Origin of the sequence: Shewanella litoralis (assembly GCF_009828585.1) — a bacterium.
Classification (GTDB): Bacteria; Pseudomonadota; Gammaproteobacteria; order Enterobacterales; family Shewanellaceae; genus Shewanella; species Shewanella litoralis.
Window position 1 is genome coordinate 224,396 of record NZ_WSRZ01000001.1, and the last position, 215,529, is coordinate 439,924.

Annotated in this window: 201 protein-coding genes, 1 pseudogene and 1 riboswitch (1 of these 203 running past the window's edge); of the genes and pseudogenes, 109 read left to right on the forward strand and 93 right to left on the reverse strand. The window is 43.5% G+C overall.

Features of this window, described 5'->3' with window-relative positions:
- On the forward strand, positions 1-1,856 hold the 3' portion of the coding sequence (locus GQA99_RS01045) for an efflux RND transporter permease subunit (RefSeq protein WP_160051995.1). 1,276 nt of this gene lie to the left of the window's left edge; only the last 1,856 of its 3,132 coding nucleotides appear in the window; its start codon lies beyond the left edge, outside the window; the stop codon is at positions 1,854-1,856.
- Between the two features lie 93 nt (positions 1,857-1,949).
- Here the strand turns inward: GQA99_RS01045 and GQA99_RS01050 are convergent, their stop codons facing one another.
- The 5 genes from GQA99_RS01050 to plsB form a co-directional block, all read right to left on the reverse strand.
- A complete protein-coding gene (locus GQA99_RS01050) occupies positions 1,950-2,228 on the reverse strand; it encodes a hypothetical protein (protein ID WP_160051996.1) in 279 nt (92 codons plus the stop codon).
- On the reverse strand, positions 2,228-2,488 hold the full coding sequence (locus GQA99_RS01055; protein ID WP_160051997.1) for a hypothetical protein: 261 nt from the start codon (positions 2,486-2,488) through the stop codon (positions 2,228-2,230). Before GQA99_RS01055 ends, GQA99_RS01050 begins: the two co-directional genes overlap by 1 nt.
- A gap of 99 nt (positions 2,489-2,587) precedes the next feature.
- On the reverse strand, positions 2,588-3,367 hold the full coding sequence (locus GQA99_RS01060) for a VOC family protein (RefSeq protein ID WP_160051998.1): 780 nt from the start codon (positions 3,365-3,367) through the stop codon (positions 2,588-2,590).
- 119 nt (positions 3,368-3,486) lie between these two features.
- A complete protein-coding gene (mtr, locus tag GQA99_RS01065) occupies positions 3,487-4,743 on the reverse strand; it encodes a tryptophan permease (protein WP_160051999.1) in 1,257 nt (418 codons plus the stop codon).
- Entirely contained in the window at positions 4,743-7,166 is a 2,424-nt protein-coding gene (plsB, locus tag GQA99_RS01070) for a glycerol-3-phosphate 1-O-acyltransferase PlsB (RefSeq protein ID WP_160052000.1), read from the reverse strand. The genes mtr and plsB overlap by 1 nt, the downstream gene beginning before the upstream one ends.
- A 264-nt stretch (positions 7,167-7,430) precedes the next feature.
- Here plsB and lexA point away from each other — a divergent pair, with 264 nt between their 5' ends.
- The 6 genes from lexA to GQA99_RS01105 all read left to right on the forward strand — a co-directional run bounded on the left by lexA (position 7,431) and on the right by GQA99_RS01105 (position 14,023).
- Positions 7,431-8,045 carry a transcriptional repressor LexA gene (gene lexA, locus GQA99_RS01075; RefSeq protein WP_160052001.1) on the forward strand — a complete coding sequence of 205 codons (615 nt, stop codon included), beginning with the start codon at positions 7,431-7,433 and terminating at the stop codon, positions 8,043-8,045.
- Positions 8,042-8,548 carry a cell division inhibitor SulA gene (locus GQA99_RS01080; protein WP_160052002.1) on the forward strand — a complete coding sequence of 169 codons (507 nt, stop codon included), beginning with the start codon at positions 8,042-8,044 and terminating at the stop codon, positions 8,546-8,548. The genes lexA and GQA99_RS01080 overlap by 4 nt, the downstream gene beginning before the upstream one ends.
- Positions 8,549-8,940: 392 nt before the next feature.
- A complete protein-coding gene (gene coxB / locus GQA99_RS01085) occupies positions 8,941-10,980 on the forward strand; it encodes a cytochrome c oxidase subunit II (RefSeq protein ID WP_229785802.1) in 2,040 nt (679 codons plus the stop codon).
- 10 nt (positions 10,981-10,990) lie between these two features.
- Entirely contained in the window at positions 10,991-12,586 is a 1,596-nt protein-coding gene (gene ctaD, locus GQA99_RS01095; RefSeq protein WP_160052003.1) for a cytochrome c oxidase subunit I, read from the forward strand.
- Between the two features lies 1 nt (position 12,587).
- Positions 12,588-13,151 carry a cytochrome c oxidase assembly protein gene (locus GQA99_RS01100; RefSeq protein ID WP_160052004.1) on the forward strand — a complete coding sequence of 188 codons (564 nt, stop codon included), beginning with the start codon at positions 12,588-12,590 and terminating at the stop codon, positions 13,149-13,151.
- On the forward strand, positions 13,148-14,023 hold the full coding sequence (locus tag GQA99_RS01105) for a cytochrome c oxidase subunit 3 (RefSeq protein WP_160052005.1): 876 nt from the start codon (positions 13,148-13,150) through the stop codon (positions 14,021-14,023). The genes GQA99_RS01100 and GQA99_RS01105 overlap by 4 nt, the downstream gene beginning before the upstream one ends.
- 7 nt (positions 14,024-14,030) lie before the next feature.
- On the opposite strand, the gene GQA99_RS01110 is transcribed toward GQA99_RS01105, so the two are convergent.
- Complete coding sequence (locus tag GQA99_RS01110; RefSeq protein WP_229785803.1) at positions 14,031-14,249, reverse strand: DUF2909 domain-containing protein; 219 nt, start codon at positions 14,247-14,249, stop codon at positions 14,031-14,033.
- Here GQA99_RS01110 and GQA99_RS01115 point away from each other — a divergent pair.
- The 5 genes from GQA99_RS01115 (at position 14,197) to GQA99_RS01135 (ending at position 18,144) form a co-directional block, all read left to right on the forward strand.
- The gene (locus tag GQA99_RS01115; RefSeq protein ID WP_160052006.1) at positions 14,197-15,012 is read left to right on the forward strand and encodes an SURF1 family protein; all 816 of its coding nucleotides are present in this window, start codon (positions 14,197-14,199) and stop codon (positions 15,010-15,012) included. The genes GQA99_RS01110 and GQA99_RS01115 overlap by 53 nt on opposite strands.
- A 42-nt stretch (positions 15,013-15,054) precedes the next feature.
- Complete coding sequence (locus GQA99_RS01120; protein WP_160052007.1) at positions 15,055-15,606, forward strand: redox-active disulfide-containing membrane protein; 552 nt, start codon at positions 15,055-15,057, stop codon at positions 15,604-15,606.
- Positions 15,606-16,586 carry a COX15/CtaA family protein gene (locus tag GQA99_RS01125; RefSeq protein WP_160052008.1) on the forward strand — a complete coding sequence of 327 codons (981 nt, stop codon included), beginning with the start codon at positions 15,606-15,608 and terminating at the stop codon, positions 16,584-16,586. The genes GQA99_RS01120 and GQA99_RS01125 overlap by 1 nt, the downstream gene beginning before the upstream one ends.
- 13 nt (positions 16,587-16,599) lie before the next feature.
- Complete coding sequence (cyoE, locus tag GQA99_RS01130; protein ID WP_160052009.1) at positions 16,600-17,508, forward strand: heme o synthase; 909 nt, start codon at positions 16,600-16,602, stop codon at positions 17,506-17,508.
- Positions 17,509-17,583: 75 nt separating this feature from the next.
- Positions 17,584-18,144 (forward strand): SCO family protein, encoded by a 561-nt coding sequence (locus GQA99_RS01135; protein WP_373291403.1) that lies wholly within the window; start codon positions 17,584-17,586, stop codon positions 18,142-18,144.
- A 28-nt stretch (positions 18,145-18,172) separates the two neighbouring features.
- Here the strand turns inward: GQA99_RS01135 and GQA99_RS01140 are convergent, their stop codons facing one another.
- Entirely contained in the window at positions 18,173-19,231 is a 1,059-nt protein-coding gene (locus GQA99_RS01140) for a polysaccharide deacetylase family protein (protein WP_160052010.1), read from the reverse strand.
- 14 nt (positions 19,232-19,245) lie between these two features.
- On the opposite strand from GQA99_RS01140, the gene GQA99_RS01145 reads away from it, so the two are divergent.
- The 3 genes from GQA99_RS01145 (at position 19,246) to GQA99_RS01155 (ending at position 22,988) form a co-directional block, all read left to right on the forward strand.
- On the forward strand, positions 19,246-20,592 hold the full coding sequence (locus GQA99_RS01145) for an MATE family efflux transporter (protein WP_160052011.1): 1,347 nt from the start codon (positions 19,246-19,248) through the stop codon (positions 20,590-20,592).
- Positions 20,593-20,660: 68 nt separating this feature from the next.
- Entirely contained in the window at positions 20,661-22,595 is a 1,935-nt protein-coding gene (locus GQA99_RS01150; RefSeq protein ID WP_160052012.1) for an alpha/beta hydrolase family protein, read from the forward strand.
- A 63-nt stretch (positions 22,596-22,658) separates the two neighbouring features.
- Complete coding sequence (locus GQA99_RS01155) at positions 22,659-22,988, forward strand: FKBP-type peptidyl-prolyl cis-trans isomerase (RefSeq protein WP_160052013.1); 330 nt, start codon at positions 22,659-22,661, stop codon at positions 22,986-22,988.
- Positions 22,989-23,071: 83 nt separating this feature from the next.
- On the opposite strand, the gene nfuA is transcribed toward GQA99_RS01155, so the two are convergent.
- Positions 23,072-23,650 carry a Fe-S biogenesis protein NfuA gene (gene nfuA, locus GQA99_RS01160; protein WP_160052014.1) on the reverse strand — a complete coding sequence of 193 codons (579 nt, stop codon included), beginning with the start codon at positions 23,648-23,650 and terminating at the stop codon, positions 23,072-23,074.
- A gap of 229 nt (positions 23,651-23,879) precedes the next feature.
- Positions 23,880-24,686 (reverse strand): ComF family protein, encoded by an 807-nt coding sequence (locus GQA99_RS01165; protein WP_160052015.1) that lies wholly within the window; start codon positions 24,684-24,686, stop codon positions 23,880-23,882.
- A 34-nt stretch (positions 24,687-24,720) separates the two neighbouring features.
- Between GQA99_RS01165 and bioH the strand changes: the two genes are divergently transcribed.
- Positions 24,721-25,512: a pimeloyl-ACP methyl ester esterase BioH gene (gene bioH, locus GQA99_RS01170; RefSeq protein ID WP_160052016.1), complete on the forward strand. Its 792-nt coding sequence runs from the start codon at positions 24,721-24,723 to the stop codon at positions 25,510-25,512.
- Positions 25,513-25,576: 64 nt separating this feature from the next.
- On the forward strand, positions 25,577-26,092 hold the full coding sequence (locus tag GQA99_RS01175) for a hypothetical protein (protein WP_160052017.1): 516 nt from the start codon (positions 25,577-25,579) through the stop codon (positions 26,090-26,092).
- Here GQA99_RS01175 and GQA99_RS01180 read toward each other — a convergent pair.
- The 7 genes from GQA99_RS01180 to GQA99_RS01210 form a co-directional block, all read right to left on the reverse strand.
- Positions 26,084-28,087: an LTA synthase family protein gene (locus GQA99_RS01180; RefSeq protein WP_160052194.1), complete on the reverse strand. Its 2,004-nt coding sequence runs from the start codon at positions 28,085-28,087 to the stop codon at positions 26,084-26,086. The two genes, GQA99_RS01175 and GQA99_RS01180, sit on opposite strands and share 9 nt — an antisense overlap.
- A 430-nt stretch (positions 28,088-28,517) precedes the next feature.
- Complete coding sequence (locus GQA99_RS01185) at positions 28,518-29,945, reverse strand: sensor histidine kinase (RefSeq protein ID WP_160052018.1); 1,428 nt, start codon at positions 29,943-29,945, stop codon at positions 28,518-28,520.
- Positions 29,942-30,619, reverse strand: a complete 678-nt coding sequence (locus GQA99_RS01190) for a response regulator transcription factor (protein WP_160052019.1) — start codon at positions 30,617-30,619, stop codon at positions 29,942-29,944. Before GQA99_RS01190 ends, GQA99_RS01185 begins: the two co-directional genes overlap by 4 nt.
- A gap of 84 nt (positions 30,620-30,703) precedes the next feature.
- Entirely contained in the window at positions 30,704-31,114 is a 411-nt protein-coding gene (locus GQA99_RS01195) for a diacylglycerol kinase (protein WP_160052020.1), read from the reverse strand.
- Positions 31,115-31,123: 9 nt separating this feature from the next.
- A complete protein-coding gene (locus tag GQA99_RS01200) occupies positions 31,124-32,791 on the reverse strand; it encodes a phosphoethanolamine transferase (protein WP_160052195.1) in 1,668 nt (555 codons plus the stop codon).
- Between the two features lie 194 nt (positions 32,792-32,985).
- Entirely contained in the window at positions 32,986-35,346 is a 2,361-nt protein-coding gene (locus GQA99_RS01205) for a Tex family protein (protein ID WP_160052021.1), read from the reverse strand.
- A gap of 102 nt (positions 35,347-35,448) precedes the next feature.
- Positions 35,449-36,384, reverse strand: a complete 936-nt coding sequence (locus tag GQA99_RS01210; RefSeq protein ID WP_160052022.1) for a helix-turn-helix domain-containing protein — start codon at positions 36,382-36,384, stop codon at positions 35,449-35,451.
- 182 nt (positions 36,385-36,566) lie between these two features.
- Here GQA99_RS01210 and GQA99_RS01215 point away from each other — a divergent pair, with 182 nt between their 5' ends.
- The 8 genes from GQA99_RS01215 (at position 36,567) to GQA99_RS01250 (ending at position 45,616) form a co-directional block, all read left to right on the forward strand.
- Positions 36,567-37,514: a DmsE family decaheme c-type cytochrome gene (locus GQA99_RS01215; protein WP_160052023.1), complete on the forward strand. Its 948-nt coding sequence runs from the start codon at positions 36,567-36,569 to the stop codon at positions 37,512-37,514.
- Positions 37,515-37,528: 14 nt separating this feature from the next.
- Positions 37,529-39,520, forward strand: coding sequence for an MtrB/PioB family decaheme-associated outer membrane protein (locus GQA99_RS01220; protein WP_160052024.1), 1,992 nt, complete (start codon positions 37,529-37,531; stop codon positions 39,518-39,520).
- A gap of 44 nt (positions 39,521-39,564) precedes the next feature.
- A complete protein-coding gene (locus GQA99_RS01225; RefSeq protein WP_160052025.1) occupies positions 39,565-42,081 on the forward strand; it encodes a DMSO/selenate family reductase complex A subunit in 2,517 nt (838 codons plus the stop codon).
- Between the two features lie 11 nt (positions 42,082-42,092).
- Positions 42,093-42,773: a 4Fe-4S dicluster domain-containing protein gene (locus GQA99_RS01230; protein WP_160052026.1), complete on the forward strand. Its 681-nt coding sequence runs from the start codon at positions 42,093-42,095 to the stop codon at positions 42,771-42,773.
- A gap of 52 nt (positions 42,774-42,825) precedes the next feature.
- Entirely contained in the window at positions 42,826-43,509 is a 684-nt protein-coding gene (locus GQA99_RS01235; RefSeq protein ID WP_160052027.1) for a TorD/DmsD family molecular chaperone, read from the forward strand.
- Between the two features lie 32 nt (positions 43,510-43,541).
- Complete coding sequence (locus tag GQA99_RS01240) at positions 43,542-44,048, forward strand: hypothetical protein (protein WP_160052028.1); 507 nt, start codon at positions 43,542-43,544, stop codon at positions 44,046-44,048.
- A gap of 84 nt (positions 44,049-44,132) precedes the next feature.
- Complete coding sequence (gene greB / locus GQA99_RS01245; protein WP_160052029.1) at positions 44,133-44,612, forward strand: transcription elongation factor GreB; 480 nt, start codon at positions 44,133-44,135, stop codon at positions 44,610-44,612.
- Between the two features lie 119 nt (positions 44,613-44,731).
- Entirely contained in the window at positions 44,732-45,616 is an 885-nt protein-coding gene (locus GQA99_RS01250; protein ID WP_229785804.1) for a DMT family transporter, read from the forward strand.
- A 570-nt stretch (positions 45,617-46,186) separates the two neighbouring features.
- Here the strand turns inward: GQA99_RS01250 and GQA99_RS01255 are convergent.
- On the reverse strand, positions 46,187-46,492 hold the full coding sequence (locus GQA99_RS01255; RefSeq protein WP_160052030.1) for a type II toxin-antitoxin system RelE/ParE family toxin: 306 nt from the start codon (positions 46,490-46,492) through the stop codon (positions 46,187-46,189).
- Positions 46,480-46,737 carry a type II toxin-antitoxin system Phd/YefM family antitoxin gene (locus GQA99_RS01260; protein WP_160052031.1) on the reverse strand — a complete coding sequence of 86 codons (258 nt, stop codon included), beginning with the start codon at positions 46,735-46,737 and terminating at the stop codon, positions 46,480-46,482. Before GQA99_RS01260 ends, GQA99_RS01255 begins: the two co-directional genes overlap by 13 nt.
- A gap of 620 nt (positions 46,738-47,357) precedes the next feature.
- On the opposite strand from GQA99_RS01260, the gene GQA99_RS01265 reads away from it, so the two are divergent.
- Complete coding sequence (locus GQA99_RS01265) at positions 47,358-47,597, forward strand: type II toxin-antitoxin system ParD family antitoxin (protein WP_160052032.1); 240 nt, start codon at positions 47,358-47,360, stop codon at positions 47,595-47,597.
- The gene (locus GQA99_RS01270) at positions 47,597-47,887 is read left to right on the forward strand and encodes a type II toxin-antitoxin system RelE/ParE family toxin (RefSeq protein WP_160052033.1); all 291 of its coding nucleotides are present in this window, start codon (positions 47,597-47,599) and stop codon (positions 47,885-47,887) included. Before GQA99_RS01265 ends, GQA99_RS01270 begins: the two co-directional genes overlap by 1 nt.
- Positions 47,888-48,078: 191 nt before the next feature.
- Here GQA99_RS01270 and GQA99_RS01275 read toward each other — a convergent pair whose 3' ends face one another.
- The 3 genes from GQA99_RS01275 to GQA99_RS01285 all read right to left on the reverse strand — a co-directional run bounded on the left by GQA99_RS01275 (position 48,079) and on the right by GQA99_RS01285 (position 51,881).
- On the reverse strand, positions 48,079-48,753 hold the full coding sequence (locus GQA99_RS01275) for a DUF2238 domain-containing protein (protein WP_160052034.1): 675 nt from the start codon (positions 48,751-48,753) through the stop codon (positions 48,079-48,081).
- Between the two features lie 757 nt (positions 48,754-49,510).
- Positions 49,511-50,359, reverse strand: a complete 849-nt coding sequence (locus tag GQA99_RS01280; RefSeq protein ID WP_160052035.1) for a universal stress protein — start codon at positions 50,357-50,359, stop codon at positions 49,511-49,513.
- Positions 50,360-50,390: 31 nt separating this feature from the next.
- Positions 50,391-51,881, reverse strand: coding sequence for a SulP family inorganic anion transporter (locus GQA99_RS01285; protein ID WP_160052036.1), 1,491 nt, complete (start codon positions 51,879-51,881; stop codon positions 50,391-50,393).
- Positions 51,882-52,579: 698 nt separating this feature from the next.
- Between GQA99_RS01285 and GQA99_RS01290 the strand changes: the two genes are divergently transcribed.
- From GQA99_RS01290 to GQA99_RS01320, 7 genes are all read left to right on the forward strand, one after another.
- Positions 52,580-52,969, forward strand: a complete 390-nt coding sequence (locus GQA99_RS01290; RefSeq protein WP_229785805.1) for a hypothetical protein — start codon at positions 52,580-52,582, stop codon at positions 52,967-52,969.
- Between the two features lie 175 nt (positions 52,970-53,144).
- A complete protein-coding gene (gene cyoA / locus GQA99_RS01295) occupies positions 53,145-54,230 on the forward strand; it encodes a ubiquinol oxidase subunit II (protein ID WP_229785806.1) in 1,086 nt (361 codons plus the stop codon).
- Between the two features lie 2 nt (positions 54,231-54,232).
- On the forward strand, positions 54,233-56,233 hold the full coding sequence (cyoB, locus tag GQA99_RS01300; protein ID WP_160052037.1) for a cytochrome o ubiquinol oxidase subunit I: 2,001 nt from the start codon (positions 54,233-54,235) through the stop codon (positions 56,231-56,233).
- 2 nt (positions 56,234-56,235) lie between these two features.
- Entirely contained in the window at positions 56,236-56,871 is a 636-nt protein-coding gene (gene cyoC / locus GQA99_RS01305; RefSeq protein ID WP_160052038.1) for a cytochrome o ubiquinol oxidase subunit III, read from the forward strand.
- Positions 56,871-57,200 carry a cytochrome o ubiquinol oxidase subunit IV gene (gene cyoD / locus GQA99_RS01310; RefSeq protein ID WP_160052039.1) on the forward strand — a complete coding sequence of 110 codons (330 nt, stop codon included), beginning with the start codon at positions 56,871-56,873 and terminating at the stop codon, positions 57,198-57,200. The genes cyoC and cyoD overlap by 1 nt, the downstream gene beginning before the upstream one ends.
- A gap of 13 nt (positions 57,201-57,213) precedes the next feature.
- Complete coding sequence (gene cyoE, locus GQA99_RS01315; RefSeq protein WP_160052040.1) at positions 57,214-58,146, forward strand: heme o synthase; 933 nt, start codon at positions 57,214-57,216, stop codon at positions 58,144-58,146.
- A gap of 430 nt (positions 58,147-58,576) precedes the next feature.
- Entirely contained in the window at positions 58,577-59,386 is an 810-nt protein-coding gene (locus GQA99_RS01320; protein ID WP_160052041.1) for a hypothetical protein, read from the forward strand.
- Positions 59,387-59,446: 60 nt separating this feature from the next.
- Here GQA99_RS01320 and GQA99_RS01325 read toward each other — a convergent pair whose 3' ends face one another.
- On the reverse strand, positions 59,447-59,929 hold the full coding sequence (locus tag GQA99_RS01325; protein ID WP_160052042.1) for a hypothetical protein: 483 nt from the start codon (positions 59,927-59,929) through the stop codon (positions 59,447-59,449).
- Positions 59,930-60,322: 393 nt separating this feature from the next.
- Here GQA99_RS01325 and GQA99_RS01330 point away from each other — a divergent pair, with 393 nt between their 5' ends.
- The 6 genes from GQA99_RS01330 to GQA99_RS01355 all read left to right on the forward strand — a co-directional run bounded on the left by GQA99_RS01330 (position 60,323) and on the right by GQA99_RS01355 (position 68,827).
- A complete protein-coding gene (locus GQA99_RS01330) occupies positions 60,323-61,258 on the forward strand; it encodes an efflux RND transporter periplasmic adaptor subunit (protein WP_160052043.1) in 936 nt (311 codons plus the stop codon).
- Positions 61,251-61,958 carry an ABC transporter ATP-binding protein gene (locus tag GQA99_RS01335; RefSeq protein ID WP_160052044.1) on the forward strand — a complete coding sequence of 236 codons (708 nt, stop codon included), beginning with the start codon at positions 61,251-61,253 and terminating at the stop codon, positions 61,956-61,958. The genes GQA99_RS01330 and GQA99_RS01335 overlap by 8 nt, the downstream gene beginning before the upstream one ends.
- Complete coding sequence (locus tag GQA99_RS01340; protein WP_160052045.1) at positions 61,948-64,323, forward strand: FtsX-like permease family protein; 2,376 nt, start codon at positions 61,948-61,950, stop codon at positions 64,321-64,323. The genes GQA99_RS01335 and GQA99_RS01340 overlap by 11 nt, the downstream gene beginning before the upstream one ends.
- Positions 64,324-64,495: 172 nt before the next feature.
- Positions 64,496-65,221 (forward strand): osmolarity response regulator transcription factor OmpR, encoded by a 726-nt coding sequence (gene ompR, locus GQA99_RS01345; protein ID WP_160052046.1) that lies wholly within the window; start codon positions 64,496-64,498, stop codon positions 65,219-65,221.
- A 3-nt stretch (positions 65,222-65,224) separates the two neighbouring features.
- The gene (gene envZ, locus GQA99_RS01350; RefSeq protein WP_160052047.1) at positions 65,225-66,568 is read left to right on the forward strand and encodes a two-component system sensor histidine kinase EnvZ; all 1,344 of its coding nucleotides are present in this window, start codon (positions 65,225-65,227) and stop codon (positions 66,566-66,568) included.
- A 303-nt stretch (positions 66,569-66,871) separates the two neighbouring features.
- The gene (locus tag GQA99_RS01355) at positions 66,872-68,827 is read left to right on the forward strand and encodes a methyl-accepting chemotaxis protein (protein ID WP_160052048.1); all 1,956 of its coding nucleotides are present in this window, start codon (positions 66,872-66,874) and stop codon (positions 68,825-68,827) included.
- Positions 68,828-68,894: 67 nt separating this feature from the next.
- Here the strand turns inward: GQA99_RS01355 and GQA99_RS01360 are convergent, their stop codons facing one another.
- The 3 genes from GQA99_RS01360 to GQA99_RS01370 form a co-directional block, all read right to left on the reverse strand.
- Entirely contained in the window at positions 68,895-69,368 is a 474-nt protein-coding gene (locus GQA99_RS01360; RefSeq protein ID WP_160052049.1) for a peroxiredoxin, read from the reverse strand.
- 31 nt (positions 69,369-69,399) lie between these two features.
- Positions 69,400-69,912, reverse strand: coding sequence for a DUF2937 family protein (locus GQA99_RS01365; RefSeq protein WP_160052050.1), 513 nt, complete (start codon positions 69,910-69,912; stop codon positions 69,400-69,402).
- A gap of 111 nt (positions 69,913-70,023) precedes the next feature.
- Positions 70,024-70,905 (reverse strand): LysR family transcriptional regulator, encoded by an 882-nt coding sequence (locus GQA99_RS01370; protein ID WP_160052051.1) that lies wholly within the window; start codon positions 70,903-70,905, stop codon positions 70,024-70,026.
- 147 nt (positions 70,906-71,052) lie between these two features.
- Here GQA99_RS01370 and GQA99_RS01375 point away from each other — a divergent pair, with 147 nt between their 5' ends.
- Entirely contained in the window at positions 71,053-72,243 is a 1,191-nt protein-coding gene (locus GQA99_RS01375) for an MFS transporter (RefSeq protein WP_160052052.1), read from the forward strand.
- 99 nt (positions 72,244-72,342) lie between these two features.
- Here GQA99_RS01375 and GQA99_RS01380 read toward each other — a convergent pair whose 3' ends face one another.
- Positions 72,343-73,239 carry a LysR family transcriptional regulator gene (locus GQA99_RS01380; RefSeq protein ID WP_160052053.1) on the reverse strand — a complete coding sequence of 299 codons (897 nt, stop codon included), beginning with the start codon at positions 73,237-73,239 and terminating at the stop codon, positions 72,343-72,345.
- A 158-nt stretch (positions 73,240-73,397) separates the two neighbouring features.
- Between GQA99_RS01380 and GQA99_RS01385 the strand changes: the two genes are divergently transcribed.
- Together GQA99_RS01385 and GQA99_RS01390 are read left to right on the forward strand one after the other, a co-directional pair.
- Positions 73,398-73,844 carry a DoxX family protein gene (locus tag GQA99_RS01385; RefSeq protein ID WP_160052054.1) on the forward strand — a complete coding sequence of 149 codons (447 nt, stop codon included), beginning with the start codon at positions 73,398-73,400 and terminating at the stop codon, positions 73,842-73,844.
- 99 nt (positions 73,845-73,943) lie between these two features.
- Positions 73,944-74,639: a pirin family protein gene (locus GQA99_RS01390; protein ID WP_160052055.1), complete on the forward strand. Its 696-nt coding sequence runs from the start codon at positions 73,944-73,946 to the stop codon at positions 74,637-74,639.
- 59 nt (positions 74,640-74,698) lie between these two features.
- Here the strand turns inward: GQA99_RS01390 and GQA99_RS01395 are convergent, their stop codons facing one another.
- The 3 genes from GQA99_RS01395 to GQA99_RS01405 are packed head-to-tail and all read right to left on the reverse strand — an operon-like array spanning position 74,699 to position 76,909.
- The gene (locus GQA99_RS01395) at positions 74,699-76,285 is read right to left on the reverse strand and encodes a PepSY-associated TM helix domain-containing protein (protein ID WP_160052056.1); all 1,587 of its coding nucleotides are present in this window, start codon (positions 76,283-76,285) and stop codon (positions 74,699-74,701) included.
- Between the two features lie 11 nt (positions 76,286-76,296).
- On the reverse strand, positions 76,297-76,557 hold the full coding sequence (locus GQA99_RS01400; protein ID WP_160052057.1) for a hypothetical protein: 261 nt from the start codon (positions 76,555-76,557) through the stop codon (positions 76,297-76,299).
- A gap of 34 nt (positions 76,558-76,591) precedes the next feature.
- On the reverse strand, positions 76,592-76,909 hold the full coding sequence (locus GQA99_RS01405) for a hypothetical protein (protein ID WP_160052058.1): 318 nt from the start codon (positions 76,907-76,909) through the stop codon (positions 76,592-76,594).
- A gap of 866 nt (positions 76,910-77,775) precedes the next feature.
- Here GQA99_RS01405 and GQA99_RS01410 point away from each other — a divergent pair.
- From GQA99_RS01410 to GQA99_RS01420, 3 genes are all read left to right on the forward strand, one after another.
- Complete coding sequence (locus GQA99_RS01410) at positions 77,776-78,255, forward strand: (2Fe-2S)-binding protein (protein WP_160052059.1); 480 nt, start codon at positions 77,776-77,778, stop codon at positions 78,253-78,255.
- The gene (locus tag GQA99_RS01415) at positions 78,239-80,542 is read left to right on the forward strand and encodes a xanthine dehydrogenase family protein molybdopterin-binding subunit (RefSeq protein WP_160052060.1); all 2,304 of its coding nucleotides are present in this window, start codon (positions 78,239-78,241) and stop codon (positions 80,540-80,542) included. Before GQA99_RS01410 ends, GQA99_RS01415 begins: the two co-directional genes overlap by 17 nt.
- Positions 80,543-80,836: 294 nt before the next feature.
- On the forward strand, positions 80,837-81,775 hold the full coding sequence (locus GQA99_RS01420; RefSeq protein ID WP_160052061.1) for a sensor domain-containing diguanylate cyclase: 939 nt from the start codon (positions 80,837-80,839) through the stop codon (positions 81,773-81,775).
- Between the two features lie 98 nt (positions 81,776-81,873).
- Here GQA99_RS01420 and GQA99_RS01425 read toward each other — a convergent pair whose 3' ends face one another.
- Together GQA99_RS01425 and GQA99_RS01430 are read right to left on the reverse strand one after the other, a co-directional pair.
- Positions 81,874-82,929 carry a hypothetical protein gene (locus GQA99_RS01425; RefSeq protein ID WP_160052062.1) on the reverse strand — a complete coding sequence of 352 codons (1,056 nt, stop codon included), beginning with the start codon at positions 82,927-82,929 and terminating at the stop codon, positions 81,874-81,876.
- 24 nt (positions 82,930-82,953) lie between these two features.
- A complete protein-coding gene (locus GQA99_RS01430) occupies positions 82,954-84,003 on the reverse strand; it encodes a hypothetical protein (protein WP_160052063.1) in 1,050 nt (349 codons plus the stop codon).
- 461 nt (positions 84,004-84,464) lie between these two features.
- Between GQA99_RS01430 and GQA99_RS01435 the strand changes: the two genes are divergently transcribed.
- Positions 84,465-85,223, forward strand: coding sequence for a substrate-binding periplasmic protein (locus tag GQA99_RS01435; protein ID WP_160052064.1), 759 nt, complete (start codon positions 84,465-84,467; stop codon positions 85,221-85,223).
- Positions 85,224-85,309: 86 nt separating this feature from the next.
- Here GQA99_RS01435 and GQA99_RS01440 read toward each other — a convergent pair whose 3' ends face one another.
- Positions 85,310-85,630, reverse strand: a complete 321-nt coding sequence (locus tag GQA99_RS01440) for a hypothetical protein (RefSeq protein WP_160052065.1) — start codon at positions 85,628-85,630, stop codon at positions 85,310-85,312.
- Positions 85,631-85,740: 110 nt separating this feature from the next.
- Positions 85,741-86,148 (reverse strand): SHOCT domain-containing protein, encoded by a 408-nt coding sequence (locus tag GQA99_RS01445; RefSeq protein ID WP_160052066.1) that lies wholly within the window; start codon positions 86,146-86,148, stop codon positions 85,741-85,743.
- Positions 86,149-86,471: 323 nt separating this feature from the next.
- Here GQA99_RS01445 and GQA99_RS01450 point away from each other — a divergent pair, with 323 nt between their 5' ends.
- Positions 86,472-87,221 carry a DAPG hydrolase family protein gene (locus tag GQA99_RS01450; protein ID WP_160052067.1) on the forward strand — a complete coding sequence of 250 codons (750 nt, stop codon included), beginning with the start codon at positions 86,472-86,474 and terminating at the stop codon, positions 87,219-87,221.
- Positions 87,199-87,840 carry a TetR/AcrR family transcriptional regulator gene (locus GQA99_RS01455; protein WP_160052068.1) on the forward strand — a complete coding sequence of 214 codons (642 nt, stop codon included), beginning with the start codon at positions 87,199-87,201 and terminating at the stop codon, positions 87,838-87,840. The genes GQA99_RS01450 and GQA99_RS01455 overlap by 23 nt, the downstream gene beginning before the upstream one ends.
- 55 nt (positions 87,841-87,895) lie before the next feature.
- On the opposite strand, the gene GQA99_RS01460 is transcribed toward GQA99_RS01455, so the two are convergent.
- Positions 87,896-89,053, reverse strand: coding sequence for an MFS transporter (locus GQA99_RS01460; protein WP_160052069.1), 1,158 nt, complete (start codon positions 89,051-89,053; stop codon positions 87,896-87,898).
- 92 nt (positions 89,054-89,145) lie between these two features.
- On the opposite strand from GQA99_RS01460, the gene GQA99_RS01465 reads away from it, so the two are divergent.
- Entirely contained in the window at positions 89,146-90,069 is a 924-nt protein-coding gene (locus GQA99_RS01465; protein ID WP_160052070.1) for a LysR family transcriptional regulator, read from the forward strand.
- 16 nt (positions 90,070-90,085) lie between these two features.
- On the opposite strand, the gene GQA99_RS01470 is transcribed toward GQA99_RS01465, so the two are convergent.
- On the reverse strand, positions 90,086-90,874 hold the full coding sequence (locus tag GQA99_RS01470; protein WP_160052071.1) for an AraC family transcriptional regulator: 789 nt from the start codon (positions 90,872-90,874) through the stop codon (positions 90,086-90,088).
- Between the two features lie 103 nt (positions 90,875-90,977).
- On the opposite strand from GQA99_RS01470, the gene GQA99_RS01475 reads away from it, so the two are divergent.
- Positions 90,978-92,189 (forward strand): MFS transporter, encoded by a 1,212-nt coding sequence (locus GQA99_RS01475; RefSeq protein ID WP_160052072.1) that lies wholly within the window; start codon positions 90,978-90,980, stop codon positions 92,187-92,189.
- 91 nt (positions 92,190-92,280) lie between these two features.
- Here GQA99_RS01475 and GQA99_RS01480 read toward each other — a convergent pair whose 3' ends face one another.
- Complete coding sequence (locus tag GQA99_RS01480) at positions 92,281-92,646, reverse strand: MmcQ/YjbR family DNA-binding protein (RefSeq protein WP_160052073.1); 366 nt, start codon at positions 92,644-92,646, stop codon at positions 92,281-92,283.
- 153 nt (positions 92,647-92,799) lie between these two features.
- Positions 92,800-93,021, reverse strand: a complete 222-nt coding sequence (locus tag GQA99_RS01485) for a penicillin-binding protein (protein WP_160052074.1) — start codon at positions 93,019-93,021, stop codon at positions 92,800-92,802.
- Between the two features lie 224 nt (positions 93,022-93,245).
- Here GQA99_RS01485 and GQA99_RS01490 point away from each other — a divergent pair, with 224 nt between their 5' ends.
- Complete coding sequence (locus GQA99_RS01490) at positions 93,246-94,706, forward strand: glutathione synthase (protein ID WP_206194560.1); 1,461 nt, start codon at positions 93,246-93,248, stop codon at positions 94,704-94,706.
- Positions 94,707-94,820: 114 nt separating this feature from the next.
- Here GQA99_RS01490 and sigZ read toward each other — a convergent pair whose 3' ends face one another.
- Together sigZ and GQA99_RS01500 are read right to left on the reverse strand one after the other, a co-directional pair.
- The gene (sigZ, locus tag GQA99_RS01495; RefSeq protein WP_160052075.1) at positions 94,821-95,357 is read right to left on the reverse strand and encodes an RNA polymerase sigma factor SigZ; all 537 of its coding nucleotides are present in this window, start codon (positions 95,355-95,357) and stop codon (positions 94,821-94,823) included.
- 166 nt (positions 95,358-95,523) lie between these two features.
- Positions 95,524-96,408, reverse strand: a complete 885-nt coding sequence (locus tag GQA99_RS01500; RefSeq protein WP_160052076.1) for a LysR family transcriptional regulator — start codon at positions 96,406-96,408, stop codon at positions 95,524-95,526.
- Positions 96,409-96,546: 138 nt separating this feature from the next.
- Between GQA99_RS01500 and GQA99_RS01505 the strand changes: the two genes are divergently transcribed.
- Entirely contained in the window at positions 96,547-97,152 is a 606-nt protein-coding gene (locus GQA99_RS01505; RefSeq protein ID WP_160052077.1) for a short chain dehydrogenase, read from the forward strand.
- A gap of 110 nt (positions 97,153-97,262) precedes the next feature.
- Positions 97,263-97,475, forward strand: coding sequence for a hypothetical protein (locus GQA99_RS01510; protein ID WP_160052078.1), 213 nt, complete (start codon positions 97,263-97,265; stop codon positions 97,473-97,475).
- Between the two features lie 67 nt (positions 97,476-97,542).
- Here GQA99_RS01510 and GQA99_RS01515 read toward each other — a convergent pair whose 3' ends face one another.
- Positions 97,543-98,151, reverse strand: coding sequence for a TetR/AcrR family transcriptional regulator (locus tag GQA99_RS01515; protein WP_160052079.1), 609 nt, complete (start codon positions 98,149-98,151; stop codon positions 97,543-97,545).
- Positions 98,152-98,579: 428 nt separating this feature from the next.
- Here GQA99_RS01515 and GQA99_RS01520 point away from each other — a divergent pair, with 428 nt between their 5' ends.
- Complete coding sequence (locus GQA99_RS01520; protein WP_160052080.1) at positions 98,580-99,491, forward strand: haloalkane dehalogenase; 912 nt, start codon at positions 98,580-98,582, stop codon at positions 99,489-99,491.
- A gap of 138 nt (positions 99,492-99,629) precedes the next feature.
- Here the strand turns inward: GQA99_RS01520 and GQA99_RS01525 are convergent, their stop codons facing one another.
- Positions 99,630-100,445 (reverse strand): AraC family transcriptional regulator, encoded by an 816-nt coding sequence (locus tag GQA99_RS01525; RefSeq protein ID WP_229785807.1) that lies wholly within the window; start codon positions 100,443-100,445, stop codon positions 99,630-99,632.
- A gap of 93 nt (positions 100,446-100,538) precedes the next feature.
- On the opposite strand from GQA99_RS01525, the gene GQA99_RS01530 reads away from it, so the two are divergent.
- Positions 100,539-101,936, forward strand: coding sequence for an SLC13 family permease (locus GQA99_RS01530; RefSeq protein WP_160052082.1), 1,398 nt, complete (start codon positions 100,539-100,541; stop codon positions 101,934-101,936).
- Positions 101,937-102,021: 85 nt separating this feature from the next.
- On the opposite strand, the gene GQA99_RS01535 is transcribed toward GQA99_RS01530, so the two are convergent.
- Positions 102,022-103,221: an ABC transporter permease gene (locus GQA99_RS01535; protein ID WP_160052083.1), complete on the reverse strand. Its 1,200-nt coding sequence runs from the start codon at positions 103,219-103,221 to the stop codon at positions 102,022-102,024.
- A 9-nt stretch (positions 103,222-103,230) separates the two neighbouring features.
- On the reverse strand, positions 103,231-103,896 hold the full coding sequence (locus tag GQA99_RS01540) for an ABC transporter ATP-binding protein (RefSeq protein ID WP_160052084.1): 666 nt from the start codon (positions 103,894-103,896) through the stop codon (positions 103,231-103,233).
- A gap of 88 nt (positions 103,897-103,984) precedes the next feature.
- On the opposite strand from GQA99_RS01540, the gene GQA99_RS01545 reads away from it, so the two are divergent.
- Positions 103,985-104,647 (forward strand): DUF3299 domain-containing protein, encoded by a 663-nt coding sequence (locus tag GQA99_RS01545; RefSeq protein ID WP_229785808.1) that lies wholly within the window; start codon positions 103,985-103,987, stop codon positions 104,645-104,647.
- Between the two features lie 184 nt (positions 104,648-104,831).
- Here GQA99_RS01545 and GQA99_RS01550 read toward each other — a convergent pair whose 3' ends face one another.
- From GQA99_RS01550 to GQA99_RS01590, 9 genes are all read right to left on the reverse strand, one after another.
- Positions 104,832-105,248 carry a MerC domain-containing protein gene (locus tag GQA99_RS01550; protein WP_160052085.1) on the reverse strand — a complete coding sequence of 139 codons (417 nt, stop codon included), beginning with the start codon at positions 105,246-105,248 and terminating at the stop codon, positions 104,832-104,834.
- A gap of 63 nt (positions 105,249-105,311) precedes the next feature.
- Positions 105,312-105,773, reverse strand: coding sequence for a Fur family transcriptional regulator (locus tag GQA99_RS01555; protein ID WP_160052086.1), 462 nt, complete (start codon positions 105,771-105,773; stop codon positions 105,312-105,314).
- A gap of 4 nt (positions 105,774-105,777) precedes the next feature.
- The gene (locus tag GQA99_RS01560) at positions 105,778-106,344 is read right to left on the reverse strand and encodes a ZrgA family zinc uptake protein (RefSeq protein ID WP_160052087.1); all 567 of its coding nucleotides are present in this window, start codon (positions 106,342-106,344) and stop codon (positions 105,778-105,780) included.
- A 39-nt stretch (positions 106,345-106,383) separates the two neighbouring features.
- On the reverse strand, positions 106,384-107,055 hold the full coding sequence (locus GQA99_RS01565; protein ID WP_160052088.1) for a DUF1826 domain-containing protein: 672 nt from the start codon (positions 107,053-107,055) through the stop codon (positions 106,384-106,386).
- A gap of 1 nt (position 107,056) precedes the next feature.
- Positions 107,057-108,259 carry a zinc metallochaperone GTPase ZigA gene (gene zigA / locus GQA99_RS01570; RefSeq protein WP_160052089.1) on the reverse strand — a complete coding sequence of 401 codons (1,203 nt, stop codon included), beginning with the start codon at positions 108,257-108,259 and terminating at the stop codon, positions 107,057-107,059.
- Between the two features lie 1,434 nt (positions 108,260-109,693).
- Positions 109,694-110,320, reverse strand: a complete 627-nt coding sequence (locus tag GQA99_RS01575) for a DUF2971 domain-containing protein (RefSeq protein ID WP_160052090.1) — start codon at positions 110,318-110,320, stop codon at positions 109,694-109,696.
- 90 nt (positions 110,321-110,410) lie between these two features.
- Positions 110,411-110,998 carry an SEC-C metal-binding domain-containing protein gene (locus tag GQA99_RS20865; protein WP_206194556.1) on the reverse strand — a complete coding sequence of 196 codons (588 nt, stop codon included), beginning with the start codon at positions 110,996-110,998 and terminating at the stop codon, positions 110,411-110,413.
- 445 nt (positions 110,999-111,443) lie between these two features.
- Positions 111,444-112,217: a nuclease-related domain-containing protein gene (locus tag GQA99_RS01585; RefSeq protein ID WP_160052091.1), complete on the reverse strand. Its 774-nt coding sequence runs from the start codon at positions 112,215-112,217 to the stop codon at positions 111,444-111,446.
- Positions 112,218-112,264: 47 nt separating this feature from the next.
- Positions 112,265-113,041 (reverse strand): class I SAM-dependent methyltransferase, encoded by a 777-nt coding sequence (locus GQA99_RS01590; protein ID WP_160052092.1) that lies wholly within the window; start codon positions 113,039-113,041, stop codon positions 112,265-112,267.
- Positions 113,042-113,170: 129 nt separating this feature from the next.
- Here GQA99_RS01590 and GQA99_RS01595 point away from each other — a divergent pair, with 129 nt between their 5' ends.
- Positions 113,171-114,016: a 23S rRNA (adenine(2030)-N(6))-methyltransferase RlmJ gene (locus GQA99_RS01595; protein WP_160052093.1), complete on the forward strand. Its 846-nt coding sequence runs from the start codon at positions 113,171-113,173 to the stop codon at positions 114,014-114,016.
- Between the two features lie 58 nt (positions 114,017-114,074).
- Here the strand turns inward: GQA99_RS01595 and GQA99_RS01600 are convergent, their stop codons facing one another.
- The 6 genes and pseudogenes from GQA99_RS01600 to GQA99_RS01625 all read right to left on the reverse strand — a co-directional run bounded on the left by GQA99_RS01600 (position 114,075) and on the right by GQA99_RS01625 (position 123,245).
- Positions 114,075-115,433 carry a M28 family peptidase gene (locus GQA99_RS01600; protein WP_160052201.1) on the reverse strand — a complete coding sequence of 453 codons (1,359 nt, stop codon included), beginning with the start codon at positions 115,431-115,433 and terminating at the stop codon, positions 114,075-114,077.
- Between the two features lie 90 nt (positions 115,434-115,523).
- Positions 115,524-116,156 (reverse strand): annotated as a pseudogene (locus tag GQA99_RS20755) (lytic transglycosylase domain-containing protein); the annotation flags it as partial.
- Positions 116,157-116,496: 340 nt separating this feature from the next.
- Positions 116,497-117,036 carry a hypothetical protein gene (locus GQA99_RS01610; RefSeq protein ID WP_160052095.1) on the reverse strand — a complete coding sequence of 180 codons (540 nt, stop codon included), beginning with the start codon at positions 117,034-117,036 and terminating at the stop codon, positions 116,497-116,499.
- A 438-nt stretch (positions 117,037-117,474) separates the two neighbouring features.
- Positions 117,475-120,630 (reverse strand): efflux RND transporter permease subunit, encoded by a 3,156-nt coding sequence (locus tag GQA99_RS01615; protein WP_160052096.1) that lies wholly within the window; start codon positions 120,628-120,630, stop codon positions 117,475-117,477.
- Between the two features lie 9 nt (positions 120,631-120,639).
- Positions 120,640-121,788 carry an efflux RND transporter periplasmic adaptor subunit gene (locus tag GQA99_RS01620; RefSeq protein ID WP_160052097.1) on the reverse strand — a complete coding sequence of 383 codons (1,149 nt, stop codon included), beginning with the start codon at positions 121,786-121,788 and terminating at the stop codon, positions 120,640-120,642.
- 320 nt (positions 121,789-122,108) lie between these two features.
- The gene (locus GQA99_RS01625) at positions 122,109-123,245 is read right to left on the reverse strand and encodes an MBL fold metallo-hydrolase (protein ID WP_160052098.1); all 1,137 of its coding nucleotides are present in this window, start codon (positions 123,243-123,245) and stop codon (positions 122,109-122,111) included.
- 106 nt (positions 123,246-123,351) lie between these two features.
- On the opposite strand from GQA99_RS01625, the gene GQA99_RS01630 reads away from it, so the two are divergent.
- Positions 123,352-123,960 carry a TetR/AcrR family transcriptional regulator gene (locus GQA99_RS01630; RefSeq protein ID WP_160052099.1) on the forward strand — a complete coding sequence of 203 codons (609 nt, stop codon included), beginning with the start codon at positions 123,352-123,354 and terminating at the stop codon, positions 123,958-123,960.
- 18 nt (positions 123,961-123,978) lie between these two features.
- Here the strand turns inward: GQA99_RS01630 and GQA99_RS01635 are convergent, their stop codons facing one another.
- Positions 123,979-124,665, reverse strand: a complete 687-nt coding sequence (locus GQA99_RS01635) for a DNA-3-methyladenine glycosylase I (protein WP_160052100.1) — start codon at positions 124,663-124,665, stop codon at positions 123,979-123,981.
- Between the two features lie 89 nt (positions 124,666-124,754).
- Positions 124,755-125,285: a thioesterase family protein gene (locus GQA99_RS01640; RefSeq protein ID WP_160052101.1), complete on the reverse strand. Its 531-nt coding sequence runs from the start codon at positions 125,283-125,285 to the stop codon at positions 124,755-124,757.
- 280 nt (positions 125,286-125,565) lie between these two features.
- Positions 125,566-125,734: riboswitch (FMN riboswitch) on the forward strand.
- 95 nt (positions 125,735-125,829) lie between these two features.
- Between GQA99_RS01640 and ribB the strand changes: the two genes are divergently transcribed.
- On the forward strand, positions 125,830-126,486 hold the full coding sequence (gene ribB / locus GQA99_RS01645) for a 3,4-dihydroxy-2-butanone-4-phosphate synthase (RefSeq protein WP_160052102.1): 657 nt from the start codon (positions 125,830-125,832) through the stop codon (positions 126,484-126,486).
- A gap of 68 nt (positions 126,487-126,554) precedes the next feature.
- Here ribB and GQA99_RS01650 read toward each other — a convergent pair whose 3' ends face one another.
- From GQA99_RS01650 to prlC, 4 genes are all read right to left on the reverse strand, one after another.
- Complete coding sequence (locus GQA99_RS01650; protein WP_160052103.1) at positions 126,555-127,418, reverse strand: alpha/beta hydrolase; 864 nt, start codon at positions 127,416-127,418, stop codon at positions 126,555-126,557.
- Between the two features lie 14 nt (positions 127,419-127,432).
- Positions 127,433-127,642 (reverse strand): helix-turn-helix domain-containing protein, encoded by a 210-nt coding sequence (locus tag GQA99_RS01655; RefSeq protein ID WP_160052104.1) that lies wholly within the window; start codon positions 127,640-127,642, stop codon positions 127,433-127,435.
- Complete coding sequence (locus tag GQA99_RS01660; RefSeq protein WP_160052105.1) at positions 127,642-128,217, reverse strand: DUF2975 domain-containing protein; 576 nt, start codon at positions 128,215-128,217, stop codon at positions 127,642-127,644. The genes GQA99_RS01655 and GQA99_RS01660 overlap by 1 nt, the downstream gene beginning before the upstream one ends.
- A gap of 182 nt (positions 128,218-128,399) precedes the next feature.
- Positions 128,400-130,439 (reverse strand): oligopeptidase A, encoded by a 2,040-nt coding sequence (prlC, locus tag GQA99_RS01665; RefSeq protein ID WP_160052106.1) that lies wholly within the window; start codon positions 130,437-130,439, stop codon positions 128,400-128,402.
- A 307-nt stretch (positions 130,440-130,746) separates the two neighbouring features.
- On the opposite strand from prlC, the gene GQA99_RS01670 reads away from it, so the two are divergent.
- The 3 genes from GQA99_RS01670 (at position 130,747) to gorA (ending at position 133,546) form a co-directional block, all read left to right on the forward strand.
- The gene (locus GQA99_RS01670; RefSeq protein WP_160052107.1) at positions 130,747-131,511 is read left to right on the forward strand and encodes a hypothetical protein; all 765 of its coding nucleotides are present in this window, start codon (positions 130,747-130,749) and stop codon (positions 131,509-131,511) included.
- Between the two features lie 67 nt (positions 131,512-131,578).
- Positions 131,579-132,103: a hypothetical protein gene (locus GQA99_RS01675; protein WP_160052108.1), complete on the forward strand. Its 525-nt coding sequence runs from the start codon at positions 131,579-131,581 to the stop codon at positions 132,101-132,103.
- An 87-nt stretch (positions 132,104-132,190) separates the two neighbouring features.
- Positions 132,191-133,546: a glutathione-disulfide reductase gene (gorA, locus tag GQA99_RS01680; RefSeq protein ID WP_160052109.1), complete on the forward strand. Its 1,356-nt coding sequence runs from the start codon at positions 132,191-132,193 to the stop codon at positions 133,544-133,546.
- Positions 133,547-133,635: 89 nt separating this feature from the next.
- Here gorA and GQA99_RS01685 read toward each other — a convergent pair whose 3' ends face one another.
- Positions 133,636-134,286, reverse strand: a complete 651-nt coding sequence (locus tag GQA99_RS01685) for a TetR/AcrR family transcriptional regulator (protein ID WP_160052110.1) — start codon at positions 134,284-134,286, stop codon at positions 133,636-133,638.
- 109 nt (positions 134,287-134,395) lie between these two features.
- Between GQA99_RS01685 and GQA99_RS01690 the strand changes: the two genes are divergently transcribed.
- A complete protein-coding gene (locus GQA99_RS01690; protein ID WP_160052111.1) occupies positions 134,396-135,280 on the forward strand; it encodes a LysR family transcriptional regulator in 885 nt (294 codons plus the stop codon).
- A gap of 78 nt (positions 135,281-135,358) precedes the next feature.
- On the opposite strand, the gene GQA99_RS01695 is transcribed toward GQA99_RS01690, so the two are convergent.
- The 3 genes from GQA99_RS01695 to ardA all read right to left on the reverse strand — a co-directional run bounded on the left by GQA99_RS01695 (position 135,359) and on the right by ardA (position 138,833).
- A complete protein-coding gene (locus GQA99_RS01695; protein ID WP_160052112.1) occupies positions 135,359-136,660 on the reverse strand; it encodes an anaerobic C4-dicarboxylate transporter in 1,302 nt (433 codons plus the stop codon).
- Positions 136,661-136,930: 270 nt separating this feature from the next.
- Positions 136,931-137,284, reverse strand: coding sequence for an acrylate reductase cytochrome subunit ArdB (gene ardB, locus GQA99_RS01700; RefSeq protein ID WP_160052113.1), 354 nt, complete (start codon positions 137,282-137,284; stop codon positions 136,931-136,933).
- A gap of 28 nt (positions 137,285-137,312) precedes the next feature.
- Entirely contained in the window at positions 137,313-138,833 is a 1,521-nt protein-coding gene (gene ardA, locus GQA99_RS01705; RefSeq protein WP_160052114.1) for an acrylate reductase flavoprotein subunit ArdA, read from the reverse strand.
- Positions 138,834-139,136: 303 nt separating this feature from the next.
- Here ardA and GQA99_RS01710 point away from each other — a divergent pair, with 303 nt between their 5' ends.
- The 6 genes from GQA99_RS01710 to GQA99_RS01735 all read left to right on the forward strand — a co-directional run bounded on the left by GQA99_RS01710 (position 139,137) and on the right by GQA99_RS01735 (position 144,307).
- Positions 139,137-139,955 carry a hypothetical protein gene (locus GQA99_RS01710; RefSeq protein WP_160052115.1) on the forward strand — a complete coding sequence of 273 codons (819 nt, stop codon included), beginning with the start codon at positions 139,137-139,139 and terminating at the stop codon, positions 139,953-139,955.
- Positions 139,952-140,587: a type 1 glutamine amidotransferase gene (locus GQA99_RS01715; protein ID WP_160052116.1), complete on the forward strand. Its 636-nt coding sequence runs from the start codon at positions 139,952-139,954 to the stop codon at positions 140,585-140,587. The genes GQA99_RS01710 and GQA99_RS01715 overlap by 4 nt, the downstream gene beginning before the upstream one ends.
- 86 nt (positions 140,588-140,673) lie before the next feature.
- A complete protein-coding gene (locus GQA99_RS01720; protein ID WP_160052117.1) occupies positions 140,674-141,474 on the forward strand; it encodes a COG4705 family protein in 801 nt (266 codons plus the stop codon).
- A 25-nt stretch (positions 141,475-141,499) separates the two neighbouring features.
- Positions 141,500-142,258 (forward strand): COG4705 family protein, encoded by a 759-nt coding sequence (locus GQA99_RS01725; protein WP_160052118.1) that lies wholly within the window; start codon positions 141,500-141,502, stop codon positions 142,256-142,258.
- Between the two features lie 43 nt (positions 142,259-142,301).
- On the forward strand, positions 142,302-142,979 hold the full coding sequence (locus GQA99_RS01730; protein WP_160052119.1) for a response regulator transcription factor: 678 nt from the start codon (positions 142,302-142,304) through the stop codon (positions 142,977-142,979).
- A complete protein-coding gene (locus tag GQA99_RS01735; RefSeq protein WP_160052120.1) occupies positions 142,943-144,307 on the forward strand; it encodes a sensor histidine kinase in 1,365 nt (454 codons plus the stop codon). Before GQA99_RS01730 ends, GQA99_RS01735 begins: the two co-directional genes overlap by 37 nt.
- A gap of 246 nt (positions 144,308-144,553) precedes the next feature.
- Here GQA99_RS01735 and GQA99_RS01740 read toward each other — a convergent pair whose 3' ends face one another.
- Positions 144,554-146,083, reverse strand: coding sequence for a DUF3612 domain-containing protein (locus GQA99_RS01740; protein WP_160052121.1), 1,530 nt, complete (start codon positions 146,081-146,083; stop codon positions 144,554-144,556).
- 153 nt (positions 146,084-146,236) lie between these two features.
- Here GQA99_RS01740 and GQA99_RS01745 point away from each other — a divergent pair, with 153 nt between their 5' ends.
- Positions 146,237-146,749: an aldolase/citrate lyase/malate synthase family protein gene (locus GQA99_RS01745; RefSeq protein ID WP_229785810.1), complete on the forward strand. Its 513-nt coding sequence runs from the start codon at positions 146,237-146,239 to the stop codon at positions 146,747-146,749.
- Positions 146,750-146,906: 157 nt separating this feature from the next.
- On the opposite strand, the gene ccoG is transcribed toward GQA99_RS01745, so the two are convergent.
- Both ccoG and GQA99_RS01755 read right to left on the reverse strand, forming a co-directional pair.
- A complete protein-coding gene (gene ccoG / locus GQA99_RS01750) occupies positions 146,907-148,364 on the reverse strand; it encodes a cytochrome c oxidase accessory protein CcoG (RefSeq protein ID WP_160052123.1) in 1,458 nt (485 codons plus the stop codon).
- 173 nt (positions 148,365-148,537) lie between these two features.
- The gene (locus GQA99_RS01755) at positions 148,538-149,980 is read right to left on the reverse strand and encodes a sigma-54 interaction domain-containing protein (RefSeq protein WP_160052124.1); all 1,443 of its coding nucleotides are present in this window, start codon (positions 149,978-149,980) and stop codon (positions 148,538-148,540) included.
- A gap of 338 nt (positions 149,981-150,318) precedes the next feature.
- Here GQA99_RS01755 and GQA99_RS01760 point away from each other — a divergent pair, with 338 nt between their 5' ends.
- From GQA99_RS01760 to GQA99_RS01775, 4 genes are read left to right on the forward strand one after another with little or no spacing between them, the layout of a single operon-like run.
- Complete coding sequence (locus GQA99_RS01760) at positions 150,319-150,996, forward strand: methylamine utilization protein (protein ID WP_160052125.1); 678 nt, start codon at positions 150,319-150,321, stop codon at positions 150,994-150,996.
- Positions 150,986-153,313 (forward strand): bifunctional diguanylate cyclase/phosphodiesterase, encoded by a 2,328-nt coding sequence (locus GQA99_RS01765; RefSeq protein WP_160052126.1) that lies wholly within the window; start codon positions 150,986-150,988, stop codon positions 153,311-153,313. The genes GQA99_RS01760 and GQA99_RS01765 overlap by 11 nt, the downstream gene beginning before the upstream one ends.
- Complete coding sequence (locus tag GQA99_RS01770) at positions 153,313-154,155, forward strand: DUF3034 family protein (RefSeq protein ID WP_160052127.1); 843 nt, start codon at positions 153,313-153,315, stop codon at positions 154,153-154,155. The genes GQA99_RS01765 and GQA99_RS01770 overlap by 1 nt, the downstream gene beginning before the upstream one ends.
- A complete protein-coding gene (locus GQA99_RS01775) occupies positions 154,155-154,586 on the forward strand; it encodes a group I truncated hemoglobin (protein WP_160052128.1) in 432 nt (143 codons plus the stop codon). Before GQA99_RS01770 ends, GQA99_RS01775 begins: the two co-directional genes overlap by 1 nt.
- Before the next feature lie 45 nt (positions 154,587-154,631).
- Here GQA99_RS01775 and GQA99_RS01780 read toward each other — a convergent pair whose 3' ends face one another.
- Positions 154,632-155,825: a cyclic di-GMP phosphodiesterase gene (locus GQA99_RS01780; protein ID WP_160052129.1), complete on the reverse strand. Its 1,194-nt coding sequence runs from the start codon at positions 155,823-155,825 to the stop codon at positions 154,632-154,634.
- 408 nt (positions 155,826-156,233) lie between these two features.
- Between GQA99_RS01780 and GQA99_RS01785 the strand changes: the two genes are divergently transcribed.
- Both GQA99_RS01785 and GQA99_RS01790 read left to right on the forward strand, forming a co-directional pair.
- Positions 156,234-157,589, forward strand: a complete 1,356-nt coding sequence (locus tag GQA99_RS01785; protein WP_160052130.1) for an isochorismate synthase — start codon at positions 156,234-156,236, stop codon at positions 157,587-157,589.
- A gap of 260 nt (positions 157,590-157,849) precedes the next feature.
- Positions 157,850-158,530 carry a 7-cyano-7-deazaguanine/7-aminomethyl-7-deazaguanine transporter gene (locus GQA99_RS01790; RefSeq protein WP_160052131.1) on the forward strand — a complete coding sequence of 227 codons (681 nt, stop codon included), beginning with the start codon at positions 157,850-157,852 and terminating at the stop codon, positions 158,528-158,530.
- Positions 158,531-158,920: 390 nt separating this feature from the next.
- Here the strand turns inward: GQA99_RS01790 and GQA99_RS01795 are convergent, their stop codons facing one another.
- Both GQA99_RS01795 and GQA99_RS01800 read right to left on the reverse strand, forming a co-directional pair.
- Positions 158,921-161,008 carry a sensor histidine kinase gene (locus tag GQA99_RS01795; protein WP_160052202.1) on the reverse strand — a complete coding sequence of 696 codons (2,088 nt, stop codon included), beginning with the start codon at positions 161,006-161,008 and terminating at the stop codon, positions 158,921-158,923.
- A 53-nt stretch (positions 161,009-161,061) separates the two neighbouring features.
- Complete coding sequence (locus tag GQA99_RS01800) at positions 161,062-162,453, reverse strand: sigma-54-dependent transcriptional regulator (protein WP_160052132.1); 1,392 nt, start codon at positions 162,451-162,453, stop codon at positions 161,062-161,064.
- 286 nt (positions 162,454-162,739) lie between these two features.
- Here GQA99_RS01800 and GQA99_RS01805 point away from each other — a divergent pair, with 286 nt between their 5' ends.
- From GQA99_RS01805 to mutM, 7 genes are all read left to right on the forward strand, one after another.
- Positions 162,740-163,537, forward strand: a complete 798-nt coding sequence (locus tag GQA99_RS01805) for an ABC transporter substrate-binding protein (RefSeq protein ID WP_373291404.1) — start codon at positions 162,740-162,742, stop codon at positions 163,535-163,537.
- Positions 163,534-164,241, forward strand: a complete 708-nt coding sequence (locus GQA99_RS01810; protein ID WP_160052134.1) for an ABC transporter permease — start codon at positions 163,534-163,536, stop codon at positions 164,239-164,241. The genes GQA99_RS01805 and GQA99_RS01810 overlap by 4 nt, the downstream gene beginning before the upstream one ends.
- A 1-nt stretch (position 164,242) precedes the next feature.
- The gene (locus tag GQA99_RS01815) at positions 164,243-164,995 is read left to right on the forward strand and encodes an energy-coupling factor ABC transporter ATP-binding protein (RefSeq protein ID WP_160052135.1); all 753 of its coding nucleotides are present in this window, start codon (positions 164,243-164,245) and stop codon (positions 164,993-164,995) included.
- Positions 164,979-165,569 carry a molybdenum cofactor guanylyltransferase MobA gene (mobA, locus tag GQA99_RS01820; RefSeq protein ID WP_160052136.1) on the forward strand — a complete coding sequence of 197 codons (591 nt, stop codon included), beginning with the start codon at positions 164,979-164,981 and terminating at the stop codon, positions 165,567-165,569. Before GQA99_RS01815 ends, mobA begins: the two co-directional genes overlap by 17 nt.
- Before the next feature lie 18 nt (positions 165,570-165,587).
- Positions 165,588-167,402, forward strand: coding sequence for a bifunctional molybdopterin-guanine dinucleotide biosynthesis adaptor protein MobB/molybdopterin molybdotransferase MoeA (locus GQA99_RS01825; protein ID WP_160052203.1), 1,815 nt, complete (start codon positions 165,588-165,590; stop codon positions 167,400-167,402).
- A gap of 238 nt (positions 167,403-167,640) precedes the next feature.
- Complete coding sequence (locus tag GQA99_RS01830; RefSeq protein WP_160052137.1) at positions 167,641-168,099, forward strand: hypothetical protein; 459 nt, start codon at positions 167,641-167,643, stop codon at positions 168,097-168,099.
- Positions 168,100-168,108: 9 nt separating this feature from the next.
- Positions 168,109-168,924 carry a bifunctional DNA-formamidopyrimidine glycosylase/DNA-(apurinic or apyrimidinic site) lyase gene (mutM, locus tag GQA99_RS01835; protein ID WP_160052138.1) on the forward strand — a complete coding sequence of 272 codons (816 nt, stop codon included), beginning with the start codon at positions 168,109-168,111 and terminating at the stop codon, positions 168,922-168,924.
- A 76-nt stretch (positions 168,925-169,000) separates the two neighbouring features.
- Here the strand turns inward: mutM and GQA99_RS01840 are convergent, their stop codons facing one another.
- Positions 169,001-170,479, reverse strand: a complete 1,479-nt coding sequence (locus GQA99_RS01840) for a capsule assembly Wzi family protein (RefSeq protein WP_160052139.1) — start codon at positions 170,477-170,479, stop codon at positions 169,001-169,003.
- Between the two features lie 8 nt (positions 170,480-170,487).
- A complete protein-coding gene (coaD, locus tag GQA99_RS01845) occupies positions 170,488-170,982 on the reverse strand; it encodes a pantetheine-phosphate adenylyltransferase (protein ID WP_160052140.1) in 495 nt (164 codons plus the stop codon).
- A gap of 246 nt (positions 170,983-171,228) precedes the next feature.
- On the opposite strand from coaD, the gene GQA99_RS01850 reads away from it, so the two are divergent.
- The 4 genes from GQA99_RS01850 to GQA99_RS01865 all read left to right on the forward strand — a co-directional run bounded on the left by GQA99_RS01850 (position 171,229) and on the right by GQA99_RS01865 (position 175,338).
- Positions 171,229-171,555 carry a hypothetical protein gene (locus GQA99_RS01850; RefSeq protein WP_160052141.1) on the forward strand — a complete coding sequence of 109 codons (327 nt, stop codon included), beginning with the start codon at positions 171,229-171,231 and terminating at the stop codon, positions 171,553-171,555.
- A gap of 92 nt (positions 171,556-171,647) precedes the next feature.
- Positions 171,648-172,367 carry a YjbF family lipoprotein gene (locus tag GQA99_RS01855; protein ID WP_160052142.1) on the forward strand — a complete coding sequence of 240 codons (720 nt, stop codon included), beginning with the start codon at positions 171,648-171,650 and terminating at the stop codon, positions 172,365-172,367.
- Positions 172,364-173,146, forward strand: coding sequence for a capsule biosynthesis GfcC family protein (locus tag GQA99_RS01860; protein ID WP_160052143.1), 783 nt, complete (start codon positions 172,364-172,366; stop codon positions 173,144-173,146). The genes GQA99_RS01855 and GQA99_RS01860 overlap by 4 nt, the downstream gene beginning before the upstream one ends.
- Before the next feature lie 2 nt (positions 173,147-173,148).
- A complete protein-coding gene (locus tag GQA99_RS01865; protein WP_206194558.1) occupies positions 173,149-175,338 on the forward strand; it encodes a YjbH domain-containing protein in 2,190 nt (729 codons plus the stop codon).
- Positions 175,339-175,589: 251 nt separating this feature from the next.
- On the opposite strand, the gene GQA99_RS01870 is transcribed toward GQA99_RS01865, so the two are convergent.
- Positions 175,590-176,663, reverse strand: coding sequence for a CDP-glycerol glycerophosphotransferase family protein (locus GQA99_RS01870; RefSeq protein WP_160052144.1), 1,074 nt, complete (start codon positions 176,661-176,663; stop codon positions 175,590-175,592).
- Positions 176,664-176,899: 236 nt separating this feature from the next.
- On the opposite strand from GQA99_RS01870, the gene GQA99_RS20760 reads away from it, so the two are divergent.
- Entirely contained in the window at positions 176,900-177,757 is an 858-nt protein-coding gene (locus GQA99_RS20760) for an adenylyltransferase/cytidyltransferase family protein (RefSeq protein WP_229785811.1), read from the forward strand.
- A gap of 86 nt (positions 177,758-177,843) precedes the next feature.
- On the opposite strand, the gene GQA99_RS01880 is transcribed toward GQA99_RS20760, so the two are convergent.
- On the reverse strand, positions 177,844-178,896 hold the full coding sequence (locus GQA99_RS01880; protein ID WP_160052145.1) for a CDP-glycerol glycerophosphotransferase family protein: 1,053 nt from the start codon (positions 178,894-178,896) through the stop codon (positions 177,844-177,846).
- A gap of 127 nt (positions 178,897-179,023) precedes the next feature.
- Positions 179,024-180,067, reverse strand: coding sequence for a glycosyltransferase family 9 protein (locus tag GQA99_RS01885; protein ID WP_160052146.1), 1,044 nt, complete (start codon positions 180,065-180,067; stop codon positions 179,024-179,026).
- Between the two features lie 109 nt (positions 180,068-180,176).
- Here GQA99_RS01885 and GQA99_RS01890 point away from each other — a divergent pair, with 109 nt between their 5' ends.
- Entirely contained in the window at positions 180,177-180,896 is a 720-nt protein-coding gene (locus tag GQA99_RS01890) for a 3-deoxy-D-manno-octulosonic acid kinase (protein WP_160052147.1), read from the forward strand.
- On the opposite strand, the gene waaA is transcribed toward GQA99_RS01890, so the two are convergent.
- Complete coding sequence (gene waaA, locus GQA99_RS01895; protein ID WP_160052148.1) at positions 180,882-182,168, reverse strand: lipid IV(A) 3-deoxy-D-manno-octulosonic acid transferase; 1,287 nt, start codon at positions 182,166-182,168, stop codon at positions 180,882-180,884. The genes GQA99_RS01890 and waaA overlap by 15 nt on opposite strands.
- A gap of 130 nt (positions 182,169-182,298) precedes the next feature.
- On the opposite strand from waaA, the gene GQA99_RS01900 reads away from it, so the two are divergent.
- From GQA99_RS01900 to glpG, 5 genes are all read left to right on the forward strand, one after another.
- A complete protein-coding gene (locus tag GQA99_RS01900; RefSeq protein ID WP_160052149.1) occupies positions 182,299-182,955 on the forward strand; it encodes a TetR/AcrR family transcriptional regulator in 657 nt (218 codons plus the stop codon).
- A gap of 333 nt (positions 182,956-183,288) precedes the next feature.
- Positions 183,289-184,482, forward strand: a complete 1,194-nt coding sequence (locus GQA99_RS01905; RefSeq protein WP_160052150.1) for a glycine C-acetyltransferase — start codon at positions 183,289-183,291, stop codon at positions 184,480-184,482.
- A gap of 41 nt (positions 184,483-184,523) precedes the next feature.
- A complete protein-coding gene (gene tdh / locus GQA99_RS01910; RefSeq protein ID WP_160052151.1) occupies positions 184,524-185,549 on the forward strand; it encodes an L-threonine 3-dehydrogenase in 1,026 nt (341 codons plus the stop codon).
- A gap of 108 nt (positions 185,550-185,657) precedes the next feature.
- A complete protein-coding gene (gene glpE / locus GQA99_RS01915; protein ID WP_160052152.1) occupies positions 185,658-185,966 on the forward strand; it encodes a thiosulfate sulfurtransferase GlpE in 309 nt (102 codons plus the stop codon).
- The gene (gene glpG / locus GQA99_RS01920; RefSeq protein ID WP_160052153.1) at positions 185,963-186,811 is read left to right on the forward strand and encodes a rhomboid family intramembrane serine protease GlpG; all 849 of its coding nucleotides are present in this window, start codon (positions 185,963-185,965) and stop codon (positions 186,809-186,811) included. The genes glpE and glpG overlap by 4 nt, the downstream gene beginning before the upstream one ends.
- 53 nt (positions 186,812-186,864) lie before the next feature.
- Here the strand turns inward: glpG and elbB are convergent, their stop codons facing one another.
- A complete protein-coding gene (gene elbB, locus GQA99_RS01925) occupies positions 186,865-187,521 on the reverse strand; it encodes an isoprenoid biosynthesis glyoxalase ElbB (protein WP_160052154.1) in 657 nt (218 codons plus the stop codon).
- Between the two features lie 640 nt (positions 187,522-188,161).
- Here elbB and polA point away from each other — a divergent pair.
- Positions 188,162-190,918: a DNA polymerase I gene (polA, locus tag GQA99_RS01930; protein WP_160052155.1), complete on the forward strand. Its 2,757-nt coding sequence runs from the start codon at positions 188,162-188,164 to the stop codon at positions 190,916-190,918.
- Positions 190,919-191,550: 632 nt separating this feature from the next.
- Here the strand turns inward: polA and yihA are convergent.
- Positions 191,551-192,216: a ribosome biogenesis GTP-binding protein YihA/YsxC gene (yihA, locus tag GQA99_RS01935; RefSeq protein ID WP_160052156.1), complete on the reverse strand. Its 666-nt coding sequence runs from the start codon at positions 192,214-192,216 to the stop codon at positions 191,551-191,553.
- A gap of 266 nt (positions 192,217-192,482) precedes the next feature.
- On the opposite strand from yihA, the gene GQA99_RS01940 reads away from it, so the two are divergent.
- The 5 genes from GQA99_RS01940 to GQA99_RS01960 all read left to right on the forward strand — a co-directional run bounded on the left by GQA99_RS01940 (position 192,483) and on the right by GQA99_RS01960 (position 196,797).
- Positions 192,483-193,106: a c-type cytochrome gene (locus tag GQA99_RS01940; RefSeq protein ID WP_160052157.1), complete on the forward strand. Its 624-nt coding sequence runs from the start codon at positions 192,483-192,485 to the stop codon at positions 193,104-193,106.
- A 1,109-nt stretch (positions 193,107-194,215) separates the two neighbouring features.
- The gene (locus GQA99_RS01945; protein WP_160052158.1) at positions 194,216-194,878 is read left to right on the forward strand and encodes a class I SAM-dependent methyltransferase; all 663 of its coding nucleotides are present in this window, start codon (positions 194,216-194,218) and stop codon (positions 194,876-194,878) included.
- A 55-nt stretch (positions 194,879-194,933) separates the two neighbouring features.
- Positions 194,934-195,482, forward strand: a complete 549-nt coding sequence (yihI, locus tag GQA99_RS01950; protein WP_160052159.1) for a Der GTPase-activating protein YihI — start codon at positions 194,934-194,936, stop codon at positions 195,480-195,482.
- Between the two features lie 112 nt (positions 195,483-195,594).
- Positions 195,595-196,062 carry a DUF2489 domain-containing protein gene (locus GQA99_RS01955; protein WP_160052160.1) on the forward strand — a complete coding sequence of 156 codons (468 nt, stop codon included), beginning with the start codon at positions 195,595-195,597 and terminating at the stop codon, positions 196,060-196,062.
- A gap of 162 nt (positions 196,063-196,224) precedes the next feature.
- On the forward strand, positions 196,225-196,797 hold the full coding sequence (locus GQA99_RS01960; RefSeq protein ID WP_160052161.1) for a lysophospholipid acyltransferase family protein: 573 nt from the start codon (positions 196,225-196,227) through the stop codon (positions 196,795-196,797).
- Positions 196,798-196,802: 5 nt separating this feature from the next.
- Here GQA99_RS01960 and GQA99_RS01965 read toward each other — a convergent pair whose 3' ends face one another.
- The 5 genes from GQA99_RS01965 to hutC form a co-directional block, all read right to left on the reverse strand.
- The gene (locus GQA99_RS01965) at positions 196,803-198,248 is read right to left on the reverse strand and encodes an alpha/beta fold hydrolase (RefSeq protein WP_160052162.1); all 1,446 of its coding nucleotides are present in this window, start codon (positions 198,246-198,248) and stop codon (positions 196,803-196,805) included.
- A gap of 33 nt (positions 198,249-198,281) precedes the next feature.
- Positions 198,282-199,544: a mechanosensitive ion channel family protein gene (locus GQA99_RS01970; RefSeq protein ID WP_160052163.1), complete on the reverse strand. Its 1,263-nt coding sequence runs from the start codon at positions 199,542-199,544 to the stop codon at positions 198,282-198,284.
- Between the two features lie 259 nt (positions 199,545-199,803).
- Positions 199,804-201,342, reverse strand: a complete 1,539-nt coding sequence (gene hutH, locus GQA99_RS01975; RefSeq protein ID WP_160052164.1) for a histidine ammonia-lyase — start codon at positions 201,340-201,342, stop codon at positions 199,804-199,806.
- A gap of 3 nt (positions 201,343-201,345) precedes the next feature.
- Entirely contained in the window at positions 201,346-203,016 is a 1,671-nt protein-coding gene (gene hutU / locus GQA99_RS01980; RefSeq protein ID WP_160052165.1) for a urocanate hydratase, read from the reverse strand.
- Positions 203,017-203,150: 134 nt separating this feature from the next.
- Positions 203,151-203,855 carry a histidine utilization transcriptional repressor HutC gene (gene hutC, locus GQA99_RS01985; RefSeq protein WP_160052166.1) on the reverse strand — a complete coding sequence of 235 codons (705 nt, stop codon included), beginning with the start codon at positions 203,853-203,855 and terminating at the stop codon, positions 203,151-203,153.
- 133 nt (positions 203,856-203,988) lie between these two features.
- On the opposite strand from hutC, the gene hutI reads away from it, so the two are divergent.
- The 5 genes from hutI to GQA99_RS02010 all read left to right on the forward strand — a co-directional run bounded on the left by hutI (position 203,989) and on the right by GQA99_RS02010 (position 208,858).
- A complete protein-coding gene (hutI, locus tag GQA99_RS01990; protein WP_160052167.1) occupies positions 203,989-205,221 on the forward strand; it encodes an imidazolonepropionase in 1,233 nt (410 codons plus the stop codon).
- A gap of 193 nt (positions 205,222-205,414) precedes the next feature.
- The gene (locus tag GQA99_RS01995) at positions 205,415-206,191 is read left to right on the forward strand and encodes a haloacid dehalogenase type II (protein WP_160052168.1); all 777 of its coding nucleotides are present in this window, start codon (positions 205,415-205,417) and stop codon (positions 206,189-206,191) included.
- A 123-nt stretch (positions 206,192-206,314) separates the two neighbouring features.
- Positions 206,315-207,982, forward strand: coding sequence for an amidohydrolase (locus tag GQA99_RS02000; protein WP_160052206.1), 1,668 nt, complete (start codon positions 206,315-206,317; stop codon positions 207,980-207,982).
- A gap of 109 nt (positions 207,983-208,091) precedes the next feature.
- Positions 208,092-208,364, forward strand: a complete 273-nt coding sequence (locus GQA99_RS02005) for a type II toxin-antitoxin system TacA family antitoxin (protein WP_160052169.1) — start codon at positions 208,092-208,094, stop codon at positions 208,362-208,364.
- Positions 208,361-208,858, forward strand: a complete 498-nt coding sequence (locus GQA99_RS02010) for a GNAT family N-acetyltransferase (RefSeq protein WP_160052207.1) — start codon at positions 208,361-208,363, stop codon at positions 208,856-208,858. Before GQA99_RS02005 ends, GQA99_RS02010 begins: the two co-directional genes overlap by 4 nt.
- A 404-nt stretch (positions 208,859-209,262) precedes the next feature.
- Here GQA99_RS02010 and GQA99_RS02015 read toward each other — a convergent pair whose 3' ends face one another.
- Entirely contained in the window at positions 209,263-209,502 is a 240-nt protein-coding gene (locus tag GQA99_RS02015) for an HP1242/YdcH family protein (protein ID WP_160052170.1), read from the reverse strand.
- 416 nt (positions 209,503-209,918) lie between these two features.
- On the opposite strand from GQA99_RS02015, the gene mtnC reads away from it, so the two are divergent.
- Positions 209,919-210,599: an acireductone synthase gene (mtnC, locus tag GQA99_RS02020; RefSeq protein ID WP_160052171.1), complete on the forward strand. Its 681-nt coding sequence runs from the start codon at positions 209,919-209,921 to the stop codon at positions 210,597-210,599.
- An 89-nt stretch (positions 210,600-210,688) separates the two neighbouring features.
- On the opposite strand, the gene GQA99_RS02025 is transcribed toward mtnC, so the two are convergent.
- Positions 210,689-211,715 (reverse strand): IS630 family transposase gene (locus GQA99_RS02025; protein ID WP_160052172.1). Its coding sequence is split into 2 segments (ribosomal slippage): positions 210,689-211,258 and positions 211,260-211,715, totalling 1,026 coding nucleotides; the frame shifts between segments, so codons are not numbered across the junction.
- 70 nt (positions 211,716-211,785) lie between these two features.
- On the reverse strand, positions 211,786-212,814 hold the full coding sequence (locus tag GQA99_RS02030) for a hypothetical protein (RefSeq protein ID WP_160052173.1): 1,029 nt from the start codon (positions 212,812-212,814) through the stop codon (positions 211,786-211,788).
- A gap of 118 nt (positions 212,815-212,932) precedes the next feature.
- Here GQA99_RS02030 and GQA99_RS02035 point away from each other — a divergent pair, with 118 nt between their 5' ends.
- On the forward strand, positions 212,933-213,355 hold the full coding sequence (locus GQA99_RS02035) for an acyl-CoA thioesterase (RefSeq protein ID WP_160052174.1): 423 nt from the start codon (positions 212,933-212,935) through the stop codon (positions 213,353-213,355).
- A gap of 41 nt (positions 213,356-213,396) precedes the next feature.
- Complete coding sequence (locus GQA99_RS02040; protein ID WP_160052175.1) at positions 213,397-213,654, forward strand: GNAT family N-acetyltransferase; 258 nt, start codon at positions 213,397-213,399, stop codon at positions 213,652-213,654.
- Here the strand turns inward: GQA99_RS02040 and GQA99_RS02045 are convergent, their stop codons facing one another.
- From GQA99_RS02045 to GQA99_RS02055, 3 genes are all read right to left on the reverse strand, one after another.
- Positions 213,655-214,047, reverse strand: coding sequence for an acyl-CoA thioesterase (locus GQA99_RS02045; RefSeq protein WP_283106206.1), 393 nt, complete (start codon positions 214,045-214,047; stop codon positions 213,655-213,657).
- Between the two features lie 179 nt (positions 214,048-214,226).
- Positions 214,227-214,739 carry a hypothetical protein gene (locus GQA99_RS02050; protein WP_160052177.1) on the reverse strand — a complete coding sequence of 171 codons (513 nt, stop codon included), beginning with the start codon at positions 214,737-214,739 and terminating at the stop codon, positions 214,227-214,229.
- Entirely contained in the window at positions 214,736-215,470 is a 735-nt protein-coding gene (locus GQA99_RS02055) for a hypothetical protein (RefSeq protein WP_160052178.1), read from the reverse strand. The genes GQA99_RS02050 and GQA99_RS02055 overlap by 4 nt, the downstream gene beginning before the upstream one ends.
- Between the last annotated feature and the right edge of the window lie 59 nt (positions 215,471-215,529).

Sequence of the window (215,529 nt, forward strand, 5' to 3'; positions counted from 1 at the left end):
ACGGCAGAGCCCCTGAGGGCGAAGCACACTGGCAGCTAGTAAAAGAAGCCTCTATTGAAGTGGGTCCTGCACTGTTTTTCAGTTTATTAATTATTACCTTAAGCTTTACCCCTGTGTTTGCACTAGAAGCACAAGAGGGGCGTTTGTTTCATCCTCTCGCCTTTACCAAAACCTTTGCGATGGCCGCATCGGCGATTTTAGCCATCACTTTAATTCCGGTATTAATGGGCTATTTTGTTCGTGGAAAAATCCCCGACGAGCGTAAAAACCCACTCAGCCGTATCCTCATTGCGCTATATCAACCGTTATTAAAATGGGTGTTACGTTTTCCTAAAATCACCATAATGATGGCATTAGTGGCCTTGCTCAGCGCCTATTACCCATTAACTAAAATGGGTTCTGAATTTATGCCCACATTAGAAGAAGGTGACTTGCTGTATATGCCAACCACATTGCCCGGCGTTAGTGCTGGCAAGGCGGCGGAGATCTTACAGCAAACAGATAGGCTGATTAAAACCGTACCTGAAGTTAAACGGGTATTTGGTAAAGTCGGCCGTGCCCAAACCGCCACTGACCCTGCGCCGTTAACCATGCTCGAAACCACCATTATGCTTAAACCCACAAGCGAATGGCGTGCAGGTGTGACATTAGAAAGTATCATTACCGAGCTGCAAAAAACGGTGCGTATTCCTGGCATGACAAACGCCTGGGTGCAACCGATTAAAACCCGTATTGATATGTTATCCACTGGGGTTAGAACCCCGGTCGGCATCAAAATATCAGGCTCAAATGTTGAGGAATTGCAACGAATAGGCAGTGAAATAGAAGCTGTGGTAAGCCAATTACCGGGCACTTTATCGGCGTTTGCACAACGCAGCAGTGGTGGACGTTATATTGATATTACCCCTAACTTGAAAAATGCCGCCCGCTACGGCATGACACTAAAAGACATTCAAGATGTGGTGCAAATTGCCATTGGCGGCATGACGGTGGGCGAGTCGATTCAAGGTCAGGAACGCTACCCAATTAATATTCGTTACCCAAGGGAGTTACGCGACAACATTGAAAAGCTAGAAGACTTACCCGTGCTCACTAAAACCGGTAAATACCTACCCTTAAGTTACCTCGCTGAACTGACCATTAGCGACGGCGCGCCGATGCTTGCCAGTGAGAATGGCCGCCTTATTTCATGGGTGTTTGTCGACTTAAAAGATATCTCCATTGGTGAGTATATTGCCCAGGCACAAACCGCACTTGATGAGCACATTAGCTTACCTGCACGTTACAGCTACAGCTTTGCCGGCCAATATGAATACATGCAGCGGGTTGAAGCTAAAATGACACTGGTGATCCCGCTTATGATTGCGGTGATTTTTATCTTGTTGATGATGACCTTTAACTCAACAATTCAAGCTCTGGTGATTATGCTCAGTTTGCCGTTTTCACTGGTTGGCAGCGCATGGTTACTTTACTCGCTCGAATTTAATTTTTCGGTGGCGGTATCGGTTGGCATGATAGCCCTGGCTGGTGTGGCCGCTGAGTTTGGAGTAGTGATGCAGGTGTACCTCAACAACAGTATTGCCGCTTACAAACGAGAAGACCGTTATCAAACTAAAGCCGACTTAACGGCTGCGCTTATCGAAGGTGCGGTAATGCGTATACGCCCTAAAGCCATGACCGTCGCCACCATCTTTTTTGGCTTATTACCCATCATGTGGGGCAGCGGTACAGGCAATGAAGTAATGCAAAAAATTGCCGCGCCAATGGTCGGCGGTATGGTCACCGCGCCGCTATTATCGCTATTTGTGATACCGGCGATTTACTTACTCATTTACGGTCGACGGCTGCCCGCATAATCATTGGCAGACGCTATAAAGCAAAATCCCAAACAATGTATTGTTTGGGATTTTTGTTATCACATCAACAACCTAAATTAAGCTGGGGTTAGGTTAATTCCGCTTAAGTGACTCACTCAGTTGATCCGCTTCATCTTGTTTCTTCTTCTTACATGCAGCGATGTCATCAGGATGACCGTGTTTGCATGGATCGCTGGCTAAAATCGCCATAGGCAGATTGAGTATCAAGTAATCTGTATCATTTTTATTATCGTCGGCATTACCAGCGTTACCCAAACGGTTTGGCGACGTGCCGCTACAGGCCGTTAAGACAAGTAAACTAGACAATATCAGGCTCGATAAGAGGGTTGATTGAACAAGCGGTATTTTCATTATTGACTGATCCTTTGTTTTTCACGCGCCAAACTCATCATCTTAAACATTCCCCACGCCATAATCGCGCCGCCAATCACCAACATTGCATTAATGATCATTGGGTGAGCCAACATAGGTAAAAAGCCTTCATCAAAGCCGGCAAAAATACCGTAAAGCCCCAAACCAAACAATAACGTGCCGGGAAAATCGATAATGGCCACCATCAGCATACTGCGGTTAATTCGTGCTAATGCTGCTTGTGTCGTTTCTTGAGTCATAAATTCATCCTTGGGTGTACTCCTTGTGTAACGCTAATTATTCAGACATCGATTGTTAATTTGAGTTCAATAATGACCTAAATACAAGATGCTAAATGTTTATGCTGCTGGGTCCAATAGCGAAATAATCGAGAAAAACCCGCCTTGCGGATCATTAAGTACCGAAAAACGCCCCACATTAGGGATGTCGGTAGCGGGTACGCACACGGTCGCGCCCAAACTTTTTGCTTTAGCGAGCGCGGCATCACAATCATCAACAGCAAAATAGTTCATCCAATGCGCTGGCGCATCGCCCCATTCTGCCGTCATTTCCATCATGCCGCCAACAGCTTGCTCACCCACATACCATTCGGTGTATTCAAAATCGGCCATATCTGCAAGTTTGGTTTGATAGCCTAGCACCTTACTATAAAATGTTTTAGCGGCTGCGGTGTCACGACAGGCTAACTCAACCCAGCACAGAGTATTCGCTTCTTGCGCACGTTTAATACCAATATGATCTTGCCCTTGCCATAACGCAAAACGGCTACCCTCAGGGTCGGTGCATAATGCCATGCTGCCAGCATCACCAACAGAATGCGGTCCAGCTATCACCTGGCCACCGGCCTGTTTAACGAGTTCTGCGCTAACATTAACATCATCAACGGCAAAGTAGACCGTCCAGTGTGTGGGCAACGCCAACATATCTTCTGGCATTTGGTACATTGCGCCAATATCGTCACCCTCAATTTGCAACATAGTGTAATGCCCTTCAGGCATTGGCATATCGTCGGCTTCCCAACCAAATAACGCTTGATAAAACGCTTTACCCGCATCCCAATCGTGCGTAGCCAACTCAATCCAGCATGGCTGTCCTTGTTGATATTGTTGTACTTTCATTATTGTTGTCCTGTAGTCGCAATTACTGATAGGTAATAGTTATAAGTTAAGTTGATATCACCCAAAAAGCAAAAAGCCTTCAAACGAAGGCTTTTTTAAAAATGCGCTGTGCAAATCAGTTATTTAAATACCGGCAGAATATCGGCCATGGCCAATAAATGGCAGGTTGCAGTAATCATACCAAACAGCACAACGACAACAATCAGCGGTGTACCACCAGGGACTTTAAAGCCAGTGGCGTTTGGATACAATTGACGCACTTTATACGCTAACAGGGCTGGCACTATCACCGCCCACACGGTTGCGGCTAATGCGGCAAAACCAATAGCAATAATAAAACCATTAGGAAACAATAAGCCCAAAATCGTTGGCGGAATAAACGTTATCGCAGCAGTTTTCATTCGGCCAGCACGTGAATCATCAAAACCAAATAAATCAGCTAAATAATCAAATAGCCCTAGGGTCACCCCTAAAAATGATGACGCTACCGCTAAATTAGCAAACAAGGTCAACATATTATTAAGCCACTGACTGGCCATTGCACCAGACAATGCCTCAACGAGCACACCTATATTTCCGCCTTTGGCAATCACATCGGCAAATTGGCTACGTGGAATATTACCCATGGTCGCGATAAGCCAACACACATAAATAATCAGCGCGATGCTGGTACCCACCACAATGGCCTTAACAATGGTATTGGCATCTTTACCATAATATTTAACTAGGCTTGGCACATTACCATGGTAGCCAAAACTGGCTAGACCAAAGGGAATAGCAGCAAGTAAATACGGCAAATAGCGGCTTTCACCGTCTGGCGACACTAATTTAGTGGTATCGATTTCAATTAATAGATTACCGATAGCTAAAAAGAAGGTAATCACCATGCCACCGAGCATGATGGTAGTAATACGGTCAACCGCTTTAGTGCTAATTAATACAATAAACGCCAACACAGCAGCAAACACTAAACCAGCAACGCTTTGAGGTAAGGTAACGCCAAGCGCCGACAGGCTATGATTGACAATTGAACCACCACCACTGATATAGGCGTAGGTCAAAATATACAATACAAACGCAATTGATACGCCGTTAATCACTCGCCAAAATTGGCCTAAGGTTTCACGGGTTAACGTATCAAAACTGGCACCTGGTTCAAAATGCAAGTTAGCTTCTAACAGCAATAAACCCGACATTAACATGCAAAACCAGACACCCAATAGCATGGCTATCGAATAGCCAAACCACATACCCGCGCCCACTACCGGCAATGAAAACATGCCGGCACCTACAGTTGTACCGGCAATAATCATCGCGCCGCCCAATAACGACTTACCTTGTGGACGGTGCTTTGCCCCATTCATATGGTTAGCCATTAGTGTCCATGCTCCGCGTGTACACTATCTACAATGGTTTGTTTTACTGATGAGCTCAATAACTGATTCGCATGGTCGCGAATTCGAATCACTTCAGAACGATGCTCAACACTGCATAAATAGCCTAACTCTTTAAGCTTAACACTGAGGGTGTTGTAGAGTTTTTTATCGTAAAACTCGGGGGCAGTAATACCATGCAATGCACCTAAACGCTGGGCTAATAAATGGCTGTCTGTTTCGAGCTCCGAGCGCTCTAGATCAGGTTTTATCGCCAACAAGTTAAAGATGATGGCATAACGCTGTAGGGTTTCACTGATGGTTTCAGCCAGTAACAATAACTGAGCGGTATAACGAGGTGACACCTCAAATTGCGCTTCGCCACTGAGTAAGCCTTGCTCAACCATAAAGTCTAAAATACTGTCGACATGCTGCGGCACATCGTCAATGCCCATAAATAATTCAGCTTTCAGCAATGGGTAAAAGTCCATCACAACGGCATGAATTTTTTCACGGTCGCAAATATCATATTGCACTAAACAACTGGCGATTAACGACGGAACTGCCATTAAGTGAATGATGTTATTACGATAATAGCTCATAGTGATGGCAATTTTTTCATCAACCGAAATAATCTCGCCAATAGCATCTTTGGTACTGACAAACTTATTCAGCGATAAACAATGGTCAATAATCGATTTACCATTGCCTTCTGCCACAGAGGTGTAGCTGGTATAGGGCACACTTTTTAGCATCGCCAGGTACAAATCTAATTGACGCTCTAACAAGCTGCGCTCTAATGCATTACGCTCCGAAGCAAGCAAGACTAAACTGGTTAATGTGACAGAACTTGCGGCAGCTGCACCGTTAATATTAGTCATCACACGGTTAGCCAATAAATTCACTGACGGCGTAAACCATGTCGGTTTTTGCTCAGGGTCTTTAGCAACTTCTTCTCGCCAATCAGGAGCTTGTTGGTTTAAAAAGTTTTGCAGATTAATCGGTTCGCCAAAGTTGACATAACCCCGACCAAAGTTACCTAACTTACGAATAGCACCAAATACTTGCCACACTGATTCTTTTTGCTTTTTCTTACCGCTTAATTCTTTATGGTAAGTAGCCACTTCCATTACATGGTCATAACCTAAATACACTGGCACTAACGTTACTGGGCGCTCAATCCCGCGCAGTACGCTATTAATTGTCATAGCCAACATGCCCGTTTTTGGCGCAAGCAAACGACCAGTGCGCGAACGCCCACCTTCGGTGAAGTATTCAACCGAATAACCTTTAGCAAACAGTTGATCCAAATATTCGCGAAACACTGCAGTGTAAAGCTTGTTACCGTTAAAACTACGGCGAATAAAGAACGCACCGCCACGGCGGAACATAGGACCCGCAGGCCAAAAGTTAAGGTTAATACCTGCAGCAATATGCGGTGGCACCATACCTTGATAATACAAAATATATGACAATAACAAGTAATCCATGTGGCTGCGGTGACACGGCACATACACAATTTCATGGCCATCATGATGGAGCTGACGAATTTGTTCAGCACCTTTAATATTGATACCACTGTAAAGCTTATTCCAAAGCCAGGTTAAAAAGCGCTCGGCAATACGCACTAAACTATCTGAATAATCTGCAGCAATTTCGTCTAAATACTCAATCGCTGTTTCACGAGCTTTTTCGGGGGAGACTTTCTTATTAATGGCCTCTTCTTCAATCGCTTTCTTGATTGAGTCAGACTTAAGCAACGAAGCAAAAAACATTTGTCTGTTGGGTAATTGTGGGCCAGTCATTACTTTACGTTGACGACTGAAATGCACTCGAGCAACGCGGGTTAACTTATGAGCAATACTTTTATCAAATCCATGCTCATCGGCCATGTAGCGTAACGATAAAGCGTTAGAAAACTGAACAAAGTTATGACGACCAAGAAACAAAATCATTAACCATTTACGTAGCCAAGTTGGGCTTTCACGCTCAAGCACTGCGGCTTTCATGCTGTCGTCTTCTTTGCCTGGAGTACGGCCCCAATACAAACTCACGGGTACTAATTGAATATCCAAATCCGGACGTTGACGATGAAGCGCCAATAAACTGGTAAAACAATTAATAAATTTTTCACCACTTTCGCGTTTACCAAAGAGTGGCTTGCGCCCCTCCAAACACACAATGCGGGGCACTTTTAAACCATCAATAATGAGAGGGTCATATGGACTTGGCATCCCAAAGCCCTCAGTGATTTCGCTTAGCGCAGCGGCATCACTGATTGACTCTGTTTTCATGACATAAACCAGTGGCTTAGTCGGATCTAAATTAAGATCATCAAATGGATCATGCGGCACAACAATGGTTTGAACCATCCATTTTTGTACCCATTTTAATGCACGTAAAAATATAGAATTTGGTTTTGACATGGTTACTTTCGCAATATAAGCCACTGTAATATTGCTGCATAGGATACCAGAAACCACCCTTGATACACTATCTGGCTGTTTTATCTTTACTTTGTGAACAATCTCAAGTGAAACAACACAACATAAAATCAAGATAAAAACGATATAAAACAGAATGATGACTAACACTGGTGTAACAAATATCAAAAAACAGTTGGTTAATACTTGCGCGAACAAAAACACTGTATATAATGACAGTCACTGTATAAAAAGACAGGAATCATCATGAGACCGTTAACGCCGCGCCAAGCAGAAATTTTAGACTTAATTAAAAACAATATCGCCGAAACTGGTATGCCACCGACTCGTGCTGAAATTGCAAACCGTCTTGGCTTTAAAAGTGCAAATGCTGCCGAAGAGCATTTAAAAGCACTCGCCAAAAAAGGCTTTATCGAGATCATGCCTGGCACTTCAAGAGGTATCCGCTTACCTCACGAAGAAGAACAAGAAACAGGCTTACCGCTGATTGGCCAGGTTGCCGCAGGCGAACCCATTTTAGCGCAAGAGCATGTTGAGCAATATTATCAAGTTGACCCAAGCATGTTTAAACCCGCCGCAGATTTTTTATTGCGAGTCCGCGGTGACAGTATGAAAGACATTGGCATTTTAGAAGGTGACTTACTTGCCGTTCATAAAATGCAACAAGCACGTAATGGCCAAGTTGTTGTGGCCCGCGTTGAAGACGACGTCACGGTTAAACGTTTCGAGAAAAAAGGCAATGTGGTGTATCTACATGCTGAAAACGAAGCATACAACCCGATTAAAGTAGACTTAAGTTGCCAAAGCCTCACCATTGAAGGGCTTGCTGTTGGCGTTATCCGTAATGGAGATTGGTTATGAACAAACTAATGGGCACCGCCCCGCGCCACCCAGGCTTATGGGTAGATTTAACCGACGCTGATATACACGGCAGCCAAACCATTCAAACATTACAAACCGTCACTCAAGGTGAGTCTGAGCTAGGGCAACTGTGTAGCCAACTAGCAAGCTTAAGCCAACAAGGACGCTGGATTGTATTAATTAGCCCGCCACACATTGGTTATAAGCATATGCTTGCCAGCGCCGGGGTAAGAATGGATCGCATTTTATTAGTGCACACTAAAGATGAAGTCGAAACCTTATGGGCCATGGAAAAAGCATTAACCAGTGGCACGTCTAGTGCGGTCATTACCTGGACTAGCTCATTAGATGCTCGTGACAGCCGCCGTTTAGAAATTGTCGCCAAAAGTGCCCGTGCATTAGGTGTCGTGATTGAAGATGTGAATGCTCACTCACCAGAAAAACATCAAATAGTTAATCCATCTATGACAAATGCGACAAGTAATTTTTCAGCATTTCATTAACAACGAACCCATAAACACCAAGCCCTGCATTCAAATCAGGGCTTTTTTTTTGCATTTTTTCAGACGATTAGCGAACAAAGTGATCTTGATCAATGTTTAATCTACAAGTAATGTTGTTAACAAGGGTGAAACATTGTCTATCCTTAATATGACGTGAATTGGCAGACACAACAGCCATCGATGGGAACACGTCAACATAAATTGATTAGTTCAGTCGTAGGTACAAGTGTGGTGTTCAGCTAACAAAAATGCGTAGGCTTGCAGCCTACAACCACCAGAGTACTTTGAGGTCATCAAACTTTTTTGGGAATCGAAGAGTTTGCATAGAGCAGAGACTTACTGTGTGACTCTTCTTTGTAATTGCTATTTGCAATTATCAGAGGAGAAGTCTTGTGAAGCAAAGGTGGTATTGTTTGTTGGTTGTGCTGTTAGCACTTCCACTCGGGGCTGCAGAAATGCCCCTCAACATGACTCAAGGTGTAACAGATATCAGTGGTAGGGTTTACGACCTCCACATGACTATTTTATATATCTGTTGTGCTATTGGGTTAGTGGTGTTTGGGATCATGATTTACTCGATGATCTATCACCGTAAATCAAAAGGCGCAGTCGCAGCCAATTTTCACGAAAGTACTAAAGTGGAAATCGCCTGGACCGTCATTCCGTTTATCATCTTAATTGCTATGGCAATCCCTGCCACCAAAACCCTAATCGCAATGGAAGACCCCAGCAATGCGGATCTGACCATTAAAGTTACTGGGTCTCAATGGAAGTGGCATTACAGCTATTTCGATAAAGACATCGAATTTTACAGCACGCTTTCAACGCCAAGAGAACAAATCGATGGCGACCAAACCAAAGGTGTGAATTACCTCCTCGAAGTAGACAAGCCACTGGTATTGCCGATCAATCAAAAAGTACGTTTTTTAATGACCTCAGACGATGTTATCCACTCCTGGTGGGTGCCCGCATTTGCCGTTAAAAAAGACGCCAATCCTGGTTTTATTAACGAAGCCTGGACTCGCATAGACAAACCCGGCATTTATCGAGGTCAATGCGCGGAGTTATGCGGCAAAGACCATGGATTTATGCCCATTGTGGTTAATGCGCTATCTGAAGCTGATTTTGATAACTGGCTAGTAGAGCAAAAACAACTAGCTGAAACCGAAGCTGCTGCAGCGGCAGCATCCATGTCACAAACCTTATCCCTTGAAGACTTAAGCAAACAAGGCGAGCAAGTTTACCTTGCCCGCTGTGCAGCGTGTCATCAACCCAATGGCGCTGGCCTTCCAGGGGTATTTCCATCACTTATTGGCAGCCCAATGATTAAAGGCCCTGTACAAGGTCACCTTGATATTGTGATCAACGGTAAGCCCGGTACAGCGATGCAAGCCTTTGCCAAACAGCTATCTGCTCAAGACATTGCCGCAGTCATAACCTATGAGCGCAATGCATGGGGTAATAACAGTGGCGATGCAGTGCAAGCAGCAGACGTAGGTAACTTTTCAAGTAACGGTGCCGCTACGCCTAATGCAGCGGCGGCACAAGCCAACACTGCAACCACTATGGTTGATAATACTGCTGATAAGCTAGCCCAAACAGCCAACCAAGCTGTTGAAGCCGTTGCAAAAGCCATGGCGCCAGAAGATTTACCCGTACTCACCATGGAACAGCTCATGGCAGAAGGTGAGCAAGTTTATGCCGCTACATGTGCCGCTTGTCACCAAGCCACAGGTGCTGGAATATCCGGCGCTTTCCCGTCACTCATTGGCAGTCCGGTAATAACAGGACCTGTTAGCGGGCATATCGAGATGGTTATGCATGGCAAGCCTGGCACCGCAATGCAGGCTTTCAGTGCTCAACTTAGCCTACAGCAAATAGCCGCTGTGATTACTTATGAGCGTAATGCGTGGGGCAATAATACTGGTGATACAGTACAGGCGGCAGACATAAGCAACTATGCAAATAACGGCGCCGCAACATCTCAGCCAACTGTTGCTGCGCAAGTAACAGATACAGCAAACGCTGTCGCTGATACTGTTGCAGACACGGTAACCGATGCGGCTAATCAAGCAGCCGAAGCCGTTGACAAAGTCGTCACGCCAGAAGCATCACCCACACTCACCATGGAGCAGCTCATGGCAGAAGGTGAGCAAGTTTATGCCACAACATGTGCAGCTTGCCACCAAGCCACTGGCGCAGGAATACCCGGCGCTTTCCCCTCACTCATTGGCAGTCCGGTAATAACTGGGCCGGTTAGCGGGCATATCGAGATGGTTATGCATGGCAAGCCGGGCACTGCAATGCAGGCTTTCAGTAGTCAGCTCAGCCCAAGACAAATGGCTGCAGTGATTACTTATGAGCGTAATGCATGGGGCAATAATTCTGGCGATGCAGTACAAGCGGCCGATGTCGCTAGCCATGGACAGTAGGGGAAAACCAATGAGCACAACAACGCACGATACTATCGACACTGCCCATGATGAGCATCATCACGGCGCCCCCAAAGGGCTAATGCGCTGGGTACTGACCACCAATCACAAAGACATTGGATCTTTGTATTTATGGTTTAGTTTCATCATGTTTTTAACCGGTGGCGCAATGGCCATGGTCATACGCGCAGAACTGTTTCAGCCTGGTTTACAGTTAGTTGAACCAAACTTTTTTAATCAAATGACCACAGTGCATGGGTTAGTCATGGTGTTTGGTGCAGTCATGCCAGCCTTTACCGGGCTGGCAAACTGGCTAATTCCGATGATGATTGGCGCGCCAGATATGGCCTTACCTCGCATGAATAACTGGAGTTTTTGGATTTTACCTTTCGCGTTCACCATGTTGCTGGGTTCGTTATTTATGGAAGGCGGCGGCCCCAATTTTGGTTGGACATTCTACGCCCCGTTATCCACAACTTATAGCCCTGACTCAACGGCGCTGTTTGTATTTGCCATCCATATTATGGGGATAAGCTCAATTATGGGTGCGATTAACGTGGTGGTGACTATCGTTAATATGCGTGCACCCGGAATGACCTGGATGAAGTTACCGCTATTTGTGTGGACCTGGTTAATCACTGCGTTTTTATTGATTGCCGTTATGCCCGTACTTGCAGGTGCGGTGACAATGGTGCTTACCGATAAGTTTTTTGGCACCAGCTTTTTTGATGCTGCAGGTGGCGGCGACCCTGTGATGTTCCAACATATTTTTTGGTTCTTTGGTCACCCAGAAGTGTACATCATGATTTTACCGTCCTTTGGTATTATCTCGGCGATTGTACCGACCTTTAGCCGAAAACCATTATTTGGCTACTCATCAATGGTTTATGCAACCGCCAGTATTGCTATTTTGTCATTTCTGGTTTGGGCGCATCATATGTTTACTACCGGTATGCCGGTGTTTGCCGAACTGTTTTTCATGTACTGCACCATGCTCATTGCCGTGCCGACCGGCGTAAAAGTGTTTAACTGGGTTGCCACTATGTGGCGAGGCTCTATGACCTTTGAAACCCCAATGTTATTTGCCGTTGCCTTTATTATTTTGTTCACTATTGGTGGATTTTCAGGGCTGATGCTCGCCATTACCCCGGCGGATTTCCAATACCACGACACCTATTTTGTGGTGGCTCATTTCCATTATGTGCTGGTGACGGGTGCCATCTTCTCCATTATGGCTGCGGCGTATTACTGGCTGCCTAAATGGACCGGCAATATGTATAGCGAAACCCTTGGCAGGTGGCATTTTTGGTGTTCGGTTATTTCGGTCAACGTGCTGTTTTTCCCGATGCACTTTTTGGGTTTAGCCGGTATGCCTCGCCGTATTCCAGATTATGCGATTCAGTTTGCTGACGTGAATCAAATTGTCTCCATCGGCGGCTTTGCCTTTGGTTTATCGCAATTGATTTTTCTGGCAGTGGTACTCAAGTGTATTAAAGGCGGCAAACCCGCTGGGGATAATCCATGGCAAGCCGCTGATGGCTTAGAGTGGTCAATCCCTAGCCCTGCGCCTTATCACTCGTTTACGACCCCACCGGAGATTAAGTGATATGAGCCCAACGCCAAAATCAAACCGTAAATTACTCACCATGCTTATTTTAGGATCTATAGGCATGTTTGGGTTTGGGTTTGCCTTGGTACCGCTTTATGACGTGCTGTGCGACACCTTGGGGATTAACGGCAAAACCCAAAATACTGCCAGCAGTTATGACGCGGTCGTTGTTGATAAAAATCGTACTGTGACGATTGAATTTGTCACCCAGGTGCAATCGGATATGCCATGGGAGTTTTCTCCTAAAGTGAACCAAATTTCCGTTCACCCCGGAGAGCTTACCCACGCCAAATTCCTGGTTAAAAATCTGTCGGCAAAAAACATTATTGGCCAAGCGATCCCATCGGTTTCGCCTGGACAAGGCGCGGCATACTTTAACAAAACAGAATGCTTTTGCTTTAATCAACAACCTCTCGCAGCCGACACGAGTGCTGAGCTACCACTGATTTTTTATGTGGACCCAGATTTACCGGCGTCCATTAATACATTGACTCTCTCTTATACCCTTTACGATATCACTGACAAGCAAGCGGTATCGGCAAAGCAAGGAGCAGCAAGATGACAACAAAGCATCAAACCTATTACGTACCAGCCCAAAGTGGTTGGCCTATTATTGGCGCCATCGGCTTATTTTTAATTGCCTTTGGTGCGGGTAATTATATTCAACAGTTAGCCACCGAAAAAACCTCTGGCGGCTACATTCTATTAGCCGGTATCGCAGTGATTATTTTTATGATATTTGGCTGGTTTAAAACCGTCATTGACGAATCAATGGCCGGCCTATACTCGCCACAAATGGACCGGTCGTTTAGACAGGGAATGAGCTGGTTTATTTTTTCTGAAATTATGTTCTTTGGCGCCTTTTTTGGAGCCTTGTTTTATGCGCGAATGATCTCAGTGCCCTGGTTAGGCGGCGCGTCAAACAATGCCATGACCCAAGAAGTATTATGGCCTGCATTTGAGGCCGCATGGCCATTAATCAAAACCCCTGATGGCACCACTACAGAAGCCATGCCGTGGACTGGCTTGCCGCTAATTAACACCATTATCTTACTAACCTCATCTGTGACGCTGCATTTTGCTCATGTCAGTTTAGAAAAAGCCAAGCGTAAACCACTCATTATCTGGTTAAGTTTAACGGTGATTTTAGGTGCGGTGTTCCTTGGATTACAGGTAGAAGAATACAGCCATGCTTACCAAGATATGGGCCTCACGCTCACATCAGGAGTTTATGGTAATACCTTCTTTTTACTGACAGGGTTTCATGGCATGCACGTCACCATAGGGACGCTGTTTTTGATCATTTTGTTGCTCAGAATAATCAAAGGCCATTTTACCCCAGATAAGCATTTCGCCTTTCAAGCCGGGAGTTGGTACTGGCACTTTGTCGATGTGGTGTGGTTATGCTTATTCATCTTTGTATACGTATTGTAATTGCTGATTAATAAGGCCGTGTGTTGGGCTGAATATAGCCCAACCCTAAGGCCACCAGCAGCACCACAATCACCACAACAGAAAATAAAACACGACGGCCTAAATATTGACTCATGGGTTGTTCATGCTGACCTTTAACCATAATAAACAATGCTCTACCCAGGTTAAATATTATGAATACAAGCAACGAGACTAAAACTAACTTAACAATCAATGGTGTTGTCACAGGCAATCCTTTTAGCGGTGTGAGTGTGTCTCGGGTGTTATTGGTATTGATTACTTTGGTCGTGTTTACCATTTTGGTCAAGTTAGGACTGTGGCAACTGTCGCGAGCTGAGTTTAAGCAACAATGGCAACAAACCTTAGCATTGCGTGAGCAACAAGCCGCGCTCAACTATCCGCAGCTGCTTTCACTTATGAAGGCGGAGCCATCTGCCATTGAAGAAGCCGCCTTACTGACCGGCTATCGTTTGTCGATACAGGCAACCCCAGTCAAGCAACCATTATTACTACTCGATAATCAAGTGTATCAAGGTCAGGTGGGTTACCTTGCCTACCAGGTATTTGAAGTCACAAAGCAGCAGCCATGGATATTGGTTGAATTAGGCTTTGTGGGCGCAGGTAATGACCGCCGCGAACTACCCGCTTTAGCGCCCATTCAAGTTGGGCAATATGGGTTAACCGGCCGGGTTTATCAAAAACAAGCTAACCCCTTGAGCGATGAACTTCATCCTGAAATACACCCAGACAAACCAATACGGTTTCAAAATTTATCGATGCCTGCGTTAGCTGAATTATTACATCATGATATTGCCGCAGTGGTATTGCAGCCAGATAACGTGCCGCAATACTCACTACCGCAACCCTGGGTACCTATTCCACTGTCGGCGCAAAAACATCAAGGATATGCCTTACAGTGGTTCACCATGGCGGCAGTATTTTTAGGGCTGATGCTCTGGATAGCCTTAAGGCAATGCAGACGTCAATAACCACAGCAACACACAACAATTAAAATGATACGAGGAGATACAATGAACTCCCAGCCTAAAAAAAATAATAAAGCATTAATCTTATTGCTAGTGGTGTTTGTGTTACCCATTGCGGTGGCCAAACTAGTATTGAGCCTAGAGCTGTATCAAGGCGGTGCAACCAATAAAGGGGCATTACTGGCGGCCGACATTAATTATTCAAGTTTAGCCATGGCCAATCCCAAACCACATTCATGGCAGATTTTGTATCTATTGCCACAAACCTGTGAGCAATCATGCCAGGACAGGTTATACCTACTGAATCAAAGCTACATCGCCTTAGGTAAAAACCGCGACAGAGTCAGCCCAATTATTTTGGTTGATAGCCATAGCGACACCAGCATACTCAGCACATTACAGATACCTTTTGAGCAAGTGACAGCCAATAAAGCCATCGCGGCATTAATGACTCAGCAACAAGTTATTATTGTTGACCCTTTAGGTAGCTTGATAATGCAATATGACGACGTGGCGGGTCGTGATGCCAACATCACCCAGGGTAAAGCCATGATTGCCGATTTACGCAAAATGCTTAAGTTATCGAGGGTTGGCTAATGGCAGTAAAAAGGCTTATTAAGTTCACTTTAGTATTCACCCTCGCAGTGATTTTAATGGGTGCGTATACCCGTCTGTCGGATGCGGGGTTAGGTTGTCCTGATTGGCCAGGATGTTATGGTCATTTAGCTGTACCCAGCGCAAGTCATGAGCTAGCAAAAGTAGAGCAGCATTTCCCAGATATGACTATTGAGCCTGAAAAAGCCTGGCTTGAAATGATCCACCGCTACATAGCTGGCACATTAGGCTTAATGGTGTTGGCAATTCTTATTTTGTGTCTCAAGCAGCCGCAAGCGCCTAAAAAACTACCCAGCTTTATTGCCGCACTGATTATCCTTCAAGCCGCACTCGGCATGTGGACAGTCACCATGAAGCTCATGCCAATCGTAGTGATGGCGCACCTTATCGGCGGCTTTAGTTTATTTGCTTTACTGTTATTACTGTATTTACGCCTTAAACCACTGCGGATCCCCGGCGGCGATAGCCATGCACGCAAATTAATGCCCTTGGCCTTAGTGTGTTTAGGGGTATTGATTATTCAGATTATGTTAGGCGGTTGGACATCATCAAACTATGCAGCACTCGCTTGCACCACGTTACCGATTTGCGAAGGTAACTGGGTTGATAACCTCCGCTTTGCCGATGCATTTTCGCCATTTCAAGGCGAACACCCCAGTTTTGAATTTGGGGTTTTAGACTACTCCACCCGCATGACAATTCATGTAACTCACCGCATTTGGGCGGTCGTCACCGCCGTTATGTTGATTTGGCTCGCGATGAAATTACGTTATTCACACTCGCATATCATGCGTAACAGCGGCTATTTATTACTGCTGTTAGTCATAATGCAAGTCGGCCTTGGGATCAGTAATGTGGTAATGAATTTACCCTTAGGAATTGCGGTCTCTCACAACGCGGGGGCGGCATTATTGCTGCTCACTTTAGTCTTTATTAATTACGCTCTGTGGCGTAAAGCATAAACGAGGATTGACCATGACAAAACCTCTTACCCTAAGCCAACCACAACAAAAAATAACGCTCTCTTGGCGTGCTTATTTTGAAATGACTAAACCCAAAGTGGTTGCCCTAATGCTGCTAACCGTTTTGGTTGGCATGTGCCTAGCCGTACCTGGGGTGGTGCCTGTACAGCCCCTGGTTGCAGGAATGGCAGGCATTGCCATGATGGCGGGCGCGGCAGCAGCATTTAATCATTTAATCGACCGTAAAATTGATGGCTTAATGGCGCGCACTTACAACAGACCACTGCCCAAGGGGAAAGTCTCCACCACCAAAGCCGCAGTGTTTGCCGTTATGTTAGGGTTAATTGGCTTTGTGGTATTGTATGCCTTGGTTAATCCGCTCACCGCCTGGCTCACATTTGCCAGTCTAATTGGCTACGCCCTTGTGTATACCGCTTATCTTAAACGCGCGACCTCGCAAAATATTGTGATTGGCGGGTTAGCGGGTGCAATGCCACCACTACTTGGTTGGACAGCCGTCACTAACGAGCTACATGGCTACGCATTACTGTTAGTGATTATTATCTTTACCTGGACCCCACCACACTTTTGGGCATTAGCGATACATCGCCGTAAAGAATACGCCAAAGTCGACATCCCTATGCTGCCTGTCACCCATGGGGTAGAATTTACCAAAACCTGCATTTTGCTTTACACCATTTTATTGGCCATTGCCTGCTTATTGCCGGTATTAGTTGGCATGTGCGGGCCGGTATATTTAGTCGGTTCAACAATTCTCAGTTGCGGGTTTATTTATAAAGCGTGGCAACTTAAATATCATGACTATCCTGGCTTAGCGATGAAGGTGTTTACCTTTTCTATTTATCATTTGATGGTGTTATTTATTGTGTTGTTGGTTGATCATTATTTTTGGGTTGCATAGAAGGGCATTGCATTGAAAAAACTTATTGCTATTGGTGTGCTGGCATTGCTGATTGCCGGTGTTATGGCTTATCAAATGACCCAATCACGGCCACTTGATTTGGCCACTAGTTATGTCTTTGATCAACCCAGAGCATTAGCGCCTTTTACCCTTGCAGATCAATACGGTAATCAATTTACTAACCAGTCTTTGCAAGGCAAGTGGAGTTTGTTTTTTATTGGCTATACTGCCTGCCCTGATGTATGCCCTACTACGTTGAACAAACTGGCGGCGGCATACCCTAAATTGCAAAAAATATCAGATACATTTCAGGTGGTGTTTGTATCAGCCGACCCTAAACGCGACACTCAAATTAAGCGGCTCGATTACATCAACTTTTTCAATAAAGAGTTTAAAGCCGTCAGCGCAGAGCACACTGAGTTGTTTCCGTTTAGTCGTGACTTAGGCTTTGTCTACGCAATGGTCGGCGAAGACAGTGACTATCAGGTAGACCACAGTGCATCGTACGTATTAGTCTCACCTCGGGGCGAGAAAACCGCCGTGTTCAAAACTAAGCCCACTCCCGGGCAGTTGCCGCAAATTATTAACAGTGAACTGATAAGCGACGTGAATAAGATTGTTAGCACTTGGCACTAACAATCTTATTAAATTCAACACGATAAGGCTATTCCTGTGGCCACTTGCCATCATCTTTAGGTCTAATCCACATTTGTGAAAACCAATAATACCCTGTGCGGGTTTTGCTTGGCACGGTGCAATTATAACGTGATCGACCTGGTGCCATATCCGCAGCAGCCTGAATACTAAAGGTATCCTCTCCTATCCATATCGGCTTTTTAGCACCTTGTCCCTGAATAAAACACATTAACTGGTGCGGGTATAAGTCAGTGGTGTCCAGAGTAACAACCAACTTAGGCCTAAACTTGCCAGAAGCTAATACTGGCTCACTGATATTTTGCTTTACCACTGGCATCGGCAGACTTGAAAATTTGACCGTTAAACTCGATAAATCAGCGTAGGCATTCGCCACCGGAAACCGCGGTAACGCCGTAATAGACGAGTACTCACCAGCGGCACCAGATTGCTGTCCAAAGCCAACAAAACCGTGTTTTACCAATATGCTTTCTAACTGTGTGGTGTATTCACCATATGGATACGCAAACATTTTCACGCTTTGGCCCGTTTGTTTTAGCAACTCGGCCTCGGTTGATAAAATATTGTTTTCAACTCGGTCATGCCACTGAGCAGTGGTTTCTTTGGGGAGACGACGGATTAAGTGCTCATGCCCCCAACTGTGGTTAGCAATCGTTACACCTTGTTCGGCTAGCGTTTTGATGTCTTGCCAGCTCATCATGCCGTCATAGCCTGCAATAATCGGCGCTGGCGACACAAATACAGTAAAGGGGAAGTTGTGCGATGCTAAAATAGGCGCCGCATTTTGAGCGATACTTTCGTAGCCATCATCAAAGGTAATCACAATACTGTTATTGGCAATTGCCGTGTTATTCTTAAGCGCATCAACAGCATCAATTAAAGACATCACCGTAAAATTATTGTCCGCTAAGTACTGCATCTGCTCTGCAAATTGTGCAGGTGTCACACTCGTGCTTTTGGGCGTGCTGTCTGAAACATGATGGTACTGTAAAATCACCACCGCTTGTGCGTTTAGGTGAAACAAACTAAAACAGATAACCATCAAGCCTAAAACGATTTTTTTAACCATGATTACTCATACCTATGTCAGTTAGCGCATTACTCTTAAATCGCCATAAACATCGTCAATTATTGGCATTAGCGACACCGATGATACTGTCTAATATCACTATTCCACTTTTAGGATTAGTTGATACCGCTGTGATTGGCCATTTAGGTCAAGCTTATTATCTTGGTGGAGTTGCGCTGGGGAGCACAATTATCACCTTGATGATTTGGTTGCTCGGTTTTTTAAGAATGTCGACAACCGGGCTCGTTGCACAAGCTTTTGGTGCAGACGATAAAATAACTCAGCAACAATTATTGTTACAAGGTTGTATCTTAGCATTAACCTTAGGGTTTGCCTGTGTTATGTTGCAGTCTCCCCTCGTAAACTTTGCACTAAGTCTCAGTGATGCTAGCGAACAAGTGATGCTTTACTGTCGTCAATATGTCGATATCCGTATCTGGTCACTGCCTTTTGCTCTGGTTAACCTGGTATTACTGGGTTGGTTATTGGGACGCCAAGCACCAAAAGCAGCCATGTGGCAACTCATTATCGCTAATTGTATTAATATCATTCTCGATATTGTCTTTGTGATGGTGTTTAAGTGGGACGTAAAAGGCGCGGCATTAGCCTCTGTCATTGCCGATATTTGCGCATTCTCAGTGGCACTTACTATGGTTAAACGTCAGCTCGTTAATATGGGTGACTTTGATTTAAAGCACAGTTTAAGCCAATTAACATTGCGCGGTTATGGGCGTTTATTGTCGCTCAATCGCGACATTTTTATTCGTAGTTTGTGCTTACAAGCGGCGTTTAGTTTTATGACATTCCACGGTGCAGGATTAGGCGACAACATCATTGCCGCGAATGCGGTGTTACTTAACCTATTAATGCTGATCTCTTACGCACTTGATGGCATAGCCTATTATGCTGAAGCCGAAGTCGGCCGCGCATTTGGACAAAAAAATCCCAAACTACTGCACGAAAGTGTGGTGCTGGCTTTTTGTTGGTCGGCAGCCATTGCCGTATTATTTAGCCTGTTATTTTGGGGCGCAGGTAGTGGGATCATTCAATTACTCACCAATGTAGAAGCGGTACAACAAGCTGCAAACCAGTATCTTATTTGGCTGATTTTTATGCCAATACTGGCCTTTGGTTGCTACCTATTTGACGGCGTTTACATTGGCGCAGCCCAGGGGCAAATTATGCGAAACAGTATGATTATTGCTACCTTTGCAGTGTACTTCCCGTGCTGGTACTTGTTGCAAGCATGGGGGAATCACAGCTTATGGGCAGCCATGTCGGTATTTATGCTGTGCCGCAGTGTGACATTAGGCTGGCATTATTTTTATAAGCTGAGAAATACACTAATACCAATTGCATAATAATCATTGAAGGCGACAATACATAAATGTAACATGCTGACAACATTGTTATTTCAAACGGACTTTTAATGAAACGGATTTTTTGGCTGTTAGTCGTTATATTTGCCCCACTCTCAAATATTGCCCTAACCAGTCCCCTGCCTGTCGACGCTTTTGCCAACCTGCCTGATGTACGCTTTGTCACTTTATCGCCAGATGGTACAAAAATAGCTTCGTTAATTAGGGTTAACAGCAACACCCTCGACGGGCAAATGTTGAGCATTCGTGACATTAATACCAATAAAGACATTTTCCCTGTCCAAACTGACAATCAAAAGTTTGTCATCTTGTCGCTAACCTGGGCAAGTAACGACATTATTTTAATCACAGCAAAATACCCTGCCACCCGTCGCGGCGTTCCTACAACAGAAATGCGCCTAATGAAATATTCACTCAGCGACAATAAAACCTCCAGTGTGTTTTCTAAACGCACTTTTTCACGATTTGTAGACGTGCCACAAATACAATCGTCTATCGTCGACTATCTTGATAACGACCCTGACCATATTCTTATGCAAATAAGTGGTTTGGGCTCTAAGATGCAATATGAAAGCGTGATTAAAGTCAGCTTAAAAAGCGGTGGAATAAAGGTAAAGCAACACGCACAGAAGTACATTGAAAATTGGTTAACAGACAGGCAAAACCAGGTACGTATTGGCATTTATCGCGACGATACGAGCTACCGTATTTATGAGCAACAACAAGCTGATGGCGACCTGCGCTTATTATGGGAGTTTGAAGCCTTAGATGAAGATGCCATCTGGCCTATAGGCTTTGACCATGATCCCAATATTCTTTACGTCAACGCTTATCATCAAGGCCTAAAAGCCATTTTTAAAGTGAATTTAACCGACGCTAATCTGGCTAAAGAACTGGTTTATCAAAACGAGAATTATGATGTCGAAGGCCAGCTCATTTATTCCAATTTAAAACAAAAAGTCATCGGTATTGATACCAATATTGAAGGGGAATTCCTATTTTGGGATAACGACTACATCAAGCTCAATAACGGTTTAAACGATGCATTACCCGAGTCACATAATGTCATTAATCAATTAAGCGACAATGAACGACGCTATTTGGTTTACAGCACTGGTCCCATCGAATCGGGTACTTACTTTTATGGCGACCGGGACAAAGGAGCGCTTTATCCAATAGCTTATCGTTATAGCCAATTACCGCCTGAGGTCTTGGCTAAACCTAAAAAGGTGAATTACAGTGCCCGTGACGGCTTAGCTATTGAAGCCTTTTTAACCACACCAAAAGACAAGGAAGCCAAAAATCTGCCCACCATAATTTTCCCGCATGGTGGGCCGATTAGTTACGACTCAACTACATTTGATTACTGGTCACAATTTTTCGCTAACCGAGGTTATGCGGTCTTACAGATGAATTTTCGAGGGTCTGCTGGATATGGCTTTCAGTTTATGAATTCAGGGCTAAAAAACTGGGGGCTTGAGATGCAAAATGACATCGAAGATGGCGCTCATTGGCTAGTGCAACAAGGCATTACCGACCCTAAACGCATGTGTATTGTCGGCGCAAGCTACGGTGGCTATGCGGCATTAATGGGCGTGGCAAAAACACCCGATTTGTACAAATGTGCTATCAGTATTGCAGGTGTGACAGATCTTGAAAGCTTAGTAAAATCATCACGTAACTACGACAACAGTAAAATCGTTAAAAAACAAATTGGCGATGATTATGATGATTTATACCAACGATCACCTATCAGTATGGCTGCCAGTATCAAGGTGCCCGTATTGTTAATTCACGGCACTAAAGATCGAGTGGTAAAAGCAGACCACAGCGAAGCAATGTACGATGAACTTCACGAGTTAAATAAACCAGTTAAATACGTGGCACTTGAAAATGGCGACCATTACCTGAGCAATAATGAACACCGCTTAACCACATTTATTGAAATAGAGCGCTTCCTGGCTGCCAATCTTGGGGTAAAATAGCCTCAAATAACGGCAACATTGATTGTTACCTGTAAGTAGGCCCTAAGCAGAGTAGAGAATGAGATGACTCAAGAATTGATAATAACCGATGTCGAAATAGGCAGCGGTAAAACCGCTGTAAAAGGCGCGCTAATAACGACCAGCTATAGTGGCCGTTTAGCTGATGGAACTCAGTTTGATGCATCTGATGCGTTTCAATGTGTCATCGGCACTGGCCGAGTCATTAAAGGCTGGGATCACGGCATTGTAGGTATGAATGTGGGTGGCAAAAGACAGCTATCAGTACCGGCGCATCTTGCTTACGGCGAACGACAAATTGGCGATCGCATTCCGGCTAACTCGGATTTGTTTTTTGAAATCGAATTACTTGAAGTACTCACCCGAGACGATTAATCCATCGCAAACAAAAACGCGACCTAATTGGTCGCGTTTTTTATTTAACCTGGGCTCAGGTTATTTGCTCACACTCAACACTATTAAGCGTAAGAATGCTCACCATGTTGGTGATCAGTAACGTCACGCACGCCTGTTAACTCACCAGGGAACATGTCTAATAGCTGCTTTTCGATACCATCTTTTAAGGTGATATCAACTTGCGAACAACCGTTACATCCACCACCAAACTGTAATACTGCAACACCCGCTTCAGTAATTTCTACTAGCATAATGTTGCCGCCATGGCTGGCAAGTTGTGGGTTAATTTCTGACTGAATAACATATTCAATACGTTCAACTAATGGCGCATCACCAGACACTTTACGCATTTTAGCGTTCGGTGCTTTTAAGGTTAATTGTGAACCTAATTGGTCTGTCACGAAATCAATGCTGGCATCATCTAAAAATGGTGCGCTTTTTTCATCAACCATGGCACTGAAACCATTAAATGGTAACTCAACATCGTCAGCTTCTACTGCATCTGGAGGGCAGTAAGACACGCCACACTCAGCTTGCGCTGTGCCTGGGCTGATAACGAAAACACGAATGTGAGTGCCTTCTGGCTGATCGGCCAATAATTTAACGAAATGGGCCTGAGCTGTATCGGAAATGGTGATCATGAAAACCTGCTCCCTCAGGGTATACCCGAGTAATTTAGTAAGAATTAAGCACATGATACTCTGTGTTGGATTTTCTTTGTAGTCTCGACACGCTTTGATCTTAAAAAAATGATCGAGTTCAAGGTTTTTGAACATTCAACGCTGCACTTCCCCAGCCATATTTAGCCACAATATTTAAATTAATTAATTGTTTTTATTAATGAATAATATTGTTATGACTCAAACCAATTTAATCTAATAATCCTGGCGCTTCCGCGCGCGCTAAACACCAGGTTTGCACATAAATATATTGTTGGCTAAATAACCTCGCTATTTCATCAACTGTGGTACCCGTTGTGACCACATCATCAATTAGGGCGACTCGCTGGTATGACACACTGTCACTGAGTTTAAATGCATTATGGCAGTTTTCACGGCGTTGCTTACCCGACAAATCAGCTTGGGGCACAGTATCAACCACTCTGATTAAGCTGGTGTCATCTAACGGAATATTGAGTATCTTGCTCAAGCGATGTGCAATCAACCAGGCTTGATTAAACCCGCGCTGACGTAAGCGATTGGGATGTAAAGGTACCGGGATTAACACTTGCGGTGCGCGAATAAGTTTATGTTCAATTAACTGGTTTATCCGCGTGGCCAACTGCTGAGTAATGGCATTTAGCGGCGCACACTGTTGTTGGTATTTAATTGCTGCAATCAAGGGTCCTAACCCTTGATGGTAACTGCACGGCGCAATAACCAACATAGGCGTATGTTTTAAGCATTTGCCACAATAAGCTTGTAACAGTGGTATTTCACGTCCGCAACCTAAACACACCTCATGCTGATATAAGCTTGCGACTAAACACACCTGGCAAATGCCGCTTAATACCTGGTAAGGAAACCACTGTTGATAATCAAGCTGCTCAATTCGTTGCTGGCACAGCTGACAACGGTTGGGTAAACTGCCAAGTAATGCCACGCTAGCGTGCTGGTATAGAGATTTACCGTGCTTGATGACATCCGTTAATGTTCGTTTTAATACAGTCACATGCATAGGCTATTTATTCCATTAAATAAGAGAGATTAACGTGAGCTTTCCTGCACTGCATATCGATACTGTTGGCACCCATGGCCCAGATTTAATCCTACTGCATGGTTGGGGGGTCAATAACGCCGTATTCAGTCCACTAAAAAACGCATTACACCAGTATAGAGTGCATTATGTTGATTTGCCGGGATTCGGGTTAAGCCCCAATATTGATGGTGATATTAATCAATGGGCGCAAGCACTGGCGCAGCAGCTGCCTAAACACGCTATTTGGATTGGCTGGTCTTTAGGAGGGCTGGTCGCTAGCAAAGTCGCAATTGATTTCCCTGAGTCGGTCGCAGCACTGGTGACTATTGCATCATCGCCGTGTTTTATGGCCAGAGACGAATCACCTAACACGCCTGCTTGGCCGGGGATTTCACCCGCAGTATTAATGCAATTTTCAACCCAACTGAATCGTGATTTACCGCGCACTGTTGAACGTTTTTTAGCGATTCAAGCCATGGGAAGCGATAATGCTAAAGCCGACATACACCAAATAAAACAATTGGTACTAAGCAAACCGTTACCCAGTCGTCAGGCTCTTTCACAGGGGTTAACTATGTTGGAGGGCGTGGATATACGAAAGCAGCTTAGCCAGATACAACAGCCCTGGTTGCGGATGTGGGGTAAACTCGATGGCTTAGTGCCTCGGCGGGTTATTCAACAAATGCCACAAGCAGAAAGCATCAGCGACATACTGCTAAACAAGGCCTCACATGCACCATTTATTTCACATCAAGACGATTTTTTGCACAACTTATTGCCTTGGATCATAAAATATCAGCAATAGCACTTTAGCAACGTTCATTTTTTGGCTATAATTTAGCCACGGTTTAATCGCGTAGCGACCTGTAATGATTATTAACACTCATTATCCGCAAGTCCCGCTAGCAACATCGAATGTTGCGACGGACCTTGCTCGAGTGGACAATCAACAAAAACCGCCGATTATTCCACCGCAAGAACCCAGTAAAGGCCATGAAGAACGTGCATTTAATTCACAAAATGAACGTGCACCAACGTACGTTGTGGCAGAGAAAAAACAACAGCAAGACCAATCACAACGTCAACAACAAAGCTTAACCCAACAATCTGTCGACCCTAAAGCGTTACTGCAACAACCCACACGCCAACAAGCACAGCAAAAGCAAACGTTACGCGTGATTGCGAGCAACACACCTGCGCTGCAACGCAAAGACATTCAAGTAAAATCGCCGTCAACACCTGTAAAAACTCAAGTCGAACCTAAGCCACGCCCAACTGACAACATGACCAGCGCCAGCGCTCAGCAATTTGGTATGCGGATTGGCCAATTTTATCAACAACAATCCGCGCCCAATCTCGAATCGCAATTACAAATATTAGCGTGACACTTCCTTGAGGTTTTTGTCTGTTTCGGCAGAGCTTCTTTCTGGTTTAAATAGCATTTTGTTGTACGCCAAACTTCCCCACAACGCCCAACCCAATGCGGTTTCAGCTTGTTTACTATCGAGTTCTTTAGGGATTAAATGCTCACTCGCAAAGTCATAGGTAAAGCTTTCTGCTGGTAATTCCGGCTGTAAAATAGTCACCTCATTACCTTCTAATAAACCAAAGTTTTTGTCATATTGCATCATAGCCCGGCCCTTCCAATCGCTTGGAACCTGAGTTAAATCTCGGCCTAACATTGGGTAGCTATCAGACACGCCCATCAGTGATAGCAAGGTTGGCGCCATATCGATTTGGCTCGTTACCCGTGAGTCACGTTTAGCGTCAATACCTTCGCCTAAAATCAGCCCAGGGATCCTAAAGCGAGACACCGGCACCAAATCTGAACCGCTAACACGGCTATCATGATCTGCCACAACTAAAAATACCGTATCTTTCCAATATTCAGACTGTTTCGCTTTTTTGAAAAACTCGCCCACTGCATAATCGGCATATTTTACAGCGTTATGCATGGTGTATTGTGGTTGCTCATAAAGCTCAATCCGATTGTCTGGGAACTCAAATGGATCATGATTACTTGAGCTAAACACTAAACTAAAGAAAGGTTTACCTTGTTTATGCATTCGAGTGAACTCTTCATCAGCTCGAAACAATAAGTCCTCGTCTGACACTCCCCAGGACGCGATAAATGCAGGATTTTTATAATCACCCTGGTCAACAATATTGGCAAAACCGTTGCCTAAAAAGAAACTGCGCATATTATCAAAATGACTTTCACCACCATAAATAAATTGAGTTTCATAACCATGCTGCTTTAATAAATCGGCAATGGTAAAAAAGCCTGTTTGACTCTTACCTAGCTTAACAACTGCACGTGCAGGTGTTGGCGTAAAACCGGTAGTAATCGCTTCAATGCCTCGCACCGAGCGAGTACCTGTGGCGTAAAGATTTTCAAAAAACCAACCTTCTTGCGACAACTCATCGATATTTGGTGTTAACGGCAAACCACCTAAACTGCCCACAAAACGTGCCCCTAAACTTTCTTGTAAAATAATCACTAAGTTTTTAGGTTTGCCGCTATAACTGGCTTGATTAAACGACAGAGTCGGAATATCTGTTGAGGTAAATGCACTCATTGGCCGGCCACTTTCTCGGCGCACAATATCAATCACTTTATCGGCAGATAGCTTGCCGTATACTTTTGAAGCATCTTCTTCGTTATTCATTTGCGAAATCGCAAACATTAATGAAAACGATGAGTTAAGCACTAATGAATTAACTAACGGGTCATTGGAAAACGCCACTAACGATGGGTTTAATGGGCGGTGCCCTAAAGATGAACGCGCGCCTAATAAAGTCACAACTATGACTAAAATGGCTAACACTGGGCGCCAATACCATTTTGGGTATTTAATTTGTTGCGTTAAACGACCACTTAACCACCAACCACCTGATAACGTACCGATTGTGATAAGTGAAGACAAAATAAGCTCGGCTTTACGCCCTGCCCACAACATCGACAAGACTTCTTTTGGATAGATCAGGTATTCAACATATAAACGGTTTGGCCTAAAACCATATTCGGCAATAAAAGACGGCGTAGACACTTCTAAAAATACCAGTATCCATAAACCTAACGTAAGCCACACACGTAAAATGACTAACCAGGCGCGGCCAACAATGTGCTCACCAGAAAACACCACGGTACCAAGTGCTGCAATGCCAAAAACCCAACAGATAGAAGCAATATCAACCCGTAAACCCTGGCTTAAAATATAGCCCCATCCTTGCGCATCAGTGACTCGTTCGGCTTGCCATACCGACAAACCTATACGGCTTAAACTCATCACGATAAGCGAAATAATGCTAAAAGCAAAAATGGCCTTAAATAAACTGGGTGAAAAGTATTGTTTCTGTGGGTGATTGTTATCAGCCATATCAGAGAAGCTAGTCGTCATATAGACTCCATTGTTTTTTATTTTTTATGCTCATAGCCAAATTTTGCGCGCCAAAAGTTAACCCAAAATCTCGATAGTTATTTGGATAATCTCATTTTTAGCTATTAAAAAAGCTTAGGCGTTAACAGTACCAACAACTAATTTTTTAACGTGAAAACGATTTCATTTTTACCGTTAAAAAAGTCTACTGGGTAAATTTCAATATTTTTACGCACTTTCAATCTTAAAAACTTATGTGGATCTTGTTACAGACTGTACATGCATTAAAAATGGGTACCCAAAGTAGCTGACCTTAAGACCTGTGTTTAGGTAAGAAGTTCACTCTATTGGCAATTATTTTAACATTTTTATTACAACCAAGTTAAGTTCTATTTTATGTTGAATGTCGTGGTTTGCGTCTATTGATTACTTAATCAGCATTGGGAATATGGACAGTAAACTTAATTCGGTCTTCTGCGATTAACCCAAAACTAAATACAAAACCATTTACCTTGGCAATATTTTCTACAATCGCCAAACCTAGTCCGTGGCGCTCGGTATTAGTGCGCGACTGTTCAGCCTGGAATAATGGCTGGGTTAAGCGCTCTAAATCTTCTGCTTTTAAACTGGTCAGTAGTTGGTTGTCGACACTCAACGTTACGCCGTTATCGTCAGTGGTTAACCGCACTGTTACTCTAGAGTTTGGTGGACTGTAATACAGCGCGTTATCAAATAAATTAGTGAGAATAAGATGTAATGAAAACTCATCGACCAAAATACTGCTATTACGCAGATAATTTTCCACCTGCATACGCTCAGTTATGGTGCTGTACTTAAACGCTAAGGCTTCAATAACCCGATCCACTAAATCGGTAACATCAAGCTGCTGTCGATGTAGGTGCATATTTTCAGACGAGGCTTGCTGCAACAGTAATAAGTTACTCACAATAGTCTTCATCCGCAGACTAATATTGAGCACATCTTGCTTGTATGTGGCACCAATACGCTGATCATCCGGGTAGCGAATATAGATCTCACTTAAACTAATAAGTTCACTAATGGGTGTTTTCAGCTCATGGGCAATATCGGCAGTGATCCGCTTTTCAGTTTGCAAATATTGCTGGCTAATTTTAACGAACTTATTCAATTCATTACGTATCGGTTCAATCTCAAGATAACGTTCAGACTCGGTTGATAACGGAATATATTTTTGGGTGACATCAACCGTTTTTAAGGCGTTATTTAGCTCATTTAACGGCACTAACCCCCGAGATATCACCTTGACCACGGCCCACCGCATCAGCACAATCACCAGTAACAACCCAATGGCTAAACTGGAATCAATAATCACCAAAATCTGAGTTAAGTCTTCCGTTGTTATTGCCACGGTTAACCACATGGGCTCAACCGTGTGGCCTGCTACATTGCGCATGGTGCTTGGCACTTGAGGTTCAAAGTATGACACCATGGCTCGCCCTGAGCGCCCGTCAGGTAATTCTACATCAGCAAAAATAGCGCTATTGATTGGCATATTTTGTTTGATTAATTCAGCACCCGGAAAATGACTCAATGACTCCGAACGTTCAAATACAGCATCGCCTTGCCATAACTGAAAAAAACTGGCTTTAGTTGAGGTACCAAACTCAGGCATAAATTCGCCCGCAAAATCAAACTCGGTGCCTTCAGGGGTTACTTTTACTAGCGTTTTTAAATAATTAGATTTATCGGTGAGTGCATTATCAAACTCAACATCAACCCAATTGTCGATACTGATATCAATCGCCAAAAATACCATAATTAAAATTGCGGTCACCACGTAGGTCATGGTGTTCATTAGTTTAGTGGTTAATGACTTCATGCTTGCACATCCACAAAATACCCAAACCCACGCTTATTTTTAATCGGTAATATTGCCCCAACCGCTTTGGCTTTTTTACGCACCGACGATAAATGCGCTTCTATGGTATTTTTAGATAAGTGATTAAACGACCCCACCACAGCCTCGCTGATTTGTTCAGGATTTAACACTTGCTTCGGGTTATTAAATAAATATTCAACTATCTTAAATTCATTTTTAGTCAGGTCGATAAAATGACCATTGACCCGCAAAGACTTATTGCTTGTATCAAGGACAAAATCAGCAATATTAATTGTTTTTGCTTGTTGGTTTAACTCACCACGGCGCCCCATGGTAATCAGCCGCGCTTGTAGCTCATCAAACGAAAATGGTTTGGTTAAATAGTCATCCGCGCCAGACAATAATCCGTTAACACGGTCTTCCGCCTGAGATTTTGCTGATAAAATAATGACCTTAGCTTGGTTACCTAGCTTACGGATACTTTTCAATAAGCTAATACCATCGACATTGGGTAGCATTAAATCCAAAATAATAAAGTCATATTGATTAGTGAGCGCCATGCTCAAGCCTTCAGAACCGTCACCTGTTTCATCAACGGTATAGCCCAAATGGTCTAACCCGACCCGAATACCACGGCGAAGTGCTTCAGAGTCTTCAATTAACAACACTTTCATTGAGCATCCTTTATCATTTTTATGTTTTATCCATGAAACTAACCACTATTTTTGATACGCCTGTGATCAACCATTACTCATGTTTTATGGCCATAAAACCGCACACCAAACGATCGCGGCCATTAACATACTCACAAACACAAACGCCGATGAGATGTCCTTGGCCAAACCTGATAACGTATGAAACTCAAGGCCAATACGATCGACAACCACTTCTATAGCAGTGTTAACCAGTTCGGCAAACAATACAAACAGTAACGCTAAAACCAACAGCGCAGTTTGCACCACGGTGATATTTGCCACACATGCAAACACAGTCAATGGCACAAACAACATCAACTCCTGTTGAAATGCCGCCTCGTTACGACACATCCACTTTAAGCCATTAAAGGTATGTTTACAGGTATATAGTAATCGCATTAGCCCTTGACGTTTAACCACTATTTTAGGCGATTCAGTAGGTTGAGCTTTATTTGCCGAGCTTGATGATGTCATGGAGCCTTCCTAGTTCAATTTACAGTTGCTGGTGATATCTAATTTAGCATCACGCACCGAGGTATTTACGCCGTAGAGGCCTAACAAGCTGTGAAACAAGTTGTCGTGTGAGTAGCTTACTGTTTGGGCATGCTCGGCAATACATTCACGGTCGACACCTTTTGCTTGGGTATAATCTTGCGGCAACCACATAAACCAAGGCACATGTGTTTGCTGGCTAGGCGCAATACTGTAAGGCGTGCCGTGTAAGTACATGCCGCTTTCACCTAATGATTCACCATGATCAGACAGGTAAACCAATGCCACGTTATATTTATCTTGATATTGCTCAAGTACCTTAATGGTTTGAGCCAACACAAAATCGGTATAAACAATGGTATTGTCGTATACGTTTACAATCTCTTGGTCACTGCAATTTTCAATATCGCTGCGGCTACACGCTGGTGTAAATGATGCTTTATCCGCTGGGTAACGTTGCCAGTAAGTTGGCCCATGGCTACCAATAGTATGTAACGCAATAAATTGATTCGCTAACCCTTTACCCGACGCGGCACTAGCCTGTGTATCTTGTTGTAATTTTTGGGTGAGCTTCTCAACTAATATTTCGTCGTAGCAACTTAAACCATCACACAATGGGTTGTTTTCGCTAGATGAAATGTCAATTTTGTTAATCCGCGCGCCAACCGCTTTATCGCCACCATCATTGTCAAACCAGGTCACTTCAACGCCTGCCGCCTTGATGACATCAAGCACGTTATTTTGCGCGTCAGCTGCTTCACGCTTATAAGTGTCGCGAGTTAAATTTGAGAACATACAAGGCAGTGAATGTGCCGTAGCTGTACCACACGACGACACATCTTGCAGCGCGATAATGCCTAGGTTTTCAGTGTATGGGTTAGTATTACGCTGATAACCGTTATAAGCCATGTTTTCGGCTCGTGCAGTTTCGCCGACCACTAACACCATTAAGGTTGGTTTGTTATTTGCCGTTGGCACCAATTGCGCATCTTCACCGATAGGATTAAAAGTCAGTTTTTCAGTAAAATAGCGTTGCTTAACAAACTTAACGGTATTGTAGATATGTGCCGGAATAATCATCTTGTTGAGGTACTTATTATTACGACCTACTGATGCATAATCCTTATAAAAAAACACAATCATTGCACCAATAACTGCCAAACCTAATATCACAAATCCAACGCGACGAAACACTGCCTTAGCAAACGAAGCACGGTTGGTCACATTTGTGGCCAGTAACCAAATCGATGGTAGTACACCAAACACCAGCACATAGCCCACTGAGTATGCATTAATATATGAGAACGCTTCGCCCGAATTGGTCTCAAAAATATTTTCAATCATGCTGTAATCAAACATCACGTTGTACTTGAGCATCGCGTACATCGCCGCCGATGAGGTCAGTAATAACACAACCATTACGGGCTTAAACACGAATCTAAAAGCAAATAAACTGAAGATAACCATAAAGCAGCCACTGAGCAAAATGGCTGGAGAGAGCGAAAATAGCACATGGCCCTCTGTCGATAATTGGTAGATTTTGCGAATAACAGGGAAGTTTAATACCAGGCCAAAATACACCGCAATAATGAGCGTCATCACCTCATAACTGATGCTTTTGGGGGTAATGCGTGAAAGTGTTTGGGTTAATAATTTCAAAATTGCCACTCGCGTTAAACTCGACTGGCGCTGATATTCAATTAAAACACTTAAGATCTACTGAATAAAAACTGAATTATTACTGACTGTAGAAATTCAGTTTTCTACGGCAATAAAAAAGCCCTTACACAGCAATGTAAGGGCTTAGCAATCAATGCATTAAGTTAACTTAACCTTGCATGAGCGTAAATGGATTATTTCTTCAGTTTGGCAAAAGCATCAGCAAAGGCATTACCCATCGCGGCATTCTGAGCCGGTTTTGCGGGTTTATTTGGCTGCTTTTGCGGTGCGACTGACTTAGGTTTACCACTATTAGGCTTGCCACTAAATGACGTCTTTTGTGAACCCGATTTTGCTTGGCCCATTTTAGCAGGCGCTGGCTTTTCATCCAGGCGCATACTTAAGGCAATGCGGCGACGCTCAACGTCCACTTCCATCACTTTTACTTTTACCACATCGCCGGCTTTCACCACTGTATGAGGGTCGCTCACAAACTTGTCGGTTAACGATGAAATGTGCACTAAACCATCTTGATGCACGCCCACATCGACAAAAGCACCAAAGTTAGTCACGTTCGTGACCACACCTTCTAAAATCATTTCAAGCTTAAGGTCTTTTAACTCCTCTACACCGTCTTTAAAGTTAGCCGTTTTAAACTCACCACGAGGATCACGACCAGGCTTATCCAGCTCAGCCAAAATATCGTTAATGGTTGGCACACCAAAGCTTGCGGTGACAAAGTCAGCCGCGTTTATGTCGCGCAATAAATCGCTATTACCAATAAGTTGCGCCACAGGTTGTTGCTTAGCCGCGGCAATCGCTTCAACTAAACTGTAAGCTTCAGGGTGAACCGATGAGGCATCAAGCGGATTGTCACCATTGCGAATACGCAAGAAACCGGCGGCTTGCTCAAAGGCTTTTGGGCCAACGCGCGGCACACTCAATACCTGCTTACGATTAGTAAACTGACCATTGGCATCGCGGTAATCAACAATATTTTTTGCGAGGGTTTTATTTAATCCGGCGACTTGAGTCAGTAATGGCGCAGACGCCATATTTAAATCGACACCAACACCGTTTACACAATCTTCGACAACGGCTTCAAGTGACTGCGACAACATGCTTTGGCTAACATCATGTTGATATTGGCCAACACCAATCGCTTTAGGCTCAATTTTAACGAGTTCGGCTAATGGGTCTTGTAAACGACGTGCAATCGATACGGCGCCGCGAATAGACACATCTAAATCCGGAAATTCATTGGCGGCAAATTCAGAAGCAGAATACACCGATGCACCAGCTTCGCTCACAATAACTTTGGTTAAGTTAGGTTGTGACTCTTTTACTGCGGCAATGAGCTCACCGGTCAATTTATCGGTTTCACGCGAGCCCGTACCATTACCAATCGCGATGATCTCGACCTTATGCATCGCCACTAGGTTACTTAAGGTACGAATTGATTTGTCCCATAAGTTTTGCGGTGCATGCGGGAAAATAGTGGTGTGGGCCACCAGCTTGCCAGTGTTATCAACAATCGCCACTTTAACGCCAGTGCGGATCCCAGGGTCTAGGCCCATGGTCGCTTTAGCACCCGCTGGAGCTGCCATTAATAAGTCGCCTAAATTGCGAGCAAACACTTTAATGGCTTCTTCTTCGGCACTTTCACGCATCTTGGCAATAAACTCAGTTTCCATTTGCAAGGCGACTTTAATGCGCCAGGTTGAGGTCACTACGGTTTTTAGCCAGGTATCAACGCTAGAGTCAGATAGCACTAACTTAAAGTGCTCGGCAATAATCACTTCACAATAGCTGCCTTGACTTGCTTCTGTGTCAGGGTCGGCATTCATCGATAAGCTGAGTACACCTTCATTACGACCACGCAGCATAGCTAAAGCGCGGTGCGATGGGATTTTACTCATCAGCTCATTGTGTTCAAAATAGTCGCGGAACTTAGCGCCTTCTTTTTCTTTGCCTTTCACCATACGGCTCTCAAGCACAGCTTGCTGGCTTAAGTGTTGGCGAACTTTACGTAATAGCTCTGCATCTTCAGCAAAGCGTTCCATTAATATGTAACGTGCACCGTCTAATACCGCTTTCGCATCAGCAAAACCGGCTTCAGGATTTAAAAATGCTTCAGCTTTGCGGTCTATGTCCAATGTGCGGTCAGCTAATACGGCATCTACCAACGGTTCAATGCCCGCTTCGATAGCTATTTGCCCTTTAGTACGGCGCTTAGGTTTATAAGGCAGGTATAAATCTTCAAGACGGGTTTTACTGTCGGCTTCATTAATGGCTTGCGACAATGCTGGGGTTAATTTGCCTTGCGCTTCAATGCTCGACAACACTACCTGACGGCGATCATGTAATTCACGCAGATAACCTAAACGAGAAAACAAATTACGCAACTGAGTGTCATCTAAGCCACCAGTGGCTTCTTTACGGTAACGGGCCACAAACGGTACTGTTGCACCATCATCTAAAAGCGCTATGGTCGCAGTGACCTGTTGCTCACGAACGTTAAGTTCTTGAGCGATAATCTGGGCAATATTATGCATAGTTGTTCGAATTCGGCATGGTTGAAAATGAAATTACGCTAAAGATACCATAATCTTTGATAGAGTTTTACGTAGATTGGAAAACAGGCACCGTAACCGCGATTACGAGATCATCATTCGAGCCTTAACATACGCTTTAGGTGACAGTCCTGTGGTTCGGGTAAAAAAACGGCTGAATGTCGGCATATCAGTAAAACCACATTCATATGCGGTTAATTTAATGTTGCCTTTGTTAATGCCTAATCGGCTGATAATATAATTCACTTTTACATTATCAATAATGTTTTGTGGCTTTGAATCTAATAACTTTAATTCCCGTTGTAAACTTCTTGGTGCGACACTCATGACTTGCGCTAAAGTAGAAAGTGATAACGAATGAGAAGGAATACTATTTGCAGCTGCATTTACTCTTTCTAACTCGCTTATATTTTCTAGCGCTAAACACTCGCCAATATCATTATCACCTTCAACTTTATTTATGGTGACGCTAAAACAACCATGATTAAATTCAACCCGTTCGAACATATTAATATATTTACTATAAAACTCACGTCCGTACGGAAGACAAATTAACATATCATCGGGTTTATCTAATAAAGGTTTAAATATTTCAGCCATACAAAAGTAGATAAACAAGTCATCGTATTTAGACGCTCTTTGCTCTGGGCCTCTTGCTGCAACTAGCGTTACGCTTGTGTCGGTAACAATACTTGACCAGGCAAGATCAGAAATGCTGCGATAATAATGAGTAAAATCTAATAGATTAAGTGCCGCAGACTTATTAAAATCCAATATCTTAATAGTAAAGGGAATTAATCTTTCCCTGAACACATGTTCTAATTCAAAAAAGAAGTACGGATTATTATCTAACGCCTCCATCTCATGTAAAATATTATTAACCGTATAATAATTAATCTTATCTTCATCTGCTAAAAAACGGATATGTTGATAATGGTCTGGCACAGAGATACCTTTGTTATCGCAATACTCGATAACCATTTTAGTGTGCAGTGCAGGACGACATTTAAATTTTATCACGGGGTGAACTTTGCCTGGTTAATTTACTCTAATTTACATTTTATCTTTTTTGCTATATTGAGCATTGATCTTCATCACAGTTGTCGTTTTATGCCAATTTCTACGCATGGTTAACCTCCAAACAGACCTCTAAACTACCTATTACGATATACATCATTTACGTAATTAAGGTAGGAACTCCTATGAACGCATACAAGCAATTGCTCTTTGCGCTTTCACTGGTCATTTATGGGTGTGCATTCAATGCCGCATCTTCACCCTGGGAACAGCTCGATGCTGACCAACTTGAATCTGTACTCACCCAAAAATTCGCTGACGGTAACTACTCACCAAAAGGTGCTGACAGCTGCCTAATGTGTCATAAGAAAAGTGCCAAAGTGATGGACATCTTTAATGGCGTTCATGGCAATTTAAACAACGCTAAATCACCGATGGCCGGCCTACAATGCGAAGCCTGTCATGGACCGCTCGGTAACCATAACCGCGGTGGTAAAGAACCGATGATCCAGTTTGGCCAAAACAGCAAACTGTCTACTCAAACTCAAAATACGGTCTGCCAGGGTTGCCATAACGATGCCAAGCAAATGGCGTGGCATAACAGCACTCATAACCTTGAAGATGTGGCTTGTGCCGACTGCCATGTTGTTCACGCCGCAACCGACCCAGTATTAGAAAAACTCACCGTCAATGACACCTGCACCAATTGTCATACGCGTGAAAAAGCCGATATGAACAAACGCTCGAGTCACCCAATGAAATGGGACCAAATGACCTGTATCGATTGTCATTCACCACATGGGTCAATGACCGAAAGCGCGTTAAACAAACCTTCTATTAATGACACATGTTACAGCTGCCATGCTGAAAAACGTGGCCCTGTATTGTGGGAACATGCGCCAGTGACCGAAAACTGCATCACGTGCCATAACCCGCACGGTAGCGTTAACGAAAGCATGCTAACCCATCGCGCCCCACAGTTATGTCAGCAATGTCATGCCGATGATGGCCATGCCAGTCGTGTGGTGCAACAACCAGGCGTGGACGCCTTTGGTGGCGGTAAAAGTTGTTTAAATTGCCACAGCCAAATCCATGGTTCTAACCACCCTGCTGGCAGCACATTGCAGCGTTAATGAGGAGTCACACAATGAATTTTAAACTCAATATTATTACCGCCTCATTATTGCTAGCGTCTGCGCCAGTACTGTCAGCTAACTTTGCCGTAAGCCAGGCGAATACCACTAAGGTTGAGCAGCAAAACTATCAATGCCAACGCTGTGAGGTTAACTCAGGCTATCGCGGTAACGTGAGTGTGGCAGCAGGTTACATTAGCCGTGATGATGTCCATGCGGCGAATGCCTTGGGTACCGACCAGGATGGCTTTGTTGCGACGCCTAATGCTGACGTGAAATATCAAAATAATGACGGCTACCAGGCTCACCTTCAAACCCATCAATTAGGTTATGAAAACAGCTTTGCTCAAATGAGCGCTGGTAAACCGGGGTTATTTACCGTCGACGCCGACTATCAGTTAATCACCACATATCAATCGGGTGATGCGCAAAGCAACTTATATTATGACCAGGGCACGCTCGTCAGCAGCACCTTGCCATACGTGTTTGAGCTTTCTCAGCAACGTGAAAAAATTGCTTTGCAAGCTGAAGTGCAACACGACATGTATCAAGGTTATGTACAGTTCGAAACCGAAGATAAATCGGGCTACACCAATAGCAGTATTATCACACCGAGTCCGGTGAATATCGGCCTAGTGGTTGACTCAACAACAGATTCATTTACCGCAGGCGCGATATTAAATGGTGCTAACTGGATTACCGAACTCAGCTACTTTGGCAGCCAATATCAAAACAATGCTCAAGATTTAAGCCTCACTTATTTAGACGATGTCTATGCTGCTGCGCCAGACAATGAAGCACATCAAATCGCATTATCTGGTCAATATCAATTAGACAGCACCGTCATGTCTGGGCGCTTTATTGTCGGCCGGATGACTCAAGATGACGATTTAATCTCAATGAACGGTAACCCAATCCAAAATTGGGACGGCGAAATTGAAACCACTGATGCCACCTTAAAAGTGTCGTCAATGCTAAGCAGTCGTTTACGTGTCGGTGGTAGCTACGACTACAGCAACCGCGAAAACAACAGCTCTGTATTTGAATTTCTGCAATATACCTTTAATGATTTAAACGACACATTCAAAGAAAACATCGCCACCGATATTGAACGCTCTACTTATAAGCTCAACGCAAAATATCGTATTAGCCAGGATTACCGCCTACAAGCAGGTTACGACCGAGAAGAAATAGACAGAAGCTACAGTGCCCGTGAAGAAACCCACGACGACACGTTATGGAGCAAGCTGTCTATTCGTGCTGTAGATAACGTTATTATTGATATCAAAGCAGAACACAGCAACCGTGATGGATCTGAATACCAAACAGATGAATTAACCTCATCAGAAGAAAACGCCTTAATGCGTAAGTATTACCTGGCCAACAGAACCCGAAACAATGTCGAGTTGTCGGTAAACCATACGCCACTCAACTGGCTAAGTGTGGATATCAGCGCTCACTATGCCAAAGATGATTATGACGACACCCTCATCGGCTTAACCGAGTCAGAAGATTACGGCGTAAACCTCAATCTTAACCTCAATATTTCTAAGCATGTAAACCTGTATGGTTTTGCCAGCCAGCAATGGATTAATTCAGCCCAGGCCAGCAGCCAAAGCTACAGCACCGCAGACTGGTATACCGACATTGAAGATGAATTTATCAATATCGGCACCGGTATTAGCTACGGCGGCTTAATGCAAGACAAGCTGACACTCGGCGCAGACTACCTATTCAGTAACTCAAACAGCGACACCTATATCACCAGTACTGGCACAACGCCATACGGTGATTATTACTCGTACAACCACAGCACCAGCTTATACGCAAACTACAGCCTTAGTAACGAAATGGCACTAAAGCTCACCTATCGCTATGAGCGCTATTACGACACCGATGACGCGCAAATGTCGCTTGATGAACCGGCCAGCGTTATCACTTTAGGTGAGTTAAATCATAACTATAACGCCCATCAAGTCATGCTGAACTTCAGCTACTTGTTGTAATCGTTACCAATAACTCAATTTATATATTGCAAGAGGACATCACAATGGAACGCAGAAGTTTCTTAAAAATGAGTGCTGCTATGGGTTGTGCAGCAACCGTCGCGGGCTGTAACTCAAGCTCAAAAGATGCAGTAAAAGTACCCGTGAGTACACCAGTTTCAGAAGAAACCGTAACATGGTCATCATGTTTGGTTAACTGTGGCTCTAACTGCCCGATTAAAGTGTTTAGCCGCGATGGCATGATCACCCGCGTTGAAACCGACCATGAAGTCGAAGACATCTACGGCTTACACCAGGTACGCGCCTGTGCTCGCGGTCGCTCACTACGTCAAAGAACCTACGCATTTGACCGCTTAAAAACCCCAATGAAACGTGTTGGTAAAAGAGGTGAAGGTAAGTTTGTCCCTATCACATGGGAAGAAGCCACCACTACCGTCGCTAACAAATTAACCTCAGTGATTGCCGAGCACGGTAACAAAGCTATTTTCAGAAGCTACGGCTCTGGTGCTTATTATGGTTTTGCCTCTAACAGCTGCTTTAACCGCTTATTCAATTTAGTGGGTGGCTTTTTAGATAAATTTGGTAACTACTCTTGGGCACAACAAACTGAAGCAGCCAAACATACCTTTGGTTCTGGCAGTACTTCAGGCTCTGCCACAATCACACTAGAAAGCAGCGACTTTTTACTCGGTTTTGCCTATAACCCAAGCGAAATTAGACAGTCTGGTTCAGGCGAAGGTTACGACTACCTTGAAGCGCTACAACGCAATAATGGTCTAAAAGTCACCATGATTGACCCGCGTTACACAGACTCGATGATCGGTAAAGAAAGCACCTGGTTACCAATTAGACCCGGTACAGATGCCGCATTAGCTGAAGCCATGGCCTACTTAATGATCAGCTCTGGCTGGGTTGATGCCAACTCAATTAACTTCATTAACCAATATGCAGTCGGTTATGACGCAGCGTCAATTACTGCTCAAAAAGAAATTTTTGAAGCCAGCGGCGATGCCACAAAAATTGAATATGCCGCAGCAATGAACCCAAGCGAAAACTACTACGACTATATTATGGGTTTGGGTATTTACAGCGACAGAGGTCCACGCACACCAGCATGGGCTGAGAAAATCACTGGCATTAGCGAAGCAAAAATTAATACCCTAGCCGACGACTTAATGGCCTCTAGCAGACCGTACATTATTGCGGGCGCAGGCGTTAACCGCCATGCAAACGGCGAGCAAAACGTCCGTGCTATTTACATGCTAGGTGTACTAGCCGGTAAATTAGGTCAGGTAGGTGCATCAAATGGCGAGCTACCAAACATGAGCAGTATGTTCCGTGGTGGTATTCCTACGGGCACCAACCCAATTAAAGAAAGAATCTCTTTCTTCTCATGGACTGAAGCGATTCACCATGGCGAAACCATGACAGCGAGAACCCATGGTATTACCGGTACTGAAACGTTAGATACGCCATTAGGCACCAATATCAAAGTGATTTTCTCAGCGTCAGATAGCACCCTGTTAAATCAGCATTCTGATATTAATAAAACCGCTGAAATCTACAGTGATGAAAACGGCGTAGAGTTAATCGTCTCTTGCGATTGCTGGATGACACCGGGCAGTAAATTTGCCGATATTATTCTACCTGACACCTCATGGCTAGAATCAAACGACCTTGTTAATGACTCTTATGCTTCTGGAGCATTAGGTTACATCACCGCCATGAAAGCGGCTGGCGAACCCATTTGGGACTGCAAGTCTATGTATCAAATTGCAGCATTAATCGCCGAAAAAATGGGCGTAGGTAATGAATTTACCGAAGGCAAAACCGAAGACCAATGGCTTGAAGAACTTTACCAGCAAACCAAAGCGTCTAGCGCTAACGCTGGTGTCACCCCTGCGTTCCCAGACACTTACAAAGAAGCACAAGAAATCGGCTTCTTCCGTAAAAATATGGAAAATCGCAACGTTGCACTTGAGTCATACGTTAACGGTAGTAAGCCATTACCAACACCCTCTGGCAAAATTGAAATTTACTCAGCAGAGCTAGCGTGGCGCGCAGCTAACTGGGAACAAAATAAAGTCAAAGGCGACACCATCACAGCTATCCCACAATACACAGTCACCTGGGAAGGCTATGAAGATGAAGACACTAAAACAGATTATCCATTACAACTTGCTGGATACCACACCAAAGGTCGTACTCACTCAAGCTACCACAACGTGGCTTGGTTACGTGAAGCCGTAGAAGACGCAGTATGGATGAACGCCATCGACGCACAAAACTACGGCGTGTCGTCTGGTGATACAGTTGAAATATACAACGAACGCGGCTCAATTGAAGTCACTGCTCGAGTGACACCACGAGTCATTCCTGGCGTTCTCATGCTAGGACAAGGCGCTTGGTTCAAACCAGACCCAAATAGTAGAACCGGCTCATCAGGTAAAGTTGTGGATATTGGTGGGGCAATTAACTCCCTAACCCGATACATGCCAAGCCCAGTAGCAAAAGGCAATCCACAGCACACTAACCGCGTTCAAATTCGTAAAGTTATTTAAGGGGCACAACCATGAGCGACTCAACCCAATATTGTTTCTATGTCGACACCACTAAATGCACAGGCTGCAAAACGTGTCACATTGCTTGTAAAGACAGACAAGGCGATATCATTCGCAGCTCAACTAAACCTGTAGAAGATGGTGTGCCTACGCTAAATGGCGTTAACTGGCGCCGCGTGTATGAGTACGGTGGCGGTTCATGGAATGTGGACCCAAACACTGGCGCTTACGAGCAAGAAGTCTTTGCTTACTACATGTCACTTGGCTGTAACCATTGTTCAGAGCCAGTCTGTGTTAAAGCTTGCCCAACTGGTGCAATGCATAAACGCAAAGAAGACGGTTTAGTCCACATTGAAGAAAGCTTATGTATCGCTTGCGAAAGCTGCTCACGCGCTTGTCCATATGATGCGCCACAGCTTGACCAAGAAAGAAAAGTCATGACCAAGTGTGATGGTTGTTATGAACGCCTGGCAGTAGGCCGTAAACCAGCCTGTGTTGAATCATGTCCAATGCGCGCATTAGACTTTGATACCGTTGAAAATATCGTGGCTAAATACGGTACCGGCGACTCGCACATTGCACCATTACCTAATCAATCACTAACATCACCTAATTTGATTATTAAAGCCAATCGCCTTGGCCAATCAACAACAGGTGGCACAGGTCAAATTCTGAATCCATCAGAAGTGTAATAATTAAGGCAGTGATAAATCATTATCACTGCCTTCCTTTAAGGACTTAATCATGACTGAAAACAACGTTGCATCAATCGGCGTCGATAAGTTAGAAGAATATCAATCGATTGCACGCATCCTGCACAATGTTTTTTGCTTTTATCCCAACGAAGCGCTCATCGACAGCTTTATCGAAAACGACGTTGCCCAAACCTGGCCTGTGTTCGCCGAGTCAGCACCCGAGCAGCCTGGACAGTTTTATCTACAACGATACCTGCAGCAATGGAAAGCCAATCAACTTACCGAGCTACAACTCGATTATGGCAACCTCTACTTTGGCCCTGGCGAACCTAAAGCCATACCACAAGGTTCGGCCTACCTGGGCGAAGAGCAAGTGCATTTTGATGTATCAACTTTAGCGCTGGTCGACTTTTATAAACAACATAAAGTTGAATTCAAGCTCGATATGCCGCAGCCTGTTGACCATATGGGGTTATTTTTTAGTGTGTTAGATTCAAGCTTTCAGCGCTTAATTGGAGCTGACCCACACACCAACAAAGACGAACTAATGCAATTTATCTACACCTTATTGCAAAAGCACTTCACCCCTTGGGCTGGCCGTTGTTTAGCGCTGAGCGAGCAACACGCAAACACTGATTTTTACCTTGGCATCGCCAAAATGACCCAAGCCTTTATTAACGAACTGACCAGCACCTTTAACGTACTGCCCATGCCAAGAAAACTGCATCGATAGGTTATTTTGGCTAGCTCACAGGAGGCGACAACATGTCTTTTATACGCGCGGTATCATCGCAATGGAGCAAAGCTGAATGGTCACATCAGCTGGTGCTTTTTTGGCAACAAGACGCGTATGTAAGGAGCCTCTTTGCGGGAGCGACAACCATGATCACTGTCGCTAACGTGGTTGCCGCCATGAAGCCAACGCCCGAGCCAAAATCAGCTCAAGCAAAACCACCAGAAAATAATCCACTGCAAGTCGCCTCATCAGGCTCAAATCAGTCACAGCAAGGGTTAACCCATATCGATGCTGCTAACGCTTTATTTGACTGTTTCTTATTGTTATTTGTAAAAGAACTACAATATCAACAGCTCTCACAAGCAGAAGCCATCATTGTGCAGTTAGCTGAATACTACGCGATTAACTGTCAAAAAACGCCGATTGAAGACATTAAGCTAATGAACCAAAGTGTCCAGATCATCAACGCCATGGCGCAATTAAAACAACGAAGACATGTCCAAAGAAAAGCACAACGCAACATGGGCGCGCATTAACGCCTATCTGACCGTAAATACAAATCGACAAATGCCAATAATTTAGTTAGTTTCTGCTTTAAGCCAAAACACATAGAGAAACGCGTGAAAACCAAGCTAATTACCCTCGAAGGTTACAACAAGCTCAGACTTGAGCACGATTACTTGTGGAAAGAACAACGTCCAGAAGTGACTAAAATTGTAACCTGGGCTGCCAGTCTTGGAGATCGCTCAGAAAACGCAGACTACACCTTCAACAAGCGCTTATTAAGGCAAATAGACCGTCGAGTGCGCTACTTACGCAAGCTATTGCCCGAGCTCAAAATCGTTTATTACGCACCTGAGCAAGAAGGCAAAGTGTTTTTTGGTGCCGTTGTCGAAATCGAAAACGACGCTGGCGACATTAAAACCTTTAAAATTGTCGGCCCAGAAGAAATCTACGACGAACGCAAAGATTACATCTCTATCGACTCACCTATGGCGCGCGCGTTACTCAAAAAAGAAGTCGACGACGAAGCCGTAGTAAGCACACCTCAAGGTGATAAAACCTGGTACATTAATAAAATTACTTATACCAAAGACTAAAAGTAATTTAGTGTTGCCTAATAGATAACTGATAATAACGTTTTTCATTGACGCCTCATTCAAGGTGACTGCGTTTATCACGTTGCGTTAATCGTTTTGCATTCCCAATAGGTATCATATTGAACAACACTAAAGGCAGTCTCTACATGGTTGTTGCAATGGCCGCTTTTGCCATTGAAGACATGCTGATTAAGTCCGCAGCCGAAACCACCTCTTTAGGCCAAATCCTGGCATTGTTTGGCCTCGGCGGCATGTTGATTTTTATGTTGCTAACCTGGCGTAAAGGTCAAAAAATACTCCATCCGGCCATACTCACTGCGCCGATTTTAATCCGTGCAGTCTGCGAAGTGATTGGCCGCTTTACCTTTGCCCTGGCCATCACTCTCACACCGCTATCGAGCGCCTCGGCAATATTACAAGCCACGCCACTGATTGCCATGATAGGCGCGGCATTATTGTTTGGGGAACACGTGGGCGTTAAAAGATGGCTTGCTGTACTTGTAGGGTTTATTGGGGTGTTAATGATTATCCGCCCTGGACTCGCTGGGTTTGAAGCTAACTCATTATTCGCGGTCATCGCCACATTAGGCTTTGCCGGCCGCGATTTAGCCACCCGCGCAGCGCCACCCGTGTTATCGAACATGCAACTTGGGGTTTACGGATTCTTTGTATTAATCCCTGCAGGTATCGCCATCCAGTTATATCAAAATGAACCAGCACAACTTAATACCACTGCATCGTTGCAAATCATCGGCGCGATTATTTTTGGTGTCGCCGCCTACAACGCCCTCACCATCGCCATGCGCGCAGGCGACGTCTCGGTCATCGCCCCCTTTCGCTACACCCGTTTATTATTTGCCCTAGCATTGGGCATATTCATATTTGGTGAATCACCCGACACCATGACGCTACTCGGCAGCCTACTCGTTGTCATCAGCGGCGTTTACACGCTCAGCCAAACACGCAAAAAAGTCAGTTCGAGAGTGGTGAATAGTGAAGCCTAATGGGCAGTGTAATTGAACAGGGTTTAGTTGTAGCATCAATGATCTTATGGCCTGCGGCCATTAAGATCATGGTGCTTCACTCTCACCAGAGAGTGAAGCACCAGAGACTGACTCGTTTTTGACGATGCTTGTTAGCTATTTTCTCGTCGTCCCGGCAATGCTTTTGAGCCGGGATCCAGGTGTTTGGTTTGGTTTGGTTTGGTTTGGTTTGGTTTGGTTTGGTTTGGTTTGCTTATAGCCTGCGGCGCATCTTGTAATAAAGAGTGAAAATGCTATTGCTTAAGACTGGGGTTTTGATTTGTGGGAAAGGCCATGACTCGTTCACGTATTCTTTTGTAAAGAGTCTTCAACAGCCTCAAGTTCAGAGTTGAATTTGGGCATTTTCAAACAGCAACTGGCTCGTTTGGACAAGGCTTAGCTTTTTTTTCGTCGTCCCGACAATGCTTTTGAGCCGGGATCCAGGTGTGAGTTTTTTGCTTTAACAATCAATCAGAAAGCGTGTTTTCTCGAGCTGTTATTTACATAATAAAGTACACTTGGTATAAGCACGCGGCTTCGCGCGGTCTATCCTTATTTGTTAGCTGTAAGTAAGAATTTACGTAGGTCTCTCTCTTGCCTCATAACGTGTAAAATATAAACTTTGTCGTTTTCTACTTTATAAAAAACACGACAAGGATTAATAACTATTTCCAGATAATTAAAGTTACTTAACTCAATAGGTTTCTTTCCTGATTCTGGGAATTCTTCAAGTCGCTCGACTTTAGCAAAGATTTTCGCTACCAAACTTTTAGCGGCCAGAAGATGACTTAAAGCAATATATTCAGCTATGTCATTAAGATCCTCCAAAGCAGGGTTTGTCCATATTATTTCAGCCATTTACTCATTTTCTCTTTAGCCTCAATATTAGATACAGTTTCTCCACGACTTATAGCCTGCTCACCTTTAGCAAGAGCTTCAAGGATTTGCATACGCTTTTGCATAAATTCGAAGTCATCAACATCAACAAGGTATGCAGAAGGTTGTCCATGTTCAGTAATTAATACAGGCTCTTTAGAAGAATGAAGCTCTGATAATATTTTCGTTGCCTGCCGTTTTAATGTTGTAACTAGCTCTACTCTCATACTAATCGCCTCACAAAAAATGTATCACTATAGTAGCACTTAATGAGCAATTTGAGAATACAGCTAACAAACCTGTAGAGTTACTGGTTTTAAAATTTATTTTGATTAGCACATCAAAATAAACCAGGTTTACACTTTAATTCAAACACTTATATGATGTACGACATTATTTAACATGCAGATGTATTGTTGTTTTTAGAGATAGTGTAATGCGGGTTTGGTGAGTTTTTAGGTAAAAAGGGCTTCCCCCTTCTTAGTGCATCGCGTGTTGCAGCTTTCTATATTATGAACAAAGAAAACACCTGGATCCCGGCTTAAAAGCATTACCGGGATGACGAATAGAAACTGAATCAGAATGACATTTATCTAACTCTGGCGTCAGCGAAGCGCCAAGGCGTTTGTGGCCGTAGGCCATATTTATCACACTCTTTGAGTCAAAAAACGAGTCAGTTTTCTTGATTTTGAAAAGGTCCAAAATCAACTCTGAGCTTGGATATTGTCTAGAAAAGAACAATTCATTTTTAGAACAAAAAATAAGCTTTTTTATTGTCCGTTAAATTGCCTTGATATATTTTTTATACCATAATCCAATATATATTGGTATTTGTGGATTTGACATTATGGCTAAAAATACAAGTGTGACATTAGGCGATCACTTTGAAAAATTTATAAATCAGCAAGTTAACTCTGGACGTTACGGTTCAGTAAGTGAAGTGGTGCGTGCAGGTTTAAGAGCATTAGAAGATCAGGAAACTAAGGTACTTAATTTACGAAATATGCTCATTGAAGGCGAAAACAGTGGAATCGCGGATTACTCATATGACTCTTTGATTGCAGAGCTAGACAAAGATAATCGCTAATGTCTAAATTTGAATTATCAGGTAAAGCCAAGAGCGATTTAATTAAAATAGCAAAATATACTCAATTGACCTGGGGAACAACGCAGAGAAATGAGTATTTAAAACAGCTAGATCATAGCTTCCATCAACTGTCACAAGAACCTATGTTAGGTATGAATTGTGATTATATAAGAGAAGGTTACCGAAAACGACCTCAAGGTAGCCACATGATTTATTACAAAGAAAACAATAACAACATTTTGATCGTAAGAATATTGCACAAAAGTATGGATGTTAACAGCGCGCTCTGAAAGCATCACGACGTTGCTAGCCGCAGTCCATAAGCAAAGCAAACACCTGGATCCCGGCTTAAAAGCATTGCCGGGACGACGAATTTAATGAAGTCGATTTATTATTGAGTTCGAAGACAGAATTGTGAAGCATATTAACTAAGTTGCAGTTACACAGAATCTGTTACACCCTCGACTTGCCTCAGCTTTGCTTAATCCCCGTTATGTTTTACCGTTAAGCTTAATCGCCATTGCTCTGGAAAATCTTTCTGAATACGTGAATGGATAAGCAGCGTTATCGCCATCACTATAAATCCGCCCAGGCTAGCGAGTGCCATATCCTTATGCGCATCCCAAATATCACCCTGGGTGCCTAAATACGCCATGCCAAGCTCGCCACCAAATATCTCTGCTGCGCCCCATTCTACTAACTCATATAACATCGATGTCGACATTATCAGGTTTAACGGCGTGAAATAGCTCCAAAAGCCTTTCACGCCAACAACCTTGCAATACAAATCTCTCACTGGGTATGCCAGTAAGAAGCCGTATGCGAAATGAATGAATCGATCAAAGTTATTACGCTCCCAGCCCATATATTCATTAAGGCTAAAATTAAAATATGACTGCAGAAATTCATCATAGGGAACATTGGCATAAGTATAATGTGAGCCGATCTCATGCAAGCTCATAAAGACAAATATCAAGCTATATGAGAGTCGCGATAATGGGCATTTTTTATAGGTGAACACCACAAAGATGGCAGAGAAGACAATTAATACATTCTCAAGTGCCCAATCGGCTCGATTATAAGGGTTGATAGAAATAACAATAAATTCAATAACAAAGATGATTGAAAGCAATAAAAAATATCGTTTATGTTCCATAGTATGTTGGCCATTGTGAATTAAAGATATTTTATGGCTTGTAACGGCTTACTTGAGGCTTGCCTCTCAACATCACCTGCTAAACACAGATGAATAGCGATAGTCACGGATGAATACCGCTAAAAAATCATAGGCAACATACACCTACGACTCATAGCTTGCATTTATCACCGCGTCATTATTGATGATACGCTTTATTTTTATACAATAAACCCATACTTCAATATTTCAATGGCCAATGGTTTATTTAACACGAGATATCATCTCTGATTTTAAACAAGAATAAGCCTTAACTCTTTACCTCAGTGTGGGCGAAACGCCATGAAATGAGTAGCCGTAGGCCATCAGCAAAGCAAAACAAACACCTGGATCCCGGCTCAAAAGCATTGCCGGGAAGACGAGTTTAATGCAGACGAATTTAATGAAGACGGGTTTAATGAAGTCGAATTTAATAAAGTTGAATTGAATGAAATTGAATAGAATCAAAGTGACATTGATTCATGCTCTGGCGTCTTCGAAGCGCCACGATGTCTGTGCTCGTAGGCCTTAAATCACCGCAACCAAGCCATAAACAAAAAGCCACCCCGACATACAATGCCGGGGTGGCTTTTTAGCTAGCACTTTTAACTGTTAGCTATCAACTGACACTATTAACTATCGCTATCAAGGTTTAGCTGTCAGCACTTTGTTCATAGCTAATCATTATTCGCTAATCGCAATCCGCTAATAACCGCTCGCGGTCAGCGAGCCATTATGATTAACGCAGCAGTAATAGCGGGATTTTGCTTTTGCTGATCATTCTGGTGGTATTACTACCCACAAAAAACTCGCGAATACGCGAATGGCCGTAAGCGCCCATAACCATTAGGTCGATGTTATGCTCAACTTGGTAGGCTTCTAGTGCAGCTTGCACTTCGCCCTGACATACTGCGGTGCTCACGCTAAAGTCTGCACTGTTTAAGGTGTCTGCCGCTACGGCTAATTCTGCACTGGCTTGCGTTTGATTGTCTGACACCATCACTAAGTGACACTCTAAACCTTTAAGCAAAGGGCTGGCTGCCACGCGAGCTAGGGCCTTTTTCGCGGTAGCACTGCCGTCGTAAGCAAAGATAAAACGCTTAGGTGCAGTAAACTCAGGCATTACCACTAAAATCGGTTGCTTAAGCGTGCGGATAACACTCTCAATATGGCTACCAATAGGGTGGTCCTGGTGTTGCTCGCCTTGACGCCCCATCACCACTAAGCGTGCATTAGGCTCTTGTTCTAACAAGGTTTCAATTAAGTCTCCATGGCGCTGTAAGGTGTTTACCGCGACACTAGATTGTTGCTTAGTCACGCAGGTTTTAGCGTCTTCGAGCATATATTTTCCTTGCTCGAGTGCCAGTTTACTTCTGCGGCCTTCAATCTCAACCATTTCGTCGAGTAGGTGCTCACGCGTACCTAAACCAATGCTGCCAGATAAATTCAATTGTGTTGGATACACAGATTTATCTAACACATGTAACAAGGTCACTGGTGCAGCCATTTGAGTGGCGGCCCATACGCTGGCATTACATACCGCTAAGGTGGCTTTTGAACCGTCGATACAAGCAATCACATTTGTCATTATTGTTCTCCTTTTGTGGTGTTGCTCAGGGTTAGTGACCAGACATCATTTTTTCGACTTCTTCAGGCTTATCGTGCACCCCGAATTTATCAACGATGGTTGCACTGGCTTCATTTAAACCAATTAACTCAACCTCGGTGCCATCACGGCGGAATTTAATCACCACTTTATCGAGCGCCGATACTGCGGTGATATCCCAAAAATGCGCTAGTGATAAGTCGATAGTGACTTTATCAACCACTTCTTTAAAATCAAATGATTGGCTAAACTTATCTGCCGAGGCAAAAAACACCTGGCCAACAATTTGATAATGACGGCCAGTTTCAGCAGTAACGTCTGAACTTTTAACCACCATGAATCGGCCCACTTTATTGGCAAAGAATAATGAAGCCAATAACACCCCTACAAATACCCCAATCGCCAGGTTATGGGTAGCAACAACAACCACAACCGTGGCCACCATCACAAGGTTTGTCGACATTGGGTGATGTTTAAGGTTACGGATTGAATCCCAAGAGAACGTCCCGATAGACACCATGATCATCACCGCCACCAATGCTGCCATAGGGATAAGCTTTAGCCAGTCACCGAGGAATACGATTAAAATCAGCAAAAACAAACCGGCAGAAAACGTTGATAAACGGCCACGGCCGCCCGATTTAACGTTGATAATCGACTGACCAATCATTGCACAACCTGCCATGCCGCCCATTAAGCCAGCGCCAATGTTGGCAATACCTTGGCCTTTACATTCACGGTTTTTATCACTTTGGGTATCGGTTAAGTCATCAACAATGGTGGCTGTCATCATTGATTCAAGTAAACCAACCACCGCAAGACCTGCTGAATAAGGCAGGATGATCATCAGAGTTTCAAGAGTCAATGGCACTTCTGGCCACAAGAAGATAGGTAATGTATCTGGCAGTTGGCCCATGTCGCCTACGGTACGCACATCAATGCCCATAAATACCGCAAAAATGGTTAACCCGACAATGCACACTAACGGTGACGGCAATGATTTACCAATAACCGGAATAAGCGGGAATAAGTAAATAATCCCAAGGCCTGTGGCGGTCATGGCGTACACATGCCAAGTCACGTCAATCAGCTCTGGTACTTGCGCCATAAAGATTAAAATCGCCAAGGCGTTCACAAAACCGGTCACCACCGAGCGCGATACAAAGCGCATTAAGTTACCTAGCTTCAAGTAACCTGCAGCAATCTGGAATACACCGGTTAATAAGGTGGCAGCCAGTAAGTATTCAAGGCCATGCTCTTTTACTAAGGTGACCATTAACAGTGCCATTGCACCTGTTGCCGCAGAGATCATCCCTGGGCGGCCACCGGTAAATGCAATCACTACCGCAATACAGAACGAAGCATATAGCCCCACTTTAGGGTCAACACCGGCAATAATCGAAAAGGCAATTGCCTCAGGAATTAGCGCCAGCGCAACCACAAGGCCAGCTAATAGATCCCCGCGGATGTTAGAGAACCATTCTTTTTTCATGGTTTGTATCATGTTATTCACTCTGTTTTAAATTCAGTCATTTATTTCAATAGTACACACTGAGCCGAAATGGATTTATCGACTACAGTCTCTAAGATGTTGTTCTGTCATGTAACGAAATGCTATCAAATATGAGGTAAAGCAAAACTGCTACTACAAATGGATTGTCGCAATCCAATCAGGAAGGGGTTAACTAATGCAGCTTATTTTCATGACATGTAAGACCTTACATGCATAAAATTTCGCTTTGATTACACGTATGCACCTCAAAGCAGCGACAAAGGATATAGTTCAGCCCGTCGAAAGTCAAAATCTGTCGCAAAAATAATCGATATTTGGCCTTATTAAGCCCCGTTTGCAGCCATGTTGCTGTGCGATATATTCATAGACCATAACGGCTAAAAATAACGTCATCTTTCGAATATTCAGCCAGAATCTATTTTCATATGGTTCACGCTTTGCTGGATATTTTGTGTGCGATCAATCACGATTTTAAGCCTATTGAGATCCAGCCCAGTGACCTAATTGTTAAATGTGTAATAAAAACGTGTAAAAAGCGTACTTTTTAAGGTTTATTTAATCTTTCTGCGGTTTTACGCCCCTTAACTACTTTCAATTAATAGCTGCTTCTTGTTATTCTCCTGCCGTATAACAACTCGCATGTTTTTGATGCGACAACGACTTCTTTTACGCTCAGGCGGAAACGTTTTTTGAATCCAACTCTTTGCCAAAAACTTGTTACGCCGCTCAGCCGCATAGCAAGCTTGTCTAAATTGAGTAAAGCACATTTAACTTTGTGTTTCGGATTACTGTTGCTGCAACCTTTAGCCGATGCTTTATCGATTTCGGTAGGTCACTTTATTGATATCAGTGAGTTTATCGCGATTGCAGACGGCCTATTGGCTGAGTTTGTTGGGGCGGGCTTGCTCAGCTTAATTGTGCTTAACCCTATGGTTATTGAGCAATTTTGGCGTTTGTTTCACCTCAACTCTAAATTTAGCAATCTGCTTGAACTCAGCGATGCGCTAAGTGCATTATCTCCTGTTATTCCTAAGTCGTTAGACTATACGGCACACGGCTGCCGCGCCCCTCCTCGTTAATTTTCGTTTTAGCTCAACTCTTACAACAGGTTATTCATAGCACGTTGATGTGATATCAACGCGATAGGCGACAGCTCATTTGAGCCTTGCCCATGCTGACTACCTGTTGCTTTTAATCTGTCACGGTTACCTCCTGGCAGCGTAGTTAAGTTATTAAGGTGAGAGGAATCTTCCTTTGTTCATTCGAAAATTAAGTAAAGCCATGCTGGCAACTGGCGCATTAATGCTGGCCGGCTGCGAAGGCGGTGTGCTCGACCCTAAAGGTCAAGTTGGCATGGATGAGAAACACCTCATCATCGTGGCAACATTATTGATGCTGATTGTGGTTATTCCGGTTATTTTTATGACGCTCTATTTTGCGTGGAAATACCGCGACGGCCGTGATCTCGAAATCTATGCCCCTAAATGGGCCCACTCTAAAACCATCGAAATTGTTGTGTGGCTAATCCCCATTGTTATCGTGATTGTATTAGGGATCATCACCTGGGACTCAACCCATAAACTCGACCCTTACAAACCGCTTGAACATGATGCAAAACCAATCACCGTCCAGGTGGTATCACTCGACTGGAAATGGTTATTTATCTATCCAGAATATGGTATCGCCTCGGTTAACGAATTGGCCTTCCCTACCAATGTACCGGTTAACTTTAAAATTACCTCAGACACGGCAATGAACTCATTTTTCATTCCGCAGCTAGGCAGCCAAATTTACTCTATGGCAGGCATGGCAACCAAGTTGCACCTTATTGCCAACGAGCCGGGCACCTTTGAAGGTATTTCAGCTAACTACAGCGGCGCTGGGTTTGCGGGCATGAAGTTTAATGCCATCGCCACGCCCACAGCAGACGACTTTGATGCCTGGGTTACCAAGGTTAAGCAGCAAGCAAGCACCTTAGATGTTGAGCAATATAAGCAGCTCGCGAAAAAGAGCGAAAACAACCCTGTGCAGTATTTCGGCTCAGTACAACGCGGCATGTTTAATTACATTGTGATGCAGTACATGCACCCAGACTCGAACATGAAATCGATGGGCAGTATGGAAGGTATGGAAGGTATGGAAGGTATGCACGATATGGGCAACATGGAAGGTATGGAAGGCATGCACGACATGGGCAATATGGAAGGCATGGACCACGCTCAACATATGCAGCACATGCAACATATGAAAGACATGGACGCTGGACAACATTCTCAACATTCAACCCCTTCACACTCAACCACAGAGCCGTCATCGACTGTTTCTGGGGAGGCGGAGTAATCATGTCATTTTTTGGAAAATTAACACTCGAGTCTATTCCATATCACGAACCCATTATTATGGTAACCCTTGCGGTTGTTGGTGTAATTGGGTTGATTATTGCGGCGCTGATTACAAAGCATCAAAAATGGGGCGTGTTGTGGCACGACTGGCTCACCTCGGTTGACCACAAACGTCTTGGTATTATGTACATTTTGTTGGCATTAGTGATGCTAATCCGTGGTTTCTCTGACGCGATTATGATGCGAACCCAACAGGCGCTCGCCACCAATGGCGCTGCGGGGTATTTACCACCAGAACATTACGACCAAATCTTCACGGCCCACGGCGTGATCATGATTATCTTTATGGCTATGCCATTTATGATCGGTTTAATGAACTTAATATTGCCGCTGCAAATTGGTGCCCGCGATGTGGCGTTTCCGTTTTTAAACAATTTAAGCTTTTGGCTCACCACTTCTGGCGCGGTGCTAATTAATATTTCACTTGGGCTCGGTGAATTTGCTAAAACCGGTTGGGTGGCTTATCCGCCATTATCTGAGCTGGCTTACAGCCCGGGAGTGGGAGTTGATTATTATATCTGGGCCTTGCAAATATCGGGCATAGGGACAACCTTAACTGGGGTGAACTTTATTGCCACAGTATTAAAAATGCGCGCGCCAGGCATGAAGCTGATGCAAATGCCGATTTTTACCTGGACCTGTACCTGGGCCAATATCTTAATCGTTGCTTCGTTCCCTATTTTAACCGCGGTGTTAGGCCTATTAACCTTAGATCGTTACCTCGATTTCCACTTCTTTACTAATGATGGTGGCGGCAACGCCATGATGTACATCAACCTATTTTGGGCCTGGGGACATCCTGAAGTGTATATTCTGATTTTACCGGCATTTGGTATTTTCTCAGAAGTGATCTCAACCTTTACCTCAAAACGCCTATTTGGCTACAGCTCAATGGTGTGGGCAAGTGGCGCGATTTCTATTCTTGGTTTTATTGTGTGGTTACACCACTTTTTTACCATGGGCTCAAGCGCCAACGTCAATGCCTTCTTTGGGGTAATGACCATGGTGATTGCCGTGCCAACTGGGGTAAAACTGTTTAACTGGTTATTTACCATTTACCGCGGCCGTTTACGCATTACCGTGCCGGTATTGTGGACCCTAGGCTTTATGGTCACCTTTACTATTGGCGGCATGACCGGCGTATTACTGGCGGTACCAGGGGCGGATTACGTATTACACAACAGCCTATTTTTGATTGCTCATTTTCATAACACCATTTTAGGTGGTGCAGTATTTGGGTACATGGCAGGGTTTGCATTTTGGTTCCCTAAAGCCATGGGCTTCCACTTAAATGAGCGTTTAGGTAAAGCGTCATTCTGGTGCTGGCAGGTAGGTTTTTATGTGGCGTTTATGCCGCTGTACGTGCTTGGATTCCTCGGCATGACGCGTCGTATTAACCACACCGACAACCCTGCGTGGAACTTCTGGATTTACTTTGCTGCGGTAGGTGCCTTTATCATTTTAGCCGGCATCATTTTACAGTTTGTTCAATTGTATGTGAGCTTCCGCGACCGTGAGCAAAACTTAGATACCACTGGCGACCCGTGGAATGGCCATACTTTAGAGTGGTCTACCTCGTCACCGCCGCAGTTTTATAACTTCGCGAAATTACCCCATGTATCAGACATTGATGCCTTTACCGATATGAAAGAAAAAGGCCAGGCGTATCAACGTGAACAAACGTATCAGCCAATCCACATGCCTAAAAATACCGCCAGTGGCATTTTAATCGCGGCGTGCATAACGGCGGTTGGCTTTGCGGCTATTTGGCATATTTGGTGGTTGGCTATTGTGGGCTTTGCTGGCGCATTTGTGCTGTTTTTAGTGCGCGCTTACGACAACGATGTCGATTATTACGTGCAACCTGATGACGTCACGCGCATTGAAAATGCGCACCTAGATAACGTCACTGCAAACCTAACTAACGTTGTGAGGGGCTGATTATGAGTATTGCGATTCAAGCAGATTTACATGTGACTCATCCTCATGAGCACAATGATCAACACCATGACGAGCACCACGATACCAGCGCGAATACCTTATTCGGTTTTTGGATATATTTGATGACCGACTGCATTTTGTTTGCCTCGGTATTTGCCACTTACGCTGTGCTGTACATGAACACCGACGGTGGTGTATCGGGCAAAGATATTTTTGAGCTCGACTTTGTATTAATCGAAACCGCCGCGTTATTGGTCAGTAGTATCACCTATGGCGTGGCAATGATTTGCGCTAAACACCAAAAACAGGCAGCTACCCTTGGCTGGCTGTTAGTGACCTTTGCTCTAGGTTGTGTGTTTATTGCAATGGAAGTGTACGAGTTCCATCATTTAATTGAACACGGTAATGGCCCAGATCGCAGCGCGTTTTTATCCGCATTTTTTGCCCTAGTCGGTATGCATGGTTTGCATGTTACTGCGGGCTTAATTTGGATGCTGATCATGATGGTTGAAGTGCTTAAAACTGGCTTAACTAATCGCAGTGTGACTCGTTTGAGCTGCTTAAGTTTGTTTTGGCACTTCTTAGACATCGTGTGGGTGTGTGTGTTTACCGTAGTTTATTTGTTAGGAGCCTTGTAATGAGCCATGCACATTCAAGCCATGAGGCAGGCGATTTTGCTGCCAGTATCAAATCGTATGTTGTCGGTTTTGTATTGTCGGTAGTATTAACGGCAATTCCATTTTTGTCGGTGATGACGCACCAGTTTGATCATGCAACCACCATATGGGTCGTAGTGATAACCGCGATAGTGCAAATCGTGGTGCACCTTAAGTACTTCCTCCATTTAGATTTTTCTAAAGAAGGCAGAATCAATACATTCTCGTTCTTATTCACCGCCTTGATTATTGTCATGGTAGTGGGTTTGTCTGTGTGGATTATCTACGCAGCTAACGAATTGATGATGTAATTAGACAGCTATCATGAATAATCAAGGTCAACTTATGTCAGCACAATTAACCTCACGCTTACGAGGATATGTTCAGGTCACTAAGCCTGGCATCATCATGGGCAATTTAATTTCTGTCGCGGGCGGCTTTTTACTCGCGGCTCAAGGTAATGTTGATTTGACCTTGATGTTCGCCACCATGATAGGTTTGTCTTTGGTGGTGGCGTCGGGTTGCGCGATCAATAATTGCATTGATCGCGACATCGACGCCAAAATGAAGCGCACACGAAACCGAGTGACCGTTACCGGTGAAATATCGGTACAAGCGGTATTGAGCTTAGGTATTGGCTTGGGTGTTGTCGGCTTTACCATGCTGGCGATATTTACTAATAGTCTAGCAGTGTTATTTGCCGCCATTGGCTATGTGGTTTATGTCGGCGTTTATAGCCTGTACATGAAACGTCACTCGGTTTACGGCACTTTAGTCGGCAGCTTTTCAGGTGCTGTGCCGCCTGTTGTGGGTTATTGCGCTGTAACCGGGCAAATGGACATGGGCGCAGTTATTTTGCTGCTAATGTTTAGCCTATGGCAAATGCCCCACTCGTATGCGATTGCGATTTTTCGCTTTGACGATTACGCCGCGGCTAACATTCCGGTGCTACCCGTGGCAGAAGGCATGGCCAAAGCAAAATTGCATATTGTGTTATACATCGCGGTATTTGCCTTAGTGAGCGTGTTACTGCCATTAGCCGGATACACTGGCATCGCCTTTACCGCGGTCACCTGTGCCACCAGCTTTTGGTGGCTAGCTATGGCGCTTAAAGGCTATCGCCAGGATATCAATTTACAGTCTTGGGCTCGGCAGGTATTTGGGTTTTCCATTATCACCATTACCGCATTAAGCGTAACCATGGCATTGGATTTTCAAGTTGCTGCTCAAGTACCATTACTGACTTTAGTACCTTAACCGGTCATCATTATTTGGTTGCACACAAAGCCCGTTAGCCTATGCTGCGGGCTTTTTATTTGCTTATTCAGCATTGTTGACTAGGGTTAAAGCTCATTTAAATTACCACATGCAGTTCGGTCTATACCCAATCAACTTGAAGAGACGTGTTTCAGAGCTTCACCGTGTTTTCAATACTAGGCGCGTTAATGCGGTAATGTAGGTACCTTATAAATTAGCGCAACAACGTAGTGGGAACACGGTGAAACTCCCAAAGGGCAAGTTTTACACGTGTTTATGCTGCGGCTTTTGTTAATTTAGCTGATTTTGGAAAGGGAACGACCATTACCCGCAATCAATGCCTTGCCTAAACGCGTGTAAACTCTTGCTGAAATCGAGCATCTTCAGGTTGTTTGGGTATTTACCCACTCTAAAAACATAAAGGGATATTATGTTTACCACTTTAACTATCCAATGGCTAACTCGCCCAATCAATTGTGCTAACAAACCATTGCGCTTATGCATTCTGTCTTTGATGATGTTCCTAACGTTAGTGGTGCCCGTCAATGCGACAGCGCAAACATTAACCTCGAACAATCATCACGCGTTATTTGGCAATTGGATTATCGACACCCCAGAGCACATCACTTTACTGCAATTAAACCGTGATTTAAGCTATTTATACATTAATCTCAACCACCTAACGCCGCATAAAAGCGTGGCCGAATGGGGCCGACTCGCTATTGCACCTAATGGTGTGCGCTTTATGGCCAGTTATAGCAATAATCCGCTATTGGGCCTGGTGGCATATCAAATTACCCATCCCAAGCTGCATATCGCGCTTGGCGTAGAATCAAAAAAGTTAGTCTTCACTATCGACACTAACGCAGACAGCATTAGCGATGAACAACATAACTATTATGCCTATAAGCACCAATCTATCTTCGGCGTCTGGCATCAATTATCAACACCGGCATTAAGTAGTGTTGTGCTGCTCAGCAGCGGTTATTACGTTTTAGTGAATGTTAACTTACATCAAGACCCTCACATTCATCCGCATAATACCCACTTACAATGGGGTCGCTTTGAAGGGCTGCAAGAGTTTAGTGAGCCTATTTTTGATAGCCACCCACAACTGACATCCGCATTACCTCTCGCCATTAACAGAATACTTGCTCAATCTAACAGACAGCTAGCACTATCATTTAAGTTAGACGGCAACACGAATGACATTGAAATTGATCGCCGATATGGGCATTAGTACAAAGAAATGATGAGGCGTAATAAAATGAGGTTAAGGACGGCTTAACCTCATCAACACTTAATAAGTTGTGTAACTGTTTGCGTTGTCTAGCTGAGCTAAAATTGACTTCACTAAACTATCTCGCGCCGCCAAATTAGGATCCATTGCAGCAAACTGCGCTAACATGGGTTCAGGTAAGTTGTCGAAAAAAATAATATATGGCTGGGTAAAATTAAACGTCGGCACAGCCTGTTTTAAAGACGGATTAGTCGCACTAAAGTGACTACTATCTTTAACCCATTGTTCCATCACTTCTGCCCATAATGGTTGCTCACTTAGCTGGCCGAGGTAGGATTCTGCATCTTGTTTACTTAAAAAATGCTCCGCCTTTACATCATAGATATATAACGCAGGAAACTGTGGCTTAGCCGTTTGCGTCGACACTTCAGAATAAAATGCCTCTTTAAAGTGGTGACCTAAAGGCAATACATCTGCTGCACTTGCAAAACTACTTGTGACTAGCAATAAACCAGACAATAAAGTGGCATAGTTAATTTGCATTATTATGTCTCCAAGCGTTGCATGACGACATAAAATTAACAGAGGCATAAGGCGATGAATTTTTTTCTGAGAACTGGAGTAACATAGCAAATCCTTTTGTAAGTACATAATAAATTGAGCTTCTCGCAGTTAGAGCTTAAAGGCTGTTTTTTTGTGTCAACAAAAAATTAGCTTATTTTTCAAACAAGCAATAAGTGCTTTACTTACATGGTTTGATTATATTAAATGGATAAAAACGATATAAATGGAATTATAAAATGTTTGAAATCCCTAAGGATAAAAACCGTTTTACGCATCTAAAAACACTCTCAATAATTATCATTACGTGTCTATTTCTGAGTTTAATTGCGTTATTTAATCCTTAAATTGAACAATCCCAAATTACTCCGAGCAATGGAAACCAGTGAATTGGCGTTACTTGAAGAGCAGTCTAATCTAACGTTAATTACTGCAGAGTCTCGCCAAGCGTTGGATGATCAACAAGGAAAGATGCGCTTGGCTAAAGTGCGTTTAGCCTTAGCTCAAGCAGAGCTAAGCGCACATGAAAAGCTTAAACAAAATCAGGTTATTTCTGTTTTAGACCTACACAAAGCTCAAGTTGCCTGGGAGCAAGAAAATGCCATTTTACAAATGGAAACCAGCCGCCTAGAAACCTTACAACAAACCCGTAAAGCAATTAATGACTCAGCACAATACCGATTAGAAAAAGCGCAAAAACAACGAGAGCTACTGGTATCTGAAGTCGATCAGTTAGCCATTAGTGCCAGTATGGATGGCATGCTAACAGAACTGGCTAACGACCTAGACATTGGCAGGTATTTAGACGAAGGGCAGATAGTCGGTATGATTGCTGACTTATCTCAATACTATGCCCGGATTAATATAACCGCCAATGATGCTGAGTTTGTTACCCCAGGTTTACCCGCTCGCGTTGCAATTAAAGGCATTGATATTGTAGGGAACGTGACTCGAGTTGAGCCCACCGTCAATAATGGCAGCGTTGAAATTGATATTAGTTTTAACGGTGATTTACCCTCGTCTGTTAGACCAAATATTGATGTTAATGCCATTATCGAAATAGCCTCACATCAAAAAACCTTAGTGATAAAACGACCCATTGGCGTCATTAGGGGTCATCGCCAGTATCCATTATTTGTGCTTAATGACGAACTTGAACAATTTGAAATGCGTCAAGTCAGCATAGGTGACATTGCCGGGGAGCAAGCACAAGTTATCGCAGGGCTCCATCAAGGAGAGCGTTTGTTACTGCAAGTACCGCCCCACCTGCAAGACAGCGTGCAATTTAGCCAAGGAGCACTGCATGAATAATAACGTCATCACTTTATCTGGTCTGAACAAATCATTTAAGCATCAATCAGGTGATAACCCAGTCTTAAGGCAAATTAACTTACAGATAAAAACCGGTGAAATGATCGCAATTTTGGGCGCTTCTGGCAGTGGAAAATCGACTTTGTTATCAATCCTTGGCTTACTCGATGTAGCCGATACAGGTAATTACAAACTGTGCAATCAGGATGTTAGCGCATTGTCGGCTTACCAACTCAGTCAATTACGAAACCAACATATTGGTTGGGTATTTCAAAACTTTAACTTAATTGCAGACATGACTGTCGCTGAAAACCTGGCCGTGCCACTACGTTACAATACTGCCGTCAACCCAGCACAATACGCTGAACGTATTAACAATGTGCTGACGCTCGTTGGCTTGGCTGACCGAAGCTCTTTTTATCCAGATGAACTCTCTGGCGGGCAACAACAGCGCGTCGCCATTGCTCGGGCACTCATCTGTGAACCCGACATTTTATTATGTGATGAACCTACGGGTAATTTAGACTCAAGCAATGCGGCAAAAATCATGTCCTTGTTAGGTGACTTGCACCAAAAAGGCAAGACCATTCTCATTATCACTCATGACAACTCTGTCGCAGAGTGCTGTGAAAAAGCCTATAAAATGCATGATGGCGAGCTCTCACCTCTTGAAGATGAGGAATACAAACGTGCTGTTTGATCTAAAATATGGATGGCGAAAATGGCGAGGACAACGGGGCATTTGGGCTGTATTGATCGTCAGTTTATGCTTGTTTTGCAGTTTAATTGGCTTTGTAACGAATCTACTTTGGTTATTAAGTAGCGATAGACCGCAATGGGTAGGCCAAACATCACCATTAGTGACCATCGCGAATCAAGATTTTAATGCTAATTTACAGCCTACATCTGAATTCGATATAGCCTTACTAAAGCAGTTGTCGATGGTGAAATCGGTAGCCAGTATCGCGATACAAACAGCCACTGTATCGGTTAACACAAAAGAAGTACCAGGCTTACGTATTGGCTTTTATTCTGACACGTTATTACCAGTTCTTGGCTTACCTAAACCGTTTACACAGCAAGGTTTTGAAGCCCAAAACGTCATCTTGTCGTCTCAATTTTGGCATCAGCACACTAATTCAGGCGATATATCACTCCTATCGATGCATTATCTAAACCAAGCTTTACCTATTGCTGGTGTGGCCCCTGCATCAATGGATAAAATTGGTAATTTTCAAGTCGACCTGTGGTTACCAGACAGATATTTACTGCTCGATGTACCGCAAATGTTTGCTGAAAACCCAACGCTGTATATCAATAGCAAAACGGATCGCTATGGTTTTGCATTGTTAAAACAGGCAGTACCTATTGATCAATTGCAGCAAGCCTATTCAACGCTAAAAATACAAACTCCTCGCCCACAAGGTGGTTTTGTCGACAGTCAGTTTACTTCATGGATCATTGACGGGGTTGAACTGAAACCCGTTGAACGCGATATGTTGCACAAACAGGCATGGATATTATTGATTTTAATGGCTTGTTTTGGCTTTATTGTGTTCAGCGGTATTGTGTCAGCGTATTTGCAACATGGCATAGTGCGCCAATCTGAAATGCAACTAAAACTGGCCTTAGGAGGTGACAAAAAGCAGTTAATCATCCAACTGTTTAACGAAAATATCCCAGCCTTTTTTGCGCTTGTCGTTGTCGCCCCTTTGCTCGGCTATGGCATTGGGCAATATGTTAATCAAATTCCAGTTTATCGTAGCTATTTTGAGGGAGGTTTATCATTTAACCTTGGTTTATGGGCTGCTGCTGTGGCCATATCTGTAACGCTATATTGGTTATGCTCACAAATTCCGATGCTCGGCATTATGACGACACAATTTAGTCGAGGTCGGCACGGACAAATTAGCAAGACACAAAAACGTATGGGGCAACTCACTTTAATTGCTCAACTCACAGTCATTATCAGCGTCATCATTTTGTGTTTGGTATTATCAGTTTCAGAGTGGACAAAATACCAAAAAATCAGCGTCCCAACCGACCTATATAGTTATGAGCCCAAAGTGACCAGCCCATTATCACTTGCACTGACTACCGAGCAAATAGAAGGTCAATGGCAAGTAGATGGTAAATCGATTGCACTATCATCAGCGATGTTTACTGCTTTAGGGGACCAAGACTTACAATATAAAACACTCAATAACCCAGGTGTAACCAAGCCTGTAAACAGTCTTTATGTGTCTAGCAACTTTTTTGATTTACTTGGCATAACAGCACTGACTCAAGCCAAACTAACCGCCACAGGCTTAATAGTAAACAAAACAATGGCAATGCAACTTGCTGACGAATTAGGGATGAACCATTGGCGAGATGTACAGGGCACAACACTTAACGTCTCTGGGTTTTATTACCAGAAACAACTCACCGTCCAAGGGATCATTGACGATCAATTGCATTTTGGCCTTAACCAAAGCACAACGCCGGTTATGTATTTGCATTTAAGTATATTTAATCCGTTATTTGCTCACCGTATTGCGCCTGTTTTCTATAGCCGAACGACCACACCTGAACTTACTGCATCACGAATAAATGATTGGGCTTCGTTACAATCGCCTCATTTAACGTATGTTGTTGATGGCAGCCTAGAGCAACAAATTGTTAATACTAATTCTGCAGGGAAACTATTGTTTATCACTTCGTTTGCAATGGCTGTGATGATAGGTTTATTGGTTATTTTTACCCTATATTACCGCTTTCACTTCGGTGTTAAGGTGCAACAACTCAAGTTGGCCATTTTGCTTGCTGTTGGAGGCCAAAAAACCTCGTTAACGCTGCAAATTATTAAGCTGAACATAGTGTTAATGTGCATAGCTGTTTTATGTTCAGCGGTATTGCTGTTCAGCCTTGATGAATACACTATTGGCTTACTTGGAGTATCGATGTTGCAACCCATATTATGGTGTTGTGCCGTTATTTTTTGCTCCTTATTGATAGTCACTATTACCTTTTTGGCGACTAAACGCATATTACGCCACAGCATCAGTCGTTTATTACAAGGATAAATATATCTTCGATACCGACCACAACACTGATCATTTGCCGCTTTTTAAACAATAAAGCGGCATTTACAGCTATTTAGTTACAATTTCTGCTGCAATCAGCTATTCAAATTCAAGTGATTACACTTCATACTGAGCTATTGCTGGTATCAATTTAGTGTTAAAAGGATATTCCATGGGCCAAGAAACTTCTAAGATCCTCGTTGTCGATGACGACATGAGATTACGTTCATTATTAGAACGTTACTTGCTTGAACAAGGCTTTCAAGTACGTAGCGCAGCCAATGCTGAACAAATGGATCGATTACTTGAGCGCGAAAACTTTCACTTATTGGTACTCGACTTGATGCTACCCGGTGAAGATGGCTTGTCTATTTGTCGCCGTTTACGCCAGCAAGAAAACCCAATTCCTATTGTGATGCTCACCGCTAAAGGCGATGAAGTTGACCGTATTATTGGCTTAGAGCTTGGCGCTGATGACTACTTACCTAAACCGTTTAATCCACGTGAGTTATTAGCACGGATTAAAGCGGTAATGCGTCGTCAAACAACTGAAGTACCTGGTGCGCCTGCGCAGCAGGAAGAAATGATTGAGTTTGGTGAGTTTTCGCTAAATTTAGCCACGCGCGAGATGTTTCATGGTGACGAAAACATTGCCCTGACTAGCGGCGAGTTTGCCGTATTAAAAGTGCTGGTAAACCATCCTCGTGAGCCATTATCGCGCGACAAGTTAATGAACCTTGCTCGCGGCCGTGACTACTCTGCCCTTGAGCGATCTATCGATGTACAGGTGTCTCGCCTACGCCGTTTAATTGAAAAAGATGCCGCTAACCCACGTTATATTCAAACGGTTTGGGGTTTAGGTTATGTGTTTGTACCCGACGGCACCACACGTAAGTAATTCATGGAACTCAAGTTAAAATGGTGGCAACGCTTCTTACCTCGAAGCGCGTTTAGCCAAACGGTATTGTTGATTGGCAGCTTATTGCTGATCAATCAATTAGTGTCGTACTGGTCGGTCGCCGTTTACTTTATCAAGCCCAGTTATGAGCAAATTAACCAACTGATTGCCCGCCAAATCAACATATTATTTGTTGATGGCGTGGATGTTGGCCGCGAACATCTCACCATGGTTGATGCCTTAAACGCCAAAGTGCGTGACGATGGCATGACGGTTTACAACCAAAAACAAGCCCAGGAGGCCGGACTCGGCCAGGCCACTTATTACAGTTTTTTATCTGAACAAATGTCGGTTTATTTGGGCGGCGAAGCTGAGGTGCGTTTTTCTCAGGGTGAAAATCTCGACGTGTGGATTAAGCCGCCTCAAGCCCCCACGCTGTGGATTAAAGTGCCGTTAACCGGCATTAACGAATCTGACTTATCGCCATTAACCCTGTATTTATTGGTGATTGGCGCGCTCAGTGTCGCTGGCGGTTGGTTATTTGCCCGTAGGCAAAACAGGCCATTAAAACGCTTACAAAAAGCCGCGGTTGCGGTGTCTCAAGGCGATTTCCCGCCCACACTACCGTTAAGCGGCTCTACCGAAATTGTTGAAGTAACCCATGCGTTTAATCAAATGGCGCATAGCATGAAACAGCTTGAGCAAGACCGCGCCTTACTCATGGCCGGTATCTCCCACGACCTACGCACGCCACTGACTCGTATTCGCTTAGCATCTGAAATGATGGTAGAAGAAGACCAATATTTAAAAGAAGGTATTGTTACCGACATTGAAGACATGGATGCGATTATTAACCAGTTTATTGCCTATATTCGCAACGATCGTGAAGGTGTGCGCGAGCCAGACCAAATTAACCGCTTAATCCAGGAAATTAGCCAACAGGAATCTCACCGCGAAGAAACCATAGAGCTGTCGCTAGGCAACTGCCCCGACATTGCGATGAATAGTGTGGCGATTAAACGTGTGCTGAGCAACCTGGTAGAAAATGCGTTTCGTTACGGCAATGGTTGGATCAAAATCAGCTCATACCATCAAGGTAACGCGGTGTGTTTTAGCGTTGAAGATAATGGTCCAGGCATTGATGAATCTAAGGTTGAGCAGTTATTTCAACCCTTTACTCAAGGTGATTCTGCCCGCGGCAGTGTCGGCTCGGGTTTGGGACTGGCGATAATTAAGCGGATTGTTGACCGTCATCATGGCAAAGTGAAACTGTCTAACCGCCCTCAAGGTGGCCTCAAAGCTCAGGTTTGGTTGCCATTAATGGATAGAAAAATCGCTGACAGTTGATGTTATCTATTTGGGGCACGTCTTACCGTGCTGTTACGCTAAATATAAAGCAATCTATCAATGCCGCGCACTGATGTGACTAACCGATGACAACCGGTTAGTGCTCACTCATTAAATTGCACTGCTTAACCTCCACGCAACTGCCCCTTTTCACTTTTTCTGCCACCAAAAAACCACAAGATACTGATAATTATTAAAAATAAATCAAATTGATTATTAAGCAATAAGTCTCACTCCGCTCGATAAACTGTCATATTAGTGCCATAAAATACTCACAATGGAAATTGCTTGAGTTTTTATTAAATGAAAATATCAACCTTATCACTGGGCGCGTCCGCGTTATTACTTATCCTCGCGGCTTCTCTGGCGGCCACCGTGTTGTGGAGTAATCAACAGCGGCAAGTGAGTGAGCAACTCAACCAAAACCTGCAAAGTATTCAGCATACTTTTCAATATGATGTGCGCCGTAATATCGACAAATATTTGCAAACAGGTCAAAGCAATTATCTAGAGCAAGCCCGAACAGATATAAGCAGTATTACTAACAGCATCAGTGCATTACAACAAGCACACCCACAACTCGACAGCGCCTCGCTTACCCAATTAATGGTGCAGCTTACGCTAGATTTAGACACAAAATATCGCGCTGCGGGTAAATTAGCCGGTAATCCGCGCCAATTGTTGGCGTTTGCAGAATCTGAGATGCTCAGTTACAGCCGCAGCTTAAGCCGTTATGCACAATCGGCGCCGCAAGATAATAGCGTGGCACAACAATACCTCGCCCTCAGCACAGAATTGCCCAATCTGGTGTATCAGTTATCGCAGCTCACTCAATCCTTACTCATTGATAAAGATACTGGTGTGAGCAACAGCGTAAATTTCACCATTGATGCGTTAAACACCTGGCACGATCAATTACAACAACTGCCTTTACTCGGCATTTATCGCACCGAAGAAGTCGACGAGTTTGCGTTAGGCGACGATGAACCTGAGCAAATTGAAGTAGGTGAAACTCCTCGCTCAGAATTACTGAGTTTAAGCCAACGCTACAGTAAAGAAGTCAGCAACACCAAAGCTATGCTGAGCGAAAACCAGGCGGTGCAAACTGCGCTGATCAATGCCACCAGTCAGGTAGAACAGCAACTGGTGGCGTTAGCTGAAACACAACAACAAACAGACCAACAATTAAAGCTCAGCTTGCAGTGGTTACTGTATGGCATGGTTGGCGTGTTAGCGCTATTTGCAGTCTGTTATCTTATTTTGCAGCAGCGCCGTGTCGTCACACCATTACGGCGCTTAAATCGCGCTTTTTCCATGTTAAGCGAATCTAATCAACGCGAACCATTAGCGGTGACTAGCCAATGCGAAACCGGCCAAATTGCTGCCCATTTTAATCGCTTATTACAGCGGTTTGAACAAGAAGATGAGCAGCAAAAACACAATATGACTGCGGTATCGCAATCATTAAGTGAGCTAGTAGCGCGTATTGGCTCGCTGTCTAACAGCACCCAACAAACCCAAGACGTAGTACAACAAGCACAAGGGCAAACAGCTGATTTAATTGAATTAGCCAACCAAGTAAACCAGTCGTCTAGTGAGTTAACCGACAGCGCTCAACAAACCATGACAGACATGTTAGCCAGCCAGCAAGAAGCTCAAGGCGTATTAACGGCAACCGAACATACATTGTCTACGGTAAACCAATGTAATCGTTCACTTAGTCAGTTGAGTACCTCGGTGAATGATGCCGCTAAAATTGTGGATGTGATTGGTAATATTGCTGACCAAACCAACTTACTGGCATTAAACGCAGCCATTGAAGCGGCCAGAGCGGGCGAGCAAGGTCGCGGTTTTGCGGTAGTGGCTGATGAGGTGCGTAGCTTATCTCATCGCACCCAGTTGTCACTCAAAGATATTATGGCGATATTAACTCAGCTCACCAGCTCAAATGAGGCACTAAGCCAAAGCGTGAATGACATTAGCGCCGCCTCTGAGCAACAAAAAACACGTGCCCAAAGTTTACTGAGCGTAGCTAAACAGGTGCAGCAACAAGCCAGTGCAATGGCCAACAGTGCTAACCAGGGCAGCGAACATGCTAAGCAACAAGTGCATTATCTTGATGAGTTTGTCGCGGCAATGGACACCTTAATGCAACGGGCTAAACACGCTTTTGAACAAAGCGAAACCATTGCGCACGAGGTCAGTAACAGCGTAGACAATATTGAACAAAACCTCGGGATTGGCGAAGCCAAAGCGTAGACTCTTTTTCTATAAAAAATGGGCGCCACATTGGGCGCCCATTTTTCAATCTAATTAAAATAGCAGCTTACAGCGCAGCCATTACTGCTTCTGCAGTGCTCACTTCAAATGATTTTGGTGCTTCAACATTCAATAATGTCACTACGCCGTTGTCGATAATCATCGCGTAACGTTGTGAACGAATACCGCCAAAACCAGCTGTGTCCATTTCTAGGCCGAGCGCTTTAGTAAAGCTGGCATCGCCGTCGGCTAGCATCATTAATTCAGAGGCATTTTGCGCTTCGCCCCATGCTTTCATTACAAATGCATCGTTTACCGATACGCAAGCAATAAGGTCAACGCCTTTAGCTTTAAACTCGTCAGCCTGTACCACAAAGCCTGGTAAGTGAGCTTCTGAACAGGTTGGCGTAAATGCACCTGGTACGGCAAATAACACCACTTTTTTACCGGCAAAAAGCTCAGTCACATCGTGATTAACCATACCGTCTTTAGTCAGTTGGCTTAATGTAGCTTTTGGTAAAGATTGTCCTGTAGCGATCATAATCATATTTCCTTAAGGGTGAATAAATGGGTTATTTAGGCGCCAATACTTTTCGGCAACCTACATACAAAATAGATAATACTGACTCACATAAAATTGAGATCAACAGCCCAAGTAACATGCCGATGGCAATGGCTTCGGGCTTTAATAAAATCACATGCGAATAGTTTTTCCATACTTCAGCTTGAATGTCTGTTTGCGGTGCAAGGATCACTTGCTGGTATGGGCTATAACTGTGTTGACGAAAGCGCGTTAATGCGTCAGTTAACGCCACGTAACGTTGATAAATCGACTCAATGCTTTCGCCACCCGCACTGAAAACCGGATCGTTATTTTTGCGATAGTGTTGAATAAGCTTACTGATGTCGCCAGCAAAAAAGCGGTCGGCGTCGTGTTGAAATTCGGCCAAACTTTGCTTGGCTTCTAGCTGATGCGCTTCTAAGCGTTGACCATATTGATCGACAAAACCAGGAACTTGAATACCAATCAATACGCCACAAACAAACAGCACTAAACGCAGGTAGTCCATTAAATGTTTAATCATGATGTCATCGGTTGAGATAGAGAAAAATTCACAAACGCCACAATATCACCAATCAGTAAACTACGCATCCTCTGTATCGGTATGTAAACGGATGTTAATTTTCGCCAATAATTACAAGGTTAATCTAGGCTGAATAAATTCAATAAAGGCTGAGATCCGCCGCGCCACAGTCGATGATTTGTAATACATCGCATTCACTTGTTCGCGATCGCTAACATTAATTTTGTCCTGATTAAGCAAAGTGACTAACCGCCCAGCAGCTAAATCGTCGTTAATCATAAAGCCCGACAAACACGCAATACCATTACCGCTTAACGCTAATTGGCGCAGCGTTTCGCCATTGCTGCTACTGATACTCGGCGTAATTTCCTCGCTGCCTTTTAACGGCCACCGGTTAAGCGCTTTTGGCTCGGTAAATCCAAGCAACTCATGGCCACTTAGGTCAGCCACTTTTTGCGGCGCGCCTCGGCGAGCAATGTAGGCTGGCGAGGCGACGATGTATAAGGCACTCTTGCCTAATGGTCTGGCGTACAAGGTAGAATCGTTTAATTTACCGATACGAATCGCCACATCGGTGCGCTTTTCCAGTAAGTCGACATACCCCTCGTTTGAAGTGAGTTCTAACATAATGTCTGGATACGCCTGCCTAAAGTCTTGCATTAACGGCACCAGCTGATGAAACACAAACGGGCTTGCAGCATCTACGCGCAATCGCCCTTGTGGTAACTCTCCTCGCTTAACTAACTCATCTTCTGCCCGTTGTAATTGCAGTAAGCCCGTTCTCACCGACTCGACAAATTGCCTACCTTCGTCAGTCAGCTCAATACGCCGAGTGGTGCGGTTTAATATGGTTACCCCAAGCTGCTGCTCAATTTTACTCACCGCCCGCGACACGCGCGCCACTTGAATATTTAACGTATCGGCCGCCGCAGAAAAGCCGCCACTGTCGACCACAGTTAATAAAATATCCAGATCATCTGAGCGAGTCAGCATACACACCTCGGTTTAACGTCAATTACCTTTATTTTACACAAAAGTCATTTGCTAAAGACACTGTTTTTTACAACTCATTTACCGTGAATAATAGCCAGCATTACGCAATATTGACTCATTCACCTTATTAAACCCGAGGAACACATTATGCCGTTAGCCCTACTCGCATTGACGTTAAGCGCCTTTGCAATCGGTACCACCGAATTTGTCATTGTGGGGTTACTGCCCACCATGGCCCAAGACCTTAATGTTTCATTACCCTCAGCAGGCTTGTTAGTCAGCTTGTATGCCCTAGGTGTTGCGATTGGCGCACCGGTATTAACGGCACTTACAGGTAAATGGAACCGTAAAAACGTGTTATTAACCGTTATGGCGCTGTTTGTGGCAGGTAATGTATTAGCATGGCAAGCCCCGGGCTATGAAACCTTAATTGTCGCACGCATTATTACTGGCCTAGCCCATGGAGTGTTTTTCTCTATTGGCTCAACCATTGCAACCGGATTAGTGCCTAAAGAAAAAGCTGCCAGCGCCATTGCGATTATGTTTACCGGTTTAACCGTCGCATTGGTGACAGGCGTGCCATTAGGTACCTATATTGGCCAAACATTTGGTTGGCAAGCCACCTTTTTAGCGGTAGCGCTATTAGGCCTTATTGCGTTGATAGGCAGCAGTTTATTGGTACCAAACAATTTACAGCAGCCTGCGGCCACTAAAATATCCGCTCAACTTAAGGTGTTAACTCAGCCACGATTGTTATTAGTGTATGCCATTACCGCATTAGGCTACGGCGGCACCTTTGTCGCGTTTACATTCTTAGCACCCATCTTAGAGCAAGTGTCTGGCTTTGAGTCTCATGCAATTGGTCTGATTATGTTGGTTTACGGCGTGTCAGTGGCTATCGGTAATATTTGGGGCGGTAAAATGGCCGACAAGTTAGGTCCAATCAAAGCACTGAGTATTATCTTTATCGGTTTAGCCACCATTTTAGTGGTATTTAACTTTACTGCGGTTAACCCTATTGCAGCAGTTATCACCATTTTAGTGTGGGGCGCATTTGCATTTGGTAATGTGCCAGGCTTACAAGTTTATGTGGTTAAACTAGCGCAAGAGCATACACCTAACGCAGTTGATGTGGCATCAGGCCTCAATATTGCCGCATTTAATGTGGGTATTGCACTGGGTGCCTGGGGCGGCGGATTAATCGTTGAACAAGCAGGCTTAATGCATACTCCCTGGGTTGGTGCGGTGATTGTATTGTTGGCATTAGCGTTAACCCGCTACAGTGGCTCGCTAGACAATAAAAACAATAACACTGCGGTATCTCAGGCTGCGGCATAATAGTTATTTCTGAGCTAGAGGTCGTTAAATCAGGGCATAGATATATACCTATATGCCCTTGAGCCTTTTCAGCTTTAGTTAACTTAACTTGAACTCAGGTTAACTCAAGCCCCAATCAATTTTTGGTAAATGCTCAATAAACCACTCAAATCCGCGGCCTTGATGCTCTTTATGCCAGGCAAGATACAAGCTCTGGTTAGGCCGTGGAATTGAGCATTGTTTTTCAATTAACTCGCCACTGTCAAAATAGCACTGCACCATGTGCCGCGGTAAAAAACCAATCCCCAAACCCTGGCGCTGTGCCGCTATTTTGGTTTCCATGGTGTTGACTCTAATGACTTGCTTGCTTTGAAATAAGCCACTACTGCGTGTCGGTAATACTTGCGCGGTATCGGCCACCACAACCGAGGCATATTCGGTAAGTTTGTCGGCGGCTAATACCTCATCAACAAACGCCAATGGATGATGTGGCGCCACTGCAAATACAAATTCAATTTCGCCTATTTTGTGGGTTTGAAATACACCTCTAGGTAATTCGCCAGAAGCGCCAATGACAATGTCTGCACGGCGACTGTGTAAGGCATCCCAACCACCACCCACGGCTTCCACATCGATACTAATGTCTACCGAGTGTTCGAGCTGATTAAATTGCTCGATTAGTTGAAACAACGGCGCTTGCGGGATCACGGTATCGCGCGACAATCTAATTTCAGTTTCCCAGCCCGACTCTAATTGCTGCACGGAATCAATTAGCCGATTCGTGGCTAACAAAATATCGCGGCCATGCTCTAACACCAACTTACCTGCTGGGGTGAGCTGTGCCCGTTGTTTGCTGCGGTCAAACAACGCCGTGCCCATGTCGTCTTCAAGTTTTTTGATGGTGTAGGTTAATGCTGACGGCACTCGATACAAGGATGCCGCTGCAGCTGCAAAACTGCCCTTGCGCTCAATGGCGTCTAAGGCCCGTAGTGCATCAATGGTAATGGCATGGTGCATGAATTTATCCTTATTCAAAAAATTTGAACTATTAGCTCAGTTTATTCCGATTTTTTATTCGATCAAGTCTCAATATACTCATTATCAATCGGTGAGGCAGCGTTATTTACGCTTACCACCAGCCAAATAACAGTTTAAAAATATTGAGGATACAAACCATGAAAGCACTGATTAAACGCATTACACACTCTACTGCTGGTTTTAGCACATTGGCATTACGCTTACCTGTTGGGATTATATTTATGGCCCACGGCGCCCAAAAATTATTTGGTTGGTTTGGCGGTTATGGCCTAGAAGGTACTGGGCAATGGATGGCGTCAATGGGAATGGAACCTGGCGTGTTAATGGCCTTTATGGCTGGTAGTGCTGAGTTCTTTGGTGGCTTATTTATTTTACTCGGTTTACTGACTCGTCCAGCGGCTGTCGCACTTGCCTTTACCATGGTGATTGCCATTGCCAGTGTTCACCTAAGCAACGGCTTATTTATGTCTAACAACGGTTATGAGTATGCTTTGGCATTATTAGCGGCCAGCGTGTCATTGGCACTGTCAGGTTCAGGCAAAGTCGCAATCGATAACGCTATTACCACTCGATTAGCTAAGTAACCTCAGATCAAATTAGCAAACCCAAATTTCGTATATACCAATCAGATCAAAACACAACTCTGATTGGTATAAACGTATATTAAGCGATAGGAGAACATCATGATCACTTTACGTCCGGCAAGCGAGCGCGGCACCGCCAATTTTGGTTGGTTAGACAGTAAACACAGCTTCTCATTTGGCAGTTATTATGACCCAGAGCATATGGGCTTTTCAGCCCTGCGAGTCATTAACGATGACAGCGTTGATCCAGGAGCGGGATTTGCCACTCATGGCCATCGTGACATGGAAATCATCAGCTATGTGCTCGAAGGTTCAATTGCCCATAAAGACAGTGAGGGTAACGTTGAAGTATTGCCTGCTGGTGAATTCCAGCTTATGTCTGCCGGCAGCGGTATCACTCACAGTGAATACAATGCGTCTAAAACCGAGCCATTGAAGTTTTTACAGATTTGGATCCAGCCCAATACCTTAGGTAATACGCCAGGGTATCAGCAAAAAAACTTTGGCCAGGCTATAGGATTAACCACCATTGCCACGCCAACAGGTGAAAATGACACCTTACACATCAAGCAAAATGCGACCTTATCGCAATTGATTTTAGCGCCACACTCTGAGCAGACTTACACCATCGCTGCGGGGCGAAAAGTCTATGTGCATCAGGTTGCAGGTGAGCTAAAAGTCGAGTCACAAAGGCTCGCGGCCGGTGATGGTGTAAAAATTACTGAGCGACAAACTATCACCTTTAAAAATGAACTAGACGACCAGTCTACTGCACTATTGTTTGATTTGCCTTAATGCCAACACTCGTGATGCCTGTGATAATGCTATCGCAGGCAAACGTTTCGTTCACCTGATTAATTAACAAGGGGTACACCAAGCTTTTCTCGGGTATTAACGTGCTGCGCGCCTCTTAGTTTTAGCGCACTAAACACGCCAATAGCAGCCATTAAGCCCATCGCCACTTGCACGCCTATCACTGCGGTAAAGCCGTTTTGCCACAGAGTAATAATCTGCTCGGCAAACATCAGCCAATCGGTTATCAATGTTATTAATAACAGTGCACTAGTAAGCAATAATAAGCGGCTAATATGGCGTTTAACATTGCCAATGTTAATACTCACTAACATGGTCGCTAACAAAGCCAGTACAAAGCAGGCAACAAGCCAATCTCCGCGGGCTGGCAACGTGGCAGGTAACACTCGCTCACATAAAAAGCCAACCGCGGTGGCCACAATAATGCCACCACATCCACCTATAGTGACGGCACTTGCAATGGCAATACTGCGCGGCGAAGAATGACGCTGGGTGCGGCGCTTATTAATCCACAGCATATTACCTGCCACTATCATCGCGCTGATGGCGATGGCTAAAATGAAGTATAAAATCCGCACATCCATACCGGCAAAATCACCAAAATGCAGCGTCACTAACACATCGCGTCCCTGGCGGAATACATTGTATTGTTCAGCATTGACCTTATCGACCACGGCACCATTAGCAATACGATAAGTCACTTCATCACGCTGGGCAAAACTAGCGGTATCACTACCACGAATTTGCACTAATGCATTGTCGGCGCCGTAATGATGAAAAATCACATTGCGTAATTCAAAATTGTCTTGCTGCCGCGTTTGCTCAATCAACTCAAAAGCGTTGTCCATTATCATCGGTGTTTGGCTGCGAGGCTCAACCACTCGTTTAAAGCCTGCATCATTAAACAAGGCTTGTTGATCGCCTTGGTAAATAAACATCGCAAACGCCAATTGAAACACAATGGCTAAATTTAGCACCAAGCCACTTAAGGCATACATTAAGGTCAACGGCAGCGTCATGACGCCGACCACAGTGTGTAAATCTAATAGATTATCGCGTCTCTGCTTATCTACCCGATACTGAAAAAAGTGTTTAAACAGTTTACGGGCATGAATAAACACCCCAGAGATTAGGGCAAACAACAACACTAATGTCACCATCCCAATGAGGTAGCTTCCACCGGGTAAATGAAGGTTGTAATGCAACCGATAAATAAATTGCGATAACAAGAAGTCATCTTTACCCGCAACCGTTTCACCGGTTTTAGGATCCACCAGAATGGCTAAAGATTGACGGCCACTTTCTGCGGCATCGTCGAGCACTTCCATATAAAAAATATAATAAGGTACTAATGCGGTGGGCATATTGATCCGAAAACGCCCTTGTTGATCAACAGGATATTCTGCCCGCTTTTGTTCAACTAAGCTGCCAAGCGGTATGTCTTGCTGACTACTTTGCACTGGGTGATGTGGCGTAATGGCCCACTGTGTGATTTCGTCATGGAACAGTGTAATCGCACCGGCCCAAAATACGATAAACAGTAATGGCGAAATGATCAGCCCAAGCCAACTGTGGGCTTCGACGAGGTTTTTAATCACTTTATGTGGGGCGTTAGCGCGAGGATTCATTACAGGCTTCATTAATAAACAGGAATATAAAACAACAACACATTGGCAACAGCAGTGACGACAAACCATTTACCACAAACAACACTGGCCGCTTTAGCAGTATTACGGCTGTAGCAATACGCCATCACCACCACCCATAAACAAAAGCCTAACAGCATGCCAATAAACAATTTGGTATCTACCGCTAACGGCAACAAACGAAACACTATTAGCACCAGGCAGACAGCCAGTAATAACCCCCAAGCAAAAGCTGCAAGCGACTTTAACCACATTTGATTTAACCTTTACTGAATCCTGAGCGACGGGTTATTTAACGCCAACCAACATAATGCTGACAAATAAGGCGAAACCGAACGAACTCACCCACATACTGCGGCCTTTGAAGTGAGCTGCGAGCAACACCAACATCATCCACATGGTCATCACACAGATAACAACTAACAAACAAGCCACCAGCAAGCTGTAGGTGTGACTAAAGCCCCACACAGCAAATAGCATAGCTGCACAACCTAGGCTCCACGCGAGTAGTTTAGGAAACGGCAGGCTAATAAGTTGCTGCTTATCAGACGCTAAATAAGCAAACAAACACCCTACCCATAAAGAAGAAACACTGATGAGCTCCATAATGACTTAACCCGCAAATGCAAATGATAATGGTTTTCATTCATTATCATGAATAACAACAGTAAATACAAGCAGAATATCGAGCCAAACTTTACGTTATAACGCTAGACCAACATCGAATAGCGTTACCTGCAATGAATGTCGATAATAGTCAAATTGATTAGTTGCTCAATTAAGCGCTAACGTGACAGATGAGAAGCTTGTCGCAACATATCTAAAACGAAATAAATCGATTATTAAACAAAGGATTAACATGAGCGCTGCGATTACAAAATCTCATGTATTCCAGTTATAGCTTGCTGTATTATTAATAACTAATTTACTGACAATTGATTTCTTTACAAAGCAATAAGCATTGCTTAGGCTTAAATATTAACCAAGTATAAATAAAGATTCGAACAGGGAGCGTACGATGAGGTATTCCTTATAAATTGCATTTTATATGTAATAAATAAGGCGACTTAATAGGCTAAAACGCATCGTGAGCAACGTATGTAGAGCCGCTTTTTTTAGGTTTAGTAATGATAACGGTTTGGCAACCCATGATATATCCTGTCACCTTTGCCAAGCACGCTCATAACTCATCAAAGTTTATCTAACCAAGTAACACCTTGGTTGCGCTAGGTTGTATTAATGATCAGTGAGTTAAAGGCCAACCATGCAGCGTATTGAGATGATCCAACTCCCCTTAACAACGTAATACTCGATAGAGTTAACAACCGCCATGCGTCCCATCGTATTACGATGAGCGGTTTCATGATGTATTGAGCGTCAATCAGCTGGGGAAACACCTAGCCAAAACTAAAAAGTGGGCGAGATAGTTATCAAGCCCAAGTTTGAGCATTAATTCACTGGAGAAGTGACCAATGGCAAAATTTATTTTAAACGGCAAACCGATGACTGCCGACGTAGAAAGCGACACCCCGCTTTTGTGGGTGATCCGCGATGAACTCAACATGACCGGCACTAAGTTTGGTTGTGGTATTGGTAGTTGCGGCGCGTGTACCGTGCATATTGGTGGTCAGGCAACACGCTCATGCATTACCCCAATATCGTCAGTAGAAGGGGCTGAAATCACCACGATTGAAGGCCTATCTGAAAACGGCGATCATCCGCTGCAAATCTCCTGGCAAAAACTGCAAGTACCACAATGTGGTTACTGCCAGTCAGGCCAAATCATGCAAGCCGCCGCATTATTAAAAGACAACCCAGCACCGACCGATAAAGATATTGATGCGGTAATGGGCGGTAACTTATGTCGCTGTATGACCTACGTGCGTATTCGTAGTGCCATTCATGAAGCTGCAAACTCAACCAAGGAGAGCAACGATGAGCAGACTGCCTAAACGTGGATCGGCTGGCATGACCCGCCGCGGATTTTTAATTGCCATGACCGCGGTCGGCGTCAGCTTTGGTTTTCCGCGCCACTTGATGGCGGCGATGGATCCTGCTAGCCCAGACGGCAAAGTATTACCAACAGAAGGTGATATTTATGAACCGTCTTTATGGTACTCAATCGACACTGCTGGCAAAATCAAAGTCAACATTATGCGCTCAGAAATGGGCCAACATGTAGGTACGGCTATTGCGCGTATTCTTGCTGACGAATTAGAAGCTTCGTGGGACGATATTGAAATTATCCACGTAGATAGTGACCCTCGCTGGGGTTATATGGTCACGGGTGGTAGCTGGTCTATTTCACAAAGCTGGCCTGTGTACCGCCAGGCAGGCGCCGCCGGTCGTACGGCATTAATTGAAGCGGCAGCTAAAAAATGGGGCATTGCACCTGCTGACTGTAAAGCCAGTAACGGTAAAATCGTATCAAGCAAAGGCGAATTGTCGTTTGGCGAATTGGTCAAAATGGGCTTAACCCGCCAATTTACCGAAGAAGAACTCAAGCAATTGCCGCTTAAGCCCAATGCCGATCTTAAATTAGTTGGCCAGCAAGTCACCTCACTTGATATCGCTAATAAAACCAATGGTAAAACCGTATTTGGTATCGACGCTAAAGTTGATGGCATGGTGTACGCCAACCCTATTTTGCCGCCAACGCGTTATGGCTCAAAAGTGGTTAAATTTGATGACTCAGCCGCCAAAGCGGTTAAAGGCTATCAACAAACAATCGTGTTAGATGATGCCAGTGGCAGTGTGCCAGGTTGGTTAATGGTTATCGCCAGCAGCTTTTTTGCCGCACAAAAAGCCTCAAAACTTGTCAAAGTAACCTGGGATGCAGGCGAAACCGCTAATGTGTCTGAGGCCGATATTATTGCTCACGGTAAAACGTTACTCAACGACGCCAGCAAAGGCGGCATTTTAGATACAGGTAATGTTGACACTGAACCAGCATTTGCCAGCGCAAAAAGCACTATCGCCGAAGAATACATCACCAGCACCGTATTGCATGCGCAAATGGAACCGTTAAATGCTTTGGTATTTAAAAATCCAGACGGTATTTGGGAAATTCATTCAGGTTGTCAGTGGCAATCACTTACCCTACCTGTATTAGCGACAGCATTAGGTGAAGACGAAGCTAACATCGTTATCCGTAGCTACATGTTGGGTGGTGGTTTTGGCCGCAGACTCAACGGCGACTATACCATTCCTGCGGCATTAACCTCTAAAGCATTAGGCGGTAAACCGGTTAAAATGGTGATGATGCGTCCGCAAGATATGCTGTTTGACAGTGCGCGCTCGGCTTCAGTACAGCAATTAAAAATGGCGTTCGATGATAAAAAAGCGGTTACCGCCATGGAACATCACGCTACGGCAGGTTGGCCAACACAAGTATTAGCACCAGGCTTTATGCCTAAAGGGGTTAATGGTCAGCCATTTGATCCATTCTCAATTGCTGGTGCCGATCACTGGTACAGTGTAGGCGCACAAAAAGTGCGGGCGGTGTCTAACGACTTAGCCATTGCCACTTTTAGACCGGGTTGGTTACGTTCAGTCGGACCAGGTTGGACAGGTTGGGCGGTTGAAAGCTTTATGGACGAAGCCGCGCATCATGCCGGTAAAGATCCACTGCAATTTCGCCTCGACATGCTAATTGCCGAAGGCCGTAACGCGGGTACCACACCTGTTGCTGCTGGCGGCGCTGCTCGTCAGGCAGTCGTGCTTAAGAAAGTTGCTGAAATGATTGAGTGGGGCAAACCACAAGCCGAAAACACCGGTTTAGGCATTGCATCTACCTTTGGTCAAGAGCGCGATATGCCTACCTGGGTGGCTTGTGCCGTTCAAGTGCAGGTAGACAAAGACAGTGGCAACATCGAAGTACAAAAACTGTATATCGCGATTGATGCCGGGATTATTGTTGATCCTAATGGCGCTGAAGCACAGTGTCAGGGCGCGGCGTTATGGGGCTTATCAATGGCTATTCATGAAGGCACCGAGATCGTTAATGGTCAGTATAAAGACTCAAACTTTAGTACTTATACGCCAGTACGTATCTACCAAACGCCAGAGATAAAGATTGAGTTTATCCCAAGTACTCAACCACCTTCAGGTTTAGGTGAACCCGCGGTAACGCCAGTAGCGCCAGCTATAGCCAACGCAATTTATAATGCGGTAGGCGTGCGTTTACGCAAATTACCAATGAAGCCAAATGATCTTAAAAGCAAACTGACTAGCATTTAATATGCTTTAGCTGTTTGAATAAGTCACACCCAATAAGCCCGACGATTTTCATCATAGTCGGGCTTTTTTTTATCTCCGCTATACTACTTTTATCAACCGCCATACCAATCTTCTCAACCATAAGACTGACAAAAAATAATTTATTCATATTGTGACTTTTAAAAAACCAATAAAAAACAGTTACAAACAACACCCACCAAAAAGCAATAATATACTAACTTACTAGTTGTTAACAAAAAGTGACAAATTTAACTTATAATAATGAATAAGCATTGCCACATCCTTGAGTATTCTATGCCAAAAAGTACACCTGCAAATTTAGAAGCCATACTTCTAGAGGGAATAGAAATTACGCCAAACTGCTTAGGCGTAATCAACAGTGACAAGGAAGTTATTTATTGCAATCAACATTTTGCCAGCATATTTGGTACTACAGTACAAAATGCAACGGGCAAAAAGTCTGCCGATTTATTGCGCAACGCTTGGGAAACCAAACAAGGCGTCATTATCAACACCGACAATTTTGAACAATGGTTGGCAAACCTGCATAAACTGCATTCAGACAAAGCGCTTAATCAATACGAAACTGACTTAACAGATGGGCGCTGGTTTAAAATGACCAGAATTAATCTCGACAGTGGTAATACCATCATTATGGGCGTTGATATTACCGAATTAAAAAATGCCCAAAAGGCATTAGAAGATGCCCACCAACATATTGAAAGTCTGGTTAATACCGATCAACTCACTGGCGTACACAATCGCCGTTCATATCATCAATTAGCAAAACATGAATTTGCCCGTGCCATGAGGTTTAACCAACCACTTTCACTATTAGTTATCGATATCGATTACTTTAAAACGATTAATGATAATTTTGGTCATGTCAGTGGCGATGAAATACTCAAAGAGTTTGCCCAAGTATGTAATGGCTTACTGCGCCAATCAGATTCGTTATCACGTATTGGTGGAGAAGAATTTACCGCGGTACTGCCAATGACCGACCATGATGGCGCAATGTTAATAGCTGAACGGATCCGTGCCAAAGTAGCAAAACATCTTTTTTATATCACTCAATCTGAACAACACCTTACTCTGACAATATCTATTGGCAGTAGCAGCCTAATTGAGAGAGATACATCGATGAAAGATCTTTTTAACCGCGCCGACAAAGCACTGTATTGCGCTAAACGAGGCGGCAGAAATCAAGTTCAGCAAGCACAAATTTGTTAACCCCTTTAAGTTCATCAAACATTCAGCAACTTAACATTAACTGATTCAACTACAATGACAAGCTAACAAAAAACCTAATCTATCCCTTTGACAATGCGCTATTCGTCGGCCATTTTTTGTAAAAACTCTAAACGCTGCATTTCTTGCTCATCGGCCTGCCAGGGCTCGTCAGACAATTGCCCAACAGCAAATTCACCTAAGTCATAACTGGGCTCATTACTGCGGCCATAACGCGTTAACTCACCAGGTACTGCAGGACGACGCTCTAGCACAAAGCTACCAAGCGTAAACTCACCATCTTGTTTAGGCAGCACGCCCTTATAGGCTTTGAGCTCCATTTCAACCGCACCTTCAGATAATTTTTTCGACGCAGTTAACAATGCTACAGGCTGCTGATTTGCAGTATATAAATTGGCTCTTACCCGATAATAACCGGCTTTCTCTACCGTTAGTTTGAGTGGAATGAGCATATCACTCCCTTCGGCGCGTACTTCACCGACACCGGTAATCGTTGCCGCTGGGTAGCTATATTCAATGCCCGTGGTTAAAGTCTGCTTTTTACCTTTAGCGCTAAAGGTCACATTGACGGCCATCGGGCCGTCCCACTCCTCTGTTGCATCGAGTTGCACGGTCCACTTCCCATCATGGTTTGCCATATCACCCTTGGCTAACACTTCTTTATGAGCAGACAATTCACTGCGGATCGCAGCACTGACACCCGTGACCGTTAAGCCATCGACCTCTAATGTGATGACCACAGGCTCAGGAAAACTAAAACGATATTTAGGCATCACAATACTGGCACTGGCACCCCCTTCTAACATTACAGGTTGCGCCACATACTGATTTGGGTTCAATAGGTGAACATCATTAACACCTAGCGGCACTGAATAACCTGGCAGAGTTAGCTCTTGTGCGTACGCTTCTGCTAGCAACGAAAAGCGCTCACTCACCGACTCAGGTAAGGTTTCTTTTACCATCACTTGTTTAGGCTGCATCTGCTTTACCACACTAGGCTGATGGGTGGCGACTTGAGCTTGCTGGTTTGAAATAACAACCTGAGCCAGCGTAGGTGCTGGCTCAGACGAGAAATACCAATATCCAGCACATCCACCAAGCAAGGCGACCACATAGACAACTTTTTTATGCTTCATAGATTAGCCCGTATTGAGAGTTAATTAGTTTGCAGCCTGATAAACTAATGACGACATACTGGTTTTACTTGAATTACTCACTACTCTATAACGCGAACTAAAAATCCACCAGCCACGTTTTTCGTCGTAGGTAGTAAACTTAATATTGTCGCCATTTAGGTAAGCAGAGCTATTGTTGGCGGTAGTCACTTCATCTTTAGCGCTACTGCCAATAGTGTCGTTATGGCTATAACCTTCACTCATCAACATAGGATAATGATAAGGCATAAACGCACTAGGGCCGCTGACCGAAGTTAACTTACCGTCAAATGCGACACCGCGCGAGCAACTGTCATAACTGGTTGCAGAAGCCGCACCACAACTTGAATGACTTGCCACTACACCGTCATCTTCGCCCGGTAAAAAAGCCCCTGTAGCCCCTAAAAAGTCAGACCCAGCACCAGCAAAACGTAATCGCGGTACGCGGCTACCTGGAAATGAGGCTAACTGACGCGCCGTATTCACTCGTAAATCATTTAACACCCCAATGTTAGATGATGACGGTGTCGCGCCAAGCCATAATGACACTGCAAGTTTAACTGCGGAATTGATTAACCCTGAACCGTTAGCTACATTGACCGCCAAATCCGCTAATTCAACACCGCCACCTGCGCCAGCAAAGTCGAACGTCGCCACAATATTAAGTGGCTGTAAGCCTGCATTTTGTAACCATAAAGCTTGGTTATCGATAATATATCGCGTCACTAAATCGCCCGTTGAGTGAGTCACAAACACACAACCATTGGAACAGGTACCGTCGCGCGACATTTGTTGTAATTTAGGCCACACGTACTGGCTGGTAATTTTGTTGGCAATGCGTTCTTGCGACGGCCAATCAATACGCTCATCGGCTCTGTCGCGCCAATATTGCGCCCAATAATCAGCACCATTATTGCTCACCTGCGCCCCAACAGGTTTGCTTTGTAAGTTGTCAGGCTGAAAACCGTGGATTAGCACCACGGGATAACCACCAACGGCCGCTTGCGCTGCACCACTAAATAAGCCAGCTAACAGCAATAAAATCGATTTTTTCATGGGTTGTCCTCATTTTTTATCTGCAACAGCAATAGACAGACTGTTATCATTTATTAGTTTTTTTGTTATCGAACTCATGCATTTTGTTACAAATGAGCACTCAACATAGAGCAGATAAAAAACAATGCAAGCCTAAAAAAGGCCATAAATTGCACAGAACAACCCTAATAATCAGCATCTTGTTTGAATTAATGACTGTCGATAAAATCGGAACATGTAAGAGCTTTTGCTACCCGTGATAACCTGCCCATAAAAGCTAATATTGATAATGGCACGACCGTTTTAAGCTTTTACTCCAACTATTTTTATCGTCAGCTCTTTTTTATTTTTAAGCCAGGTTAAAAAGTTTAACGCTTGATTTATATGGTTATTCATTCTGTAAAAAAGACATAAAACTATGATACCTTTATGCCTATACTGAAATGTTATTCAAAGTTGACTTCACAACGGACGGGTGAAACATGATGACTGCGGTACCAATGGAACTAAAACAATTTTGTCTTTGCATCTTGGTCACACTGTGCTGCGCAAGTGGCCTCCTAGCCGACACTCTTGAGCTTTCAACACTCGAGTGGCCGCCATTTTCAGGCAGTGAATTACCCGAACAAGGCATCAATAGCCAAATCATTAGCAAAGCATTAAGTTTCGAAAATCACACCCTTGCCATTGCCGTTTTACCCTGGAACCGAGCCGCTCGCAGCGTAACCACAGGCCAAGCAGTTGGGTATTACCCAACCTATTTTAATCCTGCTAATGGATTATTGTTTTCAAACCCCATAGGCGCCAGCCCCATTGTGTTAATAGAACGCAAAAATAACCCGATTATTTGGGACAAGGTCAGTGATTTAAATCAATATGAATTAGGGGTACTAAAAGGTTATATCAATACCGTTGAGATAGACGAAATGATTGCCAATGGCAGCCAAAAATTTGAGACGGGTATCGATGAAAAACAAAATATTCTAAAGCTGGCCGCTGGCCGAATCGATACCATCATTATGGACGTTAACGTGTTTGAATATCTAAAGTCTGATCCACAAGTGGCGAAGGTCGCCCCGCTATTACAAGTTAACCCAAAAATCGTGCAAGATAAAACCCTGCACATCACTTTTAATAATACTCAGGAGGGTAAAAAGTGGTGCGACATTGTCAATCAAGGCTTAGCGCAATTTGATGTACACGCCATGCAGGATGTTTTATTAAATCCCGTTGAAAAATAACTGACAAATACGATTGTGGCTAAAGCGGCTAACGTAAAGTGATGACGCCACTCAATATTGGAGCATGATAGGTGATGTGACGCCAACTAACGTTGGTACTTCATCCACAATTTATAGAACACCGCATTACACTGAGGGTTACTGTCCATTTTACCATCTCGATCACAATCAGAACCTGTTAGCGTCTTCATCACATCACTGCCGTATTGTTCTATGTCGTCAGCTTCAGGCGCCACAAACTCGGTCACTTTAGGCGAGTGCTCAATAAAATCGGCTACATTTTGATAAGATAAAAACTCTTCTTTGGAAATAATCTCACTGATATCGCGAATAGGTGATTCAGACGCAGTTACCGACAATGACATCAGCATTAACACGCCACTAAAAAAAATATTCAACACTCTCACACTTATCTCCATCAACTTACTGAGGCAAGAATCTGATGTTAACTAAATAATGGTTAGTCGACTAATGTAAACCTGATAACACAATACTAAAAGTCGATACTGAATAAAAATTAACGACCCCAATCTTCATCCAATATATCTTTTCGCTTAGCTTCATACTCTGCAGTGGTGAGTAAACCATCGAGATAAAGTTGTTCTAAACTTCTTAATTTTACGGCGAAATCGTTTTCTTTTTTAACCTTTTCAGGTGGGCGGCTTTGCATAGCTTCGAGCTGCAAATCATGATCGGTCTCTTCATGATGGAGACTTTTATTTGAAAATATGGAGTTTCGATAAGATTGATAAACTTGAGCGCACACACCACCCACCCAAAAAACCATAAACACTTTACCTGCGCCGTGCATTTCAGAGAAATCAAATGCCATAAACACAACAATCAACATACCGAGACTAATAAACAAGCCAACAGTCGAATTGTACTTAGACTCTTTGGTTTTTGATGTTCCGCGCAATCTCATTTAACACTCCAAATAAAAGGCCAATCGATATTATTAGTGTTAAGTTAAGCCATTAATTTCGCATTATTTTTCTGTATCAGCGGCTTGAGCCAATGCTTTGAGAATTAATTATCGTTTTAACATGATCTCATTGCTCATCATAACGGTTAATACATAAAAATAAAGTAGGCTAAGCCATTAATCGCATTACTTTAAAAGCGCCGATTATCATTCTATTTAAAAGACATTCAATCATCCACCTCTCACTTGCAATACAAATGTATTGCAAAATTAAAACTTAACTATACACTCGTATTGTAAAATCAAGTTAAGCAGAGAGAATTATGAAAATTATCCTTAGTTGTGTGCTTGGAGCCATATTGTTAATCGCCATATTTGGTGTTAACCCTTGGGCGACCAGTGCAAAAAGTAAAACGCTGTTATCTACAACTTACACTGAGCTCGAAACAGGAGTAGAGCGCAAAGCCAATGGCATATACGAAGTGAGAGCGTTAACCAGAATGCCGGGCGTGTCGGCTGATATGGTGCGTTGGTGGTTTGCCGATTACTTGCAAACAACAGCGCATTATCAACGCTGGCACCCCAAGGCACATGTGTGGATGGATTGGGAAAACAAAGTCCCAGGTGAAGTGATTGGCGCCAGCCATTTAGTGCATGAATACATAGGTAAAGATCTTCAAAAACTGCGGATACAATTTGTTGATCCAACTGAGATTTTAGGTGAATATACCCCGCAGAATGATCGCTTTATTATCTGCGCTAGAGCGGGATTATTAGAGCAACCGATTAATGGCGCCCAAATGTGTCATGTGGTACAAAACACTGAGTATGGCGCACAAATGCGTTCGGTTTTTTGGCAAGGCTATGTTGAAAAACGTCGTGGCAATGACACCGTATTTTCAATTGAAGGGCTACTTGGCAATACCGCAGTAGCAAGGTTAATGCTCACAAATAAGCAATCTGCCATCGACTTAATGACCCATGCCATTGAAGAGATGAATATTTTAGCAGGCTTCTTGCCTGAACTTTATCAACAACAAGGCCCAAAAAGTGAGCCCCAAACGAGTGAATAGTGGACGTAAAAAGGCTGTTGAAGCCGAAATAACCCGAGATCACATCTTAGTGAGTGCATCGACTCTGTTTTCGACTAAAGGTTTCGATGCTACCTCGCTGCGTGAAATAGCTCAGCTTGCGGATGTCACTCACAGCACCATTACCCATCATTTTGGTGCTAAGCAAGATATCTGGTACGCCATATCCGATAGAAATATTGCCGACTACCAACAACAGTTGGCTATGTCGTTGGTTCAGGTGATAAAAAATGAACATGAACCATTGGCCGTGTTTAAAACTGCGGTTGAAGTGCTGATTGATACGTTATTACGTCATCCACAACTCGTCCGTTTAATCAGTATGGAACACGACATTAACAGCGAACGTGCCATATACCTTGATGATAAGCTTAACCAAACACATCACATGGTATCGAGCCTATTTGACCAGGCCAAAGCCGTTTCACCGCGACTACAGCCTTTTAATGCAGACACCTTTTTAGTTGCATTACTGGGGCTTATCTCAGCGCCAGCACTGTTCCCTATTTTGCAAAAAACATTAACGCAAACCGACATCACCGACGCCAATTTTAACCCACACTACAAAGGGCTAATCATTAACATTTTGTTTGGTGAGTAACCCGTGATGAGTTACGCCATACACACTGCGCATGGCGTTAAGAGGGCTTAAATCGTTAGCTTATGCGGTATTTGGGCGACAATAAATAAGCCGTAATAAAGATGTATACCGGTAAAATAGCCAGTAAATATAACGCCTCCTTTAACGAGGTGTGATGTGCAAGCACACCGATAACAACCGGGCCGCACAACATTCCACCGTAAGCAAAAGCTGCCACAAATGCGATAGCAACACCCGATTTATGCTCATTAATGGATGCCGCCTTTGAAAACACCAAAGGCACAACCACCGAATAGCCAATCCCCATCAAGGCAAACCCCACTAAGGCTAGCGCGGGCGACTGCACCAAAATGATGATTAACACGCCAACCAAACTGAACAAGGCACAGCCTCTCACCGTCTGACTCACACCGCACTTTTCGATAAACACATGGCCCAATAACCTTGCCAACACCATGAAAATCGAAAACACAGCATAAGCCCAGGCAGCAAAGCTCATGTCTGTGGCAAACGCCTGACGCATAATCACCGCGCTCCAATCGGCAATGGCGCCCTCGCCTAATGCACAAGACATGGCAATTAAGCCAATAGACACCAAAAACACCTTGGGTAACGTAGCATGACTCGTGGCTGAGCTTGCTTGAGTCGATGCTGCAACCAGAGTGATAAGCCCAGATTGATGAAACAACATATAAAACGGCACAAACAAGGCGCTGACAATGACAAAATGCATCAACGTACTCGCACCGGCCCAAATAAACAACACCGCCCCAGCCGCTCCAATACCAGCACCTAAACTAAACATTGCATGAAAAAACGGCATCAGCTTACGGTTAGACAAGGACTCGGTTTTGGCTGCCCAACTATTCATCACCACATCCATGGCGCCATGTAAAAAACCAAAACAGAACAATGAAACCGCCAATGCAATGCTATTACTGCTTAGTGCTAGGCTAATAAAAGGAATGGGATACAACACATAAGCTAACTTAGACACCGCTTGCACGCCCAGTTTATCACTGAGCTTTCCCGCCAAAGGAAACGACACCACAGCGCCCAATGCCAGTAGTAATAAAAATATCGATAGTGTCTGTTCATCTAAGCCGAATGACTGTTTAAAAAAGGGCACTTTTGCCGCCCATGAGCCAAACAAACAACCATTAAAAATAAATAACAGTGTCACGGCATAAATATTGTTTTTAAGTGAAGGCATAATGATTCCAAGTCTTTTTGATAACGTTATATTGCCCTAAGCAAGCTAAATAAATAAAATGAATATATTTTATAAATGTATCGAATATTTTTATGCTTAAACACTTAGCGAATCATTTACCCTACTTCTCGGCTGTGGCTAAACACTTAAGCTTTTCAAATGCCGCAACAGAACTGGCAGTAACACAGTCTTCAATCAGCTATCAGATAAAATCCTTAGAAGACAAACTAGGCTTTAAGCTTTTCGCTAGAGGGCAAGGCAGTAAAGTCGCGTTAACCGAAAAAGGGGCGAAGCTTTATCACGAGTATATCGTCCTTGAGCGTAACTTTAATCAAGTCGTATCGGACACCCAGCTGAGTCAACACACCACCAAAATAGAATTAACGGCGCCGGTAGACCTTGGGGTAAAGCTGATCACGCCAGCCTTAGCGATGCTAGGCCAAAAAACGCTAGGACAAAACACCACAAACCAACCAGAACTTATTGTAAATCTTGATCTCAGTGATAACCTGGTCGACCTTAAAAAGAGTCGTTTTGATTTTTCAATACGCAATAATACCGATGAACCTGAATTAACTTACTTACCGCTTTTATCTGTTAAAAATAAACTCATTTGCAGCCAACGTTATGCGGCACAGCAAAACATCACCACCTTTGCTCAATTACAGCAACAGCACAGGTTAATCGTGAGAAATGCAACGAAAAGTAATACTTGGGAAACACTATTTTCGGCGCACAACACACAGTTTGCCCAGCATCAAAATAGACAAGTCATCAACAACAGCTTTGGGATTTATCAAGCTATTATGGCCGATGCAGGCATTGCTATTTTAGCCGAGTATTTTATTGATAAAACTAACCGTCAATTGCTGCATGTATTTGACGACAAAATAAGTCAAACCGAGTTTTTTCTGGCTTTTCAGCCCTCTTATATTGCTAATAAATGGGCTGAATTAGTTAAAGCCCAAATCCTAGCCTATGCCGCAGAAAAACCAGCTAACTCGTTACATTATTAATGTTATTTAGCGGGAGTTAATAAGCATTTAGCTCGTTCATGTATTTCATCGGTGGGTGTTTCATGACTTTTCTAAACATAGTGATAAAGGCACTTACTGACTCGTAACCTAACAACTCAGATACATGTTGGACACTTTTCTTGTCTGATAATGCTTGCAGTGCGGTAATAATATCAATTTGGGTGCGCCACTTTCCAAATGTCATGCCGGTTTCTTTTTTGATTAATCGTGCCAGGGTGCGTTCTGTTAATGCAAACTCATCGGCCCATTGCGGCAAGGTTTTTCTATCGCTCGGTTGGCTTATCAGTTGTTGGCTCATAGCCTGAATCACAGCATTTTTTGACAGCACAACATCTAGGTGCTGAATCGGCATGTCACTCAACTGATCAAATAACACTTGAGCTAAACGCGCGGTTTTACTGGTTAAGTCGTAATGTTGATCACACCCTGCAAGTTGGCACATCAACTCTTTAACTAAGGGCATAATCGCCAAGGTGCAAGTATGTTGCGGCATGCCTTGCATGTTGCTATCAATAAACACATGACACAGTTGTGCGTTATCTGAGGCGCGATTACTGTGTAGTTTATTTGCCGGGATCCAAATAGCGCTATGGGTTGGCACCATCCACATTTTTGCCGATACTTCACAGGTCACGTAACCGTGCAAAGCAAAAATTAACTGACCTTTAGGGTGAGTGTGTAACGGGATTTCATGGCTGGCACAAGCTTGTTCAATTTTAGCGATGACAGGTTGTGGCATCGATTCAAAATCGCTGATCTCATCCCACCCTACAGGCTTAAACATAGACTTGTCCGTTTTGAGATATTTAATGTCACTATAGCTAAATTATCTCAGCGGGCAAATCTTTATACTGTCGGGCATTATTAAGTGAAATCTAAAGCAGCAAATGACGTTACAAACCGATAATAGCAAACCGCAATCGCGCTTCTCCGGTGTAATACTGGTGATGGGTATCTTACTGATTGCGGCTAATTTACGCGCGCCGTTTACCGGCATTGCCCCTGTGTTAGAACAAATTATTAATCACTACACACTAAGCGGTTCACAGGCAGGTTTTATCACCACACTTCCGCTTATCGCCTTTGCAATTGTTTCCCCTATGGCAGCCATGTTTGCCAGAAGACAAGGCCTAGAACATGCCTTGTTTGCCGCGTTAATACTGATTTTATTTGGTATTTTGGCGAGGTTTATCGACTCATCAATTATGTTATTTGTAGGCACTGCGGTTATTGGTGTCGGTATTGCCATTGCAAACGTGCTATTACCGAGTTTAATCAAACGAGATTTTGCCACCAAAGTAGCACTCATGACCTCTGCTTATGTTCTCACCATGGGCATGGCATCGGGTGGTTTTTCTGCGTTGGTGTTTCCGTTGAGTCAGTTTAATGGTTTAGGTTGGCAATTGGCATTGGGCTCGTCGGCAATGTTAGCGGTCGCGGGGTTAATTGTGTGGACAGCACAATTAGGCAAGCACACTAAACCTGCGAGCATGTCGCAATTTTCGCCATCATCAAAAAGTGTATGGCGCTATTTATTAGCATGGCAAATTACCTTGTTGCTCGGCTTAAACTCATTTTTGACTTATATCATCATTACCTGGCTACCCAGCATATTGACAGAAACCGGCCACTCAGCGGTTGAAGCTGGGGCATATCATGGCGCCTTTCAAATTGCGACTGCGCTACCCGGCCTGGTATTAATCCCACTGTTGGCTAAGTTAAAAGATCAGAGTGCGCTGAGCTTTATTTTAGGATTACTCAGCGCCAGCTCCGCAATAGGCTTGTTATACATGCCTGATTTTGCGTTTTTCTGGACGATTATGTTGGGATTTTGTTCTGGAGGCTGTTTTATTTTGGGGCTGTCGTTTATTAGTTTACGCACAGATGATCCGCATCAAGCGGCTTCGCTTTCTGGTATGTCACAAAGTGTCGGTTATTTATTAGCGGCGGTAGGCCCTATGATGGCGGGAGCACTTCATACCTCAACAGGTAGCTGGGAAGCGCCGTTGTGGTTATGCATTATTGCTGCGCTATTGTGTGCAATATGCGGGTTCGGTGGCGGCAGAAATACCACGTTGAATAAGTCTGCCGCGGCATAATTGATGGTGATGGTGATAAGAACAAACAGCTTACTCATCAACATAGTGAGCAGAGGCAACTCATTTTAAGATGGCTTGCTTAACTGCAAGTCTAATTTAGAAGCAAGCCCAATTCAGATTGCTTTTTTTTACTCAGACCTGAAACAACAATACGGTAGGATTGCGCTAAATAATAGGTGAGCTCTTCATCTAACCTACCCGATGTCTCTATTTGCTGGATCCACTTCATCCCACGGCTAGCAAAATAAGGCGCCGGATGATAACCATCATTATTTTTTAAAAATTCATAATTTAACGGTGAGGTTTTGAATGTGAATGCCGGGTCGCCATTTTTAGCCGTAAAACCAATGGCAAATACCTTACCAGCCACTTTCCAAACGTGCGAATCTCCCCATTGCATAACATAAGTTGATGCAGGTAAAGCTCCACATAATTGATTAAATTCACTGTGCTTCAAAAATCCATCACCGTTTATCGGGTTAGCAAAAAATCTTGGGTTATGACCAAAACGTTGGCTGCATATCCAATTAATACCAATAGCGTAGTTATTAATGCATTCATCAGAGTTAACGATGGGCTGCGCTTACCAGCCATGCTCAACCTCATGCAATCAATACGTTGAATTAGGTGTGCTTTCAGGATTAATGTCGCCGTAAACCTCTTCTGGGTCGACATCATTGATCAATAACATTTCTCTAACGGTTTCAATATGATCTAATGTTTTTTGGTAATTATCACCATATTCATACTTAGTCACTTCAATTGCTTTTGGCATGTAAGTAAACGCAATTTTCAATGCCTGTAATGCAGACTCACTCATTTTGTCACTCATGTCACACTCCTTAATGTTAAACCTTCTCGACTCATCACCATACTGCCAAACTTAGACGAAAACCATGTCTTACAAAGACACAGCCTAACTTCCCATCTTTTTGCGTCTTTTAGCATGCTATCTCGTCTTATACCGAGTAAAAACGATTATCACCACGTTAATATATCACTTTGTGAAAGTGATTCTGTTATCGATTGATAGGTGGATGTCTGTAAAGGTTAACCATTTTAAATAGTGAGAATACTGTGATAGCACAACAAGTCATTGAAGATACCTGCGAGTGGGCAATTATGCACGGTGTCGCATTTCGCCAAGCTGATAACAGCGCACGACATTGCCCATTTAGCATTGCACCCATGACCATGAAACTCGATGTATATCAGCATTTGCGCAACGTTACCCCAATGGTGGCTAAACTCATTAATCGTGTGTCAGAAGACCATGATTTTTTGCAAGCCTCACTCAGTGATGTCGCGAAAGCCGATCCGTTTTTTGGCCATTTAATCCAACTACATCATCAAGCCCATGGTGATACCAATAACCGAAAGAGCGTTGTACGTCAGCCGCTACTGTTGATGCGTACCGACTATATGGATGATGAACAAAACGGCGCTAAAGTCGTTGAGTTCAATGGTATTGCCGCTGGCATGGCGCCATTTGGCCAAAAAGCGACAGAATTACACCAGTATATTCAACAACAGTGGCCACACACGTATCAAGCTTGGACCGAAAACCCATCGGCAATACCTGAAAAAAATACTGCACTCACCCAATTGGCCTCTGGCATCGCGGTTGCCGCATTTAAGGTGAAAAATGAGGCTGGCGACTCAGGTAAACCGACATTTTTGATGGTGATACAAAAAAATGAAGATAATGTGTATGACCAGCATTTGCTTGAAATTGAGCTGCAACGACTCGGTATACGCACCGTTAGACGCACTTTTGAACAACTTAGCACTGAGCTTTCTAGCGGTGAACATCAGCGGCTGATATTACAAGATGTTGGTGGCATTGATGTGGTCTATTTACGAGCGGGATATCAGTACTCTGACTACTATGCTCCCGACATGGACCAACACGAGTGTTGCCACACATTAAGTCAAACACGCCTATTTATAGAGCTACATAATGTTGCCATGAACGCTACCATCAGCCAGCAATTAGCCACCAGCAAAACAATTCAAATGTTGCTGACAATGATGCCTGCTACTGACTATGTGCGTTGGGGGCTCAGTATTGAAGAAGCCATACTGATAAAAAGTGTATTAGCAGAGATGAAACCCGTGAATACAGACACCATTGCGTGGTTTAACACCACAGCCAATAAACAACAATGGGTCTTAAAAAACCAAGGCGAAGGCGGTGGCCATTGTATTTTTGGTGACGACATCAGTCGTAAACTCAAGCAACTTCCAGCTAAAGAATACGACGCCTGGGCATTAATGCAACGCTTATACCCGCGTGAGCGCGAAGTGCCGACCATGGCAATACGAGACAGCAAACAAACCTATATTGATAATCTTGTCAGCGAAATTGGGCTGTTTACGGTCACCTTTATTAATGTACCTGCTACAACGTTAGATGGATATGCCGGTTATTTAGTCCGCAGCAAACCCGCTAACGAAGGTGAAGGTGGCATCCACAGTGGCCAGGGTATTTTGGACTCGTTAGCGTTAGTTGATTAATACCATCACACCCATCAATGAGCGATATCTGACATATTCGACACGATTACTGCGGTGCAAGTAATAAGGCGTAATTAAGATCATGCGCCTTTAATCACCTCATCATGAGACGTTTTATCGACACTGTCGCGTAGGATCTTTTGCTGAATAGCCTGAAATACCGTGCTCATTAATTTCAAAATCACAGCAAGCCATTAGCTGTTCGCGAAATTTAACTCGGCCTCGTTGCACACGACTTTTGGCGCCAGAAAGTGACAAACCAAGTTGATCGGCGATCTGCTGTTGTGGCATGCCCTCTAACTCGGCTAAACGTAATGGGATACTGTACTTTTCAGGCAGCTCATCAATCAATGGCCGTAAGCATTCGGCGAGCTCTGCACGCGCCTCCGCTCCGGTATCTTGCTCTTGTGCGACTAAATTGTCAGGCAATTCATCAAAATGTTGCCGGGCCCGGTAAAAGTCCATCAAGGTGTTATGAGCAATACGGTATAACCACCCTTTTAAACTGCCTGCAGACTTCAATTGATGTAAATTAACGCTGGCTTTAATGTACACATCTTGCAAAATATCATCGACAGCATCAACATCATCGATACGTTTGGTCACATAGGCCCGAAGCTGCGCTTTATGGTTTTGCCATTCTGCCAACATAATAATATCGCCCCAATATTTATCACTATAATTAATGGAATTGGTATAACAGGTTAATTAAGACGTATTTATTTGCAAAAGACGCGTAATATTTTATGTTTATCCGCACATTGTATGTATTTTAGCTATGATCCACATACTGTTGATACTCTGCTAACTCAGCTCATTATTCAACATCAAGTAACGATATCACCCACTTGTGCAGCGGGTCGTCGTGGTAACGCGGATGCCAAGCGGCAATCACATCAAAGCTCTCTGGCGATTGCTCCAGCTCAAGAGTCACGACATCTAACCCTTTAATTGCTCGTGAGGGTAAAAAAGCAATGGAGTCGGTTGTTTCTAGGTACATAGGCACCACCGAAAAACACGGAGCAGACACTACAACGTTACGTTGCAAGCCAAATTGTGCAAACCAGTCATCGATAGAGCCTTTAAAATTGGGCCGCGATGGTGAGGCAATAATCGTAGGGTATTGAGCAATTTGTGCTAACGACGGTGTGGTTTTCGAGATGCTTGAATGGGTTGATGTTACACATACATGGTGCTCTTCAAACAGTGTAATCACCCGATAACTCTCAGGAATATAATCAGGAAACGCGATGGCTAAATTGACCTTTCCGCTTTCCATCTGCTCATGCAGTTTATCTATCTCAAAATCTCGCACTATCAGCTTTAAATTGGGGGCTTGTTCTCTTAGTTTGGCAATCAGCTTAGGCAAAATAACTTGCTGCGCATAATCAGTCGCAGAAATCACAAAAGTACCTTTGGCCTTATGTGGCACAAAGGTTTTAGTGGCGATAAGTGAGTTAAAATCTATCAACAGCTTATCGACGTTTATCGACAACTCCTGTGCAAAAGGTGTCGGTACAAAACCATTGGTTTTCCTAACAAACAACCGGTCATCAAAAACATCGCGCAATTTCTTTAAATGCTCACTCACCGCTTGTTGAGTCATCCCAAGCTGGCTTGCAGCTTTAGAGGCATTTTCCTCACGCACCAGCGCCTGAAAAACCCTCAATTGCTTTAAGTCTAATCTGTCTAATTTACTCACAATTCCCCCAAACGCAGTTAACCAAAAGCTAGCTAACAATTATAGCTTGTATCACTCACAATTAACTATTGTTTCAATTTGTTTAAGCCGGTCGTTAAAGTTCATCCCATCAAGTTAACTCAACAAGTGGAAACAAACATGAAAACAGTCATTTTAATTGGTGCGCTAGGCAAAATGGGTCAAGCAGCGTTATCTGGTTTAGGTAAGCATAAGGTCATCACCGCGGGCCGCTCTGGCAACGTCGACCACATTGTCGATATTACCAATGAGCAGTCGATTGAAGATCTATATACAAAAGTCGGTCACTTTGATGCTGTGGTTAATACGGTGGGCGTTTGTGAATATGCGCCATTTGTAGACATGACAGAAGCGCAGTGGATGACCACTGTCATGAGCAAAATGATGGGCCAAATTAACCTGGTACGGATTGGCCAAAAATACATTGCTGATGGCGGCTCATTTACCCTAATCAGCGGCATATTAAATGTTAAGCCTATTCCGTTTGCGATTGCCGATGCCACCACCAGCGGCGCCATTGATACCTTTGTAAAGTGCGTCGCCTATGAAATGCCAAGAAACACCCGCATCAATGTGGTCAACCCAACGGTGTTAACTGAAGCATGGGATGTGTATGGCGAAATGATGCCAGGGTTTGAGCCAGTGCCAGGCAAATTAGTTGGCAAAGCATTTGAACGTTCTGTCGATGGTTTTATTACGGGTGAAGTGATTTTTGTAGACGCTTAAGCACCTAAGAGTGGGGAGTAAAACAGAATTGCTCCCCATGAACAAATTGCTTATTTAATCAGTCAATTCTTGCCAATTGACTAATAGTTAGGAATATTTAGGAATACCCTATGAAAATTTTTATCATCACAGCCTTCGCAATATTGTTATCTGGCTGCACACTTTTACACAGCACAGATACCACAAACTCTGAGCCACAAAGCTTAAGCGCTCGCGGCGCTTACATGCAAAACACCAATGCAAAAGACACAAAGCAAGTGTGTAAAAAAATCAAACGCCACAAGCATGTCATCACCCGCTGCCGCCCAGTGACGGCGAGCTAATGTGTGCGGATCAGTTTACGTATTGATGCACTCACGAGCCGAATTAATGCCAACACGCTTTACAAAGTTATTTACTCTCAGGGATTGAGAGTAACGCATAATCAAATACCGGATAAAGGGCCGAAGCTGGGTGGCCTGATTTAGCTTGTACCGCTAAGCCATAGCTAACGCTAAGCAAGTATTTAGCCAGCGTTTGTGCTGTTTGCCCCTCAGGCAAATCGGCGTTATCTATTTTTGCTCCCATGAGTGTGACCAGCCTTGTGACATTCTTTATCCCAGACTCTCTTATAAACGTAAGCGCCTCTTGCGGAAACGCCACACTGTCAGACTCATTAACACTTTTAACCAACAAGCAGCCTTTTGGTGTTTCGTCATTGGTGAATAAAGTTATAAGACCATGAAAACATGCTTGTAATTGTGTTTTTAACGAGGCGGTAGAGGTGGGTTGTAATTGGGCGTAATTGGGTTCTACGTATTGCTCAATATAGTGGTGCAGCGCATCTTTAAATAACTGCTCTTTAGAGCCAAAGGTGGCGTATAAACTTGAAGTATTTAAGCCAAGCTCAGCAGATAGCATGGCAACAGAAGTGCCAGAGTAACCATTTTGCCAAAACAAGCGCATTGCTTTATCGATCACTTCATTTTTATCAAACGCTCTTTTTCGTCCGGCTTTCACTTAAATATTCTTCCACATTAAATTTGTAACACCATTTTGAAGTCATCACTTCAAAATGTCAATTTATTGCATTGACATTCTAAAGTGATCGTTTCATAATCGCCACATTATGAAGTGAACGCTTCAAAATAGATTTAAACCCTGATACCTTTATTTTTACATTGGTTTTAGCGGCTTTTTTAATATTTACAGGCGCTGCATTGTGATGGGCGACGGCTGATATCAACAGTCTGGCGACAATGATTGTGTGGGCGGATTTAGTTCGGTTATTACCCTGGTATATGCAGCCTACTAGGGGTTTGGACCTAACGTATTTGTGTTTATTTCAGCGATGGATCTTGTTGCGTCATGCTTATTTATCAAAGGCAGTATGAATGTAACAGGACAGAGATTTAGCAGATTAATTTTTATTTTACGAGGGCAATATCATGACAATTAAGGCACTTAGAACACCAGAATCTCGTTTTTCTGTATTACCGGCATTTCCTTTTCAACCTCAATATGTAGAAGATTTAGCAGGCTTTGAGTCATTACGTATGGCTTATATTGATGAAGGCGATAAATCAGCGGAATACACCTTTTTGTGTTTACATGGCGAGCCAACATGGAGCTATTTATACCGCAAAATGATCCCGGTATTTACCCAAGCAGGGCATCGTGTTGTTGCACCTGACTTGTTTGGTTTTGGCCGTTCTGACAAGCCTGTAGATGATGCCACTTACCACTTTACATTTCATCGTGACAGCATAATGCGCTTAATTGAGCGTCTAGACCTTAAAAATATCGTTCTTGTGTGTCAGGACTGGGGCGGCTTTTTAGGGCTAACCATCCCAATGGACATGCAAGACAGATTTAAAAAGCTTATTGTGATGAACACTGGCGTTAGCAATGGACAACCTTTGTCTGAGTCGACGATACAATGGATGTCATTTACAGCGGCAATACCAGAAATGCCAGTCGGTGGATTGATTGCTTGTGATGCTGGCGCGGCCGTCAATGTGATGGATGTTATCGCCTATGATGCGCCATTTCCAGATAACAGTTATAAAGCAGGCGTAAGACGTTTCCCGCAAATGATCCCAACCGATGCCAATGATGATGCGGTCAAATACGGTTTACGTGCTATCGAGTTTTTATCTCAAACCTGGGAAGGCGAGAGCTTTATGGCCATCGGCATGAAAGACGTCATCTTAGGCGAGCCAGCAATGATGGCATTAAAAGGAGTGATTAAAGGCTGCCCAGAGCCAATGAAAATAGCTGAGGCTGGTCACTTTGTACAAGAATATGGTGTAGAAGTGGCTGAAAACGCCTTACTGCAGTTTGGTTTGGCGGCAAAATAACACTAGGCTAAACCTGTACAGGCAATGGTAACGCGTTGCCTGTTTTGCTGACCACTGCAAAGCCAAGTTAGTATAAAATATCGCCCATCCAAAAAAACGCCTTCATCAGCCAGCTGAATTAATCCGTGAAACACTTATTCACGATCTGGGTAAGCGATAATCTTTCTTGCTCAGATATTCTTGTGGCGAGCAGCCAAACATCTCTTTAAATGCAGCAATAAAACTACTGACACTTTTATAGCCTAGCTCGTAAGCAACACGGCTAGTGCTTGTCGTTTGCGTTAAATATTCTAACGAGTTCATCAACCGATATCGGCTGCGCCATTGTCGATAAGTCATGCCGGTTTGTGCTTTAAAGAGTCGCTCAATGGTGCGCACACTCGCACCAACAATCTTGGCTAGCTCAGTGAGTGAGGCCTCGTGAGTGGGGTCATTAATAATGTAATTAATTAAATGATTTAATCTTGGGTCATCGCCTGCAGGAAGCGAGATTTCAGACCCCTCTAGGGCTTCAATTTCGTCAATAATGACCAACCCTAATCGCGCCATAGGGTCGAGTGCGAGTGTGTTAGCGTGTTTAACGAGTTTCAGTATCAGCTCACGTAATAATGGGGTCATTTTTAACATCGCCACGCCACTTTGCTCGCACCTAACGGCATAGCTTGGATCGATATACAGATTACGCATTTCGGTTTCTGTCTCTGCCCTCACCTGATGCTCCACCATACTAGGGATCCACACAGCATGAGATGATGGCACCACCCACACAGTGCCTTCGCTGGTTATTTTCATCACACCTTGTGACGCCCATAAAAGCTGGCCTCTTGGATGAGAATGTGATTTTAATGAAATCTCAGCGAGCACGCTGCGACTGTGAGTGAGTACCGGACGAGAAGGGTCGAGAATATAACCAATCTGTGTGGGTGGAAGTAATGTCGCCTTAGGAACACTCATTGTCACATATCTACCTTTTTACGCCAACAAAACTCAATTATAGTACGCATCCAGTTTTTTTTAATCAATATTTAAACAATAAGGTACTAGCAGATGGTCAGTAAAATTCCGGTGAAAAACATCATCATTACCTTTGCGCTCACCATTGCAGCATGGTTGTTTGCCTTCCCTATGGCAGATTTTCCGGTTAACTTTTCCTACAGTGCGGCGGTGGTGCTAATGACCCTGGTGGGCTGGAGCACAGGCCTTATTCCGCCTTACCTGACTGCACTGATATTTTTTGCACTGACAATTATCTTAAAGCTACTAGAACCAAGCGTGCTGTTTGCAGGCTTTGGTTCAACCGCGGTTTGGTTGATTATTTCTGGGTTTGTTATCGGTACTGCTATTTCAATTTCAGGGCTTGGAAAGACTCTGGCGTCGTTAATTGAACCTCACTTTACAGGCAGCTACTTTCGACTCATTTTTGGCCTGGTGTTTAGCGCCGCGCTACTCGGGTTTATCATGCCATCTTCTATCGGCCGTGCGGTGGTATTGATCCCCATTGGTATCGCGTTGGCCGACCAGGTGGGGTTTGCCCAAGGCAGTAATGGCCGTTTAGGCGTGGTGACCTCTTTAATCATCGCGTGTAACATGCCCAGTTTTGCGATTTTACCTGCCAACATTCCCAATATGATTTTAAGTGGTTCAAGTGAAACGCTTTTTGGCATCCATTTTGGCTATACTGAATACCTGTGGTTACACTTTCCGGTATTGGGACTGTTGAAGTCTTTTGCCATCATCGGCACAACATTACTTGTATTCCCGGCAAAAATTGACCTAGATGCCAACCATGATGTTGCAGAGTCACACATTGACCCTCAGCAAAAAAACCTACAAATACGTGTTGCTGTCATCTTAGGTATCACGTTGCTATTTTGGGTAACCGACTCAATTCATGGTGTAAACCCTGCCTGGGTTGGCCTTGTCACCTCTATTATATTGCTGCTACCCAAATGGGGCGTAGTGCCTGCTAAGTCATTTAGTAGCAGTGTTGATTTTAGTACGATTGTGTTTGTGGCATCGGCGCTAGGATTAGGTGTGCTGGTTAATGAATCGGGCATAGGTGCAGCCCTTGGTGATGTGTTTGCCACCCTGTTACCAGGAGAATCTAGCGGCACTTTTGCTAACTATATGGCACTGTCTCTCATTGCAACCGCCACCAGTTTAGTGACCACTGTACAAGGTGTACCTACGGTGTTGACCCCAATGGCAACCGAATTAGCCCAGGCAACAGGCTTTAGCCTGCCGGCAGTGTTAATGACCCAAGTGGTTGGCTTTTCAACGGTGATATTTCCATACCAGGTCGCACCATTAATTCTTGCGATGCAGATGTCAAATGAACCGATATCGCAACTGTTAAAACTCAGTTTGCCTCTCGCACTGTTTACTATCGTTTTCTTAATGCCAATCAACTATCTATGGTGGCTTGTACTCGGTTGGATTGGTTAATAGCCCTCACGCCAATTCATAGATAATCGAATATAGTCGAGCAATCATTAAAATGGCTAAGGCCATAAGCATCGAATACTCGCTGCTAATGCTGGCGGTTTGACATACTCAACGAAGGAATGACTGCGACCACTATAGAGATAACCATGATGATGCCAATGACATATAAACTGTTCATCGAGAATATATTGGCACTGATGTTTAACCCAAATTGCGTCATTAAATAATCTTGCGCCAGTGTTAAACATAAAGTCAAAATCACTCCAGCCGCTATAATACTCGACATGGCAATAAAAGCGGCTTCGGCAGCAATCAATAAAAACAAAAAGCGTGCAGGCGCACCTATTGTTTGTAGTAAGCGAATTTCATAATGCCTTTCACGCACCGAGGCCAGCAACATGGCACATACACCCAAACAAGCAGACATAAATACCAATACAGAAACAACCAAGAGCGTGTTTTCTAGCACGCTCATCATTTGCCATAACTCCGCTAACACCACACCGGGCAAAATGGCAATTAATGGCTCAGCCGCAAACTGATTAATATCTCGCTGCATTGTAAACGTGGTGATTTTTGACTCTAACCCCAACATAAAAGCGGTGATATGACTCGGCTGCAACATGGCCTGCTGACTCACCGCTTGCGATTGCTGGGCATGTATCGCTTCGATACTTTGTAAACTCACATGTAGAGTATGATCAATTGGCGTGCCCGTGGGCGATAAAATACCAACAACAGTAAAAGGATTGTTTTTGTGTAACGTAAAACTGGTGGCTGCAATACCATGGGCTAACACTAACTCATCGCCTAATTTATAGTGTAATTTAGCCGCCACAGCTGAGCCTAATACCACATCGTACACATCAGAAAATGCCCTGCCTTGATTAAACTCTAGTGCGTGTTGTTGGCCATATTTAACCTGCTGAAAAAAATCTTGGTTAGTCCCTAAAACACGAAACCCTTTATGCGAATCCCCCAAAGAGAGAGGCACAGCCCATTTTACCTTAGGGTTTGCGGCAATGGTTTCAAATGATTGCCAGCTGATATTATTGGTTGGCGACCCCACCCTAAATACCGAATACAGCAGTAAATTAACGCTGCTTGTTCTGGCGCCTACAATTAAATCCACACCCGACAAGGTATTAGCAAAACTCACTTTTGCTTGATGTCGAATATGCTCTACACCCAATAACACCATAATGCTGATCGTCATCGCCATCACGCTAAGTAATACCGATCCTTTGCGTGCCGCCATACTTTTCAAAGCCAGTTTTATAAACATAAACAATTCCTAGCCTTGATTAATATCACTGAGAGCTTCAACGCGATTGAAGTATTGAGATAACGACATGTCATGGCTGACAAATAACAAACTGAGGTTGTTTTCTGCCACAATTGACATTAACAAGGCCATAAACGCATCACGATTGGCATGGTCTAATGATGATGTTGGCTCGTCAGCAATGAGCACAGACGGCTTATTGATCAACGCCCGAGCAATCGCAACGCGTTGCTGTTGCCCCAAACTCAACTGCCTCACAGGAACGCCCCAATCTTGCGATGGCATGTTTAAGGTTGTCAGCAAGGTATTAATGTCATTAGTAAGCTGATGATTGGAGAGTTTATTGGCAAAGTAACTGGCTAAACGAATGTTTTCGATAGCACTAAGATAGGGAATTAAATTGAACTGCTGAAAAACATAGCCAATGTTATTGGCCCTAAATCGGTTTCGTTGCCGGCTATTCATGCCATCTATACGCTGATCAAGCATAGTTAATTGCCCAGATGACACGGGTAAGATCCCGCTTAATACGCCTAATAATGTCGATTTACCACAGCCAGAAGGGCCATAAATAAACGCCTGCTCAGCCTTGGCAAGTGACCAAGCGCAAATATTCAGCACCGCTGATGTTTGCTTTGGGTAATGAAAAGTGACATCTGACAACACAATGCTCATTGTTTATCGTCTCATTAAAATAACTACAACAAATTTATGATACATTGTATCATTCATATATTGCAGTTATTTTTACGGTAAATACACCATGTTGCGATTAATCACACTCAGCGGTTTGTTGGCATTGATGATGCTAGCGATGGGTTGTAATCAATCAACCGCCTCAACCACCCACACACAAGATGATGAGGTTGTCTCAACGCATTCGGCCAATGTGTCTAAAGGCGATGCACAACAAGCCCCAAAGCCTGCTTATAAAACCGTAGAATGGATTGAATTGATGCCTAAAAGTGATTTAGATGCATTACTCAATCCGCCAGACTATCTTGACGAGATTGAAGATGGCTCACTTGAAGATACCATGAGTAATCAGGTTTATAATGCCCTCACCTCAGCCAATGATGACAGTTATCAACAAGCCTTAATCTCAACCAACATCATCAAAGAAATGGTAGACCAACCCATTAGAATACCGGGATTTATCGTGCCATTAGAATTTGATGACCAGCAAAACATCAGCCAATTTTTTTTAGTGCCCTATTTTGGCGCCTGCATTCACATGCCACCACCACCGCCAAATCAAATGATATATGTGACCTCGTCAGTTGGGGTGTCGTTAACCGATCTTTATGAGCCCTTTTGGATTACCGGCATCTTAAAATCTGCCATGATGGAAAACCAACTCGGCACCGCAGCCTATAGCATGCAAATGACATCGATTGAACTGTATACCGAATATCCCGAAGAATAATACCGCCCCAATGGCGCTGCACTTTATGCAAGATACCATTGGCTATATTTTACGGTCATGAAAAGAAGCGTTAGCCTGGGCCTCATAAATGAGGCTCATGATTACAGGTTGTTGATTTTTTGGTACTTGATTGACGAGTGGTTTGTGCAAGCACATTGAGATTGAACATTAGTCTCATTAAGCATTAGTCACATTGAGCATTAATGCCATTGATACAATTTGACGCATGTTTACAACGGGTAAAGTTAACCCAATGTGCAATAGCCACCAAGGTTGCCCCCAGTACCGTTAATACTTTTTCGCCCGCTTCACCGACCGTATCGTGTCCAAAAACTGCAGCAAACAGCAACAACAATAATCCGCTTATTCCAATCAATAAAAATCGGTATTGCTGATGCTTTTTATAACCGCTGACCAATGCATACAGGCTCACTGGGAGCACGGCAATTAATAACCAGCTATGAAACGCTTCATTATCGAGCTGCCACACGCCCAGACTAGGCAATAACACCAATAAAAATGGCAATACCACACAGTGGATAACACATAAAAATGACAGTGTGATAGCAAATTTATCCGTAAATGCTTGTATGGCTCTCATGTTGGCTAAACCTTTATCCTTTGCTCGATAATACAGTGTTTGAGTGATAGTTATTCTTGAAGGCTATGCCGCAGTGGCTAAGCAATCATTACAGATACAATTGATTTCTAGCTGCGGGCTCACTAATTTAAAACCTGCCTTTTCCACACTCTGGTTAAGTTCATTAATCGTTGATTTATTAACGGTAATTTCTTTTACCACATTACACACACTACAAATTAAAAACTGTGGCACACCATGATCATGCTTGCAGGTGATGTGCGAGCAAGCAATATACTTATTGGCCAATTTAAGCTTATGGACTAAGTGTTCTGCTTCTAAAAAATCGAGGATTCGATACACCGACATCGCCGGTATTTTTTCGCCATTTTCTTTAACAAACAAATCAATTAAATCGTACGCAGACAACGCCTTACTTGTTTGTACAAGCAAAGATAAAACTTGTTTTCGCTTTGTGGTTAAGCGTGAACCATGGCTTTTACAATTTTGTTCAGCATGTTCAATAATAGTGTCGATGTTATTCATTGCGTTATCTCAAACTAATCATGTTGTTTTTATCGCTCAGCGTCACCGCACCTTGTTGAGTATCGGTAATCCACATAGAGCGTATCTGGTGAATACGAGGAAAAAGTGCAAATACTGTAACAGTAATGCTCGAAAGCTCAGACATTTTTTCACAATTAAACCGATAATACGCTGTCACATCACTATGTAATTGTTGAGCAGTATGTTCATCTAGATGCTCTTCGATGGCATCATGGTGATCTGAGTGCTCCACGCTCATTGCATCCACTGTGTGAGACACAAATTGGCAGGCACCACCATTAAGCACAAACAAATCATCCACCTGGCCAAGTTGTGTGTTCATCTGCTCAAACGCACGCTTATCTGGTTCAGCGTTAAGTGTGTGCTCAAAACCCACCAAGTCAACTGTCGGTGTTGTTAGTGTGACCTCGACAGTGTTGTTATCAACCGCAATGGTCATCGTCGACACGCCATGAGTATGAACATTTGCAGCATGAACTAATGGGCTGCTCAAACTAAGCAGCACCGCACTCAAACACGTTATGCATAACGCCACAAAACCAACATTCATTTGCTCATCCTTTATAGCTGGCTAAACCGAGGTATCACTTTATTGAATAAAGTCTAGGGTTAACAATAAACGAGACTCACCCTCTGCCAGAGGTGGCGAACGATGAACCAAACCTGCGCCTTGTTGTTCGTCCCACATTTCACCTTTTAGCAGTGCAACATCACCACTATTAAGTTGCTGGATTTGACTACCATCTGGCATCAAACCAGACTGCTCATCAGGCAAACCTTGGCTTCCTGCGCCTAATTTAGTTCGATTTAAACCGTCATGCTGCAACCACTGAGTCGCCGCCCCCTGATAAGTGGTGATCAACCGACAAGGAATGCGATCAACATGAAAACGCGGACACATTGCATGCTCTAAAACCGTTAACCTCAGCCCGGCATGCTCAACACCAAATAAACAACAAAACATTGCCACTAATTGCGCGATATCATCGGCAAGCACAGTCACAGCATTTGTTTGCTCAAAAGCTTCATACAGCTGCTGGTGCACGTCTTGTTCTGACACTTTCAAAATAACTTGCTTTTTAATCGACGTTTTCAACAATTCGTCAACCGCCGATGTTAACTGTTCAGGCATCTCACGATGCCAAATGGCGATATTAGTCTGTTGCTGATAAATAGCTGGAAATACATCAACCGACTCCCCACTCACAGGCTGGCGGATCATCGTATTGTCTTCATTGAGTGTCTCAACAGAGGCAAGCATATTAAGCCTCCCATTGAGGAAAAGGGTCACTTAACGTGCGCCAGTAGTCTTTTCCTCTAAGTAGTTCGTCATCAGATAACAAGCAATCATTAAGTGCCTGGAGCATGCCGGCTTTATCTAATTGCTGGCCAATAAACACTAACTCCTGGCGCATGTCGCCAAACGGCTCCTGCCATTGCTCATTAATTGCCGCTAACGACTCTTCATCTGTTGGCCAATCTTTAGTGGGCACAGCTTTCCAGAACATGCCAGAAATATGATAGTGAGCAATTCCACCCGCTTGATTCCACTGGCCAACAAACTGCGGCTGAGTGGCTAGCCAAAAGTAGCCTTTCGAGCGCACTAACTTACCAAAGGGTTCGGTGTTGTGAAGAAAGTGATGAAATTTTTGCGGATGAAAAGGCCGCCTCGCAGTAAAATTAAAGCTACTGATGCCGTATTCTTCGGTTTCTGGAATGTGCTCGCCACGCATTTCTTTTAGCCAACCGGGTGCTTGTTGAGCCTGCTCAAAATTAAATAAGCCCGTGTTTAATACCGCATCAATATTAATGTTGCCTGCGGCAATCGGAATAATCTTCGCTCGGGTATTAAGCACCTTAAGAATCGCCGTCAGCTTATTTAACGCAGCCTCATCAACTAAGTCGGTTTTACTGATCAGCAACACATCGGCAAACTCAACTTGATCAATGAGTAAATCGGTAATGCTTCGGTCGTCTTCTTCACCCAGAGACTCGCTGGTTGCCTGTAAATCTTGCGCTTCTTCGTAATCTTTTAAAAAATTCACCGCATCAACCACCGTCACCATAGTATCTAAGGTGGCAACCTCAGACAGCGACACGCCATTTTCGTCGGCAAACGAGAATGTTTCAGCGACAGGTAAAGGCTCAGAAATCCCAGTTGATTCAATAATCAAATAATCAAATCGCCCCTCTTTTGCTAACTGACTCACCTCGACTAACAGGTCTTCACGTAAGGTGCAGCAGATACAGCCATTACTCATTTCAATCAGCTTTTCATCGCTGCGATTGAGAGAGATCTCATTTTTAACCACCGACGCATCAATGTTAATTTCGCTCATATCATTAACGATAACCGCCACTTTTTTGCCTTCACGATTATTAAGAATATGGCTTAACACCGTGGTCTTGCCGGCACCTAAAAAGCCAGAAAGCACTGTAACAGGGAGTTTTTTAACTTGGGTCATGATAATGATCTCGAATAACGGGTATTGAATAGCTGGTTTTGAAAACGGGTTTCAAATGACGAATAGCGAGATGTTACAACATATCATTTATGTTTTCTAGTTAATTTATGTCATCTGGTTTTTTGCGGTTCACCAAAGCTTTACATGCTCGCATGCACTCTGAGCACTCAAGTCCGGCGTTGAGTTAAGGTGTTTAAAGAAATGAATACTCTGATTTGGAAAAAAAGCCTGTTAACTTGACCATGACAAACAACCCGTTCGTCGTCCCGGCAATGCTTTTTTATTTATGGCCTGCGGCCACTAACGTCGTGGCGCTTCGCCCACACCAGACCAAGAGGAAACCAACGGCTGTTCCCTCTTTACTCTTTATAAAAGAATTGGCCCAGCCGCCACATCAAAATTATCATTCTTTACTAAACAATAGCGATAATTTCGCGACGTGGATCAATCCAGCTTTTAACTCTATTTGGAATCGGCTTCGGCCACCTCTTTATGGTAAAGAATGAAAATGCTAACGCTTCAGATGGGAGTCTGATGTGAATGGATTCACGAATGTCGTGGTAGCATGGTCAATGATGTTCCCGACATCATAATGACATTTCCCATATCCATATGGGTCAGATGCCAAGGAACAACCCTTCCCCTCTAAAGCTAGCTGGCTCTGATAGGCAGGATGCCTGAATGCCTTGAAGCACATGGATGTGCGTGAAAGGCCATGGCTAGCTCACGTATTCACTTGTAAAAAGTCTTCAACGGCCTCAAGTTCAGAGTTGAATTTGGACATTTACAAGCGAAATTCAGCTTATTAATGGACACAAAAGATTTATGTAAGCTGTTGTTTAAGTTTAATTTTTGTAAAGTTCACTCTGACCCGACTAGACTAAATTTGCTTATGCCAGCTCACGTATTCACTTGTAAAAAGTCTTCAACACCCTCAAGTTCAGAGTTGAATTAAGGTATTTCAAGAAATGGATACTCTGATTGGGGCCAAAAAGCCTGTTGCAACCCGCTCGTCGTCCCGGCAATGCTTTTAGCCGGGATCCAGGTGTTTTTTGTTCTTTATGGCCTGCGGCCACTAACGTCGTGGCGCTTCGCCCACACCCGACCAAGAGGAAACCAACGGCTGTTCCCTCTTGGAACTCCCAGCCGCCACATCAAAATTATCTGAAAAGCGATAATTTCGCGACGTGGTTAGATCCAGCTTTTAACTCTATTTGGAATCGGCTTCGGCCTTATTCGAAAATGCTAACGCTTCAGATGGGGCGTCCCTTCCCCTCTAAAGCTAGCTCGCCATCCATGGCTAGCTCACGTCATTTTCTTCAACGGCCTCAAGTTCAGAGTTGAATTTGGACATTTGCAAGCTAGATGTAACTCATTAATGTACATAAACATTATAAATAATCTGTTGACGCAAGAGTCGTTTGTTAGACAGTTTTATTTGTTTTTATGCTTTACTATTTTGAACGATTTAAACGCTGCTCTAGCGTATATAATCTCTACATTACGGTCAGCTTCATTCAGTATTTTCATTAGGCTATGTCTAGTAATATTTGACTGACAACCGATGATAATTTTTGTTAATTTAATATCTGAATTGAACGGCTGAAAGAAAATACCATTATCTTTATCAAAGTTTATTAGCTCACGGATTAATCTGTATTCTTGTTCGTATTCCCAATGTTTGAATTTAGATAGTAACAGTTTTTGTGGAAAATTGGGGTCAGCTATTAATTTACTTTCCAACCTTTCTGAAACGTAATCAACTTTTCTAGCATCATCTTTATCTGCGAGCTCAAGCTCAATACATAAACCTTTGTGGTTGTCTGCATAATGAGCCCATTGGACAGGGTTCGACCAAATTTTACTGAAACATAGAATACCAAACTTTGAAGCAACTCTTCGTTTCATTTCTTTTAGAGCGGCTCGAATATCTTGATCGCTAGTTTCTATGCCAATAAGTTCAAAGGGATCGTTTAATCGGTCAAAAGTTGAAGCCTTAATTCGTTGGTTTGCTAAATTTTGCAAGCCAAAATATTCATCCATGTAATGATAGAGCTTCATATTACCTCTGACTGCTGCCTAACGCCCGCAACACCGGGCAATTTTTAGCGCTGCGGAAAATTGATCCTCGTGATTGCGCTTGTTAACTTTTTACGCTGTCAAATAACAGCACTTTTTATATTTAACACCACTTCCGCAAGCGCAAGGGTCATTTCTCTTTTGCTTTTTTGGCGCTGGCGGCTTAGGCGGAGCTAATTTTTGAATTGATTTCTCAATTGAGCGTTCAATAATGTGTTCTATCTCTTTTTCGGGGACAGGTTCATCTTTAAACGTTCCGTAGGCCGTAATTAGTAACCCAATAGCCGCTAGAATGATTCCGATAAACCCGTACAACTCAGATCTTGTTTGTGGCAATACAGAAGCGAAACCTGTTAACTCTGGCACTGCTTCTTGAATATTTGTTTGGACTTGTTCTTTTGATAGGTTTTTCTTTTGCGCTTCAACTAATACAGCCGATAGTTGTTGTAACTGCTCAATGGTCTTGATACTACCCTGCAGCAATTTTATAGCGTTACCAGTAATATCATATACGCCATCAGGTACATGCCCTATACCGCCGCAGTTTGGGCAAGGGCCAGCTTGAGTTCCACTTAGAGTTACGTTCCTACAGCTTTCAAATACGAAACCAGAACCAAATACAGCTCCACAGTTATCGCAAAATGCTGGCATCTCTGGCATAAGGCTTCCTTGAAAGTTAACAGCTCATTGAACGACCAAATAAATTTAAAGCCGACCCTTTAAGTTATTGATTAATATCATCCTACATTTACTATCTCATTGATGTAAAGCAGTTTTATTTAACTCCACTCACAAATAAAAGCGAGCTTGTGCGTTCAAAGCGAGCTCAATATTCAACAAAAATAAAAAACTTTAATTTCAATACATTACAACATTCACGATTTATTAATCGTACAACTTTAGTTTACTTATTAGCCGATTCAACTTAAAAATATGTCAAAAAACATTACAGCTGATTTGATACACTGTACACACTTCATAAAGGTGGGAAACATGGCTGACGCCGGATATTTATCCGACATTTGCTAATCCAGTTACAGATGGGGTGTAAAGCTGGGCGAAGCGCCACAACATCAGTGGCCGCAGGCCATAAGCAAAACAACAGTTAATTAAATTTTTCCACCGCTCTGCATTTAGGAAAACTTGAACAGCCCCAAAATGTAGACCCTGCATTTTGGCCTTTTTTAGCTTCACGTAACACCATATATGAGCCACACTTTGTGCAAAGCTTTTGGTCAGTTTTTTGCTTAATGATTTCTTTAACATGCACTTTATGAGCCTGGTTTGTTGCAAACCCTCGCGCTAAACAACCAGATTCAATATTGTTGATTATGTCTAAAACTTGCTGCGGATCCAGTAACTCAACAGAATGTGAACGAATGTATGACAAGCAACCACTTGCATGAGTGACATTGTCCGGCATATCCGTTTTAAACTCACTCTTACCGATAAATACCACCACAGAAAAGAGTGCATCAATATTGATATTGAGCAGCGCTTCTAGTGTTTTAAGATGTTTATAATTTTGATGAATTGGATTTTGAAATTTAGATGAGTAGTGATAAATTTTCTGCGTCCACTGCTTTTCGTTGGCTGAGCCGAAAATCCATCCTTTCATGTTTTTTGTTTCTACAATAAACACTCCAAATTGAGACACGACAATATGATCAATTTGAGTGGTGCCATTGTCGGTTGGCAGAGTAATATTTTTAAGCCTGTGATACTCGTTCTTCGGTAATCTCTTGAGTAACATATTGACCTGAAACTCACCCCAAAGACCTTTAAACCAAGGTGTTGTGGTGATATAGGTCAATAAAATAACAGGGAATATATACCAAACCTGTAGAGCAGCATTAATTAAGATTTCAATTAAACCCACAGCAATATCCTTATCTTTGATGCTTAATCACTGCTATTTCAACACCACTATTTCATCGCGGCTTTCACATACACATCAAAGCGATTCTTTTTCGTTGCGATAACCATGCTGGGTTTTACCCCGTCGAGATCTTCAGCATAATCGGGGCGTTTTACCACGACGCGTTTGGTGGCCAGTGCCATTGCGGGGGCTAATAAGCCATCGGCGTCTAGGTCGGCACCGACTAAGGTTTGAAATACGCGCATTTCTTTTTTAACTAAAGCTGACTTTTCACGATGTGGGTACATGGGGTCGAGGTAAACCACATCGATTTCAGTGGCCGATGATTGAGCGGCGTTAGCTAATGCTGTCAAACTTGAACCGTGAAATAAGCTCATCAAATCCTGCATCCACTGGCCGATTTCAGCGTCTTCATAAGCGCGGCGTAGGCCGTCTTCTAATAATGCAGCAACCACAGGGTGGCGCTCCACCATAATAACTTTGCAACCTAGGCTTGCCAATACAAACGCATCGCGGCCTAGGCCTGCTGTGCCATCGACAACCGTTGGCGTTACGCCTTGCTTTAACCCGACCGCTTTGGCGATAGACTGGCCGCGCCCGCCACCAAATTTGCGTCGATGTGCCACAGCGCCTGATACAAAATCAACGTTAATGCCATCTAATTTGGGTTCATCTCGTTTATACAAACTCAAACAGTTTTGCTCAAAGCGCAATTCAAATGCGGCGTCTTTGTCCCACACTAATTGCCAGCGGCTGGCGATATCAACCAATGTTGGGTACTGCTGATTAAAGAAAATAGGTGTCTGTAACAAGATAAATACCATGCCAATGTAAGAAACAATGCCATTATGCCAAAAGCCATCAGCAGTGAATACCTATACCTCACGCCTGAGAAAACTTATAATGATGGTATTACACAGTTTTTACTGTTCATTTAGTTAATGGAAATACCCATGCTTAGTTATCGCCACGGTTACCATGCTGGCAATTATGCCGATGTGCTTAAACATTCAATGCTTATACAAGCATTAAAAGCCATGCAGAAAAAAGCAAAGCCATATGTGTATATCGACACTCATGCAGGCGCTGGGGCGTATTCATTAACCGATGAGTACTCACAAAAAACCGGTGAGTATTTAGATGGCGTGGCCAAACTGTGGGACCACGAAAACCTGCCACAAGCCCTGGCTGATTACGTTGACGCTGTGCGCCATTTTAATGCCGAATATGATGGTGAGTTAGCGGTATATCCTGGCTCACCGGCGTTTGTTGATGTAGAGCTGCGTCCACAAGATCGCATGGTATTACACGAGCTACATTCAACCGACCATGAGTTACTTGAAAGTTACTTTATTCAAGACAAACAAGTGAAAGTGATTAACGACGATGGTTTAGCTGGATTAATTGCTGCCGTACCGCCATTGGAGCGCCGCGGGGTGATTTTGATTGATCCAAGTTATGAAATTAAAACCGATTATATTGATGTGGCAGAAACCCTGATTAAAGCCCATAAACGCTTTGCTACGGGTATTTTTATATTGTGGTATCCGGTGGTAAAACGTGAGCAAACAGAAGCCATGCTGACACTGCTTAAAAATAGCGGCATAAAAAAACAGCTGCGTATTGAGCAAGCCATTAATGCCGATAGCGATGAGTTTGGCATGACAGCCGCCGGTTTGTGGGTGATTAATCCGCCGTGGCAAATGGATGTTATGGCCAAAGAAACATTAGATTACTTAGCGCCTTTATTAGGCCATGCCGACGGTTACACAACAGTAAAATGGGAAGTCGGCGAGTAGCCTCAATTAGATAATAAAAAGCCCGGTGCATGTTGATGCTCCGGGCTTTTTTATAGCATTATTTAAAAAATGCGCCTGTAGCCCCAGGGAATACCACTGGGCTGACATTGCCATTGGCAGCAACACTTGCCACGCCAAATAAATAATTATCAATCACTAGATTATCCAGAGTAAAGGTATTCACCTTGCCCACATAGCGGCTGTGGGTCCACTCTGGTGCGGTGGTTGAGCGCCAATACACCCGATAACCCACCACAGTTTCATCACCGCTTTTTTGCCAACTTAACGTAGTACTGGGTGACACCTGGCCTTCAATACTCACCTTAGATGGCGGTGCAGGTGCCCATGCCTGGGCGGCTAAGCTAATTGCGTTTAATGCAGTAAGTTTGGCGTTAAACTCAAAATCGACGCCTTCAATGACATCGCCGTAAGCAATGCCGTTTTCAACCCGAATATCCTGATGCTGGCGGTCGTAATGCTCATTGGTTTCCATAATGCGCACCGCAGGTAAACCAGCCTGATTAAACGGTAAGTGGTGTCCACCACGGCCAAATCGGTCGAGACGATACACTAACATGACGTCGAGGTTTGTCATGTACTGGTCGGCCAATGATTTGATTTTACGGGCTAAATTACGTGAGGCAGAATCGTTTTCGCCGCCACTAAAATATCGCGCTTTGGCTTCTTCGGCGGTTTCGGCAAAGCGTACGCCTTCAGAAAAAACTCGCACACTACTGTTATTTATTACGCCATTAATTCCTGCAATGTTACCTATCATGTCGTTATTAAGCACAGCTTGTACTTGCCAACCTTGTGCTTTGGCATAGTCGGCTAAAATATTGCCGCCGTACAGGCCTTGCTCTTCACCCGACAGGGCTGCGTACACTATGGTGCCGTTAAACTGATATTTAGATAACACCCGCGCGGCTTCAATTGCACCGGCTACACCGGAGGCATTATCGTTGGCACCTGGCGAAATCGAGGTAGCATCAAGCACGTCAGTGACCCGCGAATCAATATCACCGCTCATCATCACCACACGTTTAGGGTCTGTGTTACCGCGCTGAATGGCAATAACGTTAACCACCTCGGTAGGCTTAGCAATGCGCTTACCTTCTACAGTATTGGCTACTGTTACCACTTCGAGGCAACCACCACACTCTTTTGAAATACGCTTAAATTCGGCTTCAATCCAGCGTCTTGCAGCGCCAATGCCTTGGGTGTCTGATTGCGTGTCCGACATGGTATGGCGAGTACCAAAATCAACTAGAGTGCGAATATCTTGTTCGATACGCTGCGCTTGTGGCGCATTAGCAATGTCGTATAAGCGCATGTCTTCTTGCGACGGCGCCATTAAAGATGGCTCAGCGGCTATTGCCGGAACGGCCACAGCGCCAAAGATTAATAAACCCGCCATGCCCGCTAAACAATAGCCACTATTTCGGCTAAGTTTGACGCGCTTTGGCTGTGCTTTATGAATAAAATGCTTCATGAATAAAGACCTTAATTAACTGGCTAATGCTTTTTGATAGCGTTTGAATAATATTTTTACGCGCTTCACATAGGCCTGAGTTTCAGGGTATGGCGGAATGCCACTGTATTGAGTAACGGTACTTGGGCCGGCATTGTACGCGGCGCACGCTAAGTCTAGATCACCATTAAATTGGGCTAACAATTGCGCTAAATAGCGGCTACCACCACGAATATTTTGTTGGGCATTTAACGGGTTATCAACGCCCATATCACTGGCAGTACCGGGCATTAATTGCATTAACCCTTTGGCGCCCGCTTTTGAAACCGCACCGGGCTTAAACGCCGATTCGGCATGGATCACCGCTCTGATTAATGCTGGATCTAACTGATATTTGTGTGCGGCTAATGCCACATCGGTGGCAAAATGCGAGGTAAATAACGGGATTTTGTACCAGTCGATAGTGGAGTCTGGGCGACAGGCAAAGCATTCATACAGCAACACTTGATAATCGGCATCTAACGGCTGCTGATCACTAAACACCATAATCCCGTTGGCTTGTTTGTATTGGTACACTTTACGTTTTTCGACGCCTAAATCACTGACAATACCGTTTTCAGAATACTGGGCTTTCACTTTAGGCTTACGTGTTACAGAAGACGATTGGCTCAGCTGATAATCGTTGGTTAACGTTCGTGGTTGTGGTTTATCGCCAACATAACCGCCATTAAGCGATAATTGATCGTTAATGGATTTAGGGGGGCTTTGGTTCAGTACGTTAAATGCTTCAAGGGTGGGTTTATGACTATTACCCTGTTCGTTGTGCTGTGTCGGCTTTAACTGCAGCTGCTTTTTTTCGGTGGGCTCCTCAGCACGATATTTCGCTGTTATTTGTGGTTTTGTGGTTTCTTCGACCTGGGGATAAACCACTTGTTTAGCGTGCACTTGCGTTGCACAAAAGAGCAATACGATAACTAATAGCGTCAACTCATTACGCCACAACATCGAATTATTCCTGCACTTGATCAAATATCGGCATTGGCGCGATACGGGCAAATTTGGCAACGGCAGAACCAGGAAAAATCTTAACGCCACTGTTAAGTTCATCTACCGCTTTACGGTAAAAGTCTTCCGCGTGAACAAAGTCGAGCTCGAGTTGTAAATACTCGGCCAGTTGCTCGGTACACAGTTTGTCTTTATTTACCGTAGACAATAGCGACTCTAAACCTTGATCGATTTGTTGCCATGCTGCAATCGATACCGACAATGAACCACCAGCCACATTTGATTCTTCAATCGGTTGTTGCCAATCATGTTCGGGTTGTAGCTGTTTTAGCTGCTCCAACTGTGCTTGTTGGTCATCGGTTAACGGACGTGGGTAGGAGGGTTTTTCCTGGCACAGCTCGGTAAAGAGCGCCAGTCTTCTATCTATTTTTGCGTCAATCACTTTGAGCGCTTCAATGGCTGAAGTGCGTTTTTTAAGTAAACTAGCATACCAAAGATAGGCCAGAATCGCGGCTAAAGTGAGGCTAATAAATAGCGCCTGCATGGTGACTTCCTTTATTATTGTTATTCACTATCATAATCATTATTTAATCAAAAGTTCATCTTTATCGGCAATATCTTCGCTAAAAAATAACCACAAAAGTGTTTATCTGTACAAATAGATGTTAAAAAACTGTTTTGATTAAGATCTTAATCATAACACAAATATTGATTTTAATCTGGATGATATTTGCACAGTTAAAATTTTAATCATCATTTTTATCAATAACCTAAAGCATAATTTATCAGGGTGTTTTTTAAACACTTTTTAAGTTTACTCTATTTAAATAAGCCCATTAGCGACTTTTAAGTATCATTTAATCACTGTTAATCTTCTTTTTACTCGCTATGCGCTTTTTAGCTAAATCCAAATATAAATACATATTGCTACAGGCACAAAAAAGCCCAGTTTATCTGGGCTTTTTCACAATGAGGTTAACGATTAAATCGATTTTCTATCGTTATCGACTTTTTCGTCGTCTTCTTCGCTTGGTTTTTCACGCTTACTAAAGATGCGCTCAACCACCACAAAGAATAACGGTACAAAGAAAATACCCAGGAATGTCGATGACATCATCCCGCCCAGTACAGCCGTACCAATGGCGTTTTGACTGCCTGAACCTACACCCGAGCTAATGGCTAATGGCACTACACCTAAACCAAAGGCCAATGATGTCATTAAAATTGGACGTAAGCGCACTCTTACAGCGTGCAGCGTAGCCTCAATTAAACCTGAGCCTTTTTCGTAGTATTCTTTGGCAAACTCCACAATCAAAATGGCGTTTTTGGTTGCCAAGCCAACCGTGGTTAACAAGCCTACCTGGAAGAATACGTCGTTAGGTAAGCCGCGACCATTCATGGCCAGTAATGCACCAATAATACCCAGTGGTACTACAAGAATTACCGACAGTGGCACCGACCAGCTCTCGTACAATGCAGCAAGTACCAGGAATACAATCAAAATAGACAGTGCATACAATGCTGGTGCCTGGTTGCCCGACAAACGTTCTTCGTACGACAAGCCGTTCCACTCTAAACCAAAGCCTGGAGGTAATTGTTTGGCCATTTCTTCTAGCGCATCCATTGCAGCCCCAGTACTGTAGCCTTGCACTGTCGCACCTTGAATATTGACCGCAGGCACACCGTTAAAACGCTGTAATTGCGGAGAACCTATTTCCCATTCGCCTGAAGAAAACGCGGAAAACGGCACCATCTCACCAAGACTATTACGCACATACCAGGTATCTAGGTCGCTTGGCTGCATACGGTATTTTGCATCACCCTGCACGTACACCTTTTTCACGCGACCGCGGTCAATAAAATCATTAACGTAAGAGCCGCCCAACGCGGTTGCCATCACGCTATTGACGCTACTAATATCAATGTCCAAAGCACGCAGTTTGCCGTGATCGATATTGATATGGTACATAGGCGCATCTTCTTGACCGTTTGGTCTTACCCCGACTAAATTAGGGTTTTGCGCAGCCATACCAAGCAATTGATTACGCGCCTCAATCAACTTATCGTGGCCCTGGCCATTCAAGTCTTTTAAGTACACATCAAAACCAGTCGCGTTACCGAGCTCAATCACCGATGGCGGTACAAAGGCGAACACTAACGCTTCTTTAATTTGCATAAAGCGCCCCATTGCACGGCCTGCTAATGATTGTACATCTTCACCAGGCGCTTCACGGGTTGACCAATCTTTTAAACTTATAAACGCAATACCCATATTTTGACCAGAACCAGCAAAACTAAACCCGGCTACGGTAAATACGGAATTAACAATATCTTTTTCTTCATTTAGATAGAAATCAGATACTTGATTCAATACTTTTACGGTACTTTCCTGGGTTGAGTTGGTTGGCAAAATCGCCTGGGTAAACAAGATACCTTGGTCTTCATCTGGCAAGAATGCCGTAGGCATACGCAAGAAAATCCAACCCACCGCGATAACCAAACCAATGTAAATCAGCATCACTCTGAATGAGCGCTTTAAAATACTGCCAACGCTAGACTCGTAACGCGAGGTCATTGCATCAAACTTGCGATTAAACCAGCCAAAAAACCCTGTATCTGCATGGGTATGGCCTTTTTTAATTGGTTTTAACATGGTGGCACATAGTGCTGGTGTTAATACAATTGCCACAAACACAGATAACGCCATAGCCGACACAATCGTGATTGAGAACTGGCGGTAAATAACCCCGGTTGAGCCTGACATAAATGCCATAGGCACAAATACCGCAGATAGCGTTAAACCAATACCGACTAGAGCGCTGGTGATTTGGTCCATTGACTTACGGGTTGCTTCAAGTGGACTTAAGCCCTCTTCAGACATGACCCGCTCAACGTTTTCAACCACCACAATCGCATCGTCCACCAGCAAACCAATGGCCAGTACCATGGCAAACATGGTTAGGGTGTTAATGGTAAAGCCCGATGCCGACAATACTGCAAACGTACCGAGCAGTACCACGGGTACCGCAATCGTTGGGATAAGGGTAGCCCTGAAGTTTTGCAGGAACAAATACATAATCAAGAATACCAATACAACGGCTTCTATCAATGTGTGTACAACACCCTCAATGGATTGCTCAACAAACGGCGTGGTGTCATAGGGATAAACCACTTTTAGCCCCTGCGGGAAAAAGGCTTCCATTTCGCTAATTTTGGCTTTAATGCCCTCAGCAGTATTGAGCGCATTAGCCCCTGTTGCTAAACTAAATGCTAAACCAGAGGCAGGTTTACCGTTGTAGTATGAATCAACAGCGTAGCTTTCTGCGCCTAATTCAACTTTTGCGACATCTTCAAGGTACACATTGGCACCTGATGAGTCAGACTTAACAATAATACGTTTAAACTGTTCAGGCGTTTGTAATCGGCTTTGGGCCGTAATGGTCGCGTTAAGCTCTTGGCCAGCAACCGATGGTGCTCCACCTAATTGACCTGCTGATACTTGCGCATTTTGTTCGCTAATGGCCGCAGTTACATCAATGCTGGTTAAGTTGTACTGGGTCAATTTAAGCGGGTCGAGCCATATACGCATCGCGTACTGGGCTCCAAAAAGGGTAAGCTCACCCACACCCGCCACACGACTCATAGGATCTTGAATATTAGCAGCTACATAATCGGCAATATCACTTTTGCCCATAGAGCCATCTTCAGACACAAAGCCAAGCACCATCAAAAAGCCTGCCGTAGATTTATTAACGGTTACACCTTGTTGCTGCACTTCTGCAGGTAACAATGGGGTTGCGGCTTGTAATTTGTTTTGCACCTGTACTTGAGCGATATCAGGATCAGCTTCAGCGTTAAAGGTTAGCGTAATTGAAGCATTACCAAAGCCGTCACTGGTTGATGAGATATAACGCAAATGATCAAGTCCGGTCATGCGTTGCTCAATCACCTGAGTCACTGTGTCTTCCATGGTCTTGGCTGAAGCACCAGGATAAGACGCCGTGATCACCACTGTCGGTGGCGCAATACTGGGATACTGTGCAATGGGTAAGCCTTTAATGGCTAACACACCAGCAAGCATAATTAAAATTGCGATTACCCAGGCAAAAATAGGGCGATCAATAAAAAAGCGAGCCATAATTTATCCCTATTTTTGTGGTTGGTCAGCCGTTAATACTTGCGCAGAAACTGGTGCACCTGGACGGATTTTTTGCAGCCCTTCGACAATCAACTTATCGCCCACTGCTAAACCATCCACAATACGCCATTGGCTGCCGATCACTTCAGCGGTTTTGACTACGCGCATTTCAGCATTACTGTCTTTATCAACCAGCATTGCAACCGCCTGGCCTTTGCTGTTACGGGTAATCGCGCGCTGCGGCACTAATATTGCCTGTGGATCTTGGCCTGCATTTAACTGGGCGCGCACATACATACCCGGTAATAAAGTGCCATTAGGGTTAGGAAACTCTGCACGTAATGTCACCGAACCGGTCGATTCATCTACATTGACTTCGGCAAACTGCAATGTACCTTCGTGTTCATAGATGCTGCCATCTTCGAGCATTAAGGTTACTTTGGCGTTGTCACTTTTAAGCAACTGCCCAGAACGAAGATTGGCTTTTAAGCGCAAAAGCTGCGCACTTGATTGAACGATGTCGATATTAATTGGATCGAGTTGCTGAATGGTCGCAAGCGTTGCTGCCTGATTAGCGGTAACTAACGCACCGGCTGTCACCGATGACTTGCCAATTCGGCCAGAAATAGGCGCTTTAACCTCGGTGTATTCAAGATTAATATTGGCCGTATTAATGGCAGCTTTAGCCACTGTAACAGCCGCTTGCGCTTCTTTGTATGCCGCTTCAGTTTCATCAAAATCTTGCTTACTCACCGCATTAGTTGTAACCAGTTTTGCATAACGTGCTGCTTTAGCTTTAGCAGAACCTAAAGCCGCATTGGCTCTAGCTAAATCGGCTTCGGCACTCACTAATGCCGCTTTATAGGTTGCTGAGTCAATTTGATACAGCGATTGACCCTGGGCAACTTCGCTGCCTTCGGTAAACGCACGCTTAGTGACAATACCTGATACCTGCGGACGAACTTCTGCTTCTAAAAATGCACGACTACGGCCTGGTAATTCAACCGTAATGGCTTGCGATACTGCTTCAATAGTCATCACACCGACGGGAGAAGGAGGCTGTTGCTGTTGTGCCTGAGCGGCATCCTCAGCTTTACCACAAGCGGTAATCCATAATGCGGCAGATATAACCGCGGCGACTTTCAATGCTTTATGCATGTGTGCTCCTACTCCGATTCACGTTCAATATGGTTCCTCAGTCTTGAGGTTTTCCATCTGAAATAGCTAAAATTAAACTGGTAAATATTCTGTGTTCTTTATCGCATAGGGACAAAATTCAAACAACTCAACCTGATGCAATAAATTGTAAACAAATAATAAGCTTAGGTTATACATAGACAATTTGTTAATAACTTGTTGCTTTATATTGAGCAATCAAACAAATTGGCTCAATTTAACGATTAAGCGCACCTCATATCAGCATATTGGCCATATCAAGGTTTTGCCTTCGCGTTAGGCACTACCATCACCAACATAGGTTAATTCTGATCTGTGACAACCTCATTTAATTCATCCATGTTATTTGAATTAACTCGCTGCTCTGCCTTATCCGTCTCAGGATCTATCATAATGTCGCGCCACCATAGCTCGTTAGCTTGTGGATTTTCCAGCAGCACAGCCTGACCAAATTTAGGGGTTAACAAGGTGACATTATGTTGTTGTGCCAACAGAGTAATACGCTCGAAAGGTTCAAACCAATCATGCAGGGCCAGGTCAAAAGTGCCATTGTGTACTGGCATCATTGCCTTAGCGTTAACATCAATATGTGCCTGTAGACTTTGTTCTGGCAACATATGAATGTCGCTCCACAATTCATTATAGGCGCCCGTTTCAATCATGCTTAAATCAAATGGCCCGTATAACTCGCCAATCTGTTTAAAGCCATTAAAGTAGCCACTGTCGCCGCTATAAAACACCTTGTGATGTAAACCTTGAATAACCCAGCTGGCCCATAATGTTTGGTCGCGGTCTAACAAGCCACGGCCAGAAAAATGTTGCGCAGGCGTGGCCGTAATGTGTAAACCATTCAACTCAACTGATTGCCACCACTCAAACTCGGTGACTTGAATGGGATCGACGCCCCAATCGGTTAAGTAGTCACCCACTTTTAAAGGGGTAATAAAATGCTCTACTTTAGCTGCGAGCTGCTCAATGGCGGCTTTATCAAGGTGATCGTAATGATCATGGCTAATAATGACCGCTTTAATAGAGGGTAAATCTGCAATACTGATCGGTGATTGATGAAAACGCTTCGGCCCAGCCCACTGAACAGGCGATGCACGCTCACTAAATACCGGATCGATTAACACATACTCACCGTCAATACGCATTAACAAGGTGGAATGGCCTAAGCGATAAACGGCATCTTCTGTCGATTGTGCAAGCAGAGTTTGCGTTAATGTCTCTAACGGCACGGCATTTTTAGGTGCAGGCGCTTTGCGCTGAGTATTCCAGTAAGCTTTAGCGATAGGCCACAAACTGCTTAACCCCGCATGATAGGTTTTTTCACTATTCATGAAAGGTTTGCTTTTATTGGCCGCAGACCAGGTTTTAGTGAGCCACATAATTGCAACTAACACCACAAATCCAACGATAACACCGGTCACTATTTTCATTTCGACACCAATAAAGTACACTACACGGTGTAGTTTAATAATCTCTCATTGAAAAGTAAACTGCTCAGTGTAAAATATCTTCCATAAATTAAATACAGTGCTGACCATGACTCAAAAAAAACAAACTCGTAGCCAAATTAAACGTGCGGCCATTATTGAAGCTGCCAGAACAACTTTTAAAGCTTTAGGGGTTACGGCGACGAGTATGGACAAATTAGCCGAAGTGGCAGGAGTATCAAAACGCACGGTTTATAATCACTTTGCCACTAAAGAAGCGCTAGTGATGACCTTGATGACCGATTTATGGCAACAGGCATTATCGCAACCTTCTGAACCTTATGATCCAAACACACCGCTGGCACCGCAGTTACAACAGTTAATACGCTGTGATATAGATTATATTCAGTCAGAAGAGCACATTGAAGTGTCGCGGATGGTGATTGGACACTTGTTTTATACATCTGAAATGCAACAAGAAATCCAAAAAATCATTAAAGAAGAAACCGCAATTTTAAGATGGATTAAAGCGGCCGACAAAGATGGCCGAATCAAAGTAGATGATATTGAACAGGCACAAACCCATGTGCAAAGCTTAATTAAAGGCCAATGTTTTTGGCCATTAATTTTCCAAATTATCGAGCCATTAACTGACGAAGAAAAAGACCAGCACGCGGCAGAAGTCGTTAAAGTGTTTTTAAGCCGTTATCAGGTTTAGTCATTATACCCACAACGACTACACCCTATTGTCGCCCACGCCCAAAGAAATCACTCGGCTGATTTCAGCCAGGCTCTTGCCAGACTCTTGCTGCCAATGATTAAACGCTGCTTGCGTTTGGCGTAATGCCGTTTTCGAGGTAAAGCCGGCATCAACCACCTTATGAGCGGTTAAATACGCCTGCACATCCTGGCTAAGTAAAAAGGTGTCTTTACCAATCGCGCGCAAAAAGTATGGCCCTGTATTACCGCCCAAACGAGCACCGCGCTTTTTAAGCACTTGCCATAATCCGGTAATATCGTCGGTTGGCCAATTGGCAATAAATTCAGCAAAGCTGCCGTGTTCAGCATTGATCTGCTGGATCATGTAAGCATTATCAACAATGGCCTGGGTTTTCTTTTGATGGCGAATAAGCGCAGGATCGCTAGCACGTTGTTGAATTTGATCTGGCGATAACATCAATACTTTCATGGGTTCAAAGTCAAAAAACGCTTTTTCGTAAGCAGGCCATTTATTGTCGACCACGCGCCACACAAAACCACTTTGAAACACCCGCTTGCTGATGACAGACAACAATTGTGCATCAGAATATTCACTGATTTCTTCGGCGTTTAACGTGTCGGGTAATAACGAGTTCACGATTGCTGGCCCGCCTTTACGCTCGCAAGCACGCGCCCAAATATCACTGAATTTTTCTAATGCCACCGTGCCACTCCTTTCATCTTATCAACCTAAAAATGCTAATACGACAGAGTCAGATTGATTGATCTAAATATACTAAAAATCAATGATAGTTATGTATTACACTCTTTTTTGAGTTGTAAAAACTGTTTCCATTTTACCACTTCGGCCGGCAGTTCAGGCGTACCACCGGTATAACCCGCTGCCGTAATTAAGGTTTCGATAGGCACTTGCTTACCACGGCATACAAACACCCCGCGAACATGGGCAATACAATGTAAACCGCGCGCCGTCACCATACGATGCTCAATGTAGAAGTATTTTTCATCCCAACCGACAATTTTGGTTTCGATAGTAAACTTTTCAAATGGTTTAATATCACGGATATAAGTAAACTCAGCGGCATTGACGATAGGTAGCCATTTGTTCTTTAAAAACTGCTTCATTAAACCAATTTCAGCAATCAAATAAGTACGCGCTAAATCCATAAAAGCAGGATAACGCGAGTTGGTTAAATGCATATTGATGTCGCAATCTAACGGCAAAACACGATAGTTAATTTTACTGGTGCCTAAAAAATCAATACGTTTGCAATGGCCTATTCGCCATAAAAACAATAACGCAAAACGAAAATACAGATTCATTTACCACTACTCCTATTGTTAGCGCGACAGGCTAACAAAGGTCATACCAGCGAGCAAGGAGCTTTGCTGTCTTTGACTTATTTAACACTCAATCATCAACACAAACTCAACACCGTACCGTAATTTGTTACTCTTTTTGCGACTCATCCCCCTTTCCATCTCAGGCTTAACTGATTACCATAGCAACGCGGTGTTAACTTGTTGGTGTTGTTAAGACACTAGCAAGTTGAACAACAGCATTTATCGTTATCGACAAATGCGAAACGCAAACAACATTATTTATAATTCTCAGGGCGGGGCGCAATTCCCCACCGGCGGTAAACTTGAAAAAGTAAGCCCGCGAGCGCTCGATTCGTCGAGGTCAGCAGATCTGGTGACTTAGTATTACTTAAAGGTAATGTCTAACAGTCCAGAGCCGACGGTTATAGTCCGGATGAGAGAGAATGGAGAGACATCAATTAGCCCTCGGCTTTTTGGTGCAATTTGTTTTGGATTTATATCCCTCTTTACAAGCCCTGATTCTGGTCATTTTAGGAGTACAACCATGAATCAGCTTTCACTACTTGCCGAATTTGGCGAACCTATCACCCGTGTCGAAAATGCCCTTGCTGCGCTTAGAGAAGGCCGTGGCGTATTATTGCTCGATGATGAAGATCGCGAAAACGAAGGCGACATTATTTATTCAGTTGAGCATTTAACCACAGCCCAAATGGCATTAATGATCCGCGAATGCAGCGGTATTGTGTGTTTATGTTTAACCGACGATCACGCCAACAAACTTGAATTACCACCGATGGTTACCGACAACAATAGTGCTAACCAAACTGCATTTACGGTGTCGATTGAAGCTAAAGTGGGCGTGACTACAGGCGTTTCAGCACAAGACCGCGTTACCACCATTAAAACGGCCGCTAATCGTGATGCTAAAGCCTCAGACTTAGCGCGCCCAGGACACGTATTTCCGCTACGTGCTCGCGCTGGCGGGGTAATGTCTCGTCGTGGTCACACTGAAGGTACAGTTGATTTAATGCAAATGGCCGGCTTAATGCCTGCAGGGGTGTTATGTGAACTCACCAACGAAGACGGCAGCATGGCGAAAGCGCCAGAAATCGTCGCGTTTGGTTTAAAGCACAATATGCCTGTACTGACCATCGAAGACATGGTGATGTACCGCAACCAGTATGATTTGAAGTTAGCGTAAATAAAACCTAATTCATTTCAAACCTAGAGGCGCATTGCGCCTCTTTTTTATGCCGATTTACCACTCAGTCAAAGCTCGGTAATAAAGGCCTGATACTGCTGCATTGTGGTTGCCTCTTCTAGCATGCCTTGATGGCCGATATTAGGTACCATAATGAACTGCTTATTAGCAGACTTGCTTGCTGCAAACAGTTTTTCAGACAGTGCTGGCGGCACTTCTTCATCATCCTCTGCGGCAATCACCAATAATGGGCCTTGGTAATATTGCGCGACCACTTGCTTATTATCTGTTTTACGAAAATCTTCTGGCATTTCCAACGTCATAAACGGTGCCATATACCAGGGTGTTTTTTCATCGACCCAATCGTCGGCATTGGTGGCCGAACCGTGTAAAACCAATGCATCTATTTTATTATTTCTGGCTAAGTCTGCGGCAATAAAACTGCCTAACGAGTAGCCGTGCAATATGATTTTTTCGGGCTGATATTGTTGCTGTACATAGTCTAACTGTTGCTGGGCGTCCAAGATAATATTGTGAATCCGTGGTTTGCCTTCACTGGCGCCAATACCGCGGCGATCCATGATTAAAATATCAGTGTTAAGCGCTGATAATGCCGTTAAATCGGCCAAACAATGTGGCTGAATTTTCATGCCATTACCCGGATAAAATACCAGGGTTGTGTTGCTGTTTGGGTTATCAATAAAAAAGCCATTTAGCTTAACGTGATCACTTGCCTCTAGGCTCAATTGAGTGATTACATGATCCGGCATGGCTTGTTGTAATGCTTGAGTGAACTCAGTGCTAAAGGCCACGGGCTCTTTATCATTGGCAATAAAACTCTCTTCACTTAAGCGCACTGTGCAGCCAGAGACGATGAGCATCGTCGTGCTAATCATTGCCACCGTGATCATTTTTTTTACTGTATTTTGCATATCATTGTCCTTAATTATTGATCTTCCTTGTGGATTAAAATGTCACCTGGCGAGCACTGTAAATGCTGGCAAATGGCGTCGAGTGTTGAAAACCGAATCGCTTTAGCACGGCCGCTGCGTAATACCGACAAATTTTGCGGTGTAATACCGACCAATTCTGCTAGCTCAGTTGACTTCATCTTGCGCTTTGCCAGCATCACGTCTAACTCAATAATAATGGCCATTAAATGGTTAACTCCGCCTCTTGTTGCAGTTCAGTCGCGTGCTGCATCACCCAGGCCACACAGTAAAAAATCATTCCAAATAGCGCATACTTGAGCTCCTGACTTCCCAAGCTAAAATAAACCGGGACCGCACTGGATGTACCGCTAAAGTGCAGTGAAAAAGCGATGATCATCGGGTAGAAAAGACTGAGTAAAATCCACGCTAAAAAGACCAAAGCAATGTTGCTTAAACAGCGAAAATTACCTGGGGTGAACACCTGCCCCTGTTGATACAAAGTGAATAACTGATATAAAAAATAATAAATAAACAAATAAGGCAGAATTTCAACACTGCCCAAAATGAACCCTGGATGAAAGCCAGCATCATAAAGGCTTTGCACAATGGCTTGCCAGGGGCTACCAAAATCAACGGCAAGGTAACTGCTAAACCAGCCCCACCAGTCAATTGTGAGTACATATTCGCCCGCTTGAAACTCGCCGAACACCATGGTGCCGCAATAGCTACTGGCTTGTAATAAGGCTAAAAAAACGATGAGTAATTTAATCCATTTACTGAGTGAAACAATTCTATCCATGACATTTCTAAGGTTGGCTAATGTTAATTTAACGTTAACATAGTTATTTTTAGTCGACAACAAATTATCGATAAACGATAACTCTATTTTATTTATCAACCAAAATGACGCCAGTGAATCAAAGCGCAGGCATAAAAAAACCGACAATCAATGCCGGTTTTTAACGGGTTTACATTAATGATTTATGCGGCAATACCACTGTGACGCAGTAATGCATCAGTGTTTGGCTCGCGGCCCATAAAGCGTTTAAATAGCTCCATTGGCTCTTCACTTCCGCCCATTTCAAGAATATTATTTAAGAAGCTCTTACCGGTTTCTGGGTTAAAGATGCCTTCGTCTTCAAAACGTGAGAACGCATCAGCCGATAACACTTCAGCCCATTTATAGCTGTAATAACCTGCAGCATATCCACCAGCAAAAATGTGGGCAAAACCATGCTGAAAACGGTTAAAGCTTGGCGGGGTTAATACCGCGATTTGGCTGCGCACTTCATCTAAAATACCTTGGATATCGACACCTTTTGCAGGGTCAAACTCATGGTGCATTCTAAAGTCGAACAACGAGAATTCAAGCTGGCGCACCATCATCATGCCTGACTGGAAGTTCTTTGCCGCTAACATTTTGTCGAGCAATGCTTTTGGTAATGGCTCGCCAGTTTCGTAGTGGCCAGAGATTTCCGCTAAGGCTTCTTCTTGCCAGCACCAGTTTTCCATGAACTGACTTGGTAACTCTACGGCATCCCAAGGCACACCGTTAATGCCCGATACGCCGCCAACATCAACTTTGGTTAGCATGTGGTGAATACCGTGGCCAAACTCGTGGAATAACGTAGTGACTTCGTCGTGGGTAAATAACGCCGGCTTGCCGTCTACTGGGCCATTAAAGTTACAGGTTAAGTAAGCCACTGGTTTTTGCAGACCGGTAGAGGTAATACGACGGCCACGACAATCGTCCATCCATGCGCCGCCACGTTTACCGCTGCGAGCATATAAATCTAAATAAAAGCTGCCACGGTGCTCGTTATCGGCGTCAAAAATATCAAAGAAGCGCACGTCTTTGTGCCAGGTATCGATACCTTTTTGTTCGTTAATCGTTAAGCCAAATAGCTTGTTAACGGTAAAGAATAAGCCTGATAATACTTTATCTTCTGGGAAGTACGGACGTAAAATTTCTTGCGACACTTCATACTTGTGTTGCTGCAGTTTTTCGGCATAAAAACTTAAGTCCCATGAAGCCATTTCGCTGACATCATAGTGCTCTTTAGCAAAGGCGCGTAGTTCAGCCAATTCTGTTGCCGCCTGGCCTTTTGAACGCTGACCTAATTCATTTAAAAAGCCCAATACCTGCTCTGGTGACTCTGCCATTTTGGTGGCAAGTGATTTATCAGCATAGCTGGCAAAACCCAGTAAATTGGCTAACTCATGGCGTAATGCCACGATTTCGTTCATGTTGTCGGTGTTATCAAACTCGCCAGCATTTGGGCCTTGATCAGAGGCGCGGGTGACAAATGCACGGTAGCATTCTTCACGTAGCTCACGGTTTTCGCTGTAGGTCATCACCGGTAAATAAGAGGGGAAATCAAGGGTAAACAACCAACCTTTTAGCTCTTTGGCTTCAGCCATTGCTTTAGCTGCGGCCACTGCCGACTCAGGTAAACCCGCTAAGTCAGCCTCGTCGGTAATCAACTTGGTCCAGGCTTCTGTGGCGTCTAATAACTGGTTAGAAAAATTGCTCGTTAGCTCAGATAGACGCTTAACAATCTCGCCATAACGCGCTTTTTGACCATCATCTAAGCCAATACCCGACAATTCAAAGTCGAGTAAGCTTTGTTCAATAACCTTTTTTTGTGCTTGGGTTAACTGAGCAAAATCAGCTGATTGATGAATTGATTTATACGCCTCATACAACCCTTGATGTTGGCCAACATAGGTGCCGTAATCAGATAATAATGGTAAACAGGCATCGTGGGCATCACGCAATGCATCACTGCTCACTACCGAGTTCATGTGCGACACCGGTGACCACGCTTTACTTAATTCGTCGTCCACTTCTTCAAGAGGTGCAATCAGGTTGTCCCAGGTATATAGGCTATTTTTAGCCAATAACACTTCAATGGTTTCACGACATTTGGCAATGGCTTGCTCAACCGCAGGCTGGATGTGTTCTGGTTTAATTTTAGAAAACTCGGGTAACGCTGCGCTATTTTGCAATGGATTGCTCATAAAGATTCCTCGAAATAATTCGTGTGACGACTTACATAGGGTCAATTGGGTATATTGGGTCAATTTGCTGCGTTTTCAAGATCTATTATCGCGATGAATGAATTAACGATTGAACTGCTGAGTTGGCTCTAGCGTATTATTCACTGAAATAAAGTGACTGTATCCACAGTTTTAATTTACACTTAATTTACAATTTTATTATTGTTTACCACGTCTCAAACGAGACTGATTATCATTTAATTTATGATTTAAACAGATACCATACTCATTACCAGCGCAACTCTGTACCATAACCTTGGGCCAACACATGACCTTTGATTTTTATAATGTAAGTCGTAAACATGGCGTTACTGCCATTCTTTTACCGGTATTTTCGGTACTTAGCTTAGCACTTTCAACACCTGCATTAGCCCTAGCCGATACTCAACCTAGCTTTGGCTTAGATGTAGGCTGGGAGAACCATTACATTACTGAGGGTCGCGACAACCTAGATAAAGGCGGCATTGCCTGGGCTGTTGCCAGCGTTGAACATAATGACATGGTGGTTTTTGCTGTGGTTGGCCGAGCAGACCAGGTACATTACACCGAATGGAATGCTGGGTTAGAATACAGTTTATCTCTACACGATGACGTTGATGCCACTATAGGCTACCAACGCCTGGAATTTTATGGCGATGAACGCGCATCCGACAATGAATTTTTTAGTTCAATCGCCTACAGCGGTATTGACTGGTTAGTCCCCGCCGTCAGCTATACGTATGCCACTGAAGCGTCTGGTTATTTTGTTACCCTGAGCGTACACAGCCCTTGGGAACTCAACCCACAACTCACGCTAACACCTTATGTATTGCAAGGGTTTGATTTTGGCTACAGTAGCGAAGACCACGACGGTGCCAACCACTTGCAACTTGGTCTAGAAGCAGAGCATCAATTTAGCGATAATCTTGCGATTGCCGCCCATATTAGCCACAGCATTGCCTTAGAAGACATTAAACAACAAGCCCGGATTGACGGCCAACAAGGCAGCTTAAACGAAACTTATGCGGGTGTATTTATCAGTTTGGGCTTTTAGCAGATTCGCGTTTTATCATTGTGCGACTACACTGAGTGGTTAATATTTAATCGCGCAAGGAATGCTCATGCTAACCCGCCAAGTTCAATACGCTGCTATCTGGGGCGTATTGTCGATAACCTTTTTATGGTCTTCCTCGGTAGCCGTTGCCGCTGAGCTCAATCAATTAAATAAACAACCGTCTAAAAATACCACTGAGCTTAGTAACGACAACGCCAATGATCTACCACCACAATCCGCCAGTGACCATCAAGGTAATCGCATCACACTACCCACTGAAACGAGTTCAGCATTAGAGTATCGCGCCGACGATATTTACCTCAAACCGAGTTTGCAACAGCACATCGATGCCAATCAATCACCTCATTTTTCATCAAGTCAAACGCGGCCAAGCATGGTCGACGATCCTAGTTGTCGTTGGTTAAATAACCGTATAAAGCACTTACAAAAAAAACAGCGCCAAACTCAGCACAGTCAATTTAGTCATTATCAAGATGAAATCGATATTAGAGAGGACGAATGGGCTTGCCTTAAGTGCGCAACCAGCGGCCCAGGTAACGTTGACCGTGGTGCATGTCAGCATAAGCGTTAATGCGTCGCACTAACACAATAAGCAAACGACTAGATTGCAAACACAATCCCCCCTACAATGGAGCCATTAATCGTAGTGGAGATCATCATGGCTCAACATTTTGACTATATCGCGCTTGGCGCAGGTAGTGGCGGTATCGCCTCAGCAAACCGTGCAGCAATGCGTGGCGCAAAAGTTCTTATTATTGAAGCAAAGCACGTTGGCGGCACTTGCGTTAACGTGGGTTGTGTTCCTAAAAAAGTCATGTGGTATGGCGCTCACGTCGCTGAAGCCATGAACTTATACGCCAAAGATTATGGTTTTGATGTGACCGTCAATAAATTCGACTGGAACACCTTAGTTGATAACCGCGAAGCCTATATCAGCCGTATTCATGCAGCTTATGGCCGTGGCTTTGAAAGCAATAAAGTCACCTTATTGAATGGTTATGGTCGCTTTGTTAATAACAACACCATTGAAGTAAATGGCGAGCACTACACCGCTGACCATATTACTGTTGCCACTGGCGGCGCGCCGACTATTCCTGATATCCCTGGTGCCGAATACGGTATCGACTCCGACGGTTTCTTCGCCCTGCGTGAGCAACCTAAACGCGTTGCTGTGGTTGGCGCAGGTTACATTGCCGTTGAAGTGGCTGGTGTATTACACGCCCTTGGTAGCGAAACCCATTTGTTGGTTCGCAAACATGCACCACTGCGCAACTTTGATCCTATTTTAATAGATGGGTTAGTGGAAGCAATGGCTACCGACGGCCCAACATTGCACACTCACAGTGTGCCAAAGTCAGTTAGCAAAAATGCTGATGGCAGCTTAACCCTCGCGCTTGAAAACGGTGAAAGCTTAACGATTGATTGCCTGATTTGGGCCATTGGCCGTTCACCATCAACGGGTAATATCGGCCTTGAAAATACCGATGTGCAATTAGATGCTAAAGGCTATGTGATTACTGACGATCAACAAAATACCACAGCTAAAGGTATTTATTGTGTTGGCGACATAATGGCGGGTGGTGTTGAGCTGACCCCAGTTGCCGTTAAAGCAGGTCGTTTATTGTCTGAGCGCTTATTTGGCAATATGCCAAATGCTAAGATGGACTACAGCTTAATTCCAACCGTGGTCTTTAGTCACCCAGCGATTGGCACTATGGGATTAACAGAGCCAGAAGCTGCCGAAAAATATGGCCAGGACAACATCAAGGTTTACACTTCTACCTTTACCTCGATGTACACTGCTGTCACCAGCCATCGCCAGGCGTGCAAGATGAAGCTAGTGTGCGCAGGCGAAACAGAAGTGGTTGTCGGTATTCACGGTATCGGTTTTGGTATGGACGAAATACTCCAGGGCTTTGGCGTGGCAATGAAAATGGGCGCAACTAAAGCAGACTTTGACTCAGTAGTGGCAATTCACCCTACTGGCGCTGAAGAATTTGTTACCATGAGATAAAGTAAGCTATTAAAAAGTCACACTAAAAAAGCCGTGTTAGGGTTAACACGGCTTTTTTGTTGCAGAAAATTTGCTAATGCATAACGCGTTTATGAAGAAAGTGCTTTACTGGCTTCGTTATCTTGTAACCATTGTAAAAACACTTTTATCCCGGGAGGGCGTTTTTGTGAGTGGCCCATCAACTGGGTCATGGCAAAACTAAACTGATAGTACATTTCGGCATCATTTGGATGCTTTTGCGCATCATCGCTGTTGATCATCGCGCCGCGTAAATAATCGCACAGTAACTCACCACGATTAAATCCGCCAACTTCACCAATCTCTGTTAATGTTTGCGCATTCCATTGCTTATATTGCGAGCTCACAGACTCAAAGCGTTCACGATAATAATCACTGGCTTGAGATATAACGGCCTCATTAGGAATCACTCTGGCGATAACAAACGATTGCTCAGATAATATGCGATACAAGCGCTGACAATGATGGAATATATAGCGTAAATAAGGGTCACTATATTGCAGTGTATCTTGTTCTGCTTGCGCTAACCAATGACGGTAATCGGCACAGGCTACCGCCACAATGAGGTCAGCTTCTGAGCTAAAATGATTATAGATGGTGCCTTTCGATATCTGGCTGGCCTCAACTAAATGTGAACGGCACAAATCAAAGGTCTTGTGACCTTTTAAACAACGTTGTGACACCTCTATTAAGTAGTTTCCGCGCTTTTCCCAGCTCGTCATATCCTGCTCCAATATAAATCTTTATCACTTCACATTTACATCATAACAAGCTTTGTTGGTACTCAATATTGAGTAATACTGATACCACTATGCACTTATTCAATAGCCTATGTTAAAGATTGAATTATTAGAGAGTTTTATCGCGGTTGCTGAGTGTGGCAACTTATCAAAAGCTGCAGATAAAATTTGCCGAACCCAATCTACACTGAGCTTGCAAGTTAAAAAGCTTGAAGAAAGTGTCGGCCAAACGTTGCTGATTAGAGACAACAAAGGTGTCACCTTGACCGAGTCTGGTGAAACCTTACTTAGCTACGCCTATAAAATGATCCAGCTAAACTCACAGGCACTCGACGAATTAAAAGAGTGCAATAATCGTGAAGTGATCCGCCTTGGTGTGCCAACTGACTTTATAAAATGCTATTTAAACAGCTGCTTATTAGAGTTTATTCGTGAGTTCACCTGCATTGAATTAGTCATCGACACCGACGTTAGCGGTAATTTATACAAGCGGCTACATCAAGGTGAGTTTGACGTGATTGTTGCCACGCACTGGCAGTTACCCGTTAATGGCGAACTGTTATTTACCCGGCGATTTAAATGGGTTGCAGCGGCTAACGGTAACGCCCATTTACGTAAAACCATTCCAATGGGCTTATACCCTGAAAACTGCCCCATTCGAGCGCAGGTATTTGCTAACCATCAATTGTCTATGCGACCTATCAACGTATTACTGTCTACCCCATCGCCACAGGCATTGTGCATGGCCGTCGAGAATGATTTAGTGATTGCACCGGTAGCCGAATTTAGAATTAACGATAAAATGCAAGTGTTAGACCCACTTGAGCATGGCTTACCACCACTGCCGATGTTTAATGAGTCACTCTATCTCAATCCTGACACCCAAACCCATGCGACAAAACAGCTAATTGATTTAATTAAAGCCAACGTTGAAAACAAAGGTTATCAACTCGACAAGCCTATCGCGGTTATTTAAATCATGACTCTCGGTAGGTATTCAGGCTTAAGATAGGGTTATACCCATTGAGCGTGCTAGAAAGCACCTCAATAGTGCTTATAACATCATGCTACCAAACAAAAAGGCCAGTAACACACTCATAGCAATGGTGACCACACCAGGAATAAGAAACGGATGATTAAACACTGCCTTACCTATCCGCGTTGAACCCGTGTCGTCCATTTCAACTGCCGCTAATAATGTTGGGTAAGTGGGTAATACAAACAAGGCGCTCACCGCAGCAAACGATGCAATAGCCGTTAACGGACTCACGCCAATCGCTAACGCTGCTGGCATTAATGCTTTTGTTGTCGCACCTTGTGAATACAACAACATAGAGGCAAAAAATAACGCTACCGACAACAACCAGGGCTGGTTTTGAAGTAAAGTGCCTGCAATGTCTTTAATTTCATCAATATGATTAGATACAAAAGTATCACCTAGCCAAGCCACCCCAAGTACACAAATGCACGCTGACATGCCAGACTTAAAGGTCGACGCATTTGAAATTTTGCTGGCATCTAAGCGGCAAAACCAGGTAATTGCAGCCGCTGCAGATAGCATAAACAACATAATCGCCACATCGCGCGACAATACCGGGTTGCTAATTAAACCGACTTTGTCAGATATTGCGGTGGCATATGACATCACCGCAACAATCGCCACTAAAAAAATCGCTACCGAACGCTTAGCGCCAGGTAACAAAGTGACTTGAGTTGCCCCTCTGGTTTTCACTAAACCACTGGCTAACCGCTGTTGATAAATAGCATCTTCAGATAACGGTTTACCCAATAACGACGCGACGAGCGCACCAAGTAAGCAGGCAATAAAGGTAGATGGAATACACACGGCTAACAGCACTAAATAATCCACACCAAAAGGCTCTAAAATCCCCGAGAAAAATACCACGGCAGCAGAAATAGGCGATGCAGTAATCGCCACTTGTGAGGCAACAACGGCGATAGATAATGGCCGAGAAGGACGGATACCCTGCTCTTTAGCCACCTCTGCAATTACCGGTAATGTCGAAAATGCGGTATGGCCAGTACCGGCAAATAATGTCATCAAATAGGTCACTATTGGCGCTAAAAAGGTAATATGCTTTGGGTGTTTGCGCAGTAATTGTTCAGCTATCGACACCAAATAATCCATGCCACCCGCTTCTTGCATTGCAGCAATAGCAGTCATCACCGACATAATAATCAGCATGACATCAATCGGAATAGCGCCAGGCGCTAAGCCTAAACCGACAGTAAGAATTAACACGCCTACGCCACCAGCAAAACCTATCCCTATGCTGCCCATTCTCGCACCAAGGTAAATAGCGCCGAGCACAATTAGTATTTCAATTATCATCATAATGAGAACTTGTTAATTCCGGAGTCTTTGGCGTTATGGCAGGGATAACGGCTTTATGAAGACGGAATATTACTCTGTTGTGATTTAACGAATGTAGACGTGGATCAATTTACTGAGTGGAAATAAAGCTGAGGGAGTTATCAGCAGAATTATTAAGCAGTATATCGGTAAAAAATGACCTCTGAATTACAATAAAAATGCCAATCACATGATTGGCATTTATTGGGAGACATTTACAGACTCAAATAAGTCAGTTAAATGAAAGGTACTTTACCCTTTATGCTTGTCATATTTAAATGTATGACAGTTACTGCATAGCGGTTCTTTTGTTTTATGCTCTGAGTGACACTCCTGGCAAGGTAAGTCTTTACCGTAGTGAAGGTTGTTATGTGGGTTTTGCCACTTGTCTTCTTCGCTTCTGGCGGTTTTCTTTGCCAATTCATCAACATCATGACACTGCAAGCAAGATTGATCAGATGGGAACTGCTTGATGCCATTGTCATGACATGCTTTACAGTCTTTACCGATAACGTCTTTGTGGTAGTCGCGGATCTCAACCGCTTGTACTGATAAGCTGGTTAATCCAAGTAAAACCAGCCCAAGTATAATATTAAAGTTTTTCATTAATGATTCCTCTTGTTTACTGGTCTAGTTAAACTTTCATGATGCTGCGAGCGGCTGTCATGCCCATCACCATACATTCTGGGATAGAACAACTGCCTAAACGACTGATACCATGAATACCACCACACACTTCACCTGCAGCATATAGGCCCAAAATTGGCTGACCGGTAAAGCTGTCTTTCACTTCTGCTTTAGTATTGATCTGTACGCCACCTTGGCAGTAATGCACTTTTGGCCATAAACGAACCACTGTAAACGGTGCTTCAATGGTCTTATTTTTGGCTAAGGTCATGTCTTTACCAAATTGCGCGTCCTTACCCGACTTTACATAACCGTTATATTCTTCGATTTGGGCTTTTAGCGCTGCTAAAGGTACATTGAAGTGCTTAGCAAGTTCTTCAATAGTGTCGAACTTCCAACCGACATTGTACTTAATGACTTTTTCGGTATTTGGGTGAGCTTTAGAATCTTTAAAGCTTGAAATCAAGATAGGTGGATAGGGCTTACCTTGCTCATCACGACAGCTCAATTCGGCGTCAGCACGGATTTTACGGTCAGCAATTTCATTCATAAAACGCTTACCAGTTAAGCGGTTAACGGCTATTGAATGCGGGAAGTTAAAGATGGCGTAGTTAGACACATAACCAAAACCACCTTCGTCTGGTGAGGCCCAGGGACCAGATTGAATGTGCGCTAAATGAACAGGTACGGCACCTAAGCGGAACATTTCAAACATACCTTCACCGGTAGCACCTGGCGCGTTAGTACAGCCGACCTCGGCTGTTAATGTTGGGTCTTGCGCCATACGTAGATTAACGTTTTGCGCAAAGCCACCAGTCGCCATAATCACACCTTTTTTGGCGCGAATATTTAAGACTTTACCTGGCTGGTCTTCACCAAAGTGGTAGTTGGTACGCATTTTAACACCAACAACCTCACCTTTACTGCCGACTAGGAAACCTTCAAATTTTGAACGGTTGTGAGTATGTACACCAATACGTTTACACTCTTTGTACAAAGGTTGGGTGATACCTGCACCACAACTTACTGATGTTTGGTAAGTACGTGCAACCGAGTGACCACCTAATTGTTGTAAGTATGGGTGATATTCTGAGCCTGCATCTAAGGTCATTTGCAGCGCTTCTACCGCATGGGAAGCAACATGACGCAACAAAGCTTCATCAGCAATACCACGGCCGGAGGCCAACTGGTCATTAACCATTCTGTCGACTGAATCTTCTACACCTTCTTTCTTTTGCATTGGCGTACCAGGTGCTGCAAATAAGCCACCGTTAATCGCCGAGTTACCACCAAAGTAGGACATTTTTTCGAATATATGGACGTCTTTTGCGCCATGCTTGGTCGCTTCAATTGCGGCCGCTAGGCCTGCAAAGCCAGAACCAATAATAACGATTTCAACTTCTTTGTCCCATTTAACACCGTCAGCCTTTTCAGACACTGCCATTGCAGGTGCTACCATTGCTGCACCTGCAGCAATACCTAGTCCAGCAATAAACTTACGGCGCCCCAACAGATCTACATTGCTCATAGGTCATCACCCCTTTTGTATAATTGACGATTCATCATAGCGATGGAATCAATTCCAAAATGGGAACTAATGTTAATGTTTGGTGAAAAGAAGGCTCAATGTTAACTAATCAATTGTAGGTATTACTTTACAAGAAACTGTTAACTGGTTGCTGTTTTGGAATGCAGTCCAAGCTGTGCGACTGGTTTTTTATGCTGCAAATCGTTAACATATTTGCCTGAGGACGACCTCAACCTAAATAAATGCTTAGGACTTCACCCGGGGACGGCCCCATCTGTTCAGTTTCAGACAGGAGCCACCACCATGTTGTTTTATTCCAAATTCACTGCGATGTTATCTTTAAAGAACCTTGGCGATATCGGTCAATCTCAATCTCTCATTAAAAAAGCATCTAAATTCATACCTTACTTAATATTTTCGTTGAGCTTATTAAGTATAAATAGCCATGCAACAGAGCAGCAAGATCACAGCCAACATGCAGAACATCCGGTAAAAATGGGTTTACATGGAATGTTACTCTTTGGTAGTCAATACGGCCTTTTTGCCTCTCACTTGCCTATGTTCCATCAACCGCATAACGCGCAAGTGGTGTATCAATTGTCGTTTGCGGACCCCAAAATCCAGGCTGAAGTCATTAAGGGTATTCGCGCGTCTGCTAACAGTAATGACCCCGTTTGGACCATAGTGCCTACCACTTTTGATTTATCACTATTAGATCCACAGCACCCACAAAACATCACTCAACTTACGGTAGATGTGGTTAAAGGGCACTTTGAACGCGGTGGTGAAATGCAGTGGCAGGCACAAACAATCAATGTCGATAAAATGGAATTATTTAATCCATTACCACTTGAAAGTGGCTTAGCTAAAGAGGCTAACAACCATTACCTTAATCTCAATTATCAGCCAAATGACAAGGTGCAGTTTTTAGTTAACACACTCACCTCTCGCCCAGATGCTGACCATATTGTACGTCTTGATGAGGTAAATGCCTCTTTGCCTAAAACGGTAACACTCGCCGCAGATCAGCACTTATTTAACACTGAAGCGCAATTGTCTTCAGTGCTGCCAGAATTAACCAATGTGCATCGTATTTACCTTGAACTCGGTGAATTAAAATGAGAAATCGTACCCTCGCGGTATTTCAGCATCACCTCGCCGAAGGAGTCGGTCGCATTGGATTATGGGCACAGCATCACAACATCAAACTGGTTTGCTTTTATGCACCGGAGGATTTACCCAACTCGCTAACAGACTATGATGGTTTGATTGTATTAGGCGGGCCAATGAATGTGGCTGATAACCCGATGTGGATGCAAACTGAGGTGAAACTCATTCAACAGGCGTTAACGTTGCAGCGCCCCATTTTAGCCATATGCTTAGGGGCACAATTACTGGCGACTCAACTTGGCGGCCAGATCATTGAAATGCCAGCACCAGAACTAGGCTGGCAAGATATTCGCTTTAATGACGGCAGCATATTAACGGTTCCGCAATGGCATGAACAAGCCATCACCCTGCCGAAGGATATTGCGGTATTGGCCTCAAGTGGACAATGTCCGGTACAAATGTACCGCCACCAGCATGCCATTGGTTTGCAATTTCACCCTGAATGGGATGCCAAACAAATCGAGCAGCTGGCTGAGTTTTTTGCTGATGATTGCCCATTAACCAATGATCAACACACCGCAAAATATCAAAGCCAACTTGCATCATTTTTATTTGCACTACTTGATGCGCAATTTACCTTCTAGGCAAATAATTACTACCCTATGTTTGGCCTAAGTATTAGCCGGCATGATAGCGCTAAACCTGTTTCACCTATGGATTAGGAGTCCTTATGAAACCTTTAGCGCTCGCTGCCAGTAATACCACCACCACGAATAAAACCAACAACGCATGGCTAAATAAAGTGCCCGAAATCACATTGATTTTTTGGGTCATAAAAATGATGTCGACTACCGTTGGTGAAACCGCAGCAGATTATCTTAGCTTCCATCTCCACGTTGGCATGGTTAATACCAGCATCATCATGGGGGTATTATTAGTTGTCGCCTTATTGGTACAACTTAAAAAAAGCCAATATCGACCACACACTTACTGGAGCGTAGTCGTACTTGTTAGTATTTTTGGCACATTGGTTACCGATATTCTCACTGACAAACTTGATGTACCTCTACCATTATCGACTGTGGTATTTAGCCTGCTATTGGTGGCAACGTTTGGTTATTGGTTTAGCAAAGAGCGAACCTTGTCGATCCATTCGATTGTGACTTTAAAGCGCGAGTTATTTTATTGGCTGGCGATTCTATTTACCTTCGCACTGGGAACTGCTGTGGGCGATTGGGTGTCGGAAGATATGAATGTAGGTTATGGCATGTCGGCAATTGTATTTGGTGGATTAATTGCGCTGATAAGTCTAGGGTTTTATCGCTTCAAGGCGAATGCCGTACTGTGCTTTTGGCTGGCCTATATCTTAACTCGTCCACTGGGAGCATCCATTGGTGATTTGCTGTCTCAGCCCATTCGTAAAGGCGGTTTAGGCTTTGGTACCACTAGCACGAGTGTCGTATTTTTAACGATTATTATTTCACTTGTAGCTTATCTAACAATCCGCGCCAAACAACAAAATAGCCAATAATATAGCAGCATAAGTGAGCATCGATATGGGTACACTACCACAGCAAGTATTCACTAAAGTACCGCAAGTGACTTTAGTTTTTTGGTTGGTAAAAATACTTGCAACAACCCTGGGCGAAACGGCGGGTGATGCTTTATCAATGTCGCTTAACCTAGGTTATTTAATCAGCTCGATTATCTTTATCGCCATGTTTGCTACGGCCGTTTTCGTGCAAATCCGCAGCACGCAATATTCGTCAATGATTTATTGGACCACCATTATTGCTACCACAACAGCAGGCACTACCATGGCTGATTTTGCTGACCGCTCGTTAGGAATTGGCTATACAGGCGGTTCATTAGTGTTAATTGTATTGTTGTGTATATCATTTTCGACTTGGTATCGGGTCGCTGGCTCGTTATCGAATCAATCAGTCAACAACGTCAAAGCTGAATGCTTTTATTGGGTAACGATCTTACTTTCGCAAACGCTTGGTACTGCACTGGGTGATTGGACAGTAGACAGTGCAGGCCTTGGTTATGATGCTAGTGCACTAATATTTGGTAGCCTGTTATTAGTGTTATTAGCTGCCTATCTTTGGAGCTCGATATCTCGAACTCTTCTGTTTTGGCTAAGCTTTATTTTAACCAGACCTTTAGGTGCAGTGGTGGGTGACTTTTTAGATAAACCCATTAGCCATGGTGGATTAGAATTTAGTCGCTTTAGTGCGTCGGCCGCATTACTCTTTGGTATGGTGTTGTGTTTAATGTTATTTAAACAGCAAACCGCGACAACACATCATTAATAAAGACTTTTCATTTTGTGTCATTATGTCCGATTGAGGTGCTATGCGTATTTTATTAGTAGAAGACGATAAAATGATTGGCGATGCCATGCAAAGCGCCTTAAAAGATGTCGCCTATGCGGTTGATTGGGTGTGCGACGGTGAAGCGGCCTTACACAGTTTACGTTGCCAGCAATATGATGTGGTGTTGCTCGACCTAGGTTTGCCGAAACTGGATGGTTTACAAGTCATGCAATATATTCGAGCTCAGCATCCCGCACTGGCGGTGATCATTATTACCGCCAGAGACAGCCTAGAAGACCGAGTCAAAGGGCTCGATTTAGGCGCTGACGACTATCTCGTAAAACCTTTTGATATGGCTGAGTTACTCGCGCGTATTCGAGCTGTAGCAAGGCGGAATGCTAATCAACATACACCAGAGCTCACCAATAATGTGGTTTGGTTAAATCCAGCCACTCATGAAGCAAAAACACTCACCCAAGATAATATTTTATTGTCTAATCGCGAGTTTGCCTTACTGCAAACCTTGCTGATCCGCCCCGGTTCGATTCATTCAAAAAATGACTTAGAAGAACGTATCTATGGCTGGGGCGAAGAAGTTGAAAGTAATGCAGTAGAGTTTTTAATCCATTGTTTGCGTAAAAAATTGGGCTCAGAAACCATTAAAAATGTCAGAGGTGTAGGATGGATGGTGTCAAAAAAACCGCCCGAAATTCGTTAAAAACCCGTTTATCCTATTGGATTTCCACAGCCATTTTATCGGTAGCGATGATCGCTGCCAGCTTCACGTTTACCAGTGCATTTGAAGAAGCTCATGAGCTCCAAGATGATGTGTTGCTGCAAATGGCGATGTTATTTGACCGCTACTCACTTACGCCAAACGACGGTACACTCACCCCATTAAGCCAAGAACAGTTAGAGTTTCAGATTTTGGTACAACGTCTTGGTGTATCTTCTAAAGCAACGGTTGTGGCTCCCTTATTGGCATTACCAGATGATTTAATTGATGGCTTTCATACAGTCGAATTACCCACTCAATCACTGCGAGTATTTGTCCGTACTCTAGCGACAAACCCACTGTTAAATCAACAACCTCCAGAGCGCATTGCCATTGCGCAAGACACTGCAATTAGAGACGACATCGCCTTTGAAACAGCCTTGCACACCTTAATGCCTCTGTTGATCTTAATTCCCATTTTATTGATTTTGTTAAGCTATATCCTCGACAAAATCCTCAGCCCGATCACCTTGTTAGCACATGAGATTGATGACCAAACAGCACACAGCCAGCAATTGATTTCGACGACACTATTACCCAATGAAATTATCCCTTTTGTTGATGCCATCAATCGCTTATTGAGTAAAAACAGCCAAGTCATTAACAATCAAAAACGCTTTATTGCCGACGCCGCTCACGAATTACGTTCACCCATTACAGCATTATCATTACAGGCACAACGCCTCGAAGCGACACATCTCAGTGACGATGCTCGCCAAAAACTGAATGCACTACAAGCCGGAATAAGTCGCAGTATTCATTTGCTAGAACAGCTATTGTCGATGGCTCGTCAACAAGATATTGGGGTACAGAAACAGCAATATTTATCATTAAAAATGGTGTTTGTTGAAGTAATAGAAGAGCTGTATCCATTGGCGGAGGCTAAGAGTATTGATTTGGGCTTTAGCCTAGATAACGACGCTAAACTCAACGCAAATCCCGTTCGCTTAAAAACCTTAATCCATAACCTTATTGATAATGCGATTCGCTATACGCCAACAGGTGGAAAAATAGATTTAAGCATTATTGAAACAGAGCGCAGCATTGAAATAAGCATTAAAGACACGGGACCCGGCATTGCGAGTGCAGAAATAGAAAAAGTATTTGAACCTTTTTATCGCGTCCTTGGCAGTAATGAACAAGGCTCGGGGTTAGGCTTAGCGATTGTGGCAAGCATTGTGGCGCAAATGCACGCCAGTATCCATTTAACAGCAAGCGATCCACTGACACACTGTGGGTTATGCATCACAGTCAGATTTACCCAAAAATAAACCGCCTTAACATTTCACGTTAGACGGCTTATGTCTATTGGCAAATCACTAGTTAACCAGAACTCGATAATAAAAGCCTTTCAAACAGCCCTTTGCTCTGCTAACTGCGTTGAATCGACTTACAATAGGCCAGCTATTAACTCGTCAATTCACCTTGTGAGCAGAACAAATGACAAGTTTGAAAGTGGCAAGGGATAACGTGTTGATTTTAAATAGTATAAACTCATCCTTTACTCCTAGCTCAGATTAGTTATCTTCACATAAATTACGCCCTGCGGCATAACAACTTGGTTGGCGCGGACATACTGCGCCACGAGAGCAAATTAAGCGTGCCTCGTTTTTAATTCCACGCTCAATCCAGTTGATATTGAGGATTTTCGCCACGCTGGTGAGGTCTTTTTTAATGTGTTTAGGAATGACAATTGAGCCACCATTACCAGCACAAGCTTGTTTTAAATCATGGGCAATCGACTGCGCGTCTTTGCCTTGCGCCTCAATCGCAGGGTTTAAATCGATACCGGCACACAACACATGAGGATTACCCGCCGAATCATCGACTTTGACCGACTCGCAACAATAAATTCGCGGCTCATTGCCAACATTTAAAATCGATATTTGTGCCGATGTGCCTTCAACTGGTTCGCTGATCATTCTAAATACGGCCCAATGCTGACACGGATCTTCTACAAGGCGCATATTACCCCACGGCAGTGGAATACCATTACCGCGATACACCGCTTTAAGCTTACCTGGTGCGTAGGCATCAAAGTAATGCCAGTGCGGGTATGGCGATACCACGGTCATGCGGCGCATGGCCACTGAGGCTGACACTTGCAATTGTTTATGCACGCTAATTTCATAGCCATGACGGTCAAGTAATTGTCGATACGGCACTTTAGGACACAATAACGCGCCGGCAAAAAAGCTTGATTCAAAATCACGCCATGCGTGCAAAATATCTTGCGCGTTTAAGGTATTTGACTGAGGCACGAGTGCATCGTCAAAGTCGTCTCGCCGACCGGACATCATCACACTCTTTAAGCCGTCTTTATTGTGTAACACGCAATGACCGATGTGCACCGCCAAATCATATCTCAATCTACTGGGTCTATTTTTCAACACGTTACTGATATAAATAGTGCCTGGCGGTTCAAAAAACGAAGTGACTAATTGCTTAGAACTCAACCCCATTTCGTTGATAACGTCTTTCGGAGCCCGGTCAATCCACTTGATTTTTAACCCCATACCTTTGGCGATATCGATAATATCTTCGGTGGCCAATGGCATGCGTTTTAAGCCCACTTCTTCGGCGGCACGCTCTAAATCAGGAAAGTGATTTTGATGATGCTCCTGGTGTGCGCGGATCAATAAATGCGCAAATTGGCGGCCACTGGTGCCGGTTTGCGACAGCATTTCAGGAATGGCAATCTGCAGAATGTCATTAGAAAATAAGAAGCTCGGCTCCAGAGGCATACCACTGATGCCACCTTTGTTGCCTTTTTCGGGCGTAATGGCTTCATCTTCGGGTACGTCATCAAGAAACCAACCCACTTCTTTTTGGAAAACAACCGCAATCACCGCCAACATATCTGCACTCGGAACCCGTTTTCCACGTTCAATCATCGACAAATATGACACAGATGGCGAATTGCTCGAGTCAACACGTACACAGCGCGCTGACAAGTCTTCCATTGTTAAGTTGTTGCGTTTACGCAAGTTTCTTATCTTTGTGCCCAAAAAATGGGTCTTTCGCATTAGGCTTTTTTCATTTCTCATTTTGTATAATTCACACTGTAAAATTTTTATTGTGAAATTGTTTGTAAAAATAGCATAGACTAAAAATCAAGCTGCGAACAAGGCTTAATGATAAACAATAATGAAAATGGTTCTGTGACCTACAACAACACGAAGAGGAATAAGGCGATGAATATGTCTACCCAAGCAAGCACTACAGCCACCCAAAACCTTAACCGCTTCATCGGTGAGCAATTTGTGGCGACCACTAACCAAAATGACCGTAGCACAAATGCAAAAGACTTTTTGGATGCGCAATTCCCATTAGCCAATGGTTCACATCAAGATGTGTGCAGTTACGTGGTTTACTACAACCACTTACTGGCCTTCTTAAAAGATGGCACCCAGTGTGGCTTACAAAATCCATGTCAATTTGTGGCGCTAACGGGTCACAAAAATGAGCCAACTTCTGTGGTATTAAAAAACAACGATACCCATGTAGAAATTTGTTTTGACCGCCTTGGCACTTTAGGCGCCACAGACAGTGCGCATATTGAAGATATTCAAGTGTCTATGCCGATTAAAAACTTACCGACACCTTACAAACAGTGGATCAGCTTATTACACACCAGCTGCCAACCAACCGAAGGTAACTGCAAAGTATTTACTGCTAAAGATGGCACAGACTACGCTTTACATCAGCGTTAATGCATACTCAAAATGATACATGTGCAAAGCGGTAAATAGTCAATACAGTAAGTCGCGGCAATATATTGCGAGTATCAAGCAGAAAAGGCTTCTCCCATTAAATCAATGTGAGAAGCCTTTTTGTTATTGTGTTAATTGTAAATTGATGACTTGATGATTACGGCCAAAAAAAGCGTGATTGCTGCATCACCTGATTTTCTGGCTCCACAGGGGTTAAGTTAGCCACACTGTTAATTTGAGTCACACTAAATTGCAATGTTTGCTGGCTTGTGTCATCAACGCGCTCACTGCGACGAGCGCTAACCGTAATGGGATAATCTAATTGTTCACCGGGTTTTATCTGCACCACAGTGTCGGTCACTATGGTAAACGTTGGCGTTTCATCACTGAATGCCTCGATTTGATACACTGCAGCTTGTTGAGTTTTATTACGAATTTTAAGCTGATAGCTGTTTTCAACCCTATCGACACCCACTTCACGGTACAAGGTTTGACGGTCGCGGATGACATTAAGCTGAATATCACTCATTTGACTTAAATCGATAATAATTAAGCCAATCATTATTAGCAGTGCGCTGGCATATCCCAGGGCTTTGAGTGAAAACACACTGGCTTTGGGTTGGCCTTTCAACACGTTTTCGCTAGTAAAGCTGATTAAATTGGGTGCATAACCAAATTTGTCCATGGTTTGATTACAGGCATCAACGCAGGCACCACAATTAATGCACTCGTATTGCAACCCATTACGAATATCAATGCCTGTAGGACAAACATCAACACATAAGTTGCAGTCAACACAGTCACCTAACGCTGTTTTTTGTGAGCGTTTACGCGGCCCACGGGACTCGCCACGCGCGGCATCATAGCTGACTGTTTTAGTATTCGCGTCAAACATCACCGCTTGAAAGCGCGAGTAAGGGCAACAGTGCAGGCACATCATTTCACGCATCCAACCGGCGTTTAAATAAGTACAAATAGCAAAAAACCACACCCAGACACCGGTCCAAAAACCACTGCTTGCACTAAATATATCAATATACAGTTCACGCGCAGGCATAAAATAACTAATAAAGCCGCAGCCCGTAAGCAACGCAAACACTATCCACAGCGCATGCTTAGTGAAACGTTTACGCAATTTACTTAATGACCATGGCGCTTTGTCTAACGCAGCCCGGTGATGATGGTTACCTTCAACTTTTGCTTCTATCCACATATAAATAAATGTCCAGGCGGTTTGTGGACACAAAAAACCACACCACACACGGCCCCAATATACGGTGACAAAAAACAACGCAAACGCAGCCGCCATAAAAAACCACGCTAATACAGTAAAGTCCTGTGGCCATAAGGTGAGATGAAAGAAAAAGAATTGCTGCTCGGTGACATCAAACAAAATCGCCTGGCGGCCCTGGTAGTTAATAAAGGGCAGTAAAAAGAATAACGCAATCAGTAAGGTATTGCTGTGCTGACGCAAATGTTGAAAGACACCCTTTTGTTCACGCACATGGATTTTTGCTGATGGCGTGGCGACTTGAACCACCGGAATGCGCTGCGAAGCATTGATTTTAGCGCTAGATTGGGACGCAGGCGCAGTTTGAGCAGATGAGTTGGGCATAACTGGTTTCCTATAACACGGTATTGCCCTGCTATAGCAAAGACTAAGCCAACTAAAAATAGACGCTAACACGCTGATTTTAATGAGATTATAATTTTAGGTGTTCACAAAAAATCACGATATATCGCTTAAATGGCGATATATCGTGACTACAATCTGGATCGTCGGTTTATTTATCGGGTTATGGCGAGTTTTTTCATACGCGAGCGCAACGTACTGGCCGGCATATTTAGCATGGCAGCAGCCCCTTGCGGGCCTGAAATTCGCCAATGCGTTGCGTTAAGCACAGTCACTATGTGCGCGGCTTCGGCTTCTGCCATGGTTAATATTGTCGTGGTTGACGGCGCTGATACCAATGCCGGCAAGGTATTAAATGACAACTGGCCGTTTGGCGACAAAATGATTTCTCGCTCAATCAAGTTTTGTAACTCACGCACGTTACCAGGCCAGGTATATTGTTGTAGGTTTTTTAATCCTTTCGTACTGACCTCAGTGATTTTTTTACCCAGTTTTTTACCCAGTGATGCCGCTAAGTCGCTCACCAACTGGGGGATATCTTCACGGCGTTCGCGTAATGGTGGCACGGTAATCGGAAATACATTTAAGCGGTAATATAAATCCATCCGAAATAAGCCTTGCTCTACTCGCGCGGCTAAATCATGGTGAGTTGCCGCAATTAAACGAATATTCACACTGATCGTTTCGCTACTGCCGACCCGCTCAAAGCTTTGCTCTTGAATAACCCGTAACAACTTTGATTGGGCAGATAAACTCAGCTCGGCAATTTCATCTAAAAATAAAGTGCCATTATGGGCCAGCTCAAAGCGACCTTTGCGCCGTGCTGTTGCACCAGTAAATGCACCTTTTTCATGGCCAAATAGTTCGCTTTCTAATAACGCACTGGAAAAAGCCGCACAGTTAACACTGACCATGGGCTGATCTTTACGATGACTCAAGCGATGCAAGCTGCGAGCCACTAACTCTTTGCCTGTGCCATTTTCGCCGCAAATAAGTACCGTGCTGTCGGTATTGGCCACCAGATTAATTTGTTGGATTAACTGCTTAATCGGTTGGCTATTACCTGAAAGGCCTAACGCGCCTTGCTGACCTTGTAGCTCTGTGAGTAAGTACTGGTTTTCTGACGCGAGGCGTTCAGACAATGCTTGCACCTGTGACAATGCTTGCCTAAGTGATTGTTCGGTATGTTTTTGCATGCTGACATCACGAAATATCGCGATAACACCTACCAGCTTTTGTTGATGGTAAACTGGGGTTGAGCTGTAATATACCGGAAAACTGCTACCGTTTTTGCGCCAAAATACATCATCAGACACCTGGCGCGGAATGGCGTCATGCAAGGTGCGATAAATCGGGCAATCATGTTGAGGGTAATGGCTGCCGTCGGCATGGCTATGATGATGACAATCGTGAATGTTCTTACCAATCAATTCATCACTCTTCCAGCCAGTCATTTGCTCTGCGGCGGGGTTAATAAACACCGCATTGCCATCTAAATCAAAGCCGTATACGCCTTCGGTCATGGCATTTAACAATAAGGTGTTTTCAGGTAAAAAATGGTTAGCTGTTACGATTAAATCGGTATCTGAATGAGCCATTCTCGCCACATCTGTTGCAAATTATGGTACCAGTATAACCAAGTCACGAAATATCGCGACTAAATGCTCACCTCTGTATGAGATTTATGCCTTTAGCGCTCAATTTACTTACCCTTACGCAATATAAGCTAAACTAATAGAAAAACGGGCTATATTGTTATAGTGTTAATTGTAATCAATCGGTTACAAACATTTATGTGATTAATGAGTATCGTCCGAAATAAGCGTCCCTAACCCTGATAGGGATGACGTATTAATCAAAGTTGTGGGTTATGATGATCACGGCTTACAGGGTTAATTTTATGTTGCATACATACCAAGAAGGCGAATAAAGACCAATGACTCGACTCACTTACTGTTTATTGTGTTTATCTTTTTTAGTTTGCTCCTCGCTAAGTGCGGCCTCTTTAACGGTAACCATCACCGATACTCAGGGCTTCGCATTAGGTGATGCCGTTGTAGAGTTAACCCCCACCTCAGCAACAGAGTTACCACCCACAACGCCGCAGCATTATGAAATGCGCCAACAAGATCGTATTTTTTCACCGTTTGTACTTGCTGTACCTCAAGGTGCTCAAGTCGATTTCCCTAACTTAGACCGCACTCGCCATCATGTTTATTCTTTTTCTGAAGCCAAGCCATTTGAATTAAAGCTGTATGTTGGCAAAACTGAGTCGCCAATTTTATTTGATAAGCCAGGTTTAGTGGCGATTGGCTGTAATATTCACGACTATATGCAAGCCTTTATTTATGTAGCCAAAAGCCCTTATTTTGCGTCAAGTGATGACACGGGATTGGCCAATATTACCGATTTACCTGCTGGCGAATATAGCGTGACGCTTTGGCACCCTTGGCAACAAGCAGAAACGGCCCCGACGACAATGATGATTAATAAAGAGAGTGATGCTGTCACATTAACATTGGATGTTGATAGACAAGATAAGCCTTCTTCACCGCCTGGCGGCTTTGGTGTTAACCTCAATGCAAGTTCACACGTAGGACAACATGCCAAATAGTTTCCGTAGCCGGCTGATTATTGCTTTTTTATTGATATTAACGCTAATGCAGTTAACAACGGCGCTGTTTGTGCTAACCGCAACTCAACGAGACTATCGCCAACAGCAAACTCAAAACCTCAACATTGGTTCTAATATTTTTGTTGAAATGCTGGCAAATCGAAGTGAGCAGCTCAGTCAGAGTTTGTCATTATTGAGCGCTGACTTTGGCTTTAAACGTGCGGTTGCCACGGGTGAGCAAGACACCATATCATCGGTGTTAGCCAATCACGGCCGACGGATTAATGCCAATGCGGTCATTTTACTGTCTCCAAAAGGCACATTATTATCATCGAGTTTACCTGGGCTGACACCAGAAAATATCGATGAGCTGTTTGCCTTAACCCAAAATCGTTCAACCAGTTTCGATATCTTTAATGTTGACCACAGTAGTTACCAATTTGTGCTGCAACCCGTAAAAGCACCCACATTAATTGCTTGGGTGGGTATGGGGTTTACCCTTGATAAAGCGGTGGCAGACCAGGCCAAAACCATTACGGGTATTGATATTAGTTTTATTAATCTGTCTGGCAAAGTCGATATCGTGTCAACGCTACCGCAAGAACAACAACAGCAAGTGCTGGCAAACGCTAATCAAATAACACAAAGTGTTTCGAGCTACAGTGACACCATACTTGACGACTATTTGTCGACGCCTATCGCCCTAGATAAAGTCACTGCTCAGCAGTGGGCTCTGTTGCATCAATCGAATGTTAAGTGGCAGCAAAACTACAATGCTCTGCGTAATAATATGCTGGTGATATTTGCGATCACCTGTTTATTGGCATTCTTAATAGCCGCCTGGTTTGCTGGCGGGCTCACTCAGCCGATTTACGCTCTGGTTAATTTTGCCCGTAAAGTCGGTCAAGGTGAAAAACCGCAACCCATTATGGGTGCGCCGGCAGAACTGCAAGTGTTAGCCAATACCTTGTCGGTAATGCGGGAAAATATTGAGGCGCGCGAACACGATTTAGTCTATCAATCACAACATGACAACTTAACCGGTTTGTATAACCGTGTCGCGGCGAAACAACAACTCGGCCAGCTTTTAGTACAAATGCATGGTTGTATCGCGATGATAGACATAAAAAACTTTCGTCATTTAAATAATATTATTGGCTTTGCGAATGCCGACAACTTACTCATGCTGTTTGCCAGCCGCTTAGAAAGCTTATCGCCATCGGCGGCATTAATTGCACGTTTAGATGGCGACTCATTTTTATTGTTATTTCAACCCGGCATTCGCCATGAACAACTCGACATTTATTTACAGCAACTGACTAAGCCTTATGATATTGAAGGCTCTAAAATCAGCGTGAATGTGCGTGTTGGGTTGGTCGAGTTGAGTGATGACTATGACCACAATGATATCGACAAGTTAATCCGCCACGCAGAAATAGCATTAAATCAAGCACGTATAGAGTCGTTAGCCATTGCCACTTACTTGCAAGGCGAAGATGAGCGTTATCTGCGCGAGTTAATGATTATTCGCGATTTACCGATTGCCATTAGCCAGGGGCAGCTGCATTTAGTGTTTCAACCTAAAGTGGATATTCACAACAATCGCTGCAATAGCGCCGAGACATTAATTCGTTGGCAACATCCGCAACTTGGGTTTATTCCGCCAGATGAATTTATTCGTTTAGCTGAAAACTCGGGCAATATTTCGATGATCAGTGACTGGGTGCTTAACGCCACAGTGAAACAACTAGCCCTGTGGAAAGCTCAGGGGATTGAGTTAAAAGTCGCGATAAACTTATCGGCTTACGATCTCACCAACGCCCAACTGCCTGGCGACATTAAACAACTGTTAGCTGATCATGATTTACCGATTGAAGCACTGTCGATAGAGGTTACCGAAGGCGCGGTGATGAAGGACGCTCAAACGGTTATCGCGGTATTGCAGCAATTTAAAGGTATTGGCATCGCCATCGCCATTGATGACTTTGGTACAGGGCACTCGTCACTGGCCTATTTAAAGCTGTTACCCGTCAATGAAGTGAAAATCGATCGCAGCTTTATTAAAGATATTCATACTGATGCAACGGATTTAATGATTGTCGACACCAGTATTCGACTCATTAAAGGGCTTAATTTGTCTGTGGTTGCAGAAGGGGTTGAGTCAACTGAAGGTATCGATATTTTACGCCGACTCGATTGCGATATCGTACAAGGTTATGTGTATTCAAAACCACTTAAAGCGGATGATTTTGCAATATGGTTTAACCAATTTAGTCAGGCCAATATGGCCGCTAAACTCGAAGATACGGTGAAGTAATGTTTAGAAATATATTCATAATCAGCCTATTTATCGTGGCGGGTATAAGCCTGTCAGCACATGCCGATACGAGCAAAGTGATTGCCACTGGTGGTGCCACTACCATTGAAGGTACGGCGGGCGGCGGAATTGTGCCATGGGCAGTCATAAATGGTTATGCCAGCTCAGACCAATGGTCAGTAACCGCAATGAATACCCAGGTTTCAGTTGATGATTTTACTTTACATGCTGTTGGAGCATCGCTGAGTATTGATAATCGGTTTGAGTTGAGCTTAGCTAAACAGACTTTCGATCTCGACACCATGGGCGGCAAGCTTGGCCAAGATATTATTGGTGTTAAATACAAACTTGCAGGTGAATTACTTTACAGTACCCTGCCGCAAATAAGCCTTGGCATGCAATACAAACGCGTTGATGACTTTGGTATTCCACAAGCGGTGGGAGCACGCAGTGATTGGGGGCTAGATGTCTATCTTGCGGCCAGTAAAGTGTATTTTGATGCCATTGCCGGTCGCAATCTAGTAACAAATTTAACCCTCAGAGCCACCAAGGCTAATCAAACCGGGTTACTGGGTTTTGGTACGGAAACCAACAATGATTACCACCTGCAAGCGGAAGCTTCTATTGCGTTACTATTAACCGACAACGTTGCTGTGGGTTATGAATACAAACAAAAACCCGATCAACTCGGTTTTGCCAAGGAAGATGACTGGCAGGATATCTTTGCCGCCTGGTTTATCAATAAGCATGTGTCTCTTGTGGGGGCGTATGTCGACCTGGGTAGTATTGCGGGTTTTGAGCAACAAAAAGGCTGGTATTTATCGATTGAGGGGACATTGTAATGCTTACTGCTAAGCACTATTTCATCAGCTTATTCGTTGGCTTACTGCTAGTCGGTTCAGGTTGTGCGAGTCAACCGCCAACCTTGTATCAACAGTTGGGCGGCAATGTTGGCATTAGCCTAATTACTGATGATTTTTTGGTAAACCTATCACAAGATAAACGCATAGTGCATCACTTTGCACAAACTGACATTGAGATATTTCGCCAACGTTTAATTGAGCATTTATGTGTGGTGAGTGACGGAGGCTGTGAGTATCAAGGAGCATCTATGTTTGATGCGCATATTGGTTTGCACATTAGCCAGGCAGATTTTGATGCCGTTGTCGGTCATTTAATTAACGCATTAACACAACAAAATGTGCCTATTGCGGCCCGTAATGCATTACTCGCCAAACTCGCACCAATGTATCAAGACATCACCTACCATTAACGCGATAGCAATATCGCAGCAAACCATTTTGCTGCGATAAACGCATTAATAAAAAGGAGTAGGATCGACTTCAAGTGTCCCCGGAGAAATACCGCGTTCAATATTCAGCTCTGACTTATGTAAATCAACCATTGTCACTTCGGTATAGCGTTTATGTTTTATTGAATAAAAACATTTTACGATTGGATGCAAAGCATCACGTCCTTTTGAGTCCCACACTATGCCGACACGTTCATCAGACAGTTGTACAAGCGAACCCACTGGGTAAATGCCCACACAACGGATAAACTCATACACCAGTTTTTGATCTAAATGAAATGGGGTCAAACTGAGTAAAATTTTAAATGCTGCCGCCGGACTCATGGCTTCTTTGTAACAGCGAGTTGCAGTTAGCGCATCGAAAATATCAACAATACAGCTCATGCGACCATGTTGAGGAATTTGGTCTTCGGTGAGTCCATGAGGATAGCCTTTGCCATCAAGCTTTTCATGATGCATTAAGCACACATCTTTACTCACTTGCGACAACCCTTCGGTCTCGCGCATAATTTCAGCGGCATACACTTGATGTAATTTCATGTGCTCAAACTCTTCCGGAGTTAGCCTTCCAGGTTTATGCAACACTTCGTTATCGACTTTAATTTTGCCAATATCATGTAAAATTCCGCCGACTGCCATTTGCTTAAGCAATTCACGGTCAAGGCCTAGATGTTTGCCAAAAGTCACCAGCAAAAATGCGACGTTAATTGAGTGCTCAAGCAAGTAAGCATCTTTAGTGCGTAATGCTGAGATACATTTAAACGCGTCGGCATCGTCCATCACCGACTCAATCATTTTGTCGGCTACGTCTTCAAATTGACCCACTTCGATTGGTTTACCCTCGAAGGTTTCAGACATCACCTTTTTGATCAAACCTTTGGCTTCAGCAAGTAACTTTTTAGCTTGTGCCTGTTGGCCATCGCGAGTCACCGTGGCTTTACGTGCCAATGGATTAGCGGGAGCATTAGCACGGTCACCTTTTTTTAATCCGCAGGTATCTGACGAGCGATCAACATCGACCCACACCACTGCGATATTGTTCTTTTTGAGCTTAACAATTGCGTCACGATGTTTTATTTGGCCAGGATTGCGAATATCGACTTTGTTTTGTTGACGATCGATAGCAGTAACAAACATGCCAAGGGCAAGTCTATCGACAGGGATCTTAATGACATTGCTTGATTCTACGGAATCACTCATGTACACGTACTCCGGGAAGAAAAACTTAATAACGAGATCTGGCTCACAGATTGAACACTGCTATTTTGACCTAACTTATACGATTATACTATCAATTTGCGTCAGTATAGCCATTGGTCCACAGTATTATTGTGACTTATGTTGATACATTACTCATCGACAAAAACAATCATGATGTTAGTTGTTAGCTGTCGATTTTAGCAAACAAGCGATAAGCCTCTGTGCAATAGTAAGCGCTTACAAAAATAAGACACGTATTTTTTGAGCATCATGCCACAAAATGCCCCTTTGAACCCTCACAGTGATTATATTAGTAATTCAGATCACACGATTTAACCTTGCTAATTGACAGTATTTAATCGCTTTATTACTTTAACTCTGTTGCATTCATACGTGAGGTATTTCTTTTTGGGCCACTTCTTTTCATCTCAATTTAATGAACTGATTACTAAGCTTAACCAGCTGAGTGAAGTGCCTGCGCGTGAGTCAATTATTCAATTGTCGGTAGAAGCACCCGCCTTACCTTTGCTTTCGTGGTTGGCCGCACAAAATCAATTCCCGAAAATTTACTGGCATGGTAGAGACCGAGATGAAGATGTCGCAGCTATTGGTGCCTGTAAAAGCTTCTTTTTTGAAGACCAGGTCGACGACAATGCCTTGGCACACATTTATCAGCAACAACGTAATAAAACCAACCAGCAAGACATTCGCTATTATGGCGGCCTCGCCTTTGACCGCACGGTAGAAAGCTGGCCTGAGTTTGGACGTGCACATTTTGTGTTGCCCAGAATTGAATTACGCCGCAGCGGTAATACACTGAGAATACTGGTTAACCTCAATTTTGAGGACACCGACGCTCAACAAGAAATTCAAGCTGCATTGACTGCCATTGCGCAGGTAAATAAGCCACGGCCTCTATCACCGCCACACAAAATGACTTTAATGGGGCGCAGTGATTTACCCCGTTATGAACGCTGGAAAGAGCTCGTTGAGCAAGTCACTCAAGAAAAGTTTAATCGCACCACACCAAAAGTGGTGTTGTCACGCCACACTCAAATTGATGTCAGTGATGATATCGATCCGTGGACAGTATTAGCATGTTGGCAAGGTAGAAACCCCAATAGCTTTCAGTTTGGTTTTCAATTTAGTCCACAACGAGCCTTTATTTCATGCTCACCTGAGCGTTTATATTTGCGCCGCCAACAAGAGTTATTTACCGAGGCATTGGCAGGCACGACTGTGCGCGGGCTAAACCCAGATGAAGACAACCTGCTTGCGCAAGCCTTATTAGATGACATTAAAAACAGCCATGAAAATCAGTTAGTCAGACAACATATTGTCGATGTACTAACCCCATTAAGCCAATATCTTGGTGCAGATGAACACCCTAAAATTTTTAAATTAAACCATATTCAACATTTACACCGCGCTATTCGGGCTCAACTGCAACCCGGCGTCAGTGACTTTGATTTACTGCGTGCATTACACCCTACGCCCGCAGTGGGAGGATTACCGCGTGAAGCGGCATTAAGCTTTATTCGTCAACGTGAAGGATATGCCAGAGGCTGGTACGCTGGAGCTTGTGGCTATTTTAATCGTAATGAATCTGAATTTTCGGTGGCAATCCGAAGCGCATTAATTGAACCGCGCAGAATCAATTTATTTGCAGGTGCAGGAATTGTTGCAGGCTCAGATCCGCTGGCTGAATGGCAAGAATTAGAAAACAAATTAGCCACTGTGCTGTCTATTTTAATCGACTTTTAACCGCGCTTAAATCTTTCGCTTGAATATTACCCATGCTATTATCCCGCCCCCATGTTTGCAGCCCCTTTGCATTGGCATAACGCCAGGTAAAAATCGCAAAAATAAGCAAACATAAGCATAATGATAATATTCTCTGTATCAGTTATTTATTGGTGCTGTTGCAGGTAATCCAATTACCAGCCAGGTGCTTTTAAAGACTGTTAATCAAATTAATAGCGGGTTCCCTCACCCCGCGCTAACCCAATTAAAAAGGCCACAATATGTTGCAGTTATTCCAGGCGAAATATCGCCGAGCACTGATGCTATTAGTCAGTTTTCACATCTTAATTATTTGCGCAAGTAACTACCTTGTTCAATTACCTTTTCAGCTGTTTAGCTACCACACCACGTGGGGCGCATTTAGCTTTCCATTTGTGTATTTAGCCACTGACTTAACGGTGAGAATTTTTGGCCAGCAAGCCGCCAGAAGCATTATTCTCAAAGCCATGATCCCTGCATTATTGGTGTCATATTTGGTGGGCGTGTTATTTCATCAAGGTCAGCTACAAGCATTTTCAGCGTTAGCAGAATGGAACAGCTTTGTATTTCGCATTGCCTTTGCCAGCTTTGTAGCATATTTGATTGGCCAGTTGATGGACATTACAGTATTTGCTAAGTTACGCCGAGCCAAAGCATGGTGGGTTGCTCCTGCGACATCGACTTTAATAGGTAATCTGGTCGATACGTTAGTCTTCTTTAGTGTGGCTTTCTACGCATCTAGCGACACGTTTATGGCAACCCATTGGCCCGAAATCGCTACAGTAGATTATGGCTTTAAATTAATCGTCAGTTTAGGCTTATTCTTACCCGCTTATGGCGTGTTACTCAAAGTGCTTCAAGACAAGATTTTGTTTGATAGCCCTATCAATAACGAACACGTTATTATTGAAGTGAACAAATAATCTGCACTCGAAATTGTCACGCATCAAGCTTAGTCGCAACGCTTGCTAAGCTTGATGGTTAAATGTAACTCCATCCATTCACATCAATGTTCAAAGTTCAAAGTTCAAATTAGTCGACTTAAATGCGGTGTAAACTAGAGGCTGAACATGAGTCCTCTGTGAATAATGACAATGTAAAGATGATAATTTTATTGTTTAATGACTTGCAAACACAAATGAGAATGATTACTATTAACTTGCGTTCCAAAACTCGGTTTACAAAATAGAGACTTCATCACCTCTAATCAGTCTACTGAGTTCGCAAGCACGACATTGCTCACACACTCTTTGTGGCCGGGAATTATTCCCGGCTTTTTTTTGCCTGCTTTTTACCTGCTTTTTACATTTATATTATGTTTTATCGCCAAACTGTAAACCATCGTATGGCCCAAGCTGTTGAGCATCTTTTGCTTTATGATACAAACCAATCGTAAATACGGTACCCACATCGAGTGTCGATTTAACTTCAATTGTGCCACCAAGACGTTTAATAATGCCGTAACTTAATGATAAACCTAAACCTGTCCCATCTTTACGGGTGGTGTAAAAGGGATCGAAAATACGGCTTAAATCATCTTTCGAAATACCAACGCCCTCATCTTCAACTTCAATTTTAACCCCAATACTTTGGCCATCTTCAATCCAATCGTAAGTCCTCACCCAAATACGACCATTGACTTTAATGGCATGAGCCGCATTAACCATTAAGTTAATTAATACCTGTAATAATTGTGGCCGATTAACTTCAACGATACCGGTGGCGGTTAGCTCTTTTACTAACTCAACTTTTTGCTGTTCAATAGAGTGGCGTGCTAATACAAGCACTTCTTCAACAATAGGCGTAATCGCCTGAGACTCTATTGGCGCATTAAATTCACCTGGACGACTGTACTGTAATAAACTGCGGATAATAGTGGTGATGCGGCCCACTTGTTGAATAACTAATTCGATTTCTTCTTCAACAACTTTTGCGCCCTCACCCAACTCATATTTTAATAGTTCCATATTGCCTAAAATCACCGCCGTAGGATTATTAATTTCATGAGCGATACCGGCAATTAACTCACCTAATGCGGTGAGTTTTTCATTGGTAACCAGTTGCTGGCGTGTGGCATGTAACAAGGCAACGTTGCGTTCAAGCTCTTCAGTTTTATCCTGCAAGCTTCGGGTTCGTTGCTCCACTTTTATTTCGAGTTGCTCTGCAGCGGCTTGAATTTGCGCATTACGGCGCTGTAATTGGTCGAGCATACGATCAAACTGTTCGGCTAATTGCGCCAATTCGTTATCGCGCGTTAAGTCCAGTTTACCAATGCGGATATTGCGCCCTGATTGCACTGCTGTCACAACCTGGTGAATATACTCAATGGGCTGCAATAAACTATTGGCGCCGCGATACACCAAAAAGCCCGACAGAAATAATACGATCACCAAAATGGTACCGAGCTCAATAATGTTCAATAAGTAGTTGTGTAAAAAGGGCGCTTCAGAAAAACCGGCATACACCATCCCGACACGTTTACCGCGAATATCATACAAGGGTGAATAGCCCGATATATACCATTCGTTCAATACAAAAGCTCGGTTAATCCAGTTTTCACCTTCCACTAAAACTTGTTGATATACCTCATCGGACACCAGGGTGCCAATAGCTCTATTTTGTATAGTGGAATCACTCGGGAACAGCTCCATAGGCACATTGGTACTGATGCGAATATTGTCTAAAAAGAGCGTAACGGTACCAATTGAGCGCTCAGGTAATGTGCCTTTGGCATAAACCAGGTCACGAATATGATCGACAATCAATGTATTGCGATTAAGTAGCATACCGCCATCAATATACCAAAACACATTACCAGACCGGTCGGCTACTGGCATTAATGTGCGGCTTAATAAGCCACGACTTTCCGATGGCTTAGACGGCTGCGCCGCATGCCTAGTGGCAACAAGTTCAATTTCAGCTTGCTCAGCAAGGGCGATGTTAATCCGTGCGAGCCGAGTGTTGGACAATACCATTAACCCAGATATCGCTTGCTGTTGTGTCTGGTGCAACATGAGCCGTAAATCAGGATCAGCCGCGGCATCTGCCACGCTAATGAGACGTAAAAAATCTAAACCTAATGTTTGCTGTTTTTGGGCCAACAAGATGTTAAGTGCATTAATCGCAGCAGCGTTAGGTTGCGAGTCGCTGTGATTAAGCAACTGAAATGCATGTTGAAAGTCCCAGGACCCGCTAATAGTACTGAGCTGATGTTGTTGCCTTTGTTGCACCTGAGATAACGTATTTTCTGCAACCACCAGGTCTGCTTTTACCTTCATAAAGAGCTGCTTGCCTGTGTAGATCACATTCCAATAAATCGTGATAAAAACCAGGCTAACCAGGGTTAATAAGATCGGTAATAAGGTTAGGAACAAAATGCGATAGCGCACCTTTGACTGCATCTGTAGCCAACTAATGCCAAAAACTCGAGTAAATAAGCTCGATTGACGGGCCACTATGGCGTTTCTCCGTGACAGTCATCATCGTGATACGCCCACTCTTTATATTTACGATCCAGAGTTTTACGTGACACGCCTAAATCTCGTGCTGCAGCCGATTTATTGCCATTATGGGCATCAACAACCTGGGTAACATGCTGCTTTTCAACTTCTTTTAAAGGCCATTCCAGCGGGTAACCCATGGCTTCTGGTATCACGGCCTCGACCGGTTTTTTCCAGTATTCTGCGGGAGGTTTTCCCAATAAAATGCAACGTTCTATCATATTGCGTAATTCACGGATATTGCCTGGCCAGTCATATTGCTGCAGGACTTGCAGGTCTTCATGACTCCAAATCACATCCTTTATGCCCAACTCTTGCGATAGTTGTAAAGTAAAGTAATGCGTTAACTCAACCACGTCTTCTGGACGCGAACGTAATGATGGAATAACAATGTTAAGTACATTGAGACGGTAAAAAAGGTCTCGGCGAAAACGTCCTGCCTCGACTTCATCAATCAGTAAACGATTGGTTGCAGCAACCACGCGCACATCGATATCAATTTCTTTTTCACTGCCCACGGGTCTAATCGATCGCTCTTCGAGCACACGCAGTAACGCAGTTTGCATATTCATTGGCATTTCGCCAATTTCATCTAAGAAAATGGTTCCGCCAGAAGCATAACTAAATAGGCCTTCTCGATTGCCTTTAGCGCCTGTAAATGCACCAGCCGTATGGCCAAATAACTCACTGGCTAATAATTCTGGTGCGATAGCACCACAGTTCACAGGTACAAAAGCACCACTGCGACCACTGAGCTGATGTAGTTGCCTTGCAACGAGCTCTTTACCTGTGCCGGACTCTCCTTCTATTAATACCACGGCGTTGGTGGGAGCAATACGTTCAATGACCTGTTTAACATCGCGGATAGCTTCGCTGTTACCAATAATGGTTGATGACTGCCCGTGGGCTAATTCGCGCCTCAACATAAAGTTTTCGCGTTTTAACAAGCGCTTTTCAATGCAGCGATCAACTGCGGTCATCATTTGCTCAAGGTGAAATGGCTTCATAATAAAGTCAGATGCGCCAGCCCGTAGCGCTTTAATCGCCACATCCATATCGGCATAACCCGTCATAAAAATAATGTCGGATTGTCTCTCGCGGTCGTTTAATGCTTCATGCCACTCAATACCTGAGCGATCAGGTAATCTAATGTCGACAATCAGTAAATCAAAATGCCCCTGACAACGGAGCGTTTCTGCTTGCGCGATGGTGGATGCGGTTTCAACTAGGGCGAATTTTTTAGCTAAGGCTTTCATCAAAAAACTGCGCATGCCGGGCTCGTCATCGACGATTAATACCGACATGGTGGTTTGGGTTATAGGGGTAATATGTTCATCAGGACTCATAAATGGACTCTTATTAGGACATTTTGACACGCTTTTAACTTACTCTACCATTGAATCGAAATAACAGGGTCACTATGAACCACAGAAAAGTGATCATGGGACAATTTGTCTATCATAATTACATCAAGCTTGGGATCCAGTTCACAATTTCGATTTTAGGCGTGAACTGTAATTGCGTTAAAATCATTTGGCATCTAACTTGCTTATGGCTTTGGTAATAAAGAAAAAATTCAGGTCATTAATACTACAAGGAATGGAAATGTTAAAACTCAAAGCAAGTGTCAGCATGTTATTAGCCGCAACGGTTTTTAGTGGCGCAATGTTTAGCCCAGTCGTGTTAGCAGGTGAAGTGATTAAACTCGCCACAACAACCAGTACTGAAAACACCGGCTTATTAGGGGCGATTTTACCTAAATTTGAAGCTGAATCTGGCTACAGTGTGCAAGTGATTGCTACGGGTACGGGTCAGGCATTAAAGCTAGGCAGCCAGGGCGATGTTGATATAGTCATGACCCACGCGCCAGAAGCAGAAGCTAAATTTGTTGCCGATGGTTATGGTGTTGAGCCTCGCGGTATTATGGAAAACGATTTTATTGTGTTAGGGCCTAAAAATGACCCAGCAGCGGCACAATCAAGTAAAGATGCGACTGAAGCATTTAGTAAAATTGCGGCTAAACCAAGCCAGTTTATTTCACGTGGGGATAACTCAGGCACCCACATGAAGGAACTTGAAATTTGGCAAGCGGCTGGCGTAACACCTGACTTTGCCGGTTACACCTCGGTCGGCCAAGGTATGGGAAAAACCTTGTTAATGGCTAATGAATTACAAGCTTATACGTTAGCAGACCGTGGGACTTTTATTGCTTATAAAGCTAAACTTGATTTAACCATTAGTTTTGAAGGCGGCGCAGCATTAGCCAATCCTTACCAAGTGATATTAATTAACGCTGAAAAGTATCCAGATCTTAATCATAAAGGTGCAAAAGCGTTAAGCGATTGGCTTATTAGCCCAGCAACACAAACTATGATTAATGAATTCACTGTGCAAGGAGAGCAATTGTTCAAGGCAACATATAAAAAATGAGTGATGGCTGGTTAGCCCTATTGCAGCAAGCATTTAGCTTGCTGCTCTCTTTTGACCCAGATGTTTGGGCGATTATTAATATCTCTTTCTCGGTGTCCTTTGCGGCGCTGCTGATCACGATTATCCCATCAATTATCTTAGGTTTTATTCTGGCATTCAGTCATTTTCGTGGCCGCTGGGTGGTAACCAACCTCATTCAAACTTTGCAATCGATTCCAACGGTTGTCATTGGGCTATTGGTTTATTTATTACTGACTCGCCAAGGTGTGCTCGGTGATTTAAAGTGGTTGTTTACCCAGCAAGGGATGATTTTAGGACAAATGTTAATTTGCGCACCGGTGATGGTAGCTCTTTCACAGGCGGCGTTTTCGAGCGTAGATCGTCGCGCCTGGGAAACATCGCGAACCCTTGGTGCATCATGGTTACGCGCGGTATGGACATTATGCCAAGAACTGCGAGTGCCACTACTTTTGGCTATTATTGCCGCCTTTAGCCGCATCCTTACTGAGGTTGGCTGCTCAATGATGGTGGGAGGGAATATTATGAATGTCACACGCAATATTCCTACCGCTATCGCACTGGAAACCAGTAAGGGTGATTTTGCTCAAGCCATTGCATTAGGTTTAGTATTATTAATTTTAGCCTTGGTACTAAACTTCATCTTAGGTTCATTGCGAGGTAAAGCCCTCCCAAGGAGTCATTAAGATGGCCTCATCAAATAGCTTACCCACCAGCACACCGGTACAAATTCATGCTCAAAATGTGCTGATGAAGTTTCAAAAAAACACCTTGTTTCGCGTGGATGAACTGAATTTTAAACAAGGTGATGTGATCTATTTGCAGGGCGATAATGGCTCTGGAAAATCAACCCTAATGAAAATCCTTGCGGGTTTGATTAAGCCAACCGAGGGTGTGATTTTGGACCAGGGCTTTACGCCTAAACCCTGGTGGCAGACAGACAGCCTCTTAGGCAAAGCGGTGTATTTACATCAACACCCTTATTTGTTTGATGGGTCAGTAAAATACAATTTAACTTATGCACTAAATCAATTGAAATTAACGCCAAGCGAGCGCAGCAGCAGAATTAAGCAAGCCATTAATATGGCCCAACTTAACGACTTATTAAGCCACCATGCAAGTGATTTATCTGGCGGTGAACGCCAACGGCTGGCAATTGCCAGAGCGTGGATTACCCAGCCCAAACTACTCATGCTCGATGAACCCATCTCCAATATGGATAAACATTCGCAACGTTTAGTGTTAGCGATGATAAATCAATTAAAACAAGACGGTACGGGCCTGTTAATCAGCAGTCACCAAACTTGCGGCCTCACAGCTCTGTGTCAACAACATTGGCATATTAAGCAACGTACCATTCATACCAGCATGCATGTTCCTACAGTAGAAACGGTGCATCAGACTAATACAACGGAATTACATTATGGCACCACAAATTGACGCAGTAATTTTAGCGGGCGGCATGGCAAGACGAATGGGCGGTAACGATAAAGGCTTAGTCGATCTTAACGGCCAAGCCATGATTTGCCATACCATAGACAAACTCAGCAACCAGGTTGATCGCATTATGATTAATGCCAACCGCAACCAAACTCAATATGAGCAATGGGGTTACACCGTTTTTAGCGATCAGGACAGTGGCTACCTAGGTCCATTAGCAGGCATGGTCACAGCATTAAAACAAACGCAAGCTGAGTATTTATTGGTGGTGCCTTGTGATTGTCCAATGTTACCAACCGATTTAGCATCGAGATTATTAACCGCCCTTACGCAGAAAAACGCCGATATTGCGGTTGCGAGCGATGGTGAGCGTGAACAGCCAGTCGTGTTATTACTAAAACCCCACTTAGCCGAGTCGATGCAAGCATTTTTGGATGCTGGTGAGCGCAAAATTGATTTTTGGTATCGCCAACATCAAGTGGCAGTCGAAAGCTTTGCCGATCAGCCCAATGCTTTTGTTAACGTCAATACACCAGAACAAAAACAGCAACTCGCCCAGCAAATTGCCAAGTAATTTATTAAGAGGTTCATGATGACTGTAGTTTTTAGTAATCCATTACCTATTCCCGTTCTAGGGTTTTGCGCATACAGTGGCACCGGTAAAACAACCCTGTTAACCCAGCTTATTCCAGAACTCAATCAACGCGGTATTCGTTTAGCCGTTATCAAACATGCACATCATAATTTTGATGTTGATATTCCTGGTAAAGACAGCTTTGAGATGCGTAAAGCGGGCGCCAAGCAAGTATTAGTCGCCTCTCATGTGCGCTGGGCATTAATGACGGAAGATCCTGTTGAGGACGATCCTCAACTACAACACCTACTGCGCCAAATTGAAGCTGACAAAGTCGATATTGTATTGGTCGAAGGTTTTAAAAAATTAGCATTACCAAAAATTGAACTGCACCGCGCGGCTCACAATAAACCGTTTATTCATGTGCATGACGAAAATATTGTCGCTATCGCTTGTTGCGAAGACACCCAGGTACCAGACACCTTAACGCGATTAGACTTAAACAATGTGCAGCAAATTGCTGATTTTGTTCAGCAATACCAACAGCACTGGCAAGCTCCTCAAATTAAATTACCCATTTGTTTTGACGACGAAGCATTACGAGATCAACCAGAGTCTGAATATGGCATTAGCGTCTCGCAAGGTATTAGTAAAGTATTGGGCCAAGTGAACGCAATTAACCAGACAGAGCTGGTTGACCTTGTTGATATTGATAACCGCATTCTCGCTCACGACATTATTTCAGAAATTAATGTGCCGCAACAAACCAACTCTGCCATGGACGGTTATGCTTTTGCATTTGATAGTTTGTCGACCGCACCACTTAAGATTGTGGCAGAAGTGCTTGCGGGACATAACTACCCAAATATACTGCAAGCTGGTGAAGCTGTACGTATTATGACAGGGGCAACCGTACCGCAAGGTGCAGACACCATTCAAGCACGTGAGTTAGCCGAAGAAAGCGATCAAACAGTCACCCTACTTGAGACCCAAAACATCGTCAAAGGCCAGCATGTAAGACTTGCCGGTGAAGACATAGCCCAAGGTGAAGTGGCACTTTCTGCTGGTTGCAGATTAGGCGCAGCAGAACTGGGTTTAATGGCATCACTGGGTTTTAATCGTTTGCCTCTTTTTAAGCGTCCCGTGGTTGCTGTATTCTCAACGGGAGATGAAGTAAGTCAACCCGGTGATGAGCTAAAGCCCAACTGTATTTTTGATGCTAATCGCTACACCATTTTGGCTATGGCGAAGAAACTCGGTTGTCAGGTGATTGACCTCGGAATTATTGACGATAACGAACAAACCCTAACCGACACATTACGCGACGCCGCGACAAAAGCGGATATTGTCATTAGCTCAGGCGGTGTATCAGTAGGTAATGCTGATTACATCAAAATGGCACTGGCCAATGTCGGCAACACTCATTTTTGGCGCATCAATATGCGCCCAGGCCGTCCTCTAGCGGTAGGTAAAATCAATCAAAGTCTATTTTTTGGTTTACCGGGTAACCCCGTAGCTGTGATGGTGTCATTTATGCAGTTCGTCCAACCTGCTATTCGTAAATTAGCAGGTGAAATTAATTGGCAACCTCAGTTTATTCCTGCTATTGCAGACCATGCTTTACGCAGTAAAACAGGCAGAACGGAGTTTTTACGAGGCGTTTATAGTATCGGCAATGACGGTAAAATCCATGTCCAAACCACTGGTGCACAGGGCTCAGGAATGTTGAATTCGATGGTGAATGCCAACTGCCTTATTGTCATCGCTGACGACACCGCAACGATTCCTGCGGGCGATAGCGTATTTATTCAACCCTTTGCCGATTTACTTTAAATTTAAGCCTTTAAGCCTCGACAATCATTGCTGGGCGCAGTGATTGTCGAGTAAGGCTATACCTTATCGCTATCAACCACTCTGTTTATCGCTAATCTAAATCCCAGTTACAACCGTATAATCTTAATCATCCCTTAGTAACTCGCTTAAGTCTTGCATCGCTAGATTCGTTTTTTATCGCGTGGGTGATAAACTAAAAAATCAACATACTGCTGCATCAAATGAAAAGGACTCTTTTATGGCGCTTTCTCGAAAAAATTGGAATTACATTATTATCGGTGCCAGTGTATTTATGATCGCGGTGTTATCGTTTATTGATGACAAAACCGCTAATGTACCCGATGACGCGGTGGCGCTGTTCGACCCTCAACTGCCGTTAGTGCAACTTCATCTTGATGACATATGGCTAAGTAAAAAAGGCGATGAATGGTGGTGTCATGAGCAGGTTCTTAACTGTCAACAATGGGCCCAAGCGTGGCAAAATATTAGTGTGTCGCCATTAACTACTCAACCAGAGCATGGCACCAATGAACAAACGCTGACTATCGCGATAAGCAATATTCACACCGCACAGCAATGGCGTTATTTCCCCGACGACGGCTTATTGCAATCATCAAATCAAAATTGGTACCAAATACCACCAAGCTTACGCGCTGATTTACAGCCAGCGCTTGCTGAAATGCCTCAATCAAAATAATGAGTTTTTATGCCTGAATTACCAGAAGTTGAAGTCACCCGTCAGGGGATCAGCCCGTACCTTATTGAACAAACTGTCAGTGAGTTGATTGTACGTAATGGTTCACTACGCTGGCCGGTGCCGGATGTTGCGCAAAACATTGTCGGCCAACGTATTAACAATGTACGTCGACGTGCTAAATATTTATTAATCGACACCAATGCAGGCATGACCATCGTCCACTTAGGCATGTCAGGGAGTTTGCGTATTTTACCGCGTAACACGCCTGCTGAAAAACATGACCATATTGACCTAGTGTTAGATAATGGCCGCATGCTACGTTTTAATGACCCTAGGCGTTTTGGCGCCTGGTTATGGTACGAATTACCCGAAGAAGCCCACCCATTATTGTCAAAACTGGGTCCAGAACCATTAAGTACAGACTTTACCCCGCAGCAGTTACAAGCCGCATTAAAAGGCAAAAAGAAAGCCATTAAACAGTGCTTAATGGATAATCACATTGTGGTGGGCGCTGGGAATATCTATGCCAATGAAGCCTTGTTTGCCGCGGGCATTCACCCTCAAGCCGAAGCGGGCAGCATTGATATTGAACGATTAACGGTGCTAGTCAGTGAAGTGAAACAAATTTTAGCCCATGCTATAAAGCAAGGTGGTACCACCCTAAAAGACTTTACTAACGCAGATGGAAAACCAGGCTACTTTGCCCAAAAACTACATGTCTATGGCCGCGGCGGAGAAAGCTGTACCCAGTGCGGTAATCTATTAAGTGAAATCAAACTAGGCCAACGCACTACAGTATTTTGCGGCATCTGCCAGCAAAGATAGGACTAATGTAGCAAAAGGGAGCCAATTTGGCTCCCTAATGTATGCTGCTATTTAACCTGATTTGATAAGGTTCAATTTAAAATCGATACTCAAAAGTCGAAAACACCGTCGCCTGCGTATCGTCATCTTGTACTTCAAACTCAGAGTTAGCTACGCTGCCACCCAAGGTCAACATGCCATTAAACACAGGCATACGATAAGACAATTCAAGCATCAATAAATCTTCTTTTAATGGCTGTGGAGCCCATTCACTAACGCGATTAGAGCCATCTTTATTTAGCTGGGCATATCGCAATATAGAGGTAAAACCATGGCTATTTTCAAACTGCCCAATCAGCCCAAATACATAGGTTTGTGCATCACTGTCATAGGTACTGCCATAGGCACGACCATAATAACGTGAGCCACTTTGGTAGGTAGAGTGTTCATAAAAACAGTTATATTCAGATCCCGCATCACAATTGACCATAGTGTCGGAATATTCAAAAAAGACTTTATATTGTTGTTTTGAAAAATTAAATCGCGAGTCGACACCGAACATTTGCCCGCAATCAGACATACTCGAAGAATTTGAAGCATTTTCGCAGGTTTGCTCTACATATAAACCGACAGGAATACCAAACCAGTCATCGCTATAACGAACATCAACGCCTGTCATTTGGTTGGTATTACTGCTGCAATCAGTGGAATTACATTCTTGTGGATCAGTAATAGCATCAAAAGCACTGTCCACACTGCACTCTTGCCCTTCACCGCAAAACATTGCGGTCCACGATACACCGACTTCAAGCTGCTTTAATGGCTTTATCGCACTGCGAAATGACCACAGCAACGCATTGGGGGCATAACGTTCTTGTTCTGTGAGACTCACCCCAGCGGTCAATGTCCAGGTTCCTAACCAAGAAAGCAAAGGTGTTTCAAATGCATGAGGATTATTCCGACTTATCATTAATGACGACATTGGTCTGGCATTTGTCGACATGTGCAAAGAAGAGTCAAACCCCGGGCCCCACCACTGCGCAACAGTGCCAAATGTGGTTACCCAGTTGCCTAAAATTACCGCGATATAGTTATCGTCAAAACGAAAGTCTTTATCGTCGTTCGGATGGTAATTTGCTGACGCTGAGAGTTTATAAGCAAGATTTTGGCCCAAATACTCATGTGAACCTTGTATTTGCCCTTTTTCTCGATAATCAGAACCAAAATGCTGAAAACGAGCAGCATCTGTTGCCGCAGCAACTTTGACACGCGTATTGCCTCGGTTATTCACTGCTGCTTGATAGTAAAAATTAACCCTAGCATAAGCATCAATTAATGCTTTACTCAATAACGATGGCTCAGCTCGCGCTAAATCCCCCCCAATACCAGACCACATTAATGGGTATGTATTAATAGGAGATGTTATTACCCCGGCATCTGCAAGCGCTTGTATATCCGCACGTAAGTAAATATCACTGGTATCGACCCAGGGTGCCGCTTGCGCTGCTGAACATAATAAAGCCGAGCTTAACCCCAATGAAATCGCTAACTTACTCAAGTAAAATCCCTTTAACATCAATCGAGTTATCCTTTATTTGTTGCATTGATTTTTTGCTTCAATGCTGCGGCAACATGTGGGTGAACAAATTGGCTGACATCGCCGCCATGAAGAGCTACTTCCTTAACCAAAGTCGACGATATAAACGAATTTTCTTCAGCAGGTGTTAAAAAAACACTTTCAAGATCTGGGCTTAAGCGGCGATTCATATTGGCTAACTGAAATTCGTATTCAAAATCAGATACTGCACGTAATCCACGCACTAATACACTGGCATGCTGCTCTTTAGCAAAATCAACTAGAAGCCCTGTAAACCCAACGACTTCAACATTATCTAAATGAGCAGTGACAAGGTTGACCTGAGCAACACGTTCCTCAAGCGTAAAACGCGGTTGCTTGGACGGGTTTGAGGCGATACCAATAATAACGTGCTTAAATAAACGCGCTGCACGCTCAATTAAATCAGCATGACCATTAGTCACTGGATCAAATGTACCTGGGTAAATTGCTCTTCTATGCATGATTCAAAGCCATAAATTTAGTGTTAGCATTACGCCTATTTTAACAGCTCCTGACTGTGCAACACACGTGTAATTGATAATTAATTAAACTGTTTTTGTAAAAAATCTGAAAATCGTGTAAATTAGCCATTCGAACAAGCTGAATATTTATTAAGCATTTGTGTCGAATTATATATGGAAGTGAATCGATTATATGCTAATCTTCCATTTAGGTGTGTTTGAATAATTTACGGGAAGACTTTGAATATGAAAAAATCAGCTATCGCGTTAACTACTGCTTTATTAATGATCGGTTCAGCTTATGCTGCTGATGGTGCTGAAACCACAACGACTACTGGTGGTACTGGCGGTGCAGCTGGTGGCGCAGCTGCCGGCGCAGGTGTTGGTGGTGTTGCTGTTGGTGCTGCTGTTGTAGCTGGATCTGTTATTGTTGCTGCCGCTGCAACTGCTGCTAATGATAGCAGTACTGAAGACGGTTCTGGTACTGACTCTGGTACAGGTACAGGTACTGGCACTACGACTACAAGTACTGGCACAGGTACTGGTACGACTACGACTTCAGTAACAAACTAAATTCGTAAAATTTTAAAAAAGCACATTTTTTAATGTGCTTTTTTATTTTCTTTTTTTTGTCATTAAGCCAAAGCTTAAGGAACTGAGCTCGTATGCCTTCCATTTTTCAAAAAAAAAGTCTACTCCCTCTGCTTTTCTTCTTCATCTTAACAGGCTGTAGCAACACCTTCGTACAGATTGGTGGCATGCTTAAAGAAAGCGTCGTAGGTTTCCCTGATGATAATGTTACTGCCACAGAGATTGAGAAAAGCCCTTATGCCAGCATTCACGTCAGAATCAATAACACAAATAGATCATATATCGTACTTGCATATGCTGAAGCCCCACAGACGCTACCAATAACCCGCATTAATTCTAAAAACATTGAACTAAAATGGGTATCCTCCGACAATGGTATGCTAGTAACGCGTAATGGCCGTTTATTGAAATCGGTAAATTTATTTGTTGGTAATCGCCTTAACATTAACAGCAAACAAACTGATCCCATCGCTTTAGGCTTGCATCTAAGTAGTACACCAATGCAATGGGAAAATACAGTAGATTGGCAGCCAGGTTATCACGTCAGTTATCAACAACACTCCACCTTTAGTTTTGTCAGTGATGAAACGCTCACTATCAATGATAAAACCGTAACGCTTAAAAAATTCAATGAGCATGTTGTCGTCGCTAATCTCGATATCGAATATGATAACCAATTTTGGGTTGATGAATCGACGGGCAAAGTGATCAAAAGTTATCAAAAAATTGCCCCTAACTTACCCTACATAGAAATGACTCTTCTGAAGCCTTATGGATTTGAGGACGCGAAATGAAGCCGCTAATTCAATTATGTTCAGCTTTAATGCTATTAATTTGTAATTTACAACTAAGTCATGCCGAAACTGAAGTCACTGTCGCTCAATCGGTATACAGTAACTCGACGGTATCATTAACATATGTGAGCCCACCTCGCTTAGTACAAGTCATTAAAGATAGTTTATCAAATGCACAACTGTCTTCTGAACAATCGAATCCTTTACCCATTTATTGGTTAGGTGCGGGTTTGTACGATGCCAGTACAGAAGCGGCGTTGCTAACACAGCGACAACAGATACTTAATGCCCTTAAAACACAATATAGTGATATGGGTAAGCCAGATCATATTCAGGCGTTAAAAACACTAGCGACATGGATTGTAAATAACCAATTTCTTCAACGTGAGTTTATTCCACTTGATTATGATGCGATTCGATTAAAAGAAGAGTTAAACCCACTTTTACAGGGAAAATACTTACTCACGCTTCCTCATAAACCTCAAGATGTCTTGGTATTAGGCGCCGTGACTCAAAATGGCTCACAGCCCTTCGTGGTGAGACAAAATGCGTCGCAATATATTGAGAATGCGATGCCATTAAAAGCATCAAAAAATAGCTTCGCCTGGCTGATTCAACCCGATGGGGAAATCGTAAAATATCCTATTGCTTATTGGAACCAACAACATATCGATATCGCACCAGGGGCGATTATTTATCTTGATTTTGATGGTGTAAGAGATAACGAGCCAGCATTAAACCAACAAATTCTAGAGCTTTTAAGACATTGGATACGTTAACCATGAATCAAGCAAAACAATCTGTCTTTTCTGTTTTAGCCATTTCATGCATGGTAAGCGGAATGGCTATCAGTACCACAGCGCACAGTGATGAACTATCAACCCCAAAACTGACACCTTCACAATATGATTTCGGTGGCGTAGGCCTCATTCAAATGCCGACGGGTAGAATGGCAGCTGAAGGCGAATTTAGTGTCACAGGCACCTTTAACGAAGATTATTATCATGGTGCATTATCACTGCAGTTATTTCCCTGGTTAGAAACCACTATCCGCTATACCCAAGTACCAGACGTACTCTATAGTGATGATCCAAGCTTTAGCGGTGATACCTATTACACCGATAAAGGTATAGACGTTAAGCTGCGCTTATTAGAAGAAAGCTACTGGATACCTGAAACGTCTATTGGCGTTCGCGACATCGGGGGCACTGGCTTATTTGATAGCGAATATATTGCTATGACTAAAGGCTTTGGCCCTTTTGATGCGACTGTAGGCTTCGGTTGGGGTTATATCGGCAACCGAGGTAATATTAATGGTTCAAACAAGGCAACATCAGTAGATTGTAATCGTGACACTGGCTTTAAAGGCACTGGTGGAGACGTGGACATTCAACGTTGGTTTAAAGGTTGTAGTGCCATTTTTGCCGGTATTGAGTACCAAACACCCTGGGACCCTTTACGCCTAAAAGTGGAATACGATGGTAATGATTATAAATCAGACTTTGCAGCCTTACAGACCGGTAATGAACTAACACAAGACAGTCCTATCAACTATGGGATGCTATACCGTGTCAGTAATTGGGGCGACTTTAAACTCAGTTATGAGCGTGGTAATACCTGGACGTTGGGTTTTAGCATGGCGACTAACTTTAATACCTTAAAATCAAACTGGCGCGACACACCAAAGCAACCGATTGAAGATAAGCCTGATTTAGCCGACCGCAAAGTCGATTTACCGGAGCTTAACAAGCAATTAGCTTTTGACGCTGGCTATAAAGGCGCCAAAATCTACATCAAAAATGATGAAGTCACCGTTGTTGCGACGCAAACGAAATACCGTGACAGAAAATATGCTCATGATCATGCTGGCCGAATTCTAGTTAATCATTTTCCACAGGCAAAAACTTTCAAAATCATTGAAGTTGCGGGCCACTTGCCGACAACGGAAACCCACATTGATGCAAAACAGTTTACCAATGCGGTACAACATAACTACATCAATGCAAAAGTAACAGACAGTACAACAGTTGTAGAACCGACATTACCCTCTGAAACACCTGATTGGGATACGCCTAATCAATGGAATTATGGTTTTGCGCCAAAACTAAACCAATCTTTTGGTGGTTCAGAAAACTTTTACTTATTTAATGTCGGCATCAATGGTGGCGCGAGTCGCTGGCTGACTGAGAATATTGAAATCGGCAGTTCGATGTATATCAACCTGTTTGATAACTACGATCAGTTTAAATATCAAACGCCGCCCGATGGTACCGATCTTAAACGAGTTAGAACGCTAGTGAGACAGTATGTTTCTGATACCACTGTACGTGTTGATAACTTGCAATTAACCTGGCTCGATAAGCTCAGTGAAAATATCTACGCGCAAGCTTATGTCGGTTACCTCGAAATGATGTTTGGTGGTGTGGGTGGCGAAGTACTCTATCGCCCAATGAATAGTGAATGGGCTTTTGGTGTGGATGCCAATTACGTCAAACAACGCGATCCTGACAACATATTCGGTTTTTTTAATAAAGAAATAAACTTTGATGCTGATTCAGGGCGTTATTATAGAGCTCAAACAGGCACCTTCACCGGCCACGCCAGTGTTTATTATCAGCCAAGCTGGTTTGATGATGTGTTGCTTAAAGTCAGTTACGGTCAGTATTTAGCAGAAGATCGTGGTGTGACTGTCGATTTCTCTAAACAATTTGATAGTGGCGTTATCGTCGGTGCATTTGCCTCTAAAACCAATCTATCAGCAGATGAGTTCGGCGAAGGCAGCTTTACTAAAGGATTCTATATTTCAGTTCCTTTCGATGCGATTTTACCTACACCAGTATCAAATCGTGGCAGCTTAGCGTGGCAACCATTAACCCGAGATGGCGGTCAAAAACTGGGTCGCAAATTTGAGCTTTATGGTGGTACAGACGCCAGAGCGCCTTGGTTGAACAAACCAAGTACCGTGAAATAACCAATCTTTACACTTCATAATAAAAAGGCAGAACTTTTACGTTCTGCCTTTTTTATATCTTTTCTGAATCATCGTTTCTTTTCAATAATACCAATCAGGATAAATAAGTGCTCAGAGATTGCGTAGGCTAAATTGCTTAGAATAAGGCAGAAATTGCAGTGAGCTAGTTGTTCTACCTTCAAAATTTCTAACGACGTTATAAGCAATTTTAACCAGTAAGAATGATCACATTTTTGTGCTGATTGGTATAACTAGGACTTATCGTATTTCTCAATATAATCCACGATTCTCTCCGATGCCAAGCCATCGGTCGGTCCAACGTGCTCCTGAGTATATTGCAGCCTATTGGCTTGATATGCCTGAGGGTTAGCTAGCTGCTCAGGAATAGCTTTGATTAGCGACTTATATTTTTCTACATGCAGCCCAATACCGTTATACAGCACATTATCTTTACCAAAACGTTTTTCAAATCGATACTTAAAAATACCGCGATAAGACCATTTTAATTTAAAAAAGTTACACACAATCACAGGTCTGTCTACCGCAGCAAACTCAAACAATGTACTCGACGCCTCACTCAACAAAATGTCTGCGTGTTGAATAAAGGGGAGTAAAGATATGTCGTTTTCATTGGCGACATAAACATTTGAATATTCTGACCATTTAGCCAATTTAGCTCGTTGGTTAGCATACTGCTTCCTCACCTGAGTTAGCGAATGAGGCTTAATTAGGATGTTATATTCTTTAAAATCATCGGGCCAATTATCAGGAAAGCACTCTAAAGAGCTTGGATTAAACGTCGGTGCATATAAGATGGTTTTTTTACTGGTATCTAAGCCTAATGCTGTTAAATCTAAGCCCAAATCTTGATGTTTAAATAACGGGTCTAGCTTACAAAATCCCACTTCAATAAAATTATCATTTGGATAATATTGTTTGATTTTTACTAGCCGCAGAGAGCCTTCTATAAACCTCACTGTCATTGGTGTAATCGATTTATGATAGTACGAAGGCTTAGGCCCAACACCGTGTCCTAATTGCGCCGTTTTAGAATATTGATGTACGGAATCGAGATGAGGAAATTGATTACCAAAAAATATCCAATCTGGTTTTATCGTCAAATAAACTTGCTCAGCTTCTTGAGTATCTGTGACCCAAATACACTCGACACCGACTTCATCAAATGTTTTTGCCAGTGCTTCTTGGTCATTTTTATTGCTATAACACACTAATTTTACCGTGTGACCTCGATGCATTAACTCTTGAATAACTGGCATATACTGGGGTATGTAGTACACATTTAATGTATCGAAAACGATAAACATAATACTCTCTTAATCGTTAATAGATCGAAAAACAGACTGCCTTGATGCAGCAAAAGTAGATTATAACAACTTAACAACAAATTGTTATCTCTACGAAAGCAACTTATGACCGGCATCTAAAACTTGCTATAAGCACATAAATATTAAGATAGCGCTTGAATTATCCTGACTTAGATAGACTCATAGTTTCTGATAAATTAAGATATAAACAAATTTTAGAACGATAAAGCCTTACCATGCCACAATCTACTTTACGAAAATTTGATTATCCACAGAGTTTAATTAAGTCATATCACCATTGGCATTTGTTACTCAGACCAGATCAACCGACTCTTGGTTCAATGGTTTTAGTATGTAAAGAAGATGTCCACCATTACTCAGGCATTTCAGCAGAAGCGGCTAATGAACAAAAACACATTATTTCTGATATTGAAAGCGTGTTAAAACACCGGTTTGACTGTCACAAAGTCAATTATCTGATGCTAATGATGGTTGATCCCGCGGTACACTTTCATATCATCCCGCGATACGAGTTCCCGATAGAGTTTTGTGGTAAAGAATTGACCGACAGTCACTGGCCTAAAGCGCCAAGCTTAGTTGATGAATTACAACTCGACGCCATCTTTAAAGCAGAACTATTAAAAACCCTAAAAAGTGATTTTGCTGCAATAGAGCCATCAAACAAGCCAACATCAAATAAAATGTACCGCAGAATGTATACCTCAGGCTGCTTTGATATCTTTCATCAAGGGCATTTAAATATATTAAAAAGTACCAAGGCTTTATGTGACTATCTTATTGTTGGCGTCTCGACAGATGAACTCATTGAGCAATCTAAAGGACGCCCGCCAATCATTCCATTTGAAGAGCGTATTTCGATTTTAGAAGCCAATCGATATGTTGATGAAGTGATACCTCAAATCGACAAAGACAAACAAAAAGTCGTAGATGAATACCAAATAGATGCGATTTCAGTAGGTTCAGACTGGAAGGGAAAATACCCTGAAGTGAGCTGTGAGATGGTCTATTTTGACTACACCCCTAACGTAAGCTCGACCGTATTAAAACAAAAGCTTAATATTACCCCTAAATAAAGTATCGCCTAATTAGGTCCTTTATTATGATAGAGCGCCACAGATTGTGGCACTCTATTAACGCGACAAATGTAAACCATCAAACCTTATAACTTCCAATAACCTAATGCTTTTCTCATCTTTAAGTTTCTTATAATATTTAATGGTTTACGCTTTAATCCCTCTAAACCATTGTCGATTAGCTTATCTGTTTCAGCCAATACTCGCTCACTAGAGCAGCCATCACGATTTGGGTGCATGCTCTCGCAATAGTGCTCAATCTCTTTGAGTAACGCAGGTGGATAAGCTAATGCTTGCTCAAGAGCTGATTTAATATCATCAACATTGTTGATATTAATAAGATGCTTACCATCAATTTTATTGTCGAAAGTGACTACGGGCTTACCTTGTAAAAGAAACATGATCAGCACAGAAGAGGTATCACACAACATGACATCAGCCTCTCTCAATAAAGGCAACACATCATCGGTTTCGATAAAAGACAAGTTGTCGTTTTCTAATTGCTTGTACTTTTCAACAATGTCGCGGTTCATTTTAGGATGAAATTGCACTAACCATCGCCACTGACTGTCTTGAGACAACTGTTTCACTTTGTCATAAACCACTTCGGCACATGAGAATCGCGGCGAAAATGTAGAACAAAAAAGAATAACAGGCCTATCATCACGCTTTTTTATCACCGAATCATCAGGCTTAAACAAGGGGTCCAATGTTGACCAACCAGTTTCAACCACCTTGAAAGTACCATGCTTTTCCGCTAAACGCTGAAACGGCTCAGTAGACTCTGGGCCTTGAGTACAATATAAATCGAAGCAGTGGCGTATGGTAAAATGGCCATTACGCCCTAAGCCATCAATTTTCACCGTACCAAAACCATGGAATACACTCACCTTAACGCCAGGAATAAAACTCGGTACGATATTGCCCGGCACAAACACTGCTTGTGGCTGCCACTGAATCGTTTCTTCAATTGTCATCAAGCGAATTTCAGATGGCTTAAGGTATTTGCTGTCAACCTCATTACCTGTAAGAAACCATCTAACTTCATCCCCACGCGCTAAAATGATCTTTTGCAAAGGCCTTAAAATCGCGTAAGAATAATTTTGTGAAATGTAGAATAAATAGCGTTTCTTACTCATATAAACTGTTTCCCTTCCACAATACTTAAGCGCAATACTAGGAGTATTTGGGGTTTTTAATAAAATTGAATATCACAGCAAAGCAAAAGTAACTCTATCAACCGTTACCCTGACTGAGTGTTAATCACTAACTCATGCCATGATCAACCATGAGTTTTTTCATGTTTTTTATCACATCATCAGCCTCTATCATCGCCATTAAATGCTCACCCTTTGCGCGAGTTCCCCATTTTACCTCGGCAGAAAACTGCTTGGCGATAACTTGTGGGTAAACACTCACAGTATATTGGCGAAAGTGATAAGGCCCCGTTCGTCCAGGGTTAGAGTGAGCATACAAGCCAATCACAGGAGTACCTTGAGTCACCGCCATATGCAATGGTCCGGTATCTGGCGCTAGCACCAAGCTTGCTTGTTTTAGCACGGCTAATAATTGGGTTAAGGTTGTTTTGCCCACTTGATTGTCGAAGGTGTGCTGACTATGCGACTGAATAACATCAGCTAGATTTTTTTCAAGCACCGTCGGCCCGCCGCATAACATGACTTTGAATCCTTGCGATATAGCATAATCAGCGGCGGCAGCATAACGCTCAGGCAACCAGTTGCGCTCCGCTTTACTGGCGGCGGCGCAAATAACTAACACCTTATCATTACCTATAAGCTGAGTAGCAAAGTCTGTATCGGCTTGTGGAACAGGAATATGCCAATGTGGGGTTAAATCCGTCACACCAATGGCTTTTGCAAAGCCCATAAAGCCATCTAACACATGCGGCTCAGCGATAGGCTCAACAGCATGATTGGTCACCAACCATTGGCCTTCTTTAGCTCGCGCTTTATCAAATCCGACTCTAATACGCGCCTTAATCATCAATGACGCTATTGTCGCTCGCAATGCCACTTGCATATGCAACAGCACATCAAAATGTTGGCCTTTTAAATCACTACGTAACTGAGCATAACTGCGCCAACCTTTGGATTTATCGAAAATAACAAACTCGATACCCGGTAAATGCTTAAGTAATTGATACTCAACTTTGCCGATCACCCATGTGATGGCTAAATCTGGATAATGCTGTTGAATAGCTTGAACCATCGCCACGGCATGACACACATCGCCAATAGCAGACAAACGCAGTAAACATAATGAACGTATCGAACTAAAGTCAGCTTTCATTGAATATCCAATATGCGTCAGTGAAAAAGATGGAAGGAATGCAAGTGAGTGATCTTAAGGTATAATGTTATTTCGATCCACAATCAAGCCCGTGCTATTTGATAATTAGATGCAAATAAAAACTACCCAACAAGGCCATATCGCCTGGTGCGAACCCAGTGCAGCGACTCTAACAGCGCAAGATTTCTCTGTGGATGTTTGGCAAGCCAAAGCCGCAGTTGTAGGCCAGTCTAAAGGTCGCTACACCACCTGGTTTGTTAAAACAGACTCAGCGCAAACCTGGGTGTTACGCCATTATTGGCGCGGCGGATTGATAGGTAAATTTAACCGCGACAGTTATCTATACACCGGCCTTAAGCAAACCCGTGCAATGGCGGAATTAGCGATTTTAGAAACGCTTTACCAAGAGGGCTTTGCAGTACCGAGGCCCATCGCCGCCCATGTTGCACGTTCAGGTTTATGCTACAACGCCGACATTATTATTGAGCATGTTGCTGGCGCAAAAGATTTAGTCGCCTATTTAAGCCAACAGTCTATGGATGAGCAACAATGGCATGCACTTGGTCAAACGATTGCTAAATTTCACTTACGTGGCGTGTATCATGCCGATCTTAATGCCAAAAATGTCTTATTAGCACATGAGCAATTTTATTTAATCGATTTTGACCGCGGCGAGTTACGTCAACCCAACGCAAGCTGGCAACAAGCTAACCTAGACAGATTATTACGCTCATTTAATAAAGAGCAAGGTAAGCTACCTAGCCTGGCGTTTTCACAGCAATGTTGGCAACAACTACTTGATGGTTACCGGAGTCTACACCCTATTTAAATCATTAAATGATTGCCAAAGTGAATCGATAAACGAAAATTGTTTAGCTAATGCGCCACGGTTTTGTGTCACCACCGCTAACGCGGCTGTCGATGCTTGTTGGTATTGATTGTCGTTACTCCAATTAGCCACTAATCGTTGAGCAAGATCGTCGGCTCCTGCAACACATTGCAATCCACCTGCATTGGCAAGCAACTCGGTAATTTCAGCAAAATTCCAATGATTAGGGCCAACGTATACAGGTAAACCCATTGCTGCGGGTTCGAGCGGATTATGCCCACCACCCTCAATTAATGTGCCCCCCACAAAAGCCTGATCGGCTGCGCCATAGAGCATTAATAATTCCCCCATGGTATCGCCGAGTAACACTTGAGTATCAATACTGACGTCATCATTCATACTCCGACGGGCCAACTTAAAACCGGCTTGAGTAATGGTAATGGCCGCTAAATTAAATTGCTCTGGATGACGAGGCGCCATTATCAGTAATGCATCAGGAAAGTTCACTAACAGCTGCTTATGCGCCGCTAATATCGCAGCAAACTCGCCAGGATGGACGCTACCAGCAACCCAAATAGGTGTATCAGTTCGCTGCCATAGGCTTCGAGTTTGCAACGCCTGTCGTTTTTTATCGGGATCGATAGTGAGGTCAAATTTAAGGCTGCCACAAACGTGTATTTGCTGCGGTTTAACACCCAAGGCAATAAAGCGTTCAGACTCAGCTTGTGTTTGCACCAGTATTACATCTAACAGCGTTAACATTGGGGCCGATAAACGTGGTTTACTGGCATACTTGGCTGCCGATTTTTGTGACAAACGTGCATTGGCTAATATCAGTGACGCGCCCTGTTTTTTGGAAAAATAGAGTAAGTTAGGCCATAACTCTGTCTCCATAATAATCACATGTTTGGGCTGTATTTGGCATAAAAAACGTTTAACCGTATAGGCAAAGTCAAAAGGCAGATAACAATGCTGCACCTTATCACCCAATGCTTTTACCACTTCTGCAGAGCCTGTAGGGCTGGTAGTGGTGACGGTAAATGTGTATTGCGGATGCTGCGCCATGAGCTTTTTAATCAGCGGAATGGCCGCCAGGGTTTCTCCCATCGATACGCTATGGACTAACACATCAGTAGGCTTTAATTTGGCAAAGCCGAATCGCTCAGACCATCGATGGCGATAATCAGAACTTTTAATCGCTCGAAAGGCCAAATACATGACAACCAGAGGCAATAAGAGATACAAAAAGAAAGAATATAAGGAACGGTTCATAACAGAATAGTCAGCGATTTTTGCTTGTCAGATAAACACAATGTTAACATACTCATATTGAGTCGGCTTAATGAAATGTTATCGCTGTAATAAGCCAATATCCTAAGCTAATAATGAATACGGAAATCATATGAAAACCCGCGACAAGATCGTTTTTGCCAGTCTAGAACTGTTTAACGAACACGGTGAACGTAGTATTACCACCAACCACATCGCCGCTCACTTAGGCATTAGTCCGGGTAACTTGTATTATCACTTTCGCAATAAAGAAGACATTATCAACTCGATTTTCGCTCAATACGAAAGTCACTTAGAGTCAGGCTTTAAGCCTTATGACGATGTGCCCATTACCATCGAATTATTAATGGGTTACTTCGATGCCATGTTTTATACCTTGTGGCAATTCCGCTTTATGTATGCCAACCTAGCCGATATTTTAAGCCGTGACGAAGCGCTTAAAAAACGTTACTTACATGCGCAACAACAGGTGCTTAACCGCTCGAGTGATATTTTGCGTAAGCTGAAAAAAGACGGTTTTCTGGATGTTGACGACAACAAAGTGACCGCGCTAGCAGACACCATAAAAATGATGGTCAGTTTTTGGATTAGTTACCAGCTGACCCAATCGAGCACATCTAGCATCACCAAAGCGACTTTGTATGATGGCCTGTTACGGGTGTTGATGATATTCCAGGCTTATGAAACACCGGCATCGTCGGCAACCTTCAGCCGATTAGAGCAACATTATCTCGACATCGCCAGCCAAGAGCGCCATCAAGCCGCGTAATCAAAAGCTGACATATAAGCCATATATTAAGCACATGACAATACCTTCCAATCCGCCAATATCAGACTACAATTGTGCTTTGATATGTGCGGATTTTTTTGCGCTATTCCCAGCAATGAAATCCCATGATTGCACTTGTTAATGATTAGTTTTTTTAATGCGAACAATCACTAGCCCTAATCTAATTCATGTTGGTCTGACGACTAAAAAAAACGCTGTGGAGCGGCAATAATAAAGGTTAGAATGCCAGCAACTCCAAAACACCCTTCAATTACAGCGGTGTTTTACTGCGTGATTTGGATAAGCATAATAACCATATTTAGGAGAACACAGGTGGCATCTACCTCTTTTTACGACCGTATCAATCAACAAATTGCCGATGTTAAAGCAGATGGCCTATACAAAAGTGAACGCATCATTGCTTCAGCTCAACAGACAGCCATTGAAGTAAACCACGAAAAAGTGATTAACTTTTGTGCCAACAACTATTTAGGCTTAGCCAACCACCCAGAACTAATTCAAGCGGCCAAAGCAGGCTTAGACAGCCATGGTTTTGGTATGGCATCTGTGCGTTTTATTTGCGGAACTCAAGACACTCACAAGCAATTAGAAGCAAGCCTGAGTGAATTTTTGGGCATGGAAGACACGATTCTTTATTCTTCATGTTTTGACGCTAACGCCGGTTTATTCGAAACCTTATTAGACGCCGAAGACGCGATTGTGTCAGATGCGTTAAACCATGCCTCTATTATTGACGGTGTGCGTTTATGTAAAGCTAAACGTTTCCGTTATGCCAACAACGACATGGCTGATCTTGAAACACAATTAATTGCAGCTCAAGCAGCCGGCGCACGCAATATTTTAATTGCAACCGACGGTGTATTCTCAATGGACGGCGTTATCGCTAACCTCAAAGGTGTGTGCGATCTTGCCGATAAATACGGCGCACTGGTTATGGTTGATGACTCGCATGCCGTTGGCTTTATTGGCCAAAATGGCCGTGGAACCCACGAATACTGTGACGTGATGGACCGTGTAGACATTATTACCGGTACATTAGGTAAAGCATTAGGTGGTGCGTCAGGTGGATTTACCGCAGCCAAAAAAGAAGTGGTTGAATGGCTACGCCAGCGCTCGCGCCCTTACCTGTTTTCAAACTCATTAGCACCGTCAATCGTTAGCGCCTCAATTCGCGTACTCGAAATGCTTAAAACAGGCCAAGATTTACGTGAAGCCGTATGGGAAAACAGCCGCTATTTCCGCGAGCAAATGTCAGCTTCGGGCTTTACCTTGGGCGGCGCCGACCATGCAATTATTCCGGTCATGATTGGCGATGCCAAACTGGCCAGTGACTTTTCAAACAAGTTGCTTGCTGAACATATCTACGTCATTGGCTTCTCGTTCCCTGTAGTACCAAAAGGCCAAGCGCGTATTCGCACCCAAATGTCTGCTGCACATACTCGTGAGCAACTAGACCATGCTATCAGCGCCTTTACCCGTATCGGTAAAGAAATGGGTATTATCTAACTCGCTCACGTCAATAAGCTCGGGAATATTAGGTTACTAAGATGAAAGCATTAAGCAAATTAAAGCCTGAAGAAGGCATCTGGATGGTTGATGCACCAAAACCAGAAATGGGTCATAACGATCTATTAATTAAAATTCGTAAAACCGCTATTTGCGGAACCGACGTGCATATCTACAACTGGGACGAATGGTCACAAAAAACCATTCCTGTTCCTATGATTGCCGGCCATGAATACGTGGGCGAAGTGGTCGACATGGGCCAAGAAGTGCGCGGCTTTGCCATTGGCGATCGCGTCTCTGGTGAAGGCCACATTACCTGTGGTTATTGCCGTAACTGCCGTGGTGGTCGTACTCATTTATGTCGCAATACTTCTGGCGTAGGTGTAAACCGTGATGGTGCCTTTGCAGAATACCTTGTATTACCGGCCTTTAATGCATTCAAAATTCCAGCTGACATTCCTGATGACTTAGCCGCTATTTTTGATCCATTTGGTAATGCAGTGCATACCGCGTTGTCATTTGATTTAGTCGGTGAAGATGTATTAATCACCGGTGCTGGCCCGATTGGTATTATGGCAGCTGCCGTGTGTAAACATGTTGGTGCACGTCATGTTGTCATTACTGACGTAAACGAATATCGCTTAGATTTAGCCCGTAAAATGGGCGCGACTCGCGCAGTTAACGTGGCCAAAGAAAGCTTAAAAGATGTGATGAAAGATCTCGGCATGACTGAAGGGTTCGATGTCGGCTTAGAAATGTCTGGTGTACCGTCAGCATTTCACGCCATGTTAGACACCATGAACCATGGCGGCAAAATTGCCATGCTGGGTATTCCGGGTGGCGAGATGGCCATTGATTGGAGCAAAATCATTTTTAAAGGCTTAATCATCAAAGGCATTTACGGCCGTGAGATGTTTGAAACCTGGTATAAAATGGCCAGCTTAATCCAATCAGGCTTAGACTTAACCCCAATCATTACACATCATTTTAATGTGGATGATTTCCAGCAAGGCTTCGATGCAATGCGCTCAGGCCAATCTGGCAAAGTGATTTTAAGCTGGGATTAATCCCCAAGATTATTATCACCGGCACTCTCAGGGGGTTGTATTTATACAACCCCTTGTTGCAAACTGGCCTCCATAGAATCGCAATTCGTACACTTTATAGGTAATACCATGTCTGGTTTTAAACACTTGTCTGTTAATGAGCTAATCCATATGTCTGAGGCATCTAAAGAGGTGCAGGTTGTTGATATTCGTGACGCAGCTAGCTTTGCTGCTGGCCATATTCAACACTCAGTTAATTTAACCAATGAAAACTTAGCCCACTATATTGCAGCTGCAGATATGGATAAGCCGCTTGTAGTTGTGTGTTATCACGGTATGAGCAGCCAAAGCGCGGCAAATTATTTAAATGAACAAGGCTTTGATGATGTATACAGTCTTGACGGTGGTTTCAGTGCCTGGAGCCTCGCCCACTCATGATAGAAATAGGTCAACTTCCTAACGCCCGTGCTGCACAAGCATTCATTGATTACCTTAAAGGGTTGAACATTCAATGCCATGCAGTGCAACATGCCCAGGGTGTTGGCCTAATGATTAGCAATCCTGCTGATGAATCACAAGCGCGCGTTGAACTCGAGCAATTTGCTAACAATCCCTATGACAGTAAATATCTACAAGCCTCATGGGACAATGGTGACACCACGGCGCAATTTAACTATGGCCCAGGCGCTAAAGGATTGCTGCAACAATTTTTAACTGGTGCTGGCCCGCTTACACTAATAACATTCTTTGCTTGTGTCGCGGTATTTGCCGGGATGAACTTAGGCTTTGCTGATGCGATATACACTCAACTCTCGTTTTTTGGCGCAGTTCCACAAAGTGATATCAGCCAAATATGGCGTTTATTTACCCCAAGCCTAATGCACTTTTCTGCCATGCATATCATCTTTAATTTACTCTGGTGGTGGTATTTAGGTGGCAAAATTGAAACCAGCCTCGGTGTTAGGCCGCTGCTATTTTTATTAGTGATTGCTGGAACGATTCCCAGCGTAGTGCAGTTTTATATGACTGGGCCAAACTTTGGCGGCTTGTCTGGCGTGGTTTATGCCGTAGTTGGGTACACATGGCTAATGGGTGTTAGACAACCCAAGTGTGGCATCCATTTACCGCAAGCCTATATGGGATTTATGATGGTGTGGTTGGTGCTTGGCTTTACAGACATACTCGGTATGCCAATTGCCAACGGCGCTCACATTGGCGGTTTACTCGTCGGCCTGGCGCAAGCACTGTTTGACAGCCGTAAACAACAGCGTAATAGCCAATAGCATCAAACAAAAACCACCGTACAAGGTGGTTTTTGTTTTCACAACTGTAACGATTAATCCATCATTTCAATCACTTTATTCACTAGTTTTTCAATTCCTACATGAGCTTCTAATATTGATGTTGCCAACATATACGCAGGTGTACTCACCACTTTATGTACTTCATCAACTACAATATCATCCACTTTAACAGCCTGATGCTTTCCGCCCATCTCGTTAAACGCCTGTGCAGTGTCGTTGTCGTTACCAATCGTCCCTGTCGCACCTTGGCCGTAAATCTGTGGGATCATCACCGGAGAAATACACACAAAACCAACCGGTTTACGGGCATTGGCAAAATCGCGAATAAAGTTCTCCACAATTGGGTTTATATGGCAGCTGCTACCCGTTGTAGCAAAATTTGATAAGTTCTTCGCCGCCCCAAAACCACCAGGGATCACTAACCCATCATAATCATTTACATCTAAATTACTGGCATTGAGCACTTCACCACGGGCAATACGAGCAGACTCAACCAACACATTACGGGTTTCGTCATTACTCACCTCACCCGTTAAATGGTTCACCACATGCATTTGAGCAATGTCAGGAGCAAAACATTGATATTGCGCACCTGCACGGGTAATGGCCAGCAAACTCAACACGGCTTCATGAATTTCAGAGCCATCAAACACTCCACATCCACTCAGTAACACAGCTATCTTTTTCATGCTATTCACCTTCATTGTAATGACAGTTTGGCGCTACGACTTAACGCCTTCAGTCGTGACACCTATAGATTGAGCGCTTAGTTGTACTTTTGACAGCTCTTTTAATTGAACGATTTATTGTACTTTTTATTGATAATGTAAAATTTACAACATAAATCCAACAAAACGGTTGATCTGATTAAAAATCATGCTAACTTAGAACGTCGAATTTACCTGGTGGGCTTTTTTTAGCCATAAAACATCATTTAAATTCATTGTGGCTTAACTGACATCAATAAAAAAGTCCACAAATTAGTTATATTTATTGAAATTAATAAATAGCTCACAAAAATAAAAATAATAAATAAAATTCAACAAGTTACTGATTTCATTTCAAGCCGTAAGAAAATCTATCCAACAACGTTGATTATTTCACTCACAGACTTATCCACAGGCTGCGGGTTATTTTTCGTGGGTAAAAATCAACATTTTGTCACCTTGTCATCTCAGCCAAACTCACCAACCGCGCGGCTTGTCGGACCATCAAAGTCTTGCTCACTTTAAGAGATAAATTGACGACAATCTCACAAGTACCTTGAGGTGCTGTGGGTATAATGTCATCCTATCGGTCTCGCAAAATACACAATACGAAAATCATATTATGCCTACAATTCCGAATAATCCGCTTATCCTTGTCGATGGCTCTTCTTATCTTTATCGCGCTTATTATGCGCCGCCTCATTTAACGAATTCAAAAGGTGAAGCGACAGGTGCGGTTTATGGTGTTGTTAACATGCTACGGAGTTTATTGAGCCGTTACAGCCCTAGCCATATTGCTGTGGTATTTGACGCTAAAGGCAAAACCTTTCGTAACGACATGTATGGCGAATATAAAGCGCAACGCCCACCGATGCCAGATGATCTTCGCAGCCAAATAGAACCACTGCACCGTATTATTCACGCCATGGGGTTACCGCTGATTAGTATCTCAGGTGTTGAAGCAGATGACGTCATTGGCACCATAGCCTTGCAAGCGAGCAAAGAGGGCCGTGCAACGCTAATCAGTACTGGCGATAAAGACATGGCGCAGCTGGTCAACGAACACGTGACCTTAATCAATACCATGACAGACACCATCATGGGCCCCGAAGAAGTTAAAACTAAATTTGGCGTTGGCCCAGACCGTATTATTGATTTTTTAGCATTAATGGGTGACAAAGCCGATAACATTCCCGGCTTGCCTGGTGTGGGTGAGAAAACCGCATTAGCCATGTTAACCGGTGTAGGCAGTGTGGCGCAGCTACTGGCCGATCCACAAAGTGTGGTTGAGGTGGGCTTTAGAGGCGCCAAAACCATGCCAGCTAAAATTATCGATAACGCTGATATGCTTAAGCTCTCTTATGAACTTGCTACCATCAAAACCGATGTCGAATTAGAGCAAGACTGGCATGAGTTGAATGTTAAGCCACAAGATCGCGATGAATTAATCAAATGTTTTGGTGAAATGGAGTTTAAGCGTTGGTTAGCAGAAGTCCTAGACAACAAACAACCTACAGGCACTGTTAGCCAAGATAGTGACGAAGAAATTACCGTCTCAGCCGCTATCGAAGTCGAATATGAAACCATTCTTAGCGAAGAAGCATTAGACAAATGGATTGATGAACTCAGTAAAGCTGAACTGATTGCCGTTGATACTGAAACAACCAGCCTTAATTACATGGAAGCCCAGCTTGTGGGATTATCCTTTGCCACTCAGGCAGGCAAGGCAGCATATCTGCCATTAGCCCATGATTACCTGGATGCCCCACAACAACTCGACAAAGCCGCAACGCTTGAAAAGCTGCGTCCTATCTTAGAGGGTAAAACGCCACAAAAAGTCGGTCAAAATCTAAAGTATGATATGAGTATTTTAGCCAATGCTGGCATTAAGCTTGGCGGCGTACGCTTTGACACCATGCTTGAATCATATGTATTTAACTCGGTGGCATCACGTCATGATATGGATGGCTTGGCACTCAAATATCTAGGCCATAAAAATATCAGTTTTGAGGACGTCGCAGGTAAAGGTTCCAAGCAGCGGACCTTTAATCAAATAGACCTAGACACTGCCGGGCCATACGCCGCAGAAGATGCCGATATCACGCTCCGTTTACATGAACACTTATGGCCTCGTTTAGAAAAAGAATCAGAATTAGCCTCAGTATTTAACGAATTAGAACTGCCGTTAATTCAGGTATTGTCAGACGTTGAACGCCAGGGTGTGTTAATCGACTCAATGTTACTGAGTCAGCAAAGTGGCGAACTGGCTCAAAAACTCGACGACCTTGAAAATAAAGCTTACGAAATTGCCGGCGAGAAGTTTAACCTCGCATCGCCTAAGCAACTGCAAACGCTCTTCTTTGAAAAACTTAACTACCCAGTTAAAAAGAAAACCCCAAAAGGTGCCCCTTCAACTTCAGAAGAAGTGTTAGTTGAGTTAGCCTTAGACTATCCGCTGCCTAAAATTATTCTTGAGCACCGTAGCCTGGCTAAATTAAAAAGCACCTACACAGATAAATTGCCGCTGATGGTCAATGCCACCACCGGCCGCGTCCATACTAGCTACCATCAAGCCAATGCCGCTACCGGGCGTTTGTCGTCCAGCGAGCCTAACTTACAAAACATCCCTATTCGTTCCGAAGAAGGCCGCCGCATTCGCCAGGCCTTTATTGCCCCTGCCGGTCGTAAAATTTTAGCGGCCGACTATTCGCAAATCGAATTACGCATTATGGCCCACTTATCTCAAGACAACGGCTTATTAACCGCATTTGCTGCAGGTAAAGACATCCATAGAGCCACCGCAGCAGAAGTCTTTGGTGTTCACTTTGAAGAAGTCACCACCGAACAGCGTCGCCGCGCTAAAGCCGTTAACTTTGGCTTAATTTACGGTATGTCTGCGTTTGGTTTAGCTAAGCAATTAGATATTCCGCGTAACGAAGCACAAACCTACATCGACACCTATTTTGCTCGTTATCCTGGTGTGTTGAAGTATATGGAAGAAACACGTGCTGATGCCGCCGAGCAAGGTTATGTATCGACTCTATTTGGTCGACGCTTGTACCTGCCAGAAATCAACGACCGTAATGCCATGCGCCGTCAAGCCGCTGAGCGCGCCGCCATTAACGCACCGATGCAAGGCACAGCTGCCGATATCATCAAAAAAGCCATGATTGCCATTCACCAGTGGATTAATCAAGACACGCAAGGTGAAATCACTCTCATTATGCAAGTACACGATGAATTGGTGTTTGAAGTTGATGAAGCACAAGCTGACGCACTTAAAACCAAAGTGTGCGACCTAATGGCACAGGCAGCAGCTCTTGATGTGCCATTGCTTGCAGAGGCAGGAATAGGCGATAACTGGGACGAGGCCCACTAAAGCTAACATTTACATACCTCCTTACGAGTGCTGACTCACCCATAATAATGCCGCTAACCTCAATGCGGCATTATTGTTTAAGGCGTCAAATGACCTCTCAATATGAGTAACCTTGTATTCATATCAATATAAAACAGACAACAACTTATCGATCTGATTAACAAATAACCAACGATTTGAGGCCGAGCTCACAGTTATTGTGTCTTTTTATGAAAAACAGTTTTTCATTTTAAGGCGAATGCGCTATTATCTCAGTCGTAGGGTACAGAGGTTAAGATGTTCAATCTTTCAAACCTTTATTTCACTAGAAATAGTGACTAGCCAAATTCGGCGCCCCAGCAACTTAGGTTGCTGGGGCTTTTTTTTGGTTTTTTTTCGTATCTAAAAATATTTAGAGTAAATACTTTAACTTTGATAAAAAAGCAGTTATTCTATGGTCATTGAGGGTCATCAAATTGAGTTGGTGGCACTTGAGTCTTGTTGAATTTAGCTTCTCCCCAAAAGAGCTAATTTTTGTACCGATAGCCTCTTGGTTGTCGGTTTTTTTTGGATAATTTTCATCAAAAAACAGATATAAAAAAACCGACATTAAAGTCGGTTCATTCAAAAACATGCCTGCATTATATCAAATGCTATTTTTGGGCAGATTGCTCACGTAAAGCTTGTTGTTCTGGCAGCCATGTTGGATGACACCATTCATTCAAAATACCCAGAACTTTTGGCTTGCCTGTGCCTTTTAATGACGAAAAAGGTTCAATTTGCACCTTGTCACCAAATTCAGCCAACGCTTTACGCACTTCATTAACCGTTTTTGTTTTAACGCTTTGAGTCAATTTATCTGACTTAGTTAACAACGCCAACACCGGAATATGACTTAATACCGCCCATTCTATCATCTGCATATCGAGATCTTTTAGCGGATGACGAATATCCATCAATACCACCACACCACTCAAACAAGCACGCTTTTGTAAATATTCACCTAATGCTTGCTGCCATTTGTTTTTAAGCGCCAAAGGAACCTGGGCAAAACCATAACCCGGTAAATCCACTAAACGGCGGTCAGCATCTAATTCAAAAACGTTAATAAGCTGAGTACGACCAGGTGTTTTACTGGTTCTGGCTAAGCTTTTTTGCTCTGTTAGTGCATTTAACGCACTCGACTTACCCGCATTTGAACGGCCAGCAAACGCAATCTCAACCCCGATATCCCCAGGTAGATACTGATCTAAATGTGCAATATCTGGCGCACTGATTAAAAACTTTGCCTTACGGAAATCGATACGAGATTCGGTCACTAGTCACTCCAATTTAATTACTTTCAGTAAACGCATTACCATAAATGTTTAACAATTGCTTACTTTTGCACGTTTTCGTGTAAAATATTAGCCTGATCACATTATATACCCAAGCAACGCTGATATGTGTGATGTAGTTATATTTGATCTCGTTCTACTCGAACGACGTAAACTACATCAAAAGCGCTTGGAAAAAACTATTTTACCACGCTTGCGGGTCTTCCTAGTAAGCTCAGGACAATAAATTAACAAGAAGTTGGAACGCCATGAAAAAGTTAGCTCTTGCGCTGTCTGTAGTAGCCACTATGTCATCACCTGCTATGGCTGAAGGTAATGCTGAAGTCGGCAAAACTAAAGTAATCGTATGTTCTGCCTGTCACGGTGTTGACGGCAACAGCATGATCGATATGTACCCAAAAATTGCAGGCCAACACCCTGCGTACCTTGAAAAGCAATTAACAGAATTCCGTGCTGCCATGCAAACGGGTGGTAAAGAAGGCCGTATGGACCCAATTATGGGCGGTATGGCAATGGGATTAAGCGATACAGACATTGCTGACATCTCTGCGTTCTTTGCAAGCCAAACTCAATCAGCTAATCCAGCGGTTGAAGGCACAGAAGCAGGCGAGAAATTATACCAAGGTGGCGACGCTGCTCGTGGTATCACCTCTTGTATTGCATGTCATGGCCCAGATGGTAGTGGTGCTGGCGCAGCTGGCTTCCCAATGATTGGTGGTCAACACGCTAACTACATCAAAATCCAGTTAACTAAGTTCCGTGATGGCACTCGTAACAACGATTTAAATGGCATGATGCAAGATGTTGCAAAAAAATTGTCTGATGCAGATATCGAAGCACTATCTAAATATATTTCAACTATTAAGAAATAATAGACTGGCTTCGAGATAATAAAAATGAGCATATATTGCTCATTTTTATTACTTGATAGTTGACGTTTACGTCAACTGATCGCATTAATACTTGACATAGTTCACGGTTTTAGAGTTAAATACACCCCGTACCGAGGTAAACCCAACTGTTTGAACCATAAATCTAATAACATCAAGCAGATTTCGGACTGATACATTTAAGATATAAGAATAAAGAAAAGTCATAACAATAATAATTTAAGGCCACTCACTAATACTAATAACATGAGTCGCGGTTTCAATTTGAAATCCAGGTCGTAAAATTTGTAAGGAACAGACCGATTGGTCAATTTGCTATTTAGCACTGCCTTACACAACAGAGTAACCCTTTTGGTGTTATTTGAATGATTCAAATAACCGCAAATCCAACATTTTGTTGAGGATGCGCCCACAAGAAGCTTACTCGAAGGTACATTAAAACAAGGATGGTTGACTGTTAGTCACAGAAGACAATTAGGATAATGATGCGTCATTGAAGACCATCTACGGAAGCTGTAGTCAGGACGGCGACAGAATATAAAAAAGCGTCAGCGATGACCAATAACAACTAAAAAAGCACGGAAAGCACAATAAAAGTTACGATCTGACCGGGATAGTCACATAGCAAGTACGGATACTTGGAATCAGAATAAGGTGCATATAAGCACTGTTTTACGAGGTGGCAGTTTACTGCCACCTTTTTTTATGCGTTTTTTATGGTTCTATCGTCTGCAACTATATTTCTACTAATACCATTGCGCGTTAGTAAATGATCTCTCAGCGAGAATTTAAAAGGGCTTAAACAAGGCGAATGACTGAACGAATAGTTGTTCTCTTTCGAAGTCATGCAACGCAGTGTAAGCTCTTTTAAAACTCGCCTGAAAGGAATGCACCAGCCGCTTTTGCTCTGCGTTCTCGCTATTTGAAATGGAACAACCATGACTACTAGCGACGCCTTAATCAAAAACCGCTGGACCCATTCTGAGTGGTCACTTATTAATGTGGAATGGTATAATCTGAATTAGAATTTGGACATTAATATAATTTACTGTTATCACTATATATTGTTTACTAAGGTGCTGCTGTCGTTAATGAGCCCATGCCCACTTTGTCATCATTCAGCTGACTTTTTTGTGCAAGACAAAAAAAGAGCTTTCTACGCCTGCTCACTGTGCGGCTTAATTTTCGCTAATCCAAAATCACACCTTATGCCTAACCTAGAGCGACAACGCTATGGTCGAGCACAACGTTCCTCAAAGCAAAAACAATTGTCACAGTTTGTGTTACCGCTATTGCAACAAATATCACAACAACAAGCCGGCCGCTTAACTGGCCTAAATTTTGGCAGAATCTTAGATGCAAAAAGCCAGCAAACCATTGTTGAAGCTGGCCATCAGGTCAATCAATACGATCCATTCTTCGCAGCAGATCAGTCTGTATTAAGCCAACACTACGATTTTGTTTGCTGTTATCGCGTTTTTGAGCATTTTAGGCATCCATACCGAGAATGGAATTTACTCAATCAATTGATAAAACCTAATGGCTGGTTAGCCATCAGTACGCCTTTGATGACCGACAAAGCCTTATTTGCAAAATGGCATTATAAAAATAATCCCACTCATGTAAGCTTTTATCAGCAAGCAACATTCGAATATTTAGCCTCCAATAGCGATTTTGAGCTATTATTTGCATCGAAAGATCTGGTTTTGATGCAAAAATCGTCAAAACCTGATATAAAGCGCATCCATATTTAGTGCCTTACAGAAATTGCTCTGTAAGGACGTGTTTAGAAAACCTAACGAGAACATCATGGCTCGCAGTAAAAAAACTCGCAAAGGCGGCGATAACGGCCCTAAGTTTGCCCCAAGAGTAAAAAAAGCCGATCGCAACACGGTCGATGGTAAGAAATCAGAAACGGGCCGTAAATCTGGCAGCCGTCACAATGAAGCTTTACTTAAACAAGCATCAGGTAATGGCGCCGCGGTAAAAAAAGATACACGTCATGGCAGTAAAAAACCGGTTGCATTAACATTACCGAAATCAATTACTGAGCCGTTAGTGGTTAAGCCTAAACAGCCTAAATTAACTGACGAGCAAAAGTTATTAAAGTTAGAAGATGATCCAAGACTGAATCAGTTGCTAGACCAGCTTGAAGAAGGCCGTGATCTGCCTGATGCCGATCAAAAATGGCTAGATGCTCAATTAGATAAAATTGAACAGTTAATGCAACGTTTAGGCTTAACTGACGGTGATGAGTCGCCAGCGCCAAGCCCTAAAAAGGAACTGACTGACGATGAGTTATTGAATCGTTTTGAGTCAGGTGCTGATCTGCTAAAAGATTATCAAAAACAAGACTAAGCCACTCAATGAATTTCATTTGAATGGCATAAACTGGCGCACACCTAGTCGATTGGGTATATACCCAACAAACAAGGTGCGCGCCAGTTTTGTATTCAAAAAAGGATAAATTGTGCCGACAATCGCCATTATTATTGCATTAATCATTATCATCGCCCTTGCTGCGTACGCCACTCACCTATTATTAACCCTTAAGCGCCGCACTGAGGCTAACCAACAAGCGCAAGCAGAGCGTCAAGCCAAAGCAGAGGAACGTAGACAGCAAATCCTTACCGATATCCGTTATATTGCTGCTGCTATGCTAGAAGACCGCTGCGAGCTTTCTGAAGGTGTGGTGCGTATTGGTAAACTGTTTGATGCATTATCAATGTCAGAACAAGTTGCAGGTGATTTTCCTAACTTATTCGCCCACTATGACATTATTAGAGACCATCCAATTATGGACGCGCGCCAGGCGCTGCCTAAGCAACAACGGATGAAGTATGATTTTGAACGAATGAAGTCAGAAGCAGAGTTAGAGCACGCTATATTAGACGAAGCCAAGCTTATTGCTGAATTTAACAAACCAACCACGCATTAACACTCCCTTATCACTGCGGGCGCGACTCACTTAGTCAGCTCGCAGCGTTCATCCTCATACACAATTGGCTAATAATAGGTTATATGCTTTAATCACTAAACGCTCCGATTTGGTGCGAAAAGCCAATAACAAGAAGCATAAATGCTCTGATTAGGACTCAATATGTTAAGTACATTCTGTTCAGGATTACTGCGTCTACTGGGGTGGACGTTTGAAGGACAACTCGATAAAACTCAACCGTGCGTGATGATAGTAGGGCCTCACACCAGTAATTGGGACTTTATTATCGGAATTATTGCCCGCAGCGCATTAGGCACTAAAATCCACTTTCTGGGCAAACACCAATTGTTTATCGCCCCCTGGGGTTGGCTGTTTCGTGCAATGGGAGGCAGTCCTGTTGATAGACGCAAACATAACAATTTAGTGGATGGAGCAGCCCAGCTGTTTCAGCAAAACCCCAACTATAAATTAGCGCTGGCACCAGAAGGTACGCGCAGCCCAGTTACCCGCTGGAAAAGCGGCTTTTATCATATTGCCGTTAAAGCTGAGGTTAAGATTGTTCCTGTGGGATTAGATTTTGGCCGTAAAAAAATTGTGCTCTCGGCGCCAATGGTGCCCACCGGTAATATTGAAACTGAAATGAATCAATTAATGGATTTTTACCGCTCAATTACAGGTTATCGCCCCAAAAACATCCCCGTTTACCAATTACAAGCGCCCACAGAGCGACGCTAAACGATTTACAGCGCGCTTTCTAGACTTTGTTCGGCTAACACGTAACTGCCACCTAACCGTGTTGATTGGGTGGCCGTGATAATTCTTGTCAGCGACAACACCAGCCGAGTCGATGCTTGCGACACAAACACTGGCGACTCGCCGTAAAAAGTCACCCCTGCAAAATCTAAACGACTGCGATCACTGTTCATTCTGCCCACTATGTCGGTATCTGTTGCAGTAATAACACTGCGAGTGACAGCCATGGTTTGGCCTACTGCACCAATCCGACTCTTTGCCATGTTGAGTATCGAATCAGTCATTATGAGTTGTTGCGTATCCACATGGTCAAAACGCACGAGCTTGCAGTCATTTAATATAATCTGTTGGTATTGACCACTAAAATGGGTTTGATCATCTTGAAAACAACGCCCAACACGCTGGCTAACATTAGCCGCTCGTAATGGGTGCGCGGTAGCAGAGGCTTGTAAGCTAGTCAGTAATAATGAATTAAATACCTGCGGGTGAGATTTCATCGGCACATGACCAGCATCGTTAATCACATGCAATTGAGATAAAGGCAACACATGTTGCAAAGCATAGGCGGTTCGCAGTGGCGCTATTGTATCTTGGGCCCCCCAAATTATCTGGGTGGCAGGCAATTGTTGATAACTGAGCACCGAAAAGTTTTGCTCCATGAGCGCCAATGCGGCATTCATATTCGTTTGCTCGCCAATGGTCATATTACGCACCGACGAATCGCTGCTAAAAATCCGTGTTGGGTCAAAACCAGTACCGGTTTTTTCAAGCATTTTATCGGTAAAGTTATCGACTCGCGCTAATACTCGCCTCACGCCCTGTGGCAAGTCAGCCTGGTCGTTATCACGTGTGGAAAGATGTTTAATATACGCAGTGCGATCTAAAATACCGGCGGCATCGACCAATACCAGTTGTTCAATACGCCCAGGATATTGGCTGGCATAGTACAAACTAATCGCAGCCCCCATTGAATGGCCAACCAACCGGACTTGCCCAGCATGACGATACTGCCCAATAACCCAATCGATCACTTTGGCATATTCTTTTGGGGAGTAAGTAAATACCGCCCCTTGCGACAAACCAAAACCAGGTAAATCAATCGCCACAACATGGTATTTTTCGGCTAATGCAGGGATAACGCTAAGCCAATCTTTAGAGGCTAAATCACCTAGGCCATGTATGAGTACCACGGTATCTTGATGCTCAAGCCCTGCTTGGAGCACAAATAAAGGTGTGTCATGGCTTGGCACCATCACACGTTGATATTGATATTGAGCAGGGTAGTCTGCTAACTCTAACGCTGAAAGTGGTGTGGCGAATTGTGCTTCTTCAGCCCCCAAAGAACGGACTTTCCGATTGATGTCGTTTAACCAATTAGCCTCTGCAGGCACCATTAGCAAAGCCAAGCACATCAGCGCAAATAACTTGCCCAATTCAAATTCCTTTATATTGCACGATGACCAATTTTATTCAGCACCTTGTTTAATGCTGCGGATATCATTTCCGGTCGGTATTTGAAATGCACGTAAGCCAAACTCGGGTAATACCGCAAAAATATGATCAAAAATATCCGCTTGAATCGCTTCATAATAAGTCCAGCGGATATCATTGGTAAAAATATACAGCTCTATCGGCAAGCCTTCGGTAGTCGGTGCCAACTGTCTTACCATTAACGTCATGTCTTTATGAATTTTGTCATGACGACGCAAATACTCTTGTAAATACGCTCTAAAAGTACCGATATTAGTGAGTCTTCTGCCATTCACTTTCATCTCAATGTCACTAATACTGGCATTAGCGGCACTGATTTCACTGAAGGCTTGCGGCAAATATTCTTTTAAATAATTAACTTTGCCTAAGCGAATACGTTCTTCATCGGTTAAAAACTGAATACTGTTAACGTCGATATTCACTGAACGTTTAATACGGCGACCACCAGACTCAGACATGCCACGCCAGTTTTTAAAGGCGTCAGACACCAAAGCGTAGGCAGGGATCATGGTGATGGTATTGTCCCAATTGCGCACTTTGACTGTGGTTAGTGTCACATCTTCTACCGCACCGTCTGCAGCGTACTTATCCATTTGGATCCAGTCGCCTTTACTCACCATACGGTTAGCCGCTAACTGAATACCGGCGACAAAACCTAAAATAGTGTCGCGGAATACCAACATCACTAAACCGGTGGCAACACCTAAACCACTAAAGAAATAGATAGGAGACCGGTCGGCTAAGATTGCGAAGACAACAATTAAACCAATAAAAAACAAGAATAATTTGGTTAGCTGGACAAAGCTCTTTACGGGTAAGCGGCGGTTAATATGATTAACGTCGGCAATTTCATCAGCGGCATTCAATGCGCTGTAAATAGCGCGTAAGATGAAAAACACTAATAACGAGCTCAGCAAGCGATCAATAATCATGCTGGCAAGGTCATGCGAGGTCAGCACTATCGGTATCAGCAAGTCGAGAATCGCTATCGGTACCAGTAACGCAAGGCGTTCGAGTACATTGAAACGCATAAAAATATCGTCCCACGTCACCGACGAACGACGAATAATCACATTTAACACATGCACCACAAAACGATGTGCAATGTAATAACCGATCCCAGCAATCAATAAACAGGAAAAAATTAATATCGAGGTCGCTAACCCATCTGTAGGTTGGCTGTTAATACCTAGGCTCGTTAACCAGGCCGCAATTTCAATACGTACTTCTGTATTCACACACAATCCTTAGCAACATTGTCCTTTACACAAAAGAACGTTTCATACCCAAAAAGACAAACCAGAGTGTAAAGGTTTACAGCCAACATTATGCACTTAAATGACTATTCAATTCAGCACATTCATTCAATAAAATTAACTCAACATACCACCAGCAATATTTCAGAAATTTTACCGAATAAAAAGGACCTTGCGGCCCTTTCATTATATAAAAGTGTGGCTAAAAGCTTGCTCTAAAAGTGTAGTCTCGAAATCTGACCTAAAAGCTTGGCATTAGCCCTTGCGGCAATAGTCGATTAAAACTGGCACTAAGCAATAAATCGACCGAGTTTTCGATATCTGGGGCAAAGTAGCGGTCTTGATCATAAAACGACACAATATCCCTTAACTCTGCTTTAGCCAAAGCCACTGATGCACTGGGTTGCAATGGGCTTCTAAAATCTAGCCCTTGCGCCGCAGCGAGAAGTTCAATGGCGAGCACGCCGCGGGTGTTTTCGCTCATGTCACGCAAGCGTCGCGCGGCAAAAGTGGCCATCGACACATGGTCTTCTTGGTTAGCCGACGTAGGCAAACTGTCTACCGAGGCCGGATGGGCATAGGTTTTGTTTTCAGACGCCAGTGCCGCCGCCGTGACCTGGGCAATCATAAAGCCTGAATTCACCCCACCATTATTGACTAAAAATGGCGGTAATTTTGACAGGCTAGAGTCAATCAGCAGAGCCATACGACGCTCAGCAATCGCGCCCATTTCGGCAATGGCAATCGCCAGATTATCTGCCGCCATTGCCACTGGTTCGGCGTGGAAATTGCCGCCCGAAATAATGTCGCCAGTATCTTGAAACACGAGCGGATTATCGGTGACGCCATTGGCTTCAGCGCCTAGCACTTCTGCCGCTTGACGAATTTGAGTTAAACACGCGCCCAATACCTGTGGCTGACAACGCAGTGAGTATGGATCTTGCACTTTTTCACAATTGGTGTGGCTTTGGCTGATCTCTGATTCACTTGTTAACAAATGACGAAATATCGCCGCAGAATCAATTTGACCTTTTTGACCACGCGCCGCATGAATACGTGCATCAAATGGGCTTCGACTGCCCATTGCCGCCTCTACACTCATGGCACCAATCACTGAACTAGCAGCAAACAAATCTTCTGCATTAAATAAGCCTTCTAACGCTAATGCGGTCGATGCTTGGGTGCCATTTAATAATGCCAAGCCTTCTTTAGCGGCCAGCTCAATCGGTGCTAATCCAGCAATCTCAAGCCCTTCGCTTGCCGATATAATTTGCCCCTTATAGCTCATTTCGCCTTCGCCCAATAATGGCAAACACATATGTGCTAATGGTGCTAAGTCGCCCGATGCACCGACAGAGCCTTTTTCGGGTACACACGGATACACACCAGCATTCACTAACTGAATTAAAAATTCAATCACCTCTAAACGAATACCAGAAAACCCACGGCTTAATGAGTTGATTTTTAACACCATCATTAAACGCACCGTGGCATCTTGCATATATTGGCCAATACCTGCGGCATGAGACAACACAATTGAACTCTGCAAAACTTGTAAATCTTGCGGCGCTATTTTGGTGTTGGCCAACAAGCCAAATCCAGTGTTAATACCATATACAGTACGACCTTCACGCAGCACTTGCTGGACAATTTCAGCACTTTGATTAATGTCTTTAATCGCATCTTTGGCAAGCGTTATCTTGACGCTATTACGACTAATATCGCGGGTTTGTGCCAGTGTTAAGGTACCTGGGTTCAATTCAATTGAGTAAGTCGACATGGGTTACGCTCCTAACATTGGCAGGTCTAAGCCTTGCTCTTTGGCACATTTTTTTGCAAGGTCGTAACCTGCATCGGCATGACGCATTACCCCAGTTGCAGGGTCATTCCACAATACGCGACCTAGCCTAACTGCCGCCTCATCGCTACCATCGGCCACAATCACCACACCAGAATGCTGACTAAAGCCCATGCCGACACCGCCACCATGATGCAACGACACCCAGGTAGCGCCACTGGCGGTATTTAATAACGCATTCATTAATGGCCAATCTGACACCGCATCTGAGCCATCAAGCATGGCTTCGGTTTCACGATTGGGGCTGGCAACCGAGCCTGAATCTAAATGATCTCGACCAATGACCACTGGCGCCGACAGCTCGCCATTTTTGACCATTTCATTAAACGCTAACGCTAAACGGGCACGGTCTTTTAAACCGACCCAGCAAATACGTGCAGGCAAACCTTGAAACGCTATACGCTCACGGGCCATATCGAGCCAATTGTGTAAATGGGGATTATCAGGAATTAGCTCTTTAACCTTGGCGTCGGTTTTGTAGATATCTTCAGGATCGCCAGACAGCGCAACCCAACGAAATGGTCCAATACCTTCACAAAATAACGGCCGCACATATGCAGGCACAAATCCAGGGAAATCAAAGGCATTACTGACACCTTCATCAAAAGCCATTTGACGAATATTATTACCGTAATCGGTCGTTGCTGCGCCTGCGGCTTGCAATGCCAACATGGCGCGAACTTGTACTGCCATCGACTGTTTAGCGGCTTTAACCACAGCGGCTTCGTCAGTTTTACGCATTTGCGCTGCGTATTCTAAACTCCAGCCTTGCGGTAAATAACCATTTAACGGGTCGTGCGCCGAGGTTTGGTCGGTCACCACATCAGGGGTAATACCGCGGGTCACTAACTCACTAAACACATCGGCAGCATTGGCTAATAAGCCGACTGAAACAGGCTTGCCGCTTTGGTTGGCTTGGTAAATCATCGCTAAGGCTTGGTCTAATGATGTGGCTTTTTTGTCGACATAACCTGTGCGCATGCGAAAATCGATGCGGGTTTCATCCACTTCACAGGTGAGCACCGAATAACCCGCCATTGTGCCTGCTAACGGCTGCGCGCCGCCCATGCCGCCTAAGCCGCCAGTTAAAATCCACCTACCTGTAGACGAGCCATTAAAGTGCTGCTTTGCCATGGCGACAAAGGTTTCGTAGGTGCCTTGGACAATGCCTTGCGAACCAATGTAAATCCACGAACCAGCGGTCATTTGGCCGTACATTGCCAAACCTTTTTTATCTAACTCATTAAAGTGCTCCCAGTTAGCCCAATGTGGCACCAGGTTTGAATTAGCAATAATCACTCTTGGCGCATTCGTATGAGTAGTAAACACCCCAACAGGTTTACCCGACTGCACCAATAAGGTTTCATCGTCTTCAAGGCGCTGCAATACCTCAATAATTTTGTCGTAACTTTGCCAGTCTCGCGCGGCGCGGCCAATACCGCCATATACCACTAAATCTTCTGGGCGCTCAGCCACATCGGGGTGAAGGTTGTTCATTAACATCCGCATTGCCGCTTCAGTTAGCCAACTTTTACACTGTAATTGAGTACCGTGTGGCGCAATAATGCGTCTGCTTGGGTCGTGTCGTTTATCCATAATGTCCTCTTCAACCGATTAATTCGGTTTGGTTTTTTATTGGTCTTGTTGTAATAAATTTTAGGTCTTAGGCCTAGGTTTTAGGTATTAATCTTATGGCTGCTAACTGGGTGAGATAAATTCATCGATTGGCATCATTTATTCACCAACGCAGAGGTTAATTTAAACTTACTGCCAGGATGCACTAGCCGTGCAAAGCTCACTACACCTTGGCGTGACCAGGTGCGGCGTAAAATTTGTAAACAAGGTTCTGTGGCCTCTATTGCCAACCTTTGCTGTAATCGTTCATTGGCCATGATGGCTTCAACGGTATGTCGCGCTTCAGTTAACGGCGCTACGGCAGAGAGATATTCGTGAGGCGTCTGTATTGTAAAGTCTTGCTCTAGATACTTTGGCACGAGTTTGGGATTAACAAAGCGCTCTTCTACTTGCAGAGGTAAACCTTGTTCGCAATGCACTAGCACTGAATAAAATACCGGGTTGCCAACCTCAAGCCCCAATGCATTAGCCACAGCAGCACTGGCATCAATCTGCTTTAACTCAAGCTGCTTAACGCTATAACCATGGCCACGGTCTTTAATTTCATCGGCAATATTACGAATGGCCAATAACGATGACTGCGACTTAAGCCCTGCCACAAAAGTACCCACGCCTTGAGTACGCTCTAAAACGCCTGAGTCTACCAGTTCAGTTAACGCCCGCCTTGCGGTCATGCGGCTACACGCAAACAAGTCCGTTAATTGGTTTTCAGACGGCACGCGATCGTTTTCTTGCCATTCACCGGTTTCAATCCGTGACAAAATAAATTGTTTAATTTGAACAAACTTTGCTTGAGCCATATCTTCAGTTCCAATACTGACAAAATTGTCATAATTTATCTGTGGTTTAGCCTACCTTGTATATACAAGGTAAAACAAGTATTGTTTAACAATAGATAGAAGACAAATTTTTGCGATTAAAAAGAGGAATAACATGGTGTGGGATCAAGTATGGATAGATATCAATATCGCTACCATGGACCCTAGTATTTCTGGTGATTACGGGGTAATACCGCAAGCAGCAATTGCCGTAAAAGACGGTAAAATTGCCTGGGTCGGCCCACGCAATGAACTGCCCGAATTTGACGTTTTGGCAACCCCAGTTTATAGGGGTAAAGGGGGTTGGATAACCCCAGGGCTTATTGACGCACACACTCACTTGGTGTTTGCCGGCCATCGCGCCAATGAGTTTGAGCAACGGCTACAAGGCGCCAGTTATCAAGATATTGCCCGCGCTGGCGGCGGTATTATTTCAACGGTTAATGCCTGCCGTGATGCCGATGAAGCAGAGTTATTTGAATTAGGTCGCCAACGCTTAAATGCCCTAGCCAGAGAAGGGGTCACTACTGTTGAAATTAAGTCAGGATACGGCTTAAATACCGCAACCGAACTGAAGCTATTGCGAGTCGCCCGTGAGCTTGGCGAGCATCATCATATCGATGTTAACACCACATTTTTAGGCGCCCATGCCATTCCGCCAGAATACCAGAACGATGTAGACGGCTATGTCGATCTGGTGATTAATGACATGCTGCCCGCGGTTATTGCAGAAGGTTTAGCGGATGCTGTTGATGTATTTTGCGAAAATATCGCCTTTAATCTTGAGCAAACCGAGCGAGTATTAAGTGCGGCTAAACAAGCCGGGTTGCAGATAAAGCTACACGCTGAGCAGTTATCTAATATGGGGGGTAGCGCCTTAGCCGCAAGTTTGGGTGCTAAGTCAGTTGATCATATTGAGTTTTTAGACGAGGCGGGAGTTAAAGCGATAAGCGAAAGTGGAACCTGCGCGACGTTATTACCTGGGGCTTTTTACTTTTTACGCGAAACCCAATTACCGCCCATCGATTTACTGCGCCAATACAATGTGCCGATGGTGATAGCCAGCGACTTTAACCCAGGTTCGTCACCGATTTGCTCAACCCTATTAATGCTCAACATGGCCTGTACCTTGTTTAGATTAACCCCAGAAGAAGCCCTGCGAGGCGTTACTGTTAATGCCGCCAAGGCATTGGGGCTCGAGCATCGCGTTGGTAGCATTACCGTTGGCAAGCAAGCTGACTTTTGTTTATGGGATATCAACACCCCCGCACAACTCGCGTATGCCTACGGGGTTAATCCTTGTTTAAACGTGGTCAAAAATGGCCTGGTAGTTGCCTTACCCCGTTAATCGCATTTCAAGCCGTATGTTGTTGGCTTTTATAGACAGCATATGGCTCTTTCTCCTTCTATACCTGTAAGACCAGCAAGATAAAATCAATAATTGCGTGATTTTAAGATCTATTTCATTTAGGCTAGGTACATTGTGAACGATCGTTCAAAATCTTTTTATTGCTAACCTAACCCATATTGACAGAGGTATTATGAAAATCCGCACACTATTATCAATTGCTAGCGCGTTTTTGTTGCTTAACAGCAGCCATGTTTTCGCCAATGAATCAACTGATTCAGCCACTGAACTCACCAAGCCAAAAGTGATTATTTTTGATGTGAATGAAACTCTGTTAGATCTAGAAAACATGCGTAAATCAGTCGGTACTGCGCTAAATGGTCGTGACGATTTATTGCCATTATGGTTCTCAACCATGTTGCATCACTCTTTAGTGGTTTCAGCCACTGGCGAGTATCAATCGTTTGGTAATATTGGAGTGGCATCACTCGAAATGGTGGCCGAAATTAACGGCATTGCCATCACTCACGAACAAGCTAAAACCGCCATTGTTACGCCATTACGCTCTTTACCCGCGCATCCAGATGTTGCAGAGGGTTTAGCGGCATTAAAAGCTCAAGGTTATAAGCTCGTAACCTTAACGAATTCATCATTAGAAGGCGTTCAATTACAGCTTAAAAATGCAAACTTAAGCCAATATTTTGATGCCAACTTAAGCATCGAGTCTGTTGGTGTATTTAAGCCGCATTTAAGCACTTACCAATGGGCAATTAAAGATTTAGGCGTTAACGCTAACGAAGCCCTAATGGTTGCAGCCCACGGCTGGGATATTGCCGGTGCCGATAAGGCTGGCCTACAGACGGCATTTATTCGTCGCCAGGGTAAAGTGTTGTTCCCACTTGCAGCACAGCCTGACTACAACGTGTTGGATGTGAATGATTTAGCGAAGACGTTAGCTAAATTTAAATAAGCATCAGCTCCACAATCGCCTAACCCTGTTAGGCGATTTTTTCAATTGTTATAGCCCTTGCCATTAACGATTAATTAACATTTAATAAGTGTTGAATAATGAATTGCATAAAGGGATAAAATGATGAAAAAAGGGTATTTAGCACTGTCGGTAGCATTGTGTCTTACCGGTTTAAGCGCCAACACCGTTGCGCAAACCACATTAGTGCATGATGTTAATGGCTACACCTTAGTTAACGGTAAATTACACACCTTTAATGCGATTCAGTTCACCGACGATAAAGTCGACCAACTCTTCACCAAAGACCAACCTTTACCCACAGCTAACGATATCATCACCATTGATGGTAAAGGTAAAACCTTACTGCCAGGATTAATCGACGCCCACGGTCATGTACTCAGTTACGGCTTAAGCTTATTAACCGCCGATTTAACCAACACCAGTAGTGAACAAGACGCGGTGTCACGCGCCCAAGCATTCATTAAGAAAAACCCTACAGATAGTTGGTTAATGGGCCGCGGGTGGAACCAGGAGTTATGGGACAACAAACAATTCCCAACCAAAGACACATTAGATAAAGCCTTTACAGCTAACCCAGTATCTTTTGGCCGTGTTGATGGTCATGCGATTTGGGTTAACAGTAAAGCGTTAGCACTGGCCGGCATTTCAGCCAGCACCGTCTCGCCAGAAGGTGGCGAGATAGTTAAAGATGAGCAAGGAAATCCTACTGGTGTGCTTATCGATAATGCGATGAACTTGGTGTTTAACATCATCCCCGATCTTAATCAGCAACAGCTTGAGTCTACGTTAACCCTAGCAATGGACAGCTTAGCCTCATACGGTTTAACCAGCGTGCACGATGCGGGCATCAGCATTAACAACATTAAAGCCTACCAGCAATTAGCGGCAAACAATGCCATGAGCGTGCGCGTTAATGGCATGCTGTCGGTTGAAGACCCACGGTTTGATACGGTATTAAAGCAAGGTCATATCAACACCAGCGACGACATGTTTAAAGTCGACAGTGTAAAAATATCTGCCGACGGCGCGTTGGGTAGTCGCGGCGCTGCGTTAATTAAAGAGTACTCCGACCAACCCGGCCACAAAGGCTTAATGCTGTATTCAGACGAGCAATTAGGTAAACTGATTTTACAGGCGATGAAAGCCGGATTTCAGGTTAACACCCACGCCATTGGCGACAATGCCAATCAAGTGGTTCTCAATAAATACCAAACTGCCATTGCGGCAACCGACTCAAAAGCATTACGCCACCGCGTTGAACATGCCCAAATACTCGACCTTGCCGACGTGCCCCGCTTTGCTCAGCTTGGCGTTATCGCGTCAGTGCAAGCGACCCACGCCACTAGCGATAAGAACATGGCCGAAAACCGTTTAGGTAAAGCCCGCCTAGCCGGAGCATATGCTTGGCGCAAACTGTTAAATGCTAACGCCGTCATCGCCAACGGGTCAGACTTTCCTATTGAATCACCTAACCCATTTTTTGGTCTACACGCTTCTGTCACCCGTCAAGATCATCTCAACAAACCTTTAGACGGTTGGTTAGCGGGTGAAAAACTGTCGCGTATTGAAGCGTTTAAAAGCTTCACCATCGACGCAGCCTATGCCGGCCACCAAGAGCAGTTATTAGGTACGCTAGAATCCGGCAAAAAAGCTGACTTTATCCTGGTTGAGGACGATTACTTTGCTATCAACCCACAACAAATATGGCAAAACAAAGTCATCGCCACCTGGGTAAACGGCCGTCAGGTGTTTGTGAAAGGAGAGGAATAGAGCTTCTCAATCTATTTCCTTATGTGCCAAAGTGACACGCAGATTGCTTTTTGAGCAATTTAACCACATAATGTTTATGTGACACTTTGGCACAACTGGAGAGAATATTATGGCCGCTACGTTACCTCGAATCACTGCTAGAGTTGATGCTGACACCCAAGATTTATTAACGAAAGCCGCGGCGCTTGCTGGCATGTCGAGCATTAATTCATTTGTGTTAAATGCGGCAATCGAAAAGGCCAAACAAGTGATTGAACGTGAAGAAACGCTAAAGCTTAATCAAGCTGATGCCACTTTACTTATGGAAGCACTAGACCGCCCAGCAACCGCAAACTCAAATCTACAAGCCGCTTCTGAACGTTATAAAAGCAAAAACCAATAATGAATACGGTACTGTTAGATAAGGCAAAACACGATAGAAACCGCTTTAACTGTGGCAGTGACGCACTTAATAACTACTTGAAAGTTATGGCGAGTCAGCAAGCTAAAAAAGACAACACCAGAACCTTTGTTTTAGAAGATGATATCAATAACGCTCATATTATCGGTTTTTATACATTAACAATGACCCCGATAGACATAAAAGCCCTGCCACATAAGCTACAAAAAAAGTATCAATCTTCAACTTCAGGCGGCCTCATCGCCCGCTTAGCAGTAGATAAGCGTTATAAAGGCCAGGGGTTTGGTGAATGGTTACTTATTGATGCATTGCAAAAGTTGCTCACTGCGAGTGACAGCGTAGCATTCCCAGTGGTGATTGTTGACGCAAAAGATGGCGCAAAGCACTTCTATCAACGCTATGGATTCCAGACATTTCAAGATGCAGAACACAAACTGTTCATCACCATCGCAGATGTAAGAGCGAGTTTGAAATAGTTTGAGTGGCTTGAAAAACTTAGAGCCAAGAATGTATCACTGAGCACTCATTTCATAACATTCACTCTCCAACAAGCACCAGTACCCTGTAGCTTAGCCACTTATCTGATGTGAAGGGATTCACACCAAACGCCCCATCTGAAGCGTTAACACTTTCACTCTTTATGACAAGATGGGCTGAAGCTGGCTACAAGCGCAGTCAAAAGCAGGATTTAACCACGTCGCGACATTATCGCCTCTAAATCAAATGGGATAAATTGATGTGGCGGCTGGGCCAGTTCTTTTATAAAAAAGAAAGAGGGAACAGCCGTTAGTTTCCTCTTGATCTGGTGTGGGCGAAGCGCCACGACGTTAGTGGCCACAGGCCATAAACAAAGAGCTGGATTCCAGCTCAAAACAAACCTCTACGCTTTAGTAAATTGAAGATAAAGCTTATCTTTAAGCACAGATCGTTCATGTTTAGCTTGATGCATAAACTCATCACTCGTTGGGGAATTTCTCAACTCTAATTTACGAATTTCAGTGTCTAAATCATGATAACGACGTGCATTTGCTGCAAACTCGCTGTCACTATCCGTTAACGTTAAAATGGTCACTGTGTACTCAGGAAAATCGACTAATAACGCATGGCTTTCACCTAACATATCTCGCTCCTTTATATTTAACCGTATTAATAAACAGCACTAATGAAAGTGCTAAATTGAGAGTATTAACAGACTTAAGGTTAGACTATATTTCTGTGCCCAGTAAAATCGTGATCTAGGCCGAAAAAACAAAGGTTCTCGATTACCCCAACTCCATTCTGGTAACATTAATTAAAATGCTTAATAAACAAAATGATGATAATCATCACGCTAAATTTAACAGCTTTAAACTTTATCCTTAAAGCGACCCGCCCCTCATTGCGATAGAGCAATTTAGCATTATCTAAACCTGGCTCACATCTTGTACTAAAAGTCGCCCAACCTAGAGGCAATATCTGCAATAGCACTAGCCTTAGCGGCTAATAAAGCATAGGATCATCATTAAGTTAATTTATTGTTTGGGAGTCACAAATCTTATGAGTATTAGAGCTATCATCGTTGATACCGCCGGTACCACTACCGATCTTAACTTTATTCAGGATGTGTTATTTCCATACTCACGCACTGCAATTGCTGAGTTTCTTGAGCAAAACCAACACAATGTATTGGTAGATTGCTGTATCAGCGATGTAAAAGATATCGCGCTAGAACCCGATGCATCTTTAGCGCGTGTGACCGAAATTTTACAACAATGGATTGATGAAGACCGTAAAGTCACGCCATTGAAAACATTACAAGGTTTAATTTGGAAGCAAGGCTACAATCGTGTTGATTTTACCGGCCATATTTACCCTGACTTTATCGACAGCATTGAGCGCATTAAAGAAAAAGGCATCAGAATTTACAGTTTTTCGTCAGGTTCTGTCGAAGCGCAAAAATTACTGTTTAGCCACTCAGATTCTGGCGATTTAACGCCTTCATTTAGCGGCCATTTTGATACCCGTACCGGTAACAAATTAGACAAGCAAGCCTACTGCAACATTTGCAACACCATTAGCTTAAAGCCAAAACAAATTTTGTTTGTATCAGATATGCCTGAAGAGCTCAAAGCCGCTGAGGCTGCAGGCATGACAACGTGCCAAATGCTGCGTTTGCCTGAGCAGGTAAAAGCAAAATGTAAAACAGTGACCAGCTTTAACGAATTGCAATTCGACTAACCTGTCACGCTAAATACTATCCAATAAAAAACGACCTTGATGGTCGTTTTTTGTTTTCGCTAAAAATTAACTCATACCATTTACATTAATTAACTGGTCAGTTTTGTCCAGCTTCTAGAGCATAATTTAATTACCCTTTCAGGCTCTGCAATAAAGTGATTCCATGCAATTGAGCACTGTTCAACAATATCGTCATATCCACTAAAACAACGATTGGCAAGTTCATTTTGACGAAGCCATTGCCACACTTGTTCTACAGGGTTAAGTTCTGGGGAATAAGGGGGAAGTTTAAGGATACTCAAGTTATCAAAGCCCTCAGTCAGTTTTTGTTGATGCCAACCTGCGCCGTCCATAATGATCAGCGCATAGCGTCCAAATTCAGTCGCTTCTGAAATTAATTTCAAGTGTTCTAACATATATTCACTACTGGCATACGGGGCAATAATTGCCTCTGTCGCACCTGTGGAAGGACACACCGCACCATATAAATAGGCGGATTCAAACTGCTGTTGCCTTACTGACCGTGGTCGGCTTCCTTTCAATGCCCAAATATGGGTTGTGGTATTTTGCTGGCCGAACCTGGCTTCATCTTGAAACCACACATCAATGCGATCTAACGATACATGACCAGGGGTGTTAAGGATCATTGACAGTTGGAAGTTTTTTAAAAGCGTCCTGAACATCTTGAGACTGTTTTGGGTGACGAGAGCGAGTTGTTATCCATGAAAAGCCTAATTGATGGAGTATTCTGTAGATGTTGGCCTGCTTAAAGGTCACGTTAAATTCAGATTGAATAAAAAGACAGACATCTCTTGCCATTAATCTACCGCCACTCTCAGATAAGCTTTGAGCTTGTATAAACTCTTTCAGACTTGCCTGTTGTTTCGCTGACAATTGTGCAGGTCTACCTGGATTATGTTTATCATCCAGGCCGTTGATACCATGAGTTAAATAGTTTGTAACCCAGGCATTTACACTTGTTCTACTGACCTTCAACATGTTGGCAATCGCGGTGCGAGAATGACCTTCGGTAAAGTGGAGTAAGGCGAGGTAACGGATACGTTTACGAGCACTTTTTTCAGATTTAGCTAATACAGCAAGATTGATATTATTCATAAATATAGCAATAAGAGAATGACGATTAATTAGATCATATATTTAATGTAATTGGTATCATAAACTCTGCTTAACCAGGAAAGGCCGGAGAGATACATTTTTTCACTTCAAAATGGTAACCATATTCGCCATCGGTATCTGGAGTGATCTCTAAAATTTCATAATCATTAAGCTCAACAACGTGCGACTTAGCAGACTTTTTACAACGTGACTTGGCATTCGCCTCAAGCTGAAATGCAAATAGCGCAATCGCTTTACGTACACTGGTAAAATATTGGCTGCGTAAATGGTTATACGGTTGCTTGGCGATTTCATCGATAGCCTCTAACTCTTTTTCGCGCTCTATTTCTGTCGCCGTTTTCACTTTTGGCTCTGGTTTAGGGTTAACCTCTTTCGCAAGACCACTCGCCACTAACGCCAAATCATTTTCGACAACAATGGCTTCTTCCGGCTGGGCCTCAACGAGTTGCACAACTTGTGGGTCATCTAAGGCTTTTTCTATTTGGCCATAAAGATCCATTAACATGGCTAAGTGATACAGCACCACCGCCGCCAACACGACTCGCACCCAAAATGTGGTGCGATGAAAGTGTTGATGATTAATTAACCTAAAATTAGTCACACCAAAAGGACGCAGTAAAAATGACACGCTAAACATTAGCGGAAAAATAAGCTGTAAAATTAATAACACAATGCTGCTCATAATCACGCTCCAGGCGGGAATATAAAGCAAAATGGCAAAGTTGTGGGTGTAATTAAAACTGCTCGAGGCAACGCCCACCACATCGTTTACCACCGAACTTGAGCTGGCTAATGCAAAATTAGCCACAATGGCATAAAACAACAATAAAACGGCTTTACCTGCCAAACTGTGCCACATACGTTCAAACAAATGCCAAAACTCAATCGACATCGCGATGACACTAATAATTGCCACCCACACCACGGAATCAGTAGCAAACAACAATACAATCGCCACTAAATAGAGTTTTTGAGGGAGGCTCAGTTGAGTTTGCAGCCTGGTAAACCGCGCTGAAAACACCGTCCAACCAGACGATAACCATCCGCTAGATGTGGTGAGTAAACTCTGTTTTGGCAAAATAAAATCCTTATAAATTGTCGGCCAGTGGCCATAGCCCTTGTTGTTCTACATTGTGACTGGTAAATTAACGGCCAATTCAAACAAGCGTTTAATTTCATCTTATACAAGGTATCCCATGGAAGACTTTTTAGCTAAACACTCTATCAGCACCAAAATCCAAGTTGCATGGGGTGAAATGGATGCGCTGCAACACGTTAATAATTCAGTCTACTTTAAGTATTTTGAAACGGCGCGCCTCGATTTCTTTCATCAAATTAACCTACTTGCCGACTTAAAAACCACAGGTGTTGGGCCAGTGCTCAGTGAAACGAATGCTCGCTTTAAGCGTCCGATCACGTTTCCAGACTCAATCATCGTTGGCATCAAAATTAGCGACATTACACAAGATCGCTTCGTGATGCATTACACCATGTTCAGTCAATCGCAACAATCGGTCACCACGCACGGTTGGGCAAAAGTGGTGATGTTTAACTTTAAAACCGGTCAAAAAGCCAAACTCACACCAGAATTACTTGCCGCCTTGTCGCAGCATCAGTAAGTTTTACTCTTACGCAATTATTACCATAAAAGGATAACAGCATGAGCAATCAAGACGTCGTTACCGTAGAGCACCAGGCCGAACAACATCGTTTTGTGGTCAACACCCAAGGCGTTGAGGCCATGCTTGAATACCATTTGGCAGGCCAAGATATTGATTTTCATCGCACCTTTGTTCCACCGGTATTACGCGGCCAGGGAATTGCAGAAAAGCTCGTGCGCACTGGGCTAGCATGGGCAAAATCGGAAGATTTTAATATCAATGCCAGCTGCAGTTACGTGGTTAAATTTTTACGTTAATTAACCGTTAGTCAGCCCCGTTAATGCAGCTAATTGCTGGCGCACATTGTCGGCTAATGGTTCGCTTTTTTCGGTTTGGTAGTTGTAATGCACCATGGTGGTGGTGGCTTCGGCGGTTTTTTTACCGTTTTGCCAGCAGCTTTGTAAAATATCAAAACTGCTGTTGCCCAAACGGCTAATGTGGGTTTTGACTGTCACTTCAGTGCCGTAGTAAGTTGGCGCGGTAAAGGCGATGGTAAAACCGGCAATAATCATGTTCCATTTAGTTAAATCTTGCCCCGGATTCACAATATCAAAAATTGGCTCACGCGCTGCTTCAAACCATACTGGGATCACGGTGTTATTAATGTGCCCTAATGCGTCGGTTTCACAAAAACGCGGTTTAAGGGTCATGCTAAATTGAGTGTCTGCCACAAAAAATCCTTTCTTATTATGTTGAGTCCATTGATGTTTTTCGATGAACAAATGTCATTAACCCATTCTAACGACACATCTCACTCAAGGTCATTAAAAATGTCTTTATTGCGAAGGAATTATTGGGGCATGTTAGGGGGATAGACCACTATATTATTTTAGTTTATAGAATCCTTACTGGCATCGATAACCTCTGCTGATTCTCGCTGTTGTGCAACGACAGCCTCTGCCTGTATATTCTTCCAATTTTGGACTGCATCATGCTGCTTTTTAACAAAAACGAGATATATACTACTTTGTATAATCAATATTGATAGTATTGGAAAAGTTAAACAAATAAAGTTTACAACAATGGAAGTAATCTCAAAACTGCGCATAAATATGGAAGGCAAAAAGAAAACGATTAAAATATATAATGTATATTTTAATATCTTCACAGCTCGGAATGAACCTCTCACAACTCGAAAATTAACTACAAAAAAGTATATTGTTGCAAAACATAATATAACGAGCATTATTTCAGGACTGAGTGAAAAATACTCGTGCATAGAAAATGATAGAATCAAAGCAATTGAAACTGTCATTAATAAAGATGCCATGAGAAAAATGCTCATTCCTTTGGCATAAGAGAAAAGACCAACAGATTCATCCTTTGTAATATCATGACTCATTCTGAAGGAAACTCCTCATAAATACCTACGGCTACTGCTAAAGATCTTAATGCTCCGGATGAAACACTACCAGTAAAGCTCATAGAAGCACCTACAGCATCGACTATCTGAAGCCGGAAAGATGCTGTTATATGCTTTGTTGAATAGGGTTTATATCCGGGTCTTTTTCTTATACTTTTCAACATATTGTTTGACACTCCTGGTATATTGGCTCTAATTATTTCGTTATTCAACCTTCTTTGCTCTGGTCTTGACAAACTCTTAAGCATATCTAAAGTCGATCTTCCACTATTTGCCTGCATAATCTTAATTGTTTTGATTGTTACAAAAGCAGAAGCTGAAGCACCCGCTAACGACACTAAATCTACTGCCATTGTTGCGTTTTCATACCATTCTTGATTATCTAAATAATCATTTCTTTCAGGTGCAAGAAATTCATTTGTGCCCCTAACAACACCATTCATGCATTGTAAGGTACCAGCAATTGTGGCTGCTGAAGCAAGGTAAGTAATTGCAGTGCTTAATCCACCAGTTAAGGGAATCGATACGGTACTAGTTGCAATAACAAACCAACCAACCATTGCAGTACCACAACTCCAAGCAGCATTTCCCAATTCACCAACTAATTTCGATTCACGGATATTACCTTGGCTACCTTTTAAATGCAGGGCGGGATCATACTTTGTTAACAGTAGGGAACTTTTTCGTATCGGCATGATCTGATCAGGCATGTTAATCTACTGAACCTAATCCATGTCCTTATTTGAACACTTGAAACTTATCGAAGACC

Bases quoted from the DNA above. Each gene is read 5' to 3' on its own strand.
- GQA99_RS01050 (WP_160051996.1), bottom strand. From the start codon at position 2,228: ATGAAAATACCGCTTGTTCAATCAACCCTCTTATCGAGCCTGATATTG.
- GQA99_RS01055 (WP_160051997.1), bottom strand. From the start codon at position 2,488: ATGACTCAAGAAACGACACAAGCAGCATTAGCACGAATTAACCGCAGT.
- GQA99_RS01060 (WP_160051998.1), bottom strand. From the start codon at position 3,367: ATGAAAGTACAACAATATCAACAAGGACAGCCATGCTGGATTGAGTTG.
- mtr (WP_160051999.1), bottom strand. From the start codon at position 4,743: ATGGCTAACCATATGAATGGGGCAAAGCACCGTCCACAAGGTAAGTCG.
- plsB (WP_160052000.1), bottom strand. From the start codon at position 7,166: ATGTCAAAACCAAATTCTATATTTTTACGTGCATTAAAATGGGTACAA.
- lexA (WP_160052001.1), top strand. From the start codon at position 7,431: ATGAGACCGTTAACGCCGCGCCAAGCAGAAATTTTAGACTTAATTAAA.
- GQA99_RS01080 (WP_160052002.1), top strand. From the start codon at position 8,042: ATGAACAAACTAATGGGCACCGCCCCGCGCCACCCAGGCTTATGGGTA.
- ctaD (WP_160052003.1), top strand. From the start codon at position 10,991: ATGAGCACAACAACGCACGATACTATCGACACTGCCCATGATGAGCAT.
- GQA99_RS01100 (WP_160052004.1), top strand. From the start codon at position 12,588: ATGAGCCCAACGCCAAAATCAAACCGTAAATTACTCACCATGCTTATT.
- GQA99_RS01105 (WP_160052005.1), top strand. From the start codon at position 13,148: ATGACAACAAAGCATCAAACCTATTACGTACCAGCCCAAAGTGGTTGG.
- GQA99_RS01115 (WP_160052006.1), top strand. From the start codon at position 14,197: ATGAATACAAGCAACGAGACTAAAACTAACTTAACAATCAATGGTGTT.
- GQA99_RS01120 (WP_160052007.1), top strand. From the start codon at position 15,055: ATGAACTCCCAGCCTAAAAAAAATAATAAAGCATTAATCTTATTGCTA.
- GQA99_RS01125 (WP_160052008.1), top strand. From the start codon at position 15,606: ATGGCAGTAAAAAGGCTTATTAAGTTCACTTTAGTATTCACCCTCGCA.
- cyoE (WP_160052009.1), top strand. From the start codon at position 16,600: ATGACAAAACCTCTTACCCTAAGCCAACCACAACAAAAAATAACGCTC.
- GQA99_RS01135 (WP_373291403.1), top strand. From the start codon at position 17,584: ATGACCCAATCACGGCCACTTGATTTGGCCACTAGTTATGTCTTTGAT.
- GQA99_RS01140 (WP_160052010.1), bottom strand. From the start codon at position 19,231: ATGGTTAAAAAAATCGTTTTAGGCTTGATGGTTATCTGTTTTAGTTTG.
- GQA99_RS01145 (WP_160052011.1), top strand. From the start codon at position 19,246: ATGTCAGTTAGCGCATTACTCTTAAATCGCCATAAACATCGTCAATTA.
- GQA99_RS01150 (WP_160052012.1), top strand. From the start codon at position 20,661: ATGAAACGGATTTTTTGGCTGTTAGTCGTTATATTTGCCCCACTCTCA.
- GQA99_RS01155 (WP_160052013.1), top strand. From the start codon at position 22,659: ATGACTCAAGAATTGATAATAACCGATGTCGAAATAGGCAGCGGTAAA.
- nfuA (WP_160052014.1), bottom strand. From the start codon at position 23,650: ATGATCACCATTTCCGATACAGCTCAGGCCCATTTCGTTAAATTATTG.
- GQA99_RS01165 (WP_160052015.1), bottom strand. From the start codon at position 24,686: ATGCATGTGACTGTATTAAAACGAACATTAACGGATGTCATCAAGCAC.
- GQA99_RS01175 (WP_160052017.1), top strand. From the start codon at position 25,577: ATGATTATTAACACTCATTATCCGCAAGTCCCGCTAGCAACATCGAAT.
- GQA99_RS01180 (WP_160052194.1), bottom strand. From the start codon at position 28,087: ATGGCTGATAACAATCACCCACAGAAACAATACTTTTCACCCAGTTTA.
- GQA99_RS01185 (WP_160052018.1), bottom strand. From the start codon at position 29,945: ATGAAGTCATTAACCACTAAACTAATGAACACCATGACCTACGTGGTG.
- GQA99_RS01190 (WP_160052019.1), bottom strand. From the start codon at position 30,619: ATGAAAGTGTTGTTAATTGAAGACTCTGAAGCACTTCGCCGTGGTATT.
- GQA99_RS01195 (WP_160052020.1), bottom strand. From the start codon at position 31,114: ATGACATCATCAAGCTCGGCAAATAAAGCTCAACCTACTGAATCGCCT.
- GQA99_RS01205 (WP_160052021.1), bottom strand. From the start codon at position 35,346: ATGCATAATATTGCCCAGATTATCGCTCAAGAACTTAACGTTCGTGAG.
- GQA99_RS01215 (WP_160052023.1), top strand. From the start codon at position 36,567: ATGAACGCATACAAGCAATTGCTCTTTGCGCTTTCACTGGTCATTTAT.
- GQA99_RS01220 (WP_160052024.1), top strand. From the start codon at position 37,529: ATGAATTTTAAACTCAATATTATTACCGCCTCATTATTGCTAGCGTCT.
- GQA99_RS01225 (WP_160052025.1), top strand. From the start codon at position 39,565: ATGGAACGCAGAAGTTTCTTAAAAATGAGTGCTGCTATGGGTTGTGCA.
- GQA99_RS01230 (WP_160052026.1), top strand. From the start codon at position 42,093: ATGAGCGACTCAACCCAATATTGTTTCTATGTCGACACCACTAAATGC.
- GQA99_RS01235 (WP_160052027.1), top strand. From the start codon at position 42,826: ATGACTGAAAACAACGTTGCATCAATCGGCGTCGATAAGTTAGAAGAA.
- GQA99_RS01240 (WP_160052028.1), top strand. From the start codon at position 43,542: ATGTCTTTTATACGCGCGGTATCATCGCAATGGAGCAAAGCTGAATGG.
- GQA99_RS01255 (WP_160052030.1), bottom strand. From the start codon at position 46,492: ATGGCTGAAATAATATGGACAAACCCTGCTTTGGAGGATCTTAATGAC.
- GQA99_RS01260 (WP_160052031.1), bottom strand. From the start codon at position 46,737: ATGAGAGTAGAGCTAGTTACAACATTAAAACGGCAGGCAACGAAAATA.
- GQA99_RS01265 (WP_160052032.1), top strand. From the start codon at position 47,358: ATGGCTAAAAATACAAGTGTGACATTAGGCGATCACTTTGAAAAATTT.
- GQA99_RS01270 (WP_160052033.1), top strand. From the start codon at position 47,597: ATGTCTAAATTTGAATTATCAGGTAAAGCCAAGAGCGATTTAATTAAA.
- GQA99_RS01275 (WP_160052034.1), bottom strand. From the start codon at position 48,753: ATGGAACATAAACGATATTTTTTATTGCTTTCAATCATCTTTGTTATT.
- GQA99_RS01280 (WP_160052035.1), bottom strand. From the start codon at position 50,359: ATGACAAATGTGATTGCTTGTATCGACGGTTCAAAAGCCACCTTAGCG.
- GQA99_RS01285 (WP_160052036.1), bottom strand. From the start codon at position 51,881: ATGATACAAACCATGAAAAAAGAATGGTTCTCTAACATCCGCGGGGAT.
- cyoB (WP_160052037.1), top strand. From the start codon at position 54,233: ATGTCATTTTTTGGAAAATTAACACTCGAGTCTATTCCATATCACGAA.
- cyoC (WP_160052038.1), top strand. From the start codon at position 56,236: ATGAGTATTGCGATTCAAGCAGATTTACATGTGACTCATCCTCATGAG.
- cyoD (WP_160052039.1), top strand. From the start codon at position 56,871: ATGAGCCATGCACATTCAAGCCATGAGGCAGGCGATTTTGCTGCCAGT.
- cyoE (WP_160052040.1), top strand. From the start codon at position 57,214: ATGAATAATCAAGGTCAACTTATGTCAGCACAATTAACCTCACGCTTA.
- GQA99_RS01320 (WP_160052041.1), top strand. From the start codon at position 58,577: ATGTTTACCACTTTAACTATCCAATGGCTAACTCGCCCAATCAATTGT.
- GQA99_RS01325 (WP_160052042.1), bottom strand. From the start codon at position 59,929: ATGCAAATTAACTATGCCACTTTATTGTCTGGTTTATTGCTAGTCACA.
- GQA99_RS01330 (WP_160052043.1), top strand. From the start codon at position 60,323: ATGGAAACCAGTGAATTGGCGTTACTTGAAGAGCAGTCTAATCTAACG.
- GQA99_RS01335 (WP_160052044.1), top strand. From the start codon at position 61,251: ATGAATAATAACGTCATCACTTTATCTGGTCTGAACAAATCATTTAAG.
- ompR (WP_160052046.1), top strand. From the start codon at position 64,496: ATGGGCCAAGAAACTTCTAAGATCCTCGTTGTCGATGACGACATGAGA.
- envZ (WP_160052047.1), top strand. From the start codon at position 65,225: ATGGAACTCAAGTTAAAATGGTGGCAACGCTTCTTACCTCGAAGCGCG.
- GQA99_RS01355 (WP_160052048.1), top strand. From the start codon at position 66,872: ATGAAAATATCAACCTTATCACTGGGCGCGTCCGCGTTATTACTTATC.
- GQA99_RS01360 (WP_160052049.1), bottom strand. From the start codon at position 69,368: ATGATCGCTACAGGACAATCTTTACCAAAAGCTACATTAAGCCAACTG.
- GQA99_RS01365 (WP_160052050.1), bottom strand. From the start codon at position 69,912: ATGATTAAACATTTAATGGACTACCTGCGTTTAGTGCTGTTTGTTTGT.
- GQA99_RS01370 (WP_160052051.1), bottom strand. From the start codon at position 70,905: ATGCTGACTCGCTCAGATGATCTGGATATTTTATTAACTGTGGTCGAC.
- GQA99_RS01375 (WP_160052052.1), top strand. From the start codon at position 71,053: ATGCCGTTAGCCCTACTCGCATTGACGTTAAGCGCCTTTGCAATCGGT.
- GQA99_RS01380 (WP_160052053.1), bottom strand. From the start codon at position 73,239: ATGCACCATGCCATTACCATTGATGCACTACGGGCCTTAGACGCCATT.
- GQA99_RS01385 (WP_160052054.1), top strand. From the start codon at position 73,398: ATGAAAGCACTGATTAAACGCATTACACACTCTACTGCTGGTTTTAGC.
- GQA99_RS01390 (WP_160052055.1), top strand. From the start codon at position 73,944: ATGATCACTTTACGTCCGGCAAGCGAGCGCGGCACCGCCAATTTTGGT.
- GQA99_RS01395 (WP_160052056.1), bottom strand. From the start codon at position 76,285: ATGAATCCTCGCGCTAACGCCCCACATAAAGTGATTAAAAACCTCGTC.
- GQA99_RS01400 (WP_160052057.1), bottom strand. From the start codon at position 76,557: ATGTGGTTAAAGTCGCTTGCAGCTTTTGCTTGGGGGTTATTACTGGCT.
- GQA99_RS01405 (WP_160052058.1), bottom strand. From the start codon at position 76,909: ATGGAGCTCATCAGTGTTTCTTCTTTATGGGTAGGGTGTTTGTTTGCT.
- GQA99_RS01410 (WP_160052059.1), top strand. From the start codon at position 77,776: ATGGCAAAATTTATTTTAAACGGCAAACCGATGACTGCCGACGTAGAA.
- GQA99_RS01415 (WP_160052060.1), top strand. From the start codon at position 78,239: ATGAGCAGACTGCCTAAACGTGGATCGGCTGGCATGACCCGCCGCGGA.
- GQA99_RS01420 (WP_160052061.1), top strand. From the start codon at position 80,837: ATGCCAAAAAGTACACCTGCAAATTTAGAAGCCATACTTCTAGAGGGA.
- GQA99_RS01425 (WP_160052062.1), bottom strand. From the start codon at position 82,929: ATGAAGCATAAAAAAGTTGTCTATGTGGTCGCCTTGCTTGGTGGATGT.
- GQA99_RS01430 (WP_160052063.1), bottom strand. From the start codon at position 84,003: ATGAAAAAATCGATTTTATTGCTGTTAGCTGGCTTATTTAGTGGTGCA.
- GQA99_RS01435 (WP_160052064.1), top strand. From the start codon at position 84,465: ATGATGACTGCGGTACCAATGGAACTAAAACAATTTTGTCTTTGCATC.
- GQA99_RS01445 (WP_160052066.1), bottom strand. From the start codon at position 86,148: ATGAGATTGCGCGGAACATCAAAAACCAAAGAGTCTAAGTACAATTCG.
- GQA99_RS01450 (WP_160052067.1), top strand. From the start codon at position 86,472: ATGAAAATTATCCTTAGTTGTGTGCTTGGAGCCATATTGTTAATCGCC.
- GQA99_RS01460 (WP_160052069.1), bottom strand. From the start codon at position 89,053: ATGCCTTCACTTAAAAACAATATTTATGCCGTGACACTGTTATTTATT.
- GQA99_RS01465 (WP_160052070.1), top strand. From the start codon at position 89,146: ATGCTTAAACACTTAGCGAATCATTTACCCTACTTCTCGGCTGTGGCT.
- GQA99_RS01470 (WP_160052071.1), bottom strand. From the start codon at position 90,874: ATGTTTAAGCCTGTAGGGTGGGATGAGATCAGCGATTTTGAATCGATG.
- GQA99_RS01475 (WP_160052072.1), top strand. From the start codon at position 90,978: ATGACGTTACAAACCGATAATAGCAAACCGCAATCGCGCTTCTCCGGT.
- GQA99_RS01485 (WP_160052074.1), bottom strand. From the start codon at position 93,021: ATGAGTGACAAAATGAGTGAGTCTGCATTACAGGCATTGAAAATTGCG.
- sigZ (WP_160052075.1), bottom strand. From the start codon at position 95,357: ATGTTGGCAGAATGGCAAAACCATAAAGCGCAGCTTCGGGCCTATGTG.
- GQA99_RS01505 (WP_160052077.1), top strand. From the start codon at position 96,547: ATGAAAACAGTCATTTTAATTGGTGCGCTAGGCAAAATGGGTCAAGCA.
- GQA99_RS01510 (WP_160052078.1), top strand. From the start codon at position 97,263: ATGAAAATTTTTATCATCACAGCCTTCGCAATATTGTTATCTGGCTGC.
- GQA99_RS01520 (WP_160052080.1), top strand. From the start codon at position 98,580: ATGACAATTAAGGCACTTAGAACACCAGAATCTCGTTTTTCTGTATTA.
- GQA99_RS01525 (WP_229785807.1), bottom strand. From the start codon at position 100,445: ATGAGTGTTCCTAAGGCGACATTACTTCCACCCACACAGATTGGTTAT.
- GQA99_RS01530 (WP_160052082.1), top strand. From the start codon at position 100,539: ATGGTCAGTAAAATTCCGGTGAAAAACATCATCATTACCTTTGCGCTC.
- GQA99_RS01535 (WP_160052083.1), bottom strand. From the start codon at position 103,221: ATGTTTATAAAACTGGCTTTGAAAAGTATGGCGGCACGCAAAGGATCG.
- GQA99_RS01540 (WP_160052084.1), bottom strand. From the start codon at position 103,896: ATGAGCATTGTGTTGTCAGATGTCACTTTTCATTACCCAAAGCAAACA.
- GQA99_RS01545 (WP_229785808.1), top strand. From the start codon at position 103,985: ATGTTGCGATTAATCACACTCAGCGGTTTGTTGGCATTGATGATGCTA.
- GQA99_RS01550 (WP_160052085.1), bottom strand. From the start codon at position 105,248: ATGAGAGCCATACAAGCATTTACGGATAAATTTGCTATCACACTGTCA.
- GQA99_RS01555 (WP_160052086.1), bottom strand. From the start codon at position 105,773: ATGAATAACATCGACACTATTATTGAACATGCTGAACAAAATTGTAAA.
- GQA99_RS01560 (WP_160052087.1), bottom strand. From the start codon at position 106,344: ATGAATGTTGGTTTTGTGGCGTTATGCATAACGTGTTTGAGTGCGGTG.
- GQA99_RS01565 (WP_160052088.1), bottom strand. From the start codon at position 107,055: ATGCTTGCCTCTGTTGAGACACTCAATGAAGACAATACGATGATCCGC.
- zigA (WP_160052089.1), bottom strand. From the start codon at position 108,259: ATGACCCAAGTTAAAAAACTCCCTGTTACAGTGCTTTCTGGCTTTTTA.
- GQA99_RS01575 (WP_160052090.1), bottom strand. From the start codon at position 110,320: ATGAAGCTCTATCATTACATGGATGAATATTTTGGCTTGCAAAATTTA.
- GQA99_RS20865 (WP_206194556.1), bottom strand. From the start codon at position 110,998: ATGCCAGAGATGCCAGCATTTTGCGATAACTGTGGAGCTGTATTTGGT.
- GQA99_RS01590 (WP_160052092.1), bottom strand. From the start codon at position 113,041: ATGGTATTTATCTTGTTACAGACACCTATTTTCTTTAATCAGCAGTAC.
- GQA99_RS01595 (WP_160052093.1), top strand. From the start codon at position 113,171: ATGCTTAGTTATCGCCACGGTTACCATGCTGGCAATTATGCCGATGTG.
- GQA99_RS01600 (WP_160052201.1), bottom strand. From the start codon at position 115,433: ATGGCGGGTTTATTAATCTTTGGCGCTGTGGCCGTTCCGGCAATAGCC.
- GQA99_RS01610 (WP_160052095.1), bottom strand. From the start codon at position 117,036: ATGCAGGCGCTATTTATTAGCCTCACTTTAGCCGCGATTCTGGCCTAT.
- GQA99_RS01615 (WP_160052096.1), bottom strand. From the start codon at position 120,630: ATGGCTCGCTTTTTTATTGATCGCCCTATTTTTGCCTGGGTAATCGCA.
- GQA99_RS01620 (WP_160052097.1), bottom strand. From the start codon at position 121,788: ATGCATAAAGCATTGAAAGTCGCCGCGGTTATATCTGCCGCATTATGG.
- GQA99_RS01625 (WP_160052098.1), bottom strand. From the start codon at position 123,245: ATGAAAATAGTGACCGGTGTTATCGTTGGATTTGTGGTGTTAGTTGCA.
- GQA99_RS01630 (WP_160052099.1), top strand. From the start codon at position 123,352: ATGACTCAAAAAAAACAAACTCGTAGCCAAATTAAACGTGCGGCCATT.
- GQA99_RS01640 (WP_160052101.1), bottom strand. From the start codon at position 125,285: ATGAATCTGTATTTTCGTTTTGCGTTATTGTTTTTATGGCGAATAGGC.
- ribB (WP_160052102.1), top strand. From the start codon at position 125,830: ATGAATCAGCTTTCACTACTTGCCGAATTTGGCGAACCTATCACCCGT.
- GQA99_RS01650 (WP_160052103.1), bottom strand. From the start codon at position 127,418: ATGCAAAATACAGTAAAAAAAATGATCACGGTGGCAATGATTAGCACG.
- GQA99_RS01655 (WP_160052104.1), bottom strand. From the start codon at position 127,642: ATGGCCATTATTATTGAGTTAGACGTGATGCTGGCAAAGCGCAAGATG.
- GQA99_RS01660 (WP_160052105.1), bottom strand. From the start codon at position 128,217: ATGGATAGAATTGTTTCACTCAGTAAATGGATTAAATTACTCATCGTT.
- prlC (WP_160052106.1), bottom strand. From the start codon at position 130,439: ATGAGCAATCCATTGCAAAATAGCGCAGCGTTACCCGAGTTTTCTAAA.
- GQA99_RS01670 (WP_160052107.1), top strand. From the start codon at position 130,747: ATGACCTTTGATTTTTATAATGTAAGTCGTAAACATGGCGTTACTGCC.
- GQA99_RS01675 (WP_160052108.1), top strand. From the start codon at position 131,579: ATGCTAACCCGCCAAGTTCAATACGCTGCTATCTGGGGCGTATTGTCG.
- gorA (WP_160052109.1), top strand. From the start codon at position 132,191: ATGGCTCAACATTTTGACTATATCGCGCTTGGCGCAGGTAGTGGCGGT.
- GQA99_RS01685 (WP_160052110.1), bottom strand. From the start codon at position 134,286: ATGACGAGCTGGGAAAAGCGCGGAAACTACTTAATAGAGGTGTCACAA.
- GQA99_RS01690 (WP_160052111.1), top strand. From the start codon at position 134,396: ATGTTAAAGATTGAATTATTAGAGAGTTTTATCGCGGTTGCTGAGTGT.
- GQA99_RS01695 (WP_160052112.1), bottom strand. From the start codon at position 136,660: ATGATGATAATTGAAATACTAATTGTGCTCGGCGCTATTTACCTTGGT.
- ardB (WP_160052113.1), bottom strand. From the start codon at position 137,284: ATGAAAAACTTTAATATTATACTTGGGCTGGTTTTACTTGGATTAACC.
- ardA (WP_160052114.1), bottom strand. From the start codon at position 138,833: ATGAGCAATGTAGATCTGTTGGGGCGCCGTAAGTTTATTGCTGGACTA.
- GQA99_RS01710 (WP_160052115.1), top strand. From the start codon at position 139,137: ATGTTGTTTTATTCCAAATTCACTGCGATGTTATCTTTAAAGAACCTT.
- GQA99_RS01715 (WP_160052116.1), top strand. From the start codon at position 139,952: ATGAGAAATCGTACCCTCGCGGTATTTCAGCATCACCTCGCCGAAGGA.
- GQA99_RS01720 (WP_160052117.1), top strand. From the start codon at position 140,674: ATGAAACCTTTAGCGCTCGCTGCCAGTAATACCACCACCACGAATAAA.
- GQA99_RS01725 (WP_160052118.1), top strand. From the start codon at position 141,500: ATGGGTACACTACCACAGCAAGTATTCACTAAAGTACCGCAAGTGACT.
- GQA99_RS01730 (WP_160052119.1), top strand. From the start codon at position 142,302: ATGCGTATTTTATTAGTAGAAGACGATAAAATGATTGGCGATGCCATG.
- GQA99_RS01735 (WP_160052120.1), top strand. From the start codon at position 142,943: ATGGATGGTGTCAAAAAAACCGCCCGAAATTCGTTAAAAACCCGTTTA.
- GQA99_RS01740 (WP_160052121.1), bottom strand. From the start codon at position 146,083: ATGAGAAATGAAAAAAGCCTAATGCGAAAGACCCATTTTTTGGGCACA.
- GQA99_RS01745 (WP_229785810.1), top strand. From the start codon at position 146,237: ATGTCTACCCAAGCAAGCACTACAGCCACCCAAAACCTTAACCGCTTC.
- ccoG (WP_160052123.1), bottom strand. From the start codon at position 148,364: ATGCCCAACTCATCTGCTCAAACTGCGCCTGCGTCCCAATCTAGCGCT.
- GQA99_RS01755 (WP_160052124.1), bottom strand. From the start codon at position 149,980: ATGGCTCATTCAGATACCGATTTAATCGTAACAGCTAACCATTTTTTA.
- GQA99_RS01760 (WP_160052125.1), top strand. From the start codon at position 150,319: ATGACTCGACTCACTTACTGTTTATTGTGTTTATCTTTTTTAGTTTGC.
- GQA99_RS01765 (WP_160052126.1), top strand. From the start codon at position 150,986: ATGCCAAATAGTTTCCGTAGCCGGCTGATTATTGCTTTTTTATTGATA.
- GQA99_RS01770 (WP_160052127.1), top strand. From the start codon at position 153,313: ATGTTTAGAAATATATTCATAATCAGCCTATTTATCGTGGCGGGTATA.
- GQA99_RS01775 (WP_160052128.1), top strand. From the start codon at position 154,155: ATGCTTACTGCTAAGCACTATTTCATCAGCTTATTCGTTGGCTTACTG.
- GQA99_RS01780 (WP_160052129.1), bottom strand. From the start codon at position 155,825: ATGAGTGATTCCGTAGAATCAAGCAATGTCATTAAGATCCCTGTCGAT.
- GQA99_RS01790 (WP_160052131.1), top strand. From the start codon at position 157,850: ATGTTGCAGTTATTCCAGGCGAAATATCGCCGAGCACTGATGCTATTA.
- GQA99_RS01795 (WP_160052202.1), bottom strand. From the start codon at position 161,008: ATGCAGTCAAAGGTGCGCTATCGCATTTTGTTCCTAACCTTATTACCG.
- GQA99_RS01800 (WP_160052132.1), bottom strand. From the start codon at position 162,453: ATGAGTCCTGATGAACATATTACCCCTATAACCCAAACCACCATGTCG.
- GQA99_RS01805 (WP_373291404.1), top strand. From the start codon at position 162,740: ATGTTATTAGCCGCAACGGTTTTTAGTGGCGCAATGTTTAGCCCAGTC.
- GQA99_RS01810 (WP_160052134.1), top strand. From the start codon at position 163,534: ATGAGTGATGGCTGGTTAGCCCTATTGCAGCAAGCATTTAGCTTGCTG.
- GQA99_RS01815 (WP_160052135.1), top strand. From the start codon at position 164,243: ATGGCCTCATCAAATAGCTTACCCACCAGCACACCGGTACAAATTCAT.
- mobA (WP_160052136.1), top strand. From the start codon at position 164,979: ATGGCACCACAAATTGACGCAGTAATTTTAGCGGGCGGCATGGCAAGA.
- GQA99_RS01825 (WP_160052203.1), top strand. From the start codon at position 165,588: ATGACTGTAGTTTTTAGTAATCCATTACCTATTCCCGTTCTAGGGTTT.
- GQA99_RS01830 (WP_160052137.1), top strand. From the start codon at position 167,641: ATGGCGCTTTCTCGAAAAAATTGGAATTACATTATTATCGGTGCCAGT.
- mutM (WP_160052138.1), top strand. From the start codon at position 168,109: ATGCCTGAATTACCAGAAGTTGAAGTCACCCGTCAGGGGATCAGCCCG.
- GQA99_RS01840 (WP_160052139.1), bottom strand. From the start codon at position 170,479: ATGTTAAAGGGATTTTACTTGAGTAAGTTAGCGATTTCATTGGGGTTA.
- coaD (WP_160052140.1), bottom strand. From the start codon at position 170,982: ATGCATAGAAGAGCAATTTACCCAGGTACATTTGATCCAGTGACTAAT.
- GQA99_RS01850 (WP_160052141.1), top strand. From the start codon at position 171,229: ATGAAAAAATCAGCTATCGCGTTAACTACTGCTTTATTAATGATCGGT.
- GQA99_RS01855 (WP_160052142.1), top strand. From the start codon at position 171,648: ATGCCTTCCATTTTTCAAAAAAAAAGTCTACTCCCTCTGCTTTTCTTC.
- GQA99_RS01860 (WP_160052143.1), top strand. From the start codon at position 172,364: ATGAAGCCGCTAATTCAATTATGTTCAGCTTTAATGCTATTAATTTGT.
- GQA99_RS01865 (WP_206194558.1), top strand. From the start codon at position 173,149: ATGAATCAAGCAAAACAATCTGTCTTTTCTGTTTTAGCCATTTCATGC.
- GQA99_RS01870 (WP_160052144.1), bottom strand. From the start codon at position 176,663: ATGTTTATCGTTTTCGATACATTAAATGTGTACTACATACCCCAGTAT.
- GQA99_RS20760 (WP_229785811.1), top strand. From the start codon at position 176,900: ATGCCACAATCTACTTTACGAAAATTTGATTATCCACAGAGTTTAATT.
- GQA99_RS01880 (WP_160052145.1), bottom strand. From the start codon at position 178,896: ATGAGTAAGAAACGCTATTTATTCTACATTTCACAAAATTATTCTTAC.
- GQA99_RS01885 (WP_160052146.1), bottom strand. From the start codon at position 180,067: ATGAAAGCTGACTTTAGTTCGATACGTTCATTATGTTTACTGCGTTTG.
- GQA99_RS01890 (WP_160052147.1), top strand. From the start codon at position 180,177: ATGCAAATAAAAACTACCCAACAAGGCCATATCGCCTGGTGCGAACCC.
- waaA (WP_160052148.1), bottom strand. From the start codon at position 182,168: ATGAACCGTTCCTTATATTCTTTCTTTTTGTATCTCTTATTGCCTCTG.
- GQA99_RS01900 (WP_160052149.1), top strand. From the start codon at position 182,299: ATGAAAACCCGCGACAAGATCGTTTTTGCCAGTCTAGAACTGTTTAAC.
- tdh (WP_160052151.1), top strand. From the start codon at position 184,524: ATGAAAGCATTAAGCAAATTAAAGCCTGAAGAAGGCATCTGGATGGTT.
- glpE (WP_160052152.1), top strand. From the start codon at position 185,658: ATGTCTGGTTTTAAACACTTGTCTGTTAATGAGCTAATCCATATGTCT.
- glpG (WP_160052153.1), top strand. From the start codon at position 185,963: ATGATAGAAATAGGTCAACTTCCTAACGCCCGTGCTGCACAAGCATTC.
- elbB (WP_160052154.1), bottom strand. From the start codon at position 187,521: ATGAAAAAGATAGCTGTGTTACTGAGTGGATGTGGAGTGTTTGATGGC.
- polA (WP_160052155.1), top strand. From the start codon at position 188,162: ATGCCTACAATTCCGAATAATCCGCTTATCCTTGTCGATGGCTCTTCT.
- GQA99_RS01940 (WP_160052157.1), top strand. From the start codon at position 192,483: ATGAAAAAGTTAGCTCTTGCGCTGTCTGTAGTAGCCACTATGTCATCA.
- GQA99_RS01945 (WP_160052158.1), top strand. From the start codon at position 194,216: ATGAGCCCATGCCCACTTTGTCATCATTCAGCTGACTTTTTTGTGCAA.
- yihI (WP_160052159.1), top strand. From the start codon at position 194,934: ATGGCTCGCAGTAAAAAAACTCGCAAAGGCGGCGATAACGGCCCTAAG.
- GQA99_RS01960 (WP_160052161.1), top strand. From the start codon at position 196,225: ATGTTAAGTACATTCTGTTCAGGATTACTGCGTCTACTGGGGTGGACG.
- hutH (WP_160052164.1), bottom strand. From the start codon at position 201,342: ATGTCGACTTACTCAATTGAATTGAACCCAGGTACCTTAACACTGGCA.
- hutU (WP_160052165.1), bottom strand. From the start codon at position 203,016: ATGGATAAACGACACGACCCAAGCAGACGCATTATTGCGCCACACGGT.
- hutC (WP_160052166.1), bottom strand. From the start codon at position 203,855: ATGGCTCAAGCAAAGTTTGTTCAAATTAAACAATTTATTTTGTCACGG.
- hutI (WP_160052167.1), top strand. From the start codon at position 203,989: ATGGTGTGGGATCAAGTATGGATAGATATCAATATCGCTACCATGGAC.
- GQA99_RS01995 (WP_160052168.1), top strand. From the start codon at position 205,415: ATGAAAATCCGCACACTATTATCAATTGCTAGCGCGTTTTTGTTGCTT.
- GQA99_RS02000 (WP_160052206.1), top strand. From the start codon at position 206,315: ATGAAAAAAGGGTATTTAGCACTGTCGGTAGCATTGTGTCTTACCGGT.
- GQA99_RS02005 (WP_160052169.1), top strand. From the start codon at position 208,092: ATGGCCGCTACGTTACCTCGAATCACTGCTAGAGTTGATGCTGACACC.
- GQA99_RS02015 (WP_160052170.1), bottom strand. From the start codon at position 209,502: ATGTTAGGTGAAAGCCATGCGTTATTAGTCGATTTTCCTGAGTACACA.
- mtnC (WP_160052171.1), top strand. From the start codon at position 209,919: ATGAGTATTAGAGCTATCATCGTTGATACCGCCGGTACCACTACCGAT.
- GQA99_RS02035 (WP_160052174.1), top strand. From the start codon at position 212,933: ATGGAAGACTTTTTAGCTAAACACTCTATCAGCACCAAAATCCAAGTT.
- GQA99_RS02040 (WP_160052175.1), top strand. From the start codon at position 213,397: ATGAGCAATCAAGACGTCGTTACCGTAGAGCACCAGGCCGAACAACAT.
- GQA99_RS02045 (WP_283106206.1), bottom strand. From the start codon at position 214,047: ATGACCCTTAAACCGCGTTTTTGTGAAACCGACGCATTAGGGCACATT.
- GQA99_RS02050 (WP_160052177.1), bottom strand. From the start codon at position 214,739: ATGAGTCATGATATTACAAAGGATGAATCTGTTGGTCTTTTCTCTTAT.
- GQA99_RS02055 (WP_160052178.1), bottom strand. From the start codon at position 215,470: ATGCCTGATCAGATCATGCCGATACGAAAAAGTTCCCTACTGTTAACA.